The sequence below is a fragment of the Acinetobacter kanungonis genome, from assembly GCF_009939195.1.
In the GTDB taxonomy this organism is placed as follows: Bacteria; Pseudomonadota; Gammaproteobacteria; order Pseudomonadales; family Moraxellaceae; genus Acinetobacter; species Acinetobacter kanungonis.
Window position 1 is genome coordinate 1 of record NZ_JAACKC010000002.1, and the last position, 230,686, is coordinate 230,686.

The window sequence follows — 230,686 nt, forward strand, 5'->3', positions numbered from 1 at the left end:
CAATGGTTAGGGGGTGTTTTTTTTCGCTCAAAAGAAATTATATATGTAAGAAATGCGATAAAATTTAACATTATTTAAAGCAAGTTATCTTTGGTCTTATTGTTGAGTGTTTAAAACATAAGATGCTAATTTTAATAAATTATTTATTATAGGTTACGATAAAAGTAACGTTTTAACTACATTTCAGGATCATTTTCCCCATCAAATTTCTGACAATTTATTCCATTTGATGATCTGAATACCTTATAGGTATATTTTTATACCCTTGATGTTTTAGACAAAAAATGAATGGATATTCATTGTATGTTGACAATAAAAAATCTCACAATTGGAGGTGAGTAAAAATGACAGCGACAACAATGAATGTAAATGCTGTAATTGATCAGGCTAAATTTAAGCCTTTTCATTTAACGGTCGTTTTATGGTGCTTATTTGTGGTTTTATTTGATGGTTATGACTTAGCCATTAATGGTGTGGCATTGCCCTTGTTGATGAAAGAATGGGGAATGACTGCGGTACAAGCTGGCATGCTCGCCAGTACTGCATTGGCAGGGATGATGTTTGGTGCCATGTTATTCGGTATGTTGGCCGACAAAATTGGTCGTAAAAAAGTCATTATTATCTGCGTAACCTTATTCAGTGGTTTCACTTTTGCGGGTGGCTTTGCATCAAACCCGACTGAATTTGGTATTTTACGTTTTATTGCAGGTCTAGGGATTGGCGGCGTATTACCGAACTTGGTCGCGTTAACATCAGAATATGCACCACAGAAATTGCGTAGTACTTTAGTGACTGCAATGTTTAGTGGTTATGCGATGGGTGGGATTATGGCAGCATTGTTAGGGGTAACTTTTACCCCAACCTTTGGCTGGAAAATCATGTTCTTTATTGCTGGGATTCCGCTATTATTTGTTCCAATTTTATGGAAATTCTTGCCTGAATCGGTCACTTTCTTGGTGAAAGCACAACAAACTGAAAAAGCGCGTCATATTATTCAACACCTTGTTCCAGATGAAAAAATTTCTGAAAATACCGTTTTAGTCTTAAATGAAGCCAAAGTGCCAGATGCATCTGTAGCTGCATTGTTCAAGAACGGTCGTGGTACGGGCACCGTGTTATTCTGGGCATGCTTCTTCATGTGCTTATTGATGGTTTATGCCTTAGGTAGCTGGTTACCAAAACTGATGATGGCAGCAGGCTATTCATTGGGTAGCAGCTTGATGTTCTTGTTGTCCTTAAACATTGGTGCCGTTATTGGCACAGCGGGTGGAGGTATTCTTGCAGATCGCTTCCATTTAAAACCAGTCATCATCAGTATGTTGATTGTGGGTGCATGTGCCTTGGTAGGATTAGGCTTCAATTCACCACAACCTGTCATTTATTTACTGGTGGCATTGGCAGGTGCGGCTTCAATTGGCTGTAGTATTCTGCTGTATAGCTATGTAGCACAATATTACCCGCTAGCTGTACGTTCTACAGGTCTAGGTTGGGCTTCTGGTATCGGTCGTGTGGGTGCCATTGTGGGCCCAATTGTGATTGGGATGTTATTAGGTATGGAATTACCGCATAAAATGAACTTCATTGCAGTTGCAATTCCAGCGATTATTGCGGCATTTGCTGTGTCCTTAATTAAACCGAGCCAAGCTGAAGAAGTCGTAGAAGCATCGGTAGTCTCTTCATCATCTAAACAACGTTCTTATAGTTAAAGATCTATGCTTTATAGGGAGCCTCGTACAGAGGCTCTTTTTATTGGACGATTGAAATTGAAATAACAAATGAAAAAGCCCCGATATCCTATCGGGGCTTTTTCGTATTTCATTAAAGGTAAAACTCCTGTAATACCTCAACGTCCTGTTGTCGACTCTTTATTGTTATTCTAAGAAACATCCTGTTTCTGTATGAGTTCAATATAATCTGAAATACGACTAAGGTATAGACGTGTTTGCTGCATTCCTTGTACGCTTTGGCTGACAAGAATGTATTGAATAAAATGAAGTTTGGGCTACATATTTTGTATTTTTCTCACTTAAGAGTTTGGTTAGAGTAATAATCAATTAGACCTTCATTGAGGGTGTCATGCAGCATTCTAAAAACCATGCGGGGAAATGGTTGGGCTTATTGAGTTCTATTCTGCTTTCGGCCTGCCATGCAGAAAATAAGTCAAGTCATGAACAACAGCAGCAGGCTGCGCATGCCTCGGTTGCTATTTCACAGCCTATTCAGGTGCATAAGATCAGTGAATTCAATGAACCGTGGGCGATGGCAGTTTTGCCCGATCAACGTCTATTGATTACTGAGAAAGCGGGCAGTCTAGTGCTGTTTAATCCTAAAACACGGCAAAAAATAGCGGTGCAAGGTATACCTGCGGTGGCTTATGGCGGGCAAGGCGGTTTGGGGGATGTGTTGTTGCATCCTGATTTTAAGCAGAACCATCTGATTTACCTGAGTTATGCTGAGGCAGGTGAAGGTGGTTATGGGGCAGTGGTGATCCGTGCCGTTTTAGATGAGCGTATCGCCAGCCAGCCTCAACTTACACAGATCACCCCAATTTGGCGTCAGATACCCAAAGTTTCAGGGCGGGGGCATTATGCACATCGGCTCGTGTTTGATGATGCTGGGAAATTATGGATCAGTTCGGGTGAGCGCCAGAAGTTTCAGCCTGCGCAAGATCTGCAGACCAATTTGGGCAAAATTATTCGTCTGAATGAGGATGGTTCAGTCGCAGATGGCAATCCATTTACGGCACAAGGTCAGATTGCAGCACAAGTGTGGAGTTTGGGGCATCGCAATCCTTTAGGGATGGCTTTTGACTCGCAGGGGCAGCTTTGGGTGGCTGAGATGGGACCACAGGGTGGCGATGAGTTGAATCGTATCCATAAAGGTGCCAATTATGGTTATCCGATTGTGTCGAATGGTGATCATTATAGTGGACGAGATATTCCTGATCATTCGACTCGTCCCGAATTTCAAGCACCCGAACTGAGTTGGACTCCAGTAATTTCTCCCTCCAGTTTGATGTTTTATCGTGGTACACAATTTCCGCAATGGACCAATAAGGCCTTAATCAGTGGACTGTCCTCAAAAGCGATTATTGTGGTGGATACGCAACAACAGCCTGCGCAGGAGGTACAACGTATCGATATGCAGCAACGTATCCGAGGTCTGGTGCAAGCCGCGGATGGTTCGATTTGGGGGATAGAGGATGGCAAACAGGCTGCCTTATTCCAGTTAACAGCACCCAAGCCATAATCTTGCAATGCTCACTGCATTTTTACCCATTTAAAACCTTTAAAGCTTTTAGACTGAACCCACTCCGATAGCCCCTCAAGGAAAACTTGAGGCTGACTTCAAAAAAGCCTGATTTTGCTTTTTCATCCATGGGCTTAGCATAGTGCTTGAACGGATTTAAGCACTAAGGAAGCGGGTTGTGTTGAGTTTTATTGCTGTCGTGTTTTTACTGGCAGGTTTAGTCAAGGGCATGATTGGGTTGGGTTTACCTGCTGTTTCAATGGGCTTACTGACCATGATGATTAGCCCTTTTCAGGCCGCATCGTTGCTGATCGTACCGTCTATGGTGACCAATATCTGGCAATTATGTGCTGAAGGACAGGTACTGCGCGTTTTGCAACGCTTTTGGTCATTATTGTTGGGCATCATCATTGGCTCAATCTGGAGTATTTTCCCACGTTTGGGGCAAAGTGACTTCAACAGTGAGGTTTTGTTAGGTGGCATGTTATTGCTTTACGGATTATATGGTTTAGCCGCCAAACAAATACCCAACTTATCGCGTTATGCTGCGGTGTTATCTCCGCTGATGGGTTATTTGGGTGGCGCACTGACGGTGGCAACAGGCGTGGTGGTGATTCCTGTGGTGCCCTATTTGCAGTCTTTGCATTTGCAGCGTGATGATCTGGTGCAATCCTTGGGGATGGCCTTTACCGTGTCGACGGCTTGTTTGGCGATATTCTTGCAGCAGAATCCTGTCGATCATTTGCCTATTGATTATGTCTGGTCTGTGATGGCTTTGGTTCCTGCTTTATTGGGTATGTGGTTGGGAACCCGAATCCGTTACCGAATTGCAGAACAGAAATTTCGAAAAGTCTTTTTCTTGGGCTTGATGATGCTGGGGGGCTATATGTTGTTTAGTCACTGATGCTTGTAGTTTTATCGGTAAGCTGTGGACGTTGACTGATCAAATACTGGCTAAAGTGTTGATAGTCGATAGGCAAGGCATCAAAGTTTGGTGCCGCCAACAGTAATTTACGGTTTGCCCATGCGCCCAGCAATTCAATCTGTTGAAAAGCATACAACTGCTGCAAACGTTGTGCTGCGCGTTTCGGCATAATGGCGATACCAACACCATTGGCGACCACCTGCGCAATGGCACCAAAATTCGGTAGTCGTAAACGATATTGAATATTACAGCCGAGGAGTTTGGCTTGGGCTTCTATGGATTGTTGCAGAGAGTGATATTGCATCAAACCGACAAACGCATAGTCTAAGGTCTGGCTTAACGTTAAGGTCTTATGGGAGCTTAAGTGGTGTTGTGGCGGACAAATCAACACCAGTGGATCATCTGCAAATTCTAGGGTTTGCAGGCTAGGTGCTTCAAAAAAGCTCGAAATTAACCCCAGTTGGGCGGTGCCCTTAACTAAAGCCTGAATAATGTCATTGCTTTCGGCTTCGTGCAGCTCGATTTGCAGATGCGGATTTTCCAGCATGTAGTTGGGTAAAATCAGCGGCAGATATTCACTCTGTGCCGAGGAATTACACCACAGTGTCATGCTGTTGCTGTGCCGTTGTGTGAAGGGCAACATGGCATGTTCAAGTTGCTGACTTTGCTGAATTAAAACTTGAGCCTGCTGGTTAAACATTTGCCCTGCAAGGGTTAGTTTGACTCCAGTGGCATGGCGGGTAAATAAAGCAACCGCGAAGTGTTGTTCGAGCTTTTTAATGCGTTCACTTGCGGCTTGTAAGGAAATGGCAGAACGTTCTGCCCCTTTGGTCAGACTGCCTGTCTCCACAATGTTGAGAAATAAACGTAAATCAAAAAAATCGAGGCGCATAGCCAGCCATTCCCATAGGGTTAAGTTTACTATCTTATAAACCCGATGCTAAAGACGCAAATCTAAGCGGTATAGATAAAAAAAAGCAGCGCGAAGGCTGCTATAAAATATAAACAGGATTATTCGCTTTTATCATTCAAGCTAAAAAACCAGTTTAAAATCAAGGCTGCAAAAGTTGCAGTACCAATACCACCTAAATTGAAATTACCGAACTGCAGGGCAAAGTCACCTGTACCTAAAATAATGGTCACGGCTGCCACCATCAGATTTTTATTTTTAGAGAAATCGACTTTGTTTTCGATCCAGATTTTCGCCCCCGCGATGGTGATTAAACCAAACACCACAATTGAAGCACCTGTCAAAATTGCAGTGGGGATGGTGTGAATGATTGCGCCAAACTTCGGTGAAAGCCCTAAGAAAATCGCAAAGACACCTGCAATCACAAACACAATGGTCGAATACACACGGGTCACCGCCATTACGCCAATGTTTTCACCATAGGTAGTCATGCCTGGTGCACCGACACCACCTGAAAGTGTGGTCGCAACACCATCCGCCAAAAAGGCTTTACCAATTTGTGGGTCGAGGTTTTCACCTGTCATGGCACTCACAGCTTTAATATGCCCCAAGTTTTCAGCCACTAAAATTAACGCCACGGGTGCAATGATGAGCATCGCATTGACATCAAACTGTGGAGAATGGAAGGTTGGGAGACCAAACCAAGCCGCTTGTTGAATTGGGGTGAAGTTAATGGGGGTGCCATAACCGAGGACATTGGAAACGATAAAGTAGATCAAGTACGCCAGTAATAAGCCAATCAATAACAATAAACGTTGCAATAAGCCTTTGGTAAATACGGCAATTGAACCCATACACAGCACAGTCACCAACGCCATCCACATATTAAAGGGATTGCCGGCTACGCCCTTGACTGTTACAGGTGCTAGATTCAGACCAATAATCATCACCACCGCACCTGTGACCACGGGCGGCATGAGTTTTTCAATCCATTTGGTTCCAGTTGCCATGACCATCAGACCAAACAGTGCGTAGAGCACGCCACAGGCCATGATCCCGCCCGCAGCAACCGCGAGGTTGGCATTTGGCGCTCCAGTTCCTGAAGCGGCATAACCTGTTGCGGCAATCACCACACCAATAAAGGCAAAGCTTGAACCGAGGTAACTTGGTACGCGACCACCCGTCATAAGGAAGAACAGGATGGTACAGATGCCTGACATAAAGATGGCAAGATTCGGGTCAAAGCCCATCAGAAACGGTGCCAGTACGGTCGCACCGAACATGGCAAAAGCATGCTGAATGCCAAGTACCGCACTTTGTGCAGGTGGAAGATATTCACTGGTTCCTACAGGACGCGCATCGACACTGCCTGTATAAGGACGCCATTTGGGAAACCAATTGGACATAAATTGATCACTTTAAAAACAAATTGTGCACATCATACTCTTTCTTTTCGAGTGATTTAATCATTGATTTTTAATTTTAGATTAAGTAGGGGTATGATTTATAATGATTTTATACCAAGTGGTAAAAACTATACATTTCTAAAATGACAATAAATCAATATATTATTCTATAAATTATGCTCGAAAAATCACATTTATTGGCTTTGTTGAGCAATAAATATTTTTTATCAATCTTTCAAAAAAAAATTAACAATCCAGCTAAGCCAAGAAAAAAGGATGGGAAAAGAAAGATTTTGCCAATCGTTACACAGAAAAAACAGTGCATTGGCAGCTCAGCACGAGACTGAACTGCCAATCGCAAGTTGCTATATCAACCCGTATTACGCAAGCCCGCAGCAATCCCTGCAATGCTGACCATGAGTGCATGATCGACAGGGGTATGTTCGGCTTGGCGCTCAGCCAGATAGAGGCGACGTCGTTTCATCAATTCGGCTTGTAGCAAGTGCAGCGGCAGTAAATATGGTTTACGCACGCGCATGGACTGATCCAGCACTTCATTGCTACTGAGCAATTTCGACTCATCTTTCAGAGTCAGTAAAGTGCCTACCGCTTCTTGCAGGCGTTGGCGTAATTCTGCTCCCAGTGTTTTTAAGTCTTCATCTTGGGTCAAGTGGGCTTCATAGTAGAGTGCCACATGACTATCGGCTTTGGACAAGACCATTTCCAGCATATCAATCAGGGTCTGGAAATACGGCCATTGTTGCAACATCTCTTCCAAAGTGGCTTTATGACCTTGCTCAATCACTTGGTTAATGGCTGCGCCTGTACCTAACCACGCAGGCAGCATTAAACGGATTTGTGTCCACGCAAATACCCAAGGAATGGCACGTAATGATTCAATCCCACCACTGACTTTGCGTTTTGCAGGACGTGATCCCAATGGCAACATTTGCAGCTCCAGCTCAGGGGTCACGGTTCTTAAATATTTCACAAAATGTGGATTTTCACGCACGGTTTGACGATACACCTGCACCGACAGATCGGTCATGCGGTGCATCAGTTCACGCCATTCTGCTTTTGGGACAGGAGGAGGTAATAAGGTTGCTTCCAGTGTGGCTGCGGTATAAATTTCCAGATTTTGCAGTGCGATACCTTCCAGTCCAAATTTGAAGCGGATCATTTCGCCTTGTTCGGTGACACGAATGGCACCTGAAATTGAACCTGGTGGCTGTGAGAACAGCGCCTGTTGGGTCGGTGCACCACCACGGCTAATCGAACCCCCACGTCCGTGGAATAAGGTCAGTTGCACCCCATGCTGTTTGGCAATCGCGGTCAGTTCTTCCTGTGCACGGTACTGCGCCCAGTTGGCGGACATAAAGCCAGCATCTTTCGCCGAGTCCGAATAGCCAATCATGACTTCGTGCTTGCCCTGAATATGCTGTTTGTACCAATGCATATTGAATAGGGTTTGCATGGTGTGTGCAGCACCATCCAAATCTTTTAAGGTTTCAAACAATGGCACCACGCGTAAAGGCTGCTGAATGCCAGCCTCTTTCTGTAATAACAAGACTGCCAGCACATCACTTGGATATTCCGCCATGGAAATAATATAGGCGCCCAAGCTTTCCGCAGGCTGTTCTGCCAGGGTACGCATGGTGGCAAATACTTCCTGAACATCGGGATGCAAAATCAGGCTTTGGTCAGGTTCATTTAAATGTTTCGGTAGCAGCGGGCGTTTGCTTTGCAATTCCTGTAATAAGAAATTCTGACGCGCTTGTTCTGTCCACGTTTCGAAATTCCCCAGTCCCAAATATTCGGTAATGGCAGAGATGGCTTGGCGATGACGTCCTGATTCCTGACGAATATCCAACTTGAGCAGTTCGATACCGAAACAATTCACGCGATGGATAAAGTCCAGCAATTTGCCATTGGCAATTTCAGGCAGGTTGCAGGACATCAGCGAGCGGTAGCAGAGTAACAAAGGCTGTAACAGCTCATTTTTACTTTTAATGACACGACTGTCATCTAAGGCTAAGTCTGGGTCTTGCAGTTTTTGCGCTAACCACTGACGTGTGATTTTTAAGCGTTCGCGGGTATCGCGTAAGTATTCGCGATACGGTTCTGGATGCGGTGTGCCCAACGCTTGCAGTAACTCATCGCTGCAGCTTTGCAGCGAAAGTTCCCAGCGTAAATCTTCAATATCACGTAAATATAAATCCGCAGCTTTCCAGCGCGATAACCACAATACTTCTTGCGTCACGTTATGCGTTACATTCGGGTTACCGTCACGGTCGCCGCCCATCCATGAGGCAAAACGCACAGGCGCAACATGCAGGGGCAGGCGTTGTCCGCAATGCTCCTCCACCATGCCATCCAGCTCACGCATGAATTTTGGCACTGCATTCCACAAGGTTTGCTCAATGGTGGTGAAGCCCCATTTGGCTTCATCGACAGGGGTTGGGCGATGCTGACGAATTTCATCGGTCTGCCATGCAGAACAGATCAGTTGTTTTAGGTCTTCTAATACCGCTTGGCGCTCACGTGGAGTGAGTTTCTGCTGGTCAAATTTAAACAGACAGTCATTGATGCCATCATATTTTTGAATCAGGGTACGACGGCTGACTTCGGTTGGATGAGCCGTCAGTACCAGCTCAATTTTCAGTTCACACAGTTGTTGATACAGTTGCTCGGCAGAAACTTCATGGGCTTTGAATTTTTGGAACAGATGATCGAGTGGATTTGGGGAGGGTGCTTCGGGATCAAATTCACTTTGGCGACGACTGCGTACCACATGGTACTGTTCGGCAATATTGGCAAAGTTAAGAAAGTGGGTAAAGGCACGGGTTAAGGGCAGAATTTCTTCATCTTCAAGACTTAGAAACAGTTGTTCGAGTTGTTTTTCGGCTTCGACCTGTCCGTCACGTGCGCCTTTGGCGAGTGCCCGAATTTGTTCTATCTGATTAAACAAATCTTGCCCGGCATGTAGTTTGAGGGTCTCGCCCAATAAATTACCAAGTAACCGTACGTCTTCGCGTAGTGGAGCATCAATTTGTTGAATCATTTTCCATTCTCCAGTTCTTATTCTTTTGACTATACCGCGATTTGCCGTAATGCCAAGTGGCAGGGCTACAAAAGTCGCAAGCTTTTGCCGATAAAACTAGCAATCAGATCATGTCCAGCCAAGGCAGACAGACACCACAATGCTCATGCGCTTGCGGGTGCATATTTCAGCATAAACAGTTCAATGCTTTGCTGAATAATTTCTTGTTGTTCCTGCGGGGTAGGAATGGCACGGACACCGAGCAGAATTTCTAGATGGCGCAGTCCCAGCAATAAAGACAGCAGCAATAAACGCTGTTGTTCTACATCGGCAGCTTGAATAAATCCCAGTGCTGCGGCTTGCTGAAAGAAATCTTCCCAGCCATCACACATTTTTTGGTGCGAGGCATTATAAAACTGCAAGGCAAGCGGATTCTGTTCAGCCGCCAGTTCAATCAGCAAATGCTCCAGTTTCACGGCTTCGGGTAAATACACAATATTTAACGCGATTTGACAGGTTTGGGCGAAAGCATCCAGAAAATGGCTGTCTGTAGTTAATTGAAACGGACGGGTTTCCATTAAGGTTTCACAGGTCTGTTCAATGGCACAGGTAAATAGACTGGCTTTGTCCTGAAAATGATTATAAATCGTGAGTTTAGTGACACCCGCTTCTTTGGCAATCTGGTTCATGCTGCAACCATGATAGCCCTGTTTCAGGAACAGGTTTTTGGCTGCAAGCAGAATTTGCTTATGTTTTTCCAAGTCTTTGGGCCGACCGACATTCATTTGCACAAAATTTTCCAGTTCAGGTGAATAAAGTCATTTACTTCAAGCAGGGCTTTTAATTAATGTACCGCATGGTATATTAATTAAAAATTGTTCAAAGAACAGCTTAGTATTTTGCCCTAAAAATGACGTTTAGATAAGAGCACCAGCACATGAAGCCCGCGAAGACCCTGATTGCCAGTTTACTAATTTTATGCAGTTTGACCCTTTGGGGCTGTAGTCGTGAGCAGGCGACTACCGAACATGAACCTTTGGTGATGGTGACTCAGCCGAGTAATACGCTGACAGAACAAAAAAGTTATGCAGGGGAAGTCAAAGCCCGCCAACAAACCGATTTGGCATTCCGTGTGTCTGGACAGGTGATGCAGCGTTTTGCAGAAGTGGGAGATCGAGTTCGGGTGGGGCAAGTGCTGGCGCAATTAGATGTTAAAGATGCACAGCTACAACTGCATGCTGCCCGTGCGCAACTGGACAGTGCGCAGTCGGCAGTCAAAGTGGCTGAACAGGAGCTGGCGCGGTTTCAGCAATTGTTACCGATGAACGCCGTCAGTCGCTCGCAATATGATGCCATGCAGAATCAGTATCAAGCCGCGTTAGCCAGTTTAAAGCAGGCGCAATCCAATTATGCAGTCAGTCAAAACCAGACCCGTTATAACCAGTTAATTGCAGATAAAAGTGGGGTGATTACGGCACGCAACATCGAAGTTGGGCAGGTGGTTGCCGCAGGGCAAGCGGCTTATCAACTGGCGATGGATGGTGAGCGTGAAGTGTGGATCGGGGTGCCTGAACAAGCCATCAGTGCGTTCAGCATCGGACAGCAAGCCGTGATCAGCGTGTGGTCAAAGCCTGAGGATCAAGTTGCAGGCTATGTACGTGAAATTTCACCTGCGGCAGATCAGTCCCGTACCTTTCGGGTCAAAGTCGCTTTGAAAGGTAATCATGCAGAGATTCAGTTGGGGCAAAGTGCACGGGTCTTTTTCAGTGCACCACAAACTCACGGATTAAGCGTGCCACTGTCCAGTGTGTCTGCCAATGCGCAACAGGCTTATGTCTGGGTGGTTCGCTCGGATTCACGGGTGCATAAAGTGCAGGTCACTTTAGGGGCCTATGGACGTGACAGCGTACCTGTACTTTCGGGCTTGCAACCTGAGGATTATGTGGTGGTGGGCGGCGTGCACCTGTTACGTGATCAGCAAAAGATTCGCCCGATTGATCGGGAAAATCGCGCTGTGCAACTGCCGCGCAGTCAGCTCGTGACAGGAGCGAAATCATGAATTTTAATCTGTCGGAATGGGCACTGAAAAATAAAGGCTTAATCCTGTATTTCATGATTTTACTGGGCATTGTCGGGATGGTGTCTTATTCCAAGCTGTCACAAAGCGAAGATCCACCGTTTACCTTTAAAGTCATGGTGGTGCAGACCTACTGGCCAGGTGCGACGGCTGAGCAAGTGTCCTTACAAGTGACCGATCGGATTGAAAAGGAGCTGATGAGTACGGGCAATTATGAGCGCATTATGGCGTATTCCCGTCCGGGTGAATCCTTGGTGACCTTTGTGGCCAAGGATTCGTTACGCTCGGCACAGATTCCCGATGTCTGGTATGACGTCCGTAAAAAGGTCAATGATATTCGGCATGAGTTGCCGAGTGATGTGCAAGGTCCGTTCTTTAATGATGAGTTTGGCGATACCTTTGGCAACATCTATGTGCTGACAGGCAAAGATTATGACTATGCCGTGTTAAAAGAATATGCTGACCGCCTGCAACTGCAATTACAGCGGGTCAAAGATGTTGGCAAGGTCGAGCTGATTGGACTGCAAGACCAGAAAATCTGGATTGATCTGTCCAATACCAAAGCCACCCAGCTTGGGATTCCGCTCAGTGCCATTCAACAGGCTTTGCAGCAACAAAATGCCATGGCCAGCGCAGGCTATTTTGAAACCCAGACCGATCGCATTCAGATTCGGGTCAGTGGTCAGTTGCACACTGTAGATGAACTGAAAAAAATGCCTTTGCTGGTGAATGGTCAAACCATTCAATTGGGCGATGTCGCTGACGTCTATCGTGGCTTTAGCGAGCCTGCCCAGCCACGGATGCGATTCAAAGGTGAAAATGGCATTGGCATTGCGGTGTCTATGCGTAAAGGCGGAGACATTCTGGCTTTGGGCAAGAATTTGGAAACCGAGTTTGCCACCTTACAGCAAAGTTTGCCTTTAGGCATGCAGTTGCAGAAAGTCTCCGATCAACCGGTCGCGGTTGAACGCAGTGTGCATGAATTTATGAAAGTGCTGGCAGAGGCAGTGATTATTGTCCTGCTGGTGAGCTTTTTCTCTTTGGGCTTCCGTACCGGCTTGGTGGTGGCATTTTCCATTCCATTGGTGCTGGCAATGACCTTTGCAGGCATGCATCTGTTTGATGTCGGGCTACACAAAATTTCTCTCGGTGCCTTGATTTTAGCCCTCGGTTTACTGGTCGATGATGCCATTATTGCCATTGAAATGATGGCGATCCGGATGGAGCAGGGCTATAGCCGCTTGCAGGCCGCAGGTTTTGCATGGAAAACCACGGCATTTCCGATGCTGACAGGCACCTTAATTACCGCCGCAGGGTTCTTGCCGATTGCCACTGCCGCATCCAGCACAGGGGAATATACCCGCTCGATTTTTCAGGTGGTGACCATTGCCCTGATAGTGTCTTGGTTTGCCGCCGTGCTGTTTGTGCCATATTTGGGGGATAAGTTATTGCCCGATTTTCAGCAGCAGCCGACGCAAGCCGCATGGTATCAAAGGCTGTGGGCACGTTTAAGAAAGCAGCCCGAGCCGCAACCTGTGATGCTGCATGCTATCGAACATGATCCCTATCAGACCAAGTTCTATCAGCGCTTTCGCGCGTGGGTGAACTGGTGTGTGACTTACCGTAAAACGGTGATTGCGGCAACGCTGGGCATGTTTGTCCTGTCCGTACTGATGTTCAAACTGGTGCCGCAGCAGTTTTTCCCACCATCAAATCGTGCCGAAATTTTGGTGGACTTAAAACTGGAAGAAGGCGCATCCCTAAAAGCCACCGAGGCAGCGGTCAAAAAAGTGGAACAGTTCCTTGCTCAGCAGCAGGGGATAGAAAACTATGTCGCTTATGTCGGTACGGGATCGCCACGCTTTTACCTGCCTTTAGATCAGCAATTACCGCAAGCCAGTTTTGCCCAGTTTGTGGTCTTGGCCGCTTCTTTGGATGATCGCGATGAGATTCGTCATGCGCTAGAACATCAAATTCGCGCTTTATTACCGCATGTGCGAACCCGTGTGTCCTTGCTGGAAAATGGTCCACCTGTGGGCTATCCGATCCAGTACCGTATTTCAGGGGAAGACCTCGAGACAGTGCGTCAGTCGGCGCATCAAGTCGCGGCGGTGATTGATGACAATCCCAATACCCACAATGTGCATCTTGATTGGGGGGAGCCGAGTAAAATCATTGAATTGCAGATTGATCAGGACCGTGCCCGTCAGCTGGGCGTTTCCAGTGTCGAGCTGGCTAACTTCCTGAACAGCTCCATTCAAGGGGCCGTGCTGCATCCATATCGGGAAAAGCGTGAGCTCATTGATATCCGCTTGCGCGGTGAAGAAGCAGAGCGTTTGAGTGTAGAGTCGATTGCCAGCTTGGCGGTACCGACCGCACAGGGTACCTCTGTCCCCTTGGCGCAAATTGCCAAAATTGCTTATCGCTTTGAAGAAGGGCTGATTTGGCATCGTAACCGTTTACCGACCATCACCGTGCGTGCAGATATCGGCACAGGACTACAACCTGCCACGGTCGTTGCGGAGTTGTCGGAGCAGATGCAACATGTGCGTGCACAATTGCCCGCAGGTTATCTGTTAGATGTGGGGGGCACTGTGGAAGAGTCGGCACGTGGACAAAAGTCGGTGAATGCAGGCATGCCATTCTTCTTGGCGGTGGTGATGACTTTATTGATGATTCAATTGAAAAGTATGTCACGAGCAACCATGGTACTGCTCACAGCACCGCTGGGGCTGATTGGTGTGGTGTTATTCTTGCTGTTGTTCAATAAGCCTTTCGGTTTTGTGGCGATGTTGGGCACCATTGCCTTGTCTGGAATGATCATGCGCAACTCGCTGATTCTGATTGATCAAATCGAACAGGATCGTGCTGCTGGGCAAAATACATGGGATGCGATTATTGAAGCCACGGTGCGCCGTTTCCGTCCAATTTTGTTGACTGCACTGGCGGCAGTGCTGGCGATGATTCCTTTATCACGTAGTATTTTCTTTGGACCGATGGCGGTGGCGATCATGGGTGGACTGATAGTTGCGACTTTGCTCACACTATTCTTTTTACCGGCCTTATACGCACAGTGGTTTAAGGTGAAAAAGACCGTTTAGTACAAAATATTTTAGTAATATCAGGTGCGAAAGTTTGAAAATTTCAATATAGTAGCACCTTATATTTTTATTAAATTTCAGCTTAGGAATTTTGCTACATATTAAAAAAATCACAGATGTAGTAATGAGGTTTAATCGCACATGAAGCAAGACAGTTTAACCAAGTATCGCCGTTCTATCGCGATTTCTTATGTCTTCATGTTTTTGGCTCTGTTTACCGTCATCAGCGGTATTTTTGCCTATTGGTTTGCCCGAAAAATTGCCCAAGTCGACAATGCTGAAGTCTGGTTACAAGCCCAAGCCCTTTGGGTCATGCGCAATATCATCATTTATACCGTTTTAAGTCTGTTTGCAGCACTGTGGTTTATTCCGCTGTGTTTCTTCACTTGGAATAGTGCCTTATGGGTCACAGGCTGCACAGTTGCAGGCGTGGTGTTCGCCCTGATTGCCTTTTTATACCTGCTCAATGCATGGATTAAGGGACTTTCTAAGTTTCTAAAAAATAAAGCAGTTTTCTAAAATTTATAATTTTTTTAGCATTTTGCCCTTGTAAAATCGCGTTTAACCCCCAATTTCAGAGCATTATTCAGTATGAAATGAAATTCCGTGAGGAGCATCGCCAGACATGGCTAAACGTGATTATTATGAGGTTTTAGGTGTCGCTAAAACCGCTAGTGATGATGAAATTAAAAAAGCCTACCGTAAGTTGGCGATGAAATATCATCCAGACCGTAACCCAGACAATCCTGAAGCAGAAGAGAAATTTAAAGAAGCCTCTGAAGCTTATGAAATTCTTTCGGACAGCGAAAAGCGCAGCATGTATGACCGTATGGGACATGGCGCGTTTGAAGGTGGTTTCGGTGGCGGCGGTGGTGGCTTCGGCGGTTTCAGTGCAGAAGACATCTTCAGTCAGTTCGGTGACATCTTCGGTGGCGCTTTTGGTGGTGGCGGTCGTGGTCAGCAACGTCAGCGCCGTGGTTCTGACTTACGCTATGTGATGGAACTCACCTTAGAAGAAGCTGTGAAAGGGGTGAAAAAAACCATTACTTTTACTGCGCCAGCACCGTGTGACAGTTGTGATGGTAAAGGTTCTAAAAATCCGAATGACGTTGAAACTTGTAAAACTTGTCATGGTGCTGGTCAAGTACGCATGCAGCAAGGTTTCTTCTCGGTACAGCAAACCTGTGGGACTTGTCGTGGTCAAGGTAAAATCATTAAGAACCCTTGTCAGAAATGTCATGGTTCAGGGGTTTCTGACCGTCAGCAAACCCTAGAAGTCACTATTCCTGCGGGCGTAGATAATGGTGATCGCGTACGTTTAAGTGGTAAAGGTGAAGCCATCCGTGATGGTCAATCTGGCGACTTATACGTGGAAGTGGTGGTTCGTGAACACGAAATCTTCCAGCGTGATGGTGCAGACCTGTATATGGATGTCCCTGTAAGCATTGCCGATGCTGCGTTGGGTAAAGAAATTGAGATTCCGACCCTTGAAGGTCGCGTGAGCTTGAAAATTCCTGAAGGCACACAAACTGGAAAAATGTTCCGCTTGCGTGGTAAAGGGGTAAAACCTGTACGTACCAGCATGCAGGGTGATTTACTTTGCCGTATTGTGGTGGAGACACCTGTCAATTTGACCGCTCGTCAACGTGAATTGTTGAAAGAGTTGCAAGTGACCATGGATGGTGAAGACAGCCATTCTTCTCCAAAGAAAAAATCGTTCTTCGATCGTTTATTCGACTAAGTTCGAATCAAAAAAAGGGCATGTTTAACATGCCCTTTTTTTATGCGGATGCTTATTGCGGGATGGGTGCATCAATTGCATCGACACTGACCATTTCAGCAGAAGCCTGAGTCGTTTCAACCGCAGCTTGAGTTTTGTTGCCCGCCATACGCTCGGCAAGGCTACCGGGTTGACCATTTACCGTAGTCATGATTTTTACCCCAGCCAAACTGTCCACAGAGTCCCCAGACTGAGCCGCAGGTTCCGCATAAACATGCGCAGTTAATGCTGTTAAAAGTAGTGCAAGTGTCATTTTTTTCGAATGCATGGCAAGTCTCCTTACAATTGTTATTTCTTGATGATTCGTGTCGGCTAGTCTGCGTAAGCAAGATGAACATTGTGTGAAAAAGCAGAGTCTTCAAATTCATTTTTAAGGATTTTTTTCAATCTAAACCCAGATTTCAATCTCATTCTTCACTCAATCGTGGGGGTGAATCATGGCTGCAACGTGTAGGTTTGCGCCAAAACAAGTTTTTTACGAAAAATCCAGCTCATAACTTAGTCTCATTGCAGAGTTTTGCTATAGTAAAGGCAATTTTAAATTCGAGATTAGGAACGGATTATGTCTACAAGTCCACGCATTGGGGTATTGGGTGCAGGCGGTCGTATGGGTCGCATTTTGATTCAGGCGGTACAACAAGCGGGTTATCAATTGGCCGCTGCGGTTGAACGTCCTGAAAGCAGTTTAGTCGGTTCTGATGCGGGTGAACTTGCAGGCATTGGCAATATTGGCGTGAAGATCGCGGGGAGTTTGCAGGAAGTTTTACCTGAGTGTGATGTGGTGATTGATTTTACTGCGCCTGTTGCCACCGAACAGCACTTGAAGCTTTGCCGTGAAGCAGGTGTGGCGATGGTGATTGGTACCACAGGCATGAATGATGAGCAGAAAGCATTGTTGGATGAAACCTCAACGCAAACACCTGTGGTTTATGCTGCTAACTATTCTGTGGGCGTGAATGTATCCATCAAACTTTTAGAACTGGCGTCTAAAGTGTTTGGTGACACGGTGGATATTGAAGTGATCGAAGCACATCACCGTCATAAAGTGGATGCACCATCAGGGACTGCCTTGATGATGGGTGAAGCGATTGCAGATGCTTTAGGTCGTGACTTGAAACAAGATGCCGTGTATTGCCGTGAAGGACATACAGGTCCGCGTGAGCGTCAAAGCATTGGTTTCCAAACCATTCGTGGTGGTGACATCGTAGGTGAACATACCGTGATGTTTATTGGTGAAGGCGAGCGTGTTGAAATCACCCACAAAGCTACCAACCGTATGAACTTTGCTTCTGGTGCAGTCCGTGCCGCTGCATGGGTGGTGGGTCGCGATGCGCGTAAATATGACATGAAAGATGTACTGGGTTTTAATGATATTCAGGTCTAAGGCTTAGCCCTGTTACTGCAAAACTGCTGCATAAAATTAAAATAAGAAGCGTAACTCAATGAAAATAAAATTAATGACTTGCTGTGCTGTAGCCTTGTTGGCTACCGCACAGGCAAAGTCGATCGACAATGCCAAACTCAGTATTAATAAACAGAATATTAAGGTCTGGACCTACCAAAACAACGCCAATCCTGTGGTGTTATATAAAGCCGAAACGCATTTTGATGTTCCGATTGAAAAGGCCACTGCGCTGATTTTAGATGTGGAACAAGCGCCTAAATGGGTGCCTTATATGGGCAGCGTCAAGGTGCTGTCCCGAGATGACAGCAAGGGCGAGTTTCTGTTGTATATGGTGCTGGATTTTCCATTTCCTTTAAAAGACCGTGATTTGGTGGTGAAGGGGAAAATGAGTAAAGATGCCCAAGGAATGATTCATATTCAAAATAAGGCTGTGAATCAAGGCTACCCGCTGAATCCAGATTATGTGCGTTTAACCCGTTATGAAGGGGACTGGACCTTCCAAAAACTGAGTAAGCAAAAAGTTAAAGTTTCGACTTATGGTTATGCCGACCCTGAAGGTTCTATTCCCCTCAGTGCGGTGAATCTGTTTGTTGAGCAACAACCTTATCAAATGCTGCTGAAGATGAAACAGGAACTGGCAAAGCCACGGAATTATGCTGCTTTGCCTGTAATTTTACGTTAAAACATGCGAGGTGATGCCCACGGTATTCAGGACGTCGGGCATCGCTTGCAGACCTGAGGGTTGCAGCTGTTAAGCGAAAAGTATTTAACCTTTTTGGATAGACACATATTTCAGAATCGAGATTGGTCAGGTTGGAAGATTTTGCAGAAATAAATGTTGTAGAAAAATCGAAGAATTCACACAATATTCTTGAGTAAGAATCCATAAAATCACGATGAAATCGACCATTGAAGAATTAAATGCCTTTGTCCAGATTGTCGAAAGTGGCTCGATTGTCAAAGCTGCCGAGCAACTGGGACAGACCACATCGGGCATCAGTCGTGCCTTACAACGTTTGGAAAGCAAGTTGAACGTGACCTTGCTGGAACGCACCACGCGCAAGCTGAAACTCACGCAAGAAGGGCAGTTATTTCTGGAGAAATCACGTAAGATTTTGAATGATTTGACCGAAGCCGAAGACGCCTTATTAAAATCCGATCATGATATTTCAGGCTTAATTCGGGTCGATTCTGCCACGCCGTTTGTGTTGCATGTGATTGTGCCGCTGATTCAGGAATTTATGCAGCAATATCCCAAGATTGAGATTGAGCTGAATAATCACGATCAGATTATTGATTTACTGGAACATAAAACCGATGTCGCCATTCGCTTTGGCGAATTAAATGATTCCAGTCTACATGCCAAATTACTCTGTCGTAGCCGCTTATACCTTGTGGCGAGCCCAGCATATTTAGCGAAGCATGGCACACCGCACCAGCCTGAGCAGTTATTGCAGCATGCCTTAATTGGTTTTACCCAGCCGACCCATTTAAACAGTTGGCCGCTGCAACATCAGGGGCAGCGATTCAATATTCATCCCAAAATCAAAGCCTCCAATGGTGAAACGGTGCGCCAGCTGGCATTGCATGGGGCGGGCATTACCTGTTTATCCCGTTTCTTGGTGCAGGATGATTTAAACGCGGGTCGGTTGCAGGCACTGTTTGAAGATCAGATTGAACTGCAATACCAAAATATCCACGCCGTATACTATCAACAAGAGCACTTACCGAAACGGGTTCGTCTATTTATTGAGTTTTTGGCACAGCAGCTTGCCATTTATCTTTAGCTTGCGGCAAGTGTATCTCTACGGTAAGCAAGGCTGATCGTGGTTGAGCATTTTGATCGTGCAGCGCAATGGCAAAATGCTGTGCATTGTTCCAACAGACAAACTGTAATTTTTTCAGTGCTGTCTCGCCAATTAAAGTGGTGCGGGTTGAACCCGATTGGTAGCTAAACAGGCGCTGCGGAATGACCGTATCTTGCACATCACGCTTTTGCCATAACTCAAAATTTTGTTGTCCTGATGCTTTTAAATACCCCTCAATTAAAGACTGACAAATAAAATCATGCTGCTGTTGCTGAGCCGAGGTCGTGGGTTGGCAGGCAGCCACTGCCAGCGTCAGGATGAGGATGCTGAGACGGTACATTGTGTTTCCCCTGATAAAAAATAAACTGTACGACTAGCATAGGCAGGGTGTACTCTTGGTTACAGATACAAAATATTTTAAAAAATGAGTACAGTGATGGGCATTCAGTATCGTGATTTGGCACACCAGTTGGCACAGAAAATCTATGCAGGGGAATTGGGGGCAGGGCAACGATTAAGTTCCTTACGGCAGTTTGCCCAGTTACAACAGGTCAGTCTGAATACCGCCAAAAGTTGCTATGAATTGCTAGAAGCACAAGGTTTGATTGCGGCAAAACCACAGGCGGGCTATTTTGTGCAGCCACAAGCTTTGGCGGTGGCGCTCCCGCAACATGCGGATTTTGCCACCACGGCACGTGAAGTTTCTAATTTGGAACTGCAAATTGAAATTCAGGAAGCCTCAATTCATGACCAGATGATCCATCTGGGCTCGATTCAATTGTCTCCGAATTTGGTGCCTGTGGAGGCACTCCGCCGTTCCATTCAACGCGCTTTAAAACACAGCAAACCGGAAGATTTTCTGTATAGCGACAAACAGGGGCATCGTCGTTTGCGCGAGGCGCTGTCGGCACATTGGGCGGAAGATGGGATTTATATTGCCCTCGAAGAGATCTATATCAGCAATGGTTGTATGCCTGCATTGTCGGTGGTGATTCAGACCCTGACCCAAGAAGGGGACAGTATTATTGTACCGACGCCCAATTTTAATGGGCAGTTACAACTGCTGGCGAGTTTGAATCGTAAAATTGTGGAAATTCCTGCGCATGCCAATGGTTTTGATTTGCAGCGACTGGAGCAGGCGATGCAACACTCGGGGGCAAAAGCTTGCCTGCTCACAGCCAATTTTCAAAACCCGCTGGGCTTCTGTTTAAGCCCCGCAGAGAAAGAGCAAATTGCCCAGTTAGCCGCGAAATATCAATGCTATGTGATTGAAGATGACATTTATGCGGAATGCAGTTTTGACTTAAAGCGACCTTTGCCGATTCAATACTGGGACCGACAGGGTTATGTGATTTATTGCGGCTCGGTTTCAAAATCATTATCAACCGCGTATCGGGTGGGTTGGTTCTGTATGCCTTCTCGTTTACAGCATTTACGTGCGCAATTGCTCACGCGGCATGTTGCAGTGAATACGCCTTTACAATTGGGATTGGCGGATCTGATTTACAGCCGTGCCTATCGCGAGCATTTGAATCAGTTAAAACCCAATTTAATGCAGCAGGTCGAACAGTATCGGCAATTTTTGATTCAGGTGTTTGCAGGTATCGAGATTCGTTTGAACCAGCCCAAAGGCGGTTATGCACTGTGGCTACAGTTACCCGATCAAATTCATAGTTTGGACATTTACCGCTATGCACAGCAGCAAGGCATTAGCATTGTGCCAGGCATCGTGTTTGGGGAAGAGCAGCGCTATAAAAACTGTATTCGTTTAAATGCAGGGCATGAATTGTCATTGGAAATCCGCCAAGCGATTGTCTGTCTGGCGGATTGGGTACGGCAGCAATTAGGGTATCATGCTGTGCTGGATTCAAAGTCGGCTTGAAGCACAATCCGATAACGGGCTTTGCCTGAATGCAAGCGTTCAATCGCTTGATTCAGTTGCGACATTGGGAACAACTCAATTTGTGGTGCAATGTTTTTCCGTGCAGCAAACTTGAGCAGTTGGCGTAAAGCCGCAGGTGAACCCGTTGGGGAGCCTGTGATTGACTTTGCTCCACCAATCAGACTGCCCGTATTAAACTTGATGGGTTCCAATGGCACTCCTAGCAGATGCATGGTGCCATTCGGTGCCAGCGTACTAATATAAGCAGGCCAATTCAGGGTAACATTCACGGTACTGAGTAACAGGTCAAATTTTCCTCGTTGAGATTTCAGTGCCTCCACATCGCGGCTATTCACTACATGGTCTGCCCCCATGGCTTTGAGCTCATCGGTCTTGTCCATGCTTGAAGTAAAGGCGGTAATTTCGCAGCCCCATGCTTTGAGTAATTTAATTGCCATGTGTCCCAAACCCCCAATCCCGATCACCCCGACATGATGTGTGGCTTGAATTTGGTGTTTGAGTAAAGGATCAAATACGGTAATGCCACCACAGAGTAATGGACCTGCACTTTCAGGTGCAAGGTCATCGGGTAGTGGAATCACCCATTGCCATGCGGCACGAACTTTATCGGCAAAGCCACCTGCATGACCGACGATGGTTGCAGTACTGCCACCTGTACACAGCACGGGTTGTCCTGCCACACATGAATCACAATATTGGCAGCTTTCCGCGGTCCAGCCTAACCCGACACGTTGACCCATCTGTAAACCTTTGGCTTCAGTTCCAAGACGGGCAATGGTGCCTATCACTTCATGTCCTGCCACCACTGGATAGACGGCATTGTTCCATTCGTTTTCAATCACCGAAAGATCGGAATGACACAGGCCACAATATTCCACCTGAATTTCCACTTGATGGGGAAGCAGTTCACCTGCATCAAATTGAAACGGTACCAATGCTTCGCCTTGTTGCAGGGCAGCATAGCTATTGATCAGGTTATTATTCATGGCGACATCCTCTGTTTTTTATCGTGTTTTATTGGGTTGCAGTGTTCTTGGCTGGGCAGCAGTCTTCGTGATCATCGACCATGCCCACGGCTTGCATAAAGGCATAACAGGTGGTGGGACCGACAAACTTAAAGCCTTTTTTCTTTAAGGCTTTGGACATCTTCTGGCTAATTTCAGTTTGTGCAGGTGCTGTTTTATAGTTGGGCACGGCATTTAAAATAGGCGTGTGGTCGACAAAGCGCCATAACCAATCAACCACATCCTGTTCTTGTTTCAGGTTCTGCCAAGCCCGCGCGTTATCGCGAATCGCATGCAGTTTGCCGATGTGTCGAATCAGTCCAGCGTCTTGTAATTTGGCTTCCAGCTCGGCATCGCTCAGTTCTGCAATGTGTTGAATGGAATGCTGAAAAAAATGCTGGCGATAACTTTCGCGTTTTTTCAGTACTGTAATCCATGACAGTCCTGCCTGTTGTCCTTCAAGACACAGCATTTCAAACAGATGTTGTTCATCATGCACAGGTTGCCCCCATTCATAATCATGGTAAGCAATGTAGAGAGGATCCTCAGTACACCAGCCACAGCGTTGTTTTGTCATTCTTCCTCTCTATTCTATGTTGTTATCAGTTTATAAGGTGAAGTCTACCCATTGATCCGCTTTATTGTCCCAGTAGGATAAAGCGGCTTGTTGTAAGTCGTTAAAAGAAATCCAGAAATCTTTGCCTGACTTGTCTGCAAAACCTGTACTGATGAGCAGGGCATCATCCGTAATTTCCATGATCCAGCCTTGATAGCTTTGTCCTGCAACCACAATTTTTTGTTGATTGCCTGATTCTGCAAATTCAACCAGACGATTCATCAACACTTCAGACATGTGTATTTCCTAAAAAATTAACGTAAATATGGAAAAGGATTGACCGCACCGCGACCTTTACCTGCTAAATAAATTCCATAATGTAAATGTGGCGCCGTATGTCGTGCATTGCCCGTGTTACCTACATAGCCGATGAGATCGCCTTTTTTCACGAAATCTCCGACGGATAGGCCACGTTTATGCTCATTCAAGTGCGCATAATAATGCCACGAACCACTCGGTCCCAACACCCAAATTACTTTACCACCCAAATTGTTATCGCGTAAGTCTGCAATTAAGCCATCGGTGGTGCTATACACTTTTGTTCCACGTGGAGCCATGATGTCGATACCTTCATGTCGACGTCCCTGACTGCGTGAAGCGCCCCAGGTATCGCTGAGTTGTTTGGCTCGAATATTTTGTACAGGAATTGGGAGCTTGGATTTGAGCGGCAGGCCTTGCAGTTCTTGTACTGTTGAGGGAGGCAGCGTTGAGCCTGTCTTCTTGGGTGTCGAGGTACAGGCACTCAGGGTCATGAACCCAATAGTCAAACTGGTAATCGCAAAATGACGAAGCACAATTTATCCTTTTCGTTATTGTGATTTTCAAGACGCTAAAATTTCAGTTTCTGACTATGTCATATCTCTAAGGCGGAGATCAATTTTTTCATGGCCGTTGGCAGCCCCATTTGTGTAGCTTTTTGTGGCGTGAACCAAGTGCCTGAAAGTTCAATGGCAATATGTTCTTGCTGTTCAGGTTCCACGTGGAAACAGATCGCCTCCAGCAGCCACGTGAAATGGGTAAAACTATGTGAGATTTGGGCACGCTGGTGGTTTGCTTTTAGACCGAGCATTTGTGTGGTTTGACTCAGTTCCGCACTGTCTTCATAGATTGGCAAGCTCCATAATCCGCCCCATAAACCGGTATTGGGACGTTGTAACCACAGCCATTGATCTTGGCACTGCAACACCATCACTTGAGCCGATTTTACAGGAACTGCTTTTTTGGGCTTTTTATACGGCAGTTCAGTTTCCAGTCCCTGTTGATGGGCTTTACACTGCTGTTGCATCGGGCAATATAAACACAAGGGTTTTTTCGGGGTACAGATGGTTGCCCCTAAGTCCATAATCGCTTGGGTATAATCATGATTGCGCTGCTCAGGACATAACTCTTCTGCCAGTTGCCACAGTGCGCGTTCATGCACGGGTTTACTCAAATCATCTTCAATGGCATAGAAACGTGCCAGAACCCGTTTTACATTGCCGTCCATAATCACGCCGTATTGGCGTAGTCCCAAAGACATCAATGCGCCAGCGGTGGAGCGACCAATGCCAGGCAGTGCCATCCATTCTTCCAATTTACGCGGGAAATGACCTTGCTGCGCCACAATGCCTGCGGCTTTATGTAAATTACGCGCGCGGGCATAGTAACCTAGACCTGCCCAGTAGGGCGCAACATCATCCCATGAGGCGCGGCCTAAATCTTCAACAGTAGGAAAGCGTTCGATAAAACGCTCGAAGTATTGCAGTACGGTTTTGACTTGTGTCTGTTGCAGCATAATCTCGGAGACCCAAACTTGGTACGGGTTATCTGCGACTTGCCAAGGCAGGTCATGTCGACCATACAGATCGAACCAGTTTAAGAGGGCTTCAGAGAAAGAAAACAGAGACATGCGAACTCAATACAATTACAAGCCGCTTAGTATAGCGGAGCCACCGCTTTTTGCAGCGCGAGCGCCATAAATTTTGCAATAAAAAATGATGCCGAAGCATCATCTTTTTATAGATTGGGAAAGGGATTAAGCTTCGCTTAACATGCCCCAACGCGCATCTAATTTAAGGGGTTGGTCTTCATAACGTGGAATAATATGGATGTGTAGGTGTTCAGACGCCTCACCAAACACAGTGCCATCATTAAAACCAACGTGGAAACCTGAAGGTTGATGACGTAACTTTAATTCGTTACGTGCCAGTTCTAGCAACGACATTAAACTTTTACGCTCTTTGTCGGTAATATCAAAGAAAGAGCTGACATGGCGTAGAGGGATAATGACGCAATGTCCTTTAGAGAGTGCATTCGGCTCAGGCAAAATGACACCAAACTCATTTTTATCGATGACATCAAATTCATCAAAATTGCAGTATGGGCAGTTGTTCTCAGTCATTATCTTGTCCTCTTAAAAAATCAATCAAATTTAAAATGGATGCAGGATTCATCCTGCATCTACTTTTGTACTTTTTATTCGCCTAAACGACGTTGTAGCAATTCATACATGGCTTCAAGTCCTTGGCGTTCTGCTTCAGCATTGTAGCCTAAGTCAACGCCATTGGTTTTGGCTTTCTCATCGGCTTCGGGGTTACTAAAACCGTGCTTGGCATCTTCAAATACAATTACCTCATGCGGAACTTGCGCGGCATACATTTCTTCACGGAAATGTGCCACATCATCTAGGCTGACCATGCTGTCGAGTTCGCCATGCAGCACCAAGATTTCAGCTTTCACCTGACCCGCTTGCGCAGGCGTTTGCGCTGAAAGGTTGGCATGGAAGGTCACCACAGCTTGGAGATCTGCACCAGAACGTGCCAAATCCAGCATGACTTTACCGCCATAACAGAAGCCAATTGCAGCCAGTTTATCTGCATTTACTTCGTTTTGTGCAGCCAATGCCGCCAGTCCTGCTGACGCACGAGTCACAATGGTGTCTGGTGCCTGAAAGGTTTGCATCATCCATTCATTGGCTTGAGCCGCAGAGGACGTCACTTTTTTATCGCCGTACATATCAATCGCTAAGGCGGCATAACCATGTTCTGCCAATTCACGGGCACGCTGTTCGGTATAGGCATTACGTCCCCACCATTCAGGTGCAACCAAGATTCCAGCAACAGGTGTTGCAGTACTTGGTGCAGCAAAATATCCAATCAGGCGAGTCCCATCGGCTGCGGTATATTCAATTTCGCGTGTCTGAATGTTGGTGGTCATCCTTTAGTCCTTAGTATTGTTGCGTATGAGAATTTACTGATTAAAGCATAAAAATAATCAATCATTTTTAAAAATTGATGTCGATGCAGCAAAGAAGTGTAAAAAAACATCATAAAATCTAAGAATATAGGTTTAATATATTAATAATTAACATGATTTTATATTCTTGAATTTAAGTAGAGAGATGATGATGACATCATGCTTTCTGAAATTTTTGCCGAAATTGCTGAAATTCAAGCCAAAAAAAGAAGGAAAAATCCTTCTTTTTTTGAGTTAACCTGATGACCGTAATCTAAGCTTTCCCTCTCGAGATAAAGCCGATAATGGCTAAAATGACGGCAACGACCAATAAGATCACTGCAAAGTCTTTGGATAGCCCTGCAACACCACCAAAGCCGAGTAAGCTTGCAATTAATGCAATCACTGCAAAAATAATCGCCCAACGGAACATAAGTCTTCTCCATGTTGTTGTTGTCTTGCCATTCAGTATAGGTTCGGGTCGGCACGGGGACTGTTGCGCTTTTGTCTAAAAAATGTTCGCATCTTAGAGTAAGCCTATGATTTAACGTAAAAGAGATTGCTGCATTGTTGCAGGAATTTATTGATATAATAGTCATGTTATTTTTGATTTTTGCCGACCATGTCTAGTGAATTACGCCCGCAGTTCTGGAAAAAATATCCGCTTGAAGCCTTGAATCCACAAGAGTGGGAGGCATTATGCGATGGCTGTGGCTTATGCTGTCTGGTGAAACTTGAAGATGAAGATACCCATGAAGTGGCGTACACCAAAGTGGCGTGTAAGCTATTAGATTGCAGTAGTGCGCGTTGTAGCAATTATCCTGAACGTTTGCAGTATGTGCCAGACTGTATTCAGCTCACCCCAGAAAAATTAGAACAAATTCATTGGTTGCCTGCCAGTTGTGCTTATCGACGCCTGAGTGAAGGCAAGAATTTACCTTCTTGGCATTATCTGAATACAGGATCACGACAAAGTGTGATTCAAGCCCGAAAGTCGGTGGCGGGACGCTGTATTTCAGAAACTGAAGTCAATGAAGATGAGATTGATGAATATATTGTGCGCTGGGTACGCTAATTCTTCTCTTGGATTTAATTGATAATAATTCTTAATCTCAGTAATATGAGCGGTGCTTGATCACTGCTGAGAGATTGAGATGTCAATTGTTCGTTTTAAGGCTGCGCTATGGGCAGGCTGGATGTGCCTGAGTCTTTTTGTGCTGACCACTCAGCTACAGGCGAAGCCGAACCTTAATGCCTTAGGCCCCAATATTGCAGATACGGGTTCAGCCTATTATCAGTTTCAAATCCATTATTTTAGCTCCGCAGATCAGCAACGTCGCTACAAGGTCTGGTTAGGACTACCGCGAAGCGTACAGCCCCAAGCCAAGCCAGCACCCGCATTATTTATGCTGGATGGTAATTCGGCCATGTCTTATTTAAGCGAAGAGCTGCTACAAAAACTCAGTACGCAACAGGCACCCGTCTTGGTGGCAATTGGCTATGACACGGCATTACCCTTTGATACCGCTGCCCGTGCTGTGGACTATACCCCTGCGGATGAAACAGGACGTATTGCGGCAGACCCACGTCAGCCCGAACGTTTAAGCGGGGGCAGCGCCCAGTTTCGCGAAGTACTGTTACAACAGATCCAGCCGTGGGTGGCTTCTCAAGTACAATTAGATCCTCAGCGACAAGCCTTGTGGGGACATTCTTATGGCGGTTTATTTGTGCTGGATAGTCTGCTGCATCCGCAATATTTCAGTCATTATTTTGCGGCAAGTCCATCTTTGTCATGGGCAGATGCACGGATCATGAAAAATCTACACAGTAAAGTGGCAGCCACAGCGCAAACGCCAAGCTTATGGGTCATGGAAGGAGATTTGGCTGCCCAACATCAGGGACGTGCCAGCCCGAATTTTAATCCGAATACCTTGCAGGATAATCGCCAAGTGATTGCCAGCTTTGAACAGCGTGGGGTGCACAGTAAATTGCTGCTGTATCCAAATCGGAGTCATGGACAAATGTTCTCGGCATCTTTACTGGATGTTTTGAACTACCATTTATTCTAGTCGGATCTTCCGCATTCAGGTGTTCAGTCGGATGAGCATTCCAGTGTAGACTAGAGCCACATTTATTGGCTGAAATAACCGTATGTCAGACACCCAGATTCCGCTTCCAGAACGTCTTCGTCCTCGTGATTTGTCTGAAATTATTGGGCAAGAGCATTTGTTGGGCGAGCAGGCACCGTTACGTCAGATGATTGATCAGGGGCATTTGCCTTCGATTATTTTCTGGGGACCGCCAGGGGTGGGGAAAACCACCATTGCTTTGTTGTTGGCGCAGGCGGTAGACCGCCCTTTTGTCAGTCTATCGGCATTGAATACGGGTGTTAAAGAACTTCGGGAAATTATTGCGGAAAGTGGTGATTTACTCACCCCAGTGGTGTTTATTGATGAGATTCATCGCTTTAACAAGTCACAGCAAGATGCACTGTTAAATGCGGTCGAGAAAGGTAAAATTACTTTGATTGGTGCGACCACCGAAAACCCATCCTTTGAAGTAAACAGTGCCTTATTGTCACGCTGTCAGGTCTATACCTTGAATGCACTCAGCAATGAGGCAATTCAGGAATTGATACTGCGTGCGGTACAACAGGACACTTTCTTAAAACAACGTTACATCCAGATTGAAGAGTTTGATGCCTTAATTCAGTTTGCTGCAGGTGATGCACGGAAGGCACTGAACTTATTGGATCTGATTGCCAGTACCTTTGAAGCCGATGTCGAGAACACCATCACCAATGCCATTGTGGTGCGTGTTGCCCAGCAAAATATTGCCCGTTACGACAAATCGGGCGAGCAGCATTATGATTTGGTTTCGGCTTTTATCAAGTCTATTCGTGGTAGTGACCCCGATGCCGCTTTGTATTGGATGGCGCGGATGCTGAAGGGTGGTGAAGACCCTGTGTTTATTGCGCGTCGCATGCTCATTTCTGCATCGGAAGATATTGGCAATTCAAACCCGAATGCTTTGTTGCTGGCAGGGGAGTGTTTCCGTTCAGTTCAAGCGGTTGGCATGCCTGAAGCGCGAATTATTTTAGGGCAATGTGCGGTTTATCTGGCGACCAGTGCCAAAAGTAACAGTACCTATTTGGCCATCAATAAGGCTTTGGAGTTGGCAGAAAGAACGGCTAATTTGCCTGTGCCGCTACATTTACGCAATGCCCCGACCAAACTGATGAAGCAGCAGGGCTATGGAGTGGACTATCTCTATCCACATAACTATCCCGAACATTTTGTGTTGCAGGATTATTTGCCGCCTGAATTAAAAGGCACCAAGCTGTACGAGTCTGCGCGTAATAAACGTGAAGTGGAAGGTGAGCGTTTACAGCAACGTCGCTGGATGCAAGAACAACAGCAACAGTAATTGAAGCCAGAACTACAGACATAAAAAAGCCCGACATCCTGTCGGGCTTTTTCGTATGCACTGTTTAGGTATAACTCCTGTCGTACCTCACATCCTGGTGTTGCCACTTATCATTATTGTTTTATGTGTTGGAACTTCCTGTTCTCTATGTCCCCATCATATGCAAAACAGCGTGTGTGACATAGAGGAGATTTTCCTGAATTGTTGTACGCTGTGGCGTACAACAACATTTATTTAAAGTTGCCTTCTAAAAATTGTTTTAAGCGTTCACTTTTCGGATTGACCAGCACTTCTTTCGGGTCACCTTGTTCTTCAATTTTGCCTTGATGCAAGAAAATCACATGATTAGAGACATGGCGGGCAAAGCCCATTTCATGCGTGACCACAATCATGGTGCGACCTTCTTCAGCCAAACTTTGCATGACTTTCAGTACTTCACCGACCAACTCAGGGTCTAGGGCACTGGTAGGCTCATCGAACAACATCACTTCAGGTTCCATGGCCAATGCACGTGCAATCGCAACGCGTTGCTGCTGTCCGCCAGATAAGAACGATGGGTATTTGCCTTCTACACTTTCAGCCAATCCGACTTTTCTTAAATATTTGCGTGCACGCTCTTCTGCTTCGGCACGTTTTAAGCCCAAAACATGCATTGGACCTTCTATGATGTTTTCCAGTACGGTCATATGTGACCATAAGTTGAAATGCTGGAACACCATCATGAGTTGGGTACGCATTTTTTGTAGCTGTCGTGGACTGGTGGCTTTAAGGTTGCCAGACTTGTCGATCACCGTGTCTAGTTTCTCGCCATTCAGCTGAATCGAGCCTTGGCTCGGCTGTTCCAAGAAGTTGATACAGCGTAAGAAAGTACTTTTACCTGAACCCGAAGATCCAATAATACTGATCACATCGCCTGCATTGGCATCCAGTGACACCCCTTTAAGCACTTCATTGTCACCAAAGGTTTTATGTAAATCACGAATCACCAGTTTTGCTGAGTTTTCCATCTATGTTTCTCCTAATGATTCGATGGTTTTAAAAATGCCAACCAACGTTGTTCCAGTTTGCGGAATATCCAAATCAAGATAAATGCCAAACATGCGTACAAGATTGCCGCGATCCCGAAGGCATCAAATGTGGCATAGGTAGCCGCATTCACATCGCGTGCAATTTTTAAAATGTCAGGCACGGTTGCGGTAAAGGCAATCGTGGTCGCATGCAGCATTAAAATGACTTCATTGCCATAGAACGGCAATGCGCGGCGTAACATGGATGGAATGATAATACGGGTATAACGCTTCCACGGAGACATGCCAAAAGCACGAGCAGCTTCAATTTCGCCATAAGGAATAGAGCGAATGGCGCCTGCAAAAATTTCCGTGGTGTAGGCTGCGGTATTCAGGGCAAAAGCCAAAATAGTACAGTTCAAGCCTTCGCGGAAGAACTCATCTAGGCGTTCATGCGCATGAATATATTCGAGACTATAAATACCGGTGTAAATAATCAGGAGTTGCACATACAGTGGCGTACCACGAAACACATAGGTATATAGCCACACAGGCAGGCGTAAAAAAGGATTTTCCGATACGCGGGCAATGGATAATGGCACTGCCAGTACAAAGCCAATGGCAATAGAAAGTACCAACAGCCATGCCGTCATGGCCACGCCTGTCATTTGAAAACCATCGGTCCAAAGGTACGACTGCCAATATTGTTGAAGAATTTCAATCATAGTTGTCCCTTTTTCACGCCAACAGAATAACGACGTTCCAACCACATCAGGATCAGATTCGACACCGTGGTAATAGCAAGATAAATGACCGCAGCAATCACACTGAAATAAAAGACGTCCATGGTGCTACGACCTGCATCTTGGGTAATTTTCACAATGTCGGTTAAGCCAATCAGCGAGACCAAAGCCGTGGCTTTAATCAGCACTTGCCAGTTGTTGCCAATCCCCGGCAAGGCAAAACGCATCATTTGTGGAAAGAGGACACGTCGAAACACTTGCAATGGGGTCATGCCATAAGCGAAAGCGGCTTCCATTTGACCTTTGGGTACAGCTTGAAATGCACCACGAAATGTTTCGGTAAAATATGCACCATAAATAAAGCCCAAGGTAATTACACCTGCAACAAATGGATTGATGTCAATCTGATCCATGTTCAGAGATTCTGTAATTGAATTGAGACCCAGTTGTAGGCTGTAAAACATTAGGAGCATGATCACCAGATCAGGCACACTACGAATGAGGGTGGTATACGCAGTCGCAATATTGCGGACAATTTTAAGACTAGAGAGTTTAGAACTCGCACCGATCAATCCAATCACGATGGAAAGTAACAGTGATAACAATGCAAGCTGTATGGTCATCCAAGTGCCCTCAAGCAACACGGGACCATAACCAGACAAAAACATACTCATCTACTCCGAACAAAAACTATAAATACAATATTGATGAAATTCAGTTGCATATAAAAAATGTCGGTTTAAAACCGACATTTTTGTCATCAATAAATACTGAAGGAGAAGTATTTTTTCTCGAGTTTTTTGTATGTTCCATCGGCAATAATTGCCGCTAAAGCTTTATCAATGTCTTTTTTCAGATCAACATCTTCTTTACGTAAGCCAATCGCAGCACCTACGCCAAGGGTTTTAGCATCGACCACGTTACCACCCGCAAAGGCAAAGGCTTTGCCTTTTGGTGATTTAAGGAAGCCGCCATCGACCATAATTGCATCTTGTAATGTTGCATCTAGACGCCCAGACACCATGTCTTGGTAAAGTACGTCTTGGTTCGGATAAGGAACCACATTCACGCCTTTAGGCGCCCAATAGGCTTTCGCATAGCCTTCTTGGATGGTGCCTTGTTGTACACCCACACGTTTGCCTTTGAGTGAAGCAACGGTTGGTTGTAATGGAGAACCTTTCTTCGCAACCATACGGGTTGGCGTGTTGTAGATTTTATTACTGAACGCAATTTGTTTCGAGCGATCCGCAGTAACGGTCATCGAAGACAAGATACCATCAAATTTTTTCGCTTTGAGGGCAGGAATCATGCCGTCAAATGAGTTTTCTACCCAGACACATTTGGCTTTTAATTTGGCACAAATGGCATTACCTAAGTCGATGTCAAAACCTACCAACTTGTTATCAGGGGTCTTATATTCAAAAGGTGCATAAGCAGATTCGGTACCGAAACGAATGACTTTCCATTCTTTGGCTTGAACAGTACTGCCAAGCGCTGTCAGCATTAATGTAGTTGAAAGTAAAACTTTCTTTTGCCAGCTTTTCATCGTAAATATAGCATCCGTAAAAAATCAAATTTCAAAAAAATAAGACGAAGACAAAACTTACTCCACCTTTTGCTTTGAAATAAAAGCAACATATATACCAAAACTTCCATTTATTGGTGGTTTATTCAGCTTTCCACCTTTATATTGGTGGAAATTTGGGCATTTTTACGGCTTAGGTTCATTTTGTTTTGCAACATCCTATTTGCAATCCTTCATCATATTTAAAAGCCAATACAGCACATAGTGGGAAAAATCTTGAAGCTGTGTACGCTATGGCGTACACAGTTGCTGCTTTTTTTTACAGTTTTACTTAATAATCTGATTCAAATGTACATCCAATCAGCAATTTAAGCCTGCAGTTTGATGAATTCTAAGCAAGCAGGTAAGACTGCGAGCAGTAGAGTCAGTGCCATGCTGAGATTGAAAATGCAGGCAAATTTGGGCTGCATGAGCAGACGACGTAAAAACTTGCCTGCAACCGCCCAGATGCCGACACATGGAATCGAGATCAAGAGTAAAATTAAGGCAGCATACACAATGGCACTGAATTGAGGGTTGACCGCAAAGTAGGTGGCAATGGTGCTTATCGACATGACCCATGCTTTGGGGTTGACCCACTGAAAAATTGTACCTTGCACAAAGCCCATGGCGGGTTTTTCTTCAAGCGTGATCTGTAGCGGACCGCTCATCGCAATTTTCCATGCCAGCCAGAGAAGATAGGCAGTTCCGATCAGACTGAAGAGCAATTGCAGTGCAGGAAACCATTGAAAGACTTGGTTGAGTCCCATGCCTATAGCGATTAGTTGTAAGGCAACACCGCAGGCAATGCCTAAAATTAAAGGCAGGGTTTTCTTGAGTCCAAAACGCGCACCTGAAAGCATGACCAAGACATTATTGGGACCTGGTGTGCTGGTCATGACCAAACAAAAAAGCAAATAAGAGATAAAAAGGCTGCTATTCATGCTGCTATACACGGAAAATAAACAGAATTTTATTGTTGATCAGACACAATTTGATTGTATATTGAGCTTAAAATTTAAATAAATTGCAATAAATGATTGAATTGGATCGCTTAGACCGAAGAATATTGTGTGAGCTTGAAAGCGATGCACACTTAACCAATGCCAAACTTGCGGAGCGCGTCGGTTTGTCTGCATCTGCATGTTTACGACGAGTGCAAGAATTAGAAAAAAGGGGCGTGATCAAGGGTTATAAAGCCATTATTGATCGTTCTCTGTTAGGTATTGGCTTGATTGTCTATGTGACCATCGGCTTGTCGAGTCATTCCAAGGCCTCTTTAACGCATTTCGAAGAGGTGATAGAGGCTGCACCTGAAGTCACTGAATGCCATACCATTACTGGGGCGGTGGAATATTTGCTCAGAGTTGAAGTGTCAGATATTAAATCTTATAAGAAATTCCATACCGATGTTTTAGGGACCATTCCAGCGATTTCTTCCATCACCAGTTTATTGGTGATGGACACCACCAAAGATTTACGTGTCCAAGTATAAAAAAGATGGTTCGGATTTAATTCAGATGATCTAGATTGAAAGCATTTTATGCAGTGCATAAAAAACCGAGCCATCAGACTCGGTTTTTTATTTTGAAGCTTCAGACAGGATTAGATGTCTGAAAGGTCGATGCCAATACGTGCAGCAACTTCTTCATAAGCTTCAACCACACCACCTAAACCTTGGCGGAAACGGTCTTTGTCTAATTTTTTCTTGGTGTCTTTGTCCCATAGACGGCAACCGTCTGGAGAGAATTCGTCACCTAACACGATGCGGTCATGGAATACACCAAACTCAAGTTTGAAGTCGACCAAAATCATGTTGCCTTTGTCGAAAAGTGCTTTAAGAACGTTGTTCACTTGGTAAGTGAGTTCTTTCATTTTTTCCAGTTGCGGAGCAGTTGCCCAACCTAAAGCAATCGCTTGAGATTCGTTCACCATTGGATCGCCAAGCGCGTCATCTTTGAAGAACAATTCAAATGTTGGCGGAGTCAATTCTTTGCCTTCTTCAACACCTAGGCGACGGCACAATGAACCCGCTGCATAGTTACGAATCACACATTCCACAGGAATCATGTCTAATTTCTTCACCAACACTTCAGTTGGAGAAAGTAGTTTTTCAAAATGAGTTTCAATGCCTGCAGCAGCCAGTTGCTCCATGATAAAGGCGTTAAAACGGTTGTTCACCTTGCCTTTACGATCTAGTTGTTCGATTTTTTCGCCATTGAACGCAGAGGCATCATCACGAAATACTAAAATCAGGTGGTCTTGACTATCTGTTTCATACACAGATTTCGCTTTACCAGTATAGAGCAAGGTTTGTTTTAACATGGGGGAACCTTTTGCAAAAAAAAATGCCTAGTAAGATCTAGGCCGGCCAGTTTTGGTAAATCTGGGTTAACAGTTCTGCAGCTTTTTCTTTATCTGCAAAGCTGTTGTCGGCATTAAACACTGCCAAGTTATGACTTGAACCTACTGATGTTAGTCGCAGTACATAGATCTGCTGATCGATTTTAAGCGTTACTTCGTAACGGTTTTTACTTTGACCCACAATGTTTTGGTTCAGGCTGCTGAGCGTGGCAAGTGTATACTGCCAAATTGTATCAGAATTTCCGTCAATTTTGAGCAATGGATTTTGATTTCCATCAGTCAGAAGTTGCGGACGACCGAGCACAGCATTTTGCTCTGAAGCAGCAGTTGCTGAGCTGTTTGGCGCAGCAACGTCTGGACGAGGCAGAGCAAAACGGTTGCCCTTGCTATTTTCAAGCTTTGGCGCATGTTGAATCGCAAGGGGGTCAACCGTTGGTGCTGGATACAGTGGCGTTGCTGGACGAACCATTGACCCTTCAGGATATTGTAGAGGTTCGAGGGTTGCTGTTTCTTTATAGTTCAAAGATTTGTTGCTAACTGCAAGTGAACTACAACCCGCTAAACTGAATACTGAAAGTGCAAGGGTTAAACCTAAACGTAACTGCATAATATAGTGCTCTTTATTTGATTATACCTGCCGCAACCAACGCTTCACGAAGCGGTGCGCGGTATTGTTCTGCAAGAGGTGTTAATGGTAAGCGAATGCCAGTACCAATTAAGCCCATTTCGTGTAGCGCCCATTTCACAGGAATTGGGTTCGATTCACAAAATAGAATATTGTGTAAATTTGCAACTTGCGCATTCAGTTCTTCTGCACGCGCAGCATCACCTGCAATTGCAACAGCACACACTTCGCTCATTTGTTTCGGTGCAACGTTTGCTGTAACCGAAATGTTGCCTTTGGCACCATGTTCAATTAACTGGTATGCGGTTGCATCGTCACCTGAATACACCACCATGTCTTTGCCAGCTAAGCCTTCAATCAAGGCTTGACCGCGCGGAACATCACCTGTGGCATCTTTAATCCCGACAATTTGCGGGATATCTGCAAGGCGGATGACCGTTTCATTCGCCAAGTCGACGCCAGTACGACCAGGTACGTTATACAGAATTTGAGGTAAATCAACAGCTTCAGCAATTGCTTTATAATGCTGATATAAGCCTTCTTGGGTCGGTTTATTGTAGTATGGGGTGACCAATAGCGCTGCGTCAGCACCCAGTTGTTTTGCTTCTTTTGTTAGTTCAATCGCTTCGCGTGTTGAGTTTGCACCAGTGCCAGCAATAATCGGAATACGTTTGTTCGCTACACGAATGACTTCTTTAATCACTTGTGTATGTTCAGCCATGCTTAATGTAGAAGCTTCACCAGTTGTTCCAACTGCAACAATACTGTTTGTTCCCTGTTCTATGTGCCACTCAACGAGCTTCTCAAGACCCTTCCAATCTACGCTGCCATCTTCAAACATTGGGGTGACGATTGCGACTATTGAGCCTTGAATGATCTGTGCTTGCTGAGTCATTTTGAAAAAATATCCTATTTGTCCATCCAGTGAAGTGAAAAACGTGAGGTGGATGGGTGCGTATTTTGATTTATAGCAATTTCAATTAGATTATGGCGAATTGAATAATGCTTACGCAAATTATGACTGAACAAGCGATGAAGAACAATATGCTTTAGTCAAAGCGACTCAAAACTTTAAAAAAAGCAAAAATAAAGTGCAGTAAAATTACAAAACACAGGTTTCAGATGCCAGCTGAAAATATATTTTTCAAAACTTTATCGTAGAAAAACAAACAAGATTAAGAGCTTATAGGACTTAATCAAGAGCTTATAGCTCTATTTGGTCTGCTTAAATTTAAGCAGAATGATCACTAAAAACAACGCGAATCATAAATTTTAACGATAACTCCATATTCAGAAATTCAGTGCAATGCTGTGCTAAGTACTTCATGTTGTGTTGAATTGTTGACTAATTTAGTCGAATTTCATTTGCATTAATTGATTTTAAGACTAGAGCGGCTGAACGCATAAAATGTGATTTATCTCTTAATTGATAAAAAAAGTCTAAAAATCTTCCACTTAAGACGAGTTAATTAAAATGTGCGCTTCACAGATGATTGTTGTTCATTGGAGGGGTTAGAACAAGGATTTTGAGATGAATGCATCATCAGACAAGCAGCACTCGGTCATTACGGTTGCCATTTGCTTTTTAATTGCTGTCATTGAAGGGTTGGATATTCAGGCTGCGGGGATTGCCGCAGCAGGGATTCGTGAACATTTTGCCTTAGACAGTTCCCAGTTGGGCGTATTTTTTAGTGCAGGTATTTTAGGTCTATTGCCCGGGGCATTGGTTGGCGGACGCTTTGCCGACCGTATAGGACGTAAAACCGTGTTGGTTTGGTCGGTTGCGGTGTTTGCGGTCTTTACCTTATGTACGGTCTGGGTCAACAGTTTTTATAGTTTATTGCTGGTCCGTTTTTTGGCGGGTGCAGGCTTGGGTGCAGCCATGCCGTTATTGATTACTTTGGCTTCCGAAGCGGTCAGTCCTGAAAAGCGTGGGCGTGCGGTCGGCTTGATGTATTGTGGTATGCCGGTGGGCGCTGCCATTTTGTCTTATATCGCCAGTCTGGATTTTGGTTCGAATTGGAAAAACATTTTCTATTTGGGCGGGTTGCTTCCGATCATCGTGCTTCCGATCATGATCAAGTTCTTGCCTGAGTCACGTGAATTCTTAAAAGCACAAACCCGTGCTGAAGATGACACTGCGGCACCATCCACTTTTCAGGATTTATTTAATCGACACAATCTGATGCGTACAGGCTTAATCTGGGTGAGCTATTTCTTCACCTTGATGGTGGTGTACATCATGCTGAGTTGGTTACCATCTTTGTTCATGGAACTTGGCTTTTCCCGCAAAGAAGGCAGTACGGCACAGTTCTACTTCATGTTAAGTGCGACAGTGGGTACGGTTATTTTAGGCATGCTGACAGACCGCTGGAAAAAAGCCTATGTCATCTTGTTAATGTATGGCGGCATTTTAGCTGGTCTATTTGCACTAAATGCAGCCGCTTCGCTGACGCAAATGTATTTGGCATCGGCATTGGTTGGTGCATTCGTGATTGGTTGTCAGGGCGTACTCTATGCTTTCGGCAGTATTGTTTATCCAACAGAATTACGCGGTACAGGTGTGGGCATGGCTTCGGCAGTGGGACGTATTGGCGCGATGTTAGGTCCGACCATTGCAGGACAATTGCTCGCCGCAGGCTTTGGTGCAACAGGCGTAGTGTCCGCAGCCATTCCATGTATTGTGATTTCAGCGTTGTTGATGTTGATTTTGGTACAACGCCTACAAAAAACCACTGCTTAATTAAGAACATGCTGTATAGATAGCCCGTTATGACGGGCTATTTGCTTTTGTAGCGAAGCGATGGATGGAGACGGCTTCGTTCACTACAAGGCTGTGGTTTTGTTATATGCTAGCCCACAATCAAAAACAAACAGCGAGCCACACCGACATGCAACACATGCAAAACAAGAAAGCCCTGATTGTGGTGGATGTACAAAATGGATTTACCCCTGGGGGGAATCTGGCCGTTGCCCATGCAGACCAAATTATTCCGAAAATTAATCAACTGGGTGCCTATTTTGAGCAAATTATTTTGACCCAAGACTGGCATCCTGCCCAGCATATTTCTTTTGCAGAGAACCATGTTGGAAAACAGCCATTTGAGCAGATTGAATTGCCTTATGGACCACAAGTGTTGTGGCCTGCACATTGTGTGCAAGGCAGTCATGATGCCGATTTTCATCCCGATCTGGCTTTACCTCAAGCCCAGTTGATTATTCGTAAAGGTACCCATGCTGAAATTGATAGTTATTCGGCATTTATGGAAGCCGATCGTCAAACCACCACAGGTTTGGCTGGCTATTTAAACGCACGGGGAATTGACACCGTGTATATCGTGGGCATTGCGACCGATTTTTGCGTGGCATGGACTGCCATTGATGCCAGCCAGTTAGGTTTTAACACCTATGTCATTGCAGATGCCACCAAAGCAATTGATTTGAATGGCTCGCTACAGCACGCATGGCAAGATATGCTGGCTGCGGGAGTGAAACGGATTTATCTGAAAGATATTCTGGCGGCAGCATAAGCCTGTACTGTGATTGATCTGACTTTTCCCTTTGTCTAGCTGTTGAGTTTACGCATGTCTGCATTTTTGCAATTGAGCCGTTTTATTCAGAAAACTTTTGCCTTGTGGGTGCTGCTGTTTGCGGGAATTGCGCTGATTCTGCCCGAAGCCTTTGTTTGGCTTAAAGCTTACATTCCGTGGATGCTGGGCATCATTATGCTGGGCATGGGCATGACCATGCAGCTCGACGATTTTAAAGCGGTCTTGCAAACCCCAAAAGCTGTGTGCGTGGGTGTGGTGGCGCAGTTTGTGGTGATGCCACTGTTGGCGTATCTGTTGTGTCTCGTGTTTCAGTTGCCTGCGGAACTGGCAGTCGGAGTAATTTTGGTCGGTTGTTGCCCAGGGGGAACGGCATCCAATGTGATTACCTATATGGCAAAGGGCAATACCGCTCTGTCTGTGGCTTGCACTGCGGTATCGACTTTATTGGCACCTGTGCTGACGCCCTTTATTTTTTATCTGCTGGCGAGCCAATGGATCGACATTAATGCATGGTCGATGCTGAGCTCCATTCTACAAGTGGTGTTATTGCCGATTATTCTGGGATTGGTGCTACGCAGTCTATTCAAACAACAGGTGCAGCAGTATCTACAGGTGATGCCGCTGATTTCGGTGCTTGCAATTGTGTTGATTGTGGCGGCAATTATTGGCGGCAGTAAGGCGCAGATCTTACATTCTGGCTTGCTCATCTTTGCGGTAGTTGCATTGCATAATGGTTTGGGATATGTGTTGGGTTTCTGGAGCAGTCGCTTTTTGCATTTAGCTTATGCCGACAGTAAGGCAGTAGCGATTGAAGTCGGCATGCAAAACTCAGGTCTTGGGGTAGCATTGGCAGCCGTTCATTTTGCGACAGCGCCGTTGACCGCATTACCGAGTGCTATTTTTAGTTTGTGGCATAATATTTCAGGTCCTTTATTGGCGACCTATTGGGCGAGAAAAAACACCCCTGATAAGATCGAAACTCAGTAGCATTACATCGAAATTCTCAAAATTTGATAAAATTTTAACATTAAGTATAAAAAATAGGCAGTAGATTGGGTTTTTGGAGAGTGTAACAAAACCGTCATAAACCCCATCTAAGATGCCAAGCACAGAGGGTAAAGTGTTGATAAAAAAATCAACCATAATGAGAGAAAATGGAAAATTTTCAACATTCATCAGAAACTTATTTTAATCGTGAATTGGCATTACTAGAGTTTAATCGACGCGTTTTGGCGCAAGCGCGCAATACCGATTTACCGCTTTTAGAGCGGCTCAACTTTCTCATTATTTTCTCCCGCAATTTGGACGAGTTTTTTGAAATTCGTGTTGCGGGTTTAATGAAGCAACAGGATTTAAATGCGCTGACGCGTATGCCTGATGCCATTCCGACCGATGTGGTACTGGCTGAGCTGTCACAACGGGTACATCAGGCGGTACAGGAACAGTACGATATTTTGAATCATGCCATCCTGCCACAGTTACAGGGGCTGGGTATTCATTTTATTCAGTACCAAGACATTTTGGAAAAGCATAAAGCGTGGATCGCTGCTTATTTTGCCAAACAAGTTCAGCCAGTCTTGACCCCGATTAGTCTCGATCCATCACATCCCTTTCCGCGCTTGGTCAATAAAAGCCTGAACTTCATTGTCAGTTTGGAAGGTAAAGATGCCTTTGGGCGCGAGATAGAACTGGCAATTGTGCCTGCACCACGGTCATTACCGCGTTTAATCAGTTTGCCTGAAAGCGTGGAAGGGCAAGAAGAACAAATCTTTCTGACCGCGATTATTCAGCAACATATCAGTGACTTGTTCCCCGGGATGAAAGCTACAGGCTGCTATGCCTTTCGTGTAACCCGTAATGCTGATTTAATTTTATCGGAAGATGTCGATGATTTGGCGGTAGCGTTAAAAGATGAATTGTCTTCACGCCGCTTTGGGCGTGCGGTACGTTTGGAAATTGAAGATGATTGCCCGCGTAGTATTGTGGATTATTTATTGAATGAATTTGATCTCGATCAACAACATTTGTATTCGATTTCGGGTCCGATCAATTTATCGCGCCTGACCACGAATTTTAAGCGTCCAGACTTAAAATATCCGGTCTTTAATCCCGTTATTCCAAAGCCTTTTCGTAAGCAACAGTCCATCTTTGATATTTTGAAAAAAGAAGATGTGTTGTTGCATCATCCTTTTGACTCTTTCCAGCCTGTGATTAGCCTGCTACGTGAAGCTGCGAAAGATCCGAATGTATTGGCGATTAAACAGACCTTGTATCGTAGCGGACCTGATTCCGAGATTGTGCAGGTACTGGCAGAAGCGGCACGCAATGGCAAAGAAGTCACCGCGGTGATTGAACTCCGTGCACGTTTTGATGAAGAGTCCAACATTACCGTGGCCAATGTATTGCAAGAAGCAGGCGCCGTGGTGGTGTATGGCATTGTGGGCTATAAAACCCATGCCAAAATGATTTTGATCGTGCGCCGAGAAGAGCAGCAGTTGGTGCGTTATGTGCATTTAGGCACAGGCAATTATCATGCGGGCAATGCCAAACTCTATACCGATTATAGTTTGATGACCACCCAGCCCGATATCTGTGAAGATGTGCATCGCATGTTCCAAGAACTGACGGGCATGGGCAAAATGGCAAAATTAAAAACCTTGCTGCATGCACCGTTTACCTTACATGCTGAATTACTCAAGCTGATTGAGCAGGAAATAGAATATGCGCAAGCGAGCAAAACTGCGCGGATTATCATTAAGGTCAATGCCCTGACCGAACCGCAGTTGATTGCTGCTCTGTATCGGGCGTCGCAGGCTGGGGTGAAAATTGACCTGATTATCCGCTCCATTTGTTGCTTAGTGCCGCAACTAGCAGGGCTATCCGATAATATTCGGGTGCGTTCAATTGTCGGGCGCTTTCTGGAACATACCCGTGTCTATTATTTTGAACAGGGCGGGGAAAAGAAACTGTATTGTGCTAGTGCCGACTGGATGGGACGTAATTTGTTTTCACGGGTTGAAACCTGTTTCCCAATTTTGGATCCGAAGATTAAGAAGCGGATTCTGCAAGATGGTTTACAGAATTACCTTTCGGATCATCACGGGACTTGGGAACTCCAAGCCTCTGGCGAGTGGTTGAAAGCCCAAGTAGCTGAAGGGCAGGTGCCACATTCGGCACAGGAATTCTTGATGAACAAGAGTCTACAGAAAATCTAGGTGTATCTCGCTTTTCAAAAGACATAAAAAAAGCCTGACTGTGGTCAGGCTTTTTGCTTAAGAGGCTTTGGACTGTTTGCCTTTTAAAATTTCGGTTCGAATGCTTTGCGCCAGTTCAGCAATGCTGCTGTCCATACCATTTACCATAAAGGCGTGACGGGTCAAGACATTGGTCGGATTTGGCAAAGACACCAAGTCGTAATGGTCGCTGATTTGTTTTAACAATTCGTTGCTTAAATGCACTGCACTTTCTTTGGCAGAGAGTTGGTGCACCAAACGTTCGGCTGCTTGTACCGCAGTTAACTGCATCGCTTCAACTGAAGAAGAGATACCACTCCGCGTCTGCAACACAAAGCGCTTTTCTTCACGGTAGCGTTTATACAGCACATCAGAAAGCAACTGGAATACTGTGCCAATCATGGCCAGACACGGTACGGCATCCGGCATATCTGCCGATAGGGTAATGGTGGCACCCTGCGCATTAAATTGTTGAACGGTAGTTATGTCCGAACGGTTTAATTTGTAATGCTGAACGGCAAGCTCAATGCTCTTGTTCAAGAAAATCTGGCACAAATTAAAATAAGGTACTGACACGGTCTGATTCACAGACTCGAGCAATTGCTTTGGATCATAATATTGAATGTTCAAAGCCACAGAACAATCATCCACAATCACAGGCTTAATTTCTTTGGCTTTGTTTTTGTTCTGGAACTGCTGTTGTGCCTGCGCAATGGTTAAAGCGGCATTATGCTTCTCTTGTTCCAAGGCTTGGGTTAAGGCTTGAATTTCGTGTTTTAAACGTGATTCGTTGTTAATGCGTGCCAAATATTCAGAACGGCTTGGACGCGCAATCGCACGATACGCCAACCACAACAGCCCATGAATAAAGAACGAGAATAAAATCGCCAGCCATTGGGTACGCAAGATTTCGCCAATACTTGGTTTAATCAGGGTAATTTCAATGGTGCCGACTTTTTTCTCGTTTTGTAAGGCATCACGCACAAAAACTTCGCCATCACGGGTTTTGGATAAACCACCTGTCGCCAAGACCTGATTGCTGCCGTCCAAAATTCGAATAGAGGCGACACTTGGATTGGTGGCGTAACGATTCACCAATAACGCCAGTGATACGGTATTGGCAGGTTCAAGTTCCGATAAACTGTCTGTGACCAATTGGCTGGTCATCAACTGTCCCTGATTCGCACGGTTTTCATTCAGTTGGTGAGTGGTTGCAATCACCAATAAAAAGGTATGAAGTGCAAAACTTATTATCAGTAGGCTAGCAAATAGCCCTTGTCTAGGCGCATTCAACGTAAACTTCCAAGGCAATTCTATTCAAATTCGATTATGATTCTCACAATAGTTGTAGCTCAGACCCGAGTCAATTCATGCGAGAAATCATTCTTATATCATTTTTGGGACCCGACCAGCCTAATCAATTCACACGATTAATGCAGGTATTGTCCACTCATTCCTTACAAATTCTAGATGTTGGACAAGCCGTCATCCATAATCAACTGACTCTAGGTATTGTTGTTTCGTCAGATGACCAGACTGCAACAGCATTAGCCATGAAGGAAATTCTGATTCTAGCACATGATATCGGCTTAACAGTGCGCTTTAAACCCATCTCTTCGACAGAATATGATCAATGGGTGAGTGAAGGTGGACGGACACGCTATATTGTCACGGCTTTGGCACCAGAACTGACCGCAGCGCATTTACAAGCTGTTACCAATATTGTGTCCAATCAAGGTTTCAACATTGAAACGGTGACGCGTTTATCGGGGCGTCCGCAGTTGCAAAACATGTCTGAAGGACCAAAACGTTCATGCGTACAGTTTGGTTTAAGTGGGCAGATGTTGGATGCCACCGCCATGCGTGCAGCGTGTTTAAGCCTGTCCGCTGAACTCAGCATTGATGTTGCCGTGCAAGAAGACAATGCCTACCGCCGTAATAGCCGTTTGGTATGTTTTGACATGGACTCAACCCTGATTGAACAAGAAGTGATTGATGAGTTGGCATTGGAAGCAGGTGTGGGCGAACAGGTCGCAGAAATTACTGAACGTGCTATGCAGGGCGAGCTGGATTTCCAGCAAAGTTTCCGTGCACGTGTGGCCTTATTAAAAGGTTTGGATGCTTCAGTTCTGCCTAAAATTGCGGAACGCCTGACCATTACCGAAGGTGCAGAGCGTCTGATTACAACATTAAAATCATTGGGTTATCGAACTGCAATTTTATCGGGTGGTTTCCAGTACTTTGCGGAGTATTTACAAGCCAAACTTGGCATTGATGAAGTGCATGCCAATATTCTGGATGTGGAAGATGGCTTTGTGACAGGTGAAGTCAAAGGACATATTGTGGATGGCGCACGTAAGGCATTTTTATTGCGTGAGCTGGCAGACAATATGGGGATTTCGCCAGAACAAACCATTGCCGTAGGCGATGGGGCCAACGATTTACCAATGCTCTCGATTGCTGGTTTAGGCGTAGCTTTCCGTGCCAAACCACTGGTGCGTAAGAATGCCAATCAGGCAATTTCTAGCGTGGGTCTAGACGGGGTGTTATACCTGTTGGGCGTGCATGATAAAGATCTTAACCGCGCGTAATCATTGCGGTTTCATGACAAAAGCGCAATCTTCGGATTGCGCTTTTTGTGTTCTTGCTGATGAGTTTTGTATAAAAAATTCGTCTGCCATTTGCATGCCGACCAGATGATTTTCCATAGAGAAAAAAATAATTTTTCCCGTGTGAAAACCCGTTGTTTTTTTGTAATGACACGCCAACTCATAGCTTCTCTTGCTTCCCTTCAAGTCGAAATGACAAAAAATGTAATGACAAAATAATATTGCGACAATGTATGTCGCTCAATAAAAAAGCATGCCTTTTTTTCTGTTTAAAACTGCTCATAATGCTTGCATAGAGACATAGATAGACAAATTTCACAAAATTAATATAGGTCGTGAGGATTGCTGGTCGGGCATCTGCCCAGACACCATTCCCATTGAAGACGGAGGTTTTTATGGTCACAGCGAATTTAGCAACCATAATTGGCTTGAGTTGTGTGGCTGTTGCATTGATTGCGGTTTTCTTCTCGCCTTATCGTCGTTGGCTGAGCTTTATGTTCGCAGGCATGATGTTCTGGGGCCTGCTTGAAATGATCCGTTTGAGCACTCAGGTCGTGTTTGAATTACCGATGGCATACAGCTATCTGGCAGCGGTTAGCATCGCCATGGGCATGCTCAGCTTGTTATTGTTCCGTGAAGACCGTCGTGCAGAGCGTGCCAGCTCAAAACGCCGTTATATCGAGCATACCCCTGTGTATGAAGATGATCAGCAATACAGTAGTCGTTAATTTCGAGGCTCCTTTTCATCACAGATGAGAGGGAGCATAGTTTTAGGTTCAGTGAAAATAATAAAAAGTAGTAACCGTGCCGTTTATTCAGGCAAAGTCATACTTATTCACGGGGCGACAAAACGCGCGTTCCCGCCATCCGTCTAATTTTGATCAAAAAGAATTCTTCCACTCAAAGTTTTCCGCCTTACAGATTCGACAAAACAAGGATGCTTTTGTGATCGGAATAGAATTTCATGCTGTGACATTGGTGTTCAGATCTGGATTGTTATACAAAGCCTAGCTTCCATCGGAATTAAGTTATGGTAGGATGGAGCAGTCAATTTTTCTACAATTACAATAGGCTTCAAACGTCATGAAACTGTCTTCAATTCCAGTTGTAAAGCTACCTTTGGTCGATGTGAGCACGGACCCACTTGATCTCCTTGTGGCGAGTTTGGTTTTACGCATGAAACAACTGGCTCGTACAAGTCCTAAATTTATTGAGTTGATTCATGACCGTCAATTCCGTATCCAAATTGGGACAGATCTAGGCGTGGCGCGTCAGATTATTATCGACAATGGACAAATTGATACAGTTTCAGGTGATGCTGAGAAAGCGGATTTTATTTTGCAATTTGCGGATAGCGAGCAAGGCGTCAAAACCTTATTAAAAGGCGATCCATCAGCATTCATGACTGGCATGCAAAATGGCAGCATCAAGATGGAAGGCGATTTCAGTCTATTGGTGTGGTTCAACAAGGCGGCAAAATTGATTCCACCAAAGCTACCTAAACCCGTGAAAGAAAAGATTCAGTTGGCACGTCAATTTTTAAAAGAAAAGACAGGTCGCTAAGTGTTATTAGGATAGCCTTTATAAAAAAGCCTACAGCATGCTGTGGGCTTTTTTTATGTTGTGAGGATTTATTCGACTTCGAGCTGAAAGGTCACGGGTCCATCATTAATTAAGTGGACTTTCATATCCGCAGCAAAAATACCCGTTTCTACCTGATCAAATTGTGATTTGGCATACTCGACCAGTTGCTCATACAAGACTTTGGCTGCATCAGGGGGCATCGCAGGACCGAAATCGGGACGCAAGCCTTTTTGGGTTTGTGCCATCAGGGTAAATTGCGACACCAGTAACAAGCCCCCTTGTGCTTGCGTCACATTCCAGCCCATCTTGCCTTGTTCATCATCAAAAATGCGGTACTTCAAAATTTTATCAATCAGCTTTTTGCCTTTTTCCAGCTGATCTTCTTTGCCTAGCCCTAAAAAGACCAGCAAGCCATGTTGAATTTCACCCGTTACTTGACCGTCGACGACAACTTTGGCTTCAAGTACTCGTTGTAATAAGGCACGCACGAGAATCCCTCAATATTTGATGTGCTGGGCATTGTAGCAAAGATCCGATGATGCAGATGGAGCATGCTTCTGATTTGACGAGTTTTATGCAATCAATGGCTTTTTTCACCCTAAAAGTGTGCTTTAATGCTAGAAGTTGATAAAAACTGAACCTTTATGTCTGCAATCATTCAATCCTTACTCGATACTGACTTATATAAATTCACCATGCTGCAAGTGGTGCTGCATAAGTTTCCGCAAACGCATAGTGTCTACCATTTCCGTTGTCGTAATTTGGATGAAACGGTGTATCCCTTGGTGGATATTCTGCAAGATTTGAATGAACAGTTAGATTATTTGTGCCAGCTACGCTTTAAAGAAGACGAATTACAATATCTGCGCAGCTTACGTTTTATTAAAAGTGACTTTGTTGATTATCTGGAACTGTTCCAGCTCAAGCGTCGTTTTATTCATGCAGGCATAGACAGCGAAGGCCGTTTGGACATTTGGGTAGAAGGACCCATGGTACAAGCGATGATGTTTGAGATTTTTGTGCTTGCGATTGTGAACGAGCTGTATTTCCAGCGTATTCGTACGCCTGAAGTCTTGGAGGAAGGTCAGCGTCGCTTAACTGCCAAGATTGAATTTATTCAGCAATGTGAGCAACAGCAACGTCCTGAAGATCCCCCATTTTTAGTGTCAGATTTCGGCACCCGCCGTCGTTATAGCTTGGCTTGGCAACGACAGGTGATTCAGGCCTTCCATCAAGCAGTACCGAATGTGTTCCGTGGTACCAGTAATGTGCTGTTGGCAAAAGAATTGGGAATTTCCCCGATTGGCACCATGGCCCATGAATTCTTGCAAGCTTTTCAGGCGTTAGACGTGCGTTTACGCGATTTCCAGAAAGCCGCCTTAGAAACTTGGGTGCAGGAATATCGAGGGGATTTGGGGATTGCTCTGACCGATGTGGTGGGGATGGATGCTTTCCTGCGTGATTTCGATTTGTATTTTGCCAAACTCTTTGATGGTTTAAGACACGACAGTGGTGATCCTTTTGTCTGGGGCGATAAAGCTTATGCACATTACCAAACTTTAAAAATTGATAGCCGAACCAAAATGCTCACCTTTAGTGATGGATTGAATTTACACAAGGCATGGGCTTTACACCAATATTTTAAAGACCGCTTTAAAGTCAGTTTCGGGATTGGCACCAATTTAACCAATGATATGGGGCAGACCCCGCTAAATATCGTGTTAAAACTGGTGGAATGTAATGGTCAATCCGTGGCGAAAATTTCGGACAGCCCTGGTAAGACCATGACCGATAACGATACTTTCTTGGCTTATTTGCGTCAGGTTTTTCAGATTACTGAAGCTGCACATTAATCCAATTCTATTGCAGATTTTCTGCTGAGTTTTATAGGAAAATCGGCATTCTATCGCTAAAGGCTTATGCTAACATCAAGCAGTTGCCAGAACAAAACGTGTAAAAATGATGACGCAATCTACGCCAAACTTGGGCTTATTAATCGAAGCGGAAGAGTTACTTCCGCTTTTAGGCAATGAAAAATTACGAATTGTGGATTTAAGTCGCAGTTCAGTTTATGAACAGCTGCATATTCCACATGCCATCCCCCTTAAACCTGCACAACTGCTGCGTCAGGAAGAAAATGCCACGGGCTTGTTGCCTGATGCAGAAGCTTTGACTGCCTTAATTCAGTATTTGAATATTACGCCAGAGCATCATGTGGTGGTTTATGATGATGAAGGTGGGGCTTGGGCAGGGCGCCTGATCTGGAATTTACATTGTCTGGGTTTTTATAATACCTCACTGCTCAATGGCGGGATTCACGCATGGCTGGCACAAGGCTTGCCGACCACCTCTGAGCAGGCGCAATTTGCCCCTGTTACTCCCTTGGTTCAGGTCAATTTGGCTGCGCAAGATCAAGTTCGTATTCAATATGCAGAGCTGTTGCCCTTGGTCGAGCAACAAGCAATTCAGCTGTGGGATTGCCGAACTGAAGATGAATATACAGGTTTAAGATTGGCTGCTCGACGCGGTGGTCACATTCCAAATGCACGCCATTTTGAATGGAGTACTGCACTTAACCGTGAAAATCATTTAAAATTGCATGCTTTAGAACGCACACAACAACGCTTAGAACAACAAGGTTTCAATTTACAGGAACCTGTCGTGGTGTACTGTCAGTCACACCATCGTTCAGGTTTGGCTTATATTTTGGGTCGTGTATTGGGTTGGAATATTCGAGCTTATGATGGTGCGTGGAGTGAATGGGGCAACCGCCTCGATAGTCCAATCGTTACTGGAGAGTTACCGTCTTGAGCCTCACCTCACGTTTAACTAAACAATTTTTTATTCAAGCACAACGTGTTGTGCCGCAACATCAGCTCTCCCGTGTGGTGGGTAAGATAGCGGCCAGTGAAAACCAGCTGATTAAAAATACGGTCATTTCTGCATTTAAAGCGCAATATGGCATTGATATGTCCATTGCAGAGCAAAAAAATGCCTTGAAATACAAGTCATTCAATGAATTCTTTACCCGTGCTTTGCAAGATGGCGTGCGTGAAATTGACACCGATGCCAGCAGCATTGTGTCACCCGCGGATGGCGCGATTTCGCAATTGGGTCACATTGAATCGGGTGAAGTGTTTCAAGCCAAAGGGCAAAGTTTCTCAGTTGAAAAACTGATTGCAGACCCGCAGTTGGCAGAGCCATTCAAACATGGTGAATTTGCGACGGTGTATTTATCTCCGCGCGACTATCACCGTGTACATATGCCTTTTGCAGGCACGTTGACGGAAACGCTGTATGTACCTGGTGAGCTGTTCTCTGTGAACCAGACTACGGCTGAAAATATACCAGGCTTGTTCGCACGTAATGAACGTATGGTGTGCTTGTTCGATACTGAATTGGGTCGTATGGCGGTGGTTTTGGTCGGTGCGATGATTGTGGCGGGCATTGAAACGGTGGCGACAGGTAAAGTGAAGCCGACAGGGCGTTTAGAATTGAACCAGCACAATTTGTTCCTTGAAAAAGGCGCAGAGCTGGGGCGTTTCTATTTGGGTTCAACCGCAATTATTTTATTTGAACAAAACAAAATGCAGTGGGATGAACAATTTAAAGCCAATTCAACTGTGGTGATGGGGCAGGCGCTCGGTCATACCGTATAAGAAGATGCTTGAGGTGGCTGTGCGAGATAGCCATCTCAACATAAAATTTGAATAAGATTTAAAAAAATAATGATTTAGCTCATGTGATAAAGACGTTCTTTCGGGAACACCACTTTAAAGATCGAGCCTTGATTTTCTTTTGATTCAATTTCTAAATGCGCGTTGTGCTGCATCAATACGTGTTTCACAATCGCCAGTCCCAACCCTGTTCCGCCAGTTTGACGGCTCCGTGCGCTATCCACCCGATAGAAACGCTCGGTTAAACGTGGCAAATGTTTCGGATCGATGCCGATACCGGTATCTTCAACCGTAAAATAACCATGTTCGCCATCATCATGCCAACCCATGGTAATGGTACCGCCTTTGGGGGTGTATTTAATCGCATTGGTAATCAGGTTGCTAAACGCACTCGCCAACTCGGTATCTGAACCAATCAGGTCACAATGACTGTCGATATCCAGATTCAGAGTATGACCATAATCGACATTGTAGGCTTGAGCATCATCAAATAACTGATTCATCAGGCTTGGCATTTCAATAATCTGGTTTTTGGCAATTTGCTTGTTGTTTTCCAGACGCGACAGCAATAACAAGTCATTTACCAAAGCATTCATGCGTTTGGTTTGTGCCTGCATTTGCTCGAAAGCACGTTTCCAACGTGGATTTAAATCTTCTTGGTCGGTAAAGGTTTCAATGTAGCCACTCAGTACCGTCAAAGGCGTGCGTAATTCGTGCGAAATATTATCCACAAAGTCTTTACGCATTTGCTCCAAGTTGTGCATGCGGGTCACATCATAGGCCACCAACAGACGGCTCTCACCGCCGAAGCGGGTCATTTTGATTTGCACATAGTGGTCTTCAAATACAGAGGACTTCATTTTGATGCCATCAGGAATTTGATCACTTTGTTTGAAGTAATCAATAAAACTCGGTTGGCGCAGGATGGTCATGATGTTGCGACCACGATCTAGTGCCTGAATGCCCAGTAGTTTTTCTGCCGCAGGGTTCCACCATTCAATCTGGTGCGATTCATCAATCAGCACCACGGCTTCCGCCAGTGCCACCAAGGAAGATTGGGCACGATCAATCAAGCCGACCATTTCGGCCTGCACAATACGTTCTTGGCGCTGTGCACGATAGACGTTAAACAGCAAAGCCCCCCAAATCCCATTCAAATTGGGCGGAACATCATAGGGACGATTGGAAATCCATTCATTGACCAAATACAAAGAACGTAATTGGAAAATAAAAAAAATCGAGAAACCAGCAAAAATGCAGATCCAGAAATACCCAATGCCAAAACCGACTAAGCTTGCAATCAGTAAAAGAAAAGCCAGTAAGCGTAAATCTTGTTTGGCAAAAGTCCACAAACTGCTATAGCGGAATTTTTGATGTTCACGGGCCAGTTCGGGGACGGGGTATGGTTCATACATAAAACTAAAATTAACCTAAAGCAACATCTGCACGAGTAGAGAAGCGGTAACCTGTACCACGCACGGTTTGCACAAAACGGTCTGCACCATAGGGTTCTAAAACCTTGCGCAGGCGACGAATATGCACGTCAATAGTACGGTCTTCGATATACACATTACCACCCCAAACTTGGTCAAGCAGCTGGGCACGAGTGTAAGCACGTTCTGGATGGGTCATGAAGAATGCCAATAAACGGTATTCTGTTGGACCCATATCTAAAATATTGTTGCCAAAACTTACGCGTTGGCTCACAGGGTCAAGCAGTAAGCCATTGGCATCAATGGTTTTTTCACCACTCAGCGCATTGGCGCGACGCAGTACGGCTTTAATTCGAGAAACCAATTCACGGGTGGAAAAAGGTTTGGTCATGTAATCGTCTGCACCTGCATCGAGACCTTGGACTTTATGGTCTTCTTCTCCGCGGGCAGTCAGCATAATCACTGGAATTTCTGATAAGTTTTCATCGCGTTTTAGGCGACGGCATAGATCGACACCGCTGACGCCACCAGGCATCATCCAGTCAAGCAGGATGAGGGCTGGGCGCTGATCCACAATCATTTGATGCGCTTGTTTTGCATCTTCTGCCTGTAAGCATTGAAAGCCTGCCATATCCAAAGAGGTGTGAATCATCTCTCGAATCGGAAGTTCGTCATCGACGATTAGTATGTAGTCATCTTTCACAACGCAATATCCTATTGGTGATAACGGTAGGCCGTTTCTTATTTATGACAGGCTTATTACAAAGATTAATTATGACAGTATCATTGCAGAATAGGGGAGAATGCCGATTTTCGCAAAGTTTTGTGACAATTTTTAGTCGAAAACATGAACAATTTTAGATAGTCTAAGTCTAGCTCACATAACCAATTTCAAATTTTTGTAAAATTAAATGGCTGTAATTTAATTTTTTTTATCCGAAAATGATGCCAATAATGTGACAAAGACCACTCTGCATGAGGCCAATACATCTTCCATAGACTGTTTAAATCCACTCATGACCCAACGAATCGCAATCTGTGTGACATAACCATTTAAGCCTGTAGAAACCCATGAAATTTCACGTTCCGAATGTGGAATATTCGGCATCATCAACATGACAAAGGCATGAATCATACGGTCAAAGCGCAGCATGGTTTCTCGAATGGTGGCTTGGTTATGCAGTTCTTGTACCAGCATGGCATCAATATAAATAATACGCGCCATGCGTGGGTTATCTTTCAAGGTGGTCAGTAAGGCGGTTAAACCTGCATCGACCATTTTTTCATGGCTGCTGGAGGCTTGCATAATCGCCTGCATCACATTCTGCTGCAGTTCATCAATCAGTTTGAGGAAGATGGTTTGAAACAGTTGATCACTTTTTTTAAAGGATTCATAGAAATAGCGCTCCGTCAGTTTGGCTTCATTACAGATATCTTTGACGGTCACCGAAAAGAATCCATGGGTGCCGTAGACCTCGATGCCCGCTTCAATTAATTTTTCTCGACGTGCCTGTTTACGCTCAGCTAAGGACAGTCCTTTAAACTGGCGTTCTTTACTTTTGGTGGGGTTGTTATTGTGTTCCGCAGTGTTGCTATTGGAATAAGTCATAAGGGCAAAACGTAGCAAAGACTGACTTTAGTTTAACAACTATTCTGGTAAAAACCTAAATTTTAGCCATGCTTTAAGTGGAGATGAGATTCGTCAGGCAATTATTGACAATGCTTATTGTCAAATTTATATTGAAAGCGTCAAAGGCATAGTGCAAAAAATAACTTTGCTGGTATTGTGTCAAAGCCTATGCAACCCATAAGGATAGAGAATGAAAACATTTAACAATAAAGTAGCGGCCGTCACTGGCGCGGGTTCAGGAATTGGTCAACAACTGGCATTGCTGTTAGCCAAACAAGGTTGCCATCTTTCTTTAAGCGATATTAATGAACAAGGCTTGGCCAAAACTGTAGAACTCCTGAAAGACAGTAAGGTGCGTGTCACGACTAAAAAACTCAATGTGGCTGACCGTGATGCAATGCGTGAATGGGCAGAAGAAACCGTTAAAGATCATGGTTCAGTGAATATGATTTTTAACAATGCAGGGGTGGCATTGGGCTCGACCGTTGAAGGGGCGAGTTATGACGAACTGGAATGGATTGTCGGGATTAATTTCTGGGGCGTGGTGTATGGCACCAAAGAATTCTTACCACTGATCAAGCAAACAGGTGATGGGCATATCATCAATATTTCCAGCTTGTTTGGCTTAACGGCTCAACCGACACAGTCGGCTTATAATGCGACTAAATTTGCGGTGCGAGGTTTTACCGAATCGTTACGCCAAGAACTGGATATTGAAAATTGTGGCGTGAGTGCGCTGTGTGTCCACCCAGGCGGGATCCGTACCAATATTGCCAATGATGCACGTATGAATGACAGTTTGCGCAGCTTGGGCATGAATCCTGAAAAATCAGCTCGGACTTTCAACAAGTTATTGCGTATTCCACCAGAAGAAGCGGCACGTGAAATTCTGAATGCAGTGCAAAAAGACAAACGTCGTGTGTTGATTGGTAATGATGCGAAATCTTTGGATCTGATTCAGCGTATTTTGCCGACGGGCTATCAGAAAGTGACAGCGATGGCGACGTCATTGAGCAAGCGTTTTAAATAATTCAAGCGACGTGCTGAGCTTAGGTTCAGCACGTTTTTTCTATCCATCATCCATTAAATTAAGGTTTTAACCGTTTTCTTTTTCCAGACCAATTGATAATACAGTCCTTGCATGATGCACAGGCTAACAAAAGCCAAAGCATAACCATACCAGATGCCTTTTAAGCCAAACCACTGACTAAACAGATAGGCACACGGCACTTCGATCAGCACAATCGCCGCAATATTAATCAGCATGGGAATGTTGACGGTACCACTGGCACGCATAATCGACGCAAAAATCGCGCTGGCACCAAAAAATAAAATGGACCATAACACAATAAACAGCAGTTGTTGCCCTAGTGTCACCACTTCGGGGTCGGTAATAAATAGCGCCATTAAATATTTGGAGAACAGATAAGCCAAAATCACCAAGATACCCGTGATGATGATATTCATGCGCAAGGCCGTGCGGGTGACTTTGGTGAGTAAATCGGCTTTGCCTGCACCAATGGCTTGAGCCGCAAAAATCGAGGCGGCAATTGAAATGGAAAGAGCTGGAAACTGAATGTAGTTCAGCACCTGATTGACCGCGCCATAGGCTGCGGTCGCTTCCGAGCCATAACGGTTCACCAGACCGATGATCACTAAGCCCGCTACCGATGTAGTGACCATCTGAATGCCTGTCGGAATGCCCAAACTCAGAATGATACGACTCAGTTCAGGTTGATGTCGGATATGTCTGAATAATTCGGCATCAGGGCGTAACGGGTGATGCTTTTTATTGAGATAGACCATTAAAAACAGCAGTACCGCAGCATAGCCAATGATGCTGGCAATCGCAGGCGCGATGATGCCCAATTTTGGAAAACCAAAATACCCTGCAATTAAAATCGGGGTGATGACAAAACCGATAATGCTGGTCATGCCGAGGGCAATCAGTGGCGTAATACTGTCGCCCACACCGCGTAAAATCGAGGTATAAATAATATAGACAAACAACAGCGGGCTACCTGCCATCATCCACTGTACATAGGGCAAAGACAGATGCATGATTTCAGGGTCAATCCCCAACAACAATAAAATCTGTTTGGCAAACAGCACACCCAAAAAGGCAATCACACTGCCGCCAATCAGGGTCATAAACAGGGTGGAACCGACTACACTGCGAACTTTTTCCAGATTTTGTGCGCCCCATGCCTGTCCAATCAGCACGGTTGAACCTGCCGATAAACCGATGATAAAAGCCAAGAGACAAAACAGGATGGGGAAATAGACTGCGACTGCAGCAACCGCTTGAACCCCAAGCATTTGCCCGACAAAAACCGTATTAATGGTGCCTGACAGGTTTTGTAAAATATTGGTGGCAATCAGCGGCAACAGAAACCAAAGAAATGCTTTCCAGAACTTGTCAGAATTGATCAAGGGACCATGAGGGACGGCAGCCATATTCGCGATGTATCATCCATAATTTTTTATTGTGCTCTTTGCAACATAACACAAGCCGCAGGAAAAAAAGCAGGAGATCTGTTGAATTTTCACTGTTTCCAAGCACGAGAAAAATTGCCTAGCAGCGGTTCAGAATCTCGATGGCCTGTTCTAAGGTCTGTTCCGTTTTGGCAAAGCAAAAACGAATCAGGCGTAAATTCTCAGGAGGGTGCTGATAAAACACGGAAATTGGAATGGCGACAATGCCATGCTGTTCTGCAAGGAAGTGGCACATGTCCACATCGTTCAGATTGGGACGGATGGCACGATAATCCAGATTCTGAAAATAGGTGCCCTGTGACGGAGTTAATTGGAAACGGGAAGTGGCGAGGCCAGCGGTGAATATATCCCGCTTACGCTGATAAAATTCAGCGAGTTGCTGTACATGTTCAGGATGCTGTTGCATGTATTCGGCTAAGGCCACTTGTACAGGGGTGACTCCGCAGAAATTGGCAAATTGGTAGACCTGACGGAAAACCCGCATTAATTCAGGGGCTGCCATACAATAGCCCGTTTTCCAGCCTGTGACATGGAAGGTTTTACCAAAAGAACCCACCACGAAACTGCGTTCACGCAGTTCTGGAAAAGACAGGGCCGAATAATGCTGTTGCCCATCGTAAACCAAGTGTTCATAGACTTCATCCGACAGCACCACAATATTCCGCGCCTGAATCAATTGAATCAATTGCTGCCAATCCTGCTTCGACCAAATGGCACCCGTTGGATTATGTGGGGTATTGACAATGATCATGCGGGTTTTGTCATTGATGGCTTCCGCCACTGTATTCCAGTCCACCTGAAAATCTGGCGTAGTTAGCGGAATACGAATGGCTTGGGCACCGACCAAGGCAATACTTGGTGCATAGCTGTCATAACTCGGGTCGAACACAATCACTTCATCGCCCGCATGCAGGATGGCTTGAATGGCACTAAACAGGGCAATGGTGGCACCTGGGGTGATGGTGATTTCGTGGATTGGATCAATCAGCAGCTCATCACGCTGAAGAAATTGCGCAGTCACTTGCTGGCGCAAGCTAAGTAAGCCATCTCCCGCAGCATATTGATTGGAACCATGCAAAGTTGCATGGCTTAAGGCTTCCAACAAGGCTGGTGGCGGCGCAAAGTCGGGAAAGCCCTGTGAAAGATTCAGGGCATTCAGGCGCTGTGCCATGGCGGTCATTTGGCTAAAAATCGTGACCCCTTGTGCAGGGAGTTTAGAATGTATTTTGAGCATGACCGCGAACCTGTCAGAGAGGAAACTGATTTAATTTAGCATGTTGCAAGGCAGGTACAAGTAGCATTCACGCGATTTCTACAGCTACCTTGCAGAATAAATTAAAGCAGATAATCCACCACAGCACGGATAATGCCGAGGGCGAGACCAATAAATGCGCCCACCACAACCCCATTGACGCGAATCATGTGCAGGTCGCCACCGACTTCATTTTCGATTTTGCCAATCATCTCGCGCGAGTCCCATTCATGAATGCGCTCGCTAATAAAACGAATCACTTTCTCGCTGTATTGATCACTCAAATTCACAGCCAAACCACTCATGCGATCATTCAATAACTGGCGTACCGCTTGATTGGCGATGATGTTCTCACCGACCTGTTGAATCGCTACGCGCAGGTTGGCTGCAATGCCCGAATCGGCCTGCATCAGATCGGCTTTAATCGCATCACATAAAATCACCACCGCACCACGAATAAAATTCAGTACTTGCGGGCTATCTAGCAGGGCATCTTTACTGCGATTCAGGCGTTGGCTGGCAATACTATGACGATCCTGTAATTGATACATCAGTTCTTGTGCGGTTTCCTCAATCTGTTGTCGCCACGGATGCTCTGGGTTTGCCAGCATCGATTCCACCCGCTCAATCAGGGAATCAATGGTGCGCTGTTGCACATCAATGCCAATCCAGCTGGCCCCTTTGGCCAGTTTGGACACGCCCAGCTCTTTAAACAGCTTTTGCGTCAGTTCACGGGTTTGTTCGGGATGCATGATCATCCAGTCATGCACCACATCCAGACCGCGTTGCAGCACATCCTGATGGAAGTCATTTTCAATCACGGCACGCAGCATTTCGCTGGCCAGCATATTCACATCGGTATTGCGGACCCATTGCACACTGTTGTTTTGAATAAAGCGACCAATCTGCTCTTGCCCGACAAAATCAAAGATTTTAGGAACTGTTTGCTGAATCACTTGGGTGACTTGGGTATTGTTGTGTGGATTCGCCAACCATTGACCGACCGCCAGACTCAAGTCGATATTTTTCAGACTGCGCTCCACCACTTGTGGCGAGAGAAAATTCTCCTGCACAAACCGCCCCATCGATTCGGCAATACGCGCTTTGTTGCGCGGAATAATTTCGGTGTGGTCACGTAAAAATTTAGGGATGGGCATCTTGCCAAAGGGATTACGGAACAAGACCGTAATCGCGTACCAGTCCGCCAAGCCACCCACCACCCCAGCCTCGGCAGACAACATCAAGATATGAATTAACCATGCATATTCGGGCAAAAACTTGGCGGCCACCATCAAGACCAGCCAAGCCAGTACGGCCATGATCAAGGCGATGGTCGCAAAGCGTTTACTGCGTTTTAGACTGTCCGAACTGGTGCTCGCAACCTGCATATCAAGATCCTAAGTCATCTGTTATCGATTAATTGGCGGGTGTCACAGGTTGAGGCTGAATCACCTCACCTGTGGCAGTGAGTCCGTACTTTTGCCCTAAAGATTGCAAAATTAGCGTGGCATCAAAGGCATCGCTTGGGGCTTTATCTTTTTCCTTATAACACTCAATGGTATAGGAGACTTGCACAGGGTCAATATTGACCACTTGTGGCGTATCGTAAAACGGATCAGGCCAATAGCCTGGATAGCGGCGATAGTAACCACGTGGATAATAACCATAAGGGTAAAAAGACGGTGAACGATAGACCACTGCCTGACGGGGTGGTTTATTGGTGAGATTGCTCGGGTCATCCAGCACTTTAAAATAACGGAAGCCATTTTTGACCGTGGTTTGCGCGGCTTTGACCAAGGTAATTTCTTCCGCCATCCCATAGTTCATATTTGGGTCGGCTTCAAAACTGATCCGATAGGTTTGCGTGTTCATCGGGTAGGTATTAAAACGCCCCAATTGATCAAAAGTGCGTGGTTTAGACGGGGTAGAGGCACAACCCGCCAGTGCAAGGGTGAGAAGGGTCAAGGCAATAAGCTTGGTTTTCATGTTCATACTCCGCTGATTGCTGGTGAAATAGGGGAGAAACGGCCACAACATTTGCGTTTAAAAATGGCTATTCGGTTGGGTTAAAAATTCTAGTTCTTCAGCACTGGACGCGCGTCCTAAAATACGATTTCGGTGTGGATAGCGTCCAAATTGGTCAATAATGGCTTTATGTTGTCGTTCAAATTCTAAGGCAATCGGATGCCCCAGTTGTTCAAATAAGCTTAACCCAAATTCATGCACCCTTTGCGATTCGCTGTGCATAAACGGCATGTACAAAAAATAGCGCTGTTCGGGACTGAGTTGTAAATGATGTTGCCCCAAAATGGCTTCTTGTGCCAAGCCCAATGCGAGTGCATCTTGGGCAAAAGCAGCGGCTTGATCACGGTATAAATTGCGAGAGAATTGATCCAGAATAATCACTTCAGCCAGACGACCTTCGGGTTGTTGTCGCCATGCCCAGAGTTCACCCAAGGCTGCCTGTTGATGGATCTGGCTAAATTTTTCTGCCAACATTTGATCAAATTCACTGCTTTTTGCAAACCAGTTCGGCTGGGTTTCGGGCGCATACCAAAAGTTCAAAATATCCTGATAATTCATTTTTATTACAGATCCTTAGCAGTTATTCTTCAATAAAATCATATTTTTTTGGTGTCTTATAGAGTAACTTTGTGATAAAAAATTGCCGCAATAGGGTGTACTTTTTAAGAATTTTTTACATCGACCCGTTGAACATGAGCGATGTCACCCCTATTAATGCCAGTTATCTGATTTACTGAATCTTTTCCACAGAGGCCTGAAATGTTGCGAATCTGTTGGAAAAATAGACAGCGTGTCATGTGGCGGCATCAAATCACAGTATACTGATATAAACTGATGATTTTATTTTAGTAGTTCTTCCAATAAGCGAGATGATAATGAGTCAACCCGAATCGACCTCTCAAGCTGTGTTTCCGACTTGGGTGGATTCTTCGCTGTTACAAGGGATGTTACGTGGTATAGAACGTGAAAGTTTGCGTATGCAAAGCAATGGTTTTTTATCGCAGGCAGATCATCCCCAAGCTTTGGGATCGGCTTTGACCCATCCGCATATTACCACCGATTATTCAGAAGCCTTGATGGAGTTCATTACCCCTCCACAAGACACCATTGGTAAAGCTTTATCCTATTTAAAAGACATTCATGCGGTGGTCCATCGTCATTTAGAGCATGAAGAAAAGCTCTGGCCATTGTCGATGCCGTGCATGCTGGACAGTGAAGAAGACAACATTCGATTGGCGCAATATGGCAGTTCCAATATTGGCCGTTTCAAGACCCTGTATCGTCGCGGTTTAGGCGTGCGCTATGGTCGCCGTATGCAGACCATTTCAGGGGTACATTATAATTTATCTTTCCCAGATAGTTTATTTGCGGCCTTACAACAACAAGAAAGCGATGCAGATTTACGCCAATTGTCTGCGCAAGATTATCGCAGTCATCGTTATTTTGGTCTGATTCGTAACTTTATCCGTCTTACCCCACTGGTGATGTTCTTGCTGGGTGCCAGTCCATCGGTGTGTAAATGCTTTATGACGGGGCGTGAGCATCATTTGTTGCCACTGTTAAAAGGCACGCTGTATTTGCCCTATGCCACCGCTTTACGCATGGGACGTTTTGGTTATCAGAACTCGGCACAGAAGCAACTCGGAATTCACTATAACGACATTCAAGGTTACTTAGACGGTTTACAAAAAGCGGTCAAAACTCCGTATGCAGATTTTAGCCGTTTAGGGTTAAATGATGCGCAAGGTGAGCCGATCCAAATTAATGACCACGTGCTGCAAATTGAAAATGAGTACTACAGTCTGGTCCGTCCAAAGCAAGTGCCGCAAGCAGGTGAAACTCCTTCAGAAGCCTTGGCGAAGCGTGGCGTTGGCTATGTTGAATTGCGCGCAGTGGACGTGAACCCGTATAGCCCGATTGGGATTGATGAAAGCAGTGCGGGTTTTCTGGAAGTGCTGGCCTTGTATTGTTTATTGCAAGACAGTCCAGCGTTGTTAGATGATGAACAAGAGCAGATTGAACAGAACCAAGCGGAAGTGGTCAATCGTGGTCGTGCACCGAATGCGCATATTGTGGCAGAGGGGCAGACTTATGCGATTGAAGACTGGTGTCAAAAACATGTGGATGCCATGCGACCTTTTGCAGAACTGCTCGATCAAGCCAATGCCACACAGCTTTATGTACAAGCTTTAGCATTGATGCAGCAACGCATTGATGAAGTGGATGATACGCTTTCGGCACAGGTGATTGCAGATACTTTGACCCATGGCGGGACGTGGAATTTTGGTAGCGTGATGGCTCAACAACATGCGGCAGTGTATGAACAGCATCAATTGAGTCCTGAAACACAGGCGTATTTTGATGAATTGGCACAGACATCGCTACAACAGCAACAACAACTTGAACAAGATAGCACCGTCAGTTTTGATGAATATCTTGCACATTATCGATAAAAATTAAGAGGTTTGACCATGCAATGGAGTTTTCGCTTCGTGAGCGGGTTTTTAGTCATCGCAAGTATCGTGGGTATGGCGTTTGCGCTGTATCTCGAACATGTCCAAGGTTTATCACCATGTCCGCTGTGTGTCTTCCAGCGTGTGGGTTTAATGGGATTGGGCTTTATTTCTTTAGTGGCACTGATTCATAATCCAAGTTCAACCGTGGGCAAACGAATTTATGCCTTGTTGGGCAGTCTCTCTATTTTATGGTCGGCTGGGGTTGCAGCGCGTCATGTCTGGTTACAGAATTTGCCACCCGATCAGGTACCGAGCTGTGGTCCAGGCTTAAACTACTTGATTGATGCCTTGCCGCTGAAAAGCGTGTTGGCGCAAGTGCTGACGGGTTCAGGCGAGTGTGCCGTGATTGACTGGACTTTCCTTGGTCAGTCTTTGCCAGTGTGGTCATTGCTGTTTTTTGTGGTTTTGGCAGTCGTGAGTTTGTGGCAATTGGTGCGCCGTTATCCAACCGCAGCAAAAGCGAAAAAATAACACCGACAGCGTTTTAATCTGTATAAAAAAAGCCAACGAGAGTTGGCTTTTTTTATGTGGCATCAGGTCAGGGCGATGCCTTCATAATCATCCAGACCAATCATATGCTCATGCGCATGCAGTTGGTGATGTTGGGCTTTTTCAGGATAGAACCAGTGCACAATCTGTTCTGCCACACTGGAATGATATTGAATTTCCAGATGATTCAGACCATAGAAAATGGCTTTATGCGATTCGGGCAGTTTTAATTGAAAGCGAGGATTGGGATGTTCGCCCAAAGCACTTTTGACACTGACCAGATAGTCGCCAATGACTTTCAAGGTTTTGTTTTTACGGTGCTCGAATTCTAGCGTTCCTGCGACCAGATAGGTGTTGATATGCGAAGGCAGTGGCGCAGGTTTGCGGTTATCGTCAAAGAAGCCGATGCGGGCTTCATTGTGCTCCCAGTCATCATCACGTACGCTGCCATAGCGTAAATCCAGAATGCCATTACTGCGAATATTGACCAGATGTCCTGCCAATTTCACAATTGGAAAGCGTCCCAGTTTTTCTTGAATGGCAAAGCCAAAGCGTTCCAAGACGGCACCATGATGTGGTGAACCCAGACAGACCAGATTTTCCACCATGTGTAGCCATTGATGCATGTTCTGCTTACCATAGAATAAGGCACTGCGTGCGACCAGTCCGCCCATACTATGCCCAATAATATCCAGACTGGTAATGCGCGGGTTACGCTGAATCAGGTCTTCTAAGGTATTGGCAAGGCTGCGTCCATTGGCTGAAATACGACGTCCAGAATTGTAGTTCAGGTACAGCATGGTGTTGTGGTCACGCTGTGCCAGTAATTTTTCGCCAAAACCGCCATTGTTGCGATTGGTCCAGTCCAAGTGATTCATACACAGACCATGCACAAAGATGACCACTCGTCCCGATAAATCTCCGCGCTGAATTTCACCATAGTGATCATACAGCACCATCGGCAGGGCGATGGGATTATGATATTTCAGTAAGTAATCGCCGATCACACCATTCACGGCACCCACTAAAAAATGCAGGCTGGGCGTAAGTGGTTTTTCATGCAGCTTTGGATATTTTTCAATAATTTGTCGCAAACCAGGTGCCAAAAGATAATGCCCGTAGTTTTCTAAAATACTCATGCTTAGGCGGTTAAATTTGACGATTTGCGGTAGGTTTTGCAGATATTTAAATTCTTGTTCATCCACCCCAAAAATACTGGAGAAGATTTCCCGCTGAATGGTACGCATAAAGTCCTGAACCACATTGTTCAGGGGCGTACTGAGTAATTGAGCCAGACCTTCCAGTAAGTCCGCTTGACTGGGTGGGGTCCGATCCCATTTACAATACGTTTCATGCAGCGGTGTTAAACTCGGCATTTGTTATTGTCCTTGATGCTTTGTTTGGCTCATCTCAAGGCTTTCATTTTGCTTAAGATAGAGGTATAACTTTTTTCAGTTTCATCATATCGAGTTCGGCTCGAATAATTTTAAAATACCGATGAATATCGCGAAAAAGGGCTATTTTTGTCTAACAATTCGAGCCTTTCGACGAATTTAAAACAATCCTGCGTCAGTATGATGAAAAATAAGGAAAAGGTTGCAGCAGGTGAGCAAAAAATATGAATATTATTTATATCCACGGCTTTCAAAGCAGTCCAAATTCAATCAAAGCACAACAGTTACAGCACTATTGCGCGCAAGAGGATGGCTGGACGGTGCATGTGCCTGATTTAAACTTGCCGCCTGCACAGGCCTTGCAACTGCTGCATGATTTGGTGAGTCAGCATGAGGATGTGGTGTTGCTCGGTAGCAGTTTAGGCGGCTTTTATGCGACACAACTGGTCGCAACACATGCGGTGCCTGCTGTATTGATTAACCCTGCTATGCGACCATGGCAACTTTTTCGGGATTTATTTGGGCAACAGCAACTTCCCTATGCCGTGAATGCCACTTGGACACTGGATGAGCCGCAATTGGACTATTTAGAGCAAATTGCGGTATCAAATGTTCAGCAAGCAGACAAAGTGTTGGTATTGTTACAACAAGGCGATGATGTTTTAGATTATCGTGAGGCTGAACAGTTTTATGCATCGCAGCAACCTCGCGCACTGGTCATGACCGAGGCAAAGGGCAACCATGCGATGGATGATTTTGCTGCCAAAATACCCATGATTTTACAATTTTTATCGTCTTGCAGATTATAAGGAAATCGTACAACGTGTCTCAATATACGGCTCAATCGCTTGAAGTTTTATCTGGTCTAGATCCAGTCCGTCGTCGTCCCGGGATGTATACCGATACCTCTCGTCCGAACCATTTGGCGCAGGAAGTGATTGATAATGCGGTGGACGAAGCACTGGCGGGGCATGCCAATAAAATCACGGTGACGGTGTATAAAGATGGTTCCTTGGCGGTTGCCGATAATGGTCGGGGTATGCCGGTCGATATTCATCCTGAATATGGACAAAGCGGGATTGAGATTATTCTGACCAAGCTGCATGCAGGCGGTAAATTTAGCACCGATAACTACCAGTTTTCAGGCGGTTTGCATGGTGTCGGCATCTCGGTGGTGAATGCCTTATCGACTCGTGTCGAGGTTGAAGTGCAACGTCAGGGTAACCTGTACCAAATGGCGTTTGAACAGGGTGAACCTGTAGCGCCTTTGTCGGTCTTGGAAGGCAAAGTGGCCAAACGTGCTACAGGAACATTGGTACGCTTTTGGCCTGAAGCCAAATATTTTGATTCGCCTAAATTTGCCTTAAAAGCACTGAAACATAATTTAAAAGCCAAAGCCGTTTTAGCCGCAGGTCTACAGATTATCTACGTTGATGAAATCAATGACGAGAAAATCGAATGGCAGTTTGAAAATGGTCTAGTCGACTATTTGATGGACGAGCTGGAAGAGCGCGAAATTGTGCCTGCACCAGCCTTTGTCGCGACAGGGGATGCCGAGCGTGCCAGTGCCGAATTTGCGATTTGCTGGAATGTGGAGGGTGGTGAACAAATTCAGGAAAGCTACGTCAACCTGATTCCAACAGCGCAGGGCGGAACACATGTGAATGGCTTGCGCTCAGGGGTAACCGATGCTTTACGTGAGTTCTGCGAACTGCGTAATTTATTGCCACGTAACCTGAAACTATCTGCCGAAGATGTTTGGGATGGCGTGAACTATATTTTGTCGCTGAAATTCCAAGAACCTCAATTTTCAGGACAGACCAAAGAGCGACTTTCCAGTCGTGAAGCCGTAGGCATCGTGCAGAATATTGCCAAAGATGCTTTTGCCCTGTGGCTGAACCAGCACTCTGAAATTGCGATGCAACTGGCAGAAATGGCAATTTCCAAAGCGGGACGTCGTCTCAAAGCAGCGAAAAAAGTTGAACGTAAAAAGATTGTGTCGGGCCCAGCCCTACCGGGTAAGTTGGCGGACTGTGTCGGTCAAACCCGTGAAGATTCGGAACTGTTTATTGTGGAAGGGGATTCTGCGGGCGGTTCAGCCAAGCAGGCACGCGATAAAAACTTCCAAGCCATCATGCCAATTCGAGGCAAGATCTTAAATACTTGGGAAGTGTCTTCGGATGAGGTGCTGGCTTCGCAAGAAGTGCATGACATCGCCATTGCGATTGGGGTTGACCCAGGCAGTGATGACTTGTCCGAATTACGTTATGGCAAGATTTGTATCTTGGCGGATGCCGATTCGGATGGTTTGCATATTGCCACGCTGTTGTGCGCGTTGTTTGTGAAGCATTTTCCAACCTTGGTGGAAGAAGGGCATTTGTATGTGGCGATGCCTCCGCTGTTCCGTATTGACGATGGCAAAGACGTGCACTATGCACTGGATGAGGATGAGCTGGAGTCGATTCTGAAGAAAGCCAAAACCAAGAGTCCGCAAATCACCCGCTTTAAAGGTTTGGGTGAGATGAATGCCAGCCAGTTACGTGAAACCACGATGGATCCGAATACCCGCCGTCTGGTGCAACTGGATTTGGATGATAGCCATTTAACCGCAACTTTATTGGATAAGTTGCTGGCGAAGAAGCGTTCGGGAGACCGTAAACACTGGTTAGAGCAAAAAGGTAATCTGGCGGATATTGCGGTTTAATTGTAGTCTGCTCCATTTTTCAAGCCATCCAAGCTAATTGCTTTGGGTGGCTTTTTTAGTGCATAGCAGTATCTTCTATTGTAAAAAAAATGTGCAATTTCAGTGGGGAAGAATGCAATGAGCGGATGAAAAATGCACCATCCTGAGTCGTGAAAATACAAATCAGGAGGCAATGATGTATACAAGATTGTCGAAATAGACGAATGAATTTTAAAATTAATACAATAAAAACATATGGTTAATTAGTTGGCATAAAAATTGAATACTCTGGGCAGACATAACCAAAAAACACAAAATGCTTGGAGAACTAAAATGTTCCAACAAAAACTATTGAGTAAAACCCTTTTGGCAGCAGCAGTGGCGGGGAGCATTGCATTAACAGGCTGTTCAAAACCAGCAGAAAAAACAGAAACCGCAGCATCGGAAGCCAAAGTACCTGCGGCCAGTGGCGATACCATTAAAGTAGGGATTTTACATTCGCTGTCAGGCACCATGGCCATTTCTGAAACTTCACTGAAAGACACGGCACTGATGGCGATTAATGAAATTAATGCCAACGGTGGGGTCTTGGGGAAAAAATTAGAACCTGTGGTGGTTGACCCTGCTTCAGACTGGCCGTTATTTGCTGAGAAAGCCCGTCAGTTGATCACTCAAGATAAGGTAGCCGTGATTTTTGGCTGTTGGACCTCGGTCTCACGTAAATCTGTCTTGCCAGTGGTGGAAGAACTCAATGGTTTGTTGTTCTATCCTGTGCAGTATGAGGGTCAAGAACAATCGAAAAATATTTTCTATACGGGTGCTGCACCGAATCAGCAAGCCATTCCAGCCGTGGAATATCTAATGAGTGAAGAGGGTGGCAAGGCGGAGCGCTTTGTGCTGTTAGGTACTGATTATGTTTATCCACGTACCACCAATAAAATTTTACGTGCGTTTTTGAAGTCGAAAGGCATTGCCGATGCGGACATTATGGAAGAGTACACCCCATTTGGTCATAGCAACTATCAAACCATTGTCGGTAATGTGAAAAAGTTTGCCGCAGGCAAGAAAACCGCGGTGATTTCGACCATTAATGGTGACTCGAATGTGCCGTTCTACCGTGAATTGGGCAATCAGGGCATTAAAGCGTCGGATATTCCAGTCATGGCCTTCTCGGTGGGTGAAGAAGAACTCCGCGGTATCGACACCAAGCCATTGGTGGGTCATTTGGCGGCATGGAACTACTTCATGTCGGTGAAAAATCCGAAAAATACTGAATTCGTGAACAAGATGAAACAGTATGCGGTGGAATACAAACTGCCAAATGCGGATAAATTGGTGACTAATGACCCAATGGAAGCGACCTATGTTGGGATTAACATGTGGAAGCAGGCGGTAGAAAAAGCGGGCACAACCGAAGTCGATAAAGTCCGTGATGCCATGGCGGGTCAAACGTTTGCTGCACCCTCGGGCTACACCCTGAAAATGGATGAAAGTAATCACCATCTACATAAGCCAGTGATGATTGGCGAGATTCGTGGCGATGGTCAGTTTGATGTGGTGTATAAAACGACCGATACCATTAAAGCGGAGCCTTGGAGCCCGTACATTCCAAAATAATTCCCCTCAACCTACTGCTACGGCAGTAGGTCTTTTCATTTCTTCATTCCGATGACAGACCATTTGCCTTGTGAGGGGGAGTCTTTTCATGTCAATAAAACGCTATTGTGTGGCGCTGCTGTGTACCTGCCTGCACATATTCTTCAATCCTGTCTGGGCTGAAACATCTACCGCTGATGCACCGCTGCAAGTCCAGCAGGCAGATCCGATTCAGCGTTTTGTCAAAGCCGATTTTGCTGAACGCCGTGCCATGTTGAACCAATGGCCTGCCAGTATTGAAAGTCTCGATCAGTTGGTGGCCTATATTGATCAAAATGAATTGTATCGAGATGGTGCAGGTCAAACTTATATCTTAAAAAATGATGAGAAGTTGTATCAGTATCCTGACATGCAAGTGCTGAGCACGTGGCCTGCGGATTTATCTCAAGTCACGTTGGTGAATACCTTGCGTAAAGCTTTGAGTTTTGGGCAAGCCAAAGTTAAATTGAAATCGGATGAAGCAACTCAGCGTTTAGCCGCGATTGATATTTTAGAAAATAATTTAGATGAGCTTGATCCTGTCTGGATTCGCCAACTCTATCTGCAAGAACAAAACAATAAAGTCAAAGCACGTCTGAAACAGCTCAAAGCGCGTATGGATTTAAGCAGTTCCGATGCGCTGGTCAAGTTACAGGCGGTGAATACCTTGTCTGCATCGGATCGTCCTGATGTGCTGGCAGTGATTGAACAAGAACTCAATCAAGCGAACCTAAATCCTGAACTTGAAGCGGCTTTGCAGGCGGCAAAAAGCAGTATTAAAACCCGATTACAAGCCAGTGAATGGGCAGGGCATGTATTTTCAGGACTCAGTACCGCCAGTATTTTGCTGTTAGCCGCACTGGGCTTGGCGATTACGTATGGTCTGTTGGGTGTGATTAACATGGCGCATGGCGAGTTGATCATGATTGGTGCCTACACCACTTATGTGGTGCAAAGTCTCTTTAAAACCCATTTAGGACAATATGTAGACTGGTACTTACTGGTTGCAATTCCTGCTGCTTTTTTTGTGAGTGCCTTGATTGGCATGCTGATTGAACGCACGGTGATTCGTCCGCTGTATGGCAGACAACTAGAAACTTTACTGGCGACCTTTGGGGTCAGCCTGATTTTAATGCAACTGGTGCGTATGATTTTTGGCGCACAAAATGTCGAAGTCTCGAATATTGCATGGCTTTCAGGTGGTATCTCATTAACGCCAAGTTTAATGCTGCCGTATAACCGGATCGCCATCATTATCTTCACCGTCGCAGTGCTCTTGCTGTTGGTGTATCTCCTGAATAAAACCCGTTTTGGTCTGTTCGTTCGTGCGGTCACCCAAAACCGCCAGATGGCGCGTGCAGTCGGGATTCGTTCGGCACGCATCGATATGTTGGCCTTTGGTTTGGGGTCAGGATTGGCAGGTTTAGCGGGTTGTGCCTTGGCGCAAGTGGGTAATGTCGGTCCAGACTTGGGGCAAAACTACATTATTGATGCCTTCTTGGTGGTTGTGGTGGGCGGTGTTGGACAAGTCTGGGGTGCGGTACTGGCCGCCTTGGGTCTGGGCATCAGTGGTACGGTGCTGGAAATTGGTTTGGGTGCGGTACTGGCCAAAATTATTCTGTTGGTGCTTGTGATTCTGTTTATTCAGAAACGTCCACAAGGTTTGTTTGCCATTAAAGGGCGTTTTGTGGAGTAAACCTGATGAAAATAACAACTTTATTTGCCGACAAAACCTATAGTGCCGTTGCGATTGCAGCCTGTTTTGCGGTGATGCTGATTTTGCCGTGGCTGCATGTATTACCTGCCGAATCCGCTTTGCATCTCTCTGCCTATTGGGTCACTTTAATTGGCAAAATCATGTGCTTGGCCCTTGTGGCTTTAGCTTTGGATTTGGTCTGGGGCTATGCTGGAATTTTGAGCTTGGGGCATGGGCTGTATTTTGCCTTGGGCGGTTATGCTTTTGGCATGTATTTGATGCGGGAATCGGCTGGATCAGAATTGCCTGATTTCATGCGCTTTCTGAGTTGGACTGAATTACCATGGTACTGGGTCGGTACAGAACACTTTCTGTGGGCATTGGTACTGGTGGTCTTGGTCCCAGGTCTAATCGCATTTATTTTTGGCTTCTTTGCTTTTCGTTCCAAAATTAAAGGCGTGTATTTCTCTATCATCACCCAAGCCATGACGTTTGCGGCAGCGTTGTTGTTTTTCCGCAATGAAACAGGCTTCGGTGGCAACAATGGTTTCACAGGTTTTAAAACCATTTTGGGCATGGACATTACCTCGGCGTCCATGCGTGCCACCTTATGCTTTTTAACGGCATTGGTGTTGCTGCTGTGCTATTTGGGCTTACGGCACTTAATGAATCAGCCTTATGGTCGAGTGCTCGGGGCGATCCGTGACAGCGAGAACCGCTTGCAATATTTGGGCTACCGTACCCTTTGGTACAAGCTCTCGGCATGGGTCTTGTCTGCAGTCATTGCAGGCATTGCAGGGGCACTGTATGTGCCGCAAGCAGGCATTATTAATCCAAGTGAAATGAACCCAGTCAACTCGATTGAAATGGCGGTTTGGGTTGCAGCTGGGGGACGTGGCACCTTGATAGGTCCAATTCTGGGTGCGGGTTTAATTAATGCGGTGAAGACCTATTTCACAGTGGCATATCCAGAAGCGTGGCTACTGATTTTGGGTGGTTTATTTATTGTGGTGACTTTATTCCTGCCGAAAGGGGTGATTGGGTTATTTGATCGTTTTAAAAAGGAGCATGATGCATGAGCGAAATGATTCAACCGCATGGTGGACATGCTTCAGAAGGCTATGGGCGACCAAAAGAACAGGGTGCCGATTTTAGCCACGGCATCGCCCTGTATTTGGAAAAAGTCAGTGTCTGGTTTGACTCTTTCCGTGCCCTGAATGATTTATCGCTATATATCGAACAGGGGGAGTTACGCTGCATCATTGGTCCGAATGGGGCAGGTAAAACCACCTTGATGGATGTGATTACAGGAAAAACCCGTCCTACAGAAGGTTCAGCCTTTTTTGGGCAAACCTATGATTTGGCGAAGATGAGTACTGAACAAATTGCAGAAGCAGGCATTGGGCGTAAATTTCAGAAACCGACGGTATTTGAAAACTTCACGGTTTTGGAAAATTTACTGCTGGCTGCACCCAAAGATAAGCGAGTGAAAAAAAGCTTTTTCAGTAAATTGGATGCAGATGTTCAGATCGCACTGGATCAAACCCTCGAGCAAATTCGTTTAAAAGAATTGGTCAACAAGCCTGCGGGCCTGTTGTCACATGGTCAGAAGCAATGGCTGGAAATTGGCATGTTACTGATGCAACGTCCAAAACTGATTTTACTGGATGAACCTGTGGCAGGCATGACCGATGCGGAAACCGAACGTACAGCGGAACTGTGTCTGGAGTTGAAAAAGGAGCATACCTTGGTGGTGGTTGAGCATGACATGAGCTTTATCGACACCATCAGTGAAAAAGTCACGGTCTTGGCACAAGGGGCGATTCTGGCAGAAGGAACGCTGGCAGAAGTGCAAGCCAATGAAGACGTGATTGAAAAATACTTGGGGCGTTAAGGAGCAGCACATGTTAGAAGTTAAGGCGGTAAACCAATATTATGGGGGCAGCCACATTTTACGTGATGTGTCGTTCCAAGCCCCGATTGGCGAATGTTCAGTGGTGTTAGGACGCAATGGTGTCGGTAAAACCACCTTGCTGAAATGTCTGATGGGGATTTTACCGATCAAGTCTGGACAGATTGTATTGAATGGCAAAGACATTTCAAAACTTAGCCCCGAACAGCGAGTACGGGCGGGTTTGGCCTATGTGCCGCAGGGGCGGGATATTTTTTCGACCTTGACTGTGGAAGAAAATATTTTGATTGGTATGGCGAAATTTTCAGGCGCCAAAACCAAAAAAGTACCCGAACATTTGTATGAAATTTTTCCTGTACTGGACGAAATGAAGCATCGCCGTGCAGGGGATTTATCAGGAGGACAACAGCAGCAATTGGCAATTGCACGTGCTTTGGCCTCTGAACCTAAAGTGCTGATTTTGGATGAGCCGACGGAGGGGATTCAACCTTCCATCATTAAAGACATTGGTCGTGTGATTCGTAAACTGGCGGATGGCGGTGATATGGCGATCATCTTGGTGGAACAGTTTTATGACTTTGCCGAAGAACTGGCGGATGGCTATACCGTGATGGCACGTGGACAGGTGATTGCACAGGGGCGTGGTGCTGAAATGCCTGAAAAAGGCATTAAGGATTTAGTGGCAATCTAAAATGGATTCACCTCTTAAGTCCTGTGCTCCATGACTTAAGAGGTTATGATCTGATTACAGACTGGTATTTTCAGACCATAAGAAATAACCGCCATATTGGCTAGGTCTGTATTCACCACCTATAGCTTTACCTTGTTCAGTTAGAAAATGTTTCCCGTTTTCATTGAATTGCAGCAGTCCTTTTTCAACAAAAATCTCTAAAAGCTCGCCTGTTTTGATTTTATGCTTGGCTGCCAATTTTGAGGAAGTCAGTTTGGTAGACTGGTCTGAATCTTCTTGAGTCGTCTCTGCTTTATTCGCTTCAGCTTTGACTTCATCTAAAGAAATCCTCACTTCATCACTAATCCGAATGATTCGTTGGGCTTCTTCATACGCATCTTTAAAGACTTGGGCATCTTCTTCTTTCGAAATTAAAATGCCCATCTCATTATTATTGACTTGGCTAAATTCATACAGGTTTAAACTCGAAACAATGCAGCTTTCTTCATTCAGATAGCACTTGGCATGTAGGTTTTTGCAAAAGCTAATCCGAACATAATCCAGTTGTTGCATCCATTTAATTTCATCAGGATGCAAATCACTTTTGCCATAAATAATACGAATATCAATTTTTATGCGGTTCTTATCTTCAAGTAATTCTTTAATACGATCATTCAGTCTTAAATAGGGACTAATCAGAATTAAGCGCTCTTTGGCATTTTTGATTAACTCTTCCAGAAAAAAGTTCGTTGCACTGGTATTTAAAAATTTCGCCATGTGATGACCCTCAAAAAATTATAAAGCGATATCAGTTATTTAGTTTCTACTTTTATATAGGTGCCGCTGGCAGAGACATTATGCCCAAAACCACAGCCTGAAGTATTTTGCTGTTCTTCCACCACAATTTTCTGTCCCTGTTTGGCATCAGTGGCAAAATTTAACTGGATTTGGCAATCCTCATATTTATAAATTGCTTTTTTCTGTTGTAGCGGCATTTGTGTATCGAAGCTGCCTAAATTCGGTCCATAAATCAGCCCCCGCAGTCCAAAATAATAGCCTTCAAATTCAATTTGATAAGTATTTTTAAGTTGTTTTACCGTGATGCTATCCCATTGTCCGAAACCATTGGGACTGACATAGGTCCCTGCCAAAGCGGATGAAGCTTGTAGCTTGGGCAATTGGGACAAATTGAACTGACTCATTTTTGAATCGGGATTACGCAGAAACCATGCCCGTGCCCACAGGGGTTTGCCCAGTTTGGCATAGGTCAGTCCGACATTATTATTGGCGATTTCTATCTCGCGATCCGTGACCTTAACACCACTTTCATCTGCATTAATTTGGCAAAAATGTGACCAAGCCGCTTGATCCTGAAACTGGTTGAGGGCTTGGGTGTATTGTTTTTGGTCGTAATATTGCTTACCCAAACGCGCATATTGTTTCAGTTTGCTACAGCCTTGTTGTAACTCTTGTTCATAGCTCGATTCGGCCATGCTAATCTGTGGAAAAATCCATGCGGAGGTGCTTAAAGCCATAAGGGATAAAATTTTAAATTTCTGCATTGTTATTAAAATTCAAAAGTGATGTGCTAGATAGTCTAGGTAATCTGACGGGATTTAAACAGTATAAATCAAGAAAAAATGAGCGATACAGGTGGCTGGTTTTTGTTTAAAAAGGAAGCGATTCAATTTGGGCGGGTAGGTTACAAACTGCAATTGAATTAACACAGTTTGTACTGTGTTTTGGTCGCCAAATCGAGCTAAGCTAAGGGCAATAAGTATAACAAGGACCTCATCATGGACGCTTTTCTTTTCAGCATTGCCCCGAATGATTTAGAGAATTTAATGCTCGATGCGGAGAGCATGGGGGACATTGAACAGGCCCCATATAAACAGCAACAAATTGATTTGGGGGGGCTCTGGCCTGTGCTGGGTCAAATGTTCAGCCAGCAGCGTTCGACTCATTTGAATTTACATGACCTCATTTATGCAGAATATCCCATCTCGGAACACTCGAAAATAAAATCCGTTGCGCGCTATAATCCAGCCGTGCATGTCATGGAATTGACGCAAGCCCTTGAACAGATTAGCGTTGAAGATCTAGAAAAATATTGTCAGCAGCATCGGCATACCTCTGAAATTGCCCAGTTAGTGGGGGATCACTCAGCGCAGTTAGATGAGGCAGAGCTCATTTTATTATTGACCCAATTAAAAAGTTTTTATCGGCATGCCATGGAACAAAACTATGCTGTGGTGAGCTTGATTGCCGAAAATTTACGTCCGAAACAATTGATTTAGTCTACAAGCTACGAAACGGATGCATAAAAAAAGCAAGACCGATGTCTTGCTTTTTCTCAGGCTGATTCAATCCATTAGAAATGGTATTTAATCAAAGCGCTGACGTTATTTTCGTCATAATCTGTACCGTATTTGTTGTTCCAAACCGACCACTCCGCACCGAGGTATAAACGCGTGTCTGGAGAAATGTGCTTACCGACATTCCATTTCCACTGTGTGGTCCAGTTCATTTCACTCTTGTGATCATCTTCAGCAGTTGACCAGTCTAAGAAACCGTCCACAAGGAAGTCTTCTGAACCGAGTTTAAATGGGACACCGTAAACCAAGGTCATTTGGTAGTCATCATCTTGCTTCTCATTGTCAGCTTTGTACAAATTCACTTGAGCATATTGGAAATATGGAATGGCAAGATCTACACCTACACCATAAAGGTAGTTGTTAAAGCCATCACCACCTGTACCAGCTTCCCAAGTGGTTGCAACCAATACATCTTTAATTGGGCCTAACTCAAGTTTTTGACCAGAGATTGCACCAAGGCTCAAGCGCGGTGAAGCCTCGAAATAAGTTTGATTACCATCAACATCATTGTTGGTACGGTCAGCAAAAGCAAAGAAATCACCGTATTTCAACTTTGCTGTATATTCAAAAGTTACCGTTGTTTGCTCGTCCTCACGTGCAATCAGTTGGTAATCTTCACCATATAAACCTGTGATACTAAAATCTTGCCAGATTGGCGCAGCTTGAGTAAAAGTCGCTGCAGTAGCCAATGCACATGTCGCCGCAATTTGAGTCAGTTTCATCAAAAAATATCTCCCCCGAGAAAGCGTTTAAAGGATACAGATTCTTTAGCAAAAATAAAGCCAAATTTGACCAATAATTTAAAAAATCAGCCATTGAAAATGAATTTAAATAGAGTTAATAGATGTGATTGATAATATTGATTATTTTACCAAATGGTACAGTTTTAACAGAGTTTTAAAATCGCATAAAATAGATTGAAAACTATTGGTGATAAAATATTCAAGATAAATGTTTTATAAGACAGATGTTTGCACCAATTTGGTGAGCTTGTGTTTAACCATTTGGTCAATTGTGTTGATTGTCGAGCTGACCTTAAAAATAGAAAGAGATTATTAAAGCATGGTTCATTTTGCATCATCCTTTGGCAGAAAGACGCGACCTACTGAAATTCAGGATTAAGCAATTTAACTTATTAATGTCTGAACATGGGATCTGTAGCAGATTGCCAAAAGAGCGCAAACTTTGCAGTTCTCTTTTGGCGGTGAGTGATGCCGCTGTGCATTTAACGCCATTTAATGGGATGCTGCGGGTGGATGTTGCTCTAACCAATGTTGCGCGATATCGCCACGTCGGCAAATCCAAACCTGCTCATGCGACTGAATATAATCCAAAAACTTTTGTAAGGCCTTAAATCGTCCAGGTCGACCTAACAGTCGGCAGTGCATACCAATCGAAAGCATTTTCGGTGCATCTGCACCTTCGGCATAAAGTACATCAAACGCATCTTTTAAATACTGGAAAAAATCTTCACTGGTGCTAAACCCATTGGCTGCACTGTATTTCATGTCATTGCTGTCGAGGGTGTACGGAATAATCAGATGTGGACGACGGTCGCCTGCCTGATTGGTCAATGTGGTCCAAAAAGGCAGGTCATCACCATAATGATCACAGTCATATTGAATCTGCGGGAACTCTGCCAGCAGCTGACGGGTGCGTGGGCTATCTCGTCCTGTATACCAGCCAATTGGAGCATAACCAAACAAGGCTTCGAGTACGCTAATGGCTTGATCCATATGCTGACGTTCTGTTGCTGCATCGATATTTTGATAATGTAGCCAGCGTTGTCCATGCGAAACCACATCGTACTGTGCCGCTTGAATGGCTTCGACCACATACGGATTACGAACTAAGGCCATGCCGACACCAAAAATGGTCATTGGCAGTTGGCGACGTTGAAATTCTGCATGAATACGCCAGAACCCTGCGCGAGAACCATATTCGTACATGGAATCCATCGACATATGTTTTTCTGGATAGCTGGCAGCGCCAAAAATTTCCGATAAAAATTGTTCCGAACCTGCATCGCCATGTTCAATGTGGTTCTCTCCACCTTCTTCATAATTCAACACAAACTGCACCGCAATGCGTGCTTGATTGGGCCATGCAGCATGAGGAACTTGCCCGTGATAGCCAATTAAATCACGGGAATAAGGGGTGGATCGTATCGAGTTGATGAGTTCTTGACCACGCAAGTAAGGAGTTGTCACGATTGGTTATCCTTTTGATAATTTTTTTAAAATAGCACTTGCATATTTTCGAGTTAAGCCCGATATTCAAAGGACAAGGACACGATTCTGCAGACTCAAAAGTGTTCATCATTTCAATGAGGAGGTTGGTTCCAAAATTGATTAAAGATGTTCGAATGCTGTGTAAACAGCAAGCTACAAGCGTGCCAAGATAAAAAAGTTTTGCACAAAAAAGATTCAGATAGATAAAGAGGATTAGATTATGAACATTGAAATCCGTACAGATAAAAACATTCAAAATAATGATCGTTTAATTAGTTATGTGCGTGCAGAACTGAACCAAGAATTCCAACGTCATAGTGAACGTATTACCCATTTCTCAGTCCATTTAAGTGATGAAAATGGGGACAAAGGCGGCGATGATGACATTAAATGTATGATTGAAGCGCGCCCAGCAGGATTAAAGCCTGTGGTGGTGAATCATAAAGGACATAATGTTGATACAGCCTTGCACGGTGCCATTGATCGTTTGAAACGTAGTCTTGAGCATGTGTTTGAAAAACGAGAAAATCCCCGAGGTGGGCAATTAGAATTTGCGGATGCTGATGCAGGCAAAGATGTGATTGATGATGAAGATTAAGCTCAACTGAATTGAGCCGAAAATAGAAAAAAGCCCTGCGGGGCTTTTTTTATATGAATTAAAAACTTTAGATATACATTTACCTCAAACAAAACACCCAGAATTCGGCATAATATTCCGAAACTGATGAAAGAGTATGTTCCATGTTAACAGCACAACAACAAGTCTTTGTGCAGGCGATAGAAGAATTAGACCTGCCGCAAGTACAACGTCTTTTAGCTGAAGGTTTAGATCCCAACTTTATTGATGCTGAGAAAGGTCCTGCTGTTTCAGTGTGGTCAGACGGATTATTTCAATGGTGGGAGCATGTTTGCGAAGCCTATGAAGCAGGCCAGGCATTGACTGAAGAACAAAAACAGCAGCAACTGGCAGTGCATCTCGAGATTATGGAGGCTTTAATTCAAGCCAAAGCCAATTTCTACTTATGGGACAGTGAAGAATTATATGGTCCGTTATGGGATGCGGCGAGTTCGGCATGTGTACCCGCAGTACAGCGTTTATTAGACATCAAGGTCGATCCAAATACCCGTGATGAACATGGACACACCATTTTATCTTCGATCAGTGATTTATTTTTTGATTGCGACTTCGATGCGATTAACTGGGCAGAAGCTTTACCTGAAGAACGTCAAACGTTAGAGTTGTTGCGCAGTCAGGGTGCAAAAATGACCAAAGAATTGGCTTAATACCGAGGCAAATCATGAAAAAATTACAACAATATGGCGTATTGGCACTGACTCTTGGTGCCGCTTGTCCCGTTTTTGCGGCAGACTTTTCGTTTGAGCGTCCAGGTTCGGGCATCGGCACAGGGATTACACCAGTCGGACAACTGGCTTGGGAACAAGGTTTGCCAAGTGCCAGCTATCAAGAAAGCACCGTCGATGGCGTACAGCAAAAAACCACAACCTTGAATGCAGACACCTTATTGCGTACGGGGATTGCACACAACTTGGAATTACAACTGGGTTGGCAAGGACCATCTTGGAGTCAGGTCAAGCAAGCGGGTAAAACGGTGGATGAAGATGGCTTAGGCGATGTCAGCATCGGTTTAAAAAGTGCAATTGACCTGAATGATGACAACTTGACCATGGCGGTGCTGTTGGAAGCGGTACTGGCAACAGGTAATGATGGCTTTACTGCAGAAGACGATATTTATGCTTTGGCAACTGCCGTGTCTTATCAGCAAAGTGATTTGCTTAACACCTCTATCACCATGCGTTACGAAGTTCAGGATGGCGATTGGGCAGTGACCGCGATCCCGACCATTGGCTATAAGCTTTCAGACAAATGGTCAGGCTTTTCGGAATTGGTCTATCGTAAGGCGGAAAGCCAAGACTATGAATACTCACTCGGTTCGGGTGTAATTTATGCCTTGAATGAGCGGACTCAGTTCGATGCCAGTGTGGGCGTAGTGTTGAGTGGTGCCGATAAGAGCTATCAATCTGGTTTAGGCGTTTCGTACTTATTCTAAAGGTGTCAGTCTTGTTTATGGAAAAGTCTCTGCTGCTTGCAAAATCGTATGGGCGCAGTGTGCTCTGGCTATGTGCTGCATTCTTGGTATTTTGTTCAACCTTGCTGCACGCGCAGCCAGCCTTGTTATCTGCCGAAGAGGCTTTTCCTGTTCAAGTCGAATCTGTTTCTGCACAAGAAGTGCAGTTACATTGGGATATTCCCGAACATTATTATCTGTATCAGCATAAGTTTGAGGTGCGACAAGGACAGCAGGTTCTACCGTTAACTTTGCCTAAGGCACAAGCACTGTTTGATGATAACTATGGTCAAACTCAGGTCTATTATCAGCAAGTACAATTTAATGTCCCTGCACAGGCCTCGCAAACCTATCAAGTGACTTGGCAAGGCTGTGCCAAAGACCGTATTTGTTATCCACCACAAACCATTGAATTTAAAACCGATGCCGATGGTTTGGTGGCTTTGCAAAATCAATCGACTGCACCCAAGCGACTGTTAGATTTAAATTCAAATCTCAACCATGCCACCGTAGAAAATGCAGAGGTCTTGGATCAAAGCACTACACCTACTGCATCGCCAACTGCTCAGGATCAACGTTGGTCGGCCCAGTTGGCACAGCGTTCACCCATTTACGGCTTATTGCTGTTCTTAGGCTTAGGTATTTTGCTGGCGTTTACCCCTTGCTCTCTACCGATGATCCCGATTCTCAGTTCTTTGATTGTGCGTGATCGGCGTGGGGTCAAGGCTTGGATGATTGCCTTGGTGTTCGTGTGCAGTATGGCCATGGTCTATGCCGTGTTGGGCTTGGTGGCTTCTTCTGCGGGTCTGAATTTCCAGCGTTGGCTACAGCAGCCATCGACCCTGATTGCATTTAGTCTGTTGTTTGTGGTGTTTGCCTTCAATTTATTTGGTCTGTTTGAACTACGTTTGCCACATGCCGTGGTACATCGTTTAGATCATTGGCAGTCCATGCAAAAAGGAGGCAGCCTGATTGGGGCTGCAGTCATGGGCATGATTTCTGCCTTGCTGGTGGGTCCATGTATGACCGCGCCGCTGGCAGGAGCCTTGCTCTTTATTTCTCAAACCCAGAATCAGTGGCAAGGCGCTTTGCTGTTGTTTACCCTTGGTTTTGGGATGGGCTTACCGCTGTTGTTGGCCAGTATTCTGGGGGCTAAAGCTTTGCCAAAGGCGGGCTTGTGGATGAATCAGATTAAGGTGCTGTTTGCCTTTTTAATGCTGGCACTGGCGCTGTATTTTATCCGTCCACTGTTGTCTGAAGGCTGGATGCAGGGCTTAAGTTTGCTCTTGGGGCTGAGTTTTATTGGCTATGTGCTGTACCGTGCGCTGTGGCAAAAATCCCCATTACGCCCGTTGTATCTGGTGATTTTAATTGTCGCGGTACCTTATGTGATCTACAGCCAATATCAGCAAAGTCAGCGTTTCTTTGTGGAGCAAAGTTCACAACAAGCCCAGTGGCAGGTGGCGCAAACTGCGGCAGAGTTTCAGCAAATTTTGGCACAGGCACCAAAAGATCGTGGCATTGTGATTGATGTCTATGCGGACTGGTGTGTGGCCTGTCAACCGATTGAGCATCGCATTCTCAAGTCGGCACAGGTACAGCAGGCCTTAAGTCCCTATACCCTGATTAAACTGGATTTAAGTCATTATGATGCCAGTCATCAACAATTATTGAATCAATGGGATATTCTGGGTCCACCGACCTACTTGTTTTTAAGCCCTACGCAGCAGGAAATTCGTGGCTTACGCTTGACGGGTGCCTTTAGCGAAACTGAGCTATTGCAGCAATTACAACAATTCCAACAAGGTTTAGGACATTAAGCATGCTCGAACTTTATATTGCCAATAAAAACTACTCCAGCTGGTCGATGCGTCCTTGGTTGGTGTTAACAGCCTTTGACATTCCTTTTCAAGAGCAGGTGATTTTTTTTGATCGTGAACGCTCAATCGGTGTATTTCAGCAACAACTTGCGGCGATTTCTAACAATGCCAAGGTGCCGATTTTGTGCGATCAGGAGCTGAAAATCTGGGATTCTTTGGCTATTTGTGAATATTTGGCAGAACAGTATCCCGAACAGGCACTTTGGCCGAAAGATAAAGCCCAGCGTGCACGTGCCAGAAGTATCAGCGCAGAAATGCACAGTGGTTTTACCTCTTTAAGAACGCTGTGTGGCATGAATATTCGGGCACAACTGGCAGATGTCGGGCAACGACTTTGGGCAGAACATGCAGAGTTAAGACTGGATGTTGCGCGTATCGAACAAATTTGGGCAGAACGTCCAGATCCAGCAGGTTTTTTGTGTGGCGAATTTAGTATTGCAGATGCCTTTTATGCGCCTGTTGTGATGCGTTTCAACAGCTATGCTTTACCACTCAGTGCATCTAGCCAGCAATATATGCAAAGCATGTTGCAACATCCTGCGGTACAAGCATGGGTGCAAGCAGCTCTGCTTGAAGGATGCTGGGTTAATTATCTAGAGGCCTATCAGACTGAGCCAGCCTAAATTCTGGTTCAGGTTTCACGTCGTTGCTTGTACGAAACACCTGAACCTGATTACGCCCAGAAGCTTTGGCTGCATATAAGGCTTTATCCGCTTGAGTCAGTAATTGGAACGGGGTAAAGGGTAACTGCGCCGTTGCAATGCCGAAACTGGCGCTCAGTGGAATACGGCAGTCCACATCATCGCGGAGTTCCAGTTGTTCAATCGCAGCGCGGCAGCGTTCCGCGGTGTGCTGTGCCTGTTCCAGTGTACTGTGATACAACACCAGTAAGAATTCTTCTCCGCCAAAGCGTCCCACCATGTCGCTGCTGCGTAACTGTTGTTTTAACAGTTGTCCCACCAGAATCAGCGCTTCATCACCCTTATGATGTCCATGCCGATCATTGATAAACTTGAAATGATCCAGATCCAGCAGCACCAAGGCATAGTGGCGATGCTGTCTGCGATGAATCCGTTCCAGATATTGATTCAAACTGCGCCGATTATACGTGTTGGTAAGTGGGTCGATTTTACTGAGCTGTTGAATTAATTGCTCGCGATGGCGCCATTGACTGAGTAAAATTTCAAATAAGATCAGACAAATAACCACAATAGGCGCAATAAAATACAGCATGCTACCGACCCAAAACGAATTGGCATAGGCATAGGTCGGTAAATTGAACACAGGTGCATAGGGCAATACACCCTGCAAACTGAGATAACCACAGCTAAATAAATACAGCGTTGCAGGAATCAATGCGCTATACACGATGGTACGTGGTAACAACACTAAACCGACTGCAAACAGGCTGACATAGGCACTTAAAGTCGCAGGACTCAGCACACCAATCAGATAGGCATCGCGGCACAACGAGATAATAAAGCACCATACGGCAATGTAAGGGACATAGCGTTTGACCCAAGCTTTATGCTGCCAGTAAAGACAAGGATAAATCAGACCACCCAATACCATGATGAAGAGGAAATTTCCGAGAATTTGCTGCTTGATCAACTCAATATTGGCCATGTTCCACAGCGCAGGATTCAAGATTACAAAAAACTTCCACAGCATCCAGATCAGATGGGTCAGGCAGCCTAAAATCAGCATCAGAATACATTTATTCAGGGTATTCCAATTCATGATGACGCCATCTTCAAGCAGGATTTTCTTGATTTTCTGTTGCAGCCAAGCCATGGTTGGGAGAAATGTTTTTTTGGTCATGGATGCTTATGCCCTCGACATCAACAGTTCCTTTGTTGTTTTAAAGCGAGATTTATTTTTGCTCACAATAGCATAAATTTTAAACAATCTTTCGATTGCTTTACATTTCCCTTTTTTCGGAATGTCTGATTTGTTCTAAAAACGGAACATAGTGTATTACCTTAGATCATTATTCTATTTTTATAGATGGCCTAAACTGAGCCTATTCCAAAAGATCAAATATTCGGGTGAGGTTATGAAAGTTTTACATATCGATTCCAGCATTTTAGGTTCAACCTCCGTTTCTCGTCAGTTAAGTCAGGCGATTGTGGAGCAGTTACAAACCAAACATGCCGATGTTCAAGTGCAGTATTTAGATTTGGCTGCACAGCCCATTCCGCACTTAACAGCAGAAATTTTAATGGGACAAAATGCGGAACAAACTGCATTAGGTGAACAAATTATTCAGCAATATTTAGATGCTGATGTGGTTGTGGTAGGCGCTGCCATGTACAACTTCGGTTTGGCTTCAACTTTAAAAGCTTGGATTGACCGCATCAGTGTGGCTGGTAAAACTTTTAAATACACTGAAAATGGTCCTGTCGGTTTGGCAGGGGATAAACAGGTGTATATCGCCAGCAGCCGTGGCGGTGTGTATGGTGACAACAGCCCTGCAGATTTCCAAGAAGGTTTCTTGACAACCGTGTTTAACTTCACGGGTGTTAACCAAGTGGAAGTGGTGCGTGCTGAAGGCGTGAACATGGGCGAAGAGATGAAAAGCAAAGCTATTGAAGCAGCTTTGGCTCAGGTCAAACTTATCTAAGTGATCTTGAGATCGAAAAAGGTCAGCAGCTGCTGACCTTTTTTATGGGCGTTAATCGCGGTCTAAGCGGTGCGCAAAGGCGGCTAAATCGGCCAATGCTTGTTGGGCTTCTTCAAACCATGCACTGAACATTTGGAAGTTGTGCCACATTCCCGTATAAATTTTAAATTCAACTTCGACACCCGCAGCTTCAGCTTGTTGCTGAAAGCGCTTGCCATCATCCATTAAAATTTCTTTAGAGCCGACTTGAATCAGGGTCGGAGGTAGCCCCGTTAAATCTTCAAATACGGGAGAAACCCGCGGATCACCACGATCAATCTCTTTGGGCAGATAGTAGTCAATGCCTGTTTCCAGCGCTTCAATCGACAAGAGGGCATCATGCTTTTGATTAAAACGCAGCGATTCGCTGGTCAGGGTCAAATCTAAAAACGGGGACAATAAAATCAAGCCGCTGACCTGTTCCAGTTGTGCCTCACGTATTTTAACGGCTAATGCTACCGCGAGGTTTGCCCCACAAGAGTCCCCCGACAGGATAATATCTTTGGCTTGAATGCCTTGTTCCAGCAAATTCAAATACACGGCAAATAAGGCCTCTACTGCCTCGGGAAAGGGATGTTCAGGTGAAAGCGGATAATCCACATGTAACACCTGCATTTGCGTACGTGCGGCAATCTGGCTCAGAAAAGCCCGATGGGTTTTGAGTGAGCCCAGGAAAAAAACGCCGCCATGAATATGAAAAATCAATTGGGTCGATTGCTTTTGCGGTTTCAGTTCTTCGGCATTCAGTTGCCCCAAACGTAAGCTACGTACTTGTACATCGGGCTGCATTGGAAAGACACGACAAAGCTGTTCTAAGCCGAGTCTTAACGTTTTGGGTGGTAGGCTGTATTGGCTTGGCGTGCGGACGGTAGTTTTTAAAATACTTTCTGTAATGAATTGTTTCCACGGGGCTGAAGTATTCATGGTTCTTCCATTTGTTATCAATTTTGTCTTATTAAAGGTGTATTTACCCACAATAATTACAAGGTTACACTAAACAGTCACACTCAAGAATTGCAAAATTGTTGTGGCTTAACAATACTTAAAGGCGTCTACAGACAGACTAGGGAAATCAAGAAAAATGAAAAAAATTGCGCTTGCATTAGGATTGCTCGGCTTCACCGTATTGGCAAATGCGGCTGATCCATTGAATGGTACAGTTTGGAAAACCATTGATGATAAAACCAAACAACCGCGTGCGGTTGTGAAATTTACTGAGCAAAAAAATGGCATGTTAACAGCAACCATTCAGAGTGTTTTGACTCCAGGTGAGGAAAATGCGTGCAGTAAATGTGAAGGTCCTTATCAGAACAAATCGTTGAAAGGTCTCACCATTGTGCGTGGTTTGAAAAACGTCGGTGGCACTAAATACGATGATGGTACGATTTTAGATCCGAAAAATGGCAAAACCTATAGTTTAAAAGGTGAGCTAACTTCGGGGGGTAAAAAACTTGAGCTTCGTGGTTATTTGGGTGTCGCAGCTTTAGGACGTAACCAGACTTGGGTACGCGTAAACTAAGACAGTATAAAGAAACAGAAAAGCCTGACTCAATGTCAGGCTTTTCTGTTTCTGCTATATGGTGTTTCAGCCAGCAAGCGCACGATAAGCGGCTTCATCAAAACCAACAATATAGCCTGTTGCTGTATTGAGTACAGGACGTTTGATCAGACTTGGCTGTGCCATCAGGGTTTCAATGAGTTGGGCTGGTGAAGCCAAGGCATGCTCTTGTTCTGCTTCCGTCAATTTGCGCCAAGTGGTGCCTTTTTTATTGAGAATCAGCTCTTGTCCAACTTGGTCTAGCCAAGTTTTTAAGGTGTCGGTATCAATGCCTTGCTTTTTATAATCATGAAATTCATACGCCAAGCCCAGTTCAGTCAGCAAATCGAAGGCTTTTTTCATGGAGCTACAGTTTTTAATGCCATAAATTTTGAGCATTTTAAATATTTCCCTAAAGTGATTTCTGGCTATAGGGTAAACAAAAAAACAGGCATTCTCTAGAGTGAGGGGTTAAAGGAATAAAATATCGACAGTTATAGTGTGCTTGTCATCGAACTGCAATCAAAGCTTGGCATGCTATACGCATAAACAAAAACAATCTTAAAACAATGAGAACATCAGCGCGTAAATAAAAAGAAGCAATAAAAAAGAGAAAACCCGCATTCAATCATCCTGATTATGCGGGTCTCATTACAACGTCCATTGTCACATCCTTGAAAACAAACTCAAACTGAGTATGTTTAATTCCATCCTACGGCTTCCTATCCCTTTGCTGTCATCCTGACATGTCCCTGTGCCGTGCCGCTATAATGCCGTTTCTGACCGAGGATAAATAGACAGAAAATACGTCATCTGTTGTGCGTAAAAAGAGATTATTGAGTGAACGTTTGTTCACTCAATACGGCATATTCTTTAGATTTGATAATCAATAATCACGGGAGCATGGTCACTAAACCATTCTTCTTTATACACCCAAGCATTGACGGTACGGGCTTTCCAGTCAGGTGAGCAGGCTTGGTAATCAATCCGCCAACCGACGTTCTTGGCACGGGCTTGTCCGCGATTCGACCACCAAGAATACAGTTCCGCTTCTTTGCGCACTTCACGGAAGGTGTCGACATAACCGAGTTCATCATAGATATGATCCAGCCATGCACGTTCGTGTGGTAAACAGCCTGAAGACTTTTGATTGCCCGACCAGTTTTTAATATCAATGCGCTTATGCACAATGTTGTAGTCACCGCAGACAATAACGGATTTATTTTCAGCACGCCATTGTTTCAAAATCTGCTGATAATTTTCTAGAAAATGGTCTTTACGTGCTTGTGCTTCGTCGCCCGAAGAGCCAGATGGTAAATATAAAGAGCAAATATGCACAGGTTGATCTAAACCTAAATCAAATTCGGCACTGATAAAGCGTCCTTGAGAATCTGCCAGTTCAAAACCCAGACCATCTTTGACAGAAACAAAAGGCAAGCGGCTGTAAATGGCAGTACCTGCATAACCTGCACGTTCCGCTGGGAACAGGTGAGTGTACCAACCTTCAGGTTTAAACTTATCGGTCCATTGTGCATGGGTAATGCGGCTTTCTTGCATACAGACTACATCTGCATCAGACTTTTCTAACCATTCAAGTAAGCCTTTGGTTACCGATGAGCGTAAGCCATTTACGTTAATTGAAACCACTCGTAAAATTTTTTGATCACTTGGGTAGCTACTCTTTGGTATCATGCGCAGTCATAACCTCAATGTATGAATTTCGGAGCACCTCATGTCAACGCCAGCTCAATTTAACCCACAAGCATTTATCGAACTCGCTTTATCACGTGGTGTGCTTAAATTTGGTGAGTTTACTTTAAAATCAGGCCGAGTGAGTCCTTATTTTTTCAATGCGGGTTTATTGAATGATGGTGAAGCCTTATCGCTATTGGCTTCTGGCTATGCCGATAAATTGACCCAGTGTGACAATGTCGAAGTAGTTTTTGGTCCTGCATACAAAGGCATTCCTTTTGTTGCAGCAACCGCAGTGGCTTTATCACAAAATCACGGGGTAAGTGTGCCGTGGGGCTTTAACCGTAAAGAAGCTAAAGATCACGGTGAAGGTGGTGTCTTGGTGGGTGCATCGGTTGCAGGCAAAAAAGTCTGGATTATTGATGACGTGATTACCGCGGGTACTGCAATTCGTGAAGTGGTGACCATTCTTAAAAATGCGGGTGCAAGCATTGCGGGTGTTTTGGTGGCATTAGACCGTCAGGAAAAAGGTCAGGGTGAACTCTCTGCGATTCAGGAAGTACAAAAAGAATTGGAAATTCCTGTACATGCCTTAATTACCATGAAAGATTTAATGAACTATTTAGATGCTAAAGGCGAAAGCGAAGCCTTGGCGAAAATGGAAGCATACCGTGTGAAATATGGTATCTAAGCTTCAACTGCATGGTTAAAAAGAAAAAGCATATCCGAGGATATGCTTTTTTTTATAGCTGAATTTTATCGGATAAACAACAATTTAGACTCTTCCTACAGCACCTATTTACTTTAGAACTGGTAATTAAGACGCATCAAGAAGCTACGAGGCGCGCCTGGCATCGAATCTGAACGCCAGTACTCTTTACCTGTTAAGTTGCTGATTGCTAATGTCATGTTCCATGGGTCTGCACTATAGCCAATTGCAGCATCAACACGGTTGAAGCCTTCCATTTTGGTCTGGTTGTTAATGTTGGGATAATACGAACCGACATAGGTCACCCCAATTTCACCATAGAGGCTGTCCGTCGGAAGATAGCGGACAAACAAGTTACCTGTATTTTTTGAGGTATTGGCTAAATAGTTGCCGACATTTTCTGGCTTTTCTTTATCTTTGTTTACGCGCGCATCGGTATAACCATAGCCACCACGAATAAAGACATTATCCAAAGCGCGACCAATGAAACTGAACTCTAAACCTTGCGATTGGTGTTCACCACCGATTGCCCAGGCATCAGGCTGCTCGTCAGGATTTGGACGGTAACGAATGTTCTTTTTACGGATGTCATACAGCGAAAACTGAGTATTGAGGCGTTGTTCTAACCAGTCACTCTTGATGCCGACTTCATATTGCTCGTTATATTGTGGTTCTGCATTAAATAAAGCCAAGTCTTGGCTAGCGGATATGACGCTGACACCCATGGAACCGCCAAATGGGGCGAAACTTTTGCTATATGAGGCATACAGGCTTTGATGTTCAGTTGGTTGCCAGACGATACCGACATTCGGACTGACGGAATCATCGCTGATTGAACGTTTCCGCTTGTCAGGATCGGCATTCGGCAGTTTATTGGTGGTAGAAAAATCATAACGATCATAACGCAGCCCCAACATCAATTTGAGTTGCTCATTTAAGCTCAGCAAATCTTGCGCAAAGAAGCCTAAGCTGGTGCCTTGGTTATAATTGTGTTGACTGATTTTCAGTGGTCCTGTCCCGCGGCTAGATTCACGTTCACCTGTAATTGGATTCACATAGCCATAAATTGCAGAACCATTTTGATTGCTGTTGGCTAAACGGGGTTCACGCTGCTCATAGGTCCAGTCACTTCCCAAGACAAGATTGTGCTTAATCGATCCTGTATCAAATTCACCTTTAAGATCAAAGGTATTGCTGGTGGTTTTATTGCTGGTTTGTTGCCAGTAATAAATTTGAGAGATTTCTCCCACATGACCCTTACAGGTTCCTGCATTGCGAATCTGAGTGGCTTCAGTCGCGCAATATCCACCTAAGTAGAAATGATCAAAATTCTGTTCGGCCTGTCTGTAGCTTGCGGCCCAATGAAAACTCCAGTTGGGCGTCAAGGAGTAATTGAGGTCGCTACGCACGACTTGTAACACGTCATCGACATAATCACCATCCTGCGCAAAGCCCGTTTTAATGGAGGTGCCCGCAGGTAAACTCGAATAACTTGGACCGCGGTCAGGTACACGGCTTAATTTGTCATAAGTGTATTGGGTGGTCCATGTCAGGCTTTCATCATCATTTTTATAGGTAAAACTCGGCGAGAGCATTTCAATCTGATTATCAATCCCACTGCGGAAACTCCCAGATTCGCCATATTCACCTGTTAAACGAACCGCCCAATGGTCATTGAGAACTTGGTTGATATCCGCGGTTGTACCATAAGTGTCGTAAGAGCCCATATAAGTTCCTACCGAACTTTTTGAGTCAAAGTTGGCGTATTTGCTGACCATGTTGATCACGCCACCGCCTGCACTGCGTCCATATAACACCGAAGCAGGACCTTTGAGAATTTCAATCCGTTCAATATTGGCGGTACTCCGACGTACTTGGCCACTTTCTCGGATTCCATCACGGTAGATGTCACCCGTATCTGCAGAAAATCCTCGCAATGTGATGCCATCTCCACGCATATCATAGTTGCTGGAAACCCCCGGCGTACCTTGTAGCATGATGCTTAAATCATTGCTGCCGTAAATTTTATATTTTTGAACATCAATGGTATCAATGGTTTGGGGAATATCCTTCTTCTTTAACCCATTGCGCGTCACATTGGCTTGATCATAATCCACATAGCTTTTAATCGGGTCAAGCTCACTCATGGCTTCAATTTTGAGTGTGGGTAATACCGCATGAGTGGAAGTTTTTTGAACATGATTGGGTTGTAAAGTCTCAGTATTATTTGACGTTTCTAGGTCTTCAGCAGCCATAGCATGTGCATTGATCATCATGCAGCTAAGGAGGCTATATTGAAAAAAGGTGGAACCACAAATGAGGCGTGGTGAAAAGTAAGACATATGCAAGCTCTGCAACATGAAAATTAAGAATAATAATGAGAATTATAATCATTAACTAAAATAAGACAAGTTTTTATGAATTCTTTACTCAATATTCATGTTTTCTACATATTAATTATAGAGGTGGTAAGAGGGTATGCTGTAGCAGTTGGATGTTCAGGCAAGGGAAATAAAGATGCATTAGGCTTTATCAAAGCAATTCAAATCACTCAGTCTTATATTGAGGGTGAAGAGGGTTGCTCTGTGGCATCGCACAAAAGGCAATTGAGTTCTACGCCCAACTTCTCTTGACGTCCTTGCTCAGTCATCACCCAAGGACGATTTTGCCAAGGTGGTGTATGCCGTACATGCTGGCTATGTCCACACGCCAAATCAGCCACCCAATGCTGTTCCTCATCCTGATGAAAGCCAATAATTGCTTGCCGCATAGCAGAATCCTCCACAACTTATACAAAATTATCCATAAGCGAAAAACGAAATTCAGAAATAGAAACCCTTAATCTCCGTTATACTCCTTGAGGATTATACTTTTTAAAAAGAGCTTTGATTATGCGCGTACTTGTTGTGATGGATCCCATCGAAAGTGTCAATTTGAAAAAAGACTCAACTATGGCGATGTTATGGGCGGCAAGCCGTCGTGGTCATGAATTGGGATATGCTTTACAACAAGATTTATATATCGAGCAAGGCAAGGCTTTTGGTCTGATCGCACCGTTACAGGTGTTTGAAGATTACAATCATTATTATGAATTGGGTGAAAAGAAGAAAGAGCCCATCGCAGCTTATGATGTGGTATTGATGCGTAAAGACCCACCGTTTGATATGAACTTTGTTTATACCACCTACATTTTAGAGCAGGCGGAACGTGAAGGCGCGTGGGTCATTAACAAGCCACAAAGCTTGCGTGACTGTAATGAAAAACTGTTTGCAACACAGTTCCCTGAACTGCAAGTCCCGACTTTGGTGACGTCACAACAAGGCTTGATTCGTGAGTTCATTAAAGAACAGGGTGATGTCATTGTGAAACCGCTGGATGGTATGGGCGGCATGGGCATTTTCCGTTTGTATCAAGATGGCGTGAACATTGGTTCGACCATTGAAATTCTGACCAATCATGGCACGTTGCCGATTATGGCACAGCGTTATATTCCTGAAATTGTTGAAGGCGATAAGCGCATCTTGATGGTGAATGGTGAACCAGTTCCATATTGCTTGGCACGTATTCCTCAAAATGGCGAAGTGCGCGGTAACTTGGCTGCGGGTGGTCTGGGTGAAGCGCGTCCATTGACTGAGAATGACCGTAAAATTGCGGCAAAAGTCGGTCCATTCTTACGTGAAAAAGGACTGATTTTTGTGGGTCTGGATGTGATTGGGAATTATGTGACCGAAATTAATGTCACCAGTCCAACCTGTATTCGTGAAATTGATAACAAGTTTGGCACTCAAATTGCGGATGATCTATTTGCGGTATTGGAAGCAGGCCGTCAAGCAGTCTAATCAGCATTATTATGTTTTGAACGCCTCAATCATGCTGTCGTGGTTGAGGTAATTTTCACTGGTTTTGGCTGAAAAGAAACAGTGCGAGATCAGCGTGGAAATGTAGATGATTTGCTGTTTTTAACAAAGATAGAGGTTTTTTGTACTAGATTAATAATAAAACTTGTTTAAACTTACAAAACTGAAGAAAAAAACAATGAAACGCTGGGTGAAACAAAGTAAATAATCTTTCGCGCCCCCTCGTTTGTGATTACAATTGTTAACTTAAAATGAAATTTTTGCATATTTTTTTGAATTGAAGAATTAGACCGTGACTGATGCTCAGCAAATAAAGCCCAAACGCGTGATGATGATGGCCGCAGGTACCGGTGGACACGTTTTTCCAGCACTTGCCGTTGCAAAACAATTGCAACAACAAGGGGCGCAAGTGTCTTGGTTGGCAACCCCAACAGGCATGGAAAATCGCTTATTAAAAAATCAAAATATTCCAATTTACCAGATTGATATTCAAGGCGTGCGCGGCAATGGTGTGGTGCGCAAATTATTGGCGCCTTTTAAAATTCTAAAAGCCACCGTTAGCGCCATGCGCTACATGAAACAGTTAAATATTGAGGCTGTTGCCGGTTTTGGGGGCTATGTGGCTGGACCGGGTGGTCTGGCAGCGCGTGTACTGGGAATTCCCGTGCTGATCCATGAACAAAATGCGATTGCAGGCTTTACCAATACTCAGTTGTCACGCGTAGCAACCACGGTGTGTCAGGCATTTCCGCAGACCTTTCCAGCGCAAGCCAAAATTGTGACCACAGGCAATCCTGTTCGCAAAGAAATTACCGAAATTTTAAATCCGTCTTGGCGTTATCAAGAACGTGAAAAAGCCCATCAACCGCTCCGTATTTTAATTGTCGGCGGGTCATTGGGTGCGAAGGCACTGAATGAATGTGTACCTGAAGCCTTAAAGCTGCTGAATGTACCAATCCGTGTCTATCACCAATGTGGTCAGAACCATGCTGAGGCGACACAGGCGCAATATACAAACGCACCTGCGAATTTGGACGTCGAAGTGCATCCGTTTATTGAAGATATGGCGCAAGCCTATTCCGAGGCAGATTTAATTATTTGTCGTGCGGGTGCTTTAACGGTGACGGAAATTGCAACAGCGGGTGTGGCGGCTATTTTTGTTCCGCTGCCAAGTGCGGTGGATGATCATCAGACGGCCAATGCCAAGTTTTTAGCAAAAACTGGCGCTGCAAAAATTTGTCCGCAAGCCCAGATGACGCCTGAAAGTTTAAAAGAATTGTTAGTGCCGTTAATGAATCGTCAATTGTTGTCTGAAATGGCAGTCAAAGCGCGTCAACAGGCTCAACCCGATGCAACTCAACATGTCGTTGAGCTAATTCAAGAATTGTAATTAGAGTAAGCTATGTCTCCATCTACACCTGCTGATCAAGCAAAAAAGTTAATTAAAATCCCAGAAATGCGTCGTATTAAGCACATCCATTTCGTGGGTATTGGTGGTGCTGGGATGTGCGGCATTGCTGAAGTCTTGAAAAACCAAGGCTATAAAGTTTCAGGCTCGGATATTAAAGCCTCGAAAACCACTGCTCAGCTCGAAGAAAACGGCATTAAAGTTTATATCGGACATGCAGCTGAAAATATTGCAGGCGCGAATGTGCTGGTGGTTTCAACTGCAATTGATCCAGAAAATCCAGAGATTAAATCTGCGATTGAACACCGTATTCCTGTGGTGCGTCGTGCAGAAATGCTGGGTGAATTGATGCGTTACCGTCACGGTATCGCGGTTGCGGGTACGCATGGTAAAACCACAACCACCAGTCTGGTTACCTGCATGTTGGCAGAAGAAAACCTTGATCCAACTTATGTGATTGGTGGCTTGCTGAATCGTACGGGTGTTAATGCAGCATTGGGTGCGAGTCGTTTTATTGTGGCAGAAGCGGACGAGTCAGATGCCTCTTTTCTGCATTTACAACCAATGGCCGCCATTGTCACCAATATTGATGCAGACCATATGGATACCTATGGTGGTAGCTTTGATGTGCTCAAAGACACCTTTGTGCAGTTCTTACAAAACATGCCATTTTACGGTTTAGCCGTTGTCTGTGGTGATGATGCCAATATCCGTGAAATTATGCCGCGTATTGGTCGTCCATTGGTGACTTATGGCTTCAATGAAGACAATGACATCCGTGCAGTGGATGTTGTGCAAGAAGGCATGCAGTCACACTTTACAGTATTGCGTAAAGACCGTGAGCCATTACGTTTAACCATTAATTTGCCGGGCTTGCACAACATCTTGAATGCGCTTGCAGCGATTGGGATTGCGACTGATGAAGGCGTGTCAGATGCTGCGATTGCGCGTGCACTGGAAAGCTTCAGTGGCGTAGGCCGCCGTTTCCAAGTTCAAGGTGAATTTGCATTGGGCGAAGGCAATGTGAAACTGGTAGATGACTATGGACATCACCCGAAAGAAGTGGAAGCCACGATTAAAGCTGCGCGAGCCAGCCACCCAGACCGCCGTCTAGTGATGTTATTCCAGCCGCACCGTTTTAGCCGTACCCGTGATTGTTTTGATGACTTTGTGGACGTGTTGTCGCAAGTGGATCAATTGCTGTTGCTTGAAGTTTATCCTGCTGGGGAAAAACCAATCGTTGGTGCCGATAGCCGTGCCTTAGCACGCAGTATTCGCCTGCGTGGTGAAGTCGAGCCGATTTTGATTGATCCTGTGGATGGCAACTTACCAAACGTGATGCGTAAAGTGTTACAAGCGAATGACTTGTTATTAACACAAGGCGCAGGTAATGTGGGAGCTATCTCAGTTGAGCTGGCGCAGCATCAATTATACGTGGACTAATTGCGGTCTCTGGTTTTATTAAAAGTTATAACAGTTTAAGGATAAAAACGTGTCAAATGCTTCAAAGTTCGGCAAAGTTGCCGTGTTGCTTGGTGGTAAATCAGCTGAGCGTGAGGTTTCTCTCGATAGTGGTCAGGCGGTACTTGAAGCATTGATTCGTTCTGGGGTAAATGCCGAGGCATTTGATCCTCAAAATCGTAGTGTGACGGAATTGGTGGGCTATGATCGTGCCTTTATTGTGTTGCATGGTCGTGGCGGGGAAGATGGTCAGATTCAAGGTGTTTTGGAGTGGTTAAACATTCCGTACACAGGCACTGGCGTACAAGGCTCTGCCATTGGTATGGATAAGGTCAAAACCAAGCAAATCTGGCAGGGTTCAGACTTGCCAACCGCACCATATCGCATTGTGGATAAAGACACCGACTTGGCTGAAGTCGTGCAAAGCTTAGGCTTACCGTTGATTATCAAACCGGTACATGAAGGTTCGAGCGTCGGCATGAGCAAAGTTGAAAAAGCAGAAGATTTATCTGCTGCAATTGCCAAAGCCACTCAGCATGATGCAGTGGTGATGGCTGAAAAATGGATTACAGGACGTGAATTTACGATTTCATTCTTGAATGGTCAACCGTTACCTGTGATTCGTTTACAACCCCCTGCGGATGTTGCGTTTTACGATTATGAAGCAAAATATCAGCGTAACGATGTGCAATATGGCATTCCATGTGGCTTGACTGAAGCGGAAGAGCAACGTTTACAAGCCTTATGCTTGCGTGCATTCCAAGCGGTGGGTGCAAGTGGCTGGGGACGTATTGACGCCATGCAAGATGAGCAGGGCAATTTCTGGTTGCTTGAAGTGAATACAGTTCCAGGTATGACCAGCCACTCGTTGGTGCCTAAAGCAGCCAATGCAGTCGGTTATAGCTTTGATGCATTATGTGTCGCAATTTTAGAACAAACACTTACAGGTGCAGCACACTAAGTTATGGCTCAACTTCCAGCATCGATGCGCCGCAAACGCGCCGCAATTACCTCGATACATGACAAACCACCCACGCGTCAGGAACAACTGACCAACGTAGGCGGCTGGTTGCTTTTGGTCATTGCCTTTGTGGTGCTGGCTGCTGGAGTGTTTGGCTTATATAAAGTAATGACGGATGCTCGAGTGGCAGATCTGGACGTGGTGGGCACCCGTTCCGATGCAGAGCAGCGCCAAGTAATGTTGCATGTGGCACCGACGGTACAAAATAATTACTTTACCTCTGATTTAGAGCAAATTCGGGATCGCGCATTAGAGCTGTCGTGGGTGGATCGTGTGGTGGTTTCTCGCGCTTGGCCAAATGCCATTCGTGTTCGCGTGATGCCACGTCATGCAATCGCCCGTTGGGGAACAGGACGCCTACTCAGTGACAGCGGTGATGTTTTTGCTGAAGTGACCCCGCGAAATTATCAACAATTGCCACTGCTTCATGGGCCGATGAGCCAATCTAAAACCATGATGCGTCGCTATAATGAAATTAATCAGTTATTCCTTCCAGTCAACCTTCGGCTAAAAGAATTATATTTAACGGAGCGTATGACTTGGTTTATGCAGTTTGATTCTGGATTACGTGTTATTGTTGATCAAGATCAGACCATGAGTAAGCTACAACGCTTGAGTCATCTTGCGCAAAGTGATTTGAAACCCGTGTGGTCACAAATTTCGTCAATCGATTTACGGTATAGGAACGGCTTAGCCATCCAATGGAAAAGTGCAGCCCCACCGAAAATTGCAAATGGTCACTTTGTTGTAACGATTAATGACACAAGCATTGCGGATGGGATAAATGCAAAGCCATAATGACTGGCTTTATAAATAGAGGCGTAAAGCCATAAATTAAACAAACATGTAATGGTAGTAAATAATGAGTGAAGCTGTTCCCTCAGTTGTTGCGATTGACATTGGGACACATAAAGTTTCAGTTTTGATTGGTAAGGTGCACGCCCCAGACAAGATTCAGGTTATTGGGATGGCGACGGCACGTAACCGCGGTATGAACAAAGGCAAAATCGTGAGCTTGGATAAAGTCATCACGGCGATAAAAAATGCCGTTCAGGAAGCGGAAGATATGGCGGAGTGCCGTGTGCACTCGGCTTGGGTTTCAATTCCAAGTGCAGAATTAAAAAGTTTTTATGCTTCGGGTCGTACCCCAATTGAAAATGCCGAACATAGTATTACCACCAATGAAGTGGTTAGAGCATTAGAGTTGGCAAAAGCCAGTCATATTACTTCAGACCACTATTTAGTGAGTGCGGTGCCATTGGGCTTTGAGCTGGATGATTCTCCAGAATGGGTGCAAAACCCGATTCGAATGTCTGCGCACAGCATGAAAGGGCATTATCAGTTGATGATGTTGCCGATCAGCACCATGCAGAATCTGGATCGAGCCATGAAAGGAGCGAATATCACCGTTGAAAAAATGGTGGTGTCGTGCTTGGCAACGGCTGAAGCCAGCTTGCTCAAAGATGAAAAAGAATATGGAGTCTGCCTGCTCGATATGGGCGCTGGCACCACCAATCTTGCGGTCTATTTAGACGGTCGTCTTGCCATGGCTGAAACATTGCAGCGTGGCGGTGAACATGTAACGCGTGATATTGCTGCGGTTTTACAAACTACCACAGAAGAAGCAGAAAGAATTAAGCTGCTTTATGGTTGCGTCGACTTAAAAGTGGTAAAACCAGATCATATGATTCAAATTCAAGGCATCGATGGTCCGCAAACCATTAGTCGGATTGAGTTATCTGAAATTATGATTGCCCGTTACGAAGAAATTCTGACCCAAGTTCGCGAAGTCTTGGAACGCAGTGGCGCGATTCATGGTTTGTATCATGGTGTAGTGCTAACAGGCGATGCCTGTCAGATTGAAGGTATGGTCAGTTTGGTACGCCGTATGCTTGGTATTTCTGCACATTTGGGTAATCCGCCTGTGCAGGTTTATGCCGATGAACCGTATTTGGCATCCTTGCGTCGTTCGCAATATGCGACTGCAGCAGGCTTGTTGATGTTTAGTCAGGGCGATCCACAAGAAACATTGGTCGAAACCGTTGATCCTGAAACGCTGTCGTTTTGGAAACGTGCAGGACGGGCTTGGTCAGGGTTAAATGATAAGTTGAAGTCTATTTTTTAGTTGTATTTTTTGGGAATATTGTTTGGAAGTTGTACGTTAAGCAGTCGAGACTTGACAAGCTAGACATAGCGCAGCATCCTAAAACCAATTTTTATTTATGCAGATCAAGGCAGTATACGGGCTTAAGTGACTGCCAATTACGAATTAGGAAATTTAAAGGTCATGGCCTCATTTGAATTTTTAGAAGATGATCAAAACGATAGCAACGGTCAAGCCCGTTTCACTGTATTTGGTGTAGGTGGTGCAGGCGGTAATGCTGTTCAACACATGTTGGAATCTGACATTCAAGGCGTAAAATTTGTTTGTGCCAATACGGACAAACAAGCATTAGACCGTATGAATGCACAATTCAAAATCCAGTTGGGTGAGCAAAGCACGCGTGGTTTGGGTGCAGGTGCCAATCCGCAAGTGGGACAAACCGCTGCTGAAGAAAGTCGCGAGTTAATTCGTCAGCATCTTGAAGGCACCGATATGGTGTTCGTCACTGCGGGTATGGGTGGTGGTACAGGTACAGGTGCTGCACCCGTGGTTGCCGAAATTGCCAAAGAAATGGGGATTTTGACCGTAGGTGTGGTCACTACACCATTCAATTTTGAAGGGAAGCGTCGTCAACAATCTGCGGAAAAAGGCATTGAGGCTTTAGAAGCACATGTCGACTCGCTGATCATCATTCCGAACCAACGCTTATTAAAAGTGTTCCGCGACATCTCAATGAAAGATGCCTATAAGAAAGCGGACGATGTATTGCTGAATGCAGTCCGTAGTATCTTTGATTTGGTGGTTCGCCCTGGTCATATTAACCTTGACTTTGCTGACTTGAAAACTGCAATGAGTACTCGTGGTTATGCCATGATGGGTGCAGGTTCTGGTCGTGGTGAGCATCGTGCACGCCAAGCAGCAGAACAAGCAATTCGTAGTCCATTGTTAGATAACGTCACCATTATGAATGCCAAAGGCATTTTAATTAATGTGACGGGTGGCGATGATGTGACATTTGGTGAGATCGAAGAAATCACGGATGTTGTAAACCAAATCGTTGACTTGGATGAAGGTCAGGTATTCTACGGTACCGTATTTGATCCAGATGCGCGTGATGAAATTAGCGTCACTGTGATTGCAACAGGTTTAACCCGTAATTCGGCGGATGCTATTGAGCCAACCAAACGCCCAACCACGGCACAGGTGTCACGTTCTGCAACTACAGCACATGCTGCGGTTGAAGAAGATGATGTTCCTGCGATTCAACGTCAACAAACCGATTCACCTGCGATTAATGCAGCTTCATCGGCGGGTGCTTCACGTCCTACACCAATGAGCATTCAAGATTATTTGAAGAATCAGCAACGTAAGTAATTATTTAATAATATCTTTTTATCAAGATATGACAAAAAGGTAGCGCATTCGCTACCTTTTTGTTTTTTATCAATGGCTAAATATGCTAACGTATAGCGGTTTTATGGGCAGATGATAGAAAAAGCATGTTGAAACAGCGTACCCTGCAACGTGTCGTGAAAGCGAGCGGTATTGGTCTTCATAGTGGGCAAAAGGTATTAATGAACTTTGTGCCGCACCATGTGGATGGGGGCATTGTGTTTCGTCGTATTGATCTTGATCCGCCCGTCGATATTCCTGCCGATGCCATGCTGATTCAAGAAGCATTTATGTGCTCCAATTTGGTTCAAGAAGATGCCAAAGTGGGCACCATTGAGCACGTGATGAGTGCAATCGCAGGTCTAGGCATTGATAATTTAATTATTGAAGTCTCTGCTTCTGAAGTCCCAATTATGGATGGCAGTGCAGGTCCGTTTATTTATCTATTAATGCAGGGCGGTTTGGTCGAGCAAAATGCACCAAAAAAATTCATCCGAATTTTAAAGCCTGTTGAAGCGCTTATTGATGATAAGCGTGCCATCTTTACCCCGCATTCGGGCTTTCAGCTCAATTTCACCATTGATTTTGATCATCCCGCATTTAAAAAAGAATATCAGTCCGCCACCATTGATTTTTCTACTGAAACTTTTGTCTACGAAGTGAGTGAAGCACGTACTTTCGGCTTTATGAAAGATCTCGATTACCTCAAAGCCAATAACTTGGCATTGGGTGCAAGCTTAGATAATGCGATTGGTGTGGATGATACAGGTGTGGTCAACGAAGAAGGACTACGCTTCTCTGACGAATTTGTTCGTCACAAAATATTAGATGCCGTGGGCGATTTATATTTATTGGGACATCAAATTATTGCGAAATTTGATGGATATAAGTCAGGTCATGCTTTAAACAACCAATTGTTGCGCAATGTCCAAAGTGATCCAAGCAGCTACGAAATTGTAACATTTGATGACATAGATCAATGTCCAATCCCTTATGTAAGTGTGACATAAGTCATTGTCTTACATGGGTTACATTATAATATAACAAATAAGAGTGTGATAATTGTCACATTTAAGCATTGAAACATTTTCTAGGAACGCGTCTGGGTTACTTTTTATTGCTTGCCAAACGTAGCATCGCTTGGCTAAGCTTAGGGTCGCTCACAAAGTCAGCAGCCCCTTTTAATAAGTCTTGGGTTTCTGTGCTTAAAGACCGAGAAGATGGTTCAGTGGTCGGGTGTGTAGTTTTGGGGGAAACTCTCAAACGTACCTGAAGCTTTTGTAAATCTTTAAGTTCTTCGAGTCGAGCTAATTCAACAATATAGTGTTTTTGCAAATAACCCAGCTGACTCACCATCGCTTGATTTTCACCTGTTATGGTCAAAACACCATGTTGATAACAAGCAACCTGCCATTGCTCTGGTTGAGGCAATAACGGTTGAATAAGTTTGCTAAGTTTCTGCCATGCAGCAACTTGGGTTGAGAGAAACGATAAGTTTCCTGTTTTTATGCGTTTTCTTGTTTGTTGAAAGAGATTCTCTGGTTCGGACATACATATTACCTTCATATTTGTGTCTTAATCTTATGCGCTCCTTTCAGTAGATATCAAGGAAGAGATCACGCAAGGAACTTTTGTAAGAACAGTTTAAAGAGGTTTTTATGCACACGAGACGTATTTTATTGGCGTTTTCTTTAGCAGCTTCGGCCGCATCGGTCGCTTTCGCTGATTTAGTTCAATTGAATTCAAATACCACTGCTTCACCAGATCGTATTGAACAGCTTACTCAAACACTTGCCCAAGGTTCGTATGCTGAACCTGAAGATATTGATATCCCTGCAAGCACACAAGTATCCGTTAAGCTGCGTGAAAAAACAGTTGAACTCAACAACGAGTCGATTGCTAAAAAATATGGCACTAAAGCTACGTATTCAGCATCTTCAAATAATCCTTATTCATGGTTAGTGACTCATCCATTGCCAGACATGAAACGTGTTAGCTCAAATTATGGTGGTCGTACCATGGGTGGCCGCGCTGAACATCACTCTGGATTGGATTTATCTGCGCCAAGTGGTACTCCGATTTATGCAACGGGTCCTGGTGTCGTAACCAAGTCGGGTTGGGGCTCAGGTTATGGTCAATACGTTGAAATCAATCACGGGAATGGCTATATCACGCGTTATGCTCATGCTTCTCGTCTAGTGGCACGTGTGGGTGATCGCGTAGAAGCGGGTGAACACATTGCCAATGTTGGCTGTACAGGTCGTTGTACGGGTCCACATTTACATTATGAAGTAGTAAAAGATGGTCAGCGTAAAAATCCATCTACCTACTTAGCGATGTTGCCATAATCGTACCTCGAATTTATTCCTTAAATTCCTTCAAAGGCAGTACATTGGGTCTAACCTCTTTCCAATGTGCTGCCTTTTTGTTTCTGTGAGATTTGCACCAAAACAGGGATGTTTTCTTCACCTTTTTTCATACTATCAGGCAAAAGAATTTTGTTTGTATGAAAAATCTACATTATTGGCGATTTTTTGTTAATTTGAGTGTTAAATCGTCAGCAATTATTTATTTTATAAATAGTGGTGCATGTCCGTATTCAGCTGTAGCGATAACTTCTAATACCAAAGTATGGTACATATATAAAATAGATTAAGCTCAAGGAATAGGTGGATTATGGCGTTTTATGGCGATACTGATGCGCAAGAAACCCAAGAATGGCAAGATGCTTTTGATTCGGTTCTAAAACACATGGGAACAGAACGCGCTGCATTTTTATTAGAAAAATTATATCAACGTGCAATCGCGAAACATGTTCCTATTCAGCGCTTAAATACTCCTTATTTAAATACGGTTTCAGTTGACGAAACTCCTGCAATGCCAGGCGATCAGGATATGGAGCGTCGTATTCGCGCGCTGATCCGTTGGAATGCTCTGGCAATGGTTTTACGTGCCAACAAAACAGGTGACGACTTAGGTGGTCACTTGGCAAGTTTTGCATCTTCAGCAACTTTATACGATGTTGGTTTTAACCACTTCTTCCGCGCAAACAGCAATAACTTTGGCGGAGATATGATTTATTACCAAGGTCACTGTGCGCCTGGTATTTATGCACGTTCTTTCTTGGAAGGACGTTTAACTGAAGAACAGTTAAGTAATTTCCGCCGTGAAGTGGGCGGCAACGGTTTGCCAAGCTATCCACATCCATATTTAATGCCGGACTATTGGCAGTTCCCAACGGTATCGATGGGTCTGGGTCCAATCATGTCGATTTATCAAGCACACATTCAAAAATATTTGATGAACCGTGGCTTGATCAAAGAAGAAGATCGTAAAGTCTGGGCTTATCTTGGCGATGGTGAGATGGATGAGCCGGAAAGTACGGGTGCAATCTCGCTTGCTGGTCGTGAGAAATTGGATAACCTGATCTGGGTGGTGAACTGTAACTTACAGCGTCTAGATGGTCCGGTACGTGGTAACGGTAAAATCATTCAAGAATTAGAATCGTTATTCCGTGGCGCGGGCTGGCGTGTCATTAAAGTAGTCTGGGGTCGTCATTGGGATCCATTATTGGCGAAAGACACCACAGGTGCTTTAAAAGCAGTGATGGAAGAAACAGTTGATGGTGAGTACCAACGCTATCAAGTGAAAGGCGGCGCATATACGCGTGAGAAATTCTTTGGCAAGTATCCAGAAGCTGCGGAACTTGTAAAAGATTTAAGTGATGAAGACATCGATAATCTCAACCGTGGTGGTCATGACCCGTACAAAGTTTTTGCAGCCTATGCGGAAGCAATGAAAGCCAAAGGTCAACCAACCGTTATTCTTGCAAAAACGGTTAAAGGTTATGGTTTGTCTGAAGAAATTGAAGCGGTGAACAAAACTCACCAAATCAAAAAAATGCAGATCGACTCTTTGAAATATGTGCGTGACCGTTTCAACCTGCCATTTACAGATGATAAGTTAGAAGAGCTTCCATTCTACCGTCCAAGTGAAAACTCGCCAGAAATGAAATATATGAAGGCGCGTCGTGAAGCTTTAGGTGGCTATCTACCTGCACGTCGTAAAGAGAGTGAGCAATTAGCCATTCCTGAATTGTCGGTATTTGATGCGGTACTCAAAGGTTCTGCGGGCAAAGAACAATCCACCACGATGGTGATGGTGCGTTTAATCGCTTCTTTATTGAAAGAAAAAGCAATTAAAGACCGCGTAGTGCCAATCGTTCCTGACGAAGCGCGTACTTTCGGTTTAGAAGGTATGTTCCGTCAGTTGGGTATTTATGCTGCGCATGGTCAGAAATATACCCCTGAAGACCAAGAACAGTTGATGCATTACCGTGAAGCCAAAGACGGTCACATGTTACAAGAAGGGATTAACGAAGCTGGTGCGATGAGTGCATGGGCAGCGTTGGCAACCAGTTATTCAACCAATAACTTGCCAATGATTCCAATGTACATGTACTACTCAATGTTTGGTTTCCAACGTATTGGTGATATTGCATGGGCGGCAGGTGATGCTCAAGCGCAAGGTTTCTTGCTAGGTGCAACTGCAGGTCGTACCACACTGAACGGTGAAGGCTTACAACACCAAGATGGTCACTCACACATCCTTGCAAACACCATTCCAAACTGTGTGTCGTATGACCCATGTTTCGGTTATGAATTGGCGGTGATCGTGCATGACGGTTTACAACGTATGTATGTGAACCAAGAGCGTGTGTTCTACTACTTAACCGTAATGAACGAAAACTACGAGCATCCTGAAATGCCAGCGGGCGCAGAGGAAGGCATCAAACGTGGTATGTACTTGTTCCAACAAGATGAAAAAGCCACTGTTCAGTTGATGGGTTCAGGTGTAATTCTGCGTGAAGTGATTAAGGCTGCGAAAATCTTACGTGATGAATACCAAATCCATTCAAACGTATGGAGCGTGACCAGCTTTAACGAGTTGGCGCGTGATGGTATGGCATGTGAAGAATACAACCGCTTACATCCTTTAGCTGAACAAGCCAAAGAAGCGTGGGTATCTGAGTTGCTTCGTCCTACCGATGGTATCGTGGTTTCTGCAACGGATCATATGCGTGCTTATAGCGAACAAATCCGTGCTTATCTGCCAGACAACCGTCCATTCGTGGCTTTAGGTACTGATGGTTATGGCCGTTCTGATACACGTGCCAACCTACGTAGCTACTTCGGTGTCGATGCAGCGCATATTGTGGTTGCAACCTTGAAAAAGTTAGCGGACGAAGGTGAAGTAGATGCACGCTTAGTGAAAGATGCGATTTCTTCATTTGAACTTGATACAGACCGTCCAGTGGCATGGGCACCTCAGGCGCACCCTGAAGTTCATGCAGTTGCGGACTACAAAGAACAATCAGGTGAGGAGAACTAAGTATGCAAATTACAACACCTGATATTGGCGTAGATAAAGCTACGGTTGCCGAAATTTTAGTGAAAGTGGGCGATCAGATTGCGGTGGATGACAGTCTGGTTTTGCTTGAGTCTGATAAAGCCTCTGTTGAAGTGCCAAGCACTTCAGCAGGCGTGGTGAAAAGCATTAAAGTTACAGTGGGTGATGAAGTTTCTGAAGGCGCTGTCCTGATTGAGCTTGAATCAGAAGCTGCTGCGACTCCTGCTGCTGCAAAAGTTGAAGAAAAAGCGGCTGAACCTGCTGCAGTGGTTGCAACACCAGAAGTGGCTGCTCCTGTTGCAGCGAGCCAAGCAGCGCCAAGTGCTGTGGTTGATGTGCAAGTTCCTGACATTGGCGTTGAAAAAGCAGTTGTGGGCGAAATTCTGGTTCAAGTTGGCGATACGATTGAGATCGATCAAAGTATCGTGGTGGTTGAATCGGACAAAGCGACGGTTGAAGTGCCGAGCACAGTTGCGGGCACAGTGGAAAGCGTTGAAATTCAAGCTGGCGACACCGTGAAAGAAGGCGTGGTGTTGTTAAAAGTGAAAGTGGCAGGTGCTGCTCCAGCAACGACCACGCAAGCAGCTGTCAGCACGCCTGCACCAGTTGCTGAGCCTGTACAGGCAGCGGTTGCTCCTGCAGCACCAGTGGCAGCAGGACCAGTTGAAATTACTGTACCTGACTTGGGTGTCGACAAAGCTGCAGTCGCTGAAATTTTAGTGAGTGTAGGTGATCGTGTTGAGAACGATCAAAGCATCATTGTGGTTGAATCGGATAAAGCGACCGTTGAAGTGCCAAGCACGACTGCGGGCGTGATTAAAGCCATTCATGTTGCTGCTGGACAAAGTGTTGCACAAGGCATGCCTTTGGTGACCATTGAAGCTGAATCGGTAGCGCCTGCGGCACAAGTTGCTGCAGCACCAGCCAAAGCACAAACCCAAGCCGCTGCTGCACCAGCACCTCTAGCCGCGAAAGTTGAATCTGCACCTGTAGTGACAACTGGGGCAGACAAGCTGACCAAAGAGCAAAGTGCAGAAAATGCAAAAGTCTATGCAGGCCCTGCAGTGCGTAAATTAGCACGTGAGTTAGGCGTTGTACTGGCTCAAGTACAAAACTCAGGTCCACATGGTCGCTTAATGAAAGAAGACGTGTTTGCCTATGTGAAAGCTCGCTTAACTGCACCACAAGCAGCACCCGTGGCTGCGGCAGCACCAGCAGTTTCAGGCTTGCCGAAATTGCCAGACTTCACGGCTTTCGGTGGTGTGGAAGAAAAAGTGCTGACGCGTTTACAGCAAGTTTCAATTCCGCAATTGTCATTGAATAACTTCATTCCGCAAGTGACGCAGTTCGATTTGGCTGACATTACTGCGTTAGAAGATTGGCGTAATGAGCTAAAAGGCAACTTCAAGAAAGAAGGTATCAGCCTGACCATTATGGCATTCATCATCAAAGCGGTTGCGCATTTGTTGAAAGAAGAGCGTGAGTTTGCAGGTCACTTGTCGGATGATGGCAAGTCAGTGCTATTACGTAATGAAATCCATATGGGTATTGCAGTGGCAACCCCAGATGGCTTAACTGTTCCAGTGTTACGTAACCCAGACCAGAAAACCATTAAGCAAATTGCAGTTGAATTGGGTGTGATGGGTCAAAAAGCCCGTGACAAGAAACTTTCTCCGAAAGACTTGCAAGGTGCTAATTTCACCATTTCTAGCTTAGGCGCAATTGGTGGTACTGCATTTACCCCATTGGTGAACTGGCCACAAGTAGCAATTTTAGGGATCTCACCAGCGACCATGCAGCCTGTATGGAATGGTCAAGGTTTTGATCCACGCCTGATGTTGCCGTTGTCTTTGTCTTATGATCACCGTGTAATTAATGGTGCAGATGCAGCACGCTTTACCAATAAGCTTACCAAGTTATTGGGCGATATTCGCAGTTTACTGCTCTAATTTATTTTTAAATCAGCGCATAAAACCTCGCCTCGGCGGGGTTTTTTATTGTGATGGATTTGGATAAATCGTAAAAATCTGTTGTGAAGTCTCTTACATTTGAGTGATTTAGTTAAAATGCATAAAGATGTCAAAAATAAATTGAATGCAGGGAGTTGCATGCAGATGTTTGCCTTTTTTAAATTTATGCTGCCCGTTTTATTGTTGGTTTTGGTATTGATGGGGCTTTGGCTCAGTGTGCTGCATTTCCCATGGCATTGGGTGACGTATCTAGTGATGGGACTGGAAATTTTCACCGCCACGATTGTCTTTTCCATGGAATATCAGGCACAGCATATTGGGGGTGCCAGTGGTTGGGGCAGCTTTGGCTGGTTGGGATTTAATGTTGGCTTGGCGATGTTACTGGGATTGTGCCGTGGTGCACTGTGGTTATATCAGCGTTTCGGCTTTTCAGTTTGAACAGCCAAGCATGATAGTGGAAAACGAAAAACTACAATCAAAGATTTGAAAAATTAGTGGAATTTTATATAATACTGATGATTCATTGGGGAGTAGCCGCTTTTTACGCTCCGTAAAAAGGTGATGATCAACATAATTGTTCCACAGAACATGGTCATCATAGCAAAGAACCAAATAAGCTCATAAAACAGCTTTTTTTGTTGGCAAGACCTTTGATTTACCACTCTGCATCAATCTATTTGATTTTGGCTAGCAGGAGGGGTAAGTCATAGGCAAATTTTGCTAGCCAGAGAAAAGATGTTATGCATGAGTTCCTAATTTCGACAGCAATTGTCGCTCTCGCTGAAATGGGTGATAAAACCCAACTTCTTGCCTTATTACTGGCTGCACGTTTCCGTAAACCTGTTCCTATCCTGATTGCCATTTTAGCTGCAACGCTGATTAACCACGGCTTATCTGCGGTACTGGGTCAGTGGATTACGACTGTTTTGAGCCCTGAAGTCTTGATCTGGGTATTGTCACTTGGCTTTATTGGTATGGCCGCGTGGATGCTGATTCCCGATGAGCTGGATGATGAAACCGCGAGCATCAATAAATGGCAGAAATTTGGAGTCTTGGGCGCCACCTTCATCCTGTTCTTCTTGGCTGAAATTGGTGACAAAACCCAAATTGCAACAGTGGCTTTAGCGGCACGTTATGACAGTATTTTCTGGGTTATGGCGGGAACAACCGTGGGGATGATGCTGGCCAATGCACCTGCGGTGTTTGTAGGCAATAAACTGGCTGACAAATTGCCAATTGCATTAATTCATAAAATTGGTGCAGCCATCTTCTTGGTGATTGGTGTCTCGACGCTGGTGCAGCACTACTTCTTCTAAGCCGCCCGTGATTTTAAGAAAACCCAGCAAAATAGTTGGGTTTTTTGTTATGTAAATCAGATAAATAACTTCATAAAACTGCAAACTTGCTCTGTATATTTATTGTAAGTTGGACTGATTCCCTTTATGTTATAGGGAATTAAAAATTGAACTTTTAGAATATAAATATTGGGGTTTTGCTATGGCTTTCGATCGCACCACATCGCAAGTGTTATTTGATAATGGTACGCATAAGTGCATCAGTTTTACCAGTCTAGTCAAAGGGGAAGGCGTTCAGGCAAACCAGTTTCTGATTTTGGATCATGAGCGTGCTGCGGTATTGGACCCAGGCGGTGATTTAACTTATGTTCCGTTAACCATGGAACTGAATAAATATACACGCCTGACCAACCTCGACTATGTAATGGCATCTCATCAAGACCCTGACATTATTACTTCTATGCCCCGCTGGTTGGTGTATACCGATGCCAAAGTGGTGGCTTCAAAGCTGTGGGCGCGCTTTTTACCACATTTGAACTCCGCGTTTATGAGCGATCGTATGAAAGGCAATTGGTTAGATCGTCTTATTGAACTGCCTGATCATGGTCAGGTGATTCCTTTGGGACAGTCTTCGATTGTAGCGATTCCAGCGCACTTTTTACATTCGGTGGGGAATTTCCAGTTTTATGATCCGATTGCGAAAATTCTATTTTCGGGCGACATGGGCGCATCCATGGTCGACGATGCCAATAAACCATTAGAAAATTTTGCGTCACATATTCCGAAAATGAAAGGCTTCCATCAGCGCTATATGTGTTCCAATAAAGTGATTCGTCTTTGGGTGAACATGGTACGCAGCATGGATGTCGAGATGATTGTGCCGCAGCATGGTACGCCATTTATTGGTAAGGACATGATTAACCAATTCCTCGACTGGATTGAAACGCTGGAATGTGGTGTTGATTTGATGGACGAAAGTATTTTCACCTGTCCAACTTAAAGCTAAATCAAGTATAAAAGGAAATTAGTGGATGGATTGACGCTAATTTCCTGAGTTAAAATTGGGTCTGCAAAATGATTTCCAGCGCGCTTGCATTTTTAAATGATATTTTTTTAATAAAAAATGAAATTTAAAGCTAAATTTGTTTATAATAGCGCACGGAAATTACCAGTGAGACTGTTATGTTGACCATCGTTCAAGAAGCGTTAACCTTCGATGATGTCTTATTACTCCCTGCCTATTCTACTGTCCTCCCAAAAGATGTCTCTCTAAAGACACGCCTGACTCGCGGCATTAACTTAAATATCCCTCTCGTTTCAGCAGCAATGGATACCGTGACTGAATCACGTATGGCAATTGCGATGTCACAAAACGGTGGTATTGGTATTTTGCACAAAAACATGGATATTGCTGCACAAGCTGCAGAAGTACGCCGTGTGAAAAAATTTGAAGCAGGTATGGTCAAAGACCCAATTACAGTGACACCAGAAACCACAGTACGTGAGTTGATTGCGATTACGCAAGCCAACAACATCAGTGGTGTGCCTGTAGTAAAAGATGGGAAAGTGGTTGGTATTGTGACAGGACGTGATACACGTTTTGAAACCAACCTTGAGCAGCCTGTAAGCAGCATTATGACGGGTCAAGACCGTTTAGTGACTGTACGTGAAGGCGAATCGAAAGAACAGATTCAGGCATTATTGCAGAAACACCGTATTGAAAAAGTATTGGTGGTTGGCGAAAACAACGAACTGAAAGGTTTAATTACGGTAACTGACTTCCGTAAAGCTGAACTTTATCCAAACAGTTGTAAAGATGACCTCGGTCGTTTACGTGTGGGTGCTGCAGTCGGTACGGGTGTAGAAACACCAAGCCGCGTAGAAGCTTTAGTGGAAGCGGGTGTTGACGTGATTGTGGTGGATACTGCACATGGTCACTCTGCAGGCGTGATTGAGCGCGTACGCTGGGTGAAACAGAACTACCCTCAAGTTCAAGTGATTGGTGGCAACATTGCAACAGGTGATGCTGCATTAGCGCTTCTGGATGCGGGTGCAGATGCGGTGAAAGTGGGTATCGGTCCTGGTTCAATTTGTACCACGCGTATTGTTGCGGGTATTGGTATGCCACAAATCTCTGCGATTGATAGCGTTGCCAATGCACTGAAAGAACAGATTCCTTTAATTGCCGACGGTGGTATTCGCTTCTCTGGCGATATGGCGAAAGCAATTGGTGCAGGTGCAAGCACGATTATGGTTGGTTCATTGCTTGCGGGTACTGAAGAAGCCCCTGGTGAAGTTGAATTCTTCCAAGGTCGTTACTACAAAGCATACCGTGGTATGGGTTCATTGGGTGCAATGGCGGGCGCGACAGGTTCTGCGGATCGCTATTTCCAAGACTCGAAAGCAGGTGCTGAGAAGTTGGTTCCAGAAGGGATTGAAGGTCGTGTACCGTATAAAGGACCTATGGGCAACATCGTCCATCAAATGATGGGTGGCTTACGTTCTTCTATGGGCTATACAGGTTCTTCAACCATTGAAGATCTACGTCAGAATGCAAAATTTGTGAAGATTACGGCAGCAGGTATGTCTGAGTCTCACGTGCATGATGTGACCATTACCAAAGAAGCGCCAAACTACCGCGTTGGTTGATTTTTAGTAAATTAGATTCAAAGAGACCGTCAACACTATGACGGTCTTTTTTGTTTTGGTGTAAAGTATTTCACTATGACAAAAGGTGGATCACAACACCTAGATATAAGAAGTGAGTAAAACATGAGTTATTTTGGCACAGATGGTATTCGAGGGAAATTTGGAGAATTACCAATTACGCCTGAATTTGCACTAAAGCTAGGATTTGCTGCAGGTAAAGTTCTAAAGAAAAATTCGCAAAAAAATAAACCGATTGTGGTCTTGGGTAAAGATACTCGTCTCTCGGGTTATATTTTAGAAGCCGCTTTACAGGCTGGATTGAATGCGGCTGGTGTCTATGTGCATTTATTGGGTCCATTGCCAACGCCTGCAATTGCGCATTTAACGCGTGCCTTACATGCTAGCTTAGGGATTGTGATTTCCGCTTCACATAATCCTTATTTTGATAACGGGATTAAATTCTTTTCGGGTGAAGGGAAAAAACTACCTGACGCATTACAAGAAGCGATTAATCAAGAATTAGAAAAAGAGTTATTGATTGAAGACACCGCTAATCTGGGTAAAAGTGTGCGGGTCAAAGATGCCAATGGGCGTTATATCGAATTCTGTAAATCGACATTCCCTTACCATTTTGATTTGTCCAATTTAAAAATTGTGGTGGACTGTGCCAATGGTGCCGCGTATAACGTTGGTCCAGCCGTATTTAAAGAGCTTGGGGCATCGGTTATTGCACTTTATAACAGACCCGATGGCTTAAATATTAATGAGCACTGTGGTTCCACTCATCCAGAAAGCCTACAAAAAGCAGTGGTTGAGCATGCTGCGGATGTGGGGATTGCCTTTGATGGTGATGCCGACCGTGTGATTATGGTCGATCGCAATGGTGAACAAATCACAGGTGACCATATTCTGTATATTTTGGCGACTCAAGCCAGTAAAAAACCAGACGGCATCGTCGGGACCGTCATGAGCAACATGGCACTGGAACTGGCACTCAAACAGGCGGAAGTGCCATTTGTGCGTGCCAAAGTGGGTGACCGTTATGTATTGCAAGCCCTTGAAGAAAACCAGTGGATCACAGGCGGTGAGCCTTCAGGTCATATTCTGACTTTGGATAAGAGCACGACAGGCGATGCCATCATTGCGGCACTCCAAGTCCTTACTGTGATGGTCGAGCAGAAAAAGGCGCTGCATGAGCTGGTTGCAGATTTTAAACTGTTCCCGCAAGTGTTGGTGAATGTGCGTTTAGAGCAGATGATCGACCCCTATGCCAACCCTGCGATGGTGGCTGAATTTGAAAAAGCTGAAGCCCAGCTGGCAGGTCGTGGACGACTGTTGATTCGTAAGTCAGGCACTGAGCCTGTGATTCGGGTCATGGTTGAAGGCGATCAACTCGAAGAAGTAACTGCATTAGCGAATCATCTCGCAGATGTGGTTCGTACCCAAGCTGCTTAAGGAAGAATGCAATGAGCGATTTAATTAAAGATTTAAGTGAATTGCGTTTAAGTTACCAAAAAGGGGAGTTGCTCGAATCCGAAGTACAGCAGCATCCGCATGAGCAATTCCTGAATTGGTTCAATATGGCATTAGAGGCGCGTTTACACGAACCATATGCGATGTATTTGGCGACGGCAAACCGTCAAGGGCGTCCGCATGTGCGTACGGTACTGTTACGTGGCGCAACCGAAGCAGGCTATGACTTTTACACCAATTACGACAGCCAAAAAGGTCTAGATTTGGTTGAGAATCCGTATGCGGAGCTGTTGTTCTACTGGCCTGAACTTGAGCGCCAAGTACGCGTCAGTGGTCGAGTGGAGAAAATTTCAGAAGACGAAGCAACCTCGTATTATCGCAAGCGTCCACGTGATAGTCAGATTGCGGCACATATCAGTACCCCGCAAAGTGGTGTGATTGCCAGTCGTGATGAACTTCAGCAACGTTTCCAGAATTTACAAGATCAGGTTGCGGAGCAAGCCGAACTGGATAAACCTGCATTCTGGGGCGGCTACCGTTTACAGCCAGATTATTATGAATTCTGGCAAGGACGTCCAAATCGTTTACATGACCGCCTGAGTTATGAAAAAATTGACGGTATATGGAAATTACAACGACTCATGCCGTAAATGACACAAATACAGATTAAGCAACGACCTTATTTAACACGCCCTGAAGATTTTCAGGGCGTGCCAGCTTTTATTGCACAAATTTTGGCGCGCCGAGGTGTGCAATCCGAACAAGAACTTGAATTCAAACTCAAGCATTTATTGGCACCGAATTTAAAAGGGCTCACACAAGCCATTGCATTGCTGGATCACGCCATTGATCAGCAGAAAAAAATAGTAATTGTTGGCGATTATGATGCCGATGGTGCCACCAGCACAGCCTTGATGATTTTGGCTTTGCAAGAGATGGGTGCAGAGGTGAATTATCTGGTGCCTGACCGCTTTAAATATGGCTATGGTTTAACCCCAGCGATTGCAGATTTGGCTTTTGCCAAGTTTCAGCCGCAAGTGCTGGTCACGGTTGATAATGGCATTTCTAGCCATGCAGGCGTGGCACAGGCACAAGCGCTAGGTATGCAGGTGGTGATCACTGATCATCACTTGACCACAAAAGAAACACCTGCTGCGGAAGCCGTGGTGAATCCGAATCAATTGGGCTGCGAGTTTCCAAGTAAAGCCTTGGCGGGTGTAGGCGTTGCATTTTATCTACTGGCGAATTTGAGTAGCCACCGTGCGCAGCAAAGTAAATCCAGTGCCAAGATGGCGCAATATTTGGATTTGGTGGCGTTGGGGACCTATGCCGACGTTGCAGCACTGGACTATAACAACCGTATTCTAGTGGATGCCGGTTTGAAACGCATCCAGCAACAGCAGTGTCGTGTCGGAATTTCAGCTTTATTGTACATTGCGGGACGTGATGCAGCACAACTTAAAGCTCAAGATCTCGGTTTTGTCTTGGGTCCGCGGATCAATGCTGCGGGACGTATGGAAACCATGGATATTGGTATCGAGTGTCTTTTGGCAGAGGATTACAGCAGTGCTTATGCGTTGGCACAGCAGTTGAATCAACTGAATGTTGAGCGTCGCCAAGTCGAAACACAAATGAAGCAGGATGCCTTAACCGCTTTGGCACAATTTAAGTTGGATGAGACGGAAACACCAGCGGCATTGATTTTATTTGAGCCACATTGGCATCAAGGCGTGATTGGCATTGTGGCGGGGCGGTTGAAGGAGCAGTTTCATCGCCCTGCCATTGTGTTTGCCGCAGATGACGATGGTGAACATATCAAAGGTTCTGCCCGATCGATAGAGGGAATTCATATTCGCGATGCGATTGAAAGCGTTGCAGAACAATCTCCGCATTTGGTCAGTCATTTTGGCGGACATGCCGCTGCGGCAGGGTTGACCATCAAGAAACAGCATTTTGAAGAATTTAAACAGCAATTTGTTCAGTTGATTCAAACGATGGATGAGGCTTTATTTCAAGCCACATTATGGACCGATGGTGTGCTTCCGACTGAAGCATTGAATTTGGATACGGTACATTTGTTACAGCATTTAAGCCCGTGGGGACAAAAATTTCCTTCTCCTGTTTTTGAAGGGCAGTTTCAGGTGCTGGATTATCGTTGGTTAAAGGAACTACACCTGAAACTTCGACTGGCCTTAGACAATGGTCAAGTGGTGGATGCCATCGCCTTTAATGCAGCAGATAAATTTAGCTTTGATCCGATGCAATCTTCTGTGCATTTGGTGTATGAGTTAGAGCAAAACAGTTTTAATGGTCAGGTCAGTTTGCAACTGAGAGTGTTGCATTTGCAATAATAAAAAAACCGCTGAATTCAGCGGTTTTTTTATGGATATCGTTTGGGTAAATTAGAAGCGGTATTTCGCTGCTACACCAAACTTGTTGTAGTCATTGTTGCCGATTTCACCAAAACCAACACTGCCTTCAAGGCTGACTTGTGGTGTAAAGAATTTACGTACATTTACACCAAATTCGTTTACATCACTCAGATCATTGCTGTAGTAGTCAGCACCGACACTGAAGCTTTTATCAATAAAGTAGTCCGCTGCAAGATTGTACTCATCTAGGTCACCAAAAGAAGCACCTGCTTCTAGGTTGATGTCTTTACCATTGCTCAGTTGAGTGACATATTTTGCACGTACTGTTGGGTCTACACCATCATCATAGTCGTCGTCATAGCCTTTTAGACCAGCCGCCACCAAGAAGCCTGGTGCAGGTAAGTAACCGACTTCAGCGCTGTAAAGCGTGGTGTCACGGTCACGACCATAACGTTGTTCTACATCTTGGCGACCAATGTTACCGCTCAAGTAGAAATCCGAGTTAGGTACGAAGAATTCAACGCCAGCACCGTAGTTATTCTCTTCGTCATCGCCGGCTTCTTTATAAGCATAGTGTGCATTGACATTGCTGGCACGGTCTAAGAACGCCGCTTCTGCTAAAGGTGCATTACGGGTTTGTACAGGGTTGAAGTAATAAGTGCCATCTACACCAAAAGAGCCGCTTGAGCTGCCGTTATCCGGATCGATTAGTCCAGCAGAAGCACCGATTTCTGCTTGGTATGCGTGTGCTGTTCCAGTCATTGCAACGACAGAGAATAGCGCTGAAGCAATTGCTAATTTTTTCATGGAAATGACCCCTCTGAAATTTGGCTAATAAATAAGTTAAATTTTTTGTTACACTTTTAGTCTAGGGGAAAACACAAAAGCGTCAACAGCTCGAAGGTTACGGAATTGTGTCGAGCGTAATATTGTGTAATTACGTTATTTTAAATATTTGATATATAAGTAATTTAATAATTGTAGTGATTTATTAAAATTGTGGATTTTCTATGAATAGCATAGTTTTTGCTGAAAAAAGCGACGAAATTGTAAGCGAAAAATAAATAAAACACGCCTTAACGACGTGTTTTATTTACATGGATAAAAGAGCGGAAAATTAGAAGCGTAATGTAGCATTCACATTAAAAGCTTGCACATCATCACCAAAACCAACAGTACCGCCAAGTGCAAAGTTTGGATTTAAGAAATATTTAGAACGTACTGAGAAGAAGTCGAGGTCTTCATCACCATCATCCTCAATGTTATAGGCTAAACCAAAGCTAAAGGCTGGATCAAAATAATAATCGGCAGCTAAGCTAATATTATCGGTATCACCCCAAGCGCCTTCCGCTTCAAAGTTAACAAATTGCCCTTGTCCTACTGGTGCAACATATTTGGCAGCCAAGGCAAAACGGTTATCATCGTTGTCTTCATCGCCTTGGTAGCCATCGATACCTGTTGCAATCAGAAGGTTCGGGAGCGGGAAATAACCGATCAAGGCGCGATAGGTGGTAGCATCATAATCTTCTTTATATTTGCGGCTGCCGAGCACAGATTGGATTGTGGTTTCATCCTCAGCTTGTCCAAACCCAACCTGACCATTTAAATAGATTTGGTTGACAAAATATTCGATGCCAGCGCCAATATGGTTGGCATTACTTTCATAAGAAATATTATTGCCTAGACCATCGGACCAAGTTTTACTGTCCCAGTAGTTATAGCGATAACTTAGCGAGGCATTGCTATGATGACCCAAGAATGCAGCTTCATTCAGCGGTGCATTTTTTGCCATGACTGGTGTGAAGTAGAAAGTCCCTTTCAGGTCAAACTGCCCTTCAGCATCCGTAATATTATCGTCACGGTCAAAATAGCTAAAGCCTGTATCTATTTGCGCATCATAGGCAAAACTTGTGGATGCCATCATAGCTAAAGCCAAACTGACGAATACGTGTTTCATGAAATAAACCCCTGAAGTGGTTGTCGTTATAAAATTGTTATGCTGTTTTAAAGTGCGGCTATTGTTGTTAAATCCAGCAGCCCCGTCAATTCCTAATTACATGTAGGGGTTAAAAATCTCGACATGCTCTGTGCTATAATTGAGGGCTATTTAAGCTAATAATTGATTTGAGAGTAGCTCCCGTGGAAATTAATCCTTATTTAAACCAATTAAAAGATTTAAACGACCGTGGTCAAACACTACGGGGGTATCTTTGACTACGATCTGAAAAAAGAACGTTTAGAAGAAGTTCTGCGTGAATTAGAAGATCCTGCGATTTGGAATGACCAGAGCCGTGCGCAGGCAATGGCCAAAGAAAAAGGCGAACTCGAAAACGTTTTAAACGTATTGGATGGTTTAGCGACTCAACTTGAAGATGCACAAGCGATGCTGGATTTGGCAGTTGAAGCCGATGACGAGAGTCTGTTGGCCGATGTGCAATCTGAATTGAGTTCTGCCGAAGAAGAACTGGCAAAACTTGAATTCCGCCGTATGTTCAGCAACCCAATGGACCCGAATCCATGTTATGTGGAAATTCAGGCAGGTTCAGGTGGTACTGAAGCACAAGACTGGGCATCCATGTTGTTGCGTATGTATATGCGCTGGATCGAACGTCACGGCTTTAAAGCCGAGCTGATGGAAGAATCTGACGGTGATGTGGCAGGGATTAAATCGGCAACTATTCGTGTTGAAGGTGAATATGCCTATGGTTGGTTGCGTACCGAATCAGGTGTACACCGTTTAGTGCGTAAATCGCCATTTGACTCGGGTAACCGTCGTCATACCTCGTTCTCTGCGGTGTTTGTCTCTCCAGAAGTTGATGACAATATTGAAATTGACATCAATCCATCGGATGTCCGTACCGATACGTATCGTGCTTCGGGTGCAGGTGGTCAGCACATTAACAAAACTGACTCTGCGGTACGTTTAACCCATGCGCCGACAGGTATTGTGGTGGCGTGTCAGAACCAGCGTTCACAACACGCCAACCGTGATCATGCATGGAAACAGTTACGTGCCAAGTTGTATGAGCTGGAAATGAGCAAACGTAACGAAGCTGCGCAAGCACTAGAAGACTCGAAGTCGGATATTGGTTGGGGCAGCCAGATTCGTTCCTACGTTTTGGATGACTCACGTATTAAAGACTTACGTACTGGTGTTGAAAATTCGAATACGGGTGCAGTATTGGATGGTGATCTGGATAAATTTATTGAGGCGAGCTTAAAGCAAGGCTTATAAGTTAAGTATCATCAGTAACTTAGCCAAGTTTGATGCAGTTTTTTACAATATATCTAAAATATTCGATATAAAAATCGAAAAAATGCGATATATTAAAGAAAAGCTGAATCAAGCTTGTGCCTGATTGAACATGTCTGGACTATGGATATTGATTTAATTTTTAAAGCATTGGCGAATCCGACCCGCCGTCAAATTCTGGAATGGTTAAAACATCCTGAACAGTTTTTATCGGCTGAAGAATGTGGTGGCTTTAGACGTGGCGTATGTGCTGGGCACATTGAACGTTTGGGTAAAGTCTCGCAATCGACCATGTCGAATCATCTTTCGGTGCTCCAACAGGCAGGTTTAATTCAAGTCGAAAAATACGGACAGTGGTCTTATTTTTCCCGTAACGAAGCCTTGATTCAGCAATATATCGATCATTTAAAACATTCACTTTAAGTTTGAGTGAATATTGAGGCGACTATGGCTGAGTTAAGCACCCCTTTGCGTTTGGGCAATTTAGAATTAAAAAACCGTGTCATCATGGCACCTTTAACCCGCAGCCGTGCGACCGTTGACCGTGTACCAACGGCAATGATGGCAGAGTATTACGCACAGCGTGCCAGCAGTGGTTTAATTATTTCTGAAGCGACAGTGATTTCCGAAGAAGCCAATGGTTATTTAAATACCCCTGGGCTGTTTAATGACGCGCAGGTTGAAGGCTGGAAACAGGTCACTCAAGCGGTACATGCGCAAGATGGCTTAATTGTGGCGCAGTTGTGGCATGTGGGTCGTGTTTCACATCCCGATTTACTCAATGGTGAAACGCCTGTTTCAGCCAGTAATGTACAGCAAAAAGGCTATGTCAGCCTATTGCGTCCAAAACGTGAATATGTAGTTCCTCGTCCATTAGCAATCGCAGAAATTCAAAGCATTATTGAACAATATAAACAAGCGGCAATTCGTGCCAAAGCAGCAGGATTTGATGGAGTTGAATTGCATGCAGCCAATGGTTATTTGATTGACCAGTTCCTGCAAAGTTCAACCAACTTACGTGATGACCAATATGGCGGTAGCGTAGAAAATCGTGCGCGCTTGTTGTTAGAGGTGGTGGATGCGCTGATTGACGTATGGGGCGCAGGTCGTGTGGGGGTACACTTGGCACCACGTGGCGATGAGCATGACATGGGCGATGAGAATCCACGTGAAACATTCGGTTATGCCCTCGAAGAATTAGGAAAACGTCAAATTGCCTTTTTCTTTACCCGCGAATATTTGGCAGATGACAGCATCAGTACCTATATGAAACAGCGTTCGGGTGGTGTGCCATATATTGCCAATATGCGTTTAAGCCGTGAAGATGCCGTCGATTTATTGGCGACAGGTCAGGCGGATGCGGTATCTTTCGGGAAAGCTTATATTGCCAACCCAGACTTGTACGAACGTTTAGTCCAAGATGCGCCGTTGAATGAACTCAAACTGGAAACCATGATTGGAACAGATGTGGCCGCTGGCTATATTGATTATCCAAGCTTGGCGGAAATGGAAACCGCGGCGGTTTAAATTGCTTTTCCGCTAAATTCACGACAAGATAACAGCGCGATTTATCCAATGTGGTAAATTGCGCTGTTTTATTTTAAATCGTTTTGTTGGAGCACGTATTTGGCTACTCCTTTTTGGTATAACGCAGCACTCGCAATCATTAAACCGCTGTATCAATGGCGAATAAAAAAACGTGCGCAAGATGTCGCAGCTTACCAACAAGAATGTCTGGAACGTTTTGGTCCATTTCAATCCCCTAAAAATTTAAACACCATTTGGTTTCATGCGGTTTCTGTCGGTGAAACCAATGCAGCACAGCCACTGATTGAGCATTATTTAAAACTCGGGCACTTTGTCTTGGTAACCAATACCACCAAAACAGGGCAGGCACGCGCCAAGTCTTTATTTAATAAAGCCCCATATCAAGCCTTGTTTCAAGCGGTGTATTTACCTGCCGATCAAAAGAGGCTGGTGCAGGCGTTTTTCCAAAAATATCAACCGAAGATTTTGATTTTAGTCGAAACCGAATTATGGCCGAATCTGCTGGATCAGGCACAGGCATTCAAGGTGCCCACGATTTTGGTCAATGCCCGCCTTTCGGCAAAATCGGCACAGGGTTATGCCAAAGTGTCGGGTTTAACCCAAGCCATGCTCAAGGGGTTGAATCAGTTACTGGCACAGGATGCGGGAACTGCAGAGCGCTTTATCCAGCTCGGTGCGGCTCCGTCAGTGACGCAGGTGGTGGGCAGTATCAAGTTTGATATTCATGCTCCAGAGCAATTTGTGCAACAGGCCATACAGCTCAAACACGACTGGCGGTTGGCAAGTCGGAAAATTATCACCATTGCCAGCACGCATGCGCCTGAAGAGCAAAAATTACTGAGCGCTTTACAGCCGTATTTACAGCAGCATCCGGAATTGCTGTGTATTGTGGTACCACGTCATCCAGAGCGTTTTGATGAAGTCTATCAAATCGCACAAAATCTGAATTTACAGACCAGCAGGCGTAGTCAGCAGCAACCTATACAGGCAGACACCCAAGTTTTTTTGGCGGATAGTATGGGCGAATTGTGGTTATGGTATGCCTTAAGTCAGGTTTGTTTTGTTGGTGGCTCATTGAATGAACCGGGTGGTGGTCATAATATTTTAGAGCCGATTGCGTTAAATGTGCCGACCATCTTGGGTAAAAACTATTTCAATTTCCAAACCATTGTCGATGAATTTGTCCAAGCCGATGCCGTTAAAGTGGTCGACACTGCGGAGCAGGCCGCAACCATACTGATGCAGTTACTGGAAAATACTGAACAAGCGCAACAGTTGAATCTTGCAGCGCAAAAAATTATGCAACTGAATCAAGGCTCATTACAGAAGCACATTCAAGCCATTGATGGTTATTTATAAGTCCCGGAAATTTGAATGCGTTTGTCACAACCGCAAATATTGTCAATTCAGCCGATGCTTTCGCGTAGGTGATTCCTACTTTTCAGAGATGAAAAGTAACAAAAATCTTTTGCGGTGCTGAAGGTACGTCCTGTACCTCAGCACTGCGAGCGACATCCCTGTCGCCCATCTGCGATGGCATGTGTTGATTGAGCCTTTACTGATTGGATTTGTTTTCTTTATTATGAATATCGTTCTTTTAGACCCACGCCAAACTGAATCCAATGTGTGGTCCATTACTTCTAGTCGCCAGCTTGAGCATTTGCAGACTCATGTCAATGTACAGGTGGGAGATCGTTTAAAAGTCGGGATCAGAACGGGAAAACGGTATATAACGGAAGTCTTGGCAGTGAGTGAGCGTGCCATCCAGCTACGACCTGTTCAGGAAGAAGTGCTCCCTGCCAAATTACCCGTAACGTTAATTGTGGCAATGCCACGTCCTAAAGTATTGCGTCGTTTAATCATGGACAGCGTAACCATGGGCGTGGAAAAAATTGTGTTGCTGCATAGTTATCGGGTGGATAAAAGCTATTGGCAAACGCCTTTTTTACAGCAAATTGACCAGTACGTGACTTTAGGCTTGGAGCAGGCAGGGGATACCATTGCCCCGAACATTGAAATCTATAAACGCTTTAAACCTTTTGTTGAAGATGTGCTGCCCACGTGGATTACGCCTGAAAAGCCGGCTTATGTGGCACATCCCTATGCTGAAATAAATATGCCGCATGCCATAAAGCATGGCTGTACCTTGCTGATTGGACCTGAAGGTGGCTTTATTCCTTATGAGGTTGATCTGCTCGAAAAAAACGGCTGCCAAGCAGTGAGCTTAGGCAACCGTATTTTAAGAACGGAAACGGCAATTTCCTATGTCTTAGGACGTCTGTTTGCCTGAGTTTTCAGGCATCATGTAGGGTAAGTTCTGGTCACGATGCACTTTCACTTCCTGTACAGGATAAGGAATGTTGATGTCGTGCTCGTTAAAGGCCTGTTTCACCTCGGCCTGAATTTCACTGACTGATGCTGCAATATTGGTTTCAGTGGTATCAATCCACCAACGCACAGTCAGATTGACCGAGAAATCCGCTAAGGCAGTAACATTCACGGTGAACCCCGGCTGACTCAGTACATTGCGATTTTTATCTAAAATTGCGTTAATAATGTTTTTGGCTTTCTGTTCGTCATCATCATAGCCAATGCCGACAATAAATTCACAACGACGACGTTGATAGGCGGTATTGACTGTGACTGGGCTGGTATATACGGTGGCATTCGGAATTACGATGCGACGACCATCATAAGAACGTAAGAAAGTCGCACGAATTTGAATGTCTTCGACCGTACCTTCCATATTATTCACAATAATGTCATCGCCAATGCGGAATGGTTCACCCAGTAAAATCAGGATGCCAGACAGCATATTCTGGAAAATGTCTTTGAAAGCAAAACCAATCGCCACCGAACCAATCCCTAAGGCACTCATCAGTTGTCCAGGGGTAAAGCCAGGAATGGCAATCACCATCGCGATCAGGAAACCAAAGAAAATAATGACGCTGGTGCCGACACGATTCAGGACCAAGACCAGATTTTGACGGGTATAAGAACGGTTTTCTAAAGTCCTACTAATGAAAAACTTAAAGACTTTGGACAGTAACCAGAAAATGACCAGAACAATCAGTGCGATACAGAAATAAGGCACGCGCTCCCAAAAACTGTCCATGATTTTATCGATGGTGGTATACGCATCATTATACTTTGAGGTATGCGCAATGACGGTTGCACCAGCCTCATGTATCATTTGTGAAGTGCCCTGAGCGACGTCACTCAGGTTATTTGTTTGTTCTGCCACAGGAGATCCGAAACGATTTAAATTTGCCGCTATTTTGCCTGAAAAGCAGCGGAAAGATAACTCAATGCAACCGAAGTTATACAGCTTAAACGTGATGATGAAGAAGCAGCTTAGAAATATTCAGTGCCTTTTTGAAGCACTTCTTGCGGTGTTTCCAGCTCGCCTGCGCCCATCATATAAGAAATGAGGCTGCCTGAAGCAATAAAACTGAGCACGAATAAAATAATCATCAACCATGCCAGAATCTTTTCCCACACAGGCGTTGCGCGTGGCGCACCATATTGATTCAAGCCCGTCGTACCTGATGCCAATAAAATATAGATGGCCATCAAGAAATTGATTAAGGGAATAAACAGTAACAGCAACAACCAACCTGATTTATTCAAATCATGCAGGCGGCGGATCACAATCACGAAACTGAAATAAAAATACAGCAGGAAAATGACCCAAAAGCCTAGTCCAGCCAAACTTAAAAAGGTTTGCAACAGATTGCTTTCCAGTGAATAGGTACTGAAGTTAAAGATCCCTAAAAAAAGACTTAACGCCAGTGTGGCAAAAAAGGTGATCAGATTGAGAAAGCCGCTCCATGCAATCAGGCTCAGTCGCCCAAAACGTCCTTGTGCAGACAAGGGATTATCATTTTGGGGTGCTACATTACGCGAGAAAAATGGGGAGGTTTGCGGAGTGCTCATACGCTGTTCCAGTGTGGATTCGGTAATGAAATGTTGCATTTTGCAAAAGCATGCATGCGGCAATTCAGGAAAATTATAAGATGATTTCAAACATGTAGACACTGATTCATCGAAAGTTTTTTAGAGGTCGGATTTCATCTTGATGATTTAAGTTGTATAAATAATATACGACCAAAGCATGATTGTAGTGTCTAAAACATCGCCGTAATACTGCTTCAATGCAGCAATAAAAAATCAATAACGTGGCATGGCATCTCGAGATGAGATGAAGAAGATCAAGGAAGTATGAATATGAAAGAAGTCTATCCTGTTCCAGAAGAATTTAAAAAAACTGCACGTACCAATGAAGCTGAATATTTTGAACGTTATCAAGAATCGATAGAGCATCCTGAAGCGTACTGGGCTGATCAGGCGCATAAACTGGAGTGGATTACGCCATTTACCCAAGTCAAAAATACCAGTTTTGATAAAGAAAATTTTAAAATTGAATGGTTTGCAGATGGTGAATTGAATGTCTGTGCTAACTGTTTGGACCGTCATTTAAAAGAGCATCCCTATAAGCCTGCGATTATTTGGGAGGGGGATCATCCTTCACGGCACAAAATTATTTCCTATGTGGAATTGCATGATGAGGTTTGCCGTTTTGCCAATGTCTTGAAAAAAAATGGAGTCAAAAAAGGCGATCGTGTGGTGCTGTATATGCCTATGGTCTCTGAAGCTGCGATTTCGATGCTGGCTTGTGCGCGGATTGGTGCTGTGCATTGTGTGGTGTTTGGCGGCTTCTCCCCAGACTCCTTGGCCAGTCGTATTGAAGATAGTCAGGCCAAAGTGGTGATTACCGCAGACTCAGGGATGCGCGGTGGTAAACCGATTTTACTCAAAGCCAATGTCGATGCAGCTTTAACTTTACCGGGCACGGACTCAGTACAAAATGTGATTGTGGTACATCGCACAGGCAACCCGATTGAAATGCAACCGCAGCGAGATTTGTGGTATCACATGGAAATTATGTCGGTGAATGACATATGCCGGCCTGAACCGATGAAAGCCGAAGATCCTTTATTTATTCTGTATACCTCGGGGTCCACAGGCAAGCCGAAGGGTGTGTTGCATACCACGGGCGGTTATTTAACTTATGTGAATAGTACTTTCCGTGAAGTTTTTGATTTAAAACAAGATGATATTTTCTGGTGTACCGCCGATGTGGGCTGGATTACGGGACATTCCTATGTGATTTATGGACCACTTTCCAATGGCGCCACCACGGTAATTTTCGAGGGTGTACCGCAATATCCAAGTTGGGCACGGACGGGACATATCGTCGACAAGCACAATGTCACCATTTTATATACCGCACCAACTGCCATTCGTTCCATGATGCGTGAAGGCGATGCTTTCGTACGCGAAAGTGATCGCAGCAGTTTACGCTTGTTGGGTTCAGTGGGTGAACCCATTAACCCTGAGGCATGGAACTGGTATTACACCGTGGTTGGAGAAGGTCGCTGCCCGATTGTGGATACGTGGTGGCAGACGGAAACAGGCGGGATTCTTATTTCTCCTTTACCGGGGGCAACCGATTTAAAACCGGGTTCAGCAACCCGTCCTTTGTTCGGGATACAACCCGCTCTGGTTGATGCCGAGGGTAAAGAGCTGGAAGGCGAAGCTGAAGGTAATCTGATTATCAAGGATTCTTGGCCGGGGCAGATGCGCACCATTTGGGGAGATCCTGCCCGCTTTATTGAGGCCTATTTCTCGACTTATCCGGGCAGTTATTTTACAGGGGATGGAGCGCGACGAGACAAAGATGGCTATTACTGGATTACGGGGCGGGTGGATGATGTGCTAAATGTCGCAGGGCATCGTTTGGGTACGGCTGAAATTGAAAGTGCTTTGGTTGCACATGAAGCCGTAGCGGAAGCTGCCGTGGTGGGTATGCCGCATGAGATTAAAGGACAGGGCATTTGTACTTTTGTGACCTTACAAGCGGATGTTGCTGAATCTGAAGAACTTAGAGCTGAACTGGTGGCGTGGGTTCGCAAAGTTTTAGGCCCTGTCGCGACACCCGATGCCCTCTATTGGGCGCCAGCCTTGCCGAAAACCCGTTCGGGTAAAATCATGCGCCGTATTTTAAGAAAAATTGCGGCAAACGAACTGGATAGTTTGGGGGATACTTCAACTTTGGCCGATCCGCAGGTGGTCGATGTGCTGATTGCGAATGTTTATCCCAAGTAATTTGATGTAAAACAATAAAACCCATGCCTTAACTAAAGACATGGGTTTTTTATTAAGTAGGGTTCACGAACTTAGTTTTTATGTTTAGAGAACTTATAGCCCTGATCACAAAATGCAGTGAGTACAACAAAGATCCCTGCTGCGACCAAAATCATGATCACGCCAGTCGTAGAGTGGGTCGGTGAAGCCGCAACCAGTGACAGTGCGCCTAAAGGAGCCAAACCGCCCGCGATTGCCGTACCAATTTCACGCCCTGTGCTCACCCCAGTAGAACGGTTTTCTACCGCAAACTGACGGCTGAGGAAAGAGCCCTGTGGTGCAAACATCATTGGCGCAAGAATCCCTGTGCCAATCGCTAAAGCGATGTAGATTGAAGTGCTCTCACCTGTTTCCAGTAACTTCATAAATGGATAAGCAAATAGGATCGAAAGGATACCACCCAAAATCAGTACATTTTTACTGTTCCATTTGTCACATAACCAGCCGAAGAACGGTACGGTGAAGATGGCAACCAAACTGGCAATGGTTACCGATAATGACGTGACATGTGCGGTTACACCTTGGAACTGCGTTAAATATGCCAAAGAGAAGGTTTTGAAGATATAACTCAAGGCGTTGTAACCAATCGCAATCAGGAACACCACGCTTAAACCTTTCATATTGGTTTTCAGGATCTGCTTGAACGGGTTTTCCTTGGATTTTTCGACATGTGCCTCAGCATAATCTGGGGTTTCAGGTAAGCTTTTACGCACCCATAAACCAATAATCACCAGCACAAAACTGAGAATAAACGGAATACGCCAGCCACCATTAATCAAGAATTCATCGCCATTGAGCGTTAGCAAGAACACGGTTAATGAAGACAGTAATAGACCCAAATTCAGACCCAACGCAGGCCATGCGCCTTGGCTACCGCGTTTATCTTCAGAGGCATGTTCATACGAGGTAATGGCTGCACCCGCAAATTCAGCCCCTGCACCAAGACCCTGAATAATACGGAAGGTCACCAACAACACCGCTGCCCAGATACCGATGGATTCATAGGTAGGAATCAGCCCAATCGCCGTGGTACAAAGTCCCATCAACAAGAAGGTGACAAACAGCATCTTCTTACGACCATATTTATCGCCAAAATAGCCAAAGAACAGTCCGCCTAATGGGCGGGCAATAAAGCCAATGGCAAATGTTGCAAAGGCTTTCAGGCTGGCACTGCCGGGGTCCGAAGTATCGAAGAACACTTTAGCAAACACGATAGACGCCATGGTGGCATACAGGTAGAAGTCATACCATTCCAGCATCGAGCCAACAATGGTCGCGGTGGCCACCTTTTTCAGGCGCTTCTTTTTTTCCAATTCTGTTTCTTGAGTATTGCTCATTTGATATTCCTTTATAAGCGTCGGGTAGGATTAGTGGTGAGACATGACTTCGCGCACAATATATTCGGCAATCGCTAAAGAAGAGGTCGCGCCAGGGGATGGGGCGTTGCGTATGTGCGTGATATTGCCTTGTTTGCGAATGACAAAGTCATCGACCAGTGAGCCATCAGCCTCCATGGCTTGAGCTCGAATGCCGCGTGTCGCAGGTTCTACAGAGACATCTGCCAGAGAAGGCACGTATTTGGCGGCTTCTGCGACAAAATTGGTTTGACTGAGTACCGTTCTTAACTCGCGTACCGCAGCAGGCATGTTTTTAGAGGAAAATTTCCAAAAGCCTTTGTAGGTGAGAAAATCATAAATATCGGACAGATTGAATTTATTGCCGGTATAGTTTTCACGACCAAAAGAAATAAAGGCATTCGGTCCAATGGTCATCTGACCATCAATCCGTTTGGTAAAATGCACACCCAAAAATGGATATTTCGGATCGGGTACAGGATAAATCAGCCCTTTGACATGATTTTTGAATTGCTCATCAATCACATAATATTGACCAAAGAACGGCACAATTTTCGGTGTGGCAATATCGCCTGAGTTGCTGGCAAGTCGGTCGGACTGTAAACCTGCACAGGTCACCACATAGTCAAACTGGGCAGGATAGACATCGTAATCGGCAAAATGCACCGTGACTTTATTGTTTTTCTCGGTCAAATTAACGACTTTACGGCCCAGCACCAAGGTGCCATTTTTCTGTTTAATTTCTTCGGCAATTTTTTTGGCAATCGCCCCATAGCTAACAATCGCGGTACGCGGGGAATACAGGGCTTTGGTGCCAATACAGTTCGGCTCAACCTCTTGAATTTCATCGGCTTGTAAAATGCGTACATCAGGCACTTGGTTGGCGAGCGATTTTTTATAGATCGCATCGAGACGACCTTCTTCATCTTTGGACAGCGCCACCACAACTTTGCCACATTCATCATATGGAATTTGGTTTTCGGTACAGTAATGTTGCACCAAGGTCGCACCACGACGGCACAAGCGCGCTTTTAAGCCCCCTGGTTCATAGTACAGTCCTGCATGTACCACACCTGAATTATGGCTAGATTGATGCATGGCAACATCAGTTTCTTTTTCAAACACCGTGACACGGGCATCTGGGTAGTCCAGCAGCAGCTGGCGGGCAACAGCCAATCCATTGATTCCCCCTCCGATGATGGCATAATGTTTATTCAGCATATTGATTCCCTTTGTTAAACCTCATGAAACTGATCCAAAAACCAAAAACATTAACTGAAGAAGCTTTTGAAATTTTGCAGGATGCAATTATCAATAATCACTTGCAGTTCAATGTCTTGTACTCAGCAACAGAATTGGGTCAGATGCTTGGCGGCATTTCACGCACACCCGTACGCGAAGCAGCTCAAATGCTTGAAAAGATTGGCATTGTGAAAATTGAGAAAAATAAAGGGATACGTATTATTCCGACAACATTCACAACAATGATTGAATCCTTTCAAATCCGATTGATGCTGGAAGTTCCTCTGGTGCATCGTGCGACCGAGGTCAGAACAGAACAAGATATTGAACATCTGAATGCTATTTTTGAGGAGTTCAAATTAAGAGCGGCCTCAAACGACATTACAGGTACTTTAAAAGCCGACCGTGACTACCATTTGGCGTTGTTACAGATCGTGGGAAATCAGAAAGCGATTGATATTATTAGCAATACGCGCAACCAAGTGTTAATCGCAGGGTCTGCAACAATTCCTCACTCCCGAAATTGTATGCAGACCTTCGAAGACCATTTGAAGTTGCATCACGCATTTGTAAGTGGAGATGCTCAACAAGCCGCTGACTTGATGAAAGCCCACATAATCAATACCGCAACGCTACTGATTAACCAAGAATCAACGACACGTGAAAATTGGTCAGATTACAGTACCAATGACTATCTCAACTGGATCTGAAACGAATGCTAGCATGTTGCATGCAACATGTAAAATCTCTAAATCGCATCAAGGGCTGAAGTTTATACGACTTTAGTCGTAGTTTTTGCGTGATTGAAGCGTTGTTTTTGTCGGTGAGAGCAGGAAAATGCGCATGGGTATGCGTGTTTTTTGCCTCGATTTTTTATGATTTAAATGAAAGCCTGAAATTGGAATAAGACGCTTGACGCCTCAGATTGAATTCTGTAGATTTTCTTTTTGTGAGGATCTTTTCAAATGATTTTTCAATCGATTTTGACACAATTCCAAACACTCCCTTCAGGCACAGATGCCTTCAAACAACTTAAACAGCGCTGTGAGCAGCAAATTCCGCTTGCCACAGAGTCTTCAGAACAAGCAGCTTTATATTTAATTTACGGTTTTGCCAAAAATTACGTTTTACTCTACGAAGATCAAGCCGTCACGCCTGAGTTTGCCCAAACTGCCAAACAGCAGTTATTAGGCTATATGTCTCAACTGGATGGGGCAATTCAAACAGGTCAGAAAGCCGATATTCTCGACAGTTTGAATCAGGTGACTGCCGATTATATGCAAAGTTCGAGAGTGTTCTAGACCGCTTGAAATGGCTCGGTAATTCAGCGCACGTAACACGGTTGGCTTATTCTTTTTTATAAAAAAATCCCCTAAGCCGAGTCTTAGGGGAAGTTTGGAGTTGCCATTTTCTTATTGTTATTGGTTCATGTATTCGTCTAGCTGAGTTGCTCGTCAAACCCCTAAGCAGACTTGGCAGGCACAGCGAGCTGTGCTTCGAGTTCACGAACCAAAGGCAATACCTTTGCACCAAAGTATTCGACTTCTTCAATAAAATGTAAGAAGCCTGACAAAATCAAATCTACCCCGACCTGTTTTAATTCGACAATCCGCTGTGCAATTTGTGCTGGTGTGCCAATCAAGTTGGTTTTGAAGCCATCGTTATATTGCACCAAATCTTCGAAACTGGATTTTGCCCAATTGCCTTCACCTTCAACCGTTGCAGCTCCTGCTTCACGGGTGGCATCGCCAAAAGCCTGTACCGCAGGAATATTGGCCTTGGCAATAATCTCTTCTAAGACCGCTTGGGCTTCTTGTTCTGTATCACGAGCAATAATAAAGGCATTGACCCCAATTTTGACCTGATGACCATTTAACTTGGCTTTTTCACGAATATCCTCAATTTGTTTCTTTAACTCCTCAGGAGTATTGCCATTGGTGAAATACCAGTCCGACACTTGGGAGGCCATGTCACGTGCCGCTCGGGAACTGCCACCTTGAAAGATCTCGAGATGTGGCTTCTGCACGGGTTTGGGCTTGAGGGTATAGTCATTGAACTGGTAATAATCGCCCTGAAAGCTAAAATGGTCTTGTGTCCAGATGCCTTTCAGGCTTCGAATAAATTCCTCTGAACGTGCATAACGCTGATCATGCTCAGGCCATTCCTCTCCAATGGCATCAAACTCTCCTCTAAACCAGCCACTCACCACATTAATGGCAATCCGACCTTGTGAGAGATGGTCAATGGTCGCCAATTGTTTGGCGGCTAGAGCAGGTTTCCAAGGACCTGGCAAAATGGCGGCAATCACTTTGAGCTTTTCTGTTTTCGCCAATAACCCGTGACTAAAACTCACCGATTCATGTTGATTTTCAGCGCCATAACCCGCAGTAAAGCGAATTTGAGTCAGTGCATAAGCAAAGCCATTTTGTTCCGCAGTTTGCGCCAAACGGACATTGTAGTCATAGCTCCAGTCGGTGCGTTGTTCAATGTCACTGACCACTAAGCCACCGCTGACGTTCGGTACCCAATAGGCAAATAAAATATCATTTGCTTGTGTCATGCCGAGATCCTCAGAAAGAATTTAAGAGTTAAGCCACATGGCTTTGTGGCATTTTCTTGGCATGCAAGCGTGACTCTGCTGCATCCAAGTTGGGTACGGCTGCTGAAGGCAGAACTTCGTCTTGTTCAATTTGTTTGTTAATCCCCAGCGTTTGATTGGCATGTTGAGATTTTTCTTTCACCACATCGGCACGCTGACCTTTGGCTGGTGCCCATTCCAAAATTGGCAAGGCGCGTGCAACAGCTAAAGTAATGCGGTCACGTAGCAGTTCACTGTGAATGCTATATTCAGGGGTGAAGTCACGGTCTGTGGCATACACACCAATCGGTAAAGTCTGTGCTTGGAAGAAACTGAACAGCGGACGCAATTGATGTTCTAGCACGAGGGCATGACGGTCACTCCCCCCTGATGCCGCCAGTAATACAGGCACATCCACCAGTGCAGTCTGTTCGACAAAATCAAAGAAATGTTTAAATAACCCTGTAAATGACGCACGATAAACAGGGGTTCCCACAATTAGGGCATCCGCAGCTTCAACAGCAGCCAAATCATCCTGAATGCGTTGCGGCAATTGATGGCGATAAATAGCGCCCCCCAGTAAATGTCCGATTTCGCTGAATTTAATAAAATGTACGTTGATTGGAGTGGCATCACCCAATTCATTCAGAATTTCTTGCACTAAGGCTTCGGTTTTAGACGGAGTGTTTAAACCGCCTGATACAGCGACAATATTCAGCGGTTTTTGTTGATGAGAAAATGACATAGCAATGAGCCTATAAGCAGTCTTGGAATGTTTGCTATTTATCATCAAGCGTGAAGGCACTGTAAAATAAGGAAAAGCAGATTGATTATCTGTTTTTAAGATATGCCTGAATTTTTCAGAGCATGCAGCATAAGGGCGTTTTAATCCTTTGAATTATCAACTTATATTGTATTTGCATAAGTTTTTTATGCCTTTGCATTCAATTTATAAAAAATACAGATTTGTATTTCATCTTTTTGCAAAATTCGGGGCTTAAGATTTGCTCTATTTTTTGTTGTTATTTCAAAAATAGTTAATATTTGCATATCCTTAAGGGGGCATGTATGGTTAGAATAAGAATTACTCTGCACTAGATCTCTTACGCTGCTTATGAATATTTTAATCGTTGATGATCATCCGTTGTTTCGTCATGCTTTGATTCAGGCCGTTCGCTATAGCTTACCGCAAGCTCAAATTAGTGAGACCGCAGCAGTAAATGAATTTTATGAACGTTTAGAAAAAGGTCCTGAACCTGATTTGGTGTTGCTGGATTTAAACCTTCCTGGCGCTTCAGGTTTTTCCGCTTTGGTTCATGTCCGTGCACAATACCCATCGCTGCCAATCATTGTGGTTTCGGCGCATGAAGAAGTATCGATTATGCAACGTGCCATCGCGCATGGCGCAATGGGTTATATTCCAAAGTCAGCGCATCCAAGTCATATTGGTGAAGCCATTCGTCAAGTGCTGGAAGGTGAAATCTGGTTACCCCCAAATTTACCGACAAATGTTGGCTTTGACCCACGTGCGGCAGATGAAACCGAATTGGCAGAACGTATTCAATCTTTGACCCCGCAGCAATTCCGCGTGTTAATGATGGTGGCGGAAGGCCTGCTGAATAAACAAATTGCCTATGAGCTGGATGTTTCTGAAGCGACTATTAAGGCGCATGTCACCGCCATTTTCCGCAAATTGGGTGTACAAAACCGTACTCAAGCGGTACTGGCGATTAATGCCTTGAATATTGATGAAAAGAAAATGTAATTTCTTCGTTGGATAAAAAATAAAGACCCGCATGAGGTCTTTATTTTTGTCTCAAGAAAAGTGAATTAAGCCAAGCAGTCCTGTTTGTGCATGGTGTTGTCGCAATACAGTGGGTTCAGCGCACACTCGAGTTCGTCAATCTGTTCTTGGGTAATCAAGCCTTTAGATTTCAAGTATTCCGCAACACGGTCATCGCGGAGGCTGAGAAATGCAGCATCGTATACGCCTAATTGAACAAACAAGGCAGCCGTTTCCAAACTGTTAAAGCGGTCGAGATAGATTTGATTGTCATACATCAGGAAGATGTGATCGTAATCATCATTCACGTCGACCATGAGGCGATGGGCAAGTTCAATTGGTGAGGTTTTAATAAACAGCAGATCGGACAGTTCATCAAACTGGGTGGTATCCAATTGGTCTGCATTGGTTTTGACTTTCCCTAGCCATGCTTTAAATACCAACACGGCACCGCCACGCAGTAGCATGCTCCAAATTTGATGACGTACCGCAGGATTTAAACTCCGCGTTTCAGCCTGTAATACTTGCAGCAATTTTTCTTCTTGCTGTGTCAATTTTTCAAATAGCCCAAGTCCTTGCGGTTTGTATTCTGCAGGGGTAAAAACATCAAAATTCAGTTCATCAAAAACTTGCAGTGCCAGTGGTACAGCACTTTGATACAGGGTGTTGAGTGCTTCAACATGGGTTGGGCTAATTTTGCTTTGTTCGAAAATTTGGTTCCAGTCAATATCGGGCAATAAAGCATTTACACCGTACAGGCGGTGAAATTGTTGTGCCTGATGTAAATCATGTGGAACCATGTCAGAAATGTTCATTATAATCTCCTAAAGCTTGTGCAATGTGGGCGAGCATTGACAATAGAGCATTGGTCTTTTGAATGTTATTTGCTCGGGGATATCCCCATTTATGGAAGCTCTGTACTGGAAAAAGTATACGACTAAAGTTGTAGGTGATATTGATTTCGTTATAAACATCAATGAAATGATTGGCTTGAGATTTTGTAACTAAGTGTACAACTGTGCATTAATGTAACCTGAACGAATCTGCCATAGCCAAAAAACCAAATTGAGCGAATGACTCCCTAATTTTTTATAATCTGAGATTTTTCAGTATTTTATTTTTGGAATATTTTTTGAAGTTTATCCTGCTTTGCATTTTTTGCCGTTGTGAGCAGCCTGATTCGACACTTTTCATCCAAACTGTGTACCCATAAGCGTAGGCACACAGCTGGATCAGACTGAACCTCGAGTTAGTCGGTGGAAATTTTCAGACCTGATAACCACGATCTTAAGGATGCAGGTTTCAATGGTTTCCTCAACAAGACAATATTTAGCTCCTTGAGCGTCTGCGGCAATTCGGGGTCAGAATCTGCGGTGATGAGTGCCACAGGGACTTTGTCCTGACGGTTTTGCAGAATAAAGTCCAAGCCCATTTTATCGTCATTCAAATGTTGATCGACCAACCAGACCTGAATGTTTTCCTGATGGATCAACTCCAGTGCCTGTTCAGGTTCTGTTGCCTTAAACACCTGATAGCCCCATTTGGTCAGCAGGGTACTCATGCCTTCCAAAATGGTTTCGTCATTGTCCAAACATAAAATCTTGTAGGCTTTGGTTTTCAGTGGCACGGCTTGCACAGGTGTCGCAATCACTTTTGGCGCGGCAACCACAGGCACTTCAATCATGAAGCAGGAACCTTTGCCCAGTTCGGAATAGACATGCACAGGATAGTCTAGTAGGCCTGTCATGCGTTGCACAATCGCCAGCCCCAGTCCCAAACCTTGTTCACCCCAAGGAGAGGTATGTCCACAACGTTCGAACTCTTGGAACAGTTTAATGCGTTGCTCTTCGGCAATGCCCGGACCTGTATCCCACACGCCAATACGAATATGCTGTGGGCGTTCTGATGCACGTAGTACGCCGACAATGACCCGTCCTTTAGCGGTATAACGCAGTGCATTACTGACAAAGTTTTGAATAATGCGACGAATCCACTGTGGATCAGTATCAATCCAGAACTGTGCATCATGCACATGCAGTTGAATGCCGCGTTGTGCAGCAATCGATTTGAACTGCAATTCCAAGTCACTGAGCAGGTCATGCAGTGGGTAGGCTTGGCGTTTCGGTTGAATGGTACCGCCTTCTAGACGGGCAATATCCAGCAGGGCAGAGAGCATGCTTTCTGCACCGTGCAAGGCACGGTCTAATTGCTGTAGGGTTTTACGGTCTTCATCCGATTGAACACTTTGCTCCAAGGCAGTACTGAACAGACGTGCTGCATGCATCGGTTGTAAGAGGTCATGGCTGGCCGCAGCAATAAAGCGGCTTTTCGACATGTTGGCTTTATCGGCTTGTTCACGTGCCAATTGTTGTTCGGTCAGTGCATCGGCAAGCTGCTGGGTACGATCTTGTACCCGCGCTTCCAGCACAGCTTCGTTTTCACGGAATGCGGTAATATCGGCAAAGGTCGTCACGAAACCACCACCTTCAATTGGATTACCGCGCATTTGAATCACGCGACCATCTTTACGAATGCGTTCAAATTCATGCGCACTGCCGACTTTCATCCAGTGAATTCGTTTACGTACATGTTCTTCTACCGAACCAGGACCACATTCGCCACGCTCTGCGTTATAACGAATCAGATCGGCAATCGGGCAGCCGACATAGACCAGATCTTTCGGATAATCGAACAGAACAAGATATTGGTTGTTCCAAGCTACCAGACACATGTTTTCATCGACCACACTCACGCCTTGGGTCATGTGGTCAATCATGGTCATAATTAGGTTCTGATTAAAACGCTGCCATTGCGAGGCTTGGTCCAGAATATTGGCAACCTGTCCAAGTGCTAGACCATTGTTGACCATGGCCGTGGTCAATAAGGTTCGTGCAGAGGCTGCACCAATGGTGCCTGCCAAATATTGCTCGGTAAATCGCCACCACATGCCATTGGCACTGCTGTTGGCATTCAGCACCACGTTATTTTGTTGGCAGAACTGATCAAATGCACGTGTGGTTGGACCTTCGCCAGTAATACGTTTAGCAAGGGTAATCAGATCGGCAACTTTTAAACGTGCCATATCATGGTGTAAATAGCTAATTTCAGATGAACTGCTTTGTGCAGGCAGTGGTTTGGTTTCGTAATAGAAAAAGCTTTCTGCCTGAATCTGTTCGGCAATGCTGGGTCGGAAAATATGAGAAATCCAGATATACAGCAGGGTATTTAAACCCAGTGCCCAGATTACCCCATGTGTTAAGGGAGCAAAAGATTCAAAACCAAGCAGAGCTTCTGGACGTAACCAGCTCATGCCCAATGGACCATGCAACAAAAATTGCATGGTCATGCTGGTGTAGTCATCTGGCAAGCTACGCAGGATGGTGGGCAGGAGCAGGGTATAGGCCCACATAATAAAGCCCACAATTAGCCCTGCATACACCCCTTGCTTACTGCCGCCACGCCAGTACAAACCACCAATCAGGGCAGGGGCGAACTGTGCCACAGCACTAAACGCTAACAAGCCAAATACTGAGAGCTGGTCAATATCATTAAAGAAATGGAAGAACAAAAAGCCCAAGAGCATGACGGCTAAAATACAGACCCGACGGGTAAATTTCAGCATTAACGGCATGCGCTTGTCATGTCGGGAGAGCAAATTGAAGCGCCACAGTGCAGGCATGATCAGGTCATTACTCAACATAATCGATAGGGCGACTGAGGATACCAACAGCATACCTGTCGAGGCAGAGAAACCGCCCAAGAACGCCAAAATGGTGAGCCAGTCTTGTTGGTAGCTGATCGGCAAGGAGAGTACGGCAACATCGGGGATGGCCAAATACTCTGGTGCAGCATGCAATGCCCAACTGGCAATCGGGATAATGGCTAAGGTCGTCAGAATTAGATAAATGGCAAACCAACGTCGTGCACCACGAATATGTTTTTCATCGCGCAATTCAACTACGGCAACATGAAATTGGCGCGGCAGACAGATAATGGCTAGGGCTGCCAGCAGGGTTTGTACCCAAAAAGTTTCAGGCACCCCAAAAAGCTGCACATCTTTAAAGGTCTTGGCAACATCATGCGAAATTTGTCCCAAATTCGCAGGTTCGGCAAACATAAAGAAAATGGCGACGCAGAGTAAGGCAAACAGTTTGACGAAGGACTCAAATGCCACCGCCAGCATTAATCCACCGTGTTGTTCGGTATTGGCGATTTGGCGCGTACCAAAAATCATGGCGAGAATCGCCATAATACCCGTCAAGAACAGCACGCTATTGGTGGTGCTTTCCAGCCCTGTATTTTGTTGCAGGATCACCGTGGCACTCAGGGCAATCGCGCGCAGTTGTAGTGCCAAATAAGGAATAATCGCAATCACGGCTAAAATGGTGACGAGGGAGGCCAAAGGGCCACTTTTACCATAGCGTGCAGCCATAAAGTCTGCGATGGAGGAAATGGCATGGTGCTGGCGAACCCGACCCAATCTGCGCCAAATGTCATAACCCAGGGCAACGAAGAGCAGCGGACCTAGATAAATCGGGAGAAAAATAATGCCTTCGCGTACTGCAGCACCCGTTGCACCATAAAAAGTCCACGAAGAGCAGTACACACCTAAAGTTAAACTAAACAGCAGCATCCGTCCGCGAGTGCTCAGACGGCTGGCATGCTTCTCCCCATAGAAAGCACAAATAAAAAGGATTACGATGTAAAGCGCGAGAACGCCAATAATAAGCCAACTGTTCATAATGCCGAATTGCCCCGAGTTACGGGCTTATCATAGCCTATTCGGGTTCGTGGCAGTTTGATTTGATTAAAATTTAACGACCAAAGTCTAAATTACAAGAACCCTACAACATTGTTAAGTTTGTATACGAAATAATTCCAATTAAAAAATGCGTCTATGGCTGGGCGCTTCACAGGAGCAAGATTATGGATGAGGTTCAGGTAAACCAAATTCTAGAAAATCCCAAATTCAAGGAAATGGTCAGTAGAAAAAGTTCATTGAGCTGGTCGCTGACCGCAGTGATGTTGTTTGTGTATGTCGGCTTCATGCTTTTAGTTGGCTACAACAAAGAGTTTTTATTAAGTTCATTTGGCGGTGGCGTGACGACAATTGGTATTCCATTGGGTCTCGGCATTATTGTCTTATCCTTTGTACTTTGTGGTGTGTATTCTTACATTGCCAACAACAAGTTAGATGGTTTGACTGAAGAAGCTTTGCGTGAAGTTGAAGCAATCGCTCATGAAAAAGGACAACACTAAGATGAAATGGAATTCAATGAAGGCGAAAGCAGTTGCTGCATCGTCACTCATGCTGTCAAGCATGGCGTTTGCGGGTCCAGATTTAGGTGAAGCGCAACAACAGGCGACGAACTGGCATGCAATTATCATGTTCATGATTTTTGTGGGCTTTACGTTGTTTATTACCAAATGGGCATCAAAAAAGACCACAAGTGCGCAAGATTTCTATACAGCGGGTGGCGGTATCTCAGGTTTCCAAAATGGATTGGCGATTGCAGGTGACTATATGTCAGCAGCATCGTTCCTGGGTATTTCCGCATTGGTGTTCAGTTCAGGCTTTGATGGTTTACTTTACTCGCTCGGTTTCATGGTGGGTTGGCCAATTGTATTGTTCTTAATTGCAGAACGTTTACGTAACTTGGGTAAATACAACTTGTCCGACGTGGTTTCATTCCGTTTAGACGAGAAACCAGTACGTACCATGGCTGCATTCAGTTCATTGGTTGTGGTGGCGTTCTACCTGATTGCACAAATGGTAGGTGCGGGTCAGTTGATCAAACTCCTATTCGGTTTGAACTATAACATCGCGGTGGTTGTGGTTGGCCTGTTAATGATGGCTTACGTAATCTTCGGTGGGATGTTGGCAACGACTTGGGTACAGATCATTAAAGCAGTGATGTTGCTCAGCGGTGCATCGTTCATGGCTTTCATGGTAATGAAAAATGTGGGCTTCAGCTTCGCGAACATGTTTGAACAATCAATCGCGGTATTCAGTAAAGTCCACGATTTGAGCCTAGAAGATGCTGCTCACATTATGGGACCTGGTAAACTGGCTGCAAACCCGATTGATGCCGTATCTCTTGGTTTAGGCTTAATGTTTGGTACAGCAGGTCTTCCTCACATCTTGATGCGTTTCTTCACGGTTAAGGATGCAAAAGAAGCACGTAAATCAGTTGTAGTTGCAACAGGTTTCATCGGTTACTTCTACCTGTTAACGTTCATCATTGGTTTCGGTGCGATCCTGTTTGTTTCAAACAACCCACAATTCATTGATGTTGCAAAAATGGCGATGACTGGCAAGCTAGAGCTTGTTGGTGGTAACAACATGGCAGCGGTTCACTTGTCTGATGCATTGGGCGGTGACTTGTTCATGGGCTTCATTTCAGCGGTTGCATTCGCGACAATTCTTGCGGTAGTTGCTGGTTTGACATTATCAGGTGCTTCTGCAATCTCTCATGACTTGTATGCAAACGTATTCAAGAAAGGTCAAACAACACCTGAATCTGAACTTCGTATGTCTAAGATTGCAACTTTAGTATTGGCGATCTTTGCAATGATCCTCGGTATTTTGTTCGAGAAACAAAACGTAGCGTTCATGGTAGGCTTGGCATTCGCAGTTGCGTGCTGTGCAAACTTCCCAGTGCTTGTGCTTTCAATGTTCTGGAAAGGTTTAACGACTCGTGGTGCGGTTATCGGTGGTTTGGTTGGTTTGGTCAGTGCGGTTACTCTAATCGTACTCTCTAAAGCTGTATGGGTAGATACCTTACATATGGCTGAAACACCAGTGTTTGTATTCAATAGCCCAACATTGTTCGCTATGCCACTTGCTTTCTTCTGCTGCTGGTTGTTCTCTGTGACAGATAACTCTGCACGTGCACAAGCTGAACGCAAAGCATTTGATGCACAGTATGTACGTTCTATGACGGGTGTTGGTATCTCAGGCGCGTCTGATCACTAATTCTGGTTCATCATAAAAAAAAGCCCCACTTGGGGCTTTTTTTATTGTCTGATGTTGGGCCATTACCCTATTGAAGTCGTGGCTATGGGCTAGACCAATGCTCACAAATACGCTACAACAGAAGCAGAATAAAAATGAAGCTTTGGCATTTCCATTGCACTGAATCAAAAAAATCGGTGGCATGCCTGACCATCAATCCAAGGAGAGAAGTCTATGCAAGTGCTCATTGAATTCTGGAAAGGATTTCGCTTGTTGCCTTCTGCATGGTTGCTCTTGGTTCAGTTCTGTATGTTATGGCTGTCACTGATTGCGCATCAGAGTTTATCTTATCGGGCAGTTATGTGGTGTTTGGGGGTGCTGGCGTTATTAATCATTGCCAAAGTGATTCGGCAGGCACCCGTTTATACCTTTCTCGGACTCTGTTTTGTCGGTGGGGCATTCATTTTTTCCTTTATGATCTTATTGGGCTACAACAGCGTTGGTATGCAGGTCATCGCGCACAGTTTTGAAAGTCTGGCGTATTTTATGGCAGCATTTGGCTTGGTACGTTACATGTTTGCGGATCGCTATTTAACCAAAGATGAAATGTTTGCTGCTGGTGCAGTCTTCACCTTAATCGCGTGGGGATTTGCCTTTTTATATAATATTTGCCAGTTGCTGATTCCCAACAGCTTTCAAAGTCCACGTACGGGTTTGCAGTCATGGCTGGACTTATTGTTTCTGAGCTTTAGTTTGCAATCGGCAACAGGTCTGTCCGACATTATGCCCATCAGTCCAGCCGCTCGTATTCTCGCCATGTTACAAATGTTTTGCGGGGTCATGTATTTGGCGTTAATCGTTTCACGCCTGATTGCCCTCCAGTACATTCGGCATGCGCCAAGGCAGCAAGATAAATAGTTACAGGAATTGCACTGCCTTGTTTTGCGACATAAATTATCATGATGATGAATTGTTAAATTTTAAACATTCACTTCTTACTCTTTATAAGACCCGCGAATAAACCGGATTGGTTTCATCTTTACATTAATAAAAATCTTCTGGGGGAAATCATGCCTTCCATAAAGACGTCTCCGTTTGCTAATGTCAAACGGAATGTGTTTTTAAGTACAGTCATCATCATTGCACTGTTTTTGGCTTTAATTCTGTTTGATCCAAGTGGATTTGAAGCACTCACCAAACATTTAAATCAATGGATTATTGATTCGTTTAGCTGGTTCTATGTTTTAGCCGTTGCTTTCTTTCTGATTTTACTGATTTTCATTGCCATGTCGGGTATGGGGAAAATCAAACTGGGTCCCGATCATAGTACCCCTGAATATAGTAAAAGCTCGTGGTTTGCGATGCTGTTTACCGCAGGCATGGGCATTGGCTTGATGTTCTTCGGGGTGGCTGAACCCGTAATGCATTATGTCAATCCACCCACTGGAGAGGGAGAGACCTTAGCATCAGCGCAGCAAGCCATGCGGATTACCTTCTTCCACTGGGGGCTGCATGCTTGGGCAATTTATGCCTTGGTGGGGCTCTCTTTGGCGTATTTTTCTTTTCGGCATAATTTACCACTGAAAGTCCGTTCTGCCTTATATCCGCTGGTGGGTAAAAAAATCTATGGCCCAGTCGGGGATGCCGTGGATACCTTTGCGACCCTAGGGACTATTTTCGGGGTGGCAACAACGCTTGGTTTTGGGGTGACCCAAATCAATTCAGGTCTGAATTATCTCTTTGGCATTCAGCAGAGCATTGGGATTCAAGTTGGACTCATTGTCTTTGTGACTTTTTTAGCCTCCCTGTCCGTGGGTTTTGGTCTGGACAAAGGCATTAAGCGCTTGTCGGAACTGAATCTAATTCTGGTCTTGCTGCTGTTATTTTTTGTCTTCTTCTGTAGCTCGACCATCTATATTTTACAGACCACCATTCAAAATGCAGGGCAATACGTTTCTAATTTATTCACCATGACCTTCAATTTATATGCCTATCAGCCGAATGGCTGGATTGGGGGCTGGACCATTATGTATTGGGCATGGTGGATTTCATGGTCGCCATTTGTGGGCATGTTCATTGCGCGTGTGTCACGCGGACGCACGATTCGGGAATTCATTGTTGGGGTACTCTTTATTCCGACAGGATTTACCCTCATTTGGATGGGCTTTATGGGCAATGCGGCCTTGTTCAGCATTATTCAGGAAGGGCAAAGTTCTTTGATTGCCGCAGTACAGCAAGATTCTTCGGTCGCCCTGTTTGAGTTTTTAACGCATCTGCCTTTTGCTCAAGTATCCAGTTTAATTGCGACGGTTTTAGTCGTACTGTTCTTCGTGACTTCTGCCGATTCAGGTTCTCTGGTGATTGATTACCTGACCGCGGAAAGTGAAAACTCGCCGTTATGGCAGCGCTTATTTTGGACGGTACTGATTGCGGTGCTTTCCATTATTTTATTGATGGCTGGCGGTTTAGCGGCATTACAATCCGCCACCATTATGAGTGCTTTGCCCTTTACTTTAATTATGCTGTTGGTGTGCTGGGGGCTGGTCAAAGCCTTAAGCCTCGATTTGACCAAAATGAATGCTTTGCAGGATGCTCGCATTACGCCGCGTGCCATCCAAAACCCGCGCAGTTGGCAACAGCGTTTAGGGCTGATCATGCATTATCCGCATACTCAGCAAGAGATTGAGCAATTCATTCAGCAAACTGTGCAGCAAGCATTTTCACAAGTGCAAAAGGAATTTGAGCGCCGTCAGTTGGAAGTCAGCATTCGTCCGATTGAGTCGGGTTTGCAGTTACGGGTCGATCATCATAATGAGATTAATTTTATTTATCAGGTGGTTTCACGTGAAACTCAACCGCCAAGTTTTATGGCAGATACTTTGGTGCAAGATCAGCCATTCTACCAGGCGGAAGTTTGCTTGCGAGAAGGTGGGCAGAATTATGATGTGATGGACTGGACCATTGAAGATTTATTGCAGGATATTATTGATCAGTATGAGCGACATCTTCATTTCTTGAGTTTGGTACGTAGCCCAAGCTAAGAGGAATAATAAAAAAGGACGCTCGTGGCGTCCTTTTTTTGTATTCAGCGTCTAATCAATTAGAAACGGAATTTAGCATTTAAGCCAACAGTTTGCGTGTCAAGGTTGTCTTCTTCAGCATTTGCATTAACATAGCTTGCGCCTACAGCAACTGCTGGAGTGATGAAGTAGTTGACGTTCGCGCCCCAAGCTGAGTCAGGAGTATCTGCAAAGCTAGATTTTACATAAGATGCACCAACGCTAAGCTTTGGTGTTACATATAAGTCAGTTTTAAGTTGGTAAGCGGTGTCTTCGCCATAAACAAGACCAGACTCAAAGCCTACAGCCATGTTTGTACCGTCAATGTTACCTACATATTTAGTACGTGCAGTGATAGCGTCTTGGTCATCACGAATGGTATCTGACTCTAAACCAGCACTCACAACACCATTTGATAAAATGTTGAATGCGTCAAGAGAATATTCGTCAGCAACGCTGGTATAACCCACTGCAACCAAGAAGTTTGGTACAACTAAAGCACCAAGTTCAAGCGCATAACGGTCACCATTGCCTTCTATATCACCAAATTCTGTAGCAGTATACGTATTCTTGGCATCTGTTTTGGTATGGTTATAAGAAGCGCTTGCATATACAGGAACAAATTTAGTTGGCACATAAGCTTCTGCTTTCGCACCATAAGTATGAGTTTCAGTATTGAACCCATCTTCTTCATTATATTTAGTATAGTTATAAGCAACAGAAACATTAGATGCTTGGTTTAAGAACGCCGCTTCAGCTAAAGGACCTTTAGAAGAATCTACATCTTTAAAGTAGTAAGTACCTTGAGCTGCGCCAGTGAAGTTTTTGTCATTAGCAGTATTATCGATGTATTCAGATTGACCTTGCACTTCGAATTGATATGCTTGAGCACCGGTCATGGCTAATAATAAAGCAGTGGCTAAACCGAGTTTTTTCATAAGTATTACCAGTTTGTTAAAATGGATTAAACAAGGGCATTGTATTGTAACAATTTATTTAGTCAACCGAGGTCATGTTACAGTTCGTAGTGAGCTTTTGCTCTAATAAAAAATTGGTTGTAAATTCAGCAAACAGAAAAATTGTTGTCAACCATTCAAAAAAGGCTGAGATAACAACTGAATAAGGCGGACATCACCAAAGAAAAAGCACGATATTGGTGCGAGTTATTTAAGTTTTACTATTGTTAAAAAAGATTAATTTTAGTTTTTAATTGCCAAAAACAATGGTAATTTTCATCTAATAGTCGTATTTTTCTGTGTAGCACCGCAAAGATTTGTGCAAAATTTAATTAAAACTTGCAAAAAATGTAACAATTGTATTTTAAATAAACTATTTTTAAGAATAATTGTGATCTGGTTGGCTTAAATTTGGTTTTATGTGTTTTTCTATAAAACAAAGTGATTTAATCGGCTTTACTTCTGATAAAAAGCGGAACATAATAAAGCTGTAATCAGATCATGTTTCATTCAAATAGTGTGATAGCTGACTGATTCTCCACAAAGGTTTTTAGTTTATCGCCCAGCTTTCCCCAAGGTTGGGCTTTTTTTTGTCTGTTTATTTGCCTGTCTCGCTAAGATTAAAATTTCAAGCAAAACGTCTAAATTGGTGCAACTTTTTGGCATTGCCCTGATTTAGCCCAAGTTGTTTAACGAAAAATGGCGTATGTGATTTGCTTGAGAAGGGGATGAGGCAGAGTCATTGTTAGTTACATTATGCACCAATATAGTGCTATTTATTGTGGCTTTAATGAGCTGATCTATTGAGATTTATTCGTATAAGCGAAAAAAATCCCAATTTAAATACATAAACTGGGATCTTTTCGCCAAAAAACAGGGAAATTTAAAAATATCTGCTGAGGATGAAATTAAAAAACGCCCTAATAGCGTGCATTATGCACCATAATAGATCATAAGTAAACTGATTCGATAATAATTATTCCATTTGGTCAAAATCTGGCTATCATGAACCTTAAAATTGGGGAGTAAAAAGATGATGTTGCGCTTTCGAGCAATGAGTTGTGTTGTCCTTGGTTGGGTCTTGCTGAATGGGTGTAGTCCGCAGCCCGTAACCCATTCCGCGCCACAGTCGTCGATGATGCAACATGCACGCCAAGATGAACTCAATCGCATGTTTCAGGCTGTAAATACAGCAACGGTATTGGTGACCTTTGATGGTCAACGGTTACAACGCTTTGGTAATGATTTGACCCGTGCCGAGACCGCTTATATTCCTGCATCAACCTTTAAAATGCTGAATGCTTTGATTGGCTTGCAGCATCACAAAGCGACAGCAACAGAAGTTTTTGCTTGGGATGGGCAGCCGCGTGCCTTTAAAAGCTGGGAAAAAGACATGACCTTAGGACAAGCCATGCAGGCTTCTGCGGTACCTGTCTACCAAATCTTGGCACGCCGTATAGGGCTGAGCTTAATGCAACAAGAGCTGACACGTGTGGGATATGGCAATGCACAGGTTGGCACGCAGGTAGACCGCTTTTGGTTAGATGGTCCGCTTAAAATTACTCCACAACAAGAGGTTGAGTTTGCTTATCAATTGGCGACAGAAAAGCTGCCTTTTGATGTCACAGTGCAAAAGCAAGTGAAAGACATGCTGTATGTCGAACGCCGTGGTGATGCCAAACTCTATGCCAAATCGGGCTGGGGAGCGGATGTTAGCCCACAAGTCGGCTGGTATGTGGGTTGGGTAGAGCAACCGAATGGTCACATTCTGGCTTTTGCATTAAATATGCAGTTGCAGGGAGAACAGCAGTTGCCTTTACGTAAACAATTGACCTTGGATGCTTTGGATAAACTCGGGGTTTTTCCTTATTTATAAGGCGAAAGTTTGAATTTAAAAGGCAAATAGATTTTATTTTTGTGTGAAGATTTGCCTTTTAATATTGCGGAATAAGCGCTTTATTTTATGAGTAGATTTAAATTTAAAGTGCTTGCTAGAATAAAAATCTCGAGAACAGATGAATATTTCATTTTCCCCGTTGCATGTTGAATCCATGATATGGTTTAACTGTGCAGTAGCGACGTAGATAAAATTTAAAAGCGATTCATGGCAAAATTACGTGCAGAAAATATAAGTAAACGATTATTCGGCGCAATGTTGGTCATTGTGTTGTCGTTACTGTTTATTTCTGTCCCGCTTATTTTTAAAAGCTATCAGCATTATCAACAAGCCCAGTTGGCACTGACTGAAATTCAGAGTTTGCGCACGGTGGCGGAATTGTCCAATAAAATTTCGCGGGAACGTGCTCCAAGCAATAAAGTCATGTCCAGTACGCCTGAAGAATATGCCCAGAACCGAGAAGAATTAGCTGAATATCGACGTGGGGTGGATCAGCATATTCAAAGTACGATTGTTCAGCTTAATGCCACAGGTTTTTATACCGAAGCCTCCGAAATTGCAACGCAATTGCAGCCGCAGCTCCAGCAAGGACGTGCAGCAGTGGATGCCTATGCGGCACTGCCACGCACAGCGCGCAGCATGCAACAACTGGATGCGGCAATTTTAAAAATGTTTTCTGCTTGGGATGAAAGTCATAATATATTGAAACATATGGTGATTCATTCACAAAGCCAAGATGAATACACCTCGAATTACTATACCTTGATTCTGATTTTGGCAGACCTGCGTGATCAGGCAGGGCGCGTCGCCTCGAATATTATTGCGCCTGTGACCTTTAAAGAAAAAATGCCCGATACCAATTTGGCGCGTTCCTTACAAACCCAACATCAAGCGCGCTATTTGTGGGATTTGGTCTATACCATTTTGCCAGAGCAAGACAAGACTCCTGAATTTATTCAACTGCATCAGAAAGTCAAAACCGACTTTCTCGATCAGGGCATTGGAACCGTACAAACGCTGATTCAAAACAGCATGACAGGGCAGGCATATGTGCTTTCTGGCACCGAATTGACCAAGCAAATTGTTGATAAATTTAGTTCCGTAGTAAATCTGCAAAGCTATATATTGGACTACAGTCTAAAAGTGGCGGAACGTGAGAAATTGCAAGCCAAGCGACAATTTTTTCTGACCCTATTTATGACTTCGGTGTCGTTATTGGCGGCATTGTTCACCATGATTTATGCACGTCGCAATGTGTTTGAACCCTTAATTAAAGCTAGAGAAACCATTTTAAATTTATCGCAGGCGCAACCGCAGCCTACAGACCGATTGTTGCAAGAGCGTGGTGTGGATTCCTTATTTACCGCAATCCGCAAACTGGAAGGTATGTTGCAGCAACGCGATGCTTTGGAATTTCAGCTAAAAAATATTGCCAATTCGGATGCCTTAACTGGTGTCGCCAATCGCTTGGCTTTAGAAAGTTATATTCAGCATCTGGAACAGCAGCCCAAAAAGCTTGAAAAACTGGGACTGCTGGTGATTGATATCGATGATTTTAAACACGTTAATGATCAATATGGACACATGATTGGCGACAAAGTCATTCAGATGGTCGCCAATATTTTAAAAAACCATGTACGTGCCACAGATTTAATTGTGCGTTATGGTGGGGATGAGTTTCTGGTTTTACTGGAACTAATTACCGATGTGGAAGCCCTGAGTATTGCTGATCAAATACGACGAGAGGTCGACAGCAGTAGTCTGCAAGTTGGACTAGCAAAGGAATTACATGTTTCTATCAGTGCAGGTTATGCGGTGGGTGCTGCCAGTTGGTTAGAATTGTTTCATAAAGCTGACCAGTCTTTATTTAAAGCCAAAGCCAAGGGCAAAAATGCGGTGCAAGGTTAGATTGTCACCGCATTCATATGCTGTTATTCAGAATTATTCTTCATCTCGATAGCTATTGATACAGCTTTTACTCGCGAGAGCCTTACCTGCTGCACTCCAACACTGCGCTTGAATAAGACTGCCTGCATCATAGGTTAATATGGCTTCTTGCGTGCCATCTTCGTGCCAGATTTCATAGCGGTTTTGTCGAAGTCCGTTACGGTATTCACCGCGTCGTTCCAGTTTTCCATTCTGAAACCACTGTTTCAGTTCACCGCGCATCACGCCATGTTCAAAACGCACGTAGCTCCACGGTTTTCCATCGGCATACCAGCGTTGTTTCATGCCATCTTGCATGTCCTCTTTATATTTCATGGACAGTGCCAATTGTCCGTTCAGGTGCCAAATGCGGTAGTCACCTTCAGTGACACCATGAATCGCATTTGATTCTTGTTCTTTTAAGCCGTTGGCATGCCAAAAAGTGAGCTTGCCATGATAGATGCCATCTTCATATTCGATTTGGCTGCGCATTTTTCCATTCGGATAAAAACTTTCAAAAGTCCCTGAGCCTTGTATTTGATCTGGGAAATGCACCAGATGTTCACATTCGCGGGCTTTATTTGAAGGTTTTTGCGTGGTGATAAATCCAGAGGTGAGGGGACTCTGGTCGGCATAGAAATATTGCACCAACCATGATTTGGAAGAACCAGCATTCTGAATACTGGCTGTGCATTTGGGGTGGTCTTGCCATGGGTCATCGCTGCCATCGGATTCTGAGGTGAAAACAATCATATTTTCATTCATATAGCCATCGGCAAAGGTGTGTAGGGAAACGAGTCCTAAAGACATGCTAAGAAGGAGTGCTTTCATGATTTTGATTATGTAATTGAGTTATTGAAAAGTCATAGGGCTTCTGTTTTGATGGAAGCCGAGTCGGATTTTACGTGATTTGAATTTAAATTGAGAAATAGAATTTAGATTTTGGTGTTAAGTGATTTGAATATCAGTCTGATTCTTTATCACGTCCTTATATTCAAGTAGCAGTTTTGATTTTAGTTGCGTAGGAGTTGCCTCACTTTTGACGGGGCAAAAGTGACAAAACCCATGTGTTTGACTGATGCTCAGTCCCTTGAGCACAGTCAAACGGGCGACCTCCATGTCGCCTGTCATGTGATTGGATTTCAGTTTTGGGTTCTGGTTTTTTCAATCAAATAATTAATAAAGTTGGTGCAGGCAACCAACATAAATTTTGCATCAATATAAGTGACGGTAGATGAGTTAGGAGAACCATGACGTACACCATCTTCATCTGAAGTGTAGCCATATAATTTATTCAAACTTTCCATAAGGACTGGGTGCAAAGAATATTTAGTTTTGAGTTTTGGTATAGCTTTTCCTAAAGTTATTGAGTCGTCTTCTAGTAATTGCATTGCTAAAGCTTCTACACAGCTAATCGATTCTTTAATTGAATTTCTATAATCAGGTTTCTGACGATCTGACATCAGTTTTAAAGCTTGATTAAGATGTTGTTGAACACCTGCATATGGATTTGTATTTTCTAAAGCATCTTCGATAGATTGGATTTCTTGTTCTGATGTGATTTCTGTAATTTGCTCATTAATTATTCTATAAGCTGAAGCTTCTGTCTCTAAAGCTTCATTGATAGCATTTATTAAGTTTATTTGGCTATATGCGGTTGTGTAACCAAATGAAGTTGAACCTCTTTTATTTTTAACAATGAATTCAATAAGATCATAAAAGATATACCATTCACCATCATATAAATATTTTTTTATAATAGAAGTAAACCTCTGTGCGGATGGTTTTTCATCTAATGGTAACTTAAACAAATCTATCCATATTTTAGATATTAGATTAGAAAATAAATCTGTATAACGAGGATACTTTGAATATTTTTCGAAAATCTGGTCATACAAAATCGACCATAATTTATTCTTTAAAATATCATCAATTGATTCTTTCTGAATAATTTCGCGAACAGGTTTATACCCATATCTTTCTGAAAACCCCATTATTTACCTCCCAAAATTATTTATTTTTTATGTTTATTTAAATCCTCCCTAACCCTCCTTTGGGAAAGGAGGGAATTTCCCCCCTCTTAAAAAAGAGGGGCTAGGGGAGATTCTAAAATCACTTCAATAAAGGTTTTAAGAACCTTGCTGTATGTGAAATTTTATTTTTCACCACTGCTTCTGGCGTACCTTCCGCAATAATCTGACCACCACCTGCTCCACCTTCAGGACCTAAGTCAATAATCCAGTCCGCGGTTTTAATCACATCCAAATTATGCTCAATCACCACAATAGTGTTCCCTTTATTGCGTAGCTCATGCAGGATGTCGAGCAACTTGGCAATGTCATGGAAATGCAGACCAGTCGTTGGTTCATCTAACACGTACAAGGTTTTGCCTGTATCGCGTTTTGCCAACTCACGTGCCAGTTTCACACGCTGTGCTTCACCACCAGATAGCGTAGTGGCTGACTGACCAAGACGGATATACCCCAAACCCACTTGGTTTAAGGTTTCTAAACGACGGTGAATCACGGGGATGGCATCAAAGAAATGCATGGCATCTTCAACGGTCATATCTAGCACATCGGAAATGTTTTTGCCCTTATAACCAACTTCCAAGGTTTCACGGTTATAACGTTTGCCATGACAGTTATCGCAGGGCACATACATATCGGGTAAGAAGTGCATCGCCACTTTAATCATGCCGTCACCTTCACACGCTTCACAGCGTCCACCTTTCACGTTAAAGGAGAAACGACCTGCCGCATAACCGCGGGCTTTGGCTTCAGGGGTTTGCGCAAACAACTCACGAATTGGGGTAAATAAACCCGTATAGGTGGCAGGATTCGAGCGTGGGGTACGTCCAATCGGGCTTTGATCAATATCCACAACTTTGTCGAGGAATTGCAGACCATCAATCGAGTCGAACTTCTCGGCAGTGAGAGTGGTTGCACCATTCAGTTGAGTTGCAGCCAGTGGCAACAGTGTACGGTTAATCAGGGTGGATTTACCTGAACCCGATACGCCTGTAACACAGGTCATCACACCCAGTGGAACAGTCAAATCGACATTTTTCAGGTTATGTCCCGCAGCACCCATCAGTTTAATCTGTTCATCTGGACGCGGTGGTTGCGTGCGCTGTGCAGGCACCGCAATTTTGAGTTTGCCCGACAGATATTGCCCTGTAAGGGAATCCTCATGGCGTGCCAATTCATCTGCCGTACCTTCGGCAATAATCGCACCGCCATGCACACCCGCACCTGGGCCAATATCAATAATATGGTCGGCTGCACGAATCGCATCTTCATCATGCTCGACCACCAACACGGTATTGCCGAGGTCACGCAAGCGCACTAGAGTTTCCAGTAGACGGTCATTGTCACGCTGATGCAGACCAATGGATGGTTCATCCAGCACGTACATCACGCCCATCAAACCTGCACCAATTTGCGAAGCTAGACGAATACGCTGTGCTTCACCGCCCGACAGGGTTTCCGCTGAACGGGACAGGCTGAGATAGTTCAAACCCACTGACACGAGGAAGTGCAGACGTTCGCGGATTTCTTTAAAAATCTTGTCGGCAATTTCACCTTTGGCACCAGTTAAATTCAGGGTTTGGTAATAGGCTTCGGCATCGCCAATCGACATTTTGGTGATTTCGGAAATGGTCTTGTCTTTGACGCGCACATTGCGGGAAATTTCGTTTAAACGCGAACCACCGCAGGCATCACACGCTGCATTAGATAAATACTGTGCTAAATCATCGCGCACATAGTTGCTTTCGGTTTCGCGGTAACGACGCTCTAGATGCGGCAAAATCCCTTCAAAGGGTTGTACGCGGTTGTGTTTGCGACCACGTTCATCGATATAACTCAGGTCGACTTTTTCTTTGCCTGTGCCGTATAAAAACTTTTTCTGAGTGTCTTTGTCCAGTTCGTGCCACGGGGTATCCAGCGACAATTCAAAGTGATCCGCGACTTTTTGAATCATGCTGTAGTAATACGGGCGCTGTCTGTCCCAACCACGGATCGCGCCCTGACTAATCGACAGTTCTGGGTTGGGAATCAGTTTGTCGGCACTGAAATGACTACGGGTGCCTAAACCATCACAGACCGGGCAGGCACCAAAGGGATTGTTAAATGAAAACAGGCGTGGTTCCAGTTCCGCTACGGCACGGTCACATTCAGGGCACGAGTGCTTGGCTGAAAAGACACGGTCTGGATGTTCACCTTTCATCCATGACAGGACGGCAATATCGCCACCTAAACGCAGTGCGGTTTCAAAACTTTCTGCAATACGGTTGCCCAAGTCATCACGGACTTTAAAACGGTCGACCACCACTTCAATGGTGTGTTTTTTCTTTTTGTCCAGTTCGGGGGGGGAGTCAATATCAATAATCTCGCCATCTACACGCGCGCGGACAAAACCTTGGCTTTGCAACTGTTCAAACAGGTTGCTGTATTCACCTTTACGTTCACGTACCACAGGCGCAAGCAACATCAGCGCAGTACCTTCTTCAAGGGCTTTGACTGCATCGACCATTTCCGAAATGGTTTGCGCCACCATCGGCAGATCATGTTCAGGACAGAATGGCGTACCGACACGCGCATACAACAGACGTAAATAGTCGTAAATTTCGGTAATGGTACCAACCGTCGAGCGCGGGTTGTGGCTGGTCGACTTCTGCTCAATCGCAATCGCGGGGCTTAAACCTTCAATCGAGTCGACCTCAGGTTTTTCCATTTGCGATAAGAACTGGCGTGCATAGGCAGACAGCGATTCCACATAGCGGCGCTGACCTTCGGCATACAGGGTGTCAAAGGCAAGGGAAGATTTACCTGAACCTGAAAGTCCCGTAATCACCACAAACTTGTCGCGGGGAATATCGAGGCTCACATTTTTTAAATTATGGGTACGCGCACCTCGAATACGGATATGACTTTGGCTCATGAAAACATCTCAATTATGTGCAAATAGAAACTTATATGATAACGCTTTAAAATTGTTCAAGTCTGTTGTGTTGATTTTTAAGCGACACAGCATGACGGATGAATTATCCCTGAACACTGTAGCAGAGTATAGCGCGCTATTATTAACATTCATTTGTCGCAGTGGCTACTCAAGCAAGAGATCCTGCGTCAGTTACATAAAATTACTAGACGACTGGTCTAATACTAAATTAAAGTGAACGCATGAAACGATCAAGCAAAAGTGAAGCCACTCGTCAGCATATTCTGGACACCAGTTTTCCACTGGTTCTCCACAAAGGCTTTGTTGGCGTAGGGCTGCAAGAAATCTTAAAAGCGTGCGACGTGCCGAAAGGTTCGTTCTACCATTATTTTGCCTCCAAAGAAGCCTTTGGTTGCGCCCTGTTAGAGCAGTACATCATTGACTACAGCAAACAAGTGGAGCAGTTGTGGCAACTGACCGATGGCAGTGCCTATGCGCGTTTGATCGCGTTGTGGCAGGCATGGATTGAAGACCCGATTCATGGTGGCTGGGCGGAAAACTGTCTGATTGTGAAATTGGCGGCAGAAGTCTCCGACTTGTCTGAAGATATGCGTCAAATCCTGAATTTCGGCGTGAGTAAATTAATCGAACGGGTTGCTGCTTTACTTGCAGAAGGGCAGCAGGAAGGGTCGATCCCCGCACATATTCAGCCTGTGAAAATGGCGCAAGTGATGTATCAATTGTGGTTAGGCGCAGCCTTACTGGCCAAACTGGCGCAAGACAAAGCCCCGTTGCATTTGGCGCTGGAAACCACACACAACCTCTTACAACCCATGAAGGATTAACCCATGCGTAGTATTATTCATCGTAGTTTTGGCGAATTTGCCGAGGTCTTAGAACAAGCAGAGATGCCACAACCTGAGCCGAAAGCGGGTCAAGTTCGTCTCAAGGTGATTTTATCTCCGATTCATAACCATGACGTCTGGACGGTGCGTGGCAGCTATGGCTACAAGCCTGAATTGCCTGCGATTGGCGGTAGTGAAGCGGTAGGGATTATCGATGCGCTGGGTGAAGGGGTTACAGGATTTGAATTGGGGCAACGTGTTTCTGCCGCAGGCATTCATGGCAGTTGGGCAGAATATTGTCTGGCACCCGCAGGTGCATTGATTCCTTTACCCGATGCGATTCCCGATGAATTGGCAGCGCAGTTGATTGCCATGCCACTCAGTTCTTTAATGCTGCTGGATTTTGCCAATTTGCAGCCAGAGCAGTGGATGGTTCAAAACACCGCCAATGGTGCCGTGGGTAAAACGGTGGCGATGATTGCGCAAGCGCGTGGTATTCATGTGATTAACTTGGTACGTCGCCAAGAAGCGGTTGCTGAAATGAACGCGCTTGGCATTCAACATGTGGTGGCCACCGATCAGGCGGACTGGAAAGCACAAGTTAAAGCCATTCAGGGTGAGCAGCCGCTGATAGTGGGTGTAGACTCGATTGGCGGTAAAGCCAGTGGTGAGTTACTCAGCCTGTTGGGTGAAAATTCCTTGTTGGTGTCTTTCGGCAGTATGACGGGAGAAACCATGCAGATTGAATCGGGCGATCTCATCTTTAAACAAGCAACGATTAAAGGTTTCTGGGCCAGCGTGGTCAATCAGCAGATGCCAGCAGAACGTAAAAAAGCCTTGGTGATGGAATTGTTAACCCTCGCAGCGCAACAGAAACTCACTTTACCAGTTGAAGGCGTGTATGCCTTTGATCAAGTGACGCAAGCGGCACAAAAAGCGACTCAAGATGCGCGCCAAGGTAAAGTATTGTTTAAGCCTTAAGAATAAAAAGACAGGAGTGAGCCAAAGGGCTCACTTTTGCCATCTCACAGAAAACAACAAAGGAAAATAAAAATGCTGGGACAAATTTTAGTGGGACTGATCGCCCTGTTGCATGTCTATATTTTGGTGCTGGAAATGTTTTTATGGGACAAACCTTATGGTTTGAAAGCCTTTGGTAATACCCCTGAAAAAGCTCAATTGACCAAGGTCATGGCACAAAATCAGGGTTTGTATAACGGCTTTTTGGCCGCGGGTCTGTTCTGGTCTTTGTGCGCACCTGAAAGTTACGCCGTGGCTCTGGCAAACTTCTTTTTAGCTTGTGTCTTGGTGGCAGGAATTTATGGCGGGCTGACCGCCAGTAAAAAGATTATTTATATACAGGCCGTACCAGCGTTGTTGGCCTTATTGGCGGTCAATTTACTTTAAAGCGGGATGGTAGTTGAGGTGTAGCATGTGCAGTGCAAAGCACCTCTGTTGGGTTTGACTTAGCAGGCTAGGGCAAACGTGCGTTCAAAAATAGAGTCAATTGATTCAAAGGCATGTTGGCGCGGAATATCATGATGTTGCCGTGCATAATGATTAATTTCTTGTTCTAAAACTTGTAGAAATTCATTGTAGTGTTGTTCAAAATCATCGACATAGAGCAAGTCGATACGTTGGTTATAGATACAGCTAAATTGTGTAATAAAGTCCAGCATGCGCTTTTGAATATGTGGGTTGGTATGGTAAATCAGATAGGTGGCAGCAGAACCGCAATGCAAACAGCCTTGTTCCAGATAAATTTCTTCACTATTCAGCCAGCAGCATTGCAAGGTAAAAAACGCGCGAATGGCTTCAGTGCCTAAAGTCGCTTGTTGCATATCTAAAGCCCTCGAATTAATCTACTTATTTGTAATGAGAATCATTATTGTTTAATAGGGCGTAAAAGTCTAGTCGGTTTTGTTGTTCAAGATGTAAAGATATTTTGGCGGACAGTAACTGCACGGAAGGCGTGCCTTATGGGATGATGTGGCTCAATCAAATGAATAACAGTGGATTTGTGCTAAATGGATCATGCAAAAATGCGGGTTCAGGCGCAGAATAACCTGCATCAACTGATGCGGTGGCAAAGAATAAAAGATGTGGGCGTTATTTCTAAAATGTATCTTGGGCGCAGCGGTCGTTCTGCTGATCTCTATTTTATCGAAAAGTAAGGCATTTTATATTGCAGGCTTGGTGCCGCTATTTCCGACCTTTGCATTGATTGCGCATGTGATTGTCTTTCAGCAGCAAGGTGCAGCCGCCTTGCAAAAAACTGCCTTGTTTGGGCTATGGTCACTGATTCCCTATGCCATTTATTTAGTGGTGGTTTATGTGCTGGCAACACGCTTGTCACTGTGGTCGTGCTTGGGGGTGGCGACACTCAGTTGGATAGGGGCAGCAGCAGTTTTGATTTATGCGTGGCAGTACCTGCAAAGTTAATGTAGGGTGCTGCCCCTTAGCTACTCAGGTAAGGACCGCACCACACTCTGGGTATAGATATAGATGAAGTTATTAAAGCTGATCTAAACCATGCCACTGCTTTTGCTGATAAGCGCTGTCCCAGAACAGCCATTCCAGTTTGGCACCCATGCGATACGCCGCATGCATTTTTTCTAAGGTGTCGGCATCACAACGTGCCGCCACTTTATTCACAGTCGCAATCACATTGCGTACCGCGGTGTGGAATTCTTCACCCGAATAGGTGTCAATCCATGCTTGATACGGATTGTTCGGCACAGAATGCTGCACAATGTCATTGCCCACTTCGGCATAAATCCAGAAGCATGGCAGTAGTGCTGCAAGCACAACAGGGTAGCTTTCCGACCATGCGGTTGCGGTTAAAAATGAGGTGTAGTGATGGCATGCGAGGGTCAGCGGGGTGGTTTCAAATTGCTGCTTGCTGACATCAAACTCTTGCATAAAACTGTCATGCAGACTGCGCTCGACCACAATGGCAATTTTGGCCGCTTCGGAAAATTGCATCACATCATCGGCTTCATAGGCTTTGGCAGCACAGACTGCAAGTGCGCGACCATAGGCCAATAAATAATGCGCATCCTGAATCACATAATGGCTAAAAGCTTCACGGCTCAGCGTGCCGCGTGCCAGCTCTTGATTAAAAGGCAGGGCTAAGGTTTGTTGATATAAGTCCAGATTACGCTGCCACAATTGTTCAGAAAAAAGCATCACGGTGTCCTTCATTCTCTTTTCGATTCTTGGCGCCTAGACTAACCCAAGCATGGGCAATACACGACCCTGATTTTGTAGTTGCGCGGGTTGCTGGATAAAAAATAGCGGAATAATTTTGGTTTGGCGTTTAAACGCGGCATAATAACGCGCATAAATTCTAAAGCTGTAGTCAGGCTATAGCACTCTTATTATCCATAGGTCACTTCGTTATGATGAAACATTTTGGTTTCTCTATCTTTTTTACGATTGTGTGTCTTGCCATTTCTGCTTACTGGGGCTTTACCCATGGTCCAGAAGCGGGTTTGAAGACCATGTTTACTGCCTTGACCATTACCGCCATTTTGGCTGTGATGGAAGTGTCTTTGTCCTTCGATAACGCGGTGGTCAATGCGTCAGTTCTGAGAGGTTGGGATCATTTCTGGAAAATGATTTTCTTAACGCTTGGGATTGTGATTGCCGTATTTGGTATGCGTCTGGTATTTCCAATTGTGATTGTTGCAGTCACTGCGGACATGGGCATGATCGAAGTGGTCAAAATGGCACTCAATGAGCCACAGCAATATTCTGAAAAATTGATGGCACATCATGCTGAAATTGCGGCTTTTGGTGGCGCGTTCTTGTTACTGGTATTCCTCAACTTCTTTCTGGATGAAGGCAAAGATACGCATTGGTTCAGATGGCTGGAGCACCGTTTAAGTAACTTGGCGAATGTGCCTGCGATGTCGGTGTTTGTTGCCCTGATTGCATTATTGATCATGGCTTCCAATGTGGATGAGGCGAAACGCTTGGTGGTGACCATGGCGGGCATCTGGGGCATCGTGATTTATATCGGGGTGCAAGTCCTCAGTCATTTGCTTGGGGGTGAACCTGAAATTGACGAAGATGGTAATGCCGTGGCGCATGATGCCAGTGGTGCATCGACAGGGGTGATTAAAGCGGGCTTAGGTGGTTTTATTTATCTGGAAGTGCTGGATGCTTCGTTCAGTTTCGATGGTGTAATTGGTGCTTTTGCGATTACTTCAGATGTGGTCATCATTATGCTGGGTCTGGCAATTGGCGCGATGTTCGTGCGTTCCATGACCATTTATTTGGTTGAAAAGGGCACGCTGGATGCCTATATCTTCCTTGAGCATGGTGCGCATTATGCCATTGGTGCTTTGGCGTTCATTATGTTGGCGAGCGGTACTGGGGTACATATTCCAGAAGTGGTCACGGGTCTGATTGGTGTGGCCTTTATTGTTTGGGCAATCATTGCTTCCATTCAATACAGCAAACGCCAAGGGCAACACGGCTAAGCTTTTTCATGTGAACGAAATGTCCACAGAGTAGAATCAAGGGTGCATTGAATTGCGCCCTTTTTTCTTGAGATAATTCCAGAATCGCAACGCATTCATGTCCGAATGTTGTAGCATAGCTCCCAAATTCAACGCCATTAAGTCTATTGATATGATGAATTCCTTAGAACGCCGCTCGACCTTTGCCTTAAGCAGTATTTTTGCCTTGCGCATGTTGGGTTTGTTCATGATTATTCCAGTCTTTTCTGTGGCTGGTCAGTCGTATCAATACGCTACTCCTGCGTTAATTGGTTTGGCCGTCGGGGTTTATGGTCTGAGCCAAGCCATTTTACAAATTCCATTTAGCCTGATTGCCGACCGCTTTAGCCGTAAACCTTTGGTGGTGCTGGGGCTGTTATTGTTTGCCATTGGCGGTGCCGTTGCCGCGATGTCCGACACCATTTATGGGGTGATTATTGGACGGGCGATTGCAGGGGCGGGCGCCGTTTCTGCGGTGGTGATGGCATTGCTGGCAGATGTCACGCGTGAAGAACAGCGCACCAAAGCCATGGCAGCCATGGGCATGAGTATTGGTTTGTCCTTTGTGGTGGCGTTTAGTTTGGGACCGTGGCTGACCAGTCTGGTGGGCATTTCGGGTCTGTTTTGGGTCACGACCATTATGGGTTTGGCCGCGATTGCAATGTTGCTGTTGGTGCCGAAAGTGACCCGTCACCATAAAAATTTCCAGCAAGGCTATTTGGCACAATTGAAGCAAGTGCTGAAAATGCCCGATCTCAACCGTCTGCATGTGTCGGTCTTTACCCTGCATTTGTTGCTGACAGCAATGTTTATTTATGTGCCTTCACAGTTGATTGAGTTTGCTCAAATTCCGTTGGCAAAGCATGGTCTCATTTATTTACCGCTGCTGGTGATCAGTCTGTTTTTTGCCTTTCCAAGCATTATTGTGGCGGAAAAATATCGCAAAATGCGCAGTATTTTCCTGACCGCGATTGCAGGCATTATTCTCGGTTTAATCACCCTGATTTTTGGTTATGAGTCGAAATATATCTTATTGACTGGACTGGGTTTATTTTTTATTGCCTTTAATGTCATGGAAGCCTTATTGCCGTCTTGGTTGTCTAAGGCAGCACCGATTCAATCCAAAGCCACCGCCATGGGTGTAAATGCCAGCAGCCAGTTTTTAGGGGCTTTTTTTGGTGGTACGCTCGGCGGTCAGTTATTGATGCTGAATAACACCGCAATGGGTTGGAGTATCCTGACGGCTATTGCTATAATTTGGTTGCTCATTAGTTTTGGGCTGGCTCAGCCGCGTTATCTTTCGTCTATTGTGTTGCGTTTACCTGAAAGCAAACAAACGGATGAATGGACTTCTCAGCTTTTGGCAATTCGTGGTATTGAAGAAGTCGTGGTGATGTCGGACCAGCATGTGGCGTATATAAAAGTAGATAAGCAGCGCATTGATGAAGCTGCGCGACAACATTTAACGCACTTGTTGGGGAAAGAGGTAGCCATTTAAGCATAACTCTTATAAAGTAAAATATAGAAACAAATAGGATGAAGTCAGCAGATGCGTGGTGTAAATAAGGTTATTTTAGTTGGAACTTTAGGTCGTGATCCTGAAACGAAAACTTTTCCAAATGGGGGCTCGCTTACTCAGTTTTCAATCGCAACCAGCGATTCTTGGACTGACAAAAGCACAGGTGAACGTAAAGAACAAACGGAATGGCATCGCATTGTGTTGCACAACCGTTTAGGTGAAATTGCACAGCAATATTTGCGTAAAGGTTCTAAAGTGTATATTGAAGGTTCATTGCGTACCCGCCAGTGGACAGACCAAAACGGACAAGAGCGTTACACGACTGAGATTCGTGGTGAGCAAATGCAAATGCTCGACTCGAACCGTCAGCAAGGCGAAGGTGTTCCAGGCGATAATGCTGGTTTTAACCAACCGCGTTTTAACAATAACCAGAGCAGTGGTTATGGCAATAACACAGGTTATAACAACAATAATAACAACCAAGGTTATGGCAACGCAGGCGGTTTTAACAACAATCAGGGCGGTGGCAACCAAGCGGGTTATGGTAATAATAATCCGGGTGGCTTTGCACCAAAAGCGGCGCCAGCAGCACCTGCTCCCGCAGATTTAGATGATGACTTACCGTTTTAATCGGATTCAAGTACCTTCATCCCATTGATGTAAACAAGCAAAACCTTCTTAGCCCAGCTAGGAAGGTTTTTTTATTTAGTTCAGCTAAATAATTTGCGCGCTATACTAAAGTTCTAGAGGATAAGCCGTTCGCGAGGTTCATGAATTGGCTCCTGTACAAGTGGATTAATTTAGATAGGAAATTTTCTGCTTAAGTTATTATTTTTAATGACTTTGGTCGCTGAATTTTAGTTTAAATTAGACACGGCACACGGAAACAAATTACAAAAACGCACAAAAACAGTGCATTAAAAAAGCAATTGGCTCTTTCTTTCTATAGAAAAATGGCTCTCGTTTCTTGAGTGCCAAAACGACAAATTAAGCCTATTAGAAGTATGCATACGGAAACGTCGGATTTGCCCACACAATCCTCTCCCTCAGGCGGTTGGGCAAATTCACCAAGTATTTAGGAATAGGGATGACCTAGGGTGAACTCACTCTGTGACACCAATATTCCTATCATGTTAAGGAAAATTGTATGGCTGGACATCAAAATACGTCTGAGTCCAAAGGCTCCCAAGGCTTAAATAATGGGCTTAAGTCACGCCACTTGACCATGATCTCGATTGCGGGTGTTATTGGCGGCTCTCTCTTTGTCGGTTCAGGAAGTATTATTTACAACACTGGACCAGTTGTTTTTCTCACTTACGCACTCGGCGGTTTATTGGTTTGGTTCATCATGCGTATGCTTGGTGAAATGGCGGTTTTAAATCCTGATAGTGGTTCTTTTTCAACTTATGCCGACCGTGCAATTGGTCGTTGGGCTGGTTTTTCAATTGGCTGGCTGTACTGGTGTACTTTAGCCATGCTCATGGGATGGGAAGCCTATGTTGCCGGTAAAATTTTAAATAACTGGTTCCCGTTTATTCCGATCTGGACCTATATGGTGGTGGTGATAGTTGCTTTGGTTGCCGTCAATTTACAGAACGTGAAAAATTACGGTGAGTTTGAGTTCTGGTTTGCATTGGTCAAAGTGATTGCGATTGTGATCTTCCTTGTGATCGGTAGCTTAGCCATCATGCATTTATGGCCTTGGGGTGATCCGACTGCATCAGGTATCAGCAATTTGACGGCTGAAGGCTTTATGCCAAATGGTGCATCCTCAGTGATTACTGCCTTGCTGGGTGTGATGTTCGCCTACATCGGGGCTGAGATTGTGACCGTTGCAGCGGCTGAATCTGAAAATCCATCTAAAGAAATTCGTAAAGCTTCAAACTCGGTGGTTTGGCGAATTGTGTTGTTCTACGTGGGTTCGATGTTTGTTGCGGTTTGTTTGATTCCACACAACAACGAACTGTTGAAAGATTCAACTTGGGGTACGTACAGCGTGACCTTGACTGCTCTTGGCATTCCAGGTGCGCGTCATATTGTGAACTTCGTGGTACTGACTTCGGTATGTAGCTGCTTTAACTCGGCATTGTATACCTGCTCACGTATGATCTTCTCTTTGTCTAAACGTGGTGATGCACCGAAGAGCTTTGGCAAAATCAACCGTCATGGTAGTCCATCTGTAGGTGTGATTGTGTCCTGTATCTTCTCGGTAATTGCGGTAGTGTTAACTGCAACCAAGAGTATGGATGTCTATGACTTCTTCATGCTCACCACAGGTGCAGCAACCTTGTATGTGTACTTGACCATTGCCTATTCGCAACTGCGTATGCGTAAAAAGCTGGAAGCACAAGGGGTGCAAATTGACTTTAAAATGTGGTTATTCCCTTATGTGACCTATGCGGTAATCATTGCGATTATTGGGGCGATTCTGACCATGCTGATTGAAGGCACTTATTTCAAAGAAGTGATCTACACCACAGCATTGTTTGGCACCATTGTCTTCTTTGGCTTCTTGTCGGAAAAGCTGGGCTGGGGGAAGGAGCGTAGAGCTGTTCATCTTGCGCATACCCATAAAGAAGAACTGGTTTAAGCCTTGCTTAGACCAAGTTAAAAAAAGAGTCTCCAATTAGGAGACTCTTTTTATTTCTACAGGGGATCAGTTTAATTCAGGGTGGGAACCCCAGCTTCACGCAAGCATTGCAGCAACACGCCAAAGGACATCACCATATCGCGTTCATTTACGCAGGCAAAGCCCATTAGCAGTCCACGCTGCGCGCGTGCATGTGAGTGCATATAGTATTGCGACAGTGGACGGACTTTAATGCCACGCTCCAAGGCAGAAGAGGCAATGCCGACATCATCGCAGTGCTCAGGCAGTTTCAACACCAAATGCAGTCCTGAAGCATCATTGTATTCATGCACAAATTCAGGCCCGAGATAGCGATTGATTAAATCGACCAAGTAGGCGCGACGTTTACCATACAGTAAGCGCATACGACGAATATGCGCCTCATAATGCCCTTCACGAATAAATTCCGCCAAGGCACGCTGCTCCAGCAAATGTCCGCCACGGTACAGTTCCGCAGCCAAGACCCGTAATGGAGAGAACAGCGAGCGTGGCACCACCAAGTAACCAATCCGCAGTGCAGGGTAAATGGTTTTACTGAAAGTCCCCATATAAATTACGGGCGAGTCAGGCTCTAAACCTTGCAATGACGGATAAGGCTGTCCTGAGAAGCGGAACTCACTGTCATAGTCATCTTCCACAATCCAGCTATTATTTTGTTTAGCAATGCTTAACAGTTGTTTTCGGCGTTCTAAACTCAGGTGTGAACCCAAAGGATACTGATGCGAAGGGGTGACAAAAATCAGTTTCGGCGGCTTTTCTGGATTTTGTTCAGGAATAATGCCATCGGCATCCACAGGCATGGGATGAATATCCAGCCCGTTAATGCGCAGGGTATTACGCATGCCCCAGTAAGCTGGGTCTTCAATCCAGACTTGATCGCCAATATCACACAGCGCACGAGACACCAGATCAATGGCTTGGTGAATGCCTTCGGTAATAATAATTTGGTCGGTATCGCATTGCACTGAACGCGCGACCCTCAAGTAGTCTGCCACAGCACTGCGCAGCTCCATACAGCCACCCGCATTGCTGTAAATCAATTGCGTAATATCAGGTTCACGGTTCAAGCGCGCCTGAATGCGGCTAAAAATTTGATGCGGAAACTCGGTCACATCAGGTGCACCCGGCACAAATGCACCCCATTGATGCGGCGATGCTGCGGCATGACCAAATACCAGTGCGCCACGTTGCGAGAGCGAGGCATTTTTTTTGGCTTTGGCAATGCCTTCGGTTTTTTTACCGTGAATGGTATTTAAAAACACTTCAGGCAAATGTTCTGCCACCCACGTGCCATGTCCTGTACGGGCTTCTAGATAGCCTTCGGCTTGCAGTTGTTCATAGGCAGACAGCACGGTATTGCGCGAGACTTTAATTTCACTGGCCAAATCACGAGAAGCGGGCAGGCGAGTTTTGGGTTGAATCACGCCTTCGGTGATTGCTCCTCGCAAACAACGGAATAAACGTTGATGCAGTTTACCCGCAGTATCCTGTTGGAGACGGTGTAACAAATGGTCGCCTAACAAACTACGCAATTGGCTCTCTCCTACAGTTAAAAAGTGGCTCTCGTCAGTTGACGCAAGAAGCGCGAAATTACAGTCATAGGCAGTCATTGTAAAGCATCCTGAAATAAGGCGAAGGGATGCATAGACCAAAGCTGTAATTGATGATGAAAAAATGAGGAAAAATAATGGATACTCAACATTCTGCACTCAACGCACGTAAACAGCAAGCAACTCCACGCGGTGTAGGCGTGATGTGTCAGTGGTATGCAGAAAAAGCTGAAAATGCCACGATTTGGGACAAGGAAGGCAACCAATACATCGACTTCGCAGGTGGTATCGCGGTATTAAATACAGGTCACCGTCATCCGAAAGTGATTGCAGCAGTGACTGAACAATTAACCAAGTTCACGCACACGGCTTACCAAGTAACTCCATATGAAAGCTATGTGGCTTTGGCTGAGCGTATTAACGCACTTGCACCGATTGATGGTCCAGCAAAAACCACATTCTTCACCACAGGTGCAGAAGCGGTTGAGAATGCGGTAAAAATCGCGCGTTCATATACAGGTCGTCACGGCATTATTACTTTTGGTAACGGTTTCCACGGTCGTTCATTCATGACCATGGCAATGACAGGTAAAACTGCACCGTACAAACGTGATTTTGGTGTGATGCCAGCAGGCGTATTCCACGCACGTTACCCAGTTGCATCTAAAGGTATTTCTATTGATGCAGCGATTGAAAGCGTTGAAAACATTTTCAGTGAAGATGTTGCAGCACATGACGTTGCAGCGATTGTCCTTGAGCCAGTTCAAGGTGAAGGCGGTTTTAACGTTGTTCCTGCGGAATTCTTAAAGCGTTTACGTGCGCTTTGCGATCAACACGGTATTTTATTGGTTGCTGACGAAGTTCAAACTGGTTTTGCACGTACAGGTAAATTGTACGCAATGGATCACTACGAAACTAAGGCAGACTTAATCACCATGGCGAAAAGCTTGGGCGGTGGTTTCCCAATCTCAGGTGTTGTAGGTCGCGCAGACGTGATGGATGCACCAAACCCAGGTGGTTTAGGTGGTACTTATGCAGGTAACCCAATTGCAGTTGCAGCAGCGCACGCGGTGATTGATGCGATTCAAGAAGAACAGCTATGCGAACGTGCCAATGTCTTGGGTGACGAATTAGTAACGTTGTTGAAACAAATCCAAGCTGAAACCACGATTGTGAACGATGTTCGTGCATTGGGTTCAATGGTGGCTGTTGAAGTTGAAAATGCCGACATCGCAAAAGCTGTACAAACTTTTGCAATGCAGAAAGGTTTGTTGTTGTTGACTTGTGGTAAAAATGGAAACGTTCTTCGTTTCTTATATCCATTAACCATTCCAACAGAACAATTCCGCCAAGCATTAGACATCTTAAAACAAGGTTTTGATTCACTGGCACTTCCAGAGACTGTTGGGGCGCAAACTGCGGAGCAATCAGCATGATTCAACAAGGATTGCAATATTTATTAGCACATCCTGATATTGCACTTGAAGCGCCTGCTTCAAGTGACTATATCGAAGTTCAAGATGCAGCGACAGGTGAAAGCCTTGCATGGGTGAAAACCTATGACCGTGCTGGTGTCGAAGCTGCCATTACCCGTTCTGAACACGCACAAGCACAATGGAAAAAGCAAACCGCTTTACAACGTGCCGATGTATTGTGGGCGTGGTACGAGTTGATGCTTGAACACAAGGAAAACTTGGCACAGTTACTCACGGCTGAACAAGGCAAACCATTGCTTGAAGCACGTGGTGAAATTGCTTATGCAGCATCATTTATTCGTTGGTTTGCCGAGCAAGCGCGTCGTATTGATGGTGCCGTGCTTTCTCCAACACAAGCGCATCAGCGTTTGGTGGTGATCAAGCAAGCGATTGGTGTAACTGCGGCTATTACGCCGTGGAACTTCCCAGCTGCAATGATTACCCGTAAAGCAGCACCTGCAATTGCGGCGGGTTGTTCAATGTTGGTGAAACCAGCAGAACAAACGCCGTTAACCGCGTATGCTTTAGAAGTGTTGGCATTACAAGCAGGCTTACCACAAGATGTGTTGTTGAACATTAGTGGTGATTCTGCTGAAGTCGGTCAAACCTTGTGTAATAGCGATGTGGTGCGTAAGCTGAGCTTTACAGGTTCGACACCTGTCGGTCGTATCTTGATGCAGCAATGTGCACCTACCATTAAAAAGCTTTCTTTAGAGCTGGGTGGTAATGCACCCGTGATCGTATTTGATGATGCAAATCTTGATCAAGCCGTACAAGGCATCATGATGAGCAAATTCCGTAACAGCGGTCAAACCTGTGTCTGTGCCAACCGTATCTATGTGCAAGCAGGCATTTATGATGCACTGTGCGAGCGCTTAGTGGCTGAAGTGGCGAAATTAAAAGTGGGTGATGGTCGCGTAGAAGGCTCGACTCAAGGTCCACTGATTGATGCCAAAGCTGTTGCTAAAGTGCAATCACATATTGATGATGCGAAAGCGAACGGTGCGACAGTGCTGATTGGTGGTCAATTGCATGCTTTAGGCAAGACCTTCTTCGAACCAACAGTATTGCGTGATGTAACGCAAGACATGCGTGTTGCGAAAGAAGAAACCTTTGGTCCATTGGCGCCATTATTCCGCTTCGAAACGGAAGCAGAAGCAATTGCGATGGCGAATGATACCGAGTTTGGTTTGGCCAGCTATATCTTTACCCAAAGCGCAGCACGTCAATGGCGTGTCGGCGAAGCCTTGGAATACGGTATGGTCGGTGTCAACACGGGTGCCATTTCCAATGAAGTTGCGCCGTTTGGTGGTGTGAAACAATCTGGCTTAGGTCGTGAAGGTTCAGAGTGGGGCATCGAAGAGTACTTGGAAATGAAGTACATGTGTATCGATGTGACTGACACTACAGCATAATTTTTGCTGATGGTTCAAAATGCTGGTGATGGCTGAGGTTGTCACCAGCATTTTTATTGGGATCGAAGAAATAGATGGAAATAAAAGATTTTATCTAAATTATAAATCTATAAAACCGATTAAAATTATAAAAAACTACGGTTTTACCTATGTAGTAAAATTCCTTATTCTTGGTTTCAAGTTAAACAAACACCGTTACAGAGACCGAGAAACAACACATGAGTTTAATCAATACTGAAGTCAAACCATTCAACGCCACTGCTTATAAAAATGGTGAATTTGTTCAAGTATCTGAACAGAATTTTTATGGCAAATGGTCCGTTGTCTTTTTCTATCCTGCCGATTTCACTTTTGTCTGTCCAACCGAATTAGGCGATTTAGCCGATCACTACGCTGAATTCCAAAAGATGGGTGTAGAAATTTACTCAGTGTCGACCGATACCCATTTCACGCATAAGGCATGGCATGACAGTTCTGAAGAAATCAAGAAAATTCAGTACAGCATGATTGGCGATCCGACTTGGGTGTTGGCGAAAAACTTTGAAGTACTGATTGAAGCAGAAGGTCTGGCAGATCGTGGTACTTTCGTGATTGATCCTGAAGGGAAAATCCAGATTATTGAAATTAATGCCGGTGGTGTAGGGCGTGATGCGCAAGAATTATTGCGTAAAGTTAAAGCGGCGCAGTATGTACATGCTCACCCAGGCGAAGTTTGCCCTGCAAAATGGAAAGAAGGCGATGCGACTTTAGCACCTTCAATTGACCTGATTGGAAAAATCTAAGTCGAAAATGCTTTGAATTTAAAAAATCCAGAACTTAAGGTTCTGGATTTTTTTTGGCGATCATTTGGCTGTTTCAGCCATTGGGGCATTATTTTACGAGTTATTTTGATCAAAACTAATCATTAAATGACGATAATCAGGAATATGGTTTGAAAATAGGGTCGCCAAACCTTCAACATCATTACGCCAATCACGATGTAATTCACACGCCATGCCAAACCAAGTCATCAGTTGTGCGCCTGCTTGCGACATGCGCTCCCATGCTGCATCGCGGGTCAGGGCATTAAATGTGCCTGAAGCATCGCTAATGACAAAGACTTCAAAATCCTCTGCGAGTGCCGATAGGGCTGGAAAAGCCACACAAACCTCGGTCACCACACCCGCAATAATCAGTTGTTTTTTGCCTGTCGCTTGAACTGCCTGAACAAAATCGGCATTGTCCCAAGCATTGATCTGTCCTGGTCGGGCAATATAAGGCGCATCAGGGAACATGGCTTTTAATTCTGGAAGGAGTGGACCGTTTGGACCATTTTCAAAACTGGTGGTGAGTATTGTGGGTAAGTTGAAATATTTGGCTGCATCAGCCAAAGCCAGTACATTATTTTTAAATTTATCGGGGTCGATGTCGCGTACCAGTGACAGCAGTCCTGTCTGATGATCTACTAACAGTACGGCAGCATTGTCTTTATCTAAACGAACATAGGGAGTACCCATACCTGATTCCTCATCTGTGTTATGCGTGGTCTACGCCAATTGATTTTTTCAAGATTGAACTTGGCGATATTGTTGTTGTTTTGGTGGGAACAGCCATTTGAGCTTAATCTGAATAAGCACTCAGGATTGTCTTGTTCTTGCGTGAGTTTTGTTATGTTTAGAACTTCTGCGACAAATACGACATCTACTTTTTATCGTTTTAAAAATAGAATGGTGTATCGCACAAGCTGACTAGGTTCAGCGCTTTAAAATTCCTAAGATGCCTGCATGTTAAGTCCTAGAGATAGGAGTTTTGAAATGAAAAAAATTACAGGCGTGTACCGTAACCAAAATATGCATTGGGTCGGTGACGGTTTCCCAGTCAGAAACCTGTTTTCTTATGACCGTCTAGGTCAGGCGATCAGCCCATTCTTGTTGCTGGATTATGCGGCACCTTATGAATTCAAATCGACCACGGCACAACATGGTGTCGGTTCGCATCCACATCGTGGCTTTGAAACCGTGACCCTTGCTTACCAAGGTGCGGTAACGCATAAAGATTCCAGTGGCGGTGGCGGCACCATTCAAACAGGTGATGTGCAGTGGATGACCGCAGGCTCGGGCTTGGTGCATGAAGAGTTTCATTCGAGTGAGTTTGCAGCGCAAGGCGGTTTGTTTGAAATGGTGCAGTTGTGGGTGAATTTACCTGCTGCCGATAAAATGACCGCACCGCAATATCAAGCCATTCAAGCAGAACAGATTCCGGTGATTGCATTTGACGATGAGGCAGGGCATTTGCGCGTGATTGCAGGTGAATATGCAGGTCATGCTGGCGCAGCATCAACATTTACACCAGTGAATGTCTGGGATGGTGCCTTAAAAGAAGGACATGCTGAACAGGTATTTGTGCCTGTGGATCACAACACTTTGGTGGTGGTGCTTCAAGGTGAAATGCTGCTGAATGGTCAGCAAAAAGTGCTGGATCACTCCATTGTACTGTTTGCTCAGGATGGCGAAGCCCAGATTCAGCTAGAAGCTGTGACCGATGCCAAATTCCTGATTTTGACCGGCAAGCCCTTAAATGAGCCGATTCAGGGTTATGGTCCGTTTGTAATGAACACCAAACAGGAAATTATTCAGGCTTTTGAAGATTTTAACCAAGGAAAATTTGGTGAAATCCCTGTGGAAGAGCGTGTGCGCTAAATCATTTCGCCACTCTTTCGTTGTTTTATATCCATCCAAAAAGAAGAAGCCCCGAGGTGAATCGGGGCTTTTTGCGCTGTAAGTTTTGTTCTGGGTGACACCATTGTTATGAATTAGATTTGCATAGTGTCCTACTTTGTATAGTGTGATGAAGTTGTCATTTTTCTGCGGCGTATGATACCTGCTTTTGCTGTGTTTGTAAAATGGGTGGTAAAATATTGGTTAATATAATTAACTAATTTTAAACAAAAAATAAAATTTTAATAATTTAAAAATAGAGTTTGTTTAAAAAATATACTTAAAAATAAAATCAAAAAAACGCTCTGAAATTATTTTGTTAGCGAATTTTAAAAGCGCGGAATCTGGCACTTTTTAATAGTCTGTTTTGTCTGCCCTTGGTACATAATTTCCTTAATGTGTAACTGACGGATAATAACTTTGGATATTGCAGTTATTGGTAGTGGCATGGCTGGGCTGGCTACCGCGAGAATTCTTAAAGATGCTGGACATAACATTACAATTTTTGAAGCCTTACCAGGCCGTGGAATGGATAGTCACAGTACCGAATTTGAGGGTGGATTGATTGATGCGCCTTTACGTGTCATGAATCCGCATTTGTGGAAGAATACTTTAAGTCTGGCGACCTATTTAGGCATTCAGACCTTCCCAGTACGCACCTATATGGCGTGCAGCTGGTTATTTGAAGACAAAACCGAAACGTGGTTGACCACCACCCGTACCCGTATTGGCAATTTCCCAATCATCAATAACCGTAAAGGCATCAAGCAGTACGGTTGGCGTTTGGTGAAAGGCATGTTGCAGTTGAAAACGGCCATTTCGCAATTCTTTAAATCAGACAATCAAGATATTACGCTGGCTGAATTCATTAATCAGAATGATATTGAAGAAGTGTTCTGGCACGGTGCGGTGATGCCTGTGCTGTATACCATCTGTACCTGTAACCCGAAAACCATTGGCGACTGGCCAGCAAAACCCCTATTGACCTTCTTGCGTCAATTGACGGATGGTGATGCTTTGCTTCGTATGCAGGGTGGCACACCAGCGCTGGTAGATAAGCTGATTCAAGGCATTGAAATTCGTAGCGGTTCTGCAATTACCCATGTGAAACAGCAAGGCGATAAAGTGCAGGTGGAAAATTCTGCTGGGGAAACCTACCAGTTTGATCGTGCAGTGATTGCGACGCCAACCAACAAAATTGACACTTTCCTCGATCAAGATCAGTTTAAAGAAGATATTGATTTGTTGAAGCAATTTAAATTTGAACAAGGTCAATTGGTGATTCATACCGACACATCGGTGATGCCACCAAAGCGTAAAGACTGGGCGGTATTGAGCTATATGATGGATCGTAAGTTTACCCGTCAGCAATTCACCGTCTGGTTAAATGCGGTTGAGCCAAGCCTTGTGGGTAAAAATCCGGTGTTCCAAACTTGGCGTCCTGTCACTGAAATTGATCCGAAAAAGATCATTTCCAGTGTGACTTTGACCCGTGCGGTGGTGAATTCAGAAACTGTAGCATTGAATAAACAGTTGCAACAACGCCACAAGCAGGCCGATCGTAAAGTGTTCTATTGCGGTTCGTGGTCATGTGATGGTTTACCAATCTTGGAATCTGCGGTGACGTCGGCCATGAATATTGCCGAGATTTTTGGTGCACCATTGCCGTTTGTGGGCTTAAAGCCTAAAGTAGAGGTTGCTCCGCAACTCGGCTACTAAGTAATCATGAAATGGCTCCAACAGCTTCGCGCAGAAGTGTCCCAACATAAATATGCCATCAATGCAAAATTATTAGGGGACAGTAGCGAACTGGCGTGGAGCAATTTGGGCTATTGGTCTGACGCAGCGCAGACCTATCCCGACGCTTGCCGTGCCCTAGCCGATCATCTGGCAGAGAGTGTGCAATTAACTGCATCCGATCATGTGCTGGATCTGGGTTGTGGGCAAGGCGCAAGCGTGCTGCATTGGCGGCAGCATTATCAGATTCAACACCTTGCAGCAGTCGAACTGCAAGCCGAATGTGTGCAACGCATTCAAGCCATCTTCCCCGAACCGCAACAGATTTATTGCCAGTCTTTTTTGAATTTAAAACAAATTCCCTTTCAGTACCCTTTTGATGTAGTGCTGTGTATAGATGCGGCCTATCACAGCAGTTTGAATTCATTTTTAAGCGGAGTGTCTCCCGTTTTGAATTCAAAAGGGCGTTTGGCATTTCATTACTTAATGTTGAGTCCAAAATTTTTGAATTCAAATGCCGTGGAAAAAATGCAGTTGGCGCTATTACTCAAAGCGGCAGATGTGAATTTAAAAGATCTGCCCGATCACATGGCGTTACAGCAACAGTTAGCACAGGCAGGATTTGAACACATTCAGCTTGAAGATTTATCCGAAGCTGTATTTGGTGGTTTCGCTCGATATATTCAGCAGCAGAACACGGCACAGACAGGCGAACAACACACGGCTTTTGATGTGATGAAAATTAAGCTGACGGCAAAACTGTGTCAGAAATTATGGGCGCAGGGCATGGTGCAGTATGTGCAGGTGAGTGCACAGAAGAAATAAAAAATGCAGGGCTAAAAACAACAAAAGCCCACTATAAATAGTGAGCTTAAGTAGATGGTGCCGGCACACGGATTCGAACTGTGGACCTACTGATTACAAGTCAGTTGCTCTACCAACTGAGCTATGCCGGCATCTTGTGCAGTGCATTTTACATTAAGTTGTTTTGAATGCAAGCCAAAAAATGAACGATCGAATATTCAGGATGTTGAATTGCATCCAAGCGACTCGCCATCTTCTTTTTTCGTCTAAAATTCAGGCTATTTTAGGCTGTAGACCCACGTGTTAATCTGTTCACCTGTTGAAACTAAGCTGGCTTGTATAGGACTACGCACATAGCCGTCACCTTCAAATTCATCTAGCACGGTCCAGTGTTGGGCTAAATTGTCCGAGAAAAACACAAAACCGTGTACGGCAGGCGCATCATCTTTCAGTACAATGCCTGGAAAGCCCAATTCTGCACCCCAGCCTTTGTGCTGTAGCTCGCCATGTACATAGGCCTCTGCCCATGTTCCACCGATATTTTCTAGAATGTGTGCATTGGGACGATTTGGTCCTAAAGTGCCATAAACAAATAAACTCAACATGATTAGCCGTTGTTCCTTGAAGAAGAGATGAAGCCGATTTAAACAGGCGATTGCAGACGAATTTGAATCAGGCAGAGTACAATGCCTGCCAGTACTAAGCCGAGTGTGAGGAATACCACCCCCAGCCAGCCTGCATGTAACCAGAACCAGCCGCCAGCCGAACCGATAATGCTCGAACCGAGGTAGTAGAACAGTAGATATAAGGAGGTGGCATGTCCTTTATGGTTTTGTGCCGCTGCACCGACCAAACCACTACATAGCGCATGTGCAATAAAGAAGCCTGTGGTAATCAAGGCGATGCCGAAAATAATTGCCCAGAGGTTCTGTGCCAAGGTACAGGTAATACCCAGTCCCATACAGACAAAGCCTAGAATCACCATACTTTGCCGACCATAACGCTGTGCCAAGCCACCTGCCAGTGATGAAGATACCATCCCCAAACTATAAGACAGGAAAATCAGGCTGATTTGCGTTTGGCTGAGAAAATAGGGGGCAGCATCCAAACGGAAGGTAATGTAATTAAACAAGGTCACAAAAATACTGGTCAGCACAAAGCCGACGGCATACAGGCGCAGGAGCGTAGGACGACTGAGATGCGACCACCATGCTTGCAGGTGAAAGTTTAAATTCAGTCCTTTTTTGGCCACAAAATGGCGGGAAGGTGGCAGTAAATAAACAAAGCCGAATGCGCAGAGCAAGCACAGCATGCCCAATATACCCAGTGCGGTTTGCCAGTTGACCCATTCAATCAGCATGCCCATGCCGACCCGACCCATCATGCCGCCAAACGCCGTTCCCGCAATATACAGCCCCATGGTTTGTGCCAAGGCTTTGGGGTCCATTTCTTCGGCAATCCATGCCATGGTTACAGCAGGTACGCCACCGAGCACAAAACCTTCTAGTGCGCGTGTCGCGAGAAAGGTGTGCCAGTGTGGAATAAACATCGCCAAAATATTCAGTGCTGCTGCACAGACCATTGAGGTGAAAATCACATTGCGACGTCCTAAAGCCTGTGAAAAGGCGCTGGACAGTACAATTGAAACTGCCAAAAAGGCAGTGGTGAGCGACAAGGCCAGTGCACTGTTGGCAGGGCTGACTGCAAAAGTTTCAGTAAAGGCAGGCAGCAGTGGTTGCACACAGTAAATCAGCGAGAAACTGGCATATCCCACCAAGAAAAGGGCAAGTCCTGCACGGTAATAGGTGGCTGTCCCAGACTGAATCCAAGATTCGGAAAGGGGCGGGAGAGGGTCAAGTTCTTGACTTGATGAGGCGGGGCTGAGCATCTGAATTTCCAGTCGCCAAAAGGTGTGGCGCTTATGATCAATTACAGAATAAGCCTAGCAGTGGTCTGATTATCTTTCTAATATATTTGAGTCTATAGCAATATATGTTTTATATATGAATATTGAGCTGCGCCATATCCGCTATTTCTTAACTGTGGCCGAAGAAAAAAACTTTACCCGCGCGGCACAGCGTTTGTGCATGAGCCAGCCACCTTTAAGTATGCAAATCCGCGATCTGGAAGATTGCATTGGAGCTGAACTGTTTTTACGCACCTCACAAGGCGTAGTGCTGACCGAGGTTGGACAGGCTTTTCTCACGGCTGTCGAACCGCTGCAACACCAATTGGAGGATGCGATTCAGCTGGCACGACATGTGTCCAATGGTGAAGTGGGGCAGTTGCGTCTTGGGTTTACAGGCACTTCGATGCTCAATCCGCTGATTCCCGAAAGTATTCGTCGTTATCAGCAGCAGTATCCGAAAGTGGGTTTAAAACTGGAAGAAGCCAACTCACTTAAATTGATTGACTATGTGCTGGAAGATCGACTGGATATTGCGATTATTCGCCCACCCAAACAAATTCATGCCAGTTTGGCCATGCAGCATTTACTGGATGAAGCCCTGATTGCCGCAGTTTCTGTACGCCGGGATCTGGCACAGGGCGAGCAGCCGCTACAGGTGGCATGTTTGCGTGAACAGGAGTTGATTGTGTCACCACGGAGTGTCAGTGCAGGCTTGTATGATGCCATTTTCGATGCCTGTCAGCAGGCGGGATTTGAACCGAAAATGGGGCAGAGCGCCCCACAAATCGTGTCGATTTTATCCTTGGTGGCCGCCAATTTAGGGGTGTCGATGGTGCCTGAGTCGTCACAGCAATTACAAATTCAGGGTGTGGTGTATCGTCCTTTTGCATCGCCTGCACCGACGGTTGGGCTGGCGGTCATTTATAAGCAGCATTTGGCAACCCAACTGGCGATTAATTTTGCCAGCATGTTACAAATGGTCTGTCATCAGGGTGCTACATAAGCCACAGAGTCGGTGCTGGAGTGTGGAATAGTTATGAGATTGCTGCCGAATCTGTGCTGAAAATGCTGAAATAAAAAGCATATTAATTTAATTATTTCAGTATCTTAGTTTGGTTTTATCATGTGATTTAAGCCATGGAGTTGCTATAATCCCTTGCGCCTATCTGGGGGAGAGTATGGTGTTCAATCGTGTGCTGATCAGTTGTCTCAGTTTATTTTGGAGTGTGTTTGCATGTGCCGAGTGGACCTTTGTTAATGCAAATTACGATCGCTCGCAATTCATTTATGTCGATTTTAATCGGGTCAAAGTCCTCGATGCCAAGAGCAATGAGGTCGAATACTGGGTCAAATATCTGATTAAAAATGATAAAGAAAAAGATGGTCTGGAGCTGGGCGATTATTCCTTGGCGTTATACCGTGTGGGCTGCGACAATGAACAATACAGCATTCGTTCCTCTGCCAATTTCAAGAAAAATGGCTCCTTAATTAGTAGCCAGAATTATGCCGCCAGTCAGGCTCGCCCGATTATTCCAAATACTGCGGTGGACTACACCGCTGAAATGGTGTGCCGTGTTTTGCCGCAAAGCCAGAAAGTGGATCGTCTGGAACAGCTGACCCGTCGTATCGAAATGGGCGAGTATTGAGGGTACGTAGCTGGCGTTGACCGCTTAATCCATTAAAATCCGTTGCTTCAGATCGGCCTGTTTACGCAGATAATCCCAGACCAGTTTAATCCGTGGTTCATGCTGTAAATCGACAAAGGTCAGCATCCAGAAGGTGTGGGTAAAGCGGACTTGTTCAGCCAGTACTTGCTCCAGATTGGGTTGATCATGGGCTAAAAATTGCGGCAAAATCGCCAGTCCAGCCCCTGCGTTTACCGCAATTTGCTGCGCCAAAATACTGCTGCTGCGGAAATTGGCGGTCAGTGGAATCGGTAAGCGTTCCAAGCAATACAGTTCGGAACTATAAATCAGATCATCAATATAATTCACAAAGCGGTGATGGGCTAAATCTTGCATGTTTTGAATCGGGGGATGTTGTGTCAGATAGCTTTGGCTGCCATAAATTTTCAGACAATAATCGGTCAGACGGGTAATGATGTAAGGACCCGATTTAGGACGGTCAATTGAAATCACAATATCGGCTTCGCGATGCGACAGCTTAATCATTTTGGGAACGGGAATCAGGTCGATGGTCAGCAGTGGAAATTGCTGTGACAGTTCGGCCAATAACTGGGTCAAAAATGCGGTACCAAAACCTTCAGGTGCGCCAATTCTGACCCGACCTTCGAGCGGTTGCTGCGGTTTTTCAATCTGCAAAAAGGCCTGTTCCATTTGCTCGACGCGAGGAACCAGCGCCATGCCATCTACCGTCAGTTCATAGCCTGTGGCTTCTCGTTTAAACAGCGGTGTGCCTAATGCCAGTTCCAATGCTTGTACCCGCCGTGCCACAGTACTGTGTTCGACCCCGATAATCCTCGCGGCATTGGTCAGGGTTTTGGCACGCGCCAAGACCAAAAAAAACTGTAGATGATCCCAATCCACTTTCATTTTTTATTTTCCACATCCTGTGCAAAATTGCACAACCATCGTGCACCAATCTGCATTGGTGGTCAAAGTTTTCTTTGCTAGTCTGATTTGAAAATCACAAATTGAACATACGGTTTAAGTCGTAGGGTTCAGCAGCAACACAATAAAAATGAAAGCCTACGGAGAGGTTATGAATACGGTTCCTAAGATCCAACTATCGACAGCTAAATTATTGATTAACGGTGAGTTCGTCGAATCTAAAACTCAGCAATGGCAAGACATTGTCAATCCTGCCACCCAAGAAGTGATTGGTCTGGTGCCTTTTGCCACGCCTGAAGAAGTACAGGCGGCGATTGCTTCAGCCAAAGCGGCATTTGCCAGCTGGAGAGAAACCCCGATTCAGGCACGTATGCGCATTATGCTGAAATTGCAGGAGCTGATTCGTGCCAATGCTAAGAAAATTGCACAGGTGTTGACGGCTGAGCAGGGTAAAACTTTAGCCGATGCCGAAGGTGATATTCAGCGTGGTTTGGAAGTGGTGGAACATGCTTGCTCCATCGGCACTTTGCAAATGGGCGAATATACCGAAGGCGTGGCACGTGGCGTGGATACCTACACCTTGCAACAACCTTTGGGTGTCTGTGCGGGCATTACCCCATTTAACTTCCCTGCGATGATTCCTTTGTGGATGTTCCCAATGGCAATCGTCTGCGGTAATACTTTTGTATTGAAACCGTCTGAACAAGATCCGCTGTCGACTATGATGCTGGTGGAATTGGCAATTGAAGCAGGTATTCCAGCAGGCGTGTTGAATGTGGTGCATGGCGGCAAAGACGTGGTCGATGCATTGTGCACCCATCAAGATATTAAAGCGATTTCCTTTGTTGGTTCGACTGCCGTGGGTACACATGTATATAACTTGGCAGGTCAGCATGGTAAGCGTGTGCAATCGATGATGGGTGCGAAAAACCATGTGGTGGTGATGCCCGATGCCAATAAAGAGCAAACCTTAAATGCTATGGTGGGTGCCGCATTTGGCGCTGCGGGTCAGCGTTGTATGGCATTGTCGGTGGCAGTCATGGTCGGTGACAGTAAAAATTGGATCAATGAGTTGGTGGCTAAAGCCAAAACCTTAAGCGTGAATGCAGGGCATGAACCGAATACTGACATTGGTCCGGTCATCTCACCGCGTGCCAAAGCCCGCGTGATTGAGCTGATCAATAGTGGCGTGGAGCAAGGTGCAGAATTATTGCTGGATGGTCGTGAGATTCAGGTCAAAGGCTATGAACAGGGCAACTTTGTCGGTGCGACCATCTTCAATCAAGTCACAACCGATATGCGCATTTATAAAGAAGAAATCTTTGGTCCTGTGCTGGCGATTCTCTGTGTCGATACCTTGGAGCAGGCGATTGAGTTGGTCAATGCCAATCCATTCGGCAATGGTGTGGGCTTATTTACCCAAAGCGGTGCCGTGGCGCGTACCTTCCAAAACCGCATTGATATCGGTCAGGTCGGCATCAATATTCCAATTCCTGTACCCGTGCCATTCTTCAGTTTTACGGGTTCACGGGGTTCAAAATTGGGTGATTTGGGTCCATATGGCAAACAGGCGGTGCAGTTTTATACCCAAACCAAAACCATTACCAGCCGCTGGTTTGAAGACAGCCAAGAGGCTGGGGAAGTGAATACCACCATCAGTTTACGCTAAGGAGTAGCACGATGAAGATAGCTTTCATTGGTTTAGGCAATATGGGCGGTTCCATGGCACAGAACCTGCTCAAAGCAGGGCAAACGGTTCTGGGTTATGACCTGAGTGAAAAAGCCTTGCAGCAGTTTGCCGAAAGTGGCGGGATCGTCTGTGACAGCCCGCAAGCAGCAGCAGAACAAGCAGATGTGGTGATCAGTATGTTGCCTGCAGCCAAGCATGTGCGCGAGGTGTATTTGGGGGAAACTGGGATTTTGGCAGTCATGCGTGCAGGCAGCTTATGTATCGACTCCAGCACCATTGACCCGCAAACCATTAAAGATGTGGCTGCTGAGGGCTTGAAGCATCAGGTTCAAGTCTGTGATGCGCCTGTGTCTGGTGGCACCATTGGTGCCAAAGCGGGGACGCTCACCTTTATGGTCGGTGCGGATGAAGCAACTTATGAGCAAGTCAAACCGATCCTCAGTTTTATGGGCAAAAACACCGTGCATTGCGGCGCGGTCGGTGCAGGGCAAATTGCCAAAATCTGCAACAATATGATTCTGGGAATTTCCATGGCGGCGGTGGCAGAAGGCATGGCACTCGGTAGCCGATTGGGGATTGATTCGCATGCTCTGGCAGGCGTGATCAACAGCTCTAGCGGTCGTTGCTGGAGTTCAGAAATCTGTAATCCGTGGCCAGATATTAGTCCGAATGCGCCAGCGGGGCGTGGTTATACCGACGGTTTTGCCTCGCAACTGATGTTAAAAGATTTAGGTTTGGCCATTGAAGCGGCGAGCCAAGTCAAGCAACCTGTATTGCTCGGCGGTTTGGCGCAACAGCTGTATCAACAGCTCTGCCTGCAAGGCAATGCACATTTGGATTTTTCCAGCATTATCCAGCAGTACTTACCTCGAGAAAGCTGATTCAAAAGAAAAGCATGGGCGCAATGAATGCGCCCTATAAAAACTCGTGTCGTGAATAACAATAAATGAGACTGAGGTGAAAGGATGACTTCAAATTATCAACAAGCGCAGCAAAGCTTTGATTTGCAACAGGCTGCGCAACGGTTCTTATCAGGTTCAACCGATGCGCTGAATGCGTGTTATGAGTGTTGCGATCGGCATGCCTTGCCGGGGCGGATTGCACTGTTTTGGCAGGGGAAAGATGGCCGTAAAGAACAGTATACCTTTCGTGAATTACAACAACGGGCTAGCCAATTTGCCAATTTCCTGAAATCACAAGGGATTAGCAAAGGCGATCGCGTGTCGGGCTTATTGCCACGTACCCCCGAGCTTATCATCACCATTTTAGCCACATGGCGTATTGGTGCGGTCTATCAACCCTTGTTTACCGCATTTGGTCCCAAAGCCATTGAGCATCGTCTACAGTTGGCACAAAGCAAACTGGTGGTCACTGATGTCGGCAATCGCGATAAATTGCATGAGGTAGCAGGCTGCCCTGCAATTGTGACTGTGTCAGGAGCTAAAGGCACAGGACTGTATCAGGGCGATTTCAGTTTCTGGGCAGAAGTGAACCGCCAGTCGGATCAATGCGAACTGGTGATGATGAACATTCAAGATCCGTTCTTGTTGATGTTTACTTCAGGCACCACAGGTCCTGCTAAGCCACTGAAAGTGCCGCTGAAAGCCCTCATTGCCTTTGGGGGTTATATGCAAGATGCGATTGGATTAACAACTGAAGATTCGTTCTGGAATATTGCCGATCCAGGTTGGGCCTATGGCTTGTATTACGGCATTACCGGACCACTATTGCTGGGACATCCGACCATTTTTTATGAAGGTGCATTTACCCCAGACAGCTTATGTCAAATTGTCCAAGACTATGGTGTGAACAATCTGGCTGGTGCACCAACCGCTTATCGCATGATGATGGCGGCAGATCCACAACAAATGGCGAAATTGCACGGCAAATTCCGTGTGGTGAGCAGTGCAGGCGAGCCGCTGAACCCAGAAGTATTCCGTTGGTTCAAGCAAGTACTGGATGCTCCAATCTTTGACCATTATGGTCAAACCGAAGTCGGCATGGTGGTGTGTAACCATCATGCGTTGGAACATGAAGTGCGCGCAGGTTCGGCAGGTTTTGCCAGCCCGGGCTATCGAGTCGTGGCGGTGGATGAACAGGGCAATGAACTGGGTGCCGATACCCCGGGGATTTTGGCGGTGGATATCAGCCAATCACCGATGATGTGGTTTGGTGGCTATGAAGAAAGTCGTAAATCACCCTTTGTTGGTCATTATTATTTAACCGGTGACACTGCAGAAATTCATGCCGATGGCAGTATGAGCTTTGTCGGTCGCAGTGATGATGTGATTACCACATCGGGCTATCGCGTCGGTCCATTCGATGTAGAAAGTGCCTTGCTGGAACATGATGCCGTGATTGAAGCTGCGGTGATTGGCGTGCCTGATCCTGAGCGTACTGAAGTAATTAAAGCCTTTGTGATTTTATCGGGTGAGCATCTGGCCAGCCCAGAATTACAAAACGAACTGAGTCAATTTGTGAAAAAACGTTTGTCCGCACATGCCTATCCTCGTTTGATTGAGTTTGTCAGCGAACTGCCAAAAACCCCAAGTGGAAAAATTCAGCGCTTTTTACTGCGTAATCAGGAAATTGCCAAGCAGCAAACAGCCACGGCTGTTGCCAGTTAACAGATTGTAAGGAAGGGATGTATGCAATTCACTGAAGAACAGGTCCGCACGCAGGACACAGCAAAAAGCTTTGATCAAGAACAGATGAAATCGACGAGCAGTGAGTGGGATCGACACGGCATGTTTTTTGAAGAACAAGTCCTGATTCAGGACATGGCAAAAAGCTTTGCCCAAGAACAAATTAAACCCTTTGCCAGTGAGTGGGATCGACATGGCATCTTTCCCGCAGAGGCATTACAGCAAATGGGGCAATTGGGTTTTATGGGCATGTTGGTGCCTGAAGAATGGGGCGGTTCAGCCACAGGCAACTTGGCTTATGTACTGGCGCTGGAAGAAATTGCCGCGGCGGATGGGGCAACCTCAGCCATTATGAGTGTACACAACTCCGTGGGTTGCGTGCCGATTCTGAAATTTGGCACCGAAGAGCAAAAGCAGCAATTTTTGCTGCCTTTGGCCAAAGGTGAAATGATTGGTGCATTTGCCTTAACCGAGCCACATACCGGTTCCGATGCCGCAGCGATTAAAACCCGTGCGGTGAAAGATGGTGACTATTATGTGATTAATGGGGCCAAGCAGTTTATTACTTCGGGGCATAACGCAGGCGTGATCATTGTGTTTGCCGTGACCGACCCTGCTGCGGGTAAAAAAGGCATGAGCGCCTTCTTGGTACCACGCAATACCCCAGGCTATGAGGTGATTCGGGTGGAAGAAAAACTCGGTTTGCATGCTTCCGATACCTGCCAAATTGCCTTGACCGATGTGCGCGTGCACAAAAGCATGTTGTTGGGTAAAGAAGGTGAGGGCTTAAAAATTGCCTTGTCTAATTTGGAAGGTGGACGCATTGGCATTGCTGCACAGGCAGTCGGTTTAGCCCGAGCCGCTTTGGAAGAAGCCACTCGTTATGCTAAAGAACGGGTCGCCTTTGGCAAACCTATTTTTGAACAGCAAGCGGTGTCGTTCCGTTTAGCCAGCATGGCGACTGAAATTGCTGCTGCGCGCCAGTTGGTGCATCAAGCTGCACGTCTGAAAGAAGCAGGGCAACCTTGCCTCACTGAAGCATCGATGGCGAAGCTGTTTGCCTCGGAAATGACGGAACGCGTCTGTTCCAACGCCTTACAAATCTTTGGTGGTTATGGCTATCTGAAAGATTTTCCAATTGAACGGATTTATCGCGATGCCCGTATTTGCCAGATTTATGAAGGCACCAGTGATATTCAGCGTCTCGTGATTGCGCGTAGTTTATAAACAGAAAGAAACAAGCATTGAAGGCTGTACAAGCAACTCCAAGTGACCGATGTGCGATCGGCGGAATACCTGTACAGCGTGTCTAAACAGAAAGGATAAAAGCATGCAGTGGGAAAAAACCTTCATCGAAGAACAACAATGGGACACCATTTTGGTGGAAAAACGCAATGGTGTGGGACTGATTACCCTGAACCGTCCTAAAGCGCTGAATGCCTTGAACAGCCAACTGATTGCTGAAATTAACCATGCGCTAGACCAGTTTGAACGTGATCGTGAGATTGGCTGTATGGTTTTGGCAGGTTCAGAAAAAGCCTTTGCTGCGGGTGCCGATATTAAGGAAATGGCAGAGCTGAATTTCCCGAATATCTATTTTGATGATTTTTTCCATTTGGCAGATCGCATTGCACAGCGCCGTAAACCTTTGATTGCCGCAGTCAGTGGTTATGCACTGGGCGGTGGATGTGAATTGGCACTGATGTGCGATTTTATCTATTGCGCCGAGAATGCCAAATTTGGTTTGCCTGAAGTGACACTGGGTGTGATCCCGGGGATTGGCGGAACGCAGCGTTTAACGCTGGCACTCGGTAAAGCCAAAGCCATGGAAATGTGTTTAACCGCCCGCCAAATGGATGCCACTGAGGCAGAGCAAAGTGGATTAGTCGCAAAGGTGTTACCAAAAGAAGAATTACTGGCTTATACCTTGGAGGCGGCTGAGAAAATTGCCCAGCGCTCCCTGACCGCAACCATGATGATTAAAGAAACGATTAACCGTGCATTTGAAGTCAGCCTCAGTGAAGGTTTACGCTTTGAACGTCGTACCTTCCATTCTATCTTTGCAACGCAGGATCAGAAAGAAGGCATGCAAGCCTTTGTCGAAAAGCGTGCAGCGCAATTCAACAATCAATAGGGATGGATATGTCGTATGGAAAATAATTTACAGATCTGTGTCCAAGGGCATTTAGGTGTGATCACGCTGGATCGAGCGAGTCATCTGAATGCACTGTCCCTCACCATGATTCACGGCATCACCCAACAACTGGAACAGTGGCGCGAGGATGCTCAGGTTCAGGCGATCTTGATTAACTCGAATAGCCCGAAAGCCTTTTGTGCAGGGGGCGATATTCGCTTCCTGTATGACAGTTATCAAAATGGCACCCGCAATCACCAGCGCTATTTTGCCGACGAATATCACATGCTGAATACGCTGCGCCAATATCCAAAACCCGTGCTGGTGTTTTTGGATGGTTATGTTTTGGGTGGTGGATTTGGTCTGGCGCAAGCCTGTCATATTATTGTTAGCAGTGAGAAATCACGCTTTGCCATGCCTGAAACTGCCATTGGCTTTTTTCCTGATGTCGGAGCGACGCATTTCTTGTCCCGCCTAGATGATATTGGCGTGTATATGGCCGTGACAGGGGAGCAGATCAGCAGTAGCGATGCCTTGCATCTGGATTTGATTGATTATTTGGTGGCCAGTGAGCAGTTGGCTGCTTTGCAAACTGAGCTGACGAGTGCCTTAGCATTAAATCAGCAGTTGATTGAACAGATCATCGCACGTCATTTAAAAACCCCAGCACCAAGTGAATTAAAACGCTATGAAGAGGCAATACGACAGCATTTTGCTCATGCTGAATTGGGACAGATTGAATCCAGTCTGGCAAATGCAGCAGAGGGTGAGCATGCGGATTGGGCAGCCAAAATTGTGGCGACTTTACAGCAACGCTCATTATTGGCAAAGCAGATTAGCCTGAAACTCCAGCATGTAGGACGCGGTTTGTCTTTAGAGCAATGTATGCAGCTTGAGCGTGATTTGCAGGATATCTGGTTTGAGCAGGGCGATATGCTGGAAGGTGTGCGTGCCTTGTTGATTGATAAGGATAAACATCCGAAATGGCAAAAGGCAAATCCCGAATTGATGCAACAGTTTGAAAACTTGTTGCCTCCTTCACGACAGCAAAAGCAGATGAGTGCATCGGTATAAGCCCCTTATTTTTTTGAGTACTCATGATTGAATCCCCCTTTGTTGGGGGATTTTTTATAGGATGGGTACAGCATTATTTGTGCCTTGTGCCGAGTTTGGATGATACAGATCGGCTTGGTTTTAGAGAAAGATCATGCCGTGATTTAAATTGTGCAGTATCTTGAATCTATATAATTTCAGAGCTTTAAAGGCTGCATTTGTCGAATAATGTTGTAATCTATTAAACTATCTAGGGATAGATGAATATCAATGATGAGCTGGGGTGTTGCGTGCGCGTTAAAACAAGTAAAAAACGTAAAAGTTTTATCAACGCTGCTGAAGAATTGTTTTTAAATCAGGATTATGCCTCGGTGACAATCGATGCAATTGTGACCACTGCGCAAAGCTCAAAACCCACATTTTACAACTACTTTAAGTCTAAAGATGACCTGTTTGAGGCATACATTATCGACTCGGCTCAGGATTTTATGAATGAGTTGCATGAAACCATTACCTTCACCACCACTATAGATAAAACCTTATATCATTTGGGTTCAACTTATATTAAAAAACTTTTATCACCACATATCATTGCTCTAAATAAACTGGTGATTGGTGAGGCAAAACGACAACCTGAAATTGTAAAAATTTACTTTGAGCAGGGGGTGATGAAAGTCATTGCGACCTTTATTTATGTCATGGAAAAGGCTGTAAAAAGTAAAGCTTTACAAGATGAAAATCCATGTGTGCTGGCAAAGTATTTTAAAGCACTGTGTGATGCTGAATGCCAAGAATTGGCCTTATGGGGGCAAAAGCTGACTTGGACAGAAGAAGAAATTCATCTACAAACACAAATGGCGGTCAAAAATTTCTTAAAAATATATGGCGCTTAAGTTTAGCTCCGCTCGTATTATGTTCAGCGACCTCTGCCTGATAAAAAAATTAGGATAGCGGGAATTTTGTTGAAATCTCTGTTTTAAGTTGCCTTGATAGTCTTTAAGCACGTTTTCTTGGTTTTTTTGCGCATTCAATTCCGAGCCTACCCATCAGGGAATCTTTCTACAACATCGGGCGGTGCCGCACTTTATCTTGTTTTGTTCCTACTTGCGTGAATGCCATGTTTTGACATGGCCATATCCCAAATGAGAGCTGCAAGACTGAGCATGTCTCTCCATTTCAATGCATATTCCTCTGTATTTTGAGTCACATGATTCACTCGAGCATTGTTACTTCTATTGTTCTAAGGACAAAAAAATACCCATATCAGCTTGATATGGGTCAGACCAGAAAATACTGCGATATGGTCATAAGTTGGCTACTAGAAGTACCCAACCTTTGAGGTTTGCGATGATGTCGCAGAATTAATACTAAACTATATAGTTTATATTATCTATGCTTTTATTGGCTAAAATTTATATTATCTGCACAAATTTAAGTTTTTAAGACGATTTTATTGATTATAACTAAACCAAGTAGTAATATTGAGCGAAATTATGGCTAAATTGTGCTCGCATTTGCGGGTTTAACGAAAAAACTATCAATATTTTGATGGTTTTTTTTATTGAAATTGGTCTTAACTAAACTAATTAGTTAAATTATTAAGGGTTGATTGATGTGAATACGCGAATCGGTAAAGTTAAAACCAAACGCTCGCTACTCGCGATCATGCTGATGGGTTCGGTGGCAGCGCTGGGCTTAAGTGGTTGTGGCGAACAAACAGCAGAACAGACAAAGGTGAATGAAACGGCACAATTGCCTGAAGTGAACGTGATGCTCGTCAAGCCACAAGTGGTGGAAAATAATGTGGAATTGGCGGGTCGTGTCAATCCCTATGAAATTTCAGAAGTACGCCCTCAAATTCGCGGCATTATTTTAAAGCAGCTGTTTAAAGAAGGCAGTTATGTGAAAAAAGGTCAGCCGCTGTTTGAAGTTGACTCAAGAAGCTACCGTGCGGACACTTCAAATGCGCAAGCGACAGTAAACCGTAGCCAAGCCAATCTAGCGGTCTTGCAGACCAAGTTGAATCGTTATCAGCAGTTGGTGAATATCGATGCGGTCAGTCGACAAGAATATGATGATCTTGTGGCACAAGTAAAATTGGCACAAGCAGATGTACAAGCATCTCAAGCCAATTTGCAAAATACCCGCATCAATCTCGATTACACCGTCATTAAAGCACCGATTTCGGGGAAAATTGGACGTAGTCGCTTTACTGCAGGTGCCTTGGTCACCGAAAACCAAGCTGAACCTTTAGCGGTCATTCATAAATTAGATCCGATCTATGTCGACATCAATCAATCCAGTGCAGAGCTGCTGCGTCTTAAAAGCCAATTAGAAACAGGCGAAATGTCAGCCAGTTCAAGTCGCAATGTCAGTTTGCGCCTTGAGGATGGTTCAACCTATCCAATTCAAGGGCAGTTAACCTTGTCTGAAGTGGCGGTAGACCCGAATAGCGGAACTTTAACCCTACGCTCGACTTTCCAGAATCCGAATAATGTGCTGCTCCCAGGCATGTTTGTGACTGGAGTAATTTCTCAGGCCAGTTATAACAATGCATTTTTGGTGCCTCTATCGGCTGTGATGCGTGAACCAACAGGCGATGCCTTTGTCTATATTTTAAATAAAGACAATGTCGTGACCCAAGTCAAAGTCAATGCAGTTGCCTCGATGAACAATCAATGGATTGTGACGGATGGCTTAAAAGATCAGGATCGGGTAATTTTACAGGGGGTAGCCAAAGTCAAACCTGGAACTCAAGCCAATGCCAAAGTGCTTCAAGAGCCGCTAAAAAACACCCCAGATGCCCTCGCGGCGCCAGTCAATAAAGAATAAGGAAGCACACAATGTCCAGATTCTTTATTGACCGACCAATTTTGGCATGGGTGATTGCCATTATTATTATGCTGTTGGGGATCTTGTCGTTAAAAGGCATGCCGGTTGCCCAATATCCCACCATCGCCGCGCCGACGGTAACCATTTCTGCCGTGTACCCCGGTGCTTCTGCTAAAACTGCCGAAGATACTGTGACTCAGATTATTGAACAAAAGATGACGGGTTTAGACGGTTTGCGCTACATGAGCTCAAACAGTACCAGTGATGGTTCGGTGTCCATTACCCTGACCTTTGAACAAGGGATCGATCCAGATATTGCTCAAGTTCAGGTACAGAATAAGTTATCTGCCGCTGAACCGTTGTTACCTGCCGATGTTCAACGTCAGGGGGGCACAGTGACCAAAGCAGGGGCGAGCTTCTTGCAGGTCCTGAGCTTTTATTCACCCGATGACAGCTTGACCGAATATGACATTACCGATTATGTGAAATCGAATATTGTCGATCAGTTGAGCCGTGTTCCGGGGGTGGGTGAAGTTCAGACCTTTGGTGGTTCCTATGCCATGCGTGTCTGGTTAGACCCACAACGTTTGAATAGTTATAGCCTGACGCCTGCCGATGTAAACGAAGCGATTCGTGCGCAAAATATTCAGGTAGCAGCAGGTCAATTGGGCGGTGCACCAGCCTTAAATGATCAAGCCATTAATGCAACGGTGAGTGCACAAAGTTTATTACAAACCCCAGAACAGTTTAGACAGATTTTTCTCAAGCAGAATGCCGACGGTTCTGTGGTGCGTTTAAGTGACGTTGCGAAAGTTGAAATTGGAACAGATAGTTACGATTTTAAAGCGCGTTACAACGGTAAACCAGCAGGCGGTATTGCGATCAAGTTGGCGACAGGTGCCAATGCGATTGAGACAGCTGAAGCCATTAACCAGAAAATGGACGAGTTACGTGTCAATTTCCCTGACGGCTTCAAAGACACGATTGCCTATGACACCGTACCGTTTGTGAAATTGTCGATTGAATCGGTGGTGCATACCCTAATTGAAGCCGTTGTTCTGGTGTTCTTGGTGATGTATCTGTTCTTACAGAACTGGCGTGCCACCATTATCCCAACCTTGGCCATTCCTGTGGTGGTGTTAGGTACATTTGCTGTCATTAACTTATTCGGCTTCTCTATCAATACCTTAACCATGTTTGCCATGGTACTGGCGATTGGTCTCTTGGTCGATGATGCGATTGTGGTGGTGGAAAACGTCGAACGTTTGATGCATGAAGAAGGTTTGTCGCCTGTTAAAGCAACACGCAAATCCATGCAACAAATCTCAGGCGCATTGATGGGGATTACCTCGGTTTTGGTGGTGGTATTTTTACCGCTCGCGTTCTTTGGTGGATCTACGGGGGTGATTTATCGTCAGTTCTCCGTCACGCTGGTGACTTCTATGGCACTGTCGTTACTGGTTGCGATGGTCTTTACCCCAGCCTTATGTGCCACCATTTTAAAACCGTTAAAACATGGTGATACTCAACCGAAAAAAGGCTTCTTTGGCTGGTTCAATACTGCATTTGAGCGTTCAACCGAAAAATATTCCAATAATATTGCACGCATGATGAAACGTGCGGCGACTTTTGTGTTGGTTTACGCTTCGATTGTCGGCGTGATGGCCTTTGCCTTTATGAAATTGCCGACAGGCTTCTTACCTGATGAAGATCAAGGTGTAATTTTTAACTTGGTGCAATTACCACCAAATGCCTCACTGAACCGGACCAACCAAACCTTAGACTCGATGACCCAATACTATATGGATCATGAGAAAGAGAGCGTGGAGTCTGTGCTGACCGTGGCGGGTTTCAGTTTCACCGGGATCGGTCATAACTCGGGTATTGCCTTTGTGAAGTTAAAAGACTGGGCAGAGCGAAATACAGAAGAGACCCAGATTGGCAGTATCTTGGCACGATCGAATGAAGCCTTTAGCAAGATTAAAGATGCCTCTTATGTTTTACCGTTAATTCCACCTGCCATTCCTGAACTGGGAACCGCTACAGGCTTTGATTTGCAGTTGCAAGATAAAGCAGGATTAGGGCATGAAAAAATGATGGCTGCACGTAATCAATTGCTGGCATTGGCAGCTCAATCAGACAAAGTGGTTCGTGTCCGTCCAAATGGTCAGGAAGACAATGCACAATACAAAATCTTTATTGACCAAGCACAAGCGGGTGCAATGGGCGTTCGATTCTCTGAAATAAACCAAACCTTATCGAGTGCATGGGGTGGAAGCTATATTAATGACTTTATCGACCGTGGTCGTGTCAAAAAAGTCTATGTGCAGTCTGAATCTGAAAGCCGCATGATGCCTGAAGATTTGAACAAGTGGTATGTCCGTAATATTCATGGCGAAATGGTGCCGTTCTCCTCGTTTGCCACAGGCAAGTGGGTCTATGGATCCCCGCGTTTAGAACGTTTCAATGGACTTTCTTCTCTGAATATTCAGGGTGAACCTGCTCCAGGCGTGAGTTCGGGTGAGGCCATGGCAGAAATGCAACGACTGGCGCAGCAGTTACCTGCAGGCGTGGGTTATGCGTGGACGGGCTTGTCTTTGGAAGAACAAGACTCGGGTAGCCAAGCACCTGTGCTGTATGCACTTTCACTGTTGATTGTCTTCCTGTGCCTCGCAGGTCTATATGAAAGTTGGTCGGTCCCTTTGGCGGTGTTATTGGTGGTGCCTTTAGGGGTGATTGGTGCAGTGGGCCTGACCATGGTGTCTGGATTAAATAATGATATTTATTTCCAAGTGGCAATTATTGCAGTGGTTGGTCTGTCTGCGAAGAACGCCATCATGATCATTGAGTTTGCCAAGGACTTGCAGGAACAAGGTTATTCACTGATTGAGTCGAGCTTGACCGCAGCGAAATTACGTTTGCGCCCGATTATTATGACCTCGCTGGCCTTTGGTCTGGGTGTGGTGCCTTTGGCGCTGGCAAATGGCGCAGGTTCAGGCAGTCAAAACGCCGTGGGTATTGGGGTCTTGGGTGGTGTGATCAGTGCCACAATACTCGGCTTGTTCTTTATTCCTCTGTTCTATGTCTGGGTCAGAAGCATCTTCAAATATAAACCGAAAGAGGTTGAAGCTGATGATGTTTTGGTGAAGGAGTCTAACTCATGAAACTGTCGAAATTGACTTTGAGCCTGCTGTTCGCGGTCTCTGCCAGTGGACTGGTGGGCTGTCAAACCTTGAATAGCAAATCCCTCAGCCAGCCTGATGCTAATATTCCTGCTGCCTTTGTAGCGGGGTCGCCAGAGGCGAGCAATGCGGTGATTTTAGAAGGCTACCAAAAGTTTTTTAATCAGCCTGAACTGGTTTCAGTGATTACACTCGCTTTGGAATATAATCGTGATGTGGAATCAGCACTGCTCAATATTGAACGTGCTAAAAACCTGTATCAAATCAGCCAAAACAATCAATTGCCAACGCTGGATGGTCACGCGGGTTATAGCCGTGGTGAACAATTGGGAATGAATCAACCCGCCAGTTCAAGTAACTTGAGTGTGGGGGTGACCGCCTATGAATTGGATTTCTTTGGTAAAACCAAAAATCTAAAAGAAGCAGCATTGAATCAATATTTGGCTTCTGATGAAGCCATGCAAACGGTACAAATCAGTCTGATTGGTGAAGTTTCCAAAGCTTGGTTGGCGATGGCTTATCATCAAGATCAGTATGAAATTGCGCGAAACACCATGCTGCTACAAGCGAAATCTTATGACCTCAATAAGAAAAAGTTTCAGGCAGGGGTCATTTCTGAAGTCGCGGTACGTCAGTCTGAAACCTTAATGCATGCGGCTGAAGAGGACATGCTGACCATTCAGACCCAAATCAAGCAGGATCAAAACTTAATTAACTTATTGGCTGGAACCAGTGTTCCAGAAGCGTTGTTACCGAAAGTGAAAGTTTTACAAGTCACATCGTCTGATTTAAACCAAGTGGGTTTACCCAGTGATTTGTTAATCAATCGACCTGATTTGAAACAGGCGGAATTTCAGTTGGCAGCTGCGGGAGCCAATATTAATGTGGCGCGCGCAAAGCTATTTCCAAGTATTTCGTTGACTGGCAGTGCGGGTTTTGCTTCCACAGATTTGTCCGATCTGTTTGATAAGGGCGTGTGGAGCTTTGGTCCGCAGATTGACATGCCTATTTTTGACTACGGGACTCGTAAGAAAAATTTAGCCATCAGCAAAATCGACTATGAAATCCGCTTAGCGGAATATGAAAAGTCGATCCAAACTGCCTTTAAAGAAGTTAACGATGTCTTGGTATTTCGGGCATCGATCGACAGCCGAGTCAAGGCTCAGCAGCAGCTGGTACAAGCTTCTCAGGTGACTTACAACCTCGCCCAAGCCCGTTTTAAAGCGGGTATCGATAGCTATTTCAATGTTTTAGATGCACATCGCAGTCTTTATGCGGCACAACAGGCTTTATCTGATTTGCAACTGCAAAAAGTAAGTTCTGAAGTGGATCTGTACAAAACTTTAGGTGGCGGTTTGTCCTAAGCAAATGAAATGTGAAAGGTCGTTCGGCTTTTTACATTTCAATATCAAATTGACGAGTAAGGTATGAAAAATATTGTGGTCGTGGGTGGTGGTGCTGGTGGATTGGAATTTGTCACCCAGCTTGCGGAAGCTTTGAAAAAAAATGACGATGTATCAATTACCCTGATTGATAAACTCGCTGCGCATATGTGGAAGCCACTGCTGCATGAAGTGGCACTGGGCACCTTAAATATCGAGCAGGAACAAACCAACTATTTTCTGCATGCAAAAAAACATGGTTATCACTTTATTCAAGCAGAACTGATCAGTATTGATCGTGAGTCGAAAACGATTCAGATCAAAACTCAACATCGCACCGAAGCGAATGAGTGGGTCAGCCGTACGGAGCAGCAGGCTTATGATGTTCTGGTCTTGGCACTGGGAGCAAAGTCCAATGATTTTGGAACACTGGGTGTCAGAGAGCATTGCTATTTTTTAGATGATATTGAGCAAGCGCAGAAGATTCATCAAGACATGATGTTGGCTTATCAGAACTCACAGCAATTGCAGCATGAACCTGTGGTCAATATTGCCATTATTGGCGGTGGGGCGACAGGCGTCGAGTTTGCAGCGGAATTGGCGCAAGTTAAACATACCTTATTTGATTATGGCTTTGAGAAAATCAGACCTGAAAATATCAATATTCATGTGATTGAAGGTGGAAGCAGAGTTCTGAATGCCCTGTCAGAACAAGTTTCGGAACGTGCAGAAACGGTGTTGTCGCAGTTGCAGGTCAATCTGTTAACCAATCATCGTGTCAAAAGTATTGAACATCAAAAGATTCATTTTGCGGATGGAACGACTTTACATGCGGACTGCATCATTTGGGCAGCAGGTGTGAAAGCACCGAAAGTCTTGGAACAGCTAAACGGTTTTGAAAAAGACGGGATCCACCGTTTAAAAGTACATGCAACGCTACAAACTTTCACTGACCCCAATATTTTCGCAATTGGAGACTGCGCTCATTGTCAATTAGACAGTAAAGAAAATCCCTTGGGTGCGCGAGCACAAGTGGCGAGCCAACAAGCGGAGTTCTTGGTCAATGCGGTGCTGTGCCATCTGAAAGGGAAAACAATCCCGATGTTTAAATTTAATGAAAAAGGGACTTTGGTTTCGCTGAGTGAGTCTGAAGCCGTGGGGCAAATTTTAGGAAATACGCTGGTACAAGGTCCTTCTGCCCGAATCATGTATCGCTCTTTGTATCGGATTCATCAGAGCAAAATTCACGGTGTGGGAAAGACATTATTGATTACGGCAAAAGATGCTTTTGCCCGACAAGTGAATCCTCGAATTAAGTTCTTTTAAGGGCTTAACCCAATGCATGATGTTGGGTCTGCTGGATCAAACAAAAAAGGCTTAAACCCTTTAGGTTTAAGCCTTTTAAGACATCATGTGACTGCATGATCATGAATCTTGGCGGTGAAAGAGGGATTCGAACCCTCGAAACGCTATAAACGTTTACACACTTTCCAGGCGTGCTCCTTCAGCCACTCGGACACTTCACCATTGGAGCGCGATAATAGCCAAAAAAAGACAGTCTGCCAAGTCAGAAACAATTGATTTGCAGAAAAAGATTTTTCTTAATGATAATATGGCACAAAAATACTGTTCCTTTTTGAAGACAAAATATGCAAAGTTCTGCAAAAAAAGCCGCATTGCCTGCGATAACCTTGGCAGCATTAGGGGTTGTGTTTGGGGATATTGGAACCAGTCCGCTCTATGCATTGAAAGAATCATTCCATGCTGCACATGGATTGGGGATTAACCCAGAGAATGTCTTGGGTATTTTGTCGATTATCTTTTGGACAATGACACTGGTCATTACCATTAAGTATGTCGCGATTGTCATGCGTGCAGACAACAATGGTGAAGGCGGTATCATGGCCTTGCTTGCTTTGAACCTGCGCAATACCAATTTTAGTGACCGTAGAAAACTGCTCTTGATCGCCATTGGCTTTATTGGTGCCTCACTGTTCTTTGGGGATGGCATCATTACGCCTGCCATTTCGGTGCTGTCAGCGGTAGAGGGTTTATCCATCGCGACAGATGCGCTGGATCCTTATATTGTGCCGATTGCGATTGCCATTGTGACCACCCTGTTTGTGATGCAAAAACATGGGACAGCCTTTGTTGGAAAGTTCTTTGGTCCACTGACTTTATTGTGGTTCTTTTCTTTAGGCATACTGGGAATTTCAAGCATCATTCAGACACCTGTAGTTTTGGGCATGCTGAGTCCGCACTGGGCAATTCAGTTTATTATTAACCATCCATTAATGACGTTTTTCATTATGGGTGCGGTGGTGTTAACCGTCACAGGCGGCGAAGCACTCTATGCCGATATGGGACATTTTGGTCCTGTTCCGATTCGTTTGGCATGGTTTGTTGTGGTGTTACCGTGTTTGCTGCTGAACTATGCAGGGCAAGGTGCCTTACTACTACGTGATCCGAATGCGATTGAAAATCCATTCTATTTATTGGTGCCTGAATGGGCACTGTATCCGATGATTTTCTTGGCCACCATGGCAGCGGTCATTGCTTCGCAAGCAGTGATTTCTGGGGTGTTTTCATTGGCACGTCAAGCTATTCAACTGGGCTATTTGCCACGTCTGAACATTAAGCACACCTCAGACTCAGAACAAGGGCAAATTTATGTGCCCTTACTGAATTGGGTGCTGTTGGCAGCGATTATTGTCCTGATTCTGATTTTCCAAACCAGTTCGCGTCTATCTCATGCCTATGGTTTGGCCGTGACCATGACCATGCTGTGTGACACCTTATTGATTGCGGTGTTTATTCGTTATACATGGAAATGGAGCAAGCTGAAACTGGTGTTACTTATCACGCCATTTTTGGTATTAGATCTGGTTTTGGTGAGCGCAACATCGCTGAAAGTCCTTTCAGGCGGTTGGGTACCATTACTGATTGGTGGTATCGCATTCATGCTGTTAATGACATGGAAAGATGGTCGTGAACTGACCTTTGCCAAGTTACAGCAAGATACGCTTCCGCTAGACTTATTTGTGCAAAGCATTGGTGAGCAGGCAAACTGGGTTGAAGGTGAGGCGGTATTCCTGACCGGTACGCCAACCGTGGTGCCACATGCCATGTTGCACAACATGAAGCACAATAAGGTTTTGCATCAAAAGAACATCATTCTGACGGTTAAAATTCAGGATGTACCTTATGTTGCCGATCAAGATCGGTTCCACGTGGAAATCATGAATCAGCATTTTTATCGCGTTGAATTGTTCTACGGTTTTAAAGATGAAATGAATATTCCACAAGCACTTGAAGCCGTTTATCAAGCGATTGATCTGGAATATAACCTTATGCAGATCAGCTTCTTTGTATCGCGTGAACGGATTATCAGTACTGTGGGTGATGGTTTGGCGCCGTGGCGTGAAAAGCTGTTTATTTCCATGCAGCGCAATACCAGTCCAGTCAGCGACTTCTATAAAATTCCGCCAAACCGCGTGGTGGAATTGGGGAGTCAAATTGAAATCTGATTGAACTGATTCTTTCAGATAATTGAAAAAACCAAGGCATAGACCTTGGTTTTTTTATGCTTATTTCAATGTAGGCAGTGCCACGCCGTTTATTGTGCAGGCAGGCTTTGGTTCTCTGTCGGCATAGGTTGTACTTGCAGATTTTGCTCGGCCTCTGGCTGATCGCTGCTTGGAATTTCAGCTTCTGCGGCATTGACTGGATGTGCTGCGGAAGAGTCGAGTTGCGGGGCAGAAGACATGGATGGACTTGGGGATACTGCGGTTGAGGCATCTGATGATAGATCCGCTGTTGCTGCTGGGCTTGGCTGTACCGAGCTATTCTCAGGGTTAACTAAGCGCACCTGTCCAGATTGAACCAACTCTTGAATGGAGCCTGGCTGTCCATTAATACTGGTTGTAATTTTGGCTTGTGACAGGCTTTCTAAGGTTTCGCCTGCTTGCACAGCGGGTTCTGCAAACGCAGTAACATTCACAAGACCCATCAATAAACCACAGGCCAAAACTTTTGCAGCAACTACATGATTTGAAGACATCATTACTCCGTCTTTTATTCTTACCGTTATTTGTGCATCTACCTTGGCATATTCAAAATTGACCTGACAATCGAATCTACCCAATTGCATCGATAAGCCATTCAAAAGCCTGACGAAATCAGACAATTTGTTACAAGTACTACCTGCATGTCATGTTTTTGTAGAATTGTTAAACGATCAGTCACATCTGGATATACTTCTACAGAAGGGCTTTGTTAAGCTCCTGCAAAATCAGTCGTTTGATAAAGTAATGGCAAGTAAAAAACGTAGTTCTAAGCAATCCTTTCCGTGGTTTTTTAATCAGCACAGTTCCAAAGTGGTGTTGGGGGTGGTTGCAGCAGGCAGTTTTGCCATTGCCTTTGGGCAAGAGCGGATTAGTCAGTTCTTGTCTTTACCCACTGCATCGAATTCGGCATGTTTAGACCAGTTTTATCGAGATGTACCCCCGTATTTAAATAGAGAAAGCCTGAAAAAGCAGAGCTATGCCCTGTGTTTTAATGGCTTTAATGTCATGTATTCCGGAGTGTCGAGAACCCCGTTGTGGGTGGCTGAAGCGTTAACCCCTGCGCGATTGAGCCAGAAAATTCCGCGTGAAGACAGCTTCCATGAAGAGGAGCGAATTCCAGCGCAATATCGTGCCACCTTGTCGGATTATCGAGGTTCAGGGTATGACCGTGGGCATATGGCACCAAATGCCGATATGCCGAATAAGACATCGCAGTTTGACAGTTTTTCTCTTGCCAATATGGTGCCGCAAGCACCGAGGAATAATCAGGAAGTTTGGCGCAAACTGGAAGAAGCGACTCGTGCAATTGTGACCAAACATCAGACCGATGTGTATGTGGTGACAGGTCCGACCTTTACCAGCAAAACGCTGAAAGTGATTGGGCAAGGGGTCATGGTGCCGACCGCAGTGTATAAAGCGGTGTATATTCCAAAAACGGGTGCCATCGGGGTGTATTACGCGCCAAACAACAATTCACAAGAGGTGAAAATTGTCAGCGTCTGTTATTTGGAAGAGCAAATTGGGGTAAATTTATTCCCGCAGTTGACCGAAGAGCAAAAGCGCAATACCTATCAGTTGCCCCTGACGGCCAATGCGGTGAAAGCCAAACAGGAAATTGCCTATTCGCACTGGGATGCGGAAAGCCAATGTGCGGAAGATGTCTCTGCGGATCAGATTCAAGCAGCGCAACAAAGCTTCAGCTCAGGCAGTAGCAAGGCAGCCACCAGCTCAGTCCCAAGTTTAGATGCAGGGACCCAAGATGCGATTGTGAAACAGTTGATTGAAGCCTTGTTGCAGTATATGTTGCAATTGGTGAAGTAAAAAACAGCACACATTCATTTGCCGCATTTACGCCGAGGTGGCCATGTTTAAACCTTTTGAAAATGAGACTGAGTCCCATGCGATTCATGATTTGACCTTAGAAAATCAGCTGGATCGGATCAATATTTATGGCAATTTGCAAATTGCCAAGGATCAGGCTGGTTTGGCGGCAGCCAAAGTGTTGCAAGCCTATCTAAATGCCATTGTGATTCATCTGGAAGCAGAAACAGATTTGCCGCAACAGCTGAATGATGCGGCAACTCAGGAAGTGGAAAACCCGTTTTTATAAGTGGATAGATCCAATCAAAGCTCGTCGATGCAGATCACATCGACGGGCTTTTTTTCATTTCAGCTTTTGCTTTGTGCGACAAATTTGTAGATCAGGCTGCCAATTACGGCTCCGAAAATCGGAGCCAGCCAGAACAGCCAGAGTTGGTGCATGGCAGCAGTTTCTGCAAACAGTGCAACCCCAGTACTTCGTGCGGGGTTGACCGAGGTATTGGTGACAGGAATACTGATCAGGTGTATCAGCGTTAGCGCCAGACCAATCGCAATTGGGGCAAAACCCGCAGGTGCGCGTTTGTCGGTCGCCCCCATAATCACAATCAGGAAAAATGCAGTTAGTACCACTTCAATGATAAGTGCCGAAAGCAAGCCATAGTGTCCAGGGGAAAGCTCTGCATAACCGTTACTGGCAAACGAACCTGTGCCCGCAAAGTCGGCTTGTCCTTGTGCAATCAAGAACAGTATAAAAGCCGCCAGCACCGCACCAATCATTTGTGCCGCCAGATAAGGCAGTAAATCTTTACCATCGAAACGCTGACCGACCCATAAACCAATACTGACTGCGGGATTGAAATGTCCTCCTGAGATATGTCCAAAGGCATAAGCGCCCGTGAGCACCGTCAGACCAAAGGCGAGTGCGACACCCGCAAAACCAATGCCGAGTTCAGGAAATGCTGCGGCAAAAATTGCACTTCCGCAGCCACCAAACACCAGCCAAAATGTGCCAAGCAGCTCGGCAAGATATTTATTCATCGTCATCTCCACGGTTTTTTATTGTGGTTAATTTTTGTTCTAAAGTATTACGTCTTATCTTTAACGATTAATTTAAGATTACTCAATGTAAAAATGATTAAAAAATGTGCTTATTTTTATAAATACTTATATTGCTTGAAGATATAGTTTGCGGAACTGCTGCGGTGTTTGCCCTGTCCATAATTTGAAGGCGCGCTGAAATGCACTTTGTTCAGAGTAGCTTAAAAGTAGCGCGATTTCCTGCAAGCTCAGGTGTGGGTCTTTGAGATATTGTTCTGCCAGCATTTGACGCACCTGTTGGGTACGTTGCTGGTAGCTGCTGCCTTGGGCCTGCAAATAGCGTTGTAACTGTCGTACTGAAATATTCAATTGCTGGGCGATGACTTCAACTTGATACTGGTTTTTTTGCAAACCAGACAGAATCAATTGCTGCAAGCGGTGGTCGAGCTGGGTCGAATGCGGGAGTTGCTTAAACAAGGCTTGCGCTTGTTGCATTAAAAGTTGTTGTAAGGTGTGATCCCCTTGTTGTAAGGGTTTGCTTAATTCGGCAAGCGGTAGCAAGACTTGCGTGGCAGGCTGTGAAAAGCGCACCTTGCAATGAAAAAACTGCTCATACAGGCGGCTATTTTTCGGAGTAGCGTGACGAAAATGGACTTCATGTAGCTGAATGGGATTCGCTGCCATATTCTGATTCAGAAACTGGATCATCAGGGCAATCGCAATCTCATCGGTGAGTTGGGTGGTCAGGTGCTGTGGCAGCTCGCCCCAACGGATACACAAATAGTCGCTATGGCTTTCAACTTGTAGTGGGCTACCATCATAAATTAAGCGATGGAAGTCATGATAGCGGTTTAGGGCTTCCCCGAGCGTGTCACAAGCCAGTGCCAGATAAGCCAGAATACCCAAATGTTTGGCTTGCACAAAAGCCGAGATTTCCAGCCCCAGTGCAGGCTCAGGCACTTGCTGCTGTAAATCATGTAATAAGGCATACCAAATGCGATAGTCAAAGCGCTCTAGATTCTGCACTTTTTCCAGTTGTGGCGAAGTGGTCAGTCCTTTGGCTTGGCTGTAGCAATAAAGCAGGTGCCCCAATCCACCATAGACTGAACCTGTGTAATCATTCAGGGTATGCATCATCTGTTTTTGTTGTCGTGATTTGTCAATATTAAGCGTGTTGATGGTCAATATTTATCACATTCAGTTTTCTATATTCAAGCCATGAAAGGAGAATTTACATGTGGAAAGGATTTTTAGCAGGACTGGTGGTCGCCAATGGCTTTGAGTGGGTGGCACATAAATATTTGTTACATGGCACTCATCGGGCAGGAAAGCCGCGTTATAGCCCTGTGCCTTTAAGTATGAAATCACATTGGGAACATCACCGCGAAGTGCGCAAACAGCAGTTTCATGATGACAGCTATGTGGAAGGTTTAGCGCATTGGCGTACCAAAAATGAAGTGATGTCCTTGCTGGTCGCCGCAGGGGTGAGCAGTGCCTTATTTTATCCTCTCTCGAAAGGCATGGCTGCGGCTGCCGTGTATAGTGCCTGCAATTATTTTTATATTCACCGTCGCGCGCACTTAGAGCCTGAATGGGCGATGAAAAAGATCCCGTGGCATTATGATCATCATATGAATGCCAATCAGGATGCCAACTGGTGTGTGACCAAACCATGGTTTGATTATGTGCTGGGTACTCGAGTCATTTCGGCAGAAAATTTACAAGAGCAGAATCCGTTGGGCGTGACTTTACCCTCATTCATGGCAAGCCGATTGAATCAACTGTCGCAACGTTATTTCCCTGCCCAGTGGGTTGAAAAAAACCATCACGGCCTTGCCAGCCCACAGCAAAAACCAGTAGGGGAATCAGTAGAATCTGCGGAGTTGTCGTAATTGGTCAATAATTTTGTCGGCTTTGGTCAATACTCGCGAGGAAATCTCACCTAAATTAGCTCTATTCATTGCTTGATTTCCATTGCAACGAATATCTGTATCTCGTTTTAAGTTGTTGAAGTATTTGAGCCAAATCAAGGGCAATTCAGTTTCTTGGTTTATAGGGAGTCGTCAAGACTCCTTTTTTTTTTGCTTTGATTTTCGCGAGCACGGGCGGCAATAAAAAAGGAGTGCATTCAGCACTCCTTTGAACAGCCAGATGGATGCGTTGTGTTTAGAGACGCATTTCAATGCCTTGCGCTGCTAAATATTGCTTGGCTTCAGGAATGGTGTGCTGACCAAAGTGGAAAATAGAGGCTGCCAATACTGCATCGGCACCACCTTTTAAAATGCCATCTGCCAAGTGCTGCAATGTACCGACACCACCAGACGCAATGGTCGGGATGGTCACACGGTCATTAATCGCGCGCATTAAGCCAAGGTCATAACCTGCTTTGGTGCCATCGGCATCCATTGAGGTAATCAGTAATTCACCTGCGCCGTAGTCCGCCATTTTCACAGCCCATTCAATCGCATCAATGCCTGTCGGTTTACGACCACCGTGGGTGAAAATTTCCCATTTGTTTTCACCCGTTTTTTTCGCATCAATCGCAACTACAATACATTGTGCGCCAAAGCGTTGCGATGCTTCTTGAACAAATTCTGGATTGGTGACTGCTGCCGAGTTAATACTGACTTTATCTGCACCTGCATTGAGCAATAAACGGATATCTTCAACTTTACGGACACCACCACCCACAGTTAGTGGAACGAATACGCTTTCTGCCATACGTTCTACCGTGCGGTACGTGGTGTCGCGTCCATGATGTGTAGCAGTAATATCAAGGAAGGTAATTTCATCGGCACCTTGTTCGTTATAGCGACGGGCAACTTCAACAGGGTCACCTGCATCACGAATATCAAGGAATTGTACACCTTTCACCACACGACCGTTGTCGACGTCGAGACAAGGAATAATACGTTTAGCTAGCATAATTTTTTCCAATAATTACAGCCGATTATGAAACTCACCTACACAAGCGCTACACCTTGGTAGATTGAAACGGTATTCTATCAAACTTATGTAAGATTTTTCGCAGGTTTTCTATGTCGGTTTATACCACTTTGACTTTAAAGGAAGTTCAGGACTTCGCAGCCCCTTATGGATTAGAGGTGATTGACCTGATTCCCATTCAAGGAGGTATTCAAAATACAAACTATTTTCTGGTCTGTGAAGACCACAGCCAATATGTATTAACCGTGTTTGAAGAAATGGATCAGCATGGGGCGGGCGAAATTGTGCCCATCTTAGAACATCTCGGACAGCAAGGCTTGCCTGTACCTGTACCCTTAAAACATGCAGGTCAAGCGATTCATTTTATTAAACAAAAACCTGCACAGATTGCTCCGCGTTTAATGGGAAAACACCCGATGCCTGCCACTTTGGCGCAGGTAAAAGCCATTGCGGTGGCGCAAGCCAAAATGCATGTGGCATTACAGAATTTTCCTTTGGAACGTGCGCAGTACCGTAATCATCAGTACTGGCGTCAGGTGTCGCGTGAAATTAAACCGACGTTAAATGCTGCGGATACGGCATTACTGAATGAATTGTTGGGTGTGTATGATGCCATGACTGAGGTGTATCCAAACCGACCAAAAGGCTTTATCCATTCAGACCTGTTCCGTGACAATACCTTATTTGAAGGTGAACAGCTCAAGGGCATTCTCGACTTTTATGAATTAAACAAAGACGAGCTGTTGTTTGATGTGGCAATTACCCTGAATGATTTCTGTACGGTTTATCCAGAAGTGCATTTAGATGAAGAAAAAGCGCTTGCGTTCCTGAATGCCTATCAAACTGTACGTCCGCTAACGGAAGATGAAAAAGCCTGTCTGGAATTGTATTTGGCTATGGCAGCAGGGCGTTTCTGGATGATGCGTTTACAAGTGGCACAGAAAAATGCGGCTGAAGGACGCACAGGCGATGATATTTTGCAGAAAAATCCTTTAGAAATGCGTAATATGCTGATTGAACGCTTAAAATTTGTAAACGGTTAACAAGGAAGCTTACATGCGAGATCAGGGACGCTTGGTGGAATGGTTTGATGATAAAGGCTATGGCTTTATTCAACCTGATGATGCCAATAAGCAGCGTGTGTTCTTGCATATTAAGGACTTTGCGCGACCTGGTCCGCGCCCAATTGTCGGCTGTGCTTTGGAATATGGGGTGTTGTTGGATGGGCAAGGGCGTTTTCGTGCCCAGCAAGTGACCTATCTCAAAGCCTCACAAACAGCAAAACGACCTAAGCCGAAATCCAAACCTGTTACACCACAAAAACATTCCGTGATGCAGCTGGCATGTATCGCTTATTTTATTGTGTTGGCCATCTTGGTGATGTTGGGTTTGCTTAGCGGACTGGTGCTGTTGTTTATCAGTCTTATGAATGCGGCCAGCTACTGGTTTTATGCCCAAGATAAAGAGGCCGCACAATTGGGTGGACGTCGTGTACCCGAACAGACGCTGCATATTCTGGCATTTTTAGGGGGTTGGCCTGCGGCATGGCTGGCACAGCAAAAATTACGGCACAAAACACAAAAACAACCTTTTAAGAAAGTGTATTTCTGTACTATAGCTTTAAATCTATTACTTATTTTATGGCTGATCTCTCCTTTAAATAGCTTGCCAATCTAGAGGAAAGCCTGCCAACACAAAGGGGAAAAAAGAATGAATAAACCCATTGATCAAGATCCAAATCGTAGCTTAACGCTCGTTTTATATGTCCTTTATATCATTGCAATTTTTACGGGTGGCTTACTGGCTCTGATTGCCTTGATCATTAACTACATCAAACTGAACGATGTGCGAGGCTCCATTTTCGAGAGCCACTTTATCTGGCAAATCCGCAGTTTCTGGTGGTATTTGTTCTGGAATGTGATGGCTTTTGTGCCGTTCTTTTTCCTGTTTTTCACGGGAGATAATCCAGACCTGTTTGCAGGGGTTGCCTTGGGCAGTACCATCTTCTGTGTCAGCGTAATTGCCATTGCTTGGATTTGGATCGTCTATCGTGCCATCCGTGGCATTATCACCTTGAATGACAACCAACCTATTTAAGCCCTTCAAGATATAGCGATCAAAACTGAAATCTCAATATCCGTTGAATGGCTTTGAATAATGAAAAGAGTGGCGAAAGCCACTCTTTTTTTGCCCAATTCTGAACCCGTATGCACCATGGTTAGTCGGAGAATTGCCTCAAGCTGGACGCTTTAAGCAAACTGGCTTTACATTGTGGATTTATCAAATGTACATATTTTTGATAAATAACTTACATTTTTAATAATTTAAAATTACTTTTTTAATATTTATAATGAACTTTTTTATATTATTAAAATTACATTTTTAATAATTATAATTTACCTTTTTAATAAATTAACTTTACATATATGTACAGTTATTTTTTTAAATTTATAAAGTGATTTTATTTAAAATAAAGTTGGAAATAGATTAAGCATAATAGCGCCCACGACGTCTGCGTAAGCCTAAAACATGGATGGCGCGAACCAACACCGCATAAGAAACACTATAGCCAAATTCCTGTTCAAACAAGGGCACTAAATCACTAATATTCTGAAATTTTGTTTTCTTTGCAAAGGTTTGAAAGGCCGTCCAATCCTTGATATGACTGGGTGCACCGCGTTTTTCACTCGGTTTTGGGACAAGGTCGCCCGTTTCTTCTTCAAGCTTGATCCAAGCATCTAAAGTGACCCGTGAAATGTTAAATTGTTTGCAAACCGCCACTTTGTAGTCGGTAATTTTATAGGCTTGAATTGCGGCTTTGCGCACTTCCATGGAGTATCTAGGCATTAACTTGTCTCATTTTTAAAATAAGATTTTTTATATTATATGGCATAGTTGTTGCAAAAAAAGAATTAAGTTAAATAAAATATGTAAGTGGTGGCAAAATGAAAAAAACTGAGGTTTCTTTCAGAACATTGTCTTTATGGCAGGTCATTATTATTGGTGTGGCTTATATGACGCCCATGACTGTGTTCGATACCTTTGGGATTGTTTCGGGAGTCACCGAAGGTCGTGTGCCACTGGCATATTTATTGGCACTGTTTGCCATGCTACTGACTGCTATCAGTTATGCACGTTTTAGTCGGGTCAGTGATAAACCCGGTTCGGCTTATAGCTATACCGCAGAAACATGTGGTCCGCAGGCAGGCTTCTTTGTCGGCTGGTGTGCCTTGCTGGACTATATTTTACTGCCCTTAATTAATGCGTTGCTGGCAGGGATTTATTTAGAAGCCGTGATTCCAGCAGTGCCATACTGGGCGTGGGTGGTGCTGTTTACCGTTTTGGTCACCCTGATTAACTGTTTCCGAATTAATTTGCTGGCGAATTTGAGTCTGATTTTTGTCTTTGCGCCCATAGTCCTGATGTTGCTGTTTGTCTATCTGGTGATTCAGGGTGTTGGGCATGATCAAGGTTATAATCATGTACTCACTATGGCGCCATTGTTTAATGGCAATACTGAAATTCTGCCGTTGATTGCGGGTGCTTCAATCCTCTGTTTTTCCTTCTTGGGCTTCGATGCAGTCACCACTTTGTCGCATGAAACCAAAGACCCGAAGAAGACCATTCCACGTGCGGTGATCTATACCACATTAATTGGCGGGGTAATTTTCTTTACCGCTTCTTGGTTTATTCAGTTGTATTTCCCAAGCAATGTCCTCTTCAAAGACCCTGATGCCGCCTTACCTGAAATTGTGATGTATGTCGGTGGGGCATTATTCCAAGCTGTTTTCCTGTGTGCACAAATCATGAATACCTTTGCTTCTGGTTTGGCAACCCATGCCAGTGCATCGCGTTTACTGCATATTATGGGACGTGACGGCATTTTCCATAAAGGCACTTTGGGTCAGGTGCACAGCAAATTGGGCACGCCGTTGTATGCGGTGTTGGGGATTGGAGTGATCTGCTTGCTGGCTATCGTGCTGGATTTGGCCACCGTGGTCAGCATGATCAGTTTTGGCGCCTTGATTGCCTTTACCGCAGTCAATTTCTCGGTCTTTATGAAATTCTATGTACACGAAAAGCAACGTCAGGGCTGGAATAACAAATTTAAAAATCTGTTCTTACCGTTAATTTCTGTCGTGGCCATTTTATGCCTCTGGTTCAACCTCGAAAAATCAGCCTTGCTGTTTGGTCTGGCGTGGTTGGCCGTCGGAATTGTGATCTTCATTTATAAGAAACTGAAAAAGCAAAATATTGTAATTGGCAATGCCTATTAATTGTGACGTGTAAATCTAAAAGAAGTGAGTGTAAATATGCAAATCAATAAGCCAAAATTTCTCGAAGATGTGGAATTCAAAGCCAGCCATCAAGCACAAAGTGGCAAAGAGTGGAACTGGATTCCGGACACACGTGGACAGTTTCCCCATCCTGCCAACTATTATGAAAGTTCCTTACAGGATTGGCATCATTTCGATGCGCTGAATGCCGATATCGTTTGTGATGTGCTGGTGATTGGTGGTGGTTTACTGGGTACATCCACCGCACTACATTTAACCGAACAAGGGGTAGACACCGTACTGGTCGAGAAAAATCGGATTGGAGGGGCAGCATCAGGGCGCAATGGTGGTCAACTCACCCCTGGTTTAGCGCGTTGGGAAGCCGAAGAAATGATTCGTCATTTCGGTTATGAAGATGCCAAGCGTCTGTGGCACTTTACTTCGACTGAAGCTATGTCCTTAATTGATGACATTGCAGCGCGTTATGCGCTCGATTTACAGCGCAAGCAGGGGCATATTACCGCAGCGGTACACGAAGGACATTTGGTGGCACTCACCCAAGGTGCAGATGCACGTAAATATTTAGGTGAAGATCATACCCGTGTGGTGGGCAAACACGAGCTGATGCAGCATGTGAACTCCGACAATTATTTTGGCGGCTTGCTGGACAGCTTAGGTGGGCAGATTCATCCTTTGGCCTTGAATCGTGGTTTAGCCTATGGCTTTTGCCAGAATGGTGGCAAGGTCTACGAGCAAACCGAAGTACTTGCGGTACAGGAACGTGATGATGGTATTTATGTGACGACTCCCACTGGGGTGATTAAAGCCCGTAAGAGTGTGGTCATGGCGGTGCATCATGCCTCGTTCAAACTGCTAGAACAGCATAACCAAACCACCATTCCGTTTTATACCTATGTGTGTACCACAGCACCGTTAGAAGTGGATTTAAAAGAGCTGTTACCATCAGATACGCCTGTGTATGACACTCAATTCCAAATCGACTATTACCGTGGCGTATCCCAAAACCGTTTGTTGTTTGGAGGGGAAGGCACAGGTTCTTGCTGGACCCCAGAAAAGACCCATCAATATTTATTGGGGCGGATTCAGCATGTGTTCCCGCAACTGCAAAATGTAGCACTGGATTTTGTCTGGAGTGGCACCACCGATCTCACCATGAATGGTGCTGCGGATAGCCGCAAATTTGGCGATCAATATCCAATTTATGCAGTACAAGGCTGGAGCGGGCATGGCGTGGCACAGACCGTCAGGATTGGTAAAGCCATTGCCGATGATTTTTGTGGTCAGGCGGATGATTTTCAGATGCTGACCAGCATTCAGCATCAGGATATTCTGTTCGGTCGTGCCTTAGCCCCAGTGGTGATTCCGATGGCGAAAAGTGCCTATAGTCTGGGGGCGATGGTGAATCCGGGCAAAATGGTGTCGTTCTAATTATCTACCCTCATGACGAAGTCGCCAAAGATCAGGGCGACTTCGTGTTGTAACATTATAGCTGCTCTGCTTGTTTTTTTGATTTCAGCAGCTTGGGCTTCCATTCACTAATCAGAATACCAAGCACCACCAGTACGCCGCCCAGTAAAGCCAGTGGAGCCAAACGCTCCCCAGCTAGACGACCAAATAACGCTGCCCAAACAGGCTCGCCTGCATAAATAATTGCAGCCTGAGAAGGATTAACCGAACGCTGCGCCCAGTTCATTACAAATTGAATCATGGCGCTGGCAAGTCCCAGAGCAAAGGCAATGCTCACCAGTGGCCATGAGAAGGCTGGAATTTGATGTTCTCCTACCAGTGGCATAGCAGCAAAAGACAGGATTGAACCCACTGCCAATTGAATCACGGTGACACGTGCCAAATTGACTGTTGGGGCAAAATAGCCAATCAGAATGATTTCCAGTGCAATGCCAATCGCCCCCAACAAAGTCACGATTTGACCGAAGTTAAGCGAAATGGCTTGGAAACCGTTGCCTGTAAGTAACACTAAACCGAGAAAGGCACAGCAGGCACCAATCCAGATCATGAAATGTGGAGTTTTGCGGAAGATCAGCCACAACAATACTGGCACCAGTGGTACATACAGCGCGGTTAAAAATGCGGATTCACTGCTGCTGATGGTCTTTAAGCCGACTGTTTGTGTGCCATAACCAATGGTCAACATACAGCCAATAATAAATCCAGCCCAAAGATCCTGACGGGTGATGTGTTTTAACTGTTTGAAAGACAGCAAGCCGATCAGGGTCGCAGCGCAGGCAAAACGCAGCCCGACAAAAAACATCGGTGAACTAAAATTTAAGGCGAATTTAACCGTCAAAAAGGTACCGCCCCAGATAAAGGTAATTAAAATCAGGGCGATCACAGGCGCTTTGCTGCCGAGCGATTGAGTGAACATAGTGGGTTTTAATATTGTGCAGTATATTGCACATAGCTTGCCATGCTTTTATTTTTTGTGCAATATACTGCTCAATGTTTTCTTGAAACACCTGTATGAAGCATCCCTCAGTTTTACAATATGTCAGTCAAAATGTGCGCCATTATCGCAATCTCAGGGGCTTGAGCCAGCAGCAATTGGCGGATTTAGCAGGCCTAAGTCGTCGCATGGTGGCAGGGGTCGAGACAGGACAGGACAATATCAGTCTGGCAAAACTTAGCTTGATTGCCGATGTGCTGGAAGTGGATTTTGCTCAGATGATTGCTGCCCCTGAACAGCAAGGGCAAGCGGTGGTCAATGCCTTGGCTTGGCAGGGCACGCAAGAGCACAGTGAGGCAAAGCTGTTGGCTTCGGCATCGGCCAGTAAAAAAGTGGAACTTTGGACGTGGACGCTCGCACCGAATGAACAGTATTGTGCTGAACCTGACCCAGAAGGTTGGCGCGAGATGCTATATGTGATTGAAGGCGAACTGACCCTTGATTTGGCAGGCGAAATGAAAGTGCTGCGTGCAGGCGAATCAATTGTGTATGCCAGTAGCATGGACTACCGCTATATCAATCAGGCGGCTATTCCCCTGAAATTTATTCGTAATGCAATTTACTAAAGCCAGTGAATAGATTAAATCCTAGATTTACCGCATAAAAAAAAGAGGTCATTCGACCTCTTTTTTAGTGCTTAGGATTAGAGCGCTTGCTGATCCAATAACAATTGTGCTTCACGTAAGTTCAATGAACCTTCATAAATTGCACGACCTGTAATCGCACCCAAAATACCCGGTTGACCTTTGAGGTTACGCACGTCATCCAAGTTGGTCACGCCACCAGAAGCAATCACAGGCAAGCCTGAGTATTGTGCCAAGTGTACGGTTTGTTCTACGTTCACCCCTTGCATCATGCCATCACGCGCAATATCGGTGTACACAATGCTGGAGACACCTGCATCAGCAAAACGTTTAGCCAAATCGGTTGCCTTAACGTCTGTTACGTTCGCCCAGCCATCGGTCGCGACCATGCCATTCATGGCATCAATCCCGACAATGATACGACCTGCGAATTTTTTACAGGCTTCTTCAACAAATTCAGGCTCTTTCACTGCTTTGGTGCCAATAATCACAAAAGACACACCTGCATCAAGGTAGTGTTCAATCGTTTCGAGTGAACGGATCCCACCGCCAATTTGAATTGGCAACTCAGGTTGTGCTTTGGCAATCGCTTCGACTACAGGCTTATGAATTGGTGTACCTGCGAAAGCACCATTCAAATCGACCAAATGTAAGCGGCGTGCGCCTTCATTCACCCAATGCTGTGCAGTTGCTACAGGGTCATCAGAAAATACGGTATCGTCTTCCATACGGCCTTGTTTTAAACGCACACATTTGCCATCTTTCAGGTCAATTGCAGGGATGATCAGCATGCTTTCGCTCCTTACCCGATCTTTTAAAATTTATTCGCCGCAATCTTAGCAAAGTATTGGCAAATATCTAAGCAAGTTGTTGCTTTTATTTCGTTCTATGTTGTGCGGCAGGCAAAGTAATGCCTAAACGCAGCAATTCTTGATAAATCAGCACGGGAGCGTAGGCATCGGCAGCTGCATATTGGATTTGCGCGGGGTTTAAGGGGAACTTGCTCCAGTTGGAGGTGCTGACACTTTTACTTTTCGGAAAATTGACCTGAAACAGCAAGGCCATGGCATTTTTCACCCCGACAGGCGTAGTTATGCCAAAGGCGTGAAAGGCTTTGGAGAGATCCAGCACCTGATTGAAATGAATGCCTTTTTTGCGAAATAGATGCGCATCATTTTTTAGTCCAAAACCAACCTTCAGTTGTATCGGGCTTTCAAAAATTGGGGTCAGAAAATCCAGAATGGCAGGACTAATTTGGAAAATATAAGCCTTGTCTGCGGTCGCCAATTGAATCACATGTGGACCTGTCGCGACTTCCCCCTTGCGAAAAGTGGGTTTGGATTCGGAGTCAAAACCAAACAAAGGTGCTTTAAATAATTCCTCTTGTAAGGCATGACATTGCGCCAAGTTGGACACCAGTTGAATTTGTTCGGGGGCTAAATTTTGAAAAAGAGGTAGTTGTTGAATTTGTTCTTTGCTTGGCAGGGGCGAAGGAGTATGGAGAGGATTCATTTGAATTCAATGCGAGCTTTTTAAGCAGACTAGCGCTTTTTTATTTTAAAGGCAAAATGAAACCTGCAAGTTGCAGGTTTCAAAGCGCATTAGTGTTGTGCGATTTTATTCAGCTTTCTGCGTGTCCATGTGCTGGTGTTGCATTTCGACCTGTGATTGATGTGCGCGTTGTACATAATTCGAATAAGCAGGAATCGCAATGGCGAATAAAATACCAATCGGAAAAATAAGGATATAAATCCAGCCTAAAATCTTTTCCCACGTTTGTGTTTGTCTAGGTTGACCAAATTGATTTTCATGAGCATCGCCTTTCGCCATAGATAAATACAATATCATGATGAAATTGGCAAACGGCACCAATATCAGTAAAGATAACCAACCACTATGATTACGGTCATGTAAACGACGAATGCTAAAGACAAAGCTACAATACATTATGCCAATATAAAGAATTCCAATAATGAGCAAGGCAAGGAAGGGCATGTTTTGTCCTGCTTCTGGAGAAAAGCCGGGGAGTACGATAGCTGCGAGAATGCCAAAAAAGATGACTACGACCAAAAGTAGACCATTCCATCCTAAATAAGATAAGCGTCCAAAACGTCCAGCCGCGCTGAGTGCAGAATCATTCACAGAAGAATGCATAATGATATTCCTATAATTTTTAGTAAGTGTAATGTATGGGTTTTTGAAATAAATATTTGATTTAATTTTAAAATTATAATTAGGTTAAGCTGAAGATTAAAGCATTAATTAGCCTAAAAAGAAAAACCCGCGAGTTGCGGGCTTCGAGTGTGTAATAGGTTTAAATATCCCATTCCACAAAGTTTTTCAGTAATTGCAGTCCAGCCGTGTGACTTTTCTCTGGGTGGAACTGTGTCGCAAACAGATTTTCTTGATGAATGGCAGTGCAGAACTGAATGCCATAATCGCAAGTCGCAGCAACAATGCTACTGTCTTTTGGCTCAACATAGAAGCTATGAACGAAGTAGAAACGCGCATCTTGTTCAATGTTGTTCCACATTGGGTGGCTTGGATCTGCTTGATGCACTTGATTCCAACCCATGTGTGGCACTTTTAAGCCATCCATGTCTGGAAAGCGTTTGACTTCACCTTCAAAAATGCCCAGTGCATCAGCACCACCATTTTCTTCAGAATGTTGCATCAGTGCCTGCATACCGACGCAAATGGCTAAAACAGGTTTGTTAAAAGTCGCTTTGCGTACCACTTCATCAATACCTGCTTCATGCATGCCTTGCATGCAGTCACGCATGGCACCTACGCCAGGAAATACAATTTTATCCGCTTGGGCAATCAGTTTAGGATCATTGGTGACATCCACCGTCGCACCGACATGTTCTAACGCTTTTGCCGCCGAGTGCAAATTGCCCATGCCATAATCAAGAAGTGCAATACGGGTCATTACAAACTTCCTTTGGTTGAAGCAATGGTATTGGCTGCGCGAGGATCAATTTCACATGCCATACGCAATGCACGAGCAAAAGCCTTGAACACACTTTCAATCTGGTGGTGACTATTTTTACCTTTAAGGTTGTCAATGTGCACCGTCATGAGCGCATGATTGACGAAACCTTGGAAGAATTCAGAAAATAAATCTACATCAAAACGACCAATCATGGCGCGTGTGAAAGGAATATCCATAAACAAACCTGGACGACCCGATAAATCAACCACAGCACGGCTTAAAGATTCATCCAGTGGCGCATAAAAATGACCATAACGACGTAAGCCTTTTTTATCGCCTAATGCTTGGGCAAAAGCCTGACCAAGGGTAATACCACAGTCTTCTACCGTATGGTGATCATCAATTTCCAAGTCGCCATCACAATGGATATCGATATCAAATAGTCCATGCCGCTTGATTTGATCAATCATATGGTCTAAAAAAGGAACTCCAGTGTTTAAAGTGCCTTGACCTGTACCATCGAGATTTAAACGAACTCGAATTTTGGTTTCGTTGGTATTTCTTACCACTTCACTGATACGTTCTGTCATAGACACGTTCCTCAAAAACGTCAAAAATGATTGATGTAAACTGTTTTTCGCCGTGACGAAATCACCGCATATTAGATTGCTCAGGAGGGTTTATCAATGCCTATCACCGTACATGCTTATACTTCACTAGAAAATGAAGAAATTCGCAGCCAGCTTGAGCGACTGTATGACACCAGCCCAGAATTTGGTGACGGGCAAGATGCCATTGAACAACTTGAGCAAAACTTAGCTCAGTATACCCTAGTTTACACCGCAGAATTTAATACCAAAGTGATTGGTGCAATTTGGTGTACGGGGCAGGGTGAAAGTAAAACCCTTGAATATATTGTGGTCCATCCTGCCAATCGCGGACGTGGCGTTGCGGAGCGCTTGGTGGCAGAGGTGTGCCGTATGGAAGAAGCCAAAGGCGTGAAGGTGTTTGAGCCGGGGTGTGGCGCTATTCACCGTTGTTTGGCACATTTAAATAAATTGCCGAGTTAACTGGAAAAGTTGCGTCCGTGCTGATGCTCTAGTCTGTCTTCGCATTCCATAAAAGCAGCAGTGATGCTGCTTTTTCTTTTGAAGATTCCACTCTAATGCCATGCAAAGTTAAAGCATTTCACTAAGATAGAGCTTAAGCTTTGATGAAAAAGCAATCATTTGATACAAAAATAATAAAAAGTCGCTTGACTGCTGTATCTTAAAGCGCTTTAATACGCCCCATCGGCGTGATAGCTCAGTAGGTAGAGCAACGGATTGAAAATCCGTGTGTCCCCAGTTCGATCCTGGGTCTCGCCACCATATATTTTAAAACCGAATTTGTGTTTTCAATCCCTGATCCCATCAGGGATTTTTTTTGGGTAAAAAATATTCAAACGATTAAAATAATTAGAATTAGCATTGACTATTTACCTCAGATACGGCTTAATACACGGCATCGGCGTGATAGCTCAGTAGGTAGAGCAACGGATTGAAAATCCGTGTGTCCCCAGTTCGATCCTGGGTCTCGCCACCATATTCAAAAAACCCCAAACAATGTTTTGGGTTTTTTTATGCCGCAAGAAAAGTCATGCGATACAATTTAAATAAGCAAACATGACAATAACAACAGGGCGGGATCAGCAGCATGAATAAGGATTTATTTTCTGAGCATAGTCAGCGTTATCAACAGGCACGCCCACAATATTCGACAGAAATTCTAGAGGCTATTTTGGCGTATGTCCCTGAATGCGCATTGGCTTGGGACTGTGGGGCAGGTTCAGGACAATTTACCCAGTTACTTGCGCCTCATTTCGCGCAGGTGCTTGCAACAGACCTGAGCGAGCAACAACTCCAGCATGCCCCTTACTTTGCGAATGTACGCTATTTACATGCAACCGCTGAACACAGCTCACTTGCAAGCACTTCGGTAGATTTGGTTTGTGTGGCACAAGCAATTCATTGGTTCGATTTTACTGCGTTCTATACCGAAGTGAAGCGCGTGCTCAAGCCGAATGGCGTCATTGCCGTGATTGGTTATGGTTTGATCCAGTTACAAGATGCTGAAGTGCAACAAGCGCTACATCAGCTCTATTTTGAAACGCTAAAAGGTTATTGGGATCCAGAGCGGCGTTATATCGATGAGCACTATCAAACGATCCCTTTTCCTTTTCAGGAATTAACAGTGCCAGCTTTAGCCTTGAATTACACATGGCGCAGCGCGCAAGTGTTGCAGTATCTCGCCACATGGTCGGGCTTGCAGCATTACCAGCGTGCTCAGCAGCATGATCCCTTGCATGAGCTACGTGAGCTGTTAGCAGCGAAAGGCAATCCTATGCTGAGCCTGAGCTTCCCAGTTCTGTTGCGGCTTGGACGTTTAGAGTGTAGGTGAGAGCTGGTTGGGAAGGATTCAATACGTCGAACGCGCCATTCAGTTATGATTTAAATGCGTGGCTTTACGTGGATGCAACTGTTTAAACTCTATCTGAGTTTTAAAATATAAAGGGTAGAAATTTTAATGGACATTTTGCCATGTATTTCTCTCCCATCATATCCAGTGCACTGGTTTTGAGCGCACTGTTGATGAGTCACGGCTATGCCAAAGACGCTTATGATCTCTCCGCATTAACAGAACAAGATTTACGCGCCGAAACGGGGGATATTCAATCCCAACCCGATCAAGGTAGACAGCAAATTTTTGAGCATTATTTAATGCAGCTAGAAGTTGCAGCACAGCAATCTCCTTTGATTGAAAGTGCGCGAATTTCGCAGGAAATTTTACCACCGCAGCAGATTCCAGATTTTGATTTGCCGCTGCCAATTTTGTTGCAGGTCTATTCAATTGCGGAAGGCTTACAGTCGGATGATCCTCGGCTGGGGCTATATCGCATGATTGATCCTGTGGTAAATCCGAATAGTCCTTTACAGCATACCCAGCCGATCTCGCAAATTCAGTTGAATCTTGGTGTGGTTTCAATGGGAACTGTAGAACAGCGAATGAATGTGGGTGGTTTAGCGAAGCTATTTTTATTGACCTCACACTAAGTGCATAAAAAAACGCCCCATGCGGGGCGTTTTTTAACTGATCTGATTAAGCAGATTTTGCTTCAGCTTGAGTTGCAAGCATGTGACCAGTTTCTTCGAAGTTAGAGTGCCAAGAAAGCGCTTCACGTAGTAAGTGTGGCGTATGACCACCTTTTGCACATGAACGGTCAAAGTAGTCGTTTAACGCATCACGGTACATTGGGTGTGCACAGTTGTCGATAATCGCACGCGCACGCTCACGTGGAGCTAAACCACGAAGATCTGCAAGACCTTGTTCAGTCACAAGGATGTCGACATCGTGTTCTGCATGGTCAACGTGTGATGCAAATGGAACAACTGAAGAAATGTCGCCACCTTTCGCAATTGATTTGGTTACAAAGATAGCCAAGTGTGCATTACGTGCGAAGTCACCAGAACCACCAATACCGTTCATCATTTTGGTACCGCAAACGTGAGTTGAGTTCACGTTACCGTAAATATCAAACTCAAGTGCAGTGTTAATCCCGATAATGCCTAAACGACGTACCAACTCTGGGTGGTTCGAAATTTCTTGTGGACGAAGTACCAATTTGTCTTTGTAAGCTTCAAGGTTGTTAAATACTTTCTCGCCGTATTTTGCAGAAAGAGTAATTGAAGAACCTGATGCAAAAATCATTTTGCCTGCATCAATCAATTCAAACGTACAGTCTTGTAGGACTTCTGAGTACATGATCAAGTCTTCGAAGTTTGAATCTTTCAAACCAGTCAATACTGCGTTTGCGATTGAACCGATACCTGCTTGAAGAGGACCTAAGTTCTTCGGTAAACGCTCTTCAGCAACTTCTTTTTCGAAGAATGCGATCAAGTGGTTAGCAATTGATTGAGTCTCATCATCTGGAGGAGTTACGGTTGATGGAGAGTCATGTAATTCGCTGTTAAATACGATACCTACGATTTTAGAAGGATCGATGTTGATCGCAGTTGTACCAATACGCTCATCCACTTGAGTTAATGGAATTGGTTGGCGTGTTGGGCGATACGTTGGAATATAGATGTCGTGTAAGCCTTCAAATGCTGGGCTTAAGTTGGTGTTGATTTCAACAATCACTTTTTCAGCAAAAATTGCAAAGCTTGCAGAGTTACCTACAGACGTTGTTGGAATAATGCCACCATCTTCAGTGATTGCGACCGCTTCGATCACGGCAACATCTGGCTTTTTCAACTGAAGGTTACGCATTTGCTCAACAGTTTCAGATAAATGCTGGTCAATGAACATCACTTCGCCATTGTTGATGGCTTTACGTAAAGTGTTGTCTACTTGGAATGGAAGACGACGTGCTAAAACACCCGCTTCAGTCAATTGTTTGTCAAGGTCATTACCCAGACTCGCACCCGTGATTAACGTAATTTTTAAAGGGTTGGTGTGAGCACGTTTTACTAAAGCCAATGGAACAGCTTTTGCTTCGCCTGCACGGGTAAAGCCACTCATACCTACGGTCATGCCGTCTTCGATGAATGCTGCAGCTTGTTCTGCGCTGATGACTTTGTCGTGAAGTGAAGCTAAACGAATGCGATCTAATGACATGGTTGACTCTCGTTGAAATCTTGAAACTGATAGGGATTGTACCCATCAGAAAAAGCATTTTGCATACCTGTTATGCTAAGGTCTAATTTTTTAGAAAAATGCGGGTATAACAAATTTTGATAATTTTTAATCAATTGATTTTATGAGGGATATTTCTTCAGAATTCGCTTAATTTTAAAGCTGACTGTACGGTTATTGATCAAAATTAGCGTAAAGTTTGTTACAAATGGCATGTTTTGAAGATCACAATGTCACGATACAGAAAAATTTAGATAAAAAAGTAGAGCAAATCATTTTTAATATGTTGGAAATTTCATTTAATTGCTGTTGAAGGATTGATCAGGGGAGCCTTCTTGACGTCCTCATTGATGAAAAGGTGAAGCTGTGTAGCATGGGCTGTACAACATTCACCTTGGCAGAATCACTGCGTTTGTTAGAAGTGTTCGCTAATACTTTGTTTGAGTTTCTCAATTGGATTGCTGGTCGCGTGTTCTTCAGGTTCTTCTTGCGGTAAAGGCAGCAAAATAATGGCTTCCAGCCCACCTTGTTTACGGTTGTGAATCAGGAGTTTACCTTGGTGAATATCGACAATCCGTTTCACAATTGCGAGACCTAAGCCACTGCCTTGCACGGTTCGCGCGGCATTGCCACGGACAAACGGCTGCATCAATTCTTCAATCTGATCTTCGGGAATGCCTTCACCATGATCCGCCACACTGATCATAATATGTTCGCCTTCGACCCGAGCTGCCAATTCCACAGGCTCAGCTCCATAACGCTTAGAGTTATTGATTAAGTTGCCAATCAGACGTTTCAGCGACAAACTGCGGGCTTGAATTAATGGCAATTCTTGCGGGCTAAAACGTATATCCAGTGGCTTAAACTGAATCACCAACTCTTGCAATAAGTTGTTGATGTCTGTGGCTTGCAGGACTTCATCCGATCCATCCCGCATGAACGAGATGAATTGATTCAGAATGGCATCCATATCTTCGACATCGTAGATTAAGCCTTCTTTTAAGAAGTCATCATCGGGCATCATCTCTGCACTGAGACGAATACGGGTCAGGGGTGTACGCAAGTCATGTGAAATCCCAGCCAGCATAATTCGACGATCACGCTCGGTCTGATCCAGCGTATAAATCATGTGGTTAAAGGCTTGGTTCACCTCACGAATCTCTTGAGGTCCATGATTGGTTTCTAAATAGGGTGCCGTACCAGTTTTACTGTAACTGTTTGCTGCATTTTGCAGGCGACGTAATGGACGGTTTAGCTGGCGCACAAGGGTGAGAATAATCACCGCAGAAATCAGTGGAACGCCAAACAGCCAGCCAAAAATCAGTTCCGGACTGTAATTGGCATAGGTTTTCAATGGTTCTCGCACCCAGTGCCCATTCATTTCGGGGGTTTGCACCCAAATTCGTGGGCTCGGCTTAAACTGGAAATACACCGTGACGTCTTTAATTTTTAGTTCATTGGCGAGCTGATGCTCAATGCGGTTGGTAAAGAAGTCAGCAATCAGTTTATCTTTGACGTTGGGATATTCTTGAGGATCAGTGACATATTCAACTCCAACGCGCTGTTTCAGCCATCGGTCAATATCCAGTTCTACATCGTCATGATAAATTTTTAAGTGCGGGTTGTTGATCATTTCCAGTTCAACAGCAAGAAACCTCGCATGCTGTTGGATTTCAGGTAAATACAGCGTTTTCCAGAAGAACCATAACGACATGAATAAGCTAAAGAACACCACAAACAGCACCAACACCGTTGTACGCATGGCGGCTGAACGCGGTTTAATTTTGTCGAGAAAGCGTTCTGAGGGCGTGCGTTTTTTCTCGGAATAGTGGACAAAATCAGTAAATTCTTGCGGGTCGATGGGATCTAGCTTCACGGTAATTACCAATAATTTAAGAATATGGTGAGGTTTTTTGCAGGGTCTTACTGTGATGAGTTTGAAATCCAGTTTTAACCTTCAGTTGGACCTACTTTTGTTTCGGCAAAAGTAGGCAAAACCATTTCCATTCGCAAAACTCGTCCAATGTAAGCATTCATCTGAATTCTCGCAGAAACTTTCTTATCGAAATTCTCCTGCCTCGAACAGTTGCGAATGGGATGTCACGAAATTCCTAAAATGTATTTGGATGATTTCGTTAAATCAGTATTATTCCGCACCATCTGGAACGAAGACATAACCTACACCCCAAACCGTTTGAATATAACGAGCACGGGCAGGGTTTTCTTCAATCAAGCGACGTAAGCGAGAAACTTGTACGTCAATTGAACGCTCCATCGCCCCCCATTCACGTCCACGTGCCAAATTCATTAATTTGTCACGGGTCAGTGGTTCACGCGGATGTTGCACCAAGGCTTTTAGTACCGCAAATTCACCTGTGGTCAGGGTTACCACTTGCCCTTCGCGGGTCAGGGTGCGTGTTGAAAGATCCAAAGACCACGGACCAAAACTCACCACTTCCATTTGCTGACTTGGTGCACCAGGCACTTCACGTACTTGGCGACGCAATACCGCACGGATACGCGCCAACAACTCATTCGGGTTGAATGGTTTTGGTAGATAGTCATCTGCACCCGCTTCTAAACCCGCAATACGGTCTGAATCGCTACCACGCGCGGTCAGCATGATAATTGGGGTATCAATATTGGAGTGACGCAAACGACGACAGATACTTAAACCGTCTTCCACAGGAAGCATAAAATCGAGCACGATGAGTGAAAACAGTTCGCGTTGGAGTAAGCGATCCATTTGGGTAGCATCGTGTGCTGTTTTGACCACGAAGCCTTTATCTTCCAAGAAGCGTTGTAGTAGCGTACGTAAACGCACATCATCATCTACGACGAGAATGCGTTCAACGCGATCAGTGTCTGCATGTACAACATCGCCATGTTCTGCAGGTACAACTAAACTCATGATGTGTGCTCCTTATTCTTTATTGTCATCGTATACGGGGTCAAGAGATCACTAGGAGTATACGATTCATTTATATCGATTTGCTATGTTCTAAAGCAACAAATATTGCAGTTAAAATCAAGACATAGATACCAAATATATACATCTAAAATAGCGGATTAACGCCTGATTTACTGTAGTTCTTTGCCAGAATATGCAAAAAAAGTGTGCGATTGATGAAAAAATCGAAAATTGGCAAATTCGATCAGAATGAAATTTAATAAAACAATTGTGGATTTTATGGTCTTGGTCTTTATAATCATGGCTTTTAGAACTTATCCTTGTGGGATCAAACACGATGACTGACTTAGTTCAGCAGTTGGCAACAGAGCTTGCCGTACGTTCAAATCAAGTCGAAGCTGCGATTAAACTAATCGATGAAGGCGCAAGCGTTCCATTTATCGCACGTTACCGTAAAGAAGTGACGCAAGGTCTAGACGACACTCAGTTACGTCAGCTCGATACACGTTTAGCGTATTTAAGAGACTTATACGAGCGTCGCGAAAAAGTCATTGAATCATTGAAAGAACAAAATAAATTGTCAGATGATTTATTGGCACGCGTAAATGCTGCTGAAACCAAAAATGCTTTAGAAGAAATTTACGCGCCATATCGTCCAAAGCGCACCAGTAAATCGTTTAAAGCGAAAGAAGCGGGCTTGGGTCCAATTGCAGAAAAAATCTTTCAAGAAGCAGTGGAACCAAGTGAAGCATTGGCGGGTTTTAGTCATGAAGAATACCCAGATTTAGAAAGCCAACTGGATGCGATCCAGCACATTCTGATTGATGACTGGGCACAAAATATTGCATTAACCACTGAATTAAAAACGACCTTTGCCAAAACAGCGGTACTAAAAAGCTTGGTGGCAAGTGAAGAGAAAAAAGAAGTCGGTAAAAAATTCCGTGACTATTTCGATTTCTCTGAAAACCTGAACAAAGTGCCTTCACATCGTTTATTGGCGATGTTGCGTGGCCGTCAAGAAAATGTCTTGGGTTTAAAAGTGGATGGTGAAGATAGTGCACCATTGGCACGTATTGAAGTTGAATACAATTTAGATCAAGTTCAGCCGCAAGCACGTCAGGACTTCTTAAAACAAACGGCAAAGCTGTTCTGGTTAGGCAAAGTTCGTCCTAGCATCGAACATTCATTACTGACAGAAAAGCGTTTGAATGCCGAAGCGGAAGCGATGCAAGTGTTTGCGGAAAATCTACGTCACTTATTGCTTTCTGCACCAGCAGGCAGCCGTTGCACGTTGGGCGTAGACCCTGGTATCCGTACCGGTGTGAAATTGGCAGTAGTCAATGAATCGGGTGATGTGGTGGCACATAGCACCATTTATCCGTTTGCACCTAAAGAAGATAAAGCAGGCTCCATTGCTGAATTGGCGCGTTTGTGCCAAGAGTTCAATGTTGATTTAATCGCGATTGGTAACGGTACAGCAAGCCGTGAAACTGAAGCGGTAGTTGCTGAAATGATGGCGCAACATTCTGAACTTAAAGTGACACGTGTGACGGTCAGTGAAGCAGGTGCATCAGTTTATTCAGCATCTGAATTGGCTGCGACTGAATTGCCAGAATTGGATGTATCAATTCGTGGTGCAGTGTCTATTGCGCGTCGTTTGCAAGATCCATTGGCTGAATTGGTTAAAATTGATCCTAAATCGATTGGTGTAGGTCAATATCAACATGACGTGAACCAGACTGGTTTGGCAAAAACTCTGGATGCAGTGGTTGAAGACTGTGTGAACGCGGTCGGTGTAGATGTCAACACCGCTTCTGCGGCAATTCTGGGTTATATCGCAGGTTTGAACAAAGCCATTGCACAGCAAATCGTAGAATTCCGTAAAGAAAATGGTCGTTTCGACAACCGTCAAGCCTTGAAGAAAGTGCCTCGTTTAGGTGATCGTACCTTTGAACAAGCAGCAGGTTTCTTACGCATTCAAAATGGTAGCGAACCGCTAGATGCTTCTGCTGTACATCCTGAGAGTTATGGTTTGGTCGAAAAAATGGTGACTGCCAAAGCGACGACTGTGAAAGACTTGATTGGCAACAGTGAAATTATTCGTCAAATTAAGGCGGAAGATTTTGCAGATGAACAATTTGGTTTGCCAACCATTCAAGATGTTTTAAGCGAATTGGAAAAACCAGGTCGTGACCCACGTCCAGAATTCCGTACCGCTAAATTCCGTGAAGACATCACTGAAGTGGCGCAATTGACGGAAGGCATGCAGCTTGAAGGCGTAGTGACCAATGTGACGAATTTCGGTGCCTTTGTTGATGTGGGTGTCCATCAGGATGGCTTGGTGCATATTTCTGAATTGGCGAATGAGTTTGTTTCAGATCCGCACAAAGTGGTAAAACCAGGTCAAATTGTTCAGGTCCGTGTTTTACAGGTGGATGCTGAACGTAACCGTGTGAACTTGTCGATGCGTGCAGAAGGAGCAGAAGCGCCGAAAGCACCGCGTCAACCACGTCGTGAACATGCTGGTCAAGAACAGCGTGGCGAGCGTAAGCCTCAAGGTAAGCGTCCGCAACAAGCGCGTCCACAAGGTGATCGTCGAGAGCGTCAAGGTGGTCAAAAGCCGCAAGCCCATAAACCACAAGACAACAAGATTGGTGGTTTAGGTGCATTGTTATTACAAGCAGGGATTAAAGGCTCGAAATAAGCCTTAACCTGAGAAAAAAACCTCCCCATCGGGAGGTTTTTTTATGCTTAAAATATTGATCCATGTTCAACTTTGCTATTGTCGTGTTTCTAACTTCAAGATGAGTCGAATCTGAAGATCAACAAAAATAATATTAAAAGCTGTTAAACATTCACAACAGCACAGCATAACTTCACTTTTCACCCAGCAGATTGTCCGACAAGATTGAGGGCGTCTGGATATTAATATACAGACGTAAATTTTTTGCTATTTAATCATTATAAGCGGTTTAACTATGTTGACTTTAGAAAGAAAAAACCGATTTCATCTACGGGATGCTTTGTCTGGTTTGGTGGTGTTTTTGGTGGCGTTGCCACTGTGTCTAGGCATTGCACTTGCCTCTGGTGCACCAATTATTTCAGGAATCATTTCGGGAATTATTGGCGGTATAGTGGTTGGGCTTTTGAGTGGCTCACATATTAGCGTTGCGGGTCCAGCAGCAGGGCTGACGGCAGTGATTCTGGTGCAATTGGATCAATTAGGCGGCAATTATGCCGCTTTTTTATTGTGTATTATTTTTGCGGGTTTGCTGCAAATTGGCTTTGGTCTACTCAAGCTCGGTTTCTTTGCCAATTTTATTCCCAATAATGTCATTTTAGGGCTTTTGGCAGCGATCGGGATTATTCTCATTTTGAGTCAGTTACCTTATCTCGTGGGTTTTTCCAATTTTTCATGGGAACAGCTCTGGGCAGGTCAAATCCACACGGTCTTTGCCACAGTCGATGCGGGTGCGGCACTGATGGGCTTATTCAGCTTGTTGCTGATCTTGATGTGGGATTGTAGTCCACTGAAAAAATACAATATTCCCTCAGCCTTGGTGGCTGTCGTATTGGCTGCAGGAATCAATTATCTGTTAGTCGCCACTCAATCTCCTTGGGCAGTGAGTACGTCCAATTTAATTCAATTACCCAACATTTGGCAGGCACCAGAGCAGGTATTAATGGGACCCGACTGGCGTTATTTAACTGAGCCATTAATTTATACAGGAGCACTGACCCTAGCCGTGGTTGCCTCCTTGGAAACTTTGTTGAATCTGGAAGCGGCAGACAAGTTAGATCCTTATAAACGCTCATCTCCTCCAAATCGTGAATTATGGGCGCAGGGCATTGGCAATGTGGTCTCAGGTACTATTGGTGGCATGCCGTTGACTTCGGTCATTGTCCGCAGTTCGGTCAATGCCAATTCAGGCGCGCGGAGTAAGTATTCCAGTGTGATTCATGGGTTATTGCTGTTGTTGGCTGTGGTGTGCTTTGTACCACTGATGAATATGATTCCCTTATCGGCATTGGCTGCCATTCTATTGGTGACTGGTTTTAAACTTACCCATCCTAAGTTGTTCCAGCAGCTCTATCAAAAGGGCTGGAACCAGTTTGTGCCTTTCATTATTACCCTGATAGCGATTTTACTGACCGATTTGTTGATGGGGATTCTGGTTGGGTTATTCTTTAGTGCGGCTTTTATTCTGTACGGCAATTTTCATAAAGGCGTCAGAATTTATAAAGAGCATCATTTGCATGGTGTTGTTACCCGTATTGAATTGCCTTCACAAGTCACTTTTTTGAATCGTTCTGCCTTAATTTCCGCACTGGAGCATCTTCATGCAGGTGAACAGTTAATTATTGATGCCACCCAATCGGAATCGATAGATGCAGATATCTATCAGGTCATTCAGGAGTATCAAGCTGAAACGGCACTGAAACGTCAAGTCGATGTGAAATTAATTGGCTTTAAGCAGCATTATCAAGAACTGGATGATGCGGTACTAGATATAGACATCAGTACCGCCGAATTACAACATCAATTAACCCCAGCTCAAGTGATTGATTTGCTGAAAGCAGGTAATGAGCGCTTTGTCCAAAATGATCGTTTGCAACGTGATATCTATCGTCAGATTCGTGTTACGGCCGATCAAGGTCAGCACCCGATTGCCGCGGTGTTGGGTTGTATGGATTCACGTGCACCGACAGAAATGTTGTTTGATGTCGGGATTGGCGATTTGTTCAGTTTGCGTATAGCAGGCAATATTGCAGGACAAAAAGTCTTGGGTTCACTTGAATTTGCCTGTCAGGCGAAAGGCTCGAAAGTGATTGTGGTACTTGGACATACCGATTGTGGTGCGGTCAGCAGTGCTTGCCAATTACGTTTACAGCAGAAACAGATCGCGGAGGTGAAAGAGATGCCGCATATTCAATATGTGCTGGGACCCTTAATGCAATCGGTCAACAGTGTGTATCAGATAATGCAACCACGTGAGCTGAATAAAGCGTTCTTGGATCAAGTGACGGCACTGAATGTGTTGTATAACATGCAATATATCCAGCAACATAGTAGCGTGTTGGCGGAGATGGTAGAGCAAGGACAGATTGCTATGGTCGGTGCGATTTATGATGTGCAAACCGGCAGAGTCAATTTTCTGGAAACCTAAAGAAGAAATACAGCTATAAAAAAGCCTGTCAAATGACAGGCTTTTTGAAGATTTGGGCTTACCAGTGCTCGCCTGGGAAAATGCGAGCATAGGTTTTTTGTACCCAGTTCAATTTTTCCTGCTTGCCCACAGAAGCAGAAGAGCTTGGGAACAGGTTGTAGCCAATCGACATAAACATGTTGTTGATGTCTGGCGCAACCGCATAGGTTAAGGATGCCAAACGACCAAGATTGGTGGCAATTTTCTTCGGACGCTTCACAATTGCATAGGCTACTAAATCGGCTGCCTGTTCAGGCGACAGCGTTGGTACATATTTATAAATCTTGGTTGGTGCAATCATTGGTGTGCGCACCAACGGCATATAGATTGAAGTAATCGCAATTTTATGTGAATGCGCTTCGGCAGATAAACAGCGACTAAACGCATCTAGTGCCGCTTTAGATGCAACATATGCCGAGAAGCGAGTGGCATTTGCCAATACACCAATCGAGCTGATGTTAATGATCTGACCGCCTTTGCGCTCCATCATGTGAGGTAATAAATTCAGAACCAAGCGCACCGCACCGAAATAATTCAATTGCATGGTGCGTTCAAAATCATGGAAACGGTCAAGAGACTCGTGTACTGCGCGACGAATAGAACGACCTGCGTTATTAATCAAAATATCAATATGATCGACAGACGCCAAAATTTCTTTAGAGACCGCATCAATTGCTTCCATGTCATTTAAATCACATGGGAAGACCGAGGCTTTACCGCCTTTGGCTTCAATTTCTGCTTTGACTTCATCTAGGGTTTCTTTGGTTCGCGAAACCAGCAGTACATGCGCGCCTGCATCGGCAAGACGATGTGCTGTGGTTAAACCAATGCCGCTGGATGCGCCAGTAATAAGGACGATTTTACCGTGAATACGGTCCCGAAATTGTTTCTCTAATTTTGCTTTCACGCTGTGTTTCCCTGATTAGAATTTAGTTCACTTGAATTCTAAATTGTCTTTATTTTATTGGAGAACTTAGTTCACATTATTCCATGAGTTGACTAAAACTCACACGCATAATGATAGCGGATATACTGAAAAAAGCTATAAATAAGTCTTTGAATTAACAAATAAATTTAGAGTATTTACTCTATAGGTGATTTTTATTTTTTTTAGTTTTAGCACGATTTTGCTGCAATTCCAAGAGAAAATGCTCAAAAATCAAGACCTCCAGTGAGGTCTTGATCACATTGTTTAAACTGCTGCCAAGGCTTGTTCTAAATCGGCAATCAGGTCATCAATATGTTCGATGCCCACCGAGAGTCGAACCATATCCAGACTCACGCCCGCAGCTTTGAGTTCTGCCTCATTCAGTTGGCGATGGGTGGTGGTTGCAGGGTGGCACGCCAAGCTTTTGGCATCCCCAATATTCACTAAGCGGGTAAACAGTTGCAGTGCATCAATAAAGCGGGTTCCACCTTCACGACCATCTTGCACGCCAAAGGATAAAATGGCTGAAGGCTGACCTTTCACATATTTCTGCGCCAAGCCATGCTGTGGATGATCCTTCAAGCCTGCATAGTTGACCCAGTTTACTTTTGGATGTTGCTGCAAATATTCTGCCACTTTCTGCGCATTAGAGGTGTGACGTTCCATACGCAAGTTCAGCGTTTCTAAGCCTTGTAAAATCAGGAATACGCTTAAAGGGCTAATCGCAGCACCAGTATTACGTAGTGGCACCACACGGGCACGCGCAATATATGCAGCTTCGCCCAAGGCTTCGACATAATTGACACCGTGATAGCTAGGGTCAGGCGTATTTAACACTTTAAAACGTTCAGGGTATTTGCCCCAAGGGAATTGCCCGCTGTCGACAATGGCACCCCCAATTGAGTTGCCATGCCCACCAATGTATTTGGTCAGCGAGTGAATCACGATGTCTGCGCCATATTGAAACGGTTTCAGCAGGGCAGGAGTAGCCACTGTGTTATCCACCACGACAGGCACACCATATTCATGGGCGATTTTGGCAATGGCTTCTAAATCAATGATATTGCCCAGTGGATTGCCAATGGATTCGACAAATACCAGTTTGGTTTTGTCATCAATCAGTCCACGCAAGGCTTCAGGGTCTTGATAGTCAAAGAAACGCACTTCAATGCCTTGTTTCGGCAAGGTATGTGCAAACAGGTTATAGGTTCCGCCATACAGGGTAGAGACTGAGGCAATGTTGTCGCCTGCTTCGGTAATGGTCTGAATCGCATAAGTAATGGCAGCCATACCTGAGGCCAAAGCCAATGCACCAATACCGCCTTCAAGTGCTGCCAGACGTTGTTCCAGTACCGCCGTGGTCGGATTCATAATCCGCGTATAAATATTACCTTGGACTTTCAGGTCGAATAAATCAGCGCCGTGCTGGGTATTGTCAAAGGCATAAGAGGTGGTTTGGTAGATTGGCACAGCCACCGCTTTGGTGGTGGCTTCAGGGCTGTAACCTGCGTGAATGGCTAAAGTTTCATCTTTATAGGTCATGAACTTCATCTGCGTGAGTTAAATTTTGCACATTCTATCACTATTGAATATAAGTGAAAGTGTGAATATTAAGAATAGTTATCTAAAAAATTCATAAAGATGAAATAGGTTCAGCACTCGTTGAGTAAAACGCTACGAAGAAGATGCTGAATAAAAACTAGACGAACTGAAAGTTGTAACATTGCATTGAAGATCGGATTCATGCCTTATTTTTTCAGTGTATTCATCGTATAATGCCCCAAAATATTTTTCGCTGTTTTGCGATTTTTTGGTTTTCTATTGAGGAGTCCTGCGTGGCCCAATATATTTATACGATGAACCGAGTGTCTAAGATGGTTCCGCCTAAGCGCGAAATCTTGAAAGACATCTCTTTGTCATTTTTCCCAGGTGCTAAAATTGGTGTCCTAGGTTTAAACGGTGCGGGTAAATCGACCCTGCTTCGTATTATGGCTGGCGTAGACAAAGATTTCTCTGGTGAAGCTCGTGCGCAACCGGGTATCAAAATCGGCTACCTAGAGCAAGAACCACCTTTAGATCCAAACAAAGATGTGCGTGGTAACGTTGAAGATGGTTTACGTGAACCGCTTGATGCTTTAGCACGCTTGGACGAAGTTTTTGCTGAATATGCAGCTGAAGATGCAGATTTCGATAAGCTCGCGAAAGAGCAAGAAAAATTAGAAGCCATTATCCATTCATGGGATGCGCACAACCTGAGCAACCAAATGGATCAAGCAGCAGCTGCCTTGAATCTTCCAGCTTGGGATGCAGATGTAACTTTACTGTCAGGTGGTGAGCGCCGTCGTGTTGCATTATGTCGTTTGCTTTTATCTAAGCCAGACATGTTGCTTCTTGACGAACCGACGAACCATTTGGATGCAGAATCTGTATCTTGGTTAGAGCGTTTCTTGAAAGACTTCCCAGGTACGATTGTGGCGATTACGCATGACCGTTACTTCCTGGATAACGTGGCTGAGTGGATTCTTGAACTTGACCGCGGTATGGGTATTCCTTACCAAGGCAACTATTCTGCTTGGTTAGAGCAGAAAAATGCCCGTTTAGAGCAAGAACAGAAGCAAGAAGAATCTTTTGCCAAAGCATTGAAAAAAGAACTTGAATGGGTTCGTTCAAATGCCAAGGGTCAGCAAAAGAAAAACAAAGCGCGTATGGAGCGTTTTGAAGAACTTAACTCGCGTGAGTTCCAACAACGTAACGAAACTTCAGAAATTTATATTCCACCTGGTCCACGTCTAGGTAATAAAGTGGTTGAAGTTGAAGGTATCAGCAAATCATTTGATGGTCGTTTGTTGTATGAAAACTTAAGCTTTACTGTGCCACCAACTGCGATTGTCGGTATCGTGGGTCCAAACGGTGCAGGTAAAACCACGTTATTCCGTATGATGACGGGTGAACAGCAGCCTGATACAGGTACTGTAACTTTAGGTGAATCGGTTAAAGTGGCCTATGTGGGTCAGATCCGTGATACTTTGGATAACAACAAAACGGTTTGGGAAGAAGTTTCTGGCGGTTTGGATATCTTAAGAATCGGCGAATACGAAATTGCATCGCGTGCCTATATCGGTCGTTTCAACTTCAAAGGTCAAGACCAGCAGAAGCGTGTCGGTGAATTGTCTGGTGGTGAGCGTAACCGTTTACAACTGGCGAAAATCCTGCAAATGGGCGCGAACGTAATCCTACTGGATGAACCATCGAACGACTTGGATATCGAAACTTTACGTGCACTTGAAGATGCAATTTTAGTCTTCCCAGGTACGGTAATGGTGGTGTCGCATGACCGTTGGTTCCTTGACCGTATTGCGACGCATATCTTGTCATTTGAAAATGAACAGCCAGAGTTCTATGAAGGGAACTATGCTGAATATGAAGCTTACCGTTTGGCTCGTTTAGGTGAAGATGCGGTACAAAAGCGTACCAAATACAAAAAGATTGGTGGTTAATTTCACCCAATAAAAACCAGCCTTCGGGCTGGTTTTTTTATGCACACGCTTTAAGAAAAAGCCAATTCACTATAGGCATGATACAGACAGCGTTTCGCGTCAGGATGACCATCTTGTGCGGCTTTTTTTAACCACTTCTCGGCTTTCTCATAATTACGATCCAGACCCAATTGACCATTTAAATAGCCAATGCCCATTTTAAATTCAGCATCAGGATTACCGCGTAAGGCAGAACGAAGAAAATACCACATCGCATTACGGGTGTTACTGGAAGCTATCGGGCTGTGGTTGATCTGTATCGGGGCGGCTGTGTGCAATACCTTATTTTGCATGAACACATGATAGTGCTCACATAATGCCAGTTGCTCGAAATGTAGCCCACGTTGATATTCATGTTCACCTGCGAGGTCAAATGTAGGTGTTACCAAGTCGTGATAGGGCGTTTGAAATAACAGTGTCCATACTGTTTTGAGGTATTTCATATTCATTTTCGCCTCCTTGTTGCTGACAACATCAGTGTCATTATTTAATTTAAACGTTCTGGCACTCAGATGTATTAAATTATTGTAACAAATTGGTTTTTCTCTGTATGTTGTGTGACGAAGTCGATCAATATCGGCAGTGTAATTTTATTACATCCCTGAAACTGTTATAGTGTCCGCACGTTGAAATGACCGTATTTTATCCCGTGAAACGCTCTCGTTTTTTTATCACCTTATTGCTGAGCTTGTTCATGTTTCAAAGTTTTTGGAATGTGGCGGCAGTTTTTTGTGTGCATGAAGAGCAGCCAAAGCGTGTGACGGTGATGTCGCATTTTGGGCATCATAGCACGGTCAGTTGTGAATCTCAGGCCGCTGCGGTTCATCCAAAAAATACCGATCAAGTTCAAACTGCCTTCGATTTAGCTGCCTTTCAGCAAGATGATCACAGTGATCATTTGCCTTCGTTTGCGCAGTTCATGCTGACCGAAGCACAGACAGCAGCGGTATCTCCCGTGTTTATTCCGAAATTGATTCAGGTGCAGTTTAATTGGCAAAACTTGTATCAATCACCATATTTATTTCCTTCCAACCCACCTCCTGTTTTAGCCCCGCTATAGGTGGGGTAGCCGAAAATTCACTCACCATAAAGATATAAATTTTAAAGAGTTACTTTCTTATTTGAAGTGAACTCTAAGCAAAACTGCTTTTGAATTTATGTCTAAAAAGCTGCTCAGTGATGCAAGTTCTTTCATGAACGAAATCATGAGTAAATTATTCTAGATGAGGTGAGTCTGATGTTAATTAAAAGCAATTCAAAATTTTTATGGGTTATTTTGTTTCTTGTTGCGGGTGCAGCACATGCAGATGGAGGCTTGATTTTCTTGGAGAAGAATCAAGCCGCTCAGGAACAAGTCAACCCTCAAGTCGATAACAAGAGCCAAGAAGTAAACATTAAGCAGAAGTCTGAATAAGGCTTAAGTGCGTTTAAGAAAGTCAGTTGTTGATATGGCTGGCTTTCTTTTGTTGTACTCATTCGTTTGGTTGCCTAGATGGCCAGTGTAATTTTATTACATCCATGAAGCTGCTATAGTGTCCGCAAGTTGAAATGACCGTATTTTATCCCGTGAAACGCTCTCGTTTTTTTATCGCCTTATTGCTGAGCTTGTTCATGTTTCAAAGTTTTTGGAATGTGGCGGCAGCTTTTTGTGTGCATGAAGAGCAGCCAAAGAACGTGATGGTGATGTCGCATTTTGGGCATCATACTACGGCTAGTTGTGACTCTGAGGCCGCTGCGGTTCATTCGAAAAAGACCGATCAAGTTCAAACCGCCTTCGATTTAGCTGCCTTTCAGCAAGATGATCACAGTGATCATTTGCCTTCGTTTGCGCATATCATGCTGACCGAAGCGCAGCCAGCAGCAGTATCTCCCGTGTTTATTCCAAAATTGGTTCAGGTGCAGTTTAACTGGCAAAACTTGTATCAATCGCCACATTTATTCCCTTCAAACCCGCCTCCTGTTTTCGCCCCGCTATAGGTGGGGTAGCCGATAATATTGCCCACCACTAATTTTTAACTTTAGTGGGGCATCATCATGTCTTTTAAAATTTCCGAAGCCTTCGGTTTCGATGCGATGCGTTCAGTGCAACGGGTCATCGCGTTCGGCTTAAGTGTGGCACTTTATAGTCAGAGCACATGGGCAGAATTGCCGACCCAGTCGCTGACTTTGGCACAAGCCATTCAACGTTCTAGTGAGTATCAGCAGTCGCAAGGGGTGTGGCAAACCCAGCAGCAAATTGCCACTGCGAACATAAAACAGGCAAAGCTGTGGATAAATCCAGAGTTGTCCATAGAGCAAACTGGCTTTAATTCTGACCAAGATCGGGAACTGGCACTCGGTATTTCCCAACGTCTAGATCTGTTTGGTGAGCGTAAAGCCAATCAAAACTACGCGCAGATAGCCCAGCAGCAAACCACATTGAAACAGCAGATTTATCAAGCGCAGCTTGAACTGGCAGTGAAATATTTATGGTCGCAACTGGCGATTTTTGAGTTGGAGCGTCAGGTCGTGCAAGAGCAGCGACAGGTCAGTGAAGACAATCTAAATGCGATTCAAAAGCGCTATCAGGCGGGGAGTGTGGCGCAGGTCGATGTCGATCGTGCTCGCCTCAGCCATGCCGAGAATTTACGTTTGTTTCGACAGGCCGATTTGCAAGTGCAAGTCGCGCAACAACACTTGTCGAGTGCTTGGGGTGAACGCGACAAAACCCTGAATGTGGCGTTACCTGCACAGCATGTATGGCCGGCCGCAACGGAGGAGCAAGTGCAGCAGCATTTCGCCATGAACTTGCTCGAAAAAAATCGACAATTGTCACTTCTGGAATCGCAAGCCCGAATTGAGCAACTCAAAGCGCAGGCACGACCCAATCCTAGCTTGAATGTGGGAATCAACCGTACGAAGACGGCTGCAACCGATACAGACAATGCCTTGGTGGTAGGAGTGTCCGTGCCCTTAAATGTGTTTGATCGTCAGCAATATGGCAGACAGATTGCACAGGCACAGCAAACTCAGCTAGAGCTGCAACAAGTATTTTATCTTAAGCAAAATGCCTTGCAAGTCGGCAGTTTATTGACCGAGTTACAGGGATTGGAGCTGCAATTTAAAGCGCTGCAACAAATCCAACTCCCTTTAGCACAAACGGTGCAACAAAAAACACTGCAAGGCTTTAATGTCGGCAAATTTTCGCTGTTGGATGTGCAGCAAGCCACCTTGCAGTTGCAAGAGGTGCGTATGCGTAAAGTGCAGTTACTGAAAGATGCATGGCAGCGCG

206 protein-coding genes, 4 tRNA genes and 1 riboswitch (1 of these 211 cut by a window edge) are annotated in these 230,686 nt (G+C 44.8%); of the genes, 126 read left to right on the top strand and 84 right to left on the bottom strand.

Features of this window, described 5'->3' with window-relative positions; translation table 11 throughout:
- Positions 1–344: 344 nt before the first annotated feature.
- From GWK51_RS04220 to GWK51_RS04230, 3 genes are all read left to right on the top strand, one after another.
- Positions 345–1,706: an MFS transporter gene (locus tag GWK51_RS04220; RefSeq protein WP_161932809.1), complete on the top strand. Its 1,362-nt coding sequence runs from the start codon at positions 345–347 to the stop codon at positions 1,704–1,706.
- Between the two features lie 370 nt (positions 1,707–2,076).
- Positions 2,077–3,249: a PQQ-dependent sugar dehydrogenase gene (locus GWK51_RS04225; RefSeq protein WP_161932810.1), complete on the top strand. Its 1,173-nt coding sequence runs from the start codon at positions 2,077–2,079 to the stop codon at positions 3,247–3,249.
- A gap of 178 nt (positions 3,250–3,427) precedes the next feature.
- Positions 3,428–4,153, top strand: coding sequence for a sulfite exporter TauE/SafE family protein (locus tag GWK51_RS04230; protein WP_161932811.1), 726 nt, complete (start codon positions 3,428–3,430; stop codon positions 4,151–4,153).
- On the opposite strand, the gene GWK51_RS04235 is transcribed toward GWK51_RS04230, so the two are convergent.
- From GWK51_RS04235 to GWK51_RS04250, 4 genes are all read right to left on the bottom strand, one after another.
- Positions 4,143–5,066, bottom strand: a complete 924-nt coding sequence (locus GWK51_RS04235) for a LysR family transcriptional regulator (RefSeq protein ID WP_161932812.1) — start codon at positions 5,064–5,066, stop codon at positions 4,143–4,145. The genes GWK51_RS04230 and GWK51_RS04235 overlap by 11 nt on opposite strands.
- A gap of 119 nt (positions 5,067–5,185) precedes the next feature.
- Positions 5,186–6,490, bottom strand: a complete 1,305-nt coding sequence (locus tag GWK51_RS04240) for a solute carrier family 23 protein (RefSeq protein ID WP_100241090.1) — start codon at positions 6,488–6,490, stop codon at positions 5,186–5,188.
- 370 nt (positions 6,491–6,860) lie between these two features.
- Entirely contained in the window at positions 6,861–9,551 is a 2,691-nt protein-coding gene (gene ppc, locus GWK51_RS04245; RefSeq protein WP_161932813.1) for a phosphoenolpyruvate carboxylase, read from the bottom strand.
- A gap of 143 nt (positions 9,552–9,694) precedes the next feature.
- Positions 9,695–10,321, bottom strand: a complete 627-nt coding sequence (locus tag GWK51_RS04250; RefSeq protein WP_161932814.1) for a TetR/AcrR family transcriptional regulator — start codon at positions 10,319–10,321, stop codon at positions 9,695–9,697.
- Between the two features lie 146 nt (positions 10,322–10,467).
- Here GWK51_RS04250 and GWK51_RS04255 point away from each other — a divergent pair, with 146 nt between their 5' ends.
- The 4 genes from GWK51_RS04255 (at position 10,468) to dnaJ (ending at position 16,449) form a co-directional block, all read left to right on the top strand.
- The gene (locus GWK51_RS04255) at positions 10,468–11,589 is read left to right on the top strand and encodes an efflux RND transporter periplasmic adaptor subunit (protein WP_161932815.1); all 1,122 of its coding nucleotides are present in this window, start codon (positions 10,468–10,470) and stop codon (positions 11,587–11,589) included.
- A complete protein-coding gene (locus GWK51_RS04260) occupies positions 11,586–14,708 on the top strand; it encodes an efflux RND transporter permease subunit (RefSeq protein ID WP_161932816.1) in 3,123 nt (1,040 codons plus the stop codon). The genes GWK51_RS04255 and GWK51_RS04260 overlap by 4 nt, the downstream gene beginning before the upstream one ends.
- Positions 14,709–14,849: 141 nt before the next feature.
- Entirely contained in the window at positions 14,850–15,227 is a 378-nt protein-coding gene (locus tag GWK51_RS04265) for a hypothetical protein (RefSeq protein WP_100241095.1), read from the top strand.
- A 106-nt stretch (positions 15,228–15,333) separates the two neighbouring features.
- Complete coding sequence (gene dnaJ / locus GWK51_RS04270) at positions 15,334–16,449, top strand: molecular chaperone DnaJ (RefSeq protein WP_161932817.1); 1,116 nt, start codon at positions 15,334–15,336, stop codon at positions 16,447–16,449.
- 52 nt (positions 16,450–16,501) lie between these two features.
- Here the strand turns inward: dnaJ and GWK51_RS16810 are convergent, their stop codons facing one another.
- Positions 16,502–16,756, bottom strand: a complete 255-nt coding sequence (locus tag GWK51_RS16810; RefSeq protein WP_161932818.1) for a hypothetical protein — start codon at positions 16,754–16,756, stop codon at positions 16,502–16,504.
- 294 nt (positions 16,757–17,050) lie between these two features.
- Between GWK51_RS16810 and dapB the strand changes: the two genes are divergently transcribed.
- The 3 genes from dapB (at position 17,051) to GWK51_RS04290 (ending at position 19,680) form a co-directional block, all read left to right on the top strand.
- Positions 17,051–17,872, top strand: a complete 822-nt coding sequence (dapB, locus tag GWK51_RS04280; protein WP_161932819.1) for a 4-hydroxy-tetrahydrodipicolinate reductase — start codon at positions 17,051–17,053, stop codon at positions 17,870–17,872.
- 58 nt (positions 17,873–17,930) lie between these two features.
- A complete protein-coding gene (locus tag GWK51_RS04285) occupies positions 17,931–18,575 on the top strand; it encodes an START domain-containing protein (protein ID WP_142769895.1) in 645 nt (214 codons plus the stop codon).
- A gap of 214 nt (positions 18,576–18,789) precedes the next feature.
- Complete coding sequence (locus tag GWK51_RS04290) at positions 18,790–19,680, top strand: LysR family transcriptional regulator (RefSeq protein ID WP_161932820.1); 891 nt, start codon at positions 18,790–18,792, stop codon at positions 19,678–19,680.
- On the opposite strand, the gene GWK51_RS04295 is transcribed toward GWK51_RS04290, so the two are convergent.
- Positions 19,640–20,041: a hypothetical protein gene (locus tag GWK51_RS04295; RefSeq protein WP_161932821.1), complete on the bottom strand. Its 402-nt coding sequence runs from the start codon at positions 20,039–20,041 to the stop codon at positions 19,640–19,642. The genes GWK51_RS04290 and GWK51_RS04295 overlap by 41 nt on opposite strands.
- A 96-nt stretch (positions 20,042–20,137) precedes the next feature.
- Here GWK51_RS04295 and GWK51_RS04300 point away from each other — a divergent pair, with 96 nt between their 5' ends.
- Complete coding sequence (locus tag GWK51_RS04300; RefSeq protein WP_161932822.1) at positions 20,138–21,583, top strand: aminotransferase-like domain-containing protein; 1,446 nt, start codon at positions 20,138–20,140, stop codon at positions 21,581–21,583.
- Here the strand turns inward: GWK51_RS04300 and ahr are convergent.
- The 8 genes from ahr to GWK51_RS04340 form a co-directional block, all read right to left on the bottom strand.
- Complete coding sequence (ahr, locus tag GWK51_RS04305; protein ID WP_161932823.1) at positions 21,553–22,590, bottom strand: NADPH-dependent aldehyde reductase Ahr; 1,038 nt, start codon at positions 22,588–22,590, stop codon at positions 21,553–21,555. The two genes, GWK51_RS04300 and ahr, sit on opposite strands and share 31 nt — an antisense overlap.
- Positions 22,591–22,618: 28 nt before the next feature.
- The gene (locus GWK51_RS04310; RefSeq protein ID WP_161932824.1) at positions 22,619–23,185 is read right to left on the bottom strand and encodes a DNA-3-methyladenine glycosylase I; all 567 of its coding nucleotides are present in this window, start codon (positions 23,183–23,185) and stop codon (positions 22,619–22,621) included.
- Positions 23,186–23,215: 30 nt separating this feature from the next.
- Positions 23,216–23,461, bottom strand: a complete 246-nt coding sequence (locus GWK51_RS04315) for a hypothetical protein (protein ID WP_161932825.1) — start codon at positions 23,459–23,461, stop codon at positions 23,216–23,218.
- Between the two features lie 17 nt (positions 23,462–23,478).
- The gene (locus tag GWK51_RS04320) at positions 23,479–23,976 is read right to left on the bottom strand and encodes a M23 family metallopeptidase (RefSeq protein ID WP_161933062.1); all 498 of its coding nucleotides are present in this window, start codon (positions 23,974–23,976) and stop codon (positions 23,479–23,481) included.
- A gap of 101 nt (positions 23,977–24,077) precedes the next feature.
- Positions 24,078–25,112, bottom strand: coding sequence for an A/G-specific adenine glycosylase (mutY, locus tag GWK51_RS04325; RefSeq protein WP_161932826.1), 1,035 nt, complete (start codon positions 25,110–25,112; stop codon positions 24,078–24,080).
- 126 nt (positions 25,113–25,238) lie between these two features.
- Positions 25,239–25,604 (bottom strand): HIT family protein, encoded by a 366-nt coding sequence (locus tag GWK51_RS04330; RefSeq protein WP_161932827.1) that lies wholly within the window; start codon positions 25,602–25,604, stop codon positions 25,239–25,241.
- 74 nt (positions 25,605–25,678) lie between these two features.
- Complete coding sequence (locus tag GWK51_RS04335; RefSeq protein ID WP_161932828.1) at positions 25,679–26,419, bottom strand: dienelactone hydrolase family protein; 741 nt, start codon at positions 26,417–26,419, stop codon at positions 25,679–25,681.
- Positions 26,420–26,711: 292 nt separating this feature from the next.
- Complete coding sequence (locus tag GWK51_RS04340; protein WP_016168908.1) at positions 26,712–26,870, bottom strand: DUF1328 domain-containing protein; 159 nt, start codon at positions 26,868–26,870, stop codon at positions 26,712–26,714.
- A 189-nt stretch (positions 26,871–27,059) separates the two neighbouring features.
- Between GWK51_RS04340 and GWK51_RS04345 the strand changes: the two genes are divergently transcribed.
- The 3 genes from GWK51_RS04345 to GWK51_RS04355 all read left to right on the top strand — a co-directional run bounded on the left by GWK51_RS04345 (position 27,060) and on the right by GWK51_RS04355 (position 29,863).
- A complete protein-coding gene (locus GWK51_RS04345; protein ID WP_161932829.1) occupies positions 27,060–27,512 on the top strand; it encodes a YcgN family cysteine cluster protein in 453 nt (150 codons plus the stop codon).
- A 79-nt stretch (positions 27,513–27,591) separates the two neighbouring features.
- Entirely contained in the window at positions 27,592–28,506 is a 915-nt protein-coding gene (locus tag GWK51_RS04350; protein WP_161932830.1) for an alpha/beta hydrolase, read from the top strand.
- Positions 28,507–28,588: 82 nt separating this feature from the next.
- Positions 28,589–29,863 (top strand): replication-associated recombination protein A, encoded by a 1,275-nt coding sequence (locus tag GWK51_RS04355; RefSeq protein ID WP_161932831.1) that lies wholly within the window; start codon positions 28,589–28,591, stop codon positions 29,861–29,863.
- Positions 29,864–30,093: 230 nt separating this feature from the next.
- On the opposite strand, the gene GWK51_RS04360 is transcribed toward GWK51_RS04355, so the two are convergent.
- The 5 genes from GWK51_RS04360 to GWK51_RS04380 form a co-directional block, all read right to left on the bottom strand.
- The gene (locus GWK51_RS04360; RefSeq protein ID WP_100241112.1) at positions 30,094–30,870 is read right to left on the bottom strand and encodes an ABC transporter ATP-binding protein; all 777 of its coding nucleotides are present in this window, start codon (positions 30,868–30,870) and stop codon (positions 30,094–30,096) included.
- An 11-nt stretch (positions 30,871–30,881) separates the two neighbouring features.
- Entirely contained in the window at positions 30,882–31,595 is a 714-nt protein-coding gene (locus GWK51_RS04365; RefSeq protein ID WP_100241113.1) for an ABC transporter permease, read from the bottom strand.
- Positions 31,592–32,281: an ABC transporter permease gene (locus tag GWK51_RS04370; RefSeq protein WP_100241114.1), complete on the bottom strand. Its 690-nt coding sequence runs from the start codon at positions 32,279–32,281 to the stop codon at positions 31,592–31,594. The genes GWK51_RS04365 and GWK51_RS04370 overlap by 4 nt, the downstream gene beginning before the upstream one ends.
- 92 nt (positions 32,282–32,373) lie before the next feature.
- Complete coding sequence (locus GWK51_RS04375) at positions 32,374–33,159, bottom strand: ABC transporter substrate-binding protein (protein WP_161932832.1); 786 nt, start codon at positions 33,157–33,159, stop codon at positions 32,374–32,376.
- A 347-nt stretch (positions 33,160–33,506) separates the two neighbouring features.
- Positions 33,507–34,076, bottom strand: a complete 570-nt coding sequence (locus GWK51_RS04380) for a LysE family translocator (protein WP_235941074.1) — start codon at positions 34,074–34,076, stop codon at positions 33,507–33,509.
- Between the two features lie 137 nt (positions 34,077–34,213).
- Between GWK51_RS04380 and GWK51_RS04385 the strand changes: the two genes are divergently transcribed.
- The gene (locus GWK51_RS04385) at positions 34,214–34,672 is read left to right on the top strand and encodes an Lrp/AsnC family transcriptional regulator (RefSeq protein WP_161932834.1); all 459 of its coding nucleotides are present in this window, start codon (positions 34,214–34,216) and stop codon (positions 34,670–34,672) included.
- 110 nt (positions 34,673–34,782) lie between these two features.
- Here GWK51_RS04385 and purC read toward each other — a convergent pair whose 3' ends face one another.
- From purC to dapA, 3 genes are read right to left on the bottom strand one after another with little or no spacing between them, the layout of a single operon-like run.
- Positions 34,783–35,502: a phosphoribosylaminoimidazolesuccinocarboxamide synthase gene (gene purC / locus GWK51_RS04390; protein WP_100241118.1), complete on the bottom strand. Its 720-nt coding sequence runs from the start codon at positions 35,500–35,502 to the stop codon at positions 34,783–34,785.
- 37 nt (positions 35,503–35,539) lie between these two features.
- Entirely contained in the window at positions 35,540–36,148 is a 609-nt protein-coding gene (locus GWK51_RS04395) for a lipoprotein-34 precursor (NlpB) (RefSeq protein ID WP_161932835.1), read from the bottom strand.
- A gap of 13 nt (positions 36,149–36,161) precedes the next feature.
- Positions 36,162–37,061: a 4-hydroxy-tetrahydrodipicolinate synthase gene (gene dapA / locus GWK51_RS04400; protein WP_100241120.1), complete on the bottom strand. Its 900-nt coding sequence runs from the start codon at positions 37,059–37,061 to the stop codon at positions 36,162–36,164.
- Between the two features lie 636 nt (positions 37,062–37,697).
- Between dapA and mhpT the strand changes: the two genes are divergently transcribed.
- From mhpT to ppk1, 4 genes are all read left to right on the top strand, one after another.
- The gene (gene mhpT, locus GWK51_RS04405) at positions 37,698–38,909 is read left to right on the top strand and encodes a 3-(3-hydroxy-phenyl)propionate transporter MhpT (protein WP_161932836.1); all 1,212 of its coding nucleotides are present in this window, start codon (positions 37,698–37,700) and stop codon (positions 38,907–38,909) included.
- Between the two features lie 157 nt (positions 38,910–39,066).
- Positions 39,067–39,696 carry a bifunctional nicotinamidase/pyrazinamidase gene (gene pncA / locus GWK51_RS04410; RefSeq protein WP_161933063.1) on the top strand — a complete coding sequence of 210 codons (630 nt, stop codon included), beginning with the start codon at positions 39,067–39,069 and terminating at the stop codon, positions 39,694–39,696.
- A gap of 54 nt (positions 39,697–39,750) precedes the next feature.
- Positions 39,751–40,704 (top strand): bile acid:sodium symporter family protein, encoded by a 954-nt coding sequence (locus tag GWK51_RS04415; RefSeq protein WP_161932837.1) that lies wholly within the window; start codon positions 39,751–39,753, stop codon positions 40,702–40,704.
- Between the two features lie 167 nt (positions 40,705–40,871).
- Positions 40,872–42,932 carry a polyphosphate kinase 1 gene (gene ppk1, locus GWK51_RS04420; protein WP_161932838.1) on the top strand — a complete coding sequence of 687 codons (2,061 nt, stop codon included), beginning with the start codon at positions 40,872–40,874 and terminating at the stop codon, positions 42,930–42,932.
- Between the two features lie 57 nt (positions 42,933–42,989).
- Here ppk1 and GWK51_RS04425 read toward each other — a convergent pair whose 3' ends face one another.
- Positions 42,990–44,243, bottom strand: a complete 1,254-nt coding sequence (locus GWK51_RS04425) for a hypothetical protein (protein ID WP_100241124.1) — start codon at positions 44,241–44,243, stop codon at positions 42,990–42,992.
- Between the two features lie 77 nt (positions 44,244–44,320).
- On the opposite strand from GWK51_RS04425, the gene serB reads away from it, so the two are divergent.
- From serB to GWK51_RS04440, 3 genes are all read left to right on the top strand, one after another.
- Positions 44,321–45,541, top strand: a complete 1,221-nt coding sequence (gene serB, locus GWK51_RS04430) for a phosphoserine phosphatase SerB (protein ID WP_142769914.1) — start codon at positions 44,321–44,323, stop codon at positions 45,539–45,541.
- A 413-nt stretch (positions 45,542–45,954) separates the two neighbouring features.
- On the top strand, positions 45,955–46,287 hold the full coding sequence (gene aciT / locus GWK51_RS04435; protein ID WP_161932839.1) for a ciprofloxacin tolerance protein AciT: 333 nt from the start codon (positions 45,955–45,957) through the stop codon (positions 46,285–46,287).
- Positions 46,288–46,642: 355 nt separating this feature from the next.
- Positions 46,643–47,122 carry an SCP-2 sterol transfer family protein gene (locus GWK51_RS04440; RefSeq protein ID WP_100241127.1) on the top strand — a complete coding sequence of 160 codons (480 nt, stop codon included), beginning with the start codon at positions 46,643–46,645 and terminating at the stop codon, positions 47,120–47,122.
- Between the two features lie 68 nt (positions 47,123–47,190).
- Here the strand turns inward: GWK51_RS04440 and dtd are convergent, their stop codons facing one another.
- Positions 47,191–47,631 carry a D-aminoacyl-tRNA deacylase gene (gene dtd, locus GWK51_RS04445; RefSeq protein ID WP_161932840.1) on the bottom strand — a complete coding sequence of 147 codons (441 nt, stop codon included), beginning with the start codon at positions 47,629–47,631 and terminating at the stop codon, positions 47,191–47,193.
- 156 nt (positions 47,632–47,787) lie between these two features.
- Here dtd and pncB point away from each other — a divergent pair, with 156 nt between their 5' ends.
- The 3 genes from pncB to asd all read left to right on the top strand — a co-directional run bounded on the left by pncB (position 47,788) and on the right by asd (position 50,802).
- Positions 47,788–48,996: a nicotinate phosphoribosyltransferase gene (pncB, locus tag GWK51_RS04450; RefSeq protein WP_142769917.1), complete on the top strand. Its 1,209-nt coding sequence runs from the start codon at positions 47,788–47,790 to the stop codon at positions 48,994–48,996.
- Between the two features lie 109 nt (positions 48,997–49,105).
- Positions 49,106–49,954, top strand: a complete 849-nt coding sequence (locus tag GWK51_RS04455; protein WP_142770105.1) for a sulfurtransferase — start codon at positions 49,106–49,108, stop codon at positions 49,952–49,954.
- Positions 49,951–50,802 carry an archaetidylserine decarboxylase gene (asd, locus tag GWK51_RS04460; RefSeq protein ID WP_161932841.1) on the top strand — a complete coding sequence of 284 codons (852 nt, stop codon included), beginning with the start codon at positions 49,951–49,953 and terminating at the stop codon, positions 50,800–50,802. Before GWK51_RS04455 ends, asd begins: the two co-directional genes overlap by 4 nt.
- Positions 50,803–50,876: 74 nt before the next feature.
- On the opposite strand, the gene phoR is transcribed toward asd, so the two are convergent.
- The 3 genes from phoR to GWK51_RS04475 form a co-directional block, all read right to left on the bottom strand.
- Positions 50,877–52,235: a phosphate regulon sensor histidine kinase PhoR gene (gene phoR / locus GWK51_RS04465; protein WP_142769919.1), complete on the bottom strand. Its 1,359-nt coding sequence runs from the start codon at positions 52,233–52,235 to the stop codon at positions 50,877–50,879.
- A gap of 10 nt (positions 52,236–52,245) precedes the next feature.
- Entirely contained in the window at positions 52,246–52,956 is a 711-nt protein-coding gene (phoB, locus tag GWK51_RS04470; RefSeq protein ID WP_100241132.1) for a phosphate regulon transcriptional regulator PhoB, read from the bottom strand.
- 219 nt (positions 52,957–53,175) lie between these two features.
- Positions 53,176–53,862 carry a TetR/AcrR family transcriptional regulator gene (locus tag GWK51_RS04475; RefSeq protein WP_142769920.1) on the bottom strand — a complete coding sequence of 229 codons (687 nt, stop codon included), beginning with the start codon at positions 53,860–53,862 and terminating at the stop codon, positions 53,176–53,178.
- A 211-nt stretch (positions 53,863–54,073) separates the two neighbouring features.
- On the opposite strand from GWK51_RS04475, the gene GWK51_RS04480 reads away from it, so the two are divergent.
- Complete coding sequence (locus GWK51_RS04480) at positions 54,074–54,913, top strand: SDR family NAD(P)-dependent oxidoreductase (protein WP_161932842.1); 840 nt, start codon at positions 54,074–54,076, stop codon at positions 54,911–54,913.
- 53 nt (positions 54,914–54,966) lie between these two features.
- On the opposite strand, the gene GWK51_RS04485 is transcribed toward GWK51_RS04480, so the two are convergent.
- The 5 genes from GWK51_RS04485 to GWK51_RS04505 form a co-directional block, all read right to left on the bottom strand.
- The gene (locus GWK51_RS04485; protein ID WP_161932843.1) at positions 54,967–56,340 is read right to left on the bottom strand and encodes an MATE family efflux transporter; all 1,374 of its coding nucleotides are present in this window, start codon (positions 56,338–56,340) and stop codon (positions 54,967–54,969) included.
- 118 nt (positions 56,341–56,458) lie between these two features.
- Entirely contained in the window at positions 56,459–57,613 is a 1,155-nt protein-coding gene (locus GWK51_RS04490) for a methionine aminotransferase (protein ID WP_161932844.1), read from the bottom strand.
- 101 nt (positions 57,614–57,714) lie between these two features.
- Entirely contained in the window at positions 57,715–59,019 is a 1,305-nt protein-coding gene (locus GWK51_RS04495) for a DUF445 domain-containing protein (RefSeq protein ID WP_161932845.1), read from the bottom strand.
- Between the two features lie 28 nt (positions 59,020–59,047).
- Positions 59,048–59,617: a CC0125/CC1285 family lipoprotein gene (locus tag GWK51_RS04500; RefSeq protein WP_161932846.1), complete on the bottom strand. Its 570-nt coding sequence runs from the start codon at positions 59,615–59,617 to the stop codon at positions 59,048–59,050.
- Between the two features lie 57 nt (positions 59,618–59,674).
- The gene (locus GWK51_RS04505; protein WP_161932847.1) at positions 59,675–60,214 is read right to left on the bottom strand and encodes a DUF924 family protein; all 540 of its coding nucleotides are present in this window, start codon (positions 60,212–60,214) and stop codon (positions 59,675–59,677) included.
- 317 nt (positions 60,215–60,531) lie between these two features.
- On the opposite strand from GWK51_RS04505, the gene gshA reads away from it, so the two are divergent.
- A complete protein-coding gene (gene gshA, locus GWK51_RS04510) occupies positions 60,532–62,109 on the top strand; it encodes a glutamate--cysteine ligase (RefSeq protein WP_161932848.1) in 1,578 nt (525 codons plus the stop codon).
- Positions 62,110–62,127: 18 nt separating this feature from the next.
- Positions 62,128–62,643, top strand: a complete 516-nt coding sequence (locus GWK51_RS04515) for a disulfide bond formation protein B (RefSeq protein ID WP_161932849.1) — start codon at positions 62,128–62,130, stop codon at positions 62,641–62,643.
- A gap of 62 nt (positions 62,644–62,705) precedes the next feature.
- Here GWK51_RS04515 and GWK51_RS04520 read toward each other — a convergent pair whose 3' ends face one another.
- The gene (locus GWK51_RS04520; protein ID WP_161932850.1) at positions 62,706–64,037 is read right to left on the bottom strand and encodes a PGAP1-like alpha/beta domain-containing protein; all 1,332 of its coding nucleotides are present in this window, start codon (positions 64,035–64,037) and stop codon (positions 62,706–62,708) included.
- Positions 64,038–64,279: 242 nt separating this feature from the next.
- On the opposite strand from GWK51_RS04520, the gene GWK51_RS04525 reads away from it, so the two are divergent.
- The 7 genes from GWK51_RS04525 to urtE all read left to right on the top strand — a co-directional run bounded on the left by GWK51_RS04525 (position 64,280) and on the right by urtE (position 72,672).
- Positions 64,280–64,864: a YqiA/YcfP family alpha/beta fold hydrolase gene (locus GWK51_RS04525; protein WP_161932851.1), complete on the top strand. Its 585-nt coding sequence runs from the start codon at positions 64,280–64,282 to the stop codon at positions 64,862–64,864.
- A gap of 14 nt (positions 64,865–64,878) precedes the next feature.
- Positions 64,879–66,759, top strand: a complete 1,881-nt coding sequence (gene parE, locus GWK51_RS04530; protein WP_161932852.1) for a DNA topoisomerase IV subunit B — start codon at positions 64,879–64,881, stop codon at positions 66,757–66,759.
- Between the two features lie 312 nt (positions 66,760–67,071).
- Positions 67,072–68,355, top strand: coding sequence for an urea ABC transporter substrate-binding protein (gene urtA, locus GWK51_RS04535; RefSeq protein ID WP_161932853.1), 1,284 nt, complete (start codon positions 67,072–67,074; stop codon positions 68,353–68,355).
- An 88-nt stretch (positions 68,356–68,443) separates the two neighbouring features.
- Positions 68,444–70,069, top strand: a complete 1,626-nt coding sequence (gene urtB, locus GWK51_RS04540) for an urea ABC transporter permease subunit UrtB (RefSeq protein ID WP_161932854.1) — start codon at positions 68,444–68,446, stop codon at positions 70,067–70,069.
- A 5-nt stretch (positions 70,070–70,074) separates the two neighbouring features.
- The gene (gene urtC / locus GWK51_RS04545) at positions 70,075–71,148 is read left to right on the top strand and encodes an urea ABC transporter permease subunit UrtC (RefSeq protein ID WP_161932855.1); all 1,074 of its coding nucleotides are present in this window, start codon (positions 70,075–70,077) and stop codon (positions 71,146–71,148) included.
- Entirely contained in the window at positions 71,145–71,963 is an 819-nt protein-coding gene (urtD, locus tag GWK51_RS04550; RefSeq protein ID WP_161932856.1) for an urea ABC transporter ATP-binding protein UrtD, read from the top strand. Before urtC ends, urtD begins: the two co-directional genes overlap by 4 nt.
- A 10-nt stretch (positions 71,964–71,973) precedes the next feature.
- Positions 71,974–72,672: an urea ABC transporter ATP-binding subunit UrtE gene (urtE, locus tag GWK51_RS04555; RefSeq protein ID WP_161932857.1), complete on the top strand. Its 699-nt coding sequence runs from the start codon at positions 71,974–71,976 to the stop codon at positions 72,670–72,672.
- 54 nt (positions 72,673–72,726) lie between these two features.
- Here urtE and GWK51_RS04560 read toward each other — a convergent pair whose 3' ends face one another.
- Positions 72,727–73,428, bottom strand: coding sequence for a phospholipase D family protein (locus tag GWK51_RS04560; protein ID WP_161932858.1), 702 nt, complete (start codon positions 73,426–73,428; stop codon positions 72,727–72,729).
- Between the two features lie 35 nt (positions 73,429–73,463).
- Positions 73,464–74,186 carry a hypothetical protein gene (locus GWK51_RS04565; RefSeq protein ID WP_161933064.1) on the bottom strand — a complete coding sequence of 241 codons (723 nt, stop codon included), beginning with the start codon at positions 74,184–74,186 and terminating at the stop codon, positions 73,464–73,466.
- 261 nt (positions 74,187–74,447) lie between these two features.
- Between GWK51_RS04565 and GWK51_RS04570 the strand changes: the two genes are divergently transcribed.
- Positions 74,448–74,948, top strand: coding sequence for a DUF1877 family protein (locus GWK51_RS04570; RefSeq protein ID WP_161932859.1), 501 nt, complete (start codon positions 74,448–74,450; stop codon positions 74,946–74,948).
- A gap of 74 nt (positions 74,949–75,022) precedes the next feature.
- Here the strand turns inward: GWK51_RS04570 and GWK51_RS04575 are convergent, their stop codons facing one another.
- Complete coding sequence (locus GWK51_RS04575) at positions 75,023–75,748, bottom strand: outer membrane protein OmpK (protein ID WP_161932860.1); 726 nt, start codon at positions 75,746–75,748, stop codon at positions 75,023–75,025.
- Positions 75,749–76,261: 513 nt separating this feature from the next.
- Positions 76,262–77,236, bottom strand: coding sequence for an allantoinase PuuE (puuE, locus tag GWK51_RS04580; protein WP_161932861.1), 975 nt, complete (start codon positions 77,234–77,236; stop codon positions 76,262–76,264).
- Positions 77,237–77,477: 241 nt separating this feature from the next.
- Here puuE and GWK51_RS04585 point away from each other — a divergent pair, with 241 nt between their 5' ends.
- The 5 genes from GWK51_RS04585 to GWK51_RS04605 all read left to right on the top strand — a co-directional run bounded on the left by GWK51_RS04585 (position 77,478) and on the right by GWK51_RS04605 (position 81,847).
- Positions 77,478–77,855, top strand: coding sequence for an HPF/RaiA family ribosome-associated protein (locus GWK51_RS04585; RefSeq protein ID WP_142769941.1), 378 nt, complete (start codon positions 77,478–77,480; stop codon positions 77,853–77,855).
- A gap of 143 nt (positions 77,856–77,998) precedes the next feature.
- Positions 77,999–78,541: an ankyrin repeat domain-containing protein gene (locus GWK51_RS04590; RefSeq protein ID WP_142769942.1), complete on the top strand. Its 543-nt coding sequence runs from the start codon at positions 77,999–78,001 to the stop codon at positions 78,539–78,541.
- Positions 78,542–78,555: 14 nt separating this feature from the next.
- A complete protein-coding gene (locus GWK51_RS04595) occupies positions 78,556–79,326 on the top strand; it encodes a transporter (RefSeq protein ID WP_161932862.1) in 771 nt (256 codons plus the stop codon).
- Positions 79,327–79,343: 17 nt separating this feature from the next.
- Positions 79,344–81,164: a protein-disulfide reductase DsbD gene (gene dsbD, locus GWK51_RS04600; RefSeq protein ID WP_161932863.1), complete on the top strand. Its 1,821-nt coding sequence runs from the start codon at positions 79,344–79,346 to the stop codon at positions 81,162–81,164.
- 2 nt (positions 81,165–81,166) lie between these two features.
- Complete coding sequence (locus GWK51_RS04605; RefSeq protein ID WP_161932864.1) at positions 81,167–81,847, top strand: glutathione S-transferase family protein; 681 nt, start codon at positions 81,167–81,169, stop codon at positions 81,845–81,847.
- Here GWK51_RS04605 and GWK51_RS04610 read toward each other — a convergent pair.
- Positions 81,810–83,045 carry a GGDEF domain-containing protein gene (locus GWK51_RS04610; protein WP_235941075.1) on the bottom strand — a complete coding sequence of 412 codons (1,236 nt, stop codon included), beginning with the start codon at positions 83,043–83,045 and terminating at the stop codon, positions 81,810–81,812. The two genes, GWK51_RS04605 and GWK51_RS04610, sit on opposite strands and share 38 nt — an antisense overlap.
- Positions 83,046–83,280: 235 nt before the next feature.
- Here GWK51_RS04610 and GWK51_RS04615 point away from each other — a divergent pair, with 235 nt between their 5' ends.
- Positions 83,281–83,847 carry an FMN-dependent NADH-azoreductase gene (locus GWK51_RS04615; protein ID WP_161932865.1) on the top strand — a complete coding sequence of 189 codons (567 nt, stop codon included), beginning with the start codon at positions 83,281–83,283 and terminating at the stop codon, positions 83,845–83,847.
- A 51-nt stretch (positions 83,848–83,898) separates the two neighbouring features.
- Here the strand turns inward: GWK51_RS04615 and GWK51_RS04620 are convergent, their stop codons facing one another.
- Positions 83,899–84,831, bottom strand: a complete 933-nt coding sequence (locus tag GWK51_RS04620) for an alpha/beta hydrolase (protein WP_268895778.1) — start codon at positions 84,829–84,831, stop codon at positions 83,899–83,901.
- 136 nt (positions 84,832–84,967) lie between these two features.
- Between GWK51_RS04620 and GWK51_RS04625 the strand changes: the two genes are divergently transcribed.
- Positions 84,968–85,405, top strand: a complete 438-nt coding sequence (locus GWK51_RS04625; protein WP_100241164.1) for a DUF2147 domain-containing protein — start codon at positions 84,968–84,970, stop codon at positions 85,403–85,405.
- Between the two features lie 66 nt (positions 85,406–85,471).
- Here the strand turns inward: GWK51_RS04625 and GWK51_RS04630 are convergent, their stop codons facing one another.
- Positions 85,472–85,822 (bottom strand): Spx/MgsR family RNA polymerase-binding regulatory protein, encoded by a 351-nt coding sequence (locus GWK51_RS04630; protein WP_161932867.1) that lies wholly within the window; start codon positions 85,820–85,822, stop codon positions 85,472–85,474.
- 474 nt (positions 85,823–86,296) lie between these two features.
- Positions 86,297–87,115, bottom strand: a complete 819-nt coding sequence (locus GWK51_RS04635; RefSeq protein WP_161932868.1) for an exodeoxyribonuclease III — start codon at positions 87,113–87,115, stop codon at positions 86,297–86,299.
- A 40-nt stretch (positions 87,116–87,155) separates the two neighbouring features.
- Here GWK51_RS04635 and pyrE point away from each other — a divergent pair, with 40 nt between their 5' ends.
- Positions 87,156–87,806, top strand: a complete 651-nt coding sequence (pyrE, locus tag GWK51_RS04640) for an orotate phosphoribosyltransferase (RefSeq protein ID WP_142769951.1) — start codon at positions 87,156–87,158, stop codon at positions 87,804–87,806.
- Positions 87,807–87,919: 113 nt separating this feature from the next.
- Here pyrE and GWK51_RS04645 read toward each other — a convergent pair whose 3' ends face one another.
- On the bottom strand, positions 87,920–90,166 hold the full coding sequence (locus tag GWK51_RS04645) for a TonB-dependent receptor (RefSeq protein ID WP_161932869.1): 2,247 nt from the start codon (positions 90,164–90,166) through the stop codon (positions 87,920–87,922).
- Between the two features lie 215 nt (positions 90,167–90,381).
- Positions 90,382–90,594 carry a DUF3565 domain-containing protein gene (locus tag GWK51_RS04650; RefSeq protein ID WP_161932870.1) on the bottom strand — a complete coding sequence of 71 codons (213 nt, stop codon included), beginning with the start codon at positions 90,592–90,594 and terminating at the stop codon, positions 90,382–90,384.
- A gap of 121 nt (positions 90,595–90,715) precedes the next feature.
- On the opposite strand from GWK51_RS04650, the gene gshB reads away from it, so the two are divergent.
- The 8 genes from gshB to lpxC all read left to right on the top strand — a co-directional run bounded on the left by gshB (position 90,716) and on the right by lpxC (position 100,077).
- Positions 90,716–91,663 (top strand): glutathione synthase, encoded by a 948-nt coding sequence (gene gshB / locus GWK51_RS04655; RefSeq protein ID WP_161932871.1) that lies wholly within the window; start codon positions 90,716–90,718, stop codon positions 91,661–91,663.
- A 310-nt stretch (positions 91,664–91,973) separates the two neighbouring features.
- Complete coding sequence (murG, locus tag GWK51_RS04660) at positions 91,974–93,071, top strand: undecaprenyldiphospho-muramoylpentapeptide beta-N-acetylglucosaminyltransferase (RefSeq protein WP_161932872.1); 1,098 nt, start codon at positions 91,974–91,976, stop codon at positions 93,069–93,071.
- A 12-nt stretch (positions 93,072–93,083) separates the two neighbouring features.
- Positions 93,084–94,532: a UDP-N-acetylmuramate--L-alanine ligase gene (murC, locus tag GWK51_RS04665; protein WP_161932873.1), complete on the top strand. Its 1,449-nt coding sequence runs from the start codon at positions 93,084–93,086 to the stop codon at positions 94,530–94,532.
- A gap of 49 nt (positions 94,533–94,581) precedes the next feature.
- A complete protein-coding gene (locus GWK51_RS04670) occupies positions 94,582–95,511 on the top strand; it encodes a D-alanine--D-alanine ligase (RefSeq protein WP_161932874.1) in 930 nt (309 codons plus the stop codon).
- Positions 95,512–95,514: 3 nt separating this feature from the next.
- On the top strand, positions 95,515–96,369 hold the full coding sequence (locus GWK51_RS04675) for a cell division protein FtsQ/DivIB (RefSeq protein ID WP_100241174.1): 855 nt from the start codon (positions 95,515–95,517) through the stop codon (positions 96,367–96,369).
- 64 nt (positions 96,370–96,433) lie between these two features.
- Entirely contained in the window at positions 96,434–97,696 is a 1,263-nt protein-coding gene (gene ftsA, locus GWK51_RS04680) for a cell division protein FtsA (RefSeq protein WP_142769957.1), read from the top strand.
- 162 nt (positions 97,697–97,858) lie between these two features.
- Positions 97,859–99,049 carry a cell division protein FtsZ gene (ftsZ, locus tag GWK51_RS04685; protein ID WP_100241176.1) on the top strand — a complete coding sequence of 397 codons (1,191 nt, stop codon included), beginning with the start codon at positions 97,859–97,861 and terminating at the stop codon, positions 99,047–99,049.
- A gap of 125 nt (positions 99,050–99,174) precedes the next feature.
- Positions 99,175–100,077, top strand: coding sequence for a UDP-3-O-acyl-N-acetylglucosamine deacetylase (gene lpxC / locus GWK51_RS04690; protein ID WP_100241177.1), 903 nt, complete (start codon positions 99,175–99,177; stop codon positions 100,075–100,077).
- Between the two features lie 97 nt (positions 100,078–100,174).
- Here lpxC and GWK51_RS04695 read toward each other — a convergent pair whose 3' ends face one another.
- Positions 100,175–100,618, bottom strand: a complete 444-nt coding sequence (locus tag GWK51_RS04695) for a DUF721 domain-containing protein (protein WP_100241178.1) — start codon at positions 100,616–100,618, stop codon at positions 100,175–100,177.
- 107 nt (positions 100,619–100,725) lie between these two features.
- Between GWK51_RS04695 and GWK51_RS04700 the strand changes: the two genes are divergently transcribed.
- The 10 genes from GWK51_RS04700 to recJ all read left to right on the top strand — a co-directional run bounded on the left by GWK51_RS04700 (position 100,726) and on the right by recJ (position 114,214).
- Positions 100,726–101,415, top strand: coding sequence for a M23 family metallopeptidase (locus GWK51_RS04700; protein WP_100241179.1), 690 nt, complete (start codon positions 100,726–100,728; stop codon positions 101,413–101,415).
- A 328-nt stretch (positions 101,416–101,743) separates the two neighbouring features.
- Complete coding sequence (gene aceE / locus GWK51_RS04705; protein WP_161932875.1) at positions 101,744–104,458, top strand: pyruvate dehydrogenase (acetyl-transferring), homodimeric type; 2,715 nt, start codon at positions 101,744–101,746, stop codon at positions 104,456–104,458.
- A 2-nt stretch (positions 104,459–104,460) separates the two neighbouring features.
- A complete protein-coding gene (locus tag GWK51_RS04710; protein ID WP_161932876.1) occupies positions 104,461–106,425 on the top strand; it encodes a 2-oxo acid dehydrogenase subunit E2 in 1,965 nt (654 codons plus the stop codon).
- A 165-nt stretch (positions 106,426–106,590) separates the two neighbouring features.
- Entirely contained in the window at positions 106,591–106,884 is a 294-nt protein-coding gene (locus GWK51_RS04715) for a hypothetical protein (protein ID WP_100241270.1), read from the top strand.
- Positions 106,885–106,957: 73 nt separating this feature from the next.
- Positions 106,958–107,102, top strand: a riboswitch (yybP-ykoY riboswitch).
- Positions 107,103–107,186: 84 nt separating this feature from the next.
- Positions 107,187–107,762: a TMEM165/GDT1 family protein gene (locus tag GWK51_RS04720; protein WP_142769960.1), complete on the top strand. Its 576-nt coding sequence runs from the start codon at positions 107,187–107,189 to the stop codon at positions 107,760–107,762.
- Between the two features lie 181 nt (positions 107,763–107,943).
- Positions 107,944–108,741, top strand: coding sequence for an oxygen-binding di-iron domain-containing protein (locus GWK51_RS04725; protein WP_161932877.1), 798 nt, complete (start codon positions 107,944–107,946; stop codon positions 108,739–108,741).
- A 182-nt stretch (positions 108,742–108,923) separates the two neighbouring features.
- Positions 108,924–110,390, top strand: a complete 1,467-nt coding sequence (gene guaB, locus GWK51_RS04730; RefSeq protein WP_100241184.1) for an IMP dehydrogenase — start codon at positions 108,924–108,926, stop codon at positions 110,388–110,390.
- 123 nt (positions 110,391–110,513) lie between these two features.
- On the top strand, positions 110,514–111,845 hold the full coding sequence (glmM, locus tag GWK51_RS04735; protein WP_161932878.1) for a phosphoglucosamine mutase: 1,332 nt from the start codon (positions 110,514–110,516) through the stop codon (positions 111,843–111,845).
- Positions 111,846–111,856: 11 nt separating this feature from the next.
- Complete coding sequence (pdxH, locus tag GWK51_RS04740) at positions 111,857–112,513, top strand: pyridoxamine 5'-phosphate oxidase (RefSeq protein ID WP_161932879.1); 657 nt, start codon at positions 111,857–111,859, stop codon at positions 112,511–112,513.
- Positions 112,514–114,214 (top strand): single-stranded-DNA-specific exonuclease RecJ, encoded by a 1,701-nt coding sequence (gene recJ / locus GWK51_RS04745; protein WP_161932880.1) that lies wholly within the window; start codon positions 112,514–112,516, stop codon positions 114,212–114,214. It abuts the gene before it with no gap.
- A 51-nt stretch (positions 114,215–114,265) separates the two neighbouring features.
- On the opposite strand, the gene GWK51_RS04750 is transcribed toward recJ, so the two are convergent.
- Both GWK51_RS04750 and GWK51_RS04755 read right to left on the bottom strand, forming a co-directional pair.
- Positions 114,266–115,042, bottom strand: a complete 777-nt coding sequence (locus GWK51_RS04750; protein ID WP_161932881.1) for a putative porin — start codon at positions 115,040–115,042, stop codon at positions 114,266–114,268.
- A 310-nt stretch (positions 115,043–115,352) separates the two neighbouring features.
- Positions 115,353–116,192, bottom strand: coding sequence for a putative porin (locus GWK51_RS04755; RefSeq protein ID WP_161932882.1), 840 nt, complete (start codon positions 116,190–116,192; stop codon positions 115,353–115,355).
- Between the two features lie 182 nt (positions 116,193–116,374).
- Between GWK51_RS04755 and prfB the strand changes: the two genes are divergently transcribed.
- From prfB to GWK51_RS04780, 5 genes are all read left to right on the top strand, one after another.
- Positions 116,375–117,470 (top strand): peptide chain release factor 2 gene (gene prfB / locus GWK51_RS04760; protein WP_100241189.1). Its coding sequence is split into 2 segments (ribosomal slippage): positions 116,375–116,446 and positions 116,448–117,470, totalling 1,095 coding nucleotides; the frame shifts between segments, so codons are not numbered across the junction.
- Positions 117,471–117,611: 141 nt separating this feature from the next.
- The gene (locus tag GWK51_RS04765; protein ID WP_100241190.1) at positions 117,612–117,911 is read left to right on the top strand and encodes an ArsR/SmtB family transcription factor; all 300 of its coding nucleotides are present in this window, start codon (positions 117,612–117,614) and stop codon (positions 117,909–117,911) included.
- Positions 117,912–117,935: 24 nt separating this feature from the next.
- Complete coding sequence (locus GWK51_RS04770; protein WP_161932883.1) at positions 117,936–119,015, top strand: alkene reductase; 1,080 nt, start codon at positions 117,936–117,938, stop codon at positions 119,013–119,015.
- Positions 119,016–119,114: 99 nt separating this feature from the next.
- Positions 119,115–120,395, top strand: a complete 1,281-nt coding sequence (locus tag GWK51_RS04775; RefSeq protein ID WP_161932884.1) for a 3-deoxy-D-manno-octulosonic acid transferase — start codon at positions 119,115–119,117, stop codon at positions 120,393–120,395.
- A gap of 223 nt (positions 120,396–120,618) precedes the next feature.
- The gene (locus GWK51_RS04780; RefSeq protein WP_161932885.1) at positions 120,619–121,326 is read left to right on the top strand and encodes a 16S rRNA (uracil(1498)-N(3))-methyltransferase; all 708 of its coding nucleotides are present in this window, start codon (positions 120,619–120,621) and stop codon (positions 121,324–121,326) included.
- On the opposite strand, the gene GWK51_RS04785 is transcribed toward GWK51_RS04780, so the two are convergent.
- Together GWK51_RS04785 and GWK51_RS04790 are read right to left on the bottom strand one after the other, a co-directional pair.
- Positions 121,306–122,229 carry a mechanosensitive ion channel family protein gene (locus tag GWK51_RS04785; protein ID WP_216071719.1) on the bottom strand — a complete coding sequence of 308 codons (924 nt, stop codon included), beginning with the start codon at positions 122,227–122,229 and terminating at the stop codon, positions 121,306–121,308. The genes GWK51_RS04780 and GWK51_RS04785 overlap by 21 nt on opposite strands.
- 161 nt (positions 122,230–122,390) lie before the next feature.
- Entirely contained in the window at positions 122,391–122,972 is a 582-nt protein-coding gene (locus GWK51_RS04790) for a DUF805 domain-containing protein (RefSeq protein ID WP_161933066.1), read from the bottom strand.
- Positions 122,973–123,263: 291 nt separating this feature from the next.
- Between GWK51_RS04790 and acs the strand changes: the two genes are divergently transcribed.
- Positions 123,264–125,204 (top strand): acetate--CoA ligase, encoded by a 1,941-nt coding sequence (acs, locus tag GWK51_RS04795; protein WP_161932887.1) that lies wholly within the window; start codon positions 123,264–123,266, stop codon positions 125,202–125,204.
- A 71-nt stretch (positions 125,205–125,275) separates the two neighbouring features.
- Here acs and GWK51_RS04800 read toward each other — a convergent pair whose 3' ends face one another.
- Positions 125,276–126,580, bottom strand: coding sequence for an MFS transporter (locus GWK51_RS04800; protein WP_142767576.1), 1,305 nt, complete (start codon positions 126,578–126,580; stop codon positions 125,276–125,278).
- 30 nt (positions 126,581–126,610) lie between these two features.
- Positions 126,611–127,819, bottom strand: a complete 1,209-nt coding sequence (gene lhgO, locus GWK51_RS04805; protein ID WP_161932888.1) for an L-2-hydroxyglutarate oxidase — start codon at positions 127,817–127,819, stop codon at positions 126,611–126,613.
- Between the two features lie 23 nt (positions 127,820–127,842).
- Here lhgO and GWK51_RS04810 point away from each other — a divergent pair, with 23 nt between their 5' ends.
- Positions 127,843–128,550: a GntR family transcriptional regulator gene (locus tag GWK51_RS04810; RefSeq protein WP_100241198.1), complete on the top strand. Its 708-nt coding sequence runs from the start codon at positions 127,843–127,845 to the stop codon at positions 128,548–128,550.
- 255 nt (positions 128,551–128,805) lie between these two features.
- Positions 128,806–129,141 (top strand): hypothetical protein, encoded by a 336-nt coding sequence (locus GWK51_RS04815; protein ID WP_161932889.1) that lies wholly within the window; start codon positions 128,806–128,808, stop codon positions 129,139–129,141.
- Positions 129,142–129,302: 161 nt separating this feature from the next.
- Here GWK51_RS04815 and sfnG read toward each other — a convergent pair whose 3' ends face one another.
- The gene (sfnG, locus tag GWK51_RS04820) at positions 129,303–130,400 is read right to left on the bottom strand and encodes a dimethylsulfone monooxygenase SfnG (RefSeq protein WP_161932890.1); all 1,098 of its coding nucleotides are present in this window, start codon (positions 130,398–130,400) and stop codon (positions 129,303–129,305) included.
- 28 nt (positions 130,401–130,428) lie between these two features.
- A complete protein-coding gene (gene msuE / locus GWK51_RS04825; protein ID WP_161932891.1) occupies positions 130,429–131,163 on the bottom strand; it encodes an FMN reductase in 735 nt (244 codons plus the stop codon).
- 369 nt (positions 131,164–131,532) lie between these two features.
- Between msuE and GWK51_RS04830 the strand changes: the two genes are divergently transcribed.
- Complete coding sequence (locus GWK51_RS04830) at positions 131,533–132,183, top strand: response regulator (protein WP_100241202.1); 651 nt, start codon at positions 131,533–131,535, stop codon at positions 132,181–132,183.
- Positions 132,184–132,248: 65 nt separating this feature from the next.
- Here the strand turns inward: GWK51_RS04830 and GWK51_RS04835 are convergent, their stop codons facing one another.
- Positions 132,249–133,016, bottom strand: coding sequence for a peroxisomal membrane protein PEX14 (locus GWK51_RS04835; RefSeq protein ID WP_161932892.1), 768 nt, complete (start codon positions 133,014–133,016; stop codon positions 132,249–132,251).
- Positions 133,017–133,450: 434 nt separating this feature from the next.
- Positions 133,451–136,942, bottom strand: a complete 3,492-nt coding sequence (locus GWK51_RS04840; protein WP_161932893.1) for a hybrid sensor histidine kinase/response regulator — start codon at positions 136,940–136,942, stop codon at positions 133,451–133,453.
- A 185-nt stretch (positions 136,943–137,127) separates the two neighbouring features.
- Here GWK51_RS04840 and GWK51_RS04845 point away from each other — a divergent pair, with 185 nt between their 5' ends.
- The 4 genes from GWK51_RS04845 to GWK51_RS04860 all read left to right on the top strand — a co-directional run bounded on the left by GWK51_RS04845 (position 137,128) and on the right by GWK51_RS04860 (position 142,197).
- A complete protein-coding gene (locus tag GWK51_RS04845) occupies positions 137,128–137,460 on the top strand; it encodes a DUF485 domain-containing protein (protein ID WP_161932894.1) in 333 nt (110 codons plus the stop codon).
- 1 nt (position 137,461) lies between these two features.
- Entirely contained in the window at positions 137,462–139,177 is a 1,716-nt protein-coding gene (locus tag GWK51_RS04850) for a cation acetate symporter (RefSeq protein ID WP_161932895.1), read from the top strand.
- A 213-nt stretch (positions 139,178–139,390) separates the two neighbouring features.
- Positions 139,391–140,074, top strand: a complete 684-nt coding sequence (locus tag GWK51_RS04855; RefSeq protein ID WP_161932896.1) for an ion channel — start codon at positions 139,391–139,393, stop codon at positions 140,072–140,074.
- Between the two features lie 152 nt (positions 140,075–140,226).
- A complete protein-coding gene (locus GWK51_RS04860) occupies positions 140,227–142,197 on the top strand; it encodes a BCCT family transporter (protein ID WP_161932897.1) in 1,971 nt (656 codons plus the stop codon).
- Between the two features lie 59 nt (positions 142,198–142,256).
- On the opposite strand, the gene omp33-36 is transcribed toward GWK51_RS04860, so the two are convergent.
- Entirely contained in the window at positions 142,257–143,165 is a 909-nt protein-coding gene (omp33-36, locus tag GWK51_RS04865; protein ID WP_328703728.1) for a porin Omp33-36, read from the bottom strand.
- A gap of 1,039 nt (positions 143,166–144,204) precedes the next feature.
- Between omp33-36 and blaOXA the strand changes: the two genes are divergently transcribed.
- Together blaOXA and GWK51_RS04875 are read left to right on the top strand one after the other, a co-directional pair.
- Complete coding sequence (gene blaOXA, locus GWK51_RS04870; RefSeq protein WP_407925962.1) at positions 144,205–145,047, top strand: class D beta-lactamase; 843 nt, start codon at positions 144,205–144,207, stop codon at positions 145,045–145,047.
- Positions 145,048–145,275: 228 nt separating this feature from the next.
- Positions 145,276–146,976 (top strand): GGDEF domain-containing protein, encoded by a 1,701-nt coding sequence (locus GWK51_RS04875; protein WP_161932899.1) that lies wholly within the window; start codon positions 145,276–145,278, stop codon positions 146,974–146,976.
- 33 nt (positions 146,977–147,009) lie between these two features.
- Here the strand turns inward: GWK51_RS04875 and GWK51_RS04880 are convergent, their stop codons facing one another.
- The 3 genes from GWK51_RS04880 to uvrA all read right to left on the bottom strand — a co-directional run bounded on the left by GWK51_RS04880 (position 147,010) and on the right by uvrA (position 151,938).
- The gene (locus GWK51_RS04880) at positions 147,010–147,804 is read right to left on the bottom strand and encodes a toxin-antitoxin system YwqK family antitoxin (protein WP_161932900.1); all 795 of its coding nucleotides are present in this window, start codon (positions 147,802–147,804) and stop codon (positions 147,010–147,012) included.
- A 332-nt stretch (positions 147,805–148,136) separates the two neighbouring features.
- Entirely contained in the window at positions 148,137–148,988 is an 852-nt protein-coding gene (locus GWK51_RS04885; RefSeq protein WP_161932901.1) for an AbiJ-NTD4 domain-containing protein, read from the bottom strand.
- A 118-nt stretch (positions 148,989–149,106) separates the two neighbouring features.
- Positions 149,107–151,938, bottom strand: a complete 2,832-nt coding sequence (gene uvrA / locus GWK51_RS04890; RefSeq protein ID WP_161932902.1) for an excinuclease ABC subunit UvrA — start codon at positions 151,936–151,938, stop codon at positions 149,107–149,109.
- Positions 151,939–152,180: 242 nt separating this feature from the next.
- Between uvrA and GWK51_RS04895 the strand changes: the two genes are divergently transcribed.
- The 3 genes from GWK51_RS04895 to GWK51_RS04905 all read left to right on the top strand — a co-directional run bounded on the left by GWK51_RS04895 (position 152,181) and on the right by GWK51_RS04905 (position 154,190).
- On the top strand, positions 152,181–152,783 hold the full coding sequence (locus GWK51_RS04895; protein ID WP_142767590.1) for a TetR/AcrR family transcriptional regulator: 603 nt from the start codon (positions 152,181–152,183) through the stop codon (positions 152,781–152,783).
- Between the two features lie 3 nt (positions 152,784–152,786).
- The gene (locus tag GWK51_RS04900; protein WP_161932903.1) at positions 152,787–153,764 is read left to right on the top strand and encodes a zinc-binding dehydrogenase; all 978 of its coding nucleotides are present in this window, start codon (positions 152,787–152,789) and stop codon (positions 153,762–153,764) included.
- 72 nt (positions 153,765–153,836) lie between these two features.
- Positions 153,837–154,190 (top strand): DUF1304 domain-containing protein, encoded by a 354-nt coding sequence (locus GWK51_RS04905; protein ID WP_161932904.1) that lies wholly within the window; start codon positions 153,837–153,839, stop codon positions 154,188–154,190.
- 59 nt (positions 154,191–154,249) lie between these two features.
- Here GWK51_RS04905 and GWK51_RS04910 read toward each other — a convergent pair whose 3' ends face one another.
- The gene (locus GWK51_RS04910; protein ID WP_161932905.1) at positions 154,250–154,624 is read right to left on the bottom strand and encodes a hypothetical protein; all 375 of its coding nucleotides are present in this window, start codon (positions 154,622–154,624) and stop codon (positions 154,250–154,252) included.
- Between the two features lie 259 nt (positions 154,625–154,883).
- On the opposite strand from GWK51_RS04910, the gene GWK51_RS04915 reads away from it, so the two are divergent.
- Positions 154,884–155,225 carry a GlpM family protein gene (locus tag GWK51_RS04915; RefSeq protein ID WP_161932906.1) on the top strand — a complete coding sequence of 114 codons (342 nt, stop codon included), beginning with the start codon at positions 154,884–154,886 and terminating at the stop codon, positions 155,223–155,225.
- Between the two features lie 72 nt (positions 155,226–155,297).
- On the opposite strand, the gene tenA is transcribed toward GWK51_RS04915, so the two are convergent.
- Positions 155,298–155,972: a thiaminase II gene (gene tenA, locus GWK51_RS04920; protein WP_142767595.1), complete on the bottom strand. Its 675-nt coding sequence runs from the start codon at positions 155,970–155,972 to the stop codon at positions 155,298–155,300.
- Between the two features lie 212 nt (positions 155,973–156,184).
- On the opposite strand from tenA, the gene GWK51_RS04925 reads away from it, so the two are divergent.
- From GWK51_RS04925 to GWK51_RS04940, 4 genes are all read left to right on the top strand, one after another.
- Positions 156,185–157,270 carry a DUF475 domain-containing protein gene (locus GWK51_RS04925; RefSeq protein WP_161932907.1) on the top strand — a complete coding sequence of 362 codons (1,086 nt, stop codon included), beginning with the start codon at positions 156,185–156,187 and terminating at the stop codon, positions 157,268–157,270.
- Between the two features lie 151 nt (positions 157,271–157,421).
- Positions 157,422–158,786 (top strand): MFS transporter, encoded by a 1,365-nt coding sequence (locus tag GWK51_RS04930; protein WP_161932908.1) that lies wholly within the window; start codon positions 157,422–157,424, stop codon positions 158,784–158,786.
- A 51-nt stretch (positions 158,787–158,837) separates the two neighbouring features.
- Positions 158,838–159,437 carry a single-stranded DNA-binding protein gene (ssb, locus tag GWK51_RS04935; RefSeq protein WP_142767597.1) on the top strand — a complete coding sequence of 200 codons (600 nt, stop codon included), beginning with the start codon at positions 158,838–158,840 and terminating at the stop codon, positions 159,435–159,437.
- A 517-nt stretch (positions 159,438–159,954) separates the two neighbouring features.
- Positions 159,955–161,397 carry an amino acid permease gene (locus tag GWK51_RS04940; RefSeq protein ID WP_100241223.1) on the top strand — a complete coding sequence of 481 codons (1,443 nt, stop codon included), beginning with the start codon at positions 159,955–159,957 and terminating at the stop codon, positions 161,395–161,397.
- Positions 161,398–161,468: 71 nt separating this feature from the next.
- On the opposite strand, the gene pdxR is transcribed toward GWK51_RS04940, so the two are convergent.
- A complete protein-coding gene (pdxR, locus tag GWK51_RS04945; RefSeq protein ID WP_213064531.1) occupies positions 161,469–162,968 on the bottom strand; it encodes a MocR-like pyridoxine biosynthesis transcription factor PdxR in 1,500 nt (499 codons plus the stop codon).
- 155 nt (positions 162,969–163,123) lie between these two features.
- Between pdxR and gabT the strand changes: the two genes are divergently transcribed.
- From gabT to ahpC, 3 genes are all read left to right on the top strand, one after another.
- Complete coding sequence (gene gabT, locus GWK51_RS04950) at positions 163,124–164,422, top strand: 4-aminobutyrate--2-oxoglutarate transaminase (RefSeq protein WP_161932909.1); 1,299 nt, start codon at positions 163,124–163,126, stop codon at positions 164,420–164,422.
- Positions 164,419–165,876 carry an NAD-dependent succinate-semialdehyde dehydrogenase gene (locus GWK51_RS04955; protein WP_161932910.1) on the top strand — a complete coding sequence of 486 codons (1,458 nt, stop codon included), beginning with the start codon at positions 164,419–164,421 and terminating at the stop codon, positions 165,874–165,876. The genes gabT and GWK51_RS04955 overlap by 4 nt, the downstream gene beginning before the upstream one ends.
- A gap of 218 nt (positions 165,877–166,094) precedes the next feature.
- Positions 166,095–166,658 carry an alkyl hydroperoxide reductase subunit C gene (gene ahpC / locus GWK51_RS04960; RefSeq protein ID WP_142767600.1) on the top strand — a complete coding sequence of 188 codons (564 nt, stop codon included), beginning with the start codon at positions 166,095–166,097 and terminating at the stop codon, positions 166,656–166,658.
- 93 nt (positions 166,659–166,751) lie between these two features.
- Here the strand turns inward: ahpC and ycaC are convergent, their stop codons facing one another.
- Complete coding sequence (gene ycaC, locus GWK51_RS04965; protein ID WP_161932911.1) at positions 166,752–167,372, bottom strand: isochorismate family cysteine hydrolase YcaC; 621 nt, start codon at positions 167,370–167,372, stop codon at positions 166,752–166,754.
- A gap of 297 nt (positions 167,373–167,669) precedes the next feature.
- Between ycaC and GWK51_RS04970 the strand changes: the two genes are divergently transcribed.
- From GWK51_RS04970 to GWK51_RS04980, 3 genes are all read left to right on the top strand, one after another.
- Positions 167,670–168,554: a pirin family protein gene (locus GWK51_RS04970; RefSeq protein WP_161932912.1), complete on the top strand. Its 885-nt coding sequence runs from the start codon at positions 167,670–167,672 to the stop codon at positions 168,552–168,554.
- A 438-nt stretch (positions 168,555–168,992) separates the two neighbouring features.
- Positions 168,993–170,291 carry an FAD-dependent oxidoreductase gene (locus GWK51_RS04975; protein WP_142767602.1) on the top strand — a complete coding sequence of 433 codons (1,299 nt, stop codon included), beginning with the start codon at positions 168,993–168,995 and terminating at the stop codon, positions 170,289–170,291.
- A gap of 6 nt (positions 170,292–170,297) precedes the next feature.
- A complete protein-coding gene (locus GWK51_RS04980; protein ID WP_161932913.1) occupies positions 170,298–171,134 on the top strand; it encodes an SAM-dependent methyltransferase in 837 nt (278 codons plus the stop codon).
- Positions 171,135–171,189: 55 nt separating this feature from the next.
- Here GWK51_RS04980 and GWK51_RS04985 read toward each other — a convergent pair.
- The 3 genes from GWK51_RS04985 to GWK51_RS04995 form a co-directional block, all read right to left on the bottom strand.
- A tRNA-Thr gene (locus tag GWK51_RS04985) sits at positions 171,190–171,265 on the bottom strand.
- 126 nt (positions 171,266–171,391) lie between these two features.
- Positions 171,392–171,718: a gamma-glutamylcyclotransferase family protein gene (locus tag GWK51_RS04990; RefSeq protein WP_161932914.1), complete on the bottom strand. Its 327-nt coding sequence runs from the start codon at positions 171,716–171,718 to the stop codon at positions 171,392–171,394.
- Positions 171,719–171,756: 38 nt separating this feature from the next.
- Complete coding sequence (locus GWK51_RS04995) at positions 171,757–173,001, bottom strand: MFS transporter (protein ID WP_161932915.1); 1,245 nt, start codon at positions 172,999–173,001, stop codon at positions 171,757–171,759.
- Between the two features lie 121 nt (positions 173,002–173,122).
- Between GWK51_RS04995 and GWK51_RS05000 the strand changes: the two genes are divergently transcribed.
- The gene (locus GWK51_RS05000) at positions 173,123–174,025 is read left to right on the top strand and encodes a LysR family transcriptional regulator (protein ID WP_161933068.1); all 903 of its coding nucleotides are present in this window, start codon (positions 173,123–173,125) and stop codon (positions 174,023–174,025) included.
- Positions 174,026–174,200: 175 nt separating this feature from the next.
- Positions 174,201–174,668 (top strand): surface-adhesin E family protein, encoded by a 468-nt coding sequence (locus tag GWK51_RS05005; RefSeq protein ID WP_161932916.1) that lies wholly within the window; start codon positions 174,201–174,203, stop codon positions 174,666–174,668.
- Positions 174,669–174,692: 24 nt separating this feature from the next.
- On the opposite strand, the gene GWK51_RS05010 is transcribed toward GWK51_RS05005, so the two are convergent.
- Positions 174,693–175,574 (bottom strand): LysR family transcriptional regulator, encoded by an 882-nt coding sequence (locus GWK51_RS05010; RefSeq protein WP_161932917.1) that lies wholly within the window; start codon positions 175,572–175,574, stop codon positions 174,693–174,695.
- A 169-nt stretch (positions 175,575–175,743) separates the two neighbouring features.
- On the opposite strand from GWK51_RS05010, the gene GWK51_RS05015 reads away from it, so the two are divergent.
- From GWK51_RS05015 to GWK51_RS05065, 11 genes are all read left to right on the top strand, one after another.
- Entirely contained in the window at positions 175,744–177,261 is a 1,518-nt protein-coding gene (locus GWK51_RS05015) for a CoA-acylating methylmalonate-semialdehyde dehydrogenase (RefSeq protein ID WP_161932918.1), read from the top strand.
- A gap of 11 nt (positions 177,262–177,272) precedes the next feature.
- Complete coding sequence (gene mmsB, locus GWK51_RS05020) at positions 177,273–178,163, top strand: 3-hydroxyisobutyrate dehydrogenase (RefSeq protein WP_161932919.1); 891 nt, start codon at positions 177,273–177,275, stop codon at positions 178,161–178,163.
- Between the two features lie 84 nt (positions 178,164–178,247).
- Positions 178,248–179,909, top strand: coding sequence for an AMP-binding protein (locus tag GWK51_RS05025; protein WP_161932920.1), 1,662 nt, complete (start codon positions 178,248–178,250; stop codon positions 179,907–179,909).
- A gap of 120 nt (positions 179,910–180,029) precedes the next feature.
- Entirely contained in the window at positions 180,030–181,154 is a 1,125-nt protein-coding gene (locus GWK51_RS05030) for an acyl-CoA dehydrogenase family protein (RefSeq protein WP_161933069.1), read from the top strand.
- A gap of 103 nt (positions 181,155–181,257) precedes the next feature.
- The gene (locus GWK51_RS05035; protein WP_100241239.1) at positions 181,258–182,061 is read left to right on the top strand and encodes an enoyl-CoA hydratase; all 804 of its coding nucleotides are present in this window, start codon (positions 181,258–181,260) and stop codon (positions 182,059–182,061) included.
- Between the two features lie 15 nt (positions 182,062–182,076).
- Positions 182,077–183,135, top strand: coding sequence for an enoyl-CoA hydratase/isomerase family protein (locus tag GWK51_RS05040; RefSeq protein WP_161932921.1), 1,059 nt, complete (start codon positions 182,077–182,079; stop codon positions 183,133–183,135).
- Between the two features lie 269 nt (positions 183,136–183,404).
- Entirely contained in the window at positions 183,405–184,007 is a 603-nt protein-coding gene (locus GWK51_RS05045) for a TetR/AcrR family transcriptional regulator (RefSeq protein WP_161932922.1), read from the top strand.
- 721 nt (positions 184,008–184,728) lie between these two features.
- Positions 184,729–185,946, top strand: a complete 1,218-nt coding sequence (locus GWK51_RS05050; RefSeq protein WP_161932923.1) for an efflux RND transporter periplasmic adaptor subunit — start codon at positions 184,729–184,731, stop codon at positions 185,944–185,946.
- Positions 185,947–185,957: 11 nt separating this feature from the next.
- Positions 185,958–189,110, top strand: coding sequence for an efflux RND transporter permease subunit (locus tag GWK51_RS05055; protein ID WP_161932924.1), 3,153 nt, complete (start codon positions 185,958–185,960; stop codon positions 189,108–189,110).
- A complete protein-coding gene (locus GWK51_RS05060) occupies positions 189,107–190,492 on the top strand; it encodes an efflux transporter outer membrane subunit (protein WP_161932925.1) in 1,386 nt (461 codons plus the stop codon). Before GWK51_RS05055 ends, GWK51_RS05060 begins: the two co-directional genes overlap by 4 nt.
- Before the next feature lie 63 nt (positions 190,493–190,555).
- Positions 190,556–191,836, top strand: coding sequence for an NAD(P)/FAD-dependent oxidoreductase (locus tag GWK51_RS05065; protein ID WP_161932926.1), 1,281 nt, complete (start codon positions 190,556–190,558; stop codon positions 191,834–191,836).
- Positions 191,837–191,945: 109 nt separating this feature from the next.
- Here GWK51_RS05065 and GWK51_RS05070 read toward each other — a convergent pair.
- Positions 191,946–192,036: transfer RNA gene (locus GWK51_RS05070), tRNA-Ser, on the bottom strand.
- A gap of 123 nt (positions 192,037–192,159) precedes the next feature.
- Here GWK51_RS05070 and GWK51_RS05075 point away from each other — a divergent pair.
- Positions 192,160–194,037 (top strand): potassium transporter Kup, encoded by a 1,878-nt coding sequence (locus tag GWK51_RS05075; RefSeq protein WP_161932927.1) that lies wholly within the window; start codon positions 192,160–192,162, stop codon positions 194,035–194,037.
- 89 nt (positions 194,038–194,126) lie between these two features.
- On the opposite strand, the gene GWK51_RS05080 is transcribed toward GWK51_RS05075, so the two are convergent.
- The gene (locus GWK51_RS05080; RefSeq protein ID WP_161932928.1) at positions 194,127–194,573 is read right to left on the bottom strand and encodes a hypothetical protein; all 447 of its coding nucleotides are present in this window, start codon (positions 194,571–194,573) and stop codon (positions 194,127–194,129) included.
- Between the two features lie 247 nt (positions 194,574–194,820).
- On the opposite strand from GWK51_RS05080, the gene GWK51_RS05085 reads away from it, so the two are divergent.
- Both GWK51_RS05085 and GWK51_RS05090 read left to right on the top strand, forming a co-directional pair.
- On the top strand, positions 194,821–195,897 hold the full coding sequence (locus GWK51_RS05085) for a DNA/RNA non-specific endonuclease (protein ID WP_161932929.1): 1,077 nt from the start codon (positions 194,821–194,823) through the stop codon (positions 195,895–195,897).
- A gap of 43 nt (positions 195,898–195,940) precedes the next feature.
- Positions 195,941–196,186 (top strand): hypothetical protein, encoded by a 246-nt coding sequence (locus GWK51_RS05090; RefSeq protein ID WP_161932930.1) that lies wholly within the window; start codon positions 195,941–195,943, stop codon positions 196,184–196,186.
- 59 nt (positions 196,187–196,245) lie between these two features.
- On the opposite strand, the gene aqpZ is transcribed toward GWK51_RS05090, so the two are convergent.
- Positions 196,246–196,935, bottom strand: a complete 690-nt coding sequence (aqpZ, locus tag GWK51_RS05095) for an aquaporin Z (protein ID WP_161932931.1) — start codon at positions 196,933–196,935, stop codon at positions 196,246–196,248.
- 126 nt (positions 196,936–197,061) lie between these two features.
- Entirely contained in the window at positions 197,062–198,069 is a 1,008-nt protein-coding gene (locus GWK51_RS05100) for an AraC family transcriptional regulator (RefSeq protein ID WP_161933070.1), read from the bottom strand.
- A gap of 101 nt (positions 198,070–198,170) precedes the next feature.
- On the opposite strand from GWK51_RS05100, the gene GWK51_RS05105 reads away from it, so the two are divergent.
- Positions 198,171–198,827 carry a sterol desaturase family protein gene (locus GWK51_RS05105; RefSeq protein ID WP_161932932.1) on the top strand — a complete coding sequence of 219 codons (657 nt, stop codon included), beginning with the start codon at positions 198,171–198,173 and terminating at the stop codon, positions 198,825–198,827.
- Between the two features lie 274 nt (positions 198,828–199,101).
- Here the strand turns inward: GWK51_RS05105 and hisF are convergent, their stop codons facing one another.
- A complete protein-coding gene (hisF, locus tag GWK51_RS05110) occupies positions 199,102–199,860 on the bottom strand; it encodes an imidazole glycerol phosphate synthase subunit HisF (protein WP_100241251.1) in 759 nt (252 codons plus the stop codon).
- A 113-nt stretch (positions 199,861–199,973) separates the two neighbouring features.
- On the opposite strand from hisF, the gene GWK51_RS05115 reads away from it, so the two are divergent.
- The 3 genes from GWK51_RS05115 to GWK51_RS05125 are packed head-to-tail and all read left to right on the top strand — an operon-like array spanning position 199,974 to position 201,978.
- Positions 199,974–200,924: a homoserine kinase gene (locus GWK51_RS05115; protein WP_161932933.1), complete on the top strand. Its 951-nt coding sequence runs from the start codon at positions 199,974–199,976 to the stop codon at positions 200,922–200,924.
- A gap of 13 nt (positions 200,925–200,937) precedes the next feature.
- The gene (locus GWK51_RS05120; RefSeq protein WP_161932934.1) at positions 200,938–201,558 is read left to right on the top strand and encodes a DUF1294 domain-containing protein; all 621 of its coding nucleotides are present in this window, start codon (positions 200,938–200,940) and stop codon (positions 201,556–201,558) included.
- Between the two features lie 33 nt (positions 201,559–201,591).
- Complete coding sequence (locus GWK51_RS05125) at positions 201,592–201,978, top strand: DUF4870 family protein (RefSeq protein WP_161932935.1); 387 nt, start codon at positions 201,592–201,594, stop codon at positions 201,976–201,978.
- Between the two features lie 390 nt (positions 201,979–202,368).
- Here the strand turns inward: GWK51_RS05125 and GWK51_RS05130 are convergent, their stop codons facing one another.
- On the bottom strand, positions 202,369–202,728 hold the full coding sequence (locus GWK51_RS05130; protein WP_161932936.1) for a transposase: 360 nt from the start codon (positions 202,726–202,728) through the stop codon (positions 202,369–202,371).
- Positions 202,729–202,826: 98 nt separating this feature from the next.
- Between GWK51_RS05130 and GWK51_RS05135 the strand changes: the two genes are divergently transcribed.
- On the top strand, positions 202,827–204,158 hold the full coding sequence (locus GWK51_RS05135) for an APC family permease (protein WP_161932937.1): 1,332 nt from the start codon (positions 202,827–202,829) through the stop codon (positions 204,156–204,158).
- A 36-nt stretch (positions 204,159–204,194) separates the two neighbouring features.
- The gene (locus GWK51_RS05140; protein ID WP_161932938.1) at positions 204,195–205,607 is read left to right on the top strand and encodes an NAD(P)/FAD-dependent oxidoreductase; all 1,413 of its coding nucleotides are present in this window, start codon (positions 204,195–204,197) and stop codon (positions 205,605–205,607) included.
- Between the two features lie 55 nt (positions 205,608–205,662).
- On the opposite strand, the gene GWK51_RS05145 is transcribed toward GWK51_RS05140, so the two are convergent.
- A complete protein-coding gene (locus GWK51_RS05145; protein WP_161932939.1) occupies positions 205,663–206,562 on the bottom strand; it encodes a DMT family transporter in 900 nt (299 codons plus the stop codon).
- Positions 206,563–206,657: 95 nt separating this feature from the next.
- Here GWK51_RS05145 and GWK51_RS05150 point away from each other — a divergent pair, with 95 nt between their 5' ends.
- The gene (locus GWK51_RS05150; protein ID WP_161932940.1) at positions 206,658–207,206 is read left to right on the top strand and encodes a helix-turn-helix domain-containing protein; all 549 of its coding nucleotides are present in this window, start codon (positions 206,658–206,660) and stop codon (positions 207,204–207,206) included.
- Between the two features lie 77 nt (positions 207,207–207,283).
- On the opposite strand, the gene hisA is transcribed toward GWK51_RS05150, so the two are convergent.
- From hisA to hisB, 5 genes are all read right to left on the bottom strand, one after another.
- Positions 207,284–208,015 carry a 1-(5-phosphoribosyl)-5-[(5-phosphoribosylamino)methylideneamino]imidazole-4-carboxamide isomerase gene (gene hisA, locus GWK51_RS05155; RefSeq protein WP_100241260.1) on the bottom strand — a complete coding sequence of 244 codons (732 nt, stop codon included), beginning with the start codon at positions 208,013–208,015 and terminating at the stop codon, positions 207,284–207,286.
- An 85-nt stretch (positions 208,016–208,100) separates the two neighbouring features.
- Positions 208,101–208,736 carry a 3'-5' exonuclease gene (locus GWK51_RS05160; protein WP_161932941.1) on the bottom strand — a complete coding sequence of 212 codons (636 nt, stop codon included), beginning with the start codon at positions 208,734–208,736 and terminating at the stop codon, positions 208,101–208,103.
- Between the two features lie 105 nt (positions 208,737–208,841).
- On the bottom strand, positions 208,842–209,378 hold the full coding sequence (locus GWK51_RS05165) for a DUF805 domain-containing protein (RefSeq protein WP_161932942.1): 537 nt from the start codon (positions 209,376–209,378) through the stop codon (positions 208,842–208,844).
- Positions 209,379–209,538: 160 nt separating this feature from the next.
- Positions 209,539–210,156, bottom strand: coding sequence for an imidazole glycerol phosphate synthase subunit HisH (gene hisH / locus GWK51_RS05170; protein WP_161932943.1), 618 nt, complete (start codon positions 210,154–210,156; stop codon positions 209,539–209,541).
- Positions 210,156–210,749, bottom strand: coding sequence for an imidazoleglycerol-phosphate dehydratase HisB (gene hisB / locus GWK51_RS05175; protein ID WP_100241264.1), 594 nt, complete (start codon positions 210,747–210,749; stop codon positions 210,156–210,158). Before hisB ends, hisH begins: the two co-directional genes overlap by 1 nt.
- Before the next feature lie 96 nt (positions 210,750–210,845).
- Between hisB and GWK51_RS05180 the strand changes: the two genes are divergently transcribed.
- The 5 genes from GWK51_RS05180 to GWK51_RS05200 all read left to right on the top strand — a co-directional run bounded on the left by GWK51_RS05180 (position 210,846) and on the right by GWK51_RS05200 (position 213,251).
- Positions 210,846–211,229: a GNAT family N-acetyltransferase gene (locus GWK51_RS05180; protein ID WP_100241265.1), complete on the top strand. Its 384-nt coding sequence runs from the start codon at positions 210,846–210,848 to the stop codon at positions 211,227–211,229.
- Positions 211,230–211,453: 224 nt separating this feature from the next.
- Positions 211,454–211,529, top strand: a tRNA-Phe gene (locus GWK51_RS05185).
- 138 nt (positions 211,530–211,667) lie between these two features.
- Positions 211,668–211,743: transfer RNA gene (locus GWK51_RS05190), tRNA-Phe, on the top strand.
- Positions 211,744–211,854: 111 nt separating this feature from the next.
- A complete protein-coding gene (locus tag GWK51_RS05195) occupies positions 211,855–212,598 on the top strand; it encodes a class I SAM-dependent methyltransferase (protein WP_161932944.1) in 744 nt (247 codons plus the stop codon).
- A 140-nt stretch (positions 212,599–212,738) separates the two neighbouring features.
- Positions 212,739–213,251, top strand: coding sequence for a hypothetical protein (locus GWK51_RS05200; RefSeq protein WP_161932945.1), 513 nt, complete (start codon positions 212,739–212,741; stop codon positions 213,249–213,251).
- Between the two features lie 46 nt (positions 213,252–213,297).
- On the opposite strand, the gene GWK51_RS05205 is transcribed toward GWK51_RS05200, so the two are convergent.
- The 3 genes from GWK51_RS05205 to ompR form a co-directional block, all read right to left on the bottom strand.
- Positions 213,298–214,815 (bottom strand): acetyl-CoA hydrolase/transferase family protein, encoded by a 1,518-nt coding sequence (locus GWK51_RS05205; protein ID WP_100241947.1) that lies wholly within the window; start codon positions 214,813–214,815, stop codon positions 213,298–213,300.
- 433 nt (positions 214,816–215,248) lie between these two features.
- Positions 215,249–216,709, bottom strand: a complete 1,461-nt coding sequence (locus tag GWK51_RS05210) for an ATP-binding protein (protein ID WP_161932946.1) — start codon at positions 216,707–216,709, stop codon at positions 215,249–215,251.
- A gap of 270 nt (positions 216,710–216,979) precedes the next feature.
- Positions 216,980–217,744: an osmolarity response regulator transcription factor OmpR gene (ompR, locus tag GWK51_RS05215; RefSeq protein ID WP_016168735.1), complete on the bottom strand. Its 765-nt coding sequence runs from the start codon at positions 217,742–217,744 to the stop codon at positions 216,980–216,982.
- Positions 217,745–218,081: 337 nt separating this feature from the next.
- On the opposite strand from ompR, the gene GWK51_RS05220 reads away from it, so the two are divergent.
- Together GWK51_RS05220 and GWK51_RS05225 are read left to right on the top strand one after the other, a co-directional pair.
- Positions 218,082–220,448 carry a Tex family protein gene (locus GWK51_RS05220; protein ID WP_161932947.1) on the top strand — a complete coding sequence of 789 codons (2,367 nt, stop codon included), beginning with the start codon at positions 218,082–218,084 and terminating at the stop codon, positions 220,446–220,448.
- 274 nt (positions 220,449–220,722) lie between these two features.
- Positions 220,723–222,912 (top strand): SulP family inorganic anion transporter, encoded by a 2,190-nt coding sequence (locus tag GWK51_RS05225; RefSeq protein ID WP_161932948.1) that lies wholly within the window; start codon positions 220,723–220,725, stop codon positions 222,910–222,912.
- Between the two features lie 58 nt (positions 222,913–222,970).
- Here the strand turns inward: GWK51_RS05225 and GWK51_RS05230 are convergent, their stop codons facing one another.
- Entirely contained in the window at positions 222,971–223,858 is an 888-nt protein-coding gene (locus tag GWK51_RS05230; protein ID WP_142767635.1) for an SDR family NAD(P)-dependent oxidoreductase, read from the bottom strand.
- A gap of 285 nt (positions 223,859–224,143) precedes the next feature.
- Positions 224,144–225,421: an O-acetylhomoserine aminocarboxypropyltransferase/cysteine synthase family protein gene (locus GWK51_RS05235; RefSeq protein ID WP_161932949.1), complete on the bottom strand. Its 1,278-nt coding sequence runs from the start codon at positions 225,419–225,421 to the stop codon at positions 224,144–224,146.
- Positions 225,422–225,714: 293 nt separating this feature from the next.
- Here GWK51_RS05235 and ettA point away from each other — a divergent pair, with 293 nt between their 5' ends.
- Positions 225,715–227,376, top strand: coding sequence for an energy-dependent translational throttle protein EttA (ettA, locus tag GWK51_RS05240; protein WP_016168729.1), 1,662 nt, complete (start codon positions 225,715–225,717; stop codon positions 227,374–227,376).
- A 50-nt stretch (positions 227,377–227,426) separates the two neighbouring features.
- On the opposite strand, the gene GWK51_RS05245 is transcribed toward ettA, so the two are convergent.
- Positions 227,427–227,864, bottom strand: a complete 438-nt coding sequence (locus GWK51_RS05245) for a tetratricopeptide repeat protein (RefSeq protein ID WP_161932950.1) — start codon at positions 227,862–227,864, stop codon at positions 227,427–227,429.
- 182 nt (positions 227,865–228,046) lie between these two features.
- Here GWK51_RS05245 and GWK51_RS05250 point away from each other — a divergent pair, with 182 nt between their 5' ends.
- From GWK51_RS05250 to GWK51_RS05260, 4 genes are all read left to right on the top strand, one after another.
- Positions 228,047–228,475 (top strand): cation efflux protein, CzcI-like, encoded by a 429-nt coding sequence (locus GWK51_RS05250; RefSeq protein WP_161932951.1) that lies wholly within the window; start codon positions 228,047–228,049, stop codon positions 228,473–228,475.
- Positions 228,476–228,652: 177 nt separating this feature from the next.
- Complete coding sequence (locus GWK51_RS16455; protein ID WP_171519146.1) at positions 228,653–228,829, top strand: hypothetical protein; 177 nt, start codon at positions 228,653–228,655, stop codon at positions 228,827–228,829.
- Positions 228,830–228,963: 134 nt separating this feature from the next.
- Positions 228,964–229,392: a cation efflux protein, CzcI-like gene (locus tag GWK51_RS05255; RefSeq protein WP_328703727.1), complete on the top strand. Its 429-nt coding sequence runs from the start codon at positions 228,964–228,966 to the stop codon at positions 229,390–229,392.
- 96 nt (positions 229,393–229,488) lie between these two features.
- On the top strand, positions 229,489–230,686 hold the 5' portion of the coding sequence (locus GWK51_RS05260) for a TolC family protein (RefSeq protein WP_235941089.1). Its footprint extends 131 nt past the window's final position; only the first 1,198 of its 1,329 coding nucleotides appear in the window; the start codon lies at positions 229,489–229,491; the stop codon falls past the right edge of the window.

Excerpts from the sequence above, each read along its gene's own strand:
- GWK51_RS04220 (WP_161932809.1), top strand. The coding sequence starts at position 345 with ATGACAGCGACAACAATGAATGTAAATGCTGTAATTGATCAGGCTAAA.
- GWK51_RS04225 (WP_161932810.1), top strand. The coding sequence starts at position 2,077 with ATGCAGCATTCTAAAAACCATGCGGGGAAATGGTTGGGCTTATTGAGT.
- GWK51_RS04235 (WP_161932812.1), bottom strand. The coding sequence starts at position 5,066 with ATGCGCCTCGATTTTTTTGATTTACGTTTATTTCTCAACATTGTGGAG.
- GWK51_RS04240 (WP_100241090.1), bottom strand. The coding sequence starts at position 6,490 with ATGTCCAATTGGTTTCCCAAATGGCGTCCTTATACAGGCAGTGTCGAT.
- ppc (WP_161932813.1), bottom strand. The coding sequence starts at position 9,551 with ATGATTCAACAAATTGATGCTCCACTACGCGAAGACGTACGGTTACTT.
- GWK51_RS04255 (WP_161932815.1), top strand. The coding sequence starts at position 10,468 with ATGAAGCCCGCGAAGACCCTGATTGCCAGTTTACTAATTTTATGCAGT.
- GWK51_RS04260 (WP_161932816.1), top strand. The coding sequence starts at position 11,586 with ATGAATTTTAATCTGTCGGAATGGGCACTGAAAAATAAAGGCTTAATC.
- GWK51_RS04265 (WP_100241095.1), top strand. The coding sequence starts at position 14,850 with ATGAAGCAAGACAGTTTAACCAAGTATCGCCGTTCTATCGCGATTTCT.
- dnaJ (WP_161932817.1), top strand. The coding sequence starts at position 15,334 with ATGGCTAAACGTGATTATTATGAGGTTTTAGGTGTCGCTAAAACCGCT.
- GWK51_RS16810 (WP_161932818.1), bottom strand. The coding sequence starts at position 16,756 with ATGCATTCGAAAAAAATGACACTTGCACTACTTTTAACAGCATTAACT.
- dapB (WP_161932819.1), top strand. The coding sequence starts at position 17,051 with ATGTCTACAAGTCCACGCATTGGGGTATTGGGTGCAGGCGGTCGTATG.
- GWK51_RS04285 (WP_142769895.1), top strand. The coding sequence starts at position 17,931 with ATGAAAATAAAATTAATGACTTGCTGTGCTGTAGCCTTGTTGGCTACC.
- GWK51_RS04290 (WP_161932820.1), top strand. The coding sequence starts at position 18,790 with ATGAAATCGACCATTGAAGAATTAAATGCCTTTGTCCAGATTGTCGAA.
- GWK51_RS04295 (WP_161932821.1), bottom strand. The coding sequence starts at position 20,041 with ATGTACCGTCTCAGCATCCTCATCCTGACGCTGGCAGTGGCTGCCTGC.
- GWK51_RS04300 (WP_161932822.1), top strand. The coding sequence starts at position 20,138 with ATGGGCATTCAGTATCGTGATTTGGCACACCAGTTGGCACAGAAAATC.
- ahr (WP_161932823.1), bottom strand. The coding sequence starts at position 22,590 with ATGAATAATAACCTGATCAATAGCTATGCTGCCCTGCAACAAGGCGAA.
- GWK51_RS04310 (WP_161932824.1), bottom strand. The coding sequence starts at position 23,185 with ATGACAAAACAACGCTGTGGCTGGTGTACTGAGGATCCTCTCTACATT.
- GWK51_RS04315 (WP_161932825.1), bottom strand. The coding sequence starts at position 23,461 with ATGTCTGAAGTGTTGATGAATCGTCTGGTTGAATTTGCAGAATCAGGC.
- GWK51_RS04320 (WP_161933062.1), bottom strand. The coding sequence starts at position 23,976 with ATGACCCTGAGTGCCTGTACCTCGACACCCAAGAAGACAGGCTCAACG.
- mutY (WP_161932826.1), bottom strand. The coding sequence starts at position 25,112 with ATGTCTCTGTTTTCTTTCTCTGAAGCCCTCTTAAACTGGTTCGATCTG.
- GWK51_RS04330 (WP_161932827.1), bottom strand. The coding sequence starts at position 25,604 with ATGACTGAGAACAACTGCCCATACTGCAATTTTGATGAATTTGATGTC.
- GWK51_RS04335 (WP_161932828.1), bottom strand. The coding sequence starts at position 26,419 with ATGACCACCAACATTCAGACACGCGAAATTGAATATACCGCAGCCGAT.
- GWK51_RS04340 (WP_016168908.1), bottom strand. The coding sequence starts at position 26,870 with ATGTTCCGTTGGGCGATTATTTTTGCAGTGATTGCATTAATTGCAAGC.
- GWK51_RS04345 (WP_161932829.1), top strand. The coding sequence starts at position 27,060 with ATGTCTAGTGAATTACGCCCGCAGTTCTGGAAAAAATATCCGCTTGAA.
- GWK51_RS04350 (WP_161932830.1), top strand. The coding sequence starts at position 27,592 with ATGTCAATTGTTCGTTTTAAGGCTGCGCTATGGGCAGGCTGGATGTGC.
- GWK51_RS04355 (WP_161932831.1), top strand. The coding sequence starts at position 28,589 with ATGTCAGACACCCAGATTCCGCTTCCAGAACGTCTTCGTCCTCGTGAT.
- GWK51_RS04360 (WP_100241112.1), bottom strand. The coding sequence starts at position 30,870 with ATGGAAAACTCAGCAAAACTGGTGATTCGTGATTTACATAAAACCTTT.
- GWK51_RS04365 (WP_100241113.1), bottom strand. The coding sequence starts at position 31,595 with ATGATTGAAATTCTTCAACAATATTGGCAGTCGTACCTTTGGACCGAT.
- GWK51_RS04370 (WP_100241114.1), bottom strand. The coding sequence starts at position 32,281 with ATGTTTTTGTCTGGTTATGGTCCCGTGTTGCTTGAGGGCACTTGGATG.
- GWK51_RS04375 (WP_161932832.1), bottom strand. The coding sequence starts at position 33,159 with ATGAAAAGCTGGCAAAAGAAAGTTTTACTTTCAACTACATTAATGCTG.
- GWK51_RS04380 (WP_235941074.1), bottom strand. The coding sequence starts at position 34,076 with ATGACCAGCACACCAGGTCCCAATAATGTCTTGGTCATGCTTTCAGGT.
- GWK51_RS04385 (WP_161932834.1), top strand. The coding sequence starts at position 34,214 with ATGATTGAATTGGATCGCTTAGACCGAAGAATATTGTGTGAGCTTGAA.
- purC (WP_100241118.1), bottom strand. The coding sequence starts at position 35,502 with ATGTTAAAACAAACCTTGCTCTATACTGGTAAAGCGAAATCTGTGTAT.
- GWK51_RS04395 (WP_161932835.1), bottom strand. The coding sequence starts at position 36,148 with ATGCAGTTACGTTTAGGTTTAACCCTTGCACTTTCAGTATTCAGTTTA.
- dapA (WP_100241120.1), bottom strand. The coding sequence starts at position 37,061 with ATGACTCAGCAAGCACAGATCATTCAAGGCTCAATAGTCGCAATCGTC.
- mhpT (WP_161932836.1), top strand. The coding sequence starts at position 37,698 with ATGAATGCATCATCAGACAAGCAGCACTCGGTCATTACGGTTGCCATT.
- pncA (WP_161933063.1), top strand. The coding sequence starts at position 39,067 with ATGCAAAACAAGAAAGCCCTGATTGTGGTGGATGTACAAAATGGATTT.
- GWK51_RS04415 (WP_161932837.1), top strand. The coding sequence starts at position 39,751 with ATGTCTGCATTTTTGCAATTGAGCCGTTTTATTCAGAAAACTTTTGCC.
- ppk1 (WP_161932838.1), top strand. The coding sequence starts at position 40,872 with ATGGAAAATTTTCAACATTCATCAGAAACTTATTTTAATCGTGAATTG.
- serB (WP_142769914.1), top strand. The coding sequence starts at position 44,321 with ATGCGAGAAATCATTCTTATATCATTTTTGGGACCCGACCAGCCTAAT.
- aciT (WP_161932839.1), top strand. The coding sequence starts at position 45,955 with ATGGTCACAGCGAATTTAGCAACCATAATTGGCTTGAGTTGTGTGGCT.
- GWK51_RS04440 (WP_100241127.1), top strand. The coding sequence starts at position 46,643 with ATGAAACTGTCTTCAATTCCAGTTGTAAAGCTACCTTTGGTCGATGTG.
- pncB (WP_142769917.1), top strand. The coding sequence starts at position 47,788 with ATGTCTGCAATCATTCAATCCTTACTCGATACTGACTTATATAAATTC.
- GWK51_RS04455 (WP_142770105.1), top strand. The coding sequence starts at position 49,106 with ATGACGCAATCTACGCCAAACTTGGGCTTATTAATCGAAGCGGAAGAG.
- phoR (WP_142769919.1), bottom strand. The coding sequence starts at position 52,235 with ATGTATGAACCATACCCCGTCCCCGAACTGGCCCGTGAACATCAAAAA.
- GWK51_RS04475 (WP_142769920.1), bottom strand. The coding sequence starts at position 53,862 with ATGACTTATTCCAATAGCAACACTGCGGAACACAATAACAACCCCACC.
- GWK51_RS04480 (WP_161932842.1), top strand. The coding sequence starts at position 54,074 with ATGAAAACATTTAACAATAAAGTAGCGGCCGTCACTGGCGCGGGTTCA.
- GWK51_RS04485 (WP_161932843.1), bottom strand. The coding sequence starts at position 56,340 with ATGGCTGCCGTCCCTCATGGTCCCTTGATCAATTCTGACAAGTTCTGG.
- GWK51_RS04490 (WP_161932844.1), bottom strand. The coding sequence starts at position 57,613 with ATGCTCAAAATACATTCTAAACTCCCTGCACAAGGGGTCACGATTTTT.
- GWK51_RS04495 (WP_161932845.1), bottom strand. The coding sequence starts at position 59,019 with ATGCAGGTTGCGAGCACCAGTTCGGACAGTCTAAAACGCAGTAAACGC.
- GWK51_RS04500 (WP_161932846.1), bottom strand. The coding sequence starts at position 59,617 with ATGAAAACCAAGCTTATTGCCTTGACCCTTCTCACCCTTGCACTGGCG.
- GWK51_RS04505 (WP_161932847.1), bottom strand. The coding sequence starts at position 60,214 with ATGAATTATCAGGATATTTTGAACTTTTGGTATGCGCCCGAAACCCAG.
- gshA (WP_161932848.1), top strand. The coding sequence starts at position 60,532 with ATGAGTCAACCCGAATCGACCTCTCAAGCTGTGTTTCCGACTTGGGTG.
- GWK51_RS04515 (WP_161932849.1), top strand. The coding sequence starts at position 62,128 with ATGCAATGGAGTTTTCGCTTCGTGAGCGGGTTTTTAGTCATCGCAAGT.
- GWK51_RS04520 (WP_161932850.1), bottom strand. The coding sequence starts at position 64,037 with ATGCCGAGTTTAACACCGCTGCATGAAACGTATTGTAAATGGGATCGG.
- GWK51_RS04525 (WP_161932851.1), top strand. The coding sequence starts at position 64,280 with ATGAATATTATTTATATCCACGGCTTTCAAAGCAGTCCAAATTCAATC.
- urtA (WP_161932853.1), top strand. The coding sequence starts at position 67,072 with ATGTTCCAACAAAAACTATTGAGTAAAACCCTTTTGGCAGCAGCAGTG.
- urtB (WP_161932854.1), top strand. The coding sequence starts at position 68,444 with ATGTCAATAAAACGCTATTGTGTGGCGCTGCTGTGTACCTGCCTGCAC.
- urtC (WP_161932855.1), top strand. The coding sequence starts at position 70,075 with ATGAAAATAACAACTTTATTTGCCGACAAAACCTATAGTGCCGTTGCG.
- urtD (WP_161932856.1), top strand. The coding sequence starts at position 71,145 with ATGAGCGAAATGATTCAACCGCATGGTGGACATGCTTCAGAAGGCTAT.
- urtE (WP_161932857.1), top strand. The coding sequence starts at position 71,974 with ATGTTAGAAGTTAAGGCGGTAAACCAATATTATGGGGGCAGCCACATT.
- GWK51_RS04560 (WP_161932858.1), bottom strand. The coding sequence starts at position 73,428 with ATGGCGAAATTTTTAAATACCAGTGCAACGAACTTTTTTCTGGAAGAG.
- GWK51_RS04565 (WP_161933064.1), bottom strand. The coding sequence starts at position 74,186 with ATGGCTTTAAGCACCTCCGCATGGATTTTTCCACAGATTAGCATGGCC.
- GWK51_RS04570 (WP_161932859.1), top strand. The coding sequence starts at position 74,448 with ATGGACGCTTTTCTTTTCAGCATTGCCCCGAATGATTTAGAGAATTTA.
- GWK51_RS04575 (WP_161932860.1), bottom strand. The coding sequence starts at position 75,748 with ATGAAACTGACTCAAATTGCGGCGACATGTGCATTGGCTACTGCAGCG.
- GWK51_RS04585 (WP_142769941.1), top strand. The coding sequence starts at position 77,478 with ATGAACATTGAAATCCGTACAGATAAAAACATTCAAAATAATGATCGT.
- GWK51_RS04590 (WP_142769942.1), top strand. The coding sequence starts at position 77,999 with ATGTTAACAGCACAACAACAAGTCTTTGTGCAGGCGATAGAAGAATTA.
- GWK51_RS04595 (WP_161932862.1), top strand. The coding sequence starts at position 78,556 with ATGAAAAAATTACAACAATATGGCGTATTGGCACTGACTCTTGGTGCC.
- dsbD (WP_161932863.1), top strand. The coding sequence starts at position 79,344 with ATGGAAAAGTCTCTGCTGCTTGCAAAATCGTATGGGCGCAGTGTGCTC.
- GWK51_RS04605 (WP_161932864.1), top strand. The coding sequence starts at position 81,167 with ATGCTCGAACTTTATATTGCCAATAAAAACTACTCCAGCTGGTCGATG.
- GWK51_RS04610 (WP_235941075.1), bottom strand. The coding sequence starts at position 83,045 with ATGACCAAAAAAACATTTCTCCCAACCATGGCTTGGCTGCAACAGAAA.
- GWK51_RS04615 (WP_161932865.1), top strand. The coding sequence starts at position 83,281 with ATGAAAGTTTTACATATCGATTCCAGCATTTTAGGTTCAACCTCCGTT.
- GWK51_RS04625 (WP_100241164.1), top strand. The coding sequence starts at position 84,968 with ATGAAAAAAATTGCGCTTGCATTAGGATTGCTCGGCTTCACCGTATTG.
- GWK51_RS04630 (WP_161932867.1), bottom strand. The coding sequence starts at position 85,822 with ATGCTCAAAATTTATGGCATTAAAAACTGTAGCTCCATGAAAAAAGCC.
- GWK51_RS04635 (WP_161932868.1), bottom strand. The coding sequence starts at position 87,115 with ATGATACCAAAGAGTAGCTACCCAAGTGATCAAAAAATTTTACGAGTG.
- pyrE (WP_142769951.1), top strand. The coding sequence starts at position 87,156 with ATGTCAACGCCAGCTCAATTTAACCCACAAGCATTTATCGAACTCGCT.
- GWK51_RS04645 (WP_161932869.1), bottom strand. The coding sequence starts at position 90,166 with ATGTCTTACTTTTCACCACGCCTCATTTGTGGTTCCACCTTTTTTCAA.
- GWK51_RS04650 (WP_161932870.1), bottom strand. The coding sequence starts at position 90,594 with ATGCGGCAAGCAATTATTGGCTTTCATCAGGATGAGGAACAGCATTGG.
- gshB (WP_161932871.1), top strand. The coding sequence starts at position 90,716 with ATGCGCGTACTTGTTGTGATGGATCCCATCGAAAGTGTCAATTTGAAA.
- murC (WP_161932873.1), top strand. The coding sequence starts at position 93,084 with ATGTCTCCATCTACACCTGCTGATCAAGCAAAAAAGTTAATTAAAATC.
- GWK51_RS04675 (WP_100241174.1), top strand. The coding sequence starts at position 95,515 with ATGGCTCAACTTCCAGCATCGATGCGCCGCAAACGCGCCGCAATTACC.
- ftsA (WP_142769957.1), top strand. The coding sequence starts at position 96,434 with ATGAGTGAAGCTGTTCCCTCAGTTGTTGCGATTGACATTGGGACACAT.
- ftsZ (WP_100241176.1), top strand. The coding sequence starts at position 97,859 with ATGGCCTCATTTGAATTTTTAGAAGATGATCAAAACGATAGCAACGGT.
- lpxC (WP_100241177.1), top strand. The coding sequence starts at position 99,175 with ATGTTGAAACAGCGTACCCTGCAACGTGTCGTGAAAGCGAGCGGTATT.
- GWK51_RS04695 (WP_100241178.1), bottom strand. The coding sequence starts at position 100,618 with ATGTCCGAACCAGAGAATCTCTTTCAACAAACAAGAAAACGCATAAAA.
- GWK51_RS04700 (WP_100241179.1), top strand. The coding sequence starts at position 100,726 with ATGCACACGAGACGTATTTTATTGGCGTTTTCTTTAGCAGCTTCGGCC.
- aceE (WP_161932875.1), top strand. The coding sequence starts at position 101,744 with ATGGCGTTTTATGGCGATACTGATGCGCAAGAAACCCAAGAATGGCAA.
- GWK51_RS04710 (WP_161932876.1), top strand. The coding sequence starts at position 104,461 with ATGCAAATTACAACACCTGATATTGGCGTAGATAAAGCTACGGTTGCC.
- GWK51_RS04715 (WP_100241270.1), top strand. The coding sequence starts at position 106,591 with ATGTTTGCCTTTTTTAAATTTATGCTGCCCGTTTTATTGTTGGTTTTG.
- GWK51_RS04720 (WP_142769960.1), top strand. The coding sequence starts at position 107,187 with ATGCATGAGTTCCTAATTTCGACAGCAATTGTCGCTCTCGCTGAAATG.
- GWK51_RS04725 (WP_161932877.1), top strand. The coding sequence starts at position 107,944 with ATGGCTTTCGATCGCACCACATCGCAAGTGTTATTTGATAATGGTACG.
- guaB (WP_100241184.1), top strand. The coding sequence starts at position 108,924 with ATGTTGACCATCGTTCAAGAAGCGTTAACCTTCGATGATGTCTTATTA.
- glmM (WP_161932878.1), top strand. The coding sequence starts at position 110,514 with ATGAGTTATTTTGGCACAGATGGTATTCGAGGGAAATTTGGAGAATTA.
- pdxH (WP_161932879.1), top strand. The coding sequence starts at position 111,857 with ATGAGCGATTTAATTAAAGATTTAAGTGAATTGCGTTTAAGTTACCAA.
- recJ (WP_161932880.1), top strand. The coding sequence starts at position 112,514 with ATGACACAAATACAGATTAAGCAACGACCTTATTTAACACGCCCTGAA.
- GWK51_RS04750 (WP_161932881.1), bottom strand. The coding sequence starts at position 115,042 with ATGAAAAAATTAGCAATTGCTTCAGCGCTATTCTCTGTCGTTGCAATG.
- GWK51_RS04755 (WP_161932882.1), bottom strand. The coding sequence starts at position 116,192 with ATGAAACACGTATTCGTCAGTTTGGCTTTAGCTATGATGGCATCCACA.
- GWK51_RS04765 (WP_100241190.1), top strand. The coding sequence starts at position 117,612 with ATGGATATTGATTTAATTTTTAAAGCATTGGCGAATCCGACCCGCCGT.
- GWK51_RS04770 (WP_161932883.1), top strand. The coding sequence starts at position 117,936 with ATGGCTGAGTTAAGCACCCCTTTGCGTTTGGGCAATTTAGAATTAAAA.
- GWK51_RS04780 (WP_161932885.1), top strand. The coding sequence starts at position 120,619 with ATGAATATCGTTCTTTTAGACCCACGCCAAACTGAATCCAATGTGTGG.
- GWK51_RS04785 (WP_216071719.1), bottom strand. The coding sequence starts at position 122,229 with ATGATACATGAGGCTGGTGCAACCGTCATTGCGCATACCTCAAAGTAT.
- GWK51_RS04790 (WP_161933066.1), bottom strand. The coding sequence starts at position 122,972 with ATGAGCACTCCGCAAACCTCCCCATTTTTCTCGCGTAATGTAGCACCC.
- acs (WP_161932887.1), top strand. The coding sequence starts at position 123,264 with ATGAAAGAAGTCTATCCTGTTCCAGAAGAATTTAAAAAAACTGCACGT.
- GWK51_RS04800 (WP_142767576.1), bottom strand. The coding sequence starts at position 126,580 with ATGAGCAATACTCAAGAAACAGAATTGGAAAAAAAGAAGCGCCTGAAA.
- lhgO (WP_161932888.1), bottom strand. The coding sequence starts at position 127,819 with ATGCTGAATAAACATTATGCCATCATCGGAGGGGGAATCAATGGATTG.
- GWK51_RS04810 (WP_100241198.1), top strand. The coding sequence starts at position 127,843 with ATGAAACTGATCCAAAAACCAAAAACATTAACTGAAGAAGCTTTTGAA.
- GWK51_RS04815 (WP_161932889.1), top strand. The coding sequence starts at position 128,806 with ATGATTTTTCAATCGATTTTGACACAATTCCAAACACTCCCTTCAGGC.
- sfnG (WP_161932890.1), bottom strand. The coding sequence starts at position 130,400 with ATGACACAAGCAAATGATATTTTATTTGCCTATTGGGTACCGAACGTC.
- msuE (WP_161932891.1), bottom strand. The coding sequence starts at position 131,163 with ATGTCATTTTCTCATCAACAAAAACCGCTGAATATTGTCGCTGTATCA.
- GWK51_RS04830 (WP_100241202.1), top strand. The coding sequence starts at position 131,533 with ATGAATATTTTAATCGTTGATGATCATCCGTTGTTTCGTCATGCTTTG.
- GWK51_RS04835 (WP_161932892.1), bottom strand. The coding sequence starts at position 133,016 with ATGAACATTTCTGACATGGTTCCACATGATTTACATCAGGCACAACAA.
- GWK51_RS04840 (WP_161932893.1), bottom strand. The coding sequence starts at position 136,942 with ATGAACAGTTGGCTTATTATTGGCGTTCTCGCGCTTTACATCGTAATC.
- GWK51_RS04845 (WP_161932894.1), top strand. The coding sequence starts at position 137,128 with ATGGATGAGGTTCAGGTAAACCAAATTCTAGAAAATCCCAAATTCAAG.
- GWK51_RS04850 (WP_161932895.1), top strand. The coding sequence starts at position 137,462 with ATGAAATGGAATTCAATGAAGGCGAAAGCAGTTGCTGCATCGTCACTC.
- GWK51_RS04855 (WP_161932896.1), top strand. The coding sequence starts at position 139,391 with ATGCAAGTGCTCATTGAATTCTGGAAAGGATTTCGCTTGTTGCCTTCT.
- GWK51_RS04860 (WP_161932897.1), top strand. The coding sequence starts at position 140,227 with ATGCCTTCCATAAAGACGTCTCCGTTTGCTAATGTCAAACGGAATGTG.
- blaOXA (WP_407925962.1), top strand. The coding sequence starts at position 144,205 with ATGATGTTGCGCTTTCGAGCAATGAGTTGTGTTGTCCTTGGTTGGGTC.
- GWK51_RS04875 (WP_161932899.1), top strand. The coding sequence starts at position 145,276 with ATGGCAAAATTACGTGCAGAAAATATAAGTAAACGATTATTCGGCGCA.
- GWK51_RS04880 (WP_161932900.1), bottom strand. The coding sequence starts at position 147,804 with ATGTCTTTAGGACTCGTTTCCCTACACACCTTTGCCGATGGCTATATG.
- GWK51_RS04885 (WP_161932901.1), bottom strand. The coding sequence starts at position 148,988 with ATGGGGTTTTCAGAAAGATATGGGTATAAACCTGTTCGCGAAATTATT.
- uvrA (WP_161932902.1), bottom strand. The coding sequence starts at position 151,938 with ATGAGCCAAAGTCATATCCGTATTCGAGGTGCGCGTACCCATAATTTA.
- GWK51_RS04895 (WP_142767590.1), top strand. The coding sequence starts at position 152,181 with ATGAAACGATCAAGCAAAAGTGAAGCCACTCGTCAGCATATTCTGGAC.
- GWK51_RS04900 (WP_161932903.1), top strand. The coding sequence starts at position 152,787 with ATGCGTAGTATTATTCATCGTAGTTTTGGCGAATTTGCCGAGGTCTTA.
- GWK51_RS04905 (WP_161932904.1), top strand. The coding sequence starts at position 153,837 with ATGCTGGGACAAATTTTAGTGGGACTGATCGCCCTGTTGCATGTCTAT.
- GWK51_RS04910 (WP_161932905.1), bottom strand. The coding sequence starts at position 154,624 with ATGCAACAAGCGACTTTAGGCACTGAAGCCATTCGCGCGTTTTTTACC.
- GWK51_RS04915 (WP_161932906.1), top strand. The coding sequence starts at position 154,884 with ATGTGGGCGTTATTTCTAAAATGTATCTTGGGCGCAGCGGTCGTTCTG.
- tenA (WP_142767595.1), bottom strand. The coding sequence starts at position 155,972 with ATGCTTTTTTCTGAACAATTGTGGCAGCGTAATCTGGACTTATATCAA.
- GWK51_RS04925 (WP_161932907.1), top strand. The coding sequence starts at position 156,185 with ATGATGAAACATTTTGGTTTCTCTATCTTTTTTACGATTGTGTGTCTT.
- GWK51_RS04930 (WP_161932908.1), top strand. The coding sequence starts at position 157,422 with ATGATGAATTCCTTAGAACGCCGCTCGACCTTTGCCTTAAGCAGTATT.
- ssb (WP_142767597.1), top strand. The coding sequence starts at position 158,838 with ATGCGTGGTGTAAATAAGGTTATTTTAGTTGGAACTTTAGGTCGTGAT.
- GWK51_RS04940 (WP_100241223.1), top strand. The coding sequence starts at position 159,955 with ATGGCTGGACATCAAAATACGTCTGAGTCCAAAGGCTCCCAAGGCTTA.
- gabT (WP_161932909.1), top strand. The coding sequence starts at position 163,124 with ATGGATACTCAACATTCTGCACTCAACGCACGTAAACAGCAAGCAACT.
- GWK51_RS04955 (WP_161932910.1), top strand. The coding sequence starts at position 164,419 with ATGATTCAACAAGGATTGCAATATTTATTAGCACATCCTGATATTGCA.
- ahpC (WP_142767600.1), top strand. The coding sequence starts at position 166,095 with ATGAGTTTAATCAATACTGAAGTCAAACCATTCAACGCCACTGCTTAT.
- ycaC (WP_161932911.1), bottom strand. The coding sequence starts at position 167,372 with ATGGGTACTCCCTATGTTCGTTTAGATAAAGACAATGCTGCCGTACTG.
- GWK51_RS04970 (WP_161932912.1), top strand. The coding sequence starts at position 167,670 with ATGAAAAAAATTACAGGCGTGTACCGTAACCAAAATATGCATTGGGTC.
- GWK51_RS04980 (WP_161932913.1), top strand. The coding sequence starts at position 170,298 with ATGAAATGGCTCCAACAGCTTCGCGCAGAAGTGTCCCAACATAAATAT.
- GWK51_RS04990 (WP_161932914.1), bottom strand. The coding sequence starts at position 171,718 with ATGTTGAGTTTATTTGTTTATGGCACTTTAGGACCAAATCGTCCCAAT.
- GWK51_RS04995 (WP_161932915.1), bottom strand. The coding sequence starts at position 173,001 with ATGCTCAGCCCCGCCTCATCAAGTCAAGAACTTGACCCTCTCCCGCCC.
- GWK51_RS05005 (WP_161932916.1), top strand. The coding sequence starts at position 174,201 with ATGGTGTTCAATCGTGTGCTGATCAGTTGTCTCAGTTTATTTTGGAGT.
- GWK51_RS05010 (WP_161932917.1), bottom strand. The coding sequence starts at position 175,574 with ATGAAAGTGGATTGGGATCATCTACAGTTTTTTTTGGTCTTGGCGCGT.
- GWK51_RS05015 (WP_161932918.1), top strand. The coding sequence starts at position 175,744 with ATGAATACGGTTCCTAAGATCCAACTATCGACAGCTAAATTATTGATT.
- mmsB (WP_161932919.1), top strand. The coding sequence starts at position 177,273 with ATGAAGATAGCTTTCATTGGTTTAGGCAATATGGGCGGTTCCATGGCA.
- GWK51_RS05025 (WP_161932920.1), top strand. The coding sequence starts at position 178,248 with ATGACTTCAAATTATCAACAAGCGCAGCAAAGCTTTGATTTGCAACAG.
- GWK51_RS05030 (WP_161933069.1), top strand. The coding sequence starts at position 180,030 with ATGTTTTTTGAAGAACAAGTCCTGATTCAGGACATGGCAAAAAGCTTT.
- GWK51_RS05035 (WP_100241239.1), top strand. The coding sequence starts at position 181,258 with ATGCAGTGGGAAAAAACCTTCATCGAAGAACAACAATGGGACACCATT.
- GWK51_RS05040 (WP_161932921.1), top strand. The coding sequence starts at position 182,077 with ATGGAAAATAATTTACAGATCTGTGTCCAAGGGCATTTAGGTGTGATC.
- GWK51_RS05055 (WP_161932924.1), top strand. The coding sequence starts at position 185,958 with ATGTCCAGATTCTTTATTGACCGACCAATTTTGGCATGGGTGATTGCC.
- GWK51_RS05060 (WP_161932925.1), top strand. The coding sequence starts at position 189,107 with ATGAAACTGTCGAAATTGACTTTGAGCCTGCTGTTCGCGGTCTCTGCC.
- GWK51_RS05065 (WP_161932926.1), top strand. The coding sequence starts at position 190,556 with ATGAAAAATATTGTGGTCGTGGGTGGTGGTGCTGGTGGATTGGAATTT.
- GWK51_RS05075 (WP_161932927.1), top strand. The coding sequence starts at position 192,160 with ATGCAAAGTTCTGCAAAAAAAGCCGCATTGCCTGCGATAACCTTGGCA.
- GWK51_RS05080 (WP_161932928.1), bottom strand. The coding sequence starts at position 194,573 with ATGATGTCTTCAAATCATGTAGTTGCTGCAAAAGTTTTGGCCTGTGGT.
- GWK51_RS05085 (WP_161932929.1), top strand. The coding sequence starts at position 194,821 with ATGGCAAGTAAAAAACGTAGTTCTAAGCAATCCTTTCCGTGGTTTTTT.
- GWK51_RS05090 (WP_161932930.1), top strand. The coding sequence starts at position 195,941 with ATGTTTAAACCTTTTGAAAATGAGACTGAGTCCCATGCGATTCATGAT.
- aqpZ (WP_161932931.1), bottom strand. The coding sequence starts at position 196,935 with ATGAATAAATATCTTGCCGAGCTGCTTGGCACATTTTGGCTGGTGTTT.
- GWK51_RS05100 (WP_161933070.1), bottom strand. The coding sequence starts at position 198,069 with ATGCATACCCTGAATGATTACACAGGTTCAGTCTATGGTGGATTGGGG.
- GWK51_RS05105 (WP_161932932.1), top strand. The coding sequence starts at position 198,171 with ATGTGGAAAGGATTTTTAGCAGGACTGGTGGTCGCCAATGGCTTTGAG.
- hisF (WP_100241251.1), bottom strand. The coding sequence starts at position 199,860 with ATGCTAGCTAAACGTATTATTCCTTGTCTCGACGTCGACAACGGTCGT.
- GWK51_RS05115 (WP_161932933.1), top strand. The coding sequence starts at position 199,974 with ATGTCGGTTTATACCACTTTGACTTTAAAGGAAGTTCAGGACTTCGCA.
- GWK51_RS05120 (WP_161932934.1), top strand. The coding sequence starts at position 200,938 with ATGCGAGATCAGGGACGCTTGGTGGAATGGTTTGATGATAAAGGCTAT.
- GWK51_RS05125 (WP_161932935.1), top strand. The coding sequence starts at position 201,592 with ATGAATAAACCCATTGATCAAGATCCAAATCGTAGCTTAACGCTCGTT.
- GWK51_RS05130 (WP_161932936.1), bottom strand. The coding sequence starts at position 202,728 with ATGCCTAGATACTCCATGGAAGTGCGCAAAGCCGCAATTCAAGCCTAT.
- GWK51_RS05135 (WP_161932937.1), top strand. The coding sequence starts at position 202,827 with ATGAAAAAAACTGAGGTTTCTTTCAGAACATTGTCTTTATGGCAGGTC.
- GWK51_RS05140 (WP_161932938.1), top strand. The coding sequence starts at position 204,195 with ATGCAAATCAATAAGCCAAAATTTCTCGAAGATGTGGAATTCAAAGCC.
- GWK51_RS05145 (WP_161932939.1), bottom strand. The coding sequence starts at position 206,562 with ATGTTCACTCAATCGCTCGGCAGCAAAGCGCCTGTGATCGCCCTGATT.
- GWK51_RS05150 (WP_161932940.1), top strand. The coding sequence starts at position 206,658 with ATGAAGCATCCCTCAGTTTTACAATATGTCAGTCAAAATGTGCGCCAT.
- hisA (WP_100241260.1), bottom strand. The coding sequence starts at position 208,015 with ATGCTGATCATCCCTGCAATTGACCTGAAAGATGGCAAATGTGTGCGT.
- GWK51_RS05160 (WP_161932941.1), bottom strand. The coding sequence starts at position 208,736 with ATGAATCCTCTCCATACTCCTTCGCCCCTGCCAAGCAAAGAACAAATT.
- GWK51_RS05165 (WP_161932942.1), bottom strand. The coding sequence starts at position 209,378 with ATGCATTCTTCTGTGAATGATTCTGCACTCAGCGCGGCTGGACGTTTT.
- hisH (WP_161932943.1), bottom strand. The coding sequence starts at position 210,156 with ATGACCCGTATTGCACTTCTTGATTATGGCATGGGCAATTTGCACTCG.
- hisB (WP_100241264.1), bottom strand. The coding sequence starts at position 210,749 with ATGACAGAACGTATCAGTGAAGTGGTAAGAAATACCAACGAAACCAAA.
- GWK51_RS05180 (WP_100241265.1), top strand. The coding sequence starts at position 210,846 with ATGCCTATCACCGTACATGCTTATACTTCACTAGAAAATGAAGAAATT.
- GWK51_RS05195 (WP_161932944.1), top strand. The coding sequence starts at position 211,855 with ATGAATAAGGATTTATTTTCTGAGCATAGTCAGCGTTATCAACAGGCA.
- GWK51_RS05200 (WP_161932945.1), top strand. The coding sequence starts at position 212,739 with ATGTATTTCTCTCCCATCATATCCAGTGCACTGGTTTTGAGCGCACTG.
- GWK51_RS05205 (WP_100241947.1), bottom strand. The coding sequence starts at position 214,815 with ATGTCATTAGATCGCATTCGTTTAGCTTCACTTCACGACAAAGTCATC.
- ompR (WP_016168735.1), bottom strand. The coding sequence starts at position 217,744 with ATGAGTTTAGTTGTACCTGCAGAACATGGCGATGTTGTACATGCAGAC.
- GWK51_RS05220 (WP_161932947.1), top strand. The coding sequence starts at position 218,082 with ATGACTGACTTAGTTCAGCAGTTGGCAACAGAGCTTGCCGTACGTTCA.
- GWK51_RS05225 (WP_161932948.1), top strand. The coding sequence starts at position 220,723 with ATGTTGACTTTAGAAAGAAAAAACCGATTTCATCTACGGGATGCTTTG.
- GWK51_RS05235 (WP_161932949.1), bottom strand. The coding sequence starts at position 225,421 with ATGACCTATAAAGATGAAACTTTAGCCATTCACGCAGGTTACAGCCCT.
- GWK51_RS05245 (WP_161932950.1), bottom strand. The coding sequence starts at position 227,864 with ATGAATATGAAATACCTCAAAACAGTATGGACACTGTTATTTCAAACG.
- GWK51_RS05250 (WP_161932951.1), top strand. The coding sequence starts at position 228,047 with ATGACCGTATTTTATCCCGTGAAACGCTCTCGTTTTTTTATCACCTTA.
- GWK51_RS16455 (WP_171519146.1), top strand. The coding sequence starts at position 228,653 with ATGTTAATTAAAAGCAATTCAAAATTTTTATGGGTTATTTTGTTTCTT.
- GWK51_RS05255 (WP_328703727.1), top strand. The coding sequence starts at position 228,964 with ATGACCGTATTTTATCCCGTGAAACGCTCTCGTTTTTTTATCGCCTTA.